The sequence below is a fragment of the Streptomyces sp. NPDC016459 genome, from assembly GCF_040632845.1.
GTDB lineage: Bacteria > Actinomycetota > Actinomycetes > Streptomycetales > Streptomycetaceae > Streptomyces.
Genome location: NZ_JBEYCR010000002.1, coordinates 561752 through 790435, shown reverse-complemented (window position 1 = coordinate 790435; position 228684 = coordinate 561752). Strand labels below are relative to the sequence as shown.

Annotated in this window: 209 protein-coding genes, 3 tRNA genes, 6 pseudogenes and 1 riboswitch (2 of these 219 only partly in view); of the genes and pseudogenes, 98 read left to right on the top strand and 120 right to left on the bottom strand. The window is 72.1% G+C overall.

What is annotated here, in order from left to right; genetic code table 11:
• From ABZ567_RS09315 to ABZ567_RS09305, 3 genes are all read right to left on the bottom strand, one after another.
• On the bottom strand, positions 1-720 hold the beginning of the coding sequence (locus ABZ567_RS09315) for an ATP-binding protein (protein WP_360786220.1). The gene continues 2013 nt to the left of window position 1, outside the view; 720 of the gene's 2733 nt are visible here — the first part of the coding sequence; the start codon lies at positions 718-720; its stop codon lies off the left edge, out of view.
• A gap of 209 nt (positions 721-929) precedes the next feature.
• Entirely contained in the window at positions 930-1253 is a 324-nt protein-coding gene (locus ABZ567_RS09310; protein WP_190154759.1) for an STAS domain-containing protein, read from the bottom strand.
• 126 nt (positions 1254-1379) lie between these two features.
• Complete coding sequence (locus ABZ567_RS09305; RefSeq protein WP_360786218.1) at positions 1380-2228, bottom strand: 3-hydroxyacyl-CoA dehydrogenase family protein; 849 nt, start codon at positions 2226-2228, stop codon at positions 1380-1382.
• 421 nt (positions 2229-2649) lie between these two features.
• On the opposite strand from ABZ567_RS09305, the gene ABZ567_RS09300 reads away from it, so the two are divergent.
• On the top strand, positions 2650-3222 hold the full coding sequence (locus ABZ567_RS09300; RefSeq protein ID WP_360786216.1) for a cob(I)yrinic acid a,c-diamide adenosyltransferase: 573 nt from the start codon (positions 2650-2652) through the stop codon (positions 3220-3222).
• Here ABZ567_RS09300 and ABZ567_RS09295 read toward each other — a convergent pair.
• Complete coding sequence (locus tag ABZ567_RS09295) at positions 3142-3816, bottom strand: hypothetical protein (RefSeq protein WP_360786214.1); 675 nt, start codon at positions 3814-3816, stop codon at positions 3142-3144. The genes ABZ567_RS09300 and ABZ567_RS09295 overlap by 81 nt on opposite strands.
• Before the next feature lie 152 nt (positions 3817-3968).
• Between ABZ567_RS09295 and ABZ567_RS09290 the strand changes: the two genes are divergently transcribed.
• The 3 genes from ABZ567_RS09290 to ABZ567_RS09280 all read left to right on the top strand — a co-directional run bounded on the left by ABZ567_RS09290 (position 3969) and on the right by ABZ567_RS09280 (position 7822).
• Positions 3969-5210 (top strand): histidine kinase, encoded by a 1242-nt coding sequence (locus tag ABZ567_RS09290; protein ID WP_360786213.1) that lies wholly within the window; start codon positions 3969-3971, stop codon positions 5208-5210.
• Positions 5207-5851: a response regulator transcription factor gene (locus tag ABZ567_RS09285; RefSeq protein WP_360786211.1), complete on the top strand. Its 645-nt coding sequence runs from the start codon at positions 5207-5209 to the stop codon at positions 5849-5851. The genes ABZ567_RS09290 and ABZ567_RS09285 overlap by 4 nt, the downstream gene beginning before the upstream one ends.
• Before the next feature lie 210 nt (positions 5852-6061).
• The gene (locus tag ABZ567_RS09280; protein ID WP_360786525.1) at positions 6062-7822 is read left to right on the top strand and encodes a glycoside hydrolase family 18 chitinase; all 1761 of its coding nucleotides are present in this window, start codon (positions 6062-6064) and stop codon (positions 7820-7822) included.
• Between the two features lie 63 nt (positions 7823-7885).
• Here the strand turns inward: ABZ567_RS09280 and ABZ567_RS09275 are convergent, their stop codons facing one another.
• The 25 genes and pseudogenes from ABZ567_RS09275 to ABZ567_RS09155 all read right to left on the bottom strand — a co-directional run bounded on the left by ABZ567_RS09275 (position 7886) and on the right by ABZ567_RS09155 (position 33927).
• Positions 7886-8332 carry a DUF2550 domain-containing protein gene (locus ABZ567_RS09275; RefSeq protein ID WP_360786210.1) on the bottom strand — a complete coding sequence of 149 codons (447 nt, stop codon included), beginning with the start codon at positions 8330-8332 and terminating at the stop codon, positions 7886-7888.
• A gap of 143 nt (positions 8333-8475) precedes the next feature.
• Positions 8476-8850 carry a F0F1 ATP synthase subunit epsilon gene (locus ABZ567_RS09270; RefSeq protein ID WP_360786208.1) on the bottom strand — a complete coding sequence of 125 codons (375 nt, stop codon included), beginning with the start codon at positions 8848-8850 and terminating at the stop codon, positions 8476-8478.
• A gap of 111 nt (positions 8851-8961) precedes the next feature.
• Positions 8962-10404 carry a F0F1 ATP synthase subunit beta gene (gene atpD, locus ABZ567_RS09265; protein WP_360786206.1) on the bottom strand — a complete coding sequence of 481 codons (1443 nt, stop codon included), beginning with the start codon at positions 10402-10404 and terminating at the stop codon, positions 8962-8964.
• On the bottom strand, positions 10404-11321 hold the full coding sequence (locus ABZ567_RS09260; protein ID WP_360786204.1) for a F0F1 ATP synthase subunit gamma: 918 nt from the start codon (positions 11319-11321) through the stop codon (positions 10404-10406). The genes atpD and ABZ567_RS09260 overlap by 1 nt, the downstream gene beginning before the upstream one ends.
• Before the next feature lie 20 nt (positions 11322-11341).
• A complete protein-coding gene (atpA, locus tag ABZ567_RS09255; RefSeq protein WP_360786202.1) occupies positions 11342-12940 on the bottom strand; it encodes a F0F1 ATP synthase subunit alpha in 1599 nt (532 codons plus the stop codon).
• A gap of 162 nt (positions 12941-13102) precedes the next feature.
• Positions 13103-13918 (bottom strand): F0F1 ATP synthase subunit delta, encoded by an 816-nt coding sequence (locus ABZ567_RS09250; protein ID WP_360786201.1) that lies wholly within the window; start codon positions 13916-13918, stop codon positions 13103-13105.
• Positions 13915-14460: a F0F1 ATP synthase subunit B gene (locus ABZ567_RS09245; protein ID WP_073808580.1), complete on the bottom strand. Its 546-nt coding sequence runs from the start codon at positions 14458-14460 to the stop codon at positions 13915-13917. Before ABZ567_RS09245 ends, ABZ567_RS09250 begins: the two co-directional genes overlap by 4 nt.
• Before the next feature lie 41 nt (positions 14461-14501).
• The gene (gene atpE / locus ABZ567_RS09240) at positions 14502-14735 is read right to left on the bottom strand and encodes an ATP synthase F0 subunit C (protein WP_010474382.1); all 234 of its coding nucleotides are present in this window, start codon (positions 14733-14735) and stop codon (positions 14502-14504) included.
• Positions 14736-14826: 91 nt separating this feature from the next.
• Positions 14827-15636, bottom strand: a complete 810-nt coding sequence (gene atpB, locus ABZ567_RS09235; protein ID WP_073808583.1) for a F0F1 ATP synthase subunit A — start codon at positions 15634-15636, stop codon at positions 14827-14829.
• A 222-nt stretch (positions 15637-15858) separates the two neighbouring features.
• Positions 15859-16272 carry a hypothetical protein gene (locus ABZ567_RS09230; protein ID WP_360786198.1) on the bottom strand — a complete coding sequence of 138 codons (414 nt, stop codon included), beginning with the start codon at positions 16270-16272 and terminating at the stop codon, positions 15859-15861.
• A 263-nt stretch (positions 16273-16535) separates the two neighbouring features.
• On the bottom strand, positions 16536-17837 hold the full coding sequence (locus ABZ567_RS09225; protein ID WP_360786196.1) for an MraY family glycosyltransferase: 1302 nt from the start codon (positions 17835-17837) through the stop codon (positions 16536-16538).
• A gap of 118 nt (positions 17838-17955) precedes the next feature.
• Positions 17956-19203 (bottom strand): serine hydroxymethyltransferase, encoded by a 1248-nt coding sequence (glyA, locus tag ABZ567_RS09220; protein ID WP_360786194.1) that lies wholly within the window; start codon positions 19201-19203, stop codon positions 17956-17958.
• A 217-nt stretch (positions 19204-19420) separates the two neighbouring features.
• The gene (locus ABZ567_RS09215; RefSeq protein ID WP_360786193.1) at positions 19421-20068 is read right to left on the bottom strand and encodes a protein-tyrosine-phosphatase; all 648 of its coding nucleotides are present in this window, start codon (positions 20066-20068) and stop codon (positions 19421-19423) included.
• Positions 20065-20712 carry an L-threonylcarbamoyladenylate synthase gene (locus tag ABZ567_RS09210; RefSeq protein ID WP_360786191.1) on the bottom strand — a complete coding sequence of 216 codons (648 nt, stop codon included), beginning with the start codon at positions 20710-20712 and terminating at the stop codon, positions 20065-20067. The genes ABZ567_RS09215 and ABZ567_RS09210 overlap by 4 nt, the downstream gene beginning before the upstream one ends.
• 49 nt (positions 20713-20761) lie before the next feature.
• Positions 20762-21643, bottom strand: a complete 882-nt coding sequence (gene prmC, locus ABZ567_RS09205) for a peptide chain release factor N(5)-glutamine methyltransferase (protein WP_360786189.1) — start codon at positions 21641-21643, stop codon at positions 20762-20764.
• Positions 21644-21690: 47 nt separating this feature from the next.
• A complete protein-coding gene (gene prfA, locus ABZ567_RS09200) occupies positions 21691-22767 on the bottom strand; it encodes a peptide chain release factor 1 (RefSeq protein WP_360786188.1) in 1077 nt (358 codons plus the stop codon).
• 98 nt (positions 22768-22865) lie between these two features.
• The gene (gene rpmE, locus ABZ567_RS09195) at positions 22866-23087 is read right to left on the bottom strand and encodes a 50S ribosomal protein L31 (RefSeq protein WP_360786186.1); all 222 of its coding nucleotides are present in this window, start codon (positions 23085-23087) and stop codon (positions 22866-22868) included.
• 157 nt (positions 23088-23244) lie between these two features.
• On the bottom strand, positions 23245-24342 hold the full coding sequence (locus ABZ567_RS09190) for an LCP family protein (protein ID WP_360786185.1): 1098 nt from the start codon (positions 24340-24342) through the stop codon (positions 23245-23247).
• A gap of 193 nt (positions 24343-24535) precedes the next feature.
• Entirely contained in the window at positions 24536-26641 is a 2106-nt protein-coding gene (rho, locus tag ABZ567_RS09185) for a transcription termination factor Rho (protein ID WP_360786183.1), read from the bottom strand.
• A gap of 415 nt (positions 26642-27056) precedes the next feature.
• Entirely contained in the window at positions 27057-27974 is a 918-nt protein-coding gene (thrB, locus tag ABZ567_RS09180; protein ID WP_360786182.1) for a homoserine kinase, read from the bottom strand.
• Between the two features lie 296 nt (positions 27975-28270).
• Positions 28271-29341 carry a threonine synthase gene (thrC, locus tag ABZ567_RS09175; protein WP_360786181.1) on the bottom strand — a complete coding sequence of 357 codons (1071 nt, stop codon included), beginning with the start codon at positions 29339-29341 and terminating at the stop codon, positions 28271-28273.
• 7 nt (positions 29342-29348) lie between these two features.
• A complete protein-coding gene (locus ABZ567_RS09170; RefSeq protein WP_360786523.1) occupies positions 29349-30647 on the bottom strand; it encodes a homoserine dehydrogenase in 1299 nt (432 codons plus the stop codon).
• 157 nt (positions 30648-30804) lie between these two features.
• Complete coding sequence (gene lysA, locus ABZ567_RS09165; protein ID WP_360786179.1) at positions 30805-32196, bottom strand: diaminopimelate decarboxylase; 1392 nt, start codon at positions 32194-32196, stop codon at positions 30805-30807.
• A 15-nt stretch (positions 32197-32211) separates the two neighbouring features.
• Positions 32212-33252: an ArgS-related anticodon-binding protein NrtL gene (gene nrtL, locus ABZ567_RS09160; RefSeq protein WP_360786178.1), complete on the bottom strand. Its 1041-nt coding sequence runs from the start codon at positions 33250-33252 to the stop codon at positions 32212-32214.
• A gap of 158 nt (positions 33253-33410) precedes the next feature.
• A pseudogene (locus tag ABZ567_RS09155) lies at positions 33411-33927 on the bottom strand (response regulator).
• Positions 33928-34059: 132 nt separating this feature from the next.
• On the opposite strand from ABZ567_RS09155, the gene ABZ567_RS09150 reads away from it, so the two are divergent.
• Positions 34060-34131 (top strand) — tRNA-Arg (locus ABZ567_RS09150).
• 1004 nt (positions 34132-35135) lie between these two features.
• Here the strand turns inward: ABZ567_RS09150 and ABZ567_RS09145 are convergent.
• Positions 35136-37738: pseudogene (locus tag ABZ567_RS09145) on the bottom strand (DUF262 domain-containing protein).
• A gap of 129 nt (positions 37739-37867) precedes the next feature.
• Positions 37868-38929 (bottom strand): Ku protein, encoded by a 1062-nt coding sequence (locus ABZ567_RS09140; RefSeq protein ID WP_360786176.1) that lies wholly within the window; start codon positions 38927-38929, stop codon positions 37868-37870.
• 51 nt (positions 38930-38980) lie between these two features.
• Between ABZ567_RS09140 and ligD the strand changes: the two genes are divergently transcribed.
• From ligD to ABZ567_RS09105, 7 genes and pseudogenes are all read left to right on the top strand, one after another.
• Positions 38981-39880 (top strand): non-homologous end-joining DNA ligase, encoded by a 900-nt coding sequence (gene ligD, locus ABZ567_RS09135; RefSeq protein ID WP_360786174.1) that lies wholly within the window; start codon positions 38981-38983, stop codon positions 39878-39880.
• Between the two features lie 89 nt (positions 39881-39969).
• Complete coding sequence (locus ABZ567_RS09130; RefSeq protein WP_360786173.1) at positions 39970-40857, top strand: DNA ligase; 888 nt, start codon at positions 39970-39972, stop codon at positions 40855-40857.
• Between the two features lie 277 nt (positions 40858-41134).
• Complete coding sequence (locus ABZ567_RS09125) at positions 41135-43285, top strand: PBS lyase (protein ID WP_360786171.1); 2151 nt, start codon at positions 41135-41137, stop codon at positions 43283-43285.
• Positions 43286-43877: 592 nt separating this feature from the next.
• Complete coding sequence (locus ABZ567_RS09120; RefSeq protein WP_360786169.1) at positions 43878-44318, top strand: hypothetical protein; 441 nt, start codon at positions 43878-43880, stop codon at positions 44316-44318.
• A 65-nt stretch (positions 44319-44383) separates the two neighbouring features.
• A pseudogene (locus ABZ567_RS09115) lies at positions 44384-45585 on the top strand (HAMP domain-containing sensor histidine kinase).
• Between the two features lie 60 nt (positions 45586-45645).
• Positions 45646-47025, top strand: coding sequence for an FtsW/RodA/SpoVE family cell cycle protein (locus ABZ567_RS09110; protein WP_360786168.1), 1380 nt, complete (start codon positions 45646-45648; stop codon positions 47023-47025).
• Between the two features lie 31 nt (positions 47026-47056).
• Complete coding sequence (locus ABZ567_RS09105) at positions 47057-48577, top strand: penicillin-binding transpeptidase domain-containing protein (protein ID WP_360786166.1); 1521 nt, start codon at positions 47057-47059, stop codon at positions 48575-48577.
• Between the two features lie 8 nt (positions 48578-48585).
• Here the strand turns inward: ABZ567_RS09105 and ABZ567_RS09100 are convergent, their stop codons facing one another.
• Entirely contained in the window at positions 48586-49695 is a 1110-nt protein-coding gene (locus ABZ567_RS09100; RefSeq protein ID WP_360786165.1) for a ferritin-like domain-containing protein, read from the bottom strand.
• Positions 49696-49875: 180 nt separating this feature from the next.
• On the opposite strand from ABZ567_RS09100, the gene ABZ567_RS09095 reads away from it, so the two are divergent.
• The 4 genes from ABZ567_RS09095 to ABZ567_RS09080 all read left to right on the top strand — a co-directional run bounded on the left by ABZ567_RS09095 (position 49876) and on the right by ABZ567_RS09080 (position 53549).
• On the top strand, positions 49876-50811 hold the full coding sequence (locus tag ABZ567_RS09095; RefSeq protein ID WP_360786163.1) for a diiron oxygenase: 936 nt from the start codon (positions 49876-49878) through the stop codon (positions 50809-50811).
• Positions 50812-50940: 129 nt separating this feature from the next.
• Positions 50941-51663 (top strand): TetR/AcrR family transcriptional regulator, encoded by a 723-nt coding sequence (locus ABZ567_RS09090; RefSeq protein ID WP_360786161.1) that lies wholly within the window; start codon positions 50941-50943, stop codon positions 51661-51663.
• A gap of 48 nt (positions 51664-51711) precedes the next feature.
• On the top strand, positions 51712-51999 hold the full coding sequence (locus tag ABZ567_RS09085) for a hypothetical protein (protein WP_360786159.1): 288 nt from the start codon (positions 51712-51714) through the stop codon (positions 51997-51999).
• A 95-nt stretch (positions 52000-52094) separates the two neighbouring features.
• Positions 52095-53549, top strand: coding sequence for an NlpC/P60 family protein (locus ABZ567_RS09080; RefSeq protein ID WP_360786157.1), 1455 nt, complete (start codon positions 52095-52097; stop codon positions 53547-53549).
• A gap of 49 nt (positions 53550-53598) precedes the next feature.
• Here the strand turns inward: ABZ567_RS09080 and ABZ567_RS09075 are convergent, their stop codons facing one another.
• Positions 53599-54351, bottom strand: coding sequence for a helix-turn-helix domain-containing protein (locus ABZ567_RS09075; RefSeq protein ID WP_360786156.1), 753 nt, complete (start codon positions 54349-54351; stop codon positions 53599-53601).
• A 232-nt stretch (positions 54352-54583) separates the two neighbouring features.
• On the opposite strand from ABZ567_RS09075, the gene ABZ567_RS09070 reads away from it, so the two are divergent.
• Positions 54584-55255, top strand: a complete 672-nt coding sequence (locus tag ABZ567_RS09070) for a DUF4097 family beta strand repeat-containing protein (protein ID WP_360786154.1) — start codon at positions 54584-54586, stop codon at positions 55253-55255.
• Positions 55256-55413: 158 nt separating this feature from the next.
• Here the strand turns inward: ABZ567_RS09070 and ABZ567_RS09065 are convergent, their stop codons facing one another.
• The 5 genes from ABZ567_RS09065 to ABZ567_RS09045 all read right to left on the bottom strand — a co-directional run bounded on the left by ABZ567_RS09065 (position 55414) and on the right by ABZ567_RS09045 (position 61303).
• A complete protein-coding gene (locus ABZ567_RS09065) occupies positions 55414-56649 on the bottom strand; it encodes a styrene monooxygenase/indole monooxygenase family protein (protein WP_360786152.1) in 1236 nt (411 codons plus the stop codon).
• A 29-nt stretch (positions 56650-56678) separates the two neighbouring features.
• Positions 56679-57296, bottom strand: a complete 618-nt coding sequence (locus tag ABZ567_RS09060) for an ATP/GTP-binding protein (protein ID WP_360786521.1) — start codon at positions 57294-57296, stop codon at positions 56679-56681.
• A 61-nt stretch (positions 57297-57357) separates the two neighbouring features.
• Positions 57358-57789 (bottom strand): DUF742 domain-containing protein, encoded by a 432-nt coding sequence (locus ABZ567_RS09055; RefSeq protein ID WP_360786150.1) that lies wholly within the window; start codon positions 57787-57789, stop codon positions 57358-57360.
• The gene (locus ABZ567_RS09050) at positions 57786-58277 is read right to left on the bottom strand and encodes a roadblock/LC7 domain-containing protein (protein ID WP_360786148.1); all 492 of its coding nucleotides are present in this window, start codon (positions 58275-58277) and stop codon (positions 57786-57788) included. The genes ABZ567_RS09055 and ABZ567_RS09050 overlap by 4 nt, the downstream gene beginning before the upstream one ends.
• Positions 58274-61303 (bottom strand): nitrate- and nitrite sensing domain-containing protein, encoded by a 3030-nt coding sequence (locus tag ABZ567_RS09045; RefSeq protein ID WP_360786147.1) that lies wholly within the window; start codon positions 61301-61303, stop codon positions 58274-58276. Before ABZ567_RS09045 ends, ABZ567_RS09050 begins: the two co-directional genes overlap by 4 nt.
• Before the next feature lie 371 nt (positions 61304-61674).
• Here ABZ567_RS09045 and ABZ567_RS09040 point away from each other — a divergent pair, with 371 nt between their 5' ends.
• Complete coding sequence (locus ABZ567_RS09040) at positions 61675-62466, top strand: hypothetical protein (protein ID WP_360786145.1); 792 nt, start codon at positions 61675-61677, stop codon at positions 62464-62466.
• Between the two features lie 4 nt (positions 62467-62470).
• Here ABZ567_RS09040 and ABZ567_RS09035 read toward each other — a convergent pair whose 3' ends face one another.
• Positions 62471-62920: a MarR family transcriptional regulator gene (locus tag ABZ567_RS09035; RefSeq protein ID WP_360786519.1), complete on the bottom strand. Its 450-nt coding sequence runs from the start codon at positions 62918-62920 to the stop codon at positions 62471-62473.
• Between the two features lie 648 nt (positions 62921-63568).
• On the opposite strand from ABZ567_RS09035, the gene ABZ567_RS09030 reads away from it, so the two are divergent.
• Together ABZ567_RS09030 and ABZ567_RS09025 are read left to right on the top strand one after the other, a co-directional pair.
• Positions 63569-64399 carry a lysozyme gene (locus ABZ567_RS09030; RefSeq protein WP_360786144.1) on the top strand — a complete coding sequence of 277 codons (831 nt, stop codon included), beginning with the start codon at positions 63569-63571 and terminating at the stop codon, positions 64397-64399.
• A 203-nt stretch (positions 64400-64602) separates the two neighbouring features.
• Positions 64603-65490 carry a lytic polysaccharide monooxygenase gene (locus ABZ567_RS09025; protein WP_360786142.1) on the top strand — a complete coding sequence of 296 codons (888 nt, stop codon included), beginning with the start codon at positions 64603-64605 and terminating at the stop codon, positions 65488-65490.
• Here the strand turns inward: ABZ567_RS09025 and ABZ567_RS09020 are convergent.
• Together ABZ567_RS09020 and lon are read right to left on the bottom strand one after the other, a co-directional pair.
• The gene (locus ABZ567_RS09020; RefSeq protein WP_360786140.1) at positions 65487-66146 is read right to left on the bottom strand and encodes a DUF4240 domain-containing protein; all 660 of its coding nucleotides are present in this window, start codon (positions 66144-66146) and stop codon (positions 65487-65489) included. The two genes, ABZ567_RS09025 and ABZ567_RS09020, sit on opposite strands and share 4 nt — an antisense overlap.
• Positions 66147-66287: 141 nt before the next feature.
• Complete coding sequence (lon, locus tag ABZ567_RS09015) at positions 66288-68708, bottom strand: endopeptidase La (protein ID WP_360786139.1); 2421 nt, start codon at positions 68706-68708, stop codon at positions 66288-66290.
• 130 nt (positions 68709-68838) lie between these two features.
• Here lon and ABZ567_RS09010 point away from each other — a divergent pair, with 130 nt between their 5' ends.
• The 8 genes and pseudogenes from ABZ567_RS09010 to ABZ567_RS08975 all read left to right on the top strand — a co-directional run bounded on the left by ABZ567_RS09010 (position 68839) and on the right by ABZ567_RS08975 (position 77991).
• The gene (locus tag ABZ567_RS09010; RefSeq protein WP_360786137.1) at positions 68839-69477 is read left to right on the top strand and encodes a GNAT family N-acetyltransferase; all 639 of its coding nucleotides are present in this window, start codon (positions 68839-68841) and stop codon (positions 69475-69477) included.
• 82 nt (positions 69478-69559) lie between these two features.
• Positions 69560-70300 carry a hypothetical protein gene (locus tag ABZ567_RS09005; RefSeq protein ID WP_360786135.1) on the top strand — a complete coding sequence of 247 codons (741 nt, stop codon included), beginning with the start codon at positions 69560-69562 and terminating at the stop codon, positions 70298-70300.
• 29 nt (positions 70301-70329) lie between these two features.
• Positions 70330-70651 (top strand): annotated as a pseudogene (locus ABZ567_RS09000) (RNA polymerase subunit sigma-24); the annotation flags it as partial.
• 334 nt (positions 70652-70985) lie between these two features.
• A complete protein-coding gene (locus tag ABZ567_RS08995) occupies positions 70986-71657 on the top strand; it encodes a spermidine synthase (protein ID WP_360786133.1) in 672 nt (223 codons plus the stop codon).
• A gap of 71 nt (positions 71658-71728) precedes the next feature.
• A complete protein-coding gene (locus ABZ567_RS08990; RefSeq protein WP_360786132.1) occupies positions 71729-72466 on the top strand; it encodes a response regulator transcription factor in 738 nt (245 codons plus the stop codon).
• A 68-nt stretch (positions 72467-72534) separates the two neighbouring features.
• Positions 72535-73587, top strand: coding sequence for a HAMP domain-containing sensor histidine kinase (locus tag ABZ567_RS08985; protein ID WP_360786518.1), 1053 nt, complete (start codon positions 72535-72537; stop codon positions 73585-73587).
• A 269-nt stretch (positions 73588-73856) separates the two neighbouring features.
• A complete protein-coding gene (locus ABZ567_RS08980; RefSeq protein WP_360786130.1) occupies positions 73857-77699 on the top strand; it encodes a multifunctional oxoglutarate decarboxylase/oxoglutarate dehydrogenase thiamine pyrophosphate-binding subunit/dihydrolipoyllysine-residue succinyltransferase subunit in 3843 nt (1280 codons plus the stop codon).
• 106 nt (positions 77700-77805) lie between these two features.
• Positions 77806-77991 (top strand): DUF6104 family protein, encoded by a 186-nt coding sequence (locus ABZ567_RS08975; RefSeq protein WP_360786129.1) that lies wholly within the window; start codon positions 77806-77808, stop codon positions 77989-77991.
• A 346-nt stretch (positions 77992-78337) separates the two neighbouring features.
• Here the strand turns inward: ABZ567_RS08975 and ABZ567_RS08970 are convergent, their stop codons facing one another.
• A complete protein-coding gene (locus ABZ567_RS08970; protein ID WP_360786127.1) occupies positions 78338-79195 on the bottom strand; it encodes a hypothetical protein in 858 nt (285 codons plus the stop codon).
• A 148-nt stretch (positions 79196-79343) separates the two neighbouring features.
• On the opposite strand from ABZ567_RS08970, the gene ABZ567_RS08965 reads away from it, so the two are divergent.
• Together ABZ567_RS08965 and ABZ567_RS08960 are read left to right on the top strand one after the other, a co-directional pair.
• Positions 79344-80213 (top strand): DUF4097 family beta strand repeat-containing protein, encoded by an 870-nt coding sequence (locus tag ABZ567_RS08965; RefSeq protein ID WP_360786126.1) that lies wholly within the window; start codon positions 79344-79346, stop codon positions 80211-80213.
• A 1-nt stretch (position 80214) separates the two neighbouring features.
• Positions 80215-81114: a helix-turn-helix transcriptional regulator gene (locus ABZ567_RS08960; protein WP_360786125.1), complete on the top strand. Its 900-nt coding sequence runs from the start codon at positions 80215-80217 to the stop codon at positions 81112-81114.
• Between the two features lie 17 nt (positions 81115-81131).
• Here the strand turns inward: ABZ567_RS08960 and ABZ567_RS08955 are convergent.
• From ABZ567_RS08955 to ABZ567_RS08945, 3 genes and pseudogenes are all read right to left on the bottom strand, one after another.
• A pseudogene (locus ABZ567_RS08955) lies at positions 81132-81296 on the bottom strand (endoglycoceramidase); the annotation flags it as partial.
• Between the two features lie 11 nt (positions 81297-81307).
• Complete coding sequence (locus tag ABZ567_RS08950; protein WP_360786123.1) at positions 81308-82273, bottom strand: zinc-binding dehydrogenase; 966 nt, start codon at positions 82271-82273, stop codon at positions 81308-81310.
• A 191-nt stretch (positions 82274-82464) separates the two neighbouring features.
• Positions 82465-83676, bottom strand: a complete 1212-nt coding sequence (locus tag ABZ567_RS08945; RefSeq protein ID WP_360786121.1) for an NADP-dependent malic enzyme — start codon at positions 83674-83676, stop codon at positions 82465-82467.
• Between the two features lie 536 nt (positions 83677-84212).
• Here ABZ567_RS08945 and ABZ567_RS08940 point away from each other — a divergent pair.
• Genes ABZ567_RS08940 through ABZ567_RS08930 form a run of 3 tightly spaced genes read left to right on the top strand, consistent with a single transcriptional unit; the run spans position 84213 to position 86925 of the window.
• Positions 84213-85181: an ABC transporter substrate-binding protein gene (locus ABZ567_RS08940; protein WP_360786119.1), complete on the top strand. Its 969-nt coding sequence runs from the start codon at positions 84213-84215 to the stop codon at positions 85179-85181.
• Between the two features lie 29 nt (positions 85182-85210).
• Positions 85211-86161, top strand: coding sequence for an amino acid ABC transporter permease (locus ABZ567_RS08935; RefSeq protein ID WP_360786118.1), 951 nt, complete (start codon positions 85211-85213; stop codon positions 86159-86161).
• Positions 86158-86925, top strand: coding sequence for an amino acid ABC transporter ATP-binding protein (locus tag ABZ567_RS08930; RefSeq protein ID WP_360786116.1), 768 nt, complete (start codon positions 86158-86160; stop codon positions 86923-86925). Before ABZ567_RS08935 ends, ABZ567_RS08930 begins: the two co-directional genes overlap by 4 nt.
• Positions 86926-86992: 67 nt before the next feature.
• Here ABZ567_RS08930 and ABZ567_RS08925 read toward each other — a convergent pair whose 3' ends face one another.
• Complete coding sequence (locus tag ABZ567_RS08925) at positions 86993-87742, bottom strand: class I SAM-dependent methyltransferase (protein ID WP_360786114.1); 750 nt, start codon at positions 87740-87742, stop codon at positions 86993-86995.
• 93 nt (positions 87743-87835) lie between these two features.
• On the opposite strand from ABZ567_RS08925, the gene ABZ567_RS08920 reads away from it, so the two are divergent.
• Positions 87836-88465, top strand: coding sequence for a CGNR zinc finger domain-containing protein (locus tag ABZ567_RS08920; protein ID WP_360786112.1), 630 nt, complete (start codon positions 87836-87838; stop codon positions 88463-88465).
• Here the strand turns inward: ABZ567_RS08920 and sodX are convergent.
• Positions 88369-88803 carry a nickel-type superoxide dismutase maturation protease gene (sodX, locus tag ABZ567_RS08915; RefSeq protein WP_360786111.1) on the bottom strand — a complete coding sequence of 145 codons (435 nt, stop codon included), beginning with the start codon at positions 88801-88803 and terminating at the stop codon, positions 88369-88371. The two genes, ABZ567_RS08920 and sodX, sit on opposite strands and share 97 nt — an antisense overlap.
• 161 nt (positions 88804-88964) lie before the next feature.
• On the opposite strand from sodX, the gene sodN reads away from it, so the two are divergent.
• Positions 88965-89360: a superoxide dismutase, Ni gene (gene sodN / locus ABZ567_RS08910; protein ID WP_360786109.1), complete on the top strand. Its 396-nt coding sequence runs from the start codon at positions 88965-88967 to the stop codon at positions 89358-89360.
• 68 nt (positions 89361-89428) lie between these two features.
• Here sodN and ABZ567_RS08905 read toward each other — a convergent pair whose 3' ends face one another.
• Complete coding sequence (locus tag ABZ567_RS08905; protein WP_360786108.1) at positions 89429-89857, bottom strand: nucleoside deaminase; 429 nt, start codon at positions 89855-89857, stop codon at positions 89429-89431.
• 20 nt (positions 89858-89877) lie between these two features.
• Between ABZ567_RS08905 and ABZ567_RS08900 the strand changes: the two genes are divergently transcribed.
• Positions 89878-90132: a hypothetical protein gene (locus ABZ567_RS08900; RefSeq protein WP_360786106.1), complete on the top strand. Its 255-nt coding sequence runs from the start codon at positions 89878-89880 to the stop codon at positions 90130-90132.
• Positions 90133-90137: 5 nt separating this feature from the next.
• Here ABZ567_RS08900 and ABZ567_RS08895 read toward each other — a convergent pair whose 3' ends face one another.
• Positions 90138-90770 carry a GNAT family N-acetyltransferase gene (locus tag ABZ567_RS08895; RefSeq protein ID WP_360786104.1) on the bottom strand — a complete coding sequence of 211 codons (633 nt, stop codon included), beginning with the start codon at positions 90768-90770 and terminating at the stop codon, positions 90138-90140.
• Positions 90767-91735, bottom strand: coding sequence for a LysR family transcriptional regulator (locus ABZ567_RS08890; RefSeq protein ID WP_360786102.1), 969 nt, complete (start codon positions 91733-91735; stop codon positions 90767-90769). The genes ABZ567_RS08895 and ABZ567_RS08890 overlap by 4 nt, the downstream gene beginning before the upstream one ends.
• Before the next feature lie 196 nt (positions 91736-91931).
• Between ABZ567_RS08890 and snpA the strand changes: the two genes are divergently transcribed.
• Positions 91932-92585, top strand: coding sequence for a snapalysin (snpA, locus tag ABZ567_RS08885; protein WP_360786100.1), 654 nt, complete (start codon positions 91932-91934; stop codon positions 92583-92585).
• Between the two features lie 64 nt (positions 92586-92649).
• Here snpA and ABZ567_RS08880 read toward each other — a convergent pair whose 3' ends face one another.
• Entirely contained in the window at positions 92650-93069 is a 420-nt protein-coding gene (locus tag ABZ567_RS08880; RefSeq protein ID WP_360786099.1) for a DUF6304 family protein, read from the bottom strand.
• Between the two features lie 99 nt (positions 93070-93168).
• Positions 93169-93750 (bottom strand): dihydrofolate reductase, encoded by a 582-nt coding sequence (locus tag ABZ567_RS08875; RefSeq protein WP_360786097.1) that lies wholly within the window; start codon positions 93748-93750, stop codon positions 93169-93171.
• A 126-nt stretch (positions 93751-93876) separates the two neighbouring features.
• Here ABZ567_RS08875 and ABZ567_RS08870 point away from each other — a divergent pair, with 126 nt between their 5' ends.
• On the top strand, positions 93877-94452 hold the full coding sequence (locus ABZ567_RS08870; protein WP_360786095.1) for a TetR family transcriptional regulator: 576 nt from the start codon (positions 93877-93879) through the stop codon (positions 94450-94452).
• Positions 94453-94464: 12 nt separating this feature from the next.
• On the opposite strand, the gene ABZ567_RS08865 is transcribed toward ABZ567_RS08870, so the two are convergent.
• On the bottom strand, positions 94465-95508 hold the full coding sequence (locus tag ABZ567_RS08865; RefSeq protein ID WP_360786093.1) for a family 2 encapsulin nanocompartment cargo protein polyprenyl transferase: 1044 nt from the start codon (positions 95506-95508) through the stop codon (positions 94465-94467).
• A 99-nt stretch (positions 95509-95607) separates the two neighbouring features.
• Positions 95608-97020 carry a family 2B encapsulin nanocompartment shell protein gene (locus ABZ567_RS08860; RefSeq protein ID WP_360786091.1) on the bottom strand — a complete coding sequence of 471 codons (1413 nt, stop codon included), beginning with the start codon at positions 97018-97020 and terminating at the stop codon, positions 95608-95610.
• A 286-nt stretch (positions 97021-97306) separates the two neighbouring features.
• On the opposite strand from ABZ567_RS08860, the gene ABZ567_RS08855 reads away from it, so the two are divergent.
• Complete coding sequence (locus ABZ567_RS08855) at positions 97307-97897, top strand: N-acetylmuramoyl-L-alanine amidase (protein WP_360786089.1); 591 nt, start codon at positions 97307-97309, stop codon at positions 97895-97897.
• Between the two features lie 29 nt (positions 97898-97926).
• Positions 97927-98928 carry a pyridoxal-phosphate dependent enzyme gene (locus ABZ567_RS08850; protein WP_360786087.1) on the top strand — a complete coding sequence of 334 codons (1002 nt, stop codon included), beginning with the start codon at positions 97927-97929 and terminating at the stop codon, positions 98926-98928.
• On the opposite strand, the gene ABZ567_RS08845 is transcribed toward ABZ567_RS08850, so the two are convergent.
• Entirely contained in the window at positions 98904-100502 is a 1599-nt protein-coding gene (locus ABZ567_RS08845; RefSeq protein ID WP_360786085.1) for a Na+/H+ antiporter, read from the bottom strand. The two genes, ABZ567_RS08850 and ABZ567_RS08845, sit on opposite strands and share 25 nt — an antisense overlap.
• A gap of 39 nt (positions 100503-100541) precedes the next feature.
• Here ABZ567_RS08845 and ABZ567_RS08840 point away from each other — a divergent pair, with 39 nt between their 5' ends.
• From ABZ567_RS08840 to ABZ567_RS08830, 3 genes are all read left to right on the top strand, one after another.
• Positions 100542-100802, top strand: a complete 261-nt coding sequence (locus tag ABZ567_RS08840) for a UBP-type zinc finger domain-containing protein (RefSeq protein ID WP_360786083.1) — start codon at positions 100542-100544, stop codon at positions 100800-100802.
• Positions 100803-101199: 397 nt separating this feature from the next.
• Positions 101200-101613, top strand: coding sequence for an anti-sigma regulatory factor (locus ABZ567_RS08835; protein WP_015036094.1), 414 nt, complete (start codon positions 101200-101202; stop codon positions 101611-101613).
• The gene (locus ABZ567_RS08830; RefSeq protein WP_360786081.1) at positions 101610-102716 is read left to right on the top strand and encodes an RNA polymerase sigma factor SigF; all 1107 of its coding nucleotides are present in this window, start codon (positions 101610-101612) and stop codon (positions 102714-102716) included. Before ABZ567_RS08835 ends, ABZ567_RS08830 begins: the two co-directional genes overlap by 4 nt.
• 6 nt (positions 102717-102722) lie before the next feature.
• Here ABZ567_RS08830 and ABZ567_RS08825 read toward each other — a convergent pair whose 3' ends face one another.
• Positions 102723-103139: a hypothetical protein gene (locus tag ABZ567_RS08825; RefSeq protein ID WP_360786080.1), complete on the bottom strand. Its 417-nt coding sequence runs from the start codon at positions 103137-103139 to the stop codon at positions 102723-102725.
• A 121-nt stretch (positions 103140-103260) separates the two neighbouring features.
• On the opposite strand from ABZ567_RS08825, the gene ABZ567_RS08820 reads away from it, so the two are divergent.
• Positions 103261-104229 carry a diacylglycerol kinase family protein gene (locus ABZ567_RS08820; RefSeq protein ID WP_360786078.1) on the top strand — a complete coding sequence of 323 codons (969 nt, stop codon included), beginning with the start codon at positions 103261-103263 and terminating at the stop codon, positions 104227-104229.
• 316 nt (positions 104230-104545) lie between these two features.
• On the top strand, positions 104546-104803 hold the full coding sequence (locus ABZ567_RS08815; RefSeq protein ID WP_003953983.1) for a WhiB family transcriptional regulator: 258 nt from the start codon (positions 104546-104548) through the stop codon (positions 104801-104803).
• A 148-nt stretch (positions 104804-104951) separates the two neighbouring features.
• Here the strand turns inward: ABZ567_RS08815 and ABZ567_RS08810 are convergent, their stop codons facing one another.
• Positions 104952-106418, bottom strand: a complete 1467-nt coding sequence (locus ABZ567_RS08810; RefSeq protein WP_360786076.1) for a histidine kinase N-terminal domain-containing protein — start codon at positions 106416-106418, stop codon at positions 104952-104954.
• 294 nt (positions 106419-106712) lie between these two features.
• Positions 106713-107411 (bottom strand): TetR/AcrR family transcriptional regulator, encoded by a 699-nt coding sequence (locus ABZ567_RS08805; protein WP_360786074.1) that lies wholly within the window; start codon positions 107409-107411, stop codon positions 106713-106715.
• Between the two features lie 83 nt (positions 107412-107494).
• On the opposite strand from ABZ567_RS08805, the gene ABZ567_RS08800 reads away from it, so the two are divergent.
• Both ABZ567_RS08800 and nagB read left to right on the top strand, forming a co-directional pair.
• Entirely contained in the window at positions 107495-108340 is an 846-nt protein-coding gene (locus ABZ567_RS08800; RefSeq protein ID WP_360786072.1) for an SDR family oxidoreductase, read from the top strand.
• Positions 108341-108626: 286 nt separating this feature from the next.
• Entirely contained in the window at positions 108627-109412 is a 786-nt protein-coding gene (gene nagB, locus ABZ567_RS08795; RefSeq protein WP_360786070.1) for a glucosamine-6-phosphate deaminase, read from the top strand.
• A gap of 123 nt (positions 109413-109535) precedes the next feature.
• Here nagB and ABZ567_RS08790 read toward each other — a convergent pair whose 3' ends face one another.
• From ABZ567_RS08790 to ABZ567_RS08775, 4 genes are all read right to left on the bottom strand, one after another.
• On the bottom strand, positions 109536-111059 hold the full coding sequence (locus ABZ567_RS08790; protein WP_360786068.1) for a glycoside hydrolase family 3 N-terminal domain-containing protein: 1524 nt from the start codon (positions 111057-111059) through the stop codon (positions 109536-109538).
• Positions 111060-111068: 9 nt separating this feature from the next.
• On the bottom strand, positions 111069-111905 hold the full coding sequence (locus ABZ567_RS08785) for a carbohydrate ABC transporter permease (RefSeq protein WP_360786517.1): 837 nt from the start codon (positions 111903-111905) through the stop codon (positions 111069-111071).
• A 26-nt stretch (positions 111906-111931) separates the two neighbouring features.
• The gene (locus tag ABZ567_RS08780) at positions 111932-112954 is read right to left on the bottom strand and encodes a sugar ABC transporter permease (RefSeq protein WP_360786066.1); all 1023 of its coding nucleotides are present in this window, start codon (positions 112952-112954) and stop codon (positions 111932-111934) included.
• 136 nt (positions 112955-113090) lie between these two features.
• Positions 113091-114386 carry an extracellular solute-binding protein gene (locus tag ABZ567_RS08775; protein ID WP_360786064.1) on the bottom strand — a complete coding sequence of 432 codons (1296 nt, stop codon included), beginning with the start codon at positions 114384-114386 and terminating at the stop codon, positions 113091-113093.
• 284 nt (positions 114387-114670) lie between these two features.
• On the opposite strand from ABZ567_RS08775, the gene ABZ567_RS08770 reads away from it, so the two are divergent.
• The 19 genes from ABZ567_RS08770 (at position 114671) to ABZ567_RS08680 (ending at position 135742) form a co-directional block, all read left to right on the top strand.
• Positions 114671-115435, top strand: coding sequence for a GntR family transcriptional regulator (locus ABZ567_RS08770; RefSeq protein ID WP_360786515.1), 765 nt, complete (start codon positions 114671-114673; stop codon positions 115433-115435).
• Between the two features lie 459 nt (positions 115436-115894).
• Positions 115895-116095, top strand: a complete 201-nt coding sequence (locus ABZ567_RS08765) for a hypothetical protein (RefSeq protein WP_360786062.1) — start codon at positions 115895-115897, stop codon at positions 116093-116095.
• 26 nt (positions 116096-116121) lie between these two features.
• Positions 116122-116397: a hypothetical protein gene (locus tag ABZ567_RS08760; protein ID WP_360786061.1), complete on the top strand. Its 276-nt coding sequence runs from the start codon at positions 116122-116124 to the stop codon at positions 116395-116397.
• A gap of 38 nt (positions 116398-116435) precedes the next feature.
• Positions 116436-117488: a glycosyltransferase family 2 protein gene (locus tag ABZ567_RS08755; RefSeq protein ID WP_360786059.1), complete on the top strand. Its 1053-nt coding sequence runs from the start codon at positions 116436-116438 to the stop codon at positions 117486-117488.
• A gap of 43 nt (positions 117489-117531) precedes the next feature.
• Positions 117532-118494, top strand: a complete 963-nt coding sequence (locus ABZ567_RS08750) for a UbiA prenyltransferase family protein (protein WP_360786058.1) — start codon at positions 117532-117534, stop codon at positions 118492-118494.
• A 7-nt stretch (positions 118495-118501) separates the two neighbouring features.
• A complete protein-coding gene (locus ABZ567_RS08745) occupies positions 118502-119509 on the top strand; it encodes a lysylphosphatidylglycerol synthase domain-containing protein (protein ID WP_360786056.1) in 1008 nt (335 codons plus the stop codon).
• A 10-nt stretch (positions 119510-119519) separates the two neighbouring features.
• Positions 119520-120950, top strand: coding sequence for an aminotransferase class III-fold pyridoxal phosphate-dependent enzyme (locus ABZ567_RS08740; protein ID WP_360786054.1), 1431 nt, complete (start codon positions 119520-119522; stop codon positions 120948-120950).
• Complete coding sequence (locus tag ABZ567_RS08735; RefSeq protein ID WP_360786052.1) at positions 120944-122011, top strand: NAD-dependent epimerase/dehydratase family protein; 1068 nt, start codon at positions 120944-120946, stop codon at positions 122009-122011. The genes ABZ567_RS08740 and ABZ567_RS08735 overlap by 7 nt, the downstream gene beginning before the upstream one ends.
• 12 nt (positions 122012-122023) lie before the next feature.
• Positions 122024-123067 (top strand): glycosyltransferase, encoded by a 1044-nt coding sequence (locus ABZ567_RS08730; RefSeq protein ID WP_360786051.1) that lies wholly within the window; start codon positions 122024-122026, stop codon positions 123065-123067.
• Positions 123060-124190 (top strand): endonuclease/exonuclease/phosphatase family protein, encoded by a 1131-nt coding sequence (locus tag ABZ567_RS08725; protein ID WP_360786049.1) that lies wholly within the window; start codon positions 123060-123062, stop codon positions 124188-124190. Before ABZ567_RS08730 ends, ABZ567_RS08725 begins: the two co-directional genes overlap by 8 nt.
• A gap of 4 nt (positions 124191-124194) precedes the next feature.
• Positions 124195-125286, top strand: coding sequence for an endonuclease/exonuclease/phosphatase family protein (locus ABZ567_RS08720; protein ID WP_360786048.1), 1092 nt, complete (start codon positions 124195-124197; stop codon positions 125284-125286).
• Positions 125286-126251: an aldo/keto reductase gene (locus ABZ567_RS08715; RefSeq protein ID WP_360786046.1), complete on the top strand. Its 966-nt coding sequence runs from the start codon at positions 125286-125288 to the stop codon at positions 126249-126251. The genes ABZ567_RS08720 and ABZ567_RS08715 overlap by 1 nt, the downstream gene beginning before the upstream one ends.
• Positions 126241-128343, top strand: a complete 2103-nt coding sequence (locus tag ABZ567_RS08710; protein WP_360786044.1) for an MMPL family transporter — start codon at positions 126241-126243, stop codon at positions 128341-128343. Before ABZ567_RS08715 ends, ABZ567_RS08710 begins: the two co-directional genes overlap by 11 nt.
• Positions 128344-128434: 91 nt before the next feature.
• Positions 128435-129418, top strand: a complete 984-nt coding sequence (locus ABZ567_RS08705) for a LuxR C-terminal-related transcriptional regulator (RefSeq protein WP_360786043.1) — start codon at positions 128435-128437, stop codon at positions 129416-129418.
• Between the two features lie 123 nt (positions 129419-129541).
• The gene (locus tag ABZ567_RS08700) at positions 129542-129805 is read left to right on the top strand and encodes a DUF3311 domain-containing protein (RefSeq protein ID WP_360786041.1); all 264 of its coding nucleotides are present in this window, start codon (positions 129542-129544) and stop codon (positions 129803-129805) included.
• Positions 129802-131427 carry a monocarboxylate uptake permease MctP gene (gene mctP, locus ABZ567_RS08695; RefSeq protein ID WP_360786039.1) on the top strand — a complete coding sequence of 542 codons (1626 nt, stop codon included), beginning with the start codon at positions 129802-129804 and terminating at the stop codon, positions 131425-131427. Before ABZ567_RS08700 ends, mctP begins: the two co-directional genes overlap by 4 nt.
• A 99-nt stretch (positions 131428-131526) precedes the next feature.
• Complete coding sequence (locus ABZ567_RS08690) at positions 131527-132027, top strand: GNAT family N-acetyltransferase (protein WP_360786038.1); 501 nt, start codon at positions 131527-131529, stop codon at positions 132025-132027.
• 48 nt (positions 132028-132075) lie between these two features.
• A riboswitch (cobalamin riboswitch) is annotated at positions 132076-132215 on the top strand.
• A 132-nt stretch (positions 132216-132347) separates the two neighbouring features.
• Positions 132348-134726: a ribonucleoside-diphosphate reductase subunit alpha gene (locus ABZ567_RS08685; protein ID WP_360786036.1), complete on the top strand. Its 2379-nt coding sequence runs from the start codon at positions 132348-132350 to the stop codon at positions 134724-134726.
• Positions 134726-135742, top strand: coding sequence for a ribonucleotide-diphosphate reductase subunit beta (locus ABZ567_RS08680; protein WP_360786035.1), 1017 nt, complete (start codon positions 134726-134728; stop codon positions 135740-135742). The genes ABZ567_RS08685 and ABZ567_RS08680 overlap by 1 nt, the downstream gene beginning before the upstream one ends.
• A gap of 67 nt (positions 135743-135809) precedes the next feature.
• On the opposite strand, the gene def is transcribed toward ABZ567_RS08680, so the two are convergent.
• From def to ABZ567_RS08640, 8 genes are all read right to left on the bottom strand, one after another.
• Positions 135810-136439 carry a peptide deformylase gene (gene def, locus ABZ567_RS08675; protein ID WP_360786033.1) on the bottom strand — a complete coding sequence of 210 codons (630 nt, stop codon included), beginning with the start codon at positions 136437-136439 and terminating at the stop codon, positions 135810-135812.
• 61 nt (positions 136440-136500) lie between these two features.
• Entirely contained in the window at positions 136501-137481 is a 981-nt protein-coding gene (locus ABZ567_RS08670; RefSeq protein WP_360786031.1) for a hypothetical protein, read from the bottom strand.
• Between the two features lie 79 nt (positions 137482-137560).
• Positions 137561-138820 carry an HD domain-containing protein gene (locus ABZ567_RS08665; RefSeq protein ID WP_360786030.1) on the bottom strand — a complete coding sequence of 420 codons (1260 nt, stop codon included), beginning with the start codon at positions 138818-138820 and terminating at the stop codon, positions 137561-137563.
• A complete protein-coding gene (locus ABZ567_RS08660; protein ID WP_360786028.1) occupies positions 138817-140199 on the bottom strand; it encodes an HD-GYP domain-containing protein in 1383 nt (460 codons plus the stop codon). The genes ABZ567_RS08665 and ABZ567_RS08660 overlap by 4 nt, the downstream gene beginning before the upstream one ends.
• Before the next feature lie 147 nt (positions 140200-140346).
• Positions 140347-140664, bottom strand: a complete 318-nt coding sequence (rsrA, locus tag ABZ567_RS08655) for a mycothiol system anti-sigma-R factor (RefSeq protein ID WP_360786026.1) — start codon at positions 140662-140664, stop codon at positions 140347-140349.
• Positions 140661-141317: a sigma-70 family RNA polymerase sigma factor gene (locus ABZ567_RS08650; RefSeq protein WP_030207302.1), complete on the bottom strand. Its 657-nt coding sequence runs from the start codon at positions 141315-141317 to the stop codon at positions 140661-140663. The genes rsrA and ABZ567_RS08650 overlap by 4 nt, the downstream gene beginning before the upstream one ends.
• Positions 141318-141554: 237 nt before the next feature.
• Positions 141555-142211, bottom strand: a complete 657-nt coding sequence (locus tag ABZ567_RS08645) for an alpha/beta family hydrolase (protein ID WP_360786024.1) — start codon at positions 142209-142211, stop codon at positions 141555-141557.
• 38 nt (positions 142212-142249) lie between these two features.
• Positions 142250-143065, bottom strand: coding sequence for an SOS response-associated peptidase (locus ABZ567_RS08640; RefSeq protein ID WP_360786022.1), 816 nt, complete (start codon positions 143063-143065; stop codon positions 142250-142252).
• Between the two features lie 48 nt (positions 143066-143113).
• Here ABZ567_RS08640 and ABZ567_RS08635 point away from each other — a divergent pair, with 48 nt between their 5' ends.
• The 4 genes from ABZ567_RS08635 (at position 143114) to ABZ567_RS08620 (ending at position 146584) form a co-directional block, all read left to right on the top strand.
• Positions 143114-143797, top strand: coding sequence for a M50 family metallopeptidase (locus ABZ567_RS08635; RefSeq protein WP_360786021.1), 684 nt, complete (start codon positions 143114-143116; stop codon positions 143795-143797).
• A 21-nt stretch (positions 143798-143818) separates the two neighbouring features.
• Positions 143819-145150, top strand: coding sequence for a 3-phosphoshikimate 1-carboxyvinyltransferase (aroA, locus tag ABZ567_RS08630; protein WP_360786019.1), 1332 nt, complete (start codon positions 143819-143821; stop codon positions 145148-145150).
• Positions 145151-145153: 3 nt separating this feature from the next.
• Positions 145154-146167: a ribosome small subunit-dependent GTPase A gene (gene rsgA / locus ABZ567_RS08625; RefSeq protein ID WP_360786017.1), complete on the top strand. Its 1014-nt coding sequence runs from the start codon at positions 145154-145156 to the stop codon at positions 146165-146167.
• Positions 146168-146260: 93 nt separating this feature from the next.
• Positions 146261-146584 (top strand): multidrug efflux SMR transporter, encoded by a 324-nt coding sequence (locus tag ABZ567_RS08620; protein ID WP_360786015.1) that lies wholly within the window; start codon positions 146261-146263, stop codon positions 146582-146584.
• Here the strand turns inward: ABZ567_RS08620 and ABZ567_RS08615 are convergent.
• Positions 146476-147129: a helix-turn-helix domain-containing protein gene (locus ABZ567_RS08615; RefSeq protein ID WP_360786013.1), complete on the bottom strand. Its 654-nt coding sequence runs from the start codon at positions 147127-147129 to the stop codon at positions 146476-146478. The two genes, ABZ567_RS08620 and ABZ567_RS08615, sit on opposite strands and share 109 nt — an antisense overlap.
• Before the next feature lie 116 nt (positions 147130-147245).
• Here ABZ567_RS08615 and hisN point away from each other — a divergent pair, with 116 nt between their 5' ends.
• Positions 147246-148055, top strand: a complete 810-nt coding sequence (gene hisN / locus ABZ567_RS08610; RefSeq protein WP_360786011.1) for a histidinol-phosphatase — start codon at positions 147246-147248, stop codon at positions 148053-148055.
• Between the two features lie 172 nt (positions 148056-148227).
• Positions 148228-148614 carry a CBS domain-containing protein gene (locus ABZ567_RS08605; RefSeq protein ID WP_360786010.1) on the top strand — a complete coding sequence of 129 codons (387 nt, stop codon included), beginning with the start codon at positions 148228-148230 and terminating at the stop codon, positions 148612-148614.
• A 76-nt stretch (positions 148615-148690) separates the two neighbouring features.
• Here ABZ567_RS08605 and ABZ567_RS08600 read toward each other — a convergent pair whose 3' ends face one another.
• The gene (locus tag ABZ567_RS08600) at positions 148691-150160 is read right to left on the bottom strand and encodes a catalase (RefSeq protein WP_360786008.1); all 1470 of its coding nucleotides are present in this window, start codon (positions 150158-150160) and stop codon (positions 148691-148693) included.
• A 146-nt stretch (positions 150161-150306) separates the two neighbouring features.
• Here ABZ567_RS08600 and ABZ567_RS08595 point away from each other — a divergent pair, with 146 nt between their 5' ends.
• Positions 150307-150726, top strand: coding sequence for a Fur family transcriptional regulator (locus ABZ567_RS08595; protein ID WP_360786006.1), 420 nt, complete (start codon positions 150307-150309; stop codon positions 150724-150726).
• A gap of 150 nt (positions 150727-150876) precedes the next feature.
• On the opposite strand, the gene ABZ567_RS08590 is transcribed toward ABZ567_RS08595, so the two are convergent.
• The 4 genes from ABZ567_RS08590 to ABZ567_RS08575 form a co-directional block, all read right to left on the bottom strand.
• A tRNA-Met gene (locus ABZ567_RS08590) sits at positions 150877-150950 on the bottom strand.
• Positions 150951-150997: 47 nt separating this feature from the next.
• On the bottom strand, positions 150998-152968 hold the full coding sequence (locus ABZ567_RS08585; protein ID WP_360786004.1) for a tetratricopeptide repeat protein: 1971 nt from the start codon (positions 152966-152968) through the stop codon (positions 150998-151000).
• Between the two features lie 205 nt (positions 152969-153173).
• A tRNA-Met gene (locus ABZ567_RS08580) sits at positions 153174-153247 on the bottom strand.
• A gap of 45 nt (positions 153248-153292) precedes the next feature.
• Positions 153293-156190 (bottom strand): UPF0182 family protein, encoded by a 2898-nt coding sequence (locus ABZ567_RS08575; RefSeq protein ID WP_360786003.1) that lies wholly within the window; start codon positions 156188-156190, stop codon positions 153293-153295.
• A gap of 135 nt (positions 156191-156325) precedes the next feature.
• Between ABZ567_RS08575 and ABZ567_RS08570 the strand changes: the two genes are divergently transcribed.
• Complete coding sequence (locus ABZ567_RS08570; protein WP_360786001.1) at positions 156326-156877, top strand: PPA1309 family protein; 552 nt, start codon at positions 156326-156328, stop codon at positions 156875-156877.
• 65 nt (positions 156878-156942) lie between these two features.
• On the opposite strand, the gene ABZ567_RS08565 is transcribed toward ABZ567_RS08570, so the two are convergent.
• The 4 genes from ABZ567_RS08565 to ABZ567_RS08550 form a co-directional block, all read right to left on the bottom strand.
• Positions 156943-158031 (bottom strand): PDZ domain-containing protein, encoded by a 1089-nt coding sequence (locus tag ABZ567_RS08565; RefSeq protein ID WP_360785999.1) that lies wholly within the window; start codon positions 158029-158031, stop codon positions 156943-156945.
• 67 nt (positions 158032-158098) lie between these two features.
• Positions 158099-158329 (bottom strand): hypothetical protein, encoded by a 231-nt coding sequence (locus ABZ567_RS08560; protein WP_360785997.1) that lies wholly within the window; start codon positions 158327-158329, stop codon positions 158099-158101.
• Positions 158330-158580: 251 nt separating this feature from the next.
• Positions 158581-159042: a molybdenum cofactor biosynthesis protein MoaE gene (locus tag ABZ567_RS08555; protein ID WP_360785996.1), complete on the bottom strand. Its 462-nt coding sequence runs from the start codon at positions 159040-159042 to the stop codon at positions 158581-158583.
• Between the two features lie 123 nt (positions 159043-159165).
• Positions 159166-160275, bottom strand: a complete 1110-nt coding sequence (locus ABZ567_RS08550; RefSeq protein WP_360785994.1) for an SDR family oxidoreductase — start codon at positions 160273-160275, stop codon at positions 159166-159168.
• Between the two features lie 205 nt (positions 160276-160480).
• Here ABZ567_RS08550 and ABZ567_RS08545 point away from each other — a divergent pair, with 205 nt between their 5' ends.
• A complete protein-coding gene (locus ABZ567_RS08545) occupies positions 160481-161926 on the top strand; it encodes a zinc-dependent metalloprotease (protein WP_360785993.1) in 1446 nt (481 codons plus the stop codon).
• The gene (locus tag ABZ567_RS08540; protein ID WP_360785991.1) at positions 161923-162444 is read left to right on the top strand and encodes an NUDIX hydrolase; all 522 of its coding nucleotides are present in this window, start codon (positions 161923-161925) and stop codon (positions 162442-162444) included. The genes ABZ567_RS08545 and ABZ567_RS08540 overlap by 4 nt, the downstream gene beginning before the upstream one ends.
• A 60-nt stretch (positions 162445-162504) precedes the next feature.
• Here the strand turns inward: ABZ567_RS08540 and ABZ567_RS08535 are convergent, their stop codons facing one another.
• The 4 genes from ABZ567_RS08535 to ABZ567_RS08520 form a co-directional block, all read right to left on the bottom strand.
• Positions 162505-163260: an AIM24 family protein gene (locus ABZ567_RS08535; protein ID WP_360785989.1), complete on the bottom strand. Its 756-nt coding sequence runs from the start codon at positions 163258-163260 to the stop codon at positions 162505-162507.
• Positions 163261-163280: 20 nt separating this feature from the next.
• The gene (locus ABZ567_RS08530; RefSeq protein ID WP_360785988.1) at positions 163281-163961 is read right to left on the bottom strand and encodes an AIM24 family protein; all 681 of its coding nucleotides are present in this window, start codon (positions 163959-163961) and stop codon (positions 163281-163283) included.
• A gap of 14 nt (positions 163962-163975) precedes the next feature.
• Positions 163976-165646 (bottom strand): TerD family protein, encoded by a 1671-nt coding sequence (locus ABZ567_RS08525; RefSeq protein WP_360785986.1) that lies wholly within the window; start codon positions 165644-165646, stop codon positions 163976-163978.
• Positions 165647-165778: 132 nt separating this feature from the next.
• Positions 165779-166354, bottom strand: coding sequence for a M48 family metallopeptidase (locus ABZ567_RS08520; protein WP_360785985.1), 576 nt, complete (start codon positions 166352-166354; stop codon positions 165779-165781).
• Between the two features lie 220 nt (positions 166355-166574).
• Here ABZ567_RS08520 and ABZ567_RS08515 point away from each other — a divergent pair, with 220 nt between their 5' ends.
• Positions 166575-167747: a ThiF family adenylyltransferase gene (locus ABZ567_RS08515; RefSeq protein WP_360785983.1), complete on the top strand. Its 1173-nt coding sequence runs from the start codon at positions 166575-166577 to the stop codon at positions 167745-167747.
• 41 nt (positions 167748-167788) lie between these two features.
• Entirely contained in the window at positions 167789-169132 is a 1344-nt protein-coding gene (locus tag ABZ567_RS08510) for an AarF/ABC1/UbiB kinase family protein (protein ID WP_360785981.1), read from the top strand.
• A 60-nt stretch (positions 169133-169192) separates the two neighbouring features.
• On the opposite strand, the gene ABZ567_RS08505 is transcribed toward ABZ567_RS08510, so the two are convergent.
• The 5 genes from ABZ567_RS08505 to ABZ567_RS08485 form a co-directional block, all read right to left on the bottom strand.
• Entirely contained in the window at positions 169193-169375 is a 183-nt protein-coding gene (locus ABZ567_RS08505; protein ID WP_360785980.1) for a hypothetical protein, read from the bottom strand.
• 107 nt (positions 169376-169482) lie between these two features.
• The gene (locus ABZ567_RS08500) at positions 169483-169806 is read right to left on the bottom strand and encodes a hypothetical protein (RefSeq protein ID WP_360785978.1); all 324 of its coding nucleotides are present in this window, start codon (positions 169804-169806) and stop codon (positions 169483-169485) included.
• Positions 169803-170171, bottom strand: a complete 369-nt coding sequence (locus tag ABZ567_RS08495; protein WP_073808972.1) for a WhiB family transcriptional regulator — start codon at positions 170169-170171, stop codon at positions 169803-169805. The genes ABZ567_RS08500 and ABZ567_RS08495 overlap by 4 nt, the downstream gene beginning before the upstream one ends.
• A 172-nt stretch (positions 170172-170343) precedes the next feature.
• Complete coding sequence (locus tag ABZ567_RS08490; protein WP_360785976.1) at positions 170344-170709, bottom strand: hypothetical protein; 366 nt, start codon at positions 170707-170709, stop codon at positions 170344-170346.
• A gap of 173 nt (positions 170710-170882) precedes the next feature.
• On the bottom strand, positions 170883-173063 hold the full coding sequence (locus tag ABZ567_RS08485; RefSeq protein WP_360785974.1) for an ATP-dependent DNA helicase UvrD2: 2181 nt from the start codon (positions 173061-173063) through the stop codon (positions 170883-170885).
• A gap of 147 nt (positions 173064-173210) precedes the next feature.
• Between ABZ567_RS08485 and ABZ567_RS08480 the strand changes: the two genes are divergently transcribed.
• On the top strand, positions 173211-173468 hold the full coding sequence (locus ABZ567_RS08480) for a mycoredoxin (RefSeq protein WP_360785972.1): 258 nt from the start codon (positions 173211-173213) through the stop codon (positions 173466-173468).
• Positions 173469-173711: 243 nt separating this feature from the next.
• Positions 173712-173822: pseudogene (locus ABZ567_RS08475) on the top strand (NrdH-redoxin); the annotation flags it as partial.
• A gap of 66 nt (positions 173823-173888) precedes the next feature.
• Here the strand turns inward: ABZ567_RS08475 and nudC are convergent.
• From nudC to ABZ567_RS08440, 7 genes are all read right to left on the bottom strand, one after another.
• Positions 173889-174854, bottom strand: coding sequence for an NAD(+) diphosphatase (nudC, locus tag ABZ567_RS08470; protein ID WP_360785970.1), 966 nt, complete (start codon positions 174852-174854; stop codon positions 173889-173891).
• Between the two features lie 35 nt (positions 174855-174889).
• Positions 174890-176308, bottom strand: a complete 1419-nt coding sequence (locus ABZ567_RS08465; protein WP_360785968.1) for a dipeptidase — start codon at positions 176306-176308, stop codon at positions 174890-174892.
• Between the two features lie 10 nt (positions 176309-176318).
• Positions 176319-179753 carry an ATP-dependent DNA helicase gene (locus tag ABZ567_RS08460; RefSeq protein WP_360785966.1) on the bottom strand — a complete coding sequence of 1145 codons (3435 nt, stop codon included), beginning with the start codon at positions 179751-179753 and terminating at the stop codon, positions 176319-176321.
• 129 nt (positions 179754-179882) lie between these two features.
• Positions 179883-180719 carry a hypothetical protein gene (locus ABZ567_RS08455; RefSeq protein WP_360785964.1) on the bottom strand — a complete coding sequence of 279 codons (837 nt, stop codon included), beginning with the start codon at positions 180717-180719 and terminating at the stop codon, positions 179883-179885.
• 83 nt (positions 180720-180802) lie between these two features.
• Entirely contained in the window at positions 180803-181567 is a 765-nt protein-coding gene (locus tag ABZ567_RS08450; RefSeq protein ID WP_360785963.1) for a hypothetical protein, read from the bottom strand.
• 142 nt (positions 181568-181709) lie between these two features.
• Positions 181710-185342 (bottom strand): ATP-dependent DNA helicase, encoded by a 3633-nt coding sequence (locus ABZ567_RS08445; protein ID WP_360785961.1) that lies wholly within the window; start codon positions 185340-185342, stop codon positions 181710-181712.
• Positions 185343-185563: 221 nt separating this feature from the next.
• On the bottom strand, positions 185564-185929 hold the full coding sequence (locus ABZ567_RS08440) for an MGMT family protein (RefSeq protein ID WP_360785959.1): 366 nt from the start codon (positions 185927-185929) through the stop codon (positions 185564-185566).
• Between the two features lie 129 nt (positions 185930-186058).
• Between ABZ567_RS08440 and ABZ567_RS08435 the strand changes: the two genes are divergently transcribed.
• From ABZ567_RS08435 to ABZ567_RS08425, 3 genes are all read left to right on the top strand, one after another.
• On the top strand, positions 186059-188704 hold the full coding sequence (locus ABZ567_RS08435) for a lysylphosphatidylglycerol synthase transmembrane domain-containing protein (protein WP_360785957.1): 2646 nt from the start codon (positions 186059-186061) through the stop codon (positions 188702-188704).
• A gap of 82 nt (positions 188705-188786) precedes the next feature.
• A complete protein-coding gene (locus tag ABZ567_RS08430; RefSeq protein ID WP_360785955.1) occupies positions 188787-190361 on the top strand; it encodes an alpha/beta hydrolase in 1575 nt (524 codons plus the stop codon).
• Between the two features lie 80 nt (positions 190362-190441).
• Positions 190442-192013, top strand: coding sequence for an alpha/beta hydrolase (locus ABZ567_RS08425; RefSeq protein WP_360785953.1), 1572 nt, complete (start codon positions 190442-190444; stop codon positions 192011-192013).
• 58 nt (positions 192014-192071) lie between these two features.
• On the opposite strand, the gene moeZ is transcribed toward ABZ567_RS08425, so the two are convergent.
• From moeZ to ABZ567_RS08390, 7 genes are all read right to left on the bottom strand, one after another.
• Positions 192072-193250 carry an adenylyltransferase/sulfurtransferase MoeZ gene (gene moeZ, locus ABZ567_RS08420; RefSeq protein WP_360785951.1) on the bottom strand — a complete coding sequence of 393 codons (1179 nt, stop codon included), beginning with the start codon at positions 193248-193250 and terminating at the stop codon, positions 192072-192074.
• A gap of 63 nt (positions 193251-193313) precedes the next feature.
• Positions 193314-194060 carry a spherulation-specific family 4 protein gene (locus tag ABZ567_RS08415; RefSeq protein WP_360785949.1) on the bottom strand — a complete coding sequence of 249 codons (747 nt, stop codon included), beginning with the start codon at positions 194058-194060 and terminating at the stop codon, positions 193314-193316.
• Positions 194048-195019, bottom strand: coding sequence for an NAD-dependent epimerase/dehydratase family protein (locus ABZ567_RS08410; RefSeq protein WP_360785947.1), 972 nt, complete (start codon positions 195017-195019; stop codon positions 194048-194050). The genes ABZ567_RS08415 and ABZ567_RS08410 overlap by 13 nt, the downstream gene beginning before the upstream one ends.
• A 127-nt stretch (positions 195020-195146) precedes the next feature.
• Positions 195147-196445 (bottom strand): hypothetical protein, encoded by a 1299-nt coding sequence (locus ABZ567_RS08405; protein WP_360786513.1) that lies wholly within the window; start codon positions 196443-196445, stop codon positions 195147-195149.
• Between the two features lie 358 nt (positions 196446-196803).
• On the bottom strand, positions 196804-198495 hold the full coding sequence (locus tag ABZ567_RS08400; protein ID WP_360785946.1) for a glycosyltransferase: 1692 nt from the start codon (positions 198493-198495) through the stop codon (positions 196804-196806).
• A 244-nt stretch (positions 198496-198739) separates the two neighbouring features.
• Positions 198740-200071 carry a DUF3152 domain-containing protein gene (locus ABZ567_RS08395; protein ID WP_360785944.1) on the bottom strand — a complete coding sequence of 444 codons (1332 nt, stop codon included), beginning with the start codon at positions 200069-200071 and terminating at the stop codon, positions 198740-198742.
• An 8-nt stretch (positions 200072-200079) separates the two neighbouring features.
• Positions 200080-201048 carry an alpha/beta hydrolase gene (locus tag ABZ567_RS08390; protein WP_360785942.1) on the bottom strand — a complete coding sequence of 323 codons (969 nt, stop codon included), beginning with the start codon at positions 201046-201048 and terminating at the stop codon, positions 200080-200082.
• A gap of 142 nt (positions 201049-201190) precedes the next feature.
• Here ABZ567_RS08390 and ABZ567_RS08385 point away from each other — a divergent pair, with 142 nt between their 5' ends.
• From ABZ567_RS08385 to ABZ567_RS08370, 4 genes are all read left to right on the top strand, one after another.
• On the top strand, positions 201191-201406 hold the full coding sequence (locus ABZ567_RS08385; RefSeq protein WP_360785940.1) for a hypothetical protein: 216 nt from the start codon (positions 201191-201193) through the stop codon (positions 201404-201406).
• Positions 201407-201550: 144 nt separating this feature from the next.
• Positions 201551-202210, top strand: a complete 660-nt coding sequence (locus ABZ567_RS08380) for a TetR/AcrR family transcriptional regulator (RefSeq protein WP_073809023.1) — start codon at positions 201551-201553, stop codon at positions 202208-202210.
• A 128-nt stretch (positions 202211-202338) separates the two neighbouring features.
• A complete protein-coding gene (locus ABZ567_RS08375; protein WP_351217034.1) occupies positions 202339-202566 on the top strand; it encodes a DUF3107 domain-containing protein in 228 nt (75 codons plus the stop codon).
• Between the two features lie 166 nt (positions 202567-202732).
• Entirely contained in the window at positions 202733-203002 is a 270-nt protein-coding gene (locus ABZ567_RS08370; protein WP_360785938.1) for a hypothetical protein, read from the top strand.
• 36 nt (positions 203003-203038) lie between these two features.
• On the opposite strand, the gene ABZ567_RS08365 is transcribed toward ABZ567_RS08370, so the two are convergent.
• A complete protein-coding gene (locus ABZ567_RS08365; RefSeq protein ID WP_360785936.1) occupies positions 203039-203761 on the bottom strand; it encodes a ferritin-like fold-containing protein in 723 nt (240 codons plus the stop codon).
• A 486-nt stretch (positions 203762-204247) separates the two neighbouring features.
• Between ABZ567_RS08365 and ABZ567_RS08360 the strand changes: the two genes are divergently transcribed.
• Both ABZ567_RS08360 and ABZ567_RS08355 read left to right on the top strand, forming a co-directional pair.
• Complete coding sequence (locus ABZ567_RS08360) at positions 204248-206941, top strand: DEAD/DEAH box helicase (RefSeq protein WP_360785934.1); 2694 nt, start codon at positions 204248-204250, stop codon at positions 206939-206941.
• 104 nt (positions 206942-207045) lie between these two features.
• Positions 207046-207933 (top strand): alpha/beta hydrolase, encoded by an 888-nt coding sequence (locus ABZ567_RS08355; protein ID WP_360785932.1) that lies wholly within the window; start codon positions 207046-207048, stop codon positions 207931-207933.
• On the opposite strand, the gene ABZ567_RS08350 is transcribed toward ABZ567_RS08355, so the two are convergent.
• Positions 207917-208846: an NYN domain-containing protein gene (locus ABZ567_RS08350; RefSeq protein ID WP_360785930.1), complete on the bottom strand. Its 930-nt coding sequence runs from the start codon at positions 208844-208846 to the stop codon at positions 207917-207919. The two genes, ABZ567_RS08355 and ABZ567_RS08350, sit on opposite strands and share 17 nt — an antisense overlap.
• A 175-nt stretch (positions 208847-209021) precedes the next feature.
• On the opposite strand from ABZ567_RS08350, the gene ABZ567_RS08345 reads away from it, so the two are divergent.
• Complete coding sequence (locus ABZ567_RS08345; protein WP_104860408.1) at positions 209022-209174, top strand: hypothetical protein; 153 nt, start codon at positions 209022-209024, stop codon at positions 209172-209174.
• Positions 209175-209276: 102 nt separating this feature from the next.
• On the opposite strand, the gene ABZ567_RS08340 is transcribed toward ABZ567_RS08345, so the two are convergent.
• The 4 genes from ABZ567_RS08340 to ABZ567_RS08325 all read right to left on the bottom strand — a co-directional run bounded on the left by ABZ567_RS08340 (position 209277) and on the right by ABZ567_RS08325 (position 212722).
• Positions 209277-209882, bottom strand: coding sequence for a MarC family protein (locus tag ABZ567_RS08340; protein ID WP_360785928.1), 606 nt, complete (start codon positions 209880-209882; stop codon positions 209277-209279).
• A 268-nt stretch (positions 209883-210150) separates the two neighbouring features.
• Entirely contained in the window at positions 210151-211014 is an 864-nt protein-coding gene (locus ABZ567_RS08335) for a PHP domain-containing protein (protein ID WP_360785926.1), read from the bottom strand.
• Positions 211015-211272: 258 nt separating this feature from the next.
• The gene (locus ABZ567_RS08330) at positions 211273-211911 is read right to left on the bottom strand and encodes a DUF6758 family protein (protein ID WP_360785924.1); all 639 of its coding nucleotides are present in this window, start codon (positions 211909-211911) and stop codon (positions 211273-211275) included.
• A gap of 226 nt (positions 211912-212137) precedes the next feature.
• On the bottom strand, positions 212138-212722 hold the full coding sequence (locus ABZ567_RS08325) for a suppressor of fused domain protein (protein ID WP_360785923.1): 585 nt from the start codon (positions 212720-212722) through the stop codon (positions 212138-212140).
• Between the two features lie 421 nt (positions 212723-213143).
• Between ABZ567_RS08325 and ABZ567_RS08320 the strand changes: the two genes are divergently transcribed.
• Together ABZ567_RS08320 and ABZ567_RS08315 are read left to right on the top strand one after the other, a co-directional pair.
• The gene (locus ABZ567_RS08320; RefSeq protein ID WP_360785921.1) at positions 213144-214271 is read left to right on the top strand and encodes a magnesium and cobalt transport protein CorA; all 1128 of its coding nucleotides are present in this window, start codon (positions 213144-213146) and stop codon (positions 214269-214271) included.
• Positions 214272-214295: 24 nt separating this feature from the next.
• Positions 214296-214802 carry a hypothetical protein gene (locus ABZ567_RS08315; RefSeq protein ID WP_360785919.1) on the top strand — a complete coding sequence of 169 codons (507 nt, stop codon included), beginning with the start codon at positions 214296-214298 and terminating at the stop codon, positions 214800-214802.
• Between the two features lie 6 nt (positions 214803-214808).
• Here ABZ567_RS08315 and ABZ567_RS08310 read toward each other — a convergent pair whose 3' ends face one another.
• Positions 214809-215570 (bottom strand): hypothetical protein, encoded by a 762-nt coding sequence (locus ABZ567_RS08310; protein ID WP_360785917.1) that lies wholly within the window; start codon positions 215568-215570, stop codon positions 214809-214811.
• Between the two features lie 283 nt (positions 215571-215853).
• Here ABZ567_RS08310 and ABZ567_RS08305 point away from each other — a divergent pair, with 283 nt between their 5' ends.
• The 3 genes from ABZ567_RS08305 to ABZ567_RS08295 are packed head-to-tail and all read left to right on the top strand — an operon-like array spanning position 215854 to position 218868.
• Positions 215854-217137 carry a CBS domain-containing protein gene (locus ABZ567_RS08305; protein WP_360785915.1) on the top strand — a complete coding sequence of 428 codons (1284 nt, stop codon included), beginning with the start codon at positions 215854-215856 and terminating at the stop codon, positions 217135-217137.
• A complete protein-coding gene (locus ABZ567_RS08300) occupies positions 217127-217690 on the top strand; it encodes a DUF1003 domain-containing protein (protein WP_360785913.1) in 564 nt (187 codons plus the stop codon). Before ABZ567_RS08305 ends, ABZ567_RS08300 begins: the two co-directional genes overlap by 11 nt.
• 44 nt (positions 217691-217734) lie before the next feature.
• Positions 217735-218868, top strand: coding sequence for an Mrp/NBP35 family ATP-binding protein (locus tag ABZ567_RS08295; RefSeq protein WP_360785911.1), 1134 nt, complete (start codon positions 217735-217737; stop codon positions 218866-218868).
• A gap of 52 nt (positions 218869-218920) precedes the next feature.
• Here the strand turns inward: ABZ567_RS08295 and ABZ567_RS08290 are convergent, their stop codons facing one another.
• The 5 genes from ABZ567_RS08290 to sigE form a co-directional block, all read right to left on the bottom strand.
• Entirely contained in the window at positions 218921-219547 is a 627-nt protein-coding gene (locus tag ABZ567_RS08290) for a hypothetical protein (protein ID WP_360785909.1), read from the bottom strand.
• Positions 219548-219621: 74 nt separating this feature from the next.
• Entirely contained in the window at positions 219622-220065 is a 444-nt protein-coding gene (locus tag ABZ567_RS08285; protein WP_360785908.1) for a sec-independent translocase, read from the bottom strand.
• Positions 220066-220164: 99 nt separating this feature from the next.
• Positions 220165-221844, bottom strand: a complete 1680-nt coding sequence (locus ABZ567_RS08280) for a trypsin-like peptidase domain-containing protein (protein WP_360785906.1) — start codon at positions 221842-221844, stop codon at positions 220165-220167.
• A gap of 77 nt (positions 221845-221921) precedes the next feature.
• Positions 221922-222875 (bottom strand): anti-sigma factor, encoded by a 954-nt coding sequence (locus tag ABZ567_RS08275; RefSeq protein WP_360785904.1) that lies wholly within the window; start codon positions 222873-222875, stop codon positions 221922-221924.
• Positions 222872-223630, bottom strand: coding sequence for an RNA polymerase sigma factor SigE (gene sigE, locus ABZ567_RS08270; RefSeq protein WP_078623434.1), 759 nt, complete (start codon positions 223628-223630; stop codon positions 222872-222874). The genes ABZ567_RS08275 and sigE overlap by 4 nt, the downstream gene beginning before the upstream one ends.
• Positions 223631-223772: 142 nt before the next feature.
• On the opposite strand from sigE, the gene ABZ567_RS08265 reads away from it, so the two are divergent.
• A complete protein-coding gene (locus ABZ567_RS08265; protein ID WP_360785902.1) occupies positions 223773-224438 on the top strand; it encodes an O-methyltransferase in 666 nt (221 codons plus the stop codon).
• A gap of 128 nt (positions 224439-224566) precedes the next feature.
• Here ABZ567_RS08265 and ABZ567_RS08260 read toward each other — a convergent pair whose 3' ends face one another.
• On the bottom strand, positions 224567-224734 hold the full coding sequence (locus ABZ567_RS08260; protein WP_235484109.1) for a DUF3117 domain-containing protein: 168 nt from the start codon (positions 224732-224734) through the stop codon (positions 224567-224569).
• A gap of 312 nt (positions 224735-225046) precedes the next feature.
• On the opposite strand from ABZ567_RS08260, the gene ABZ567_RS08255 reads away from it, so the two are divergent.
• Entirely contained in the window at positions 225047-225850 is an 804-nt protein-coding gene (locus ABZ567_RS08255) for an enoyl-CoA hydratase-related protein (RefSeq protein WP_360785900.1), read from the top strand.
• 21 nt (positions 225851-225871) lie between these two features.
• Here the strand turns inward: ABZ567_RS08255 and ABZ567_RS08250 are convergent, their stop codons facing one another.
• Both ABZ567_RS08250 and ABZ567_RS08245 read right to left on the bottom strand, forming a co-directional pair.
• Positions 225872-226459 (bottom strand): DNA-3-methyladenine glycosylase I, encoded by a 588-nt coding sequence (locus tag ABZ567_RS08250; protein WP_360785899.1) that lies wholly within the window; start codon positions 226457-226459, stop codon positions 225872-225874.
• Positions 226456-226782, bottom strand: coding sequence for a DivIVA domain-containing protein (locus ABZ567_RS08245; RefSeq protein ID WP_360785897.1), 327 nt, complete (start codon positions 226780-226782; stop codon positions 226456-226458). Before ABZ567_RS08245 ends, ABZ567_RS08250 begins: the two co-directional genes overlap by 4 nt.
• Before the next feature lie 103 nt (positions 226783-226885).
• On the opposite strand from ABZ567_RS08245, the gene folP reads away from it, so the two are divergent.
• Complete coding sequence (folP, locus tag ABZ567_RS08240) at positions 226886-227746, top strand: dihydropteroate synthase (protein ID WP_360785895.1); 861 nt, start codon at positions 226886-226888, stop codon at positions 227744-227746.
• Between the two features lie 49 nt (positions 227747-227795).
• On the opposite strand, the gene ABZ567_RS08235 is transcribed toward folP, so the two are convergent.
• Together ABZ567_RS08235 and dapE are read right to left on the bottom strand one after the other, a co-directional pair.
• On the bottom strand, positions 227796-228545 hold the full coding sequence (locus ABZ567_RS08235) for a TIGR00730 family Rossman fold protein (RefSeq protein WP_360785893.1): 750 nt from the start codon (positions 228543-228545) through the stop codon (positions 227796-227798).
• 107 nt (positions 228546-228652) lie between these two features.
• Positions 228653-228684, bottom strand: partial view of a succinyl-diaminopimelate desuccinylase gene (gene dapE, locus ABZ567_RS08230; RefSeq protein ID WP_360785891.1) — the 3' portion only. It continues 1063 nt past the right edge of the window; the window shows 32 of its 1095 coding nt (coding positions 1064-1095); the start codon falls outside the window, past its right edge; it ends in the stop codon at positions 228653-228655.

The window sequence follows — 228684 nt, the reverse complement described above, 5'->3', positions numbered from 1 at the left end:
GAGGTGCAGTTCCTCGACGTGGGCGTCGGCCGAGGGGGCGGGGACGTCGGGGCGGGCGGCGAGGAGGAAGGCGCACTCGGGCGCGGCGGCGAGGAGTTCGTCGAGGGCGGCGCCGCCGAACTCCAGGTCGTCGACGACGACGACGGCGCCGATCTCGCGGAGCCGGTCGAGGAGGGCCTCGCGGCCCGGCCGGTGGTCGGGGGCGTACCGGACGGCGGCGAAGAGCTCGTGGAGGAGTTCGGAGGGGGTGCGGTGGTGGCCGGAGAGCCGGACGACTCCGTCGGGGGCGAGCCCGGCGCAGTCGGCGGCGACCGCGTCGAGGAGGGCGGTGCGGCCGGATCCGGCGGGGCCGGTGAGACGGGCGGTGCGGCCGCGGCCGAGGATGCCGACGAGGCGCTCGCGCTGTTCCTGGCGTTCGAGGAGGGGGAGCTGGGGCGCGGCGGGGCCCGCCGGGACGAGCGGGGCCGCGGCGCGGGCGGCCTCGGCGCGTTCCTCGGGGGTGCGGGGGCGGGGGGCGGCGGGTTCCTGTCCGGGCGGGCAGGGTTCGACCTCGCTGCCGTCGACGGGGTTGACGGTGACGAGCAGGTCGCCGGCGACGAGCCGGACGACGCGGGCACGCGCGGGTGCGGGCGCCGGTGCGGGCGTACCGCGTCCGTGGCGGGCGTCGTCACCCTCGGCGTCGTGTCCGTACTCCTCCGGCGCCCGGTCGATCGGGTCCATGGTCCAAGCCCCCAAGAAGCGGTGTCCGGTGCCCGCGGGTGGGTCCGTCAATGTGCAGGCGACCGAACCCTAGACCGTGGTCAGGCGGCCGGGAACAGGTGGGGTGCCCCCGAGACCAAGACGTCACGGTCTTGTGAGGATTGAGCGTGACGCCTGGTTCACACAGCTGCTTCACAGACGCCTTCACCGAGGACGGGAGTCGCTGGGGCTCACATCCGGGGCAGGGACTCCAGGGCGAGGCCGCCCTCGATGGCGAGGATGCGGTGCAGTCGGGTGGCGACGAGCAGCCGCTGCATCTGGGGCGGCACCCCGCGCAGGACGAGGCGCCGGCCGCAGCGGCCCGCACGCCGGTGGGCGCCCATGATGACGCCGAGACCGGTGGCGTCCCAGGAGTCGAGGCCGGTCAGGTCGAGCACCAGGTCGCCGACGCCGTCGTCGACGGCCGAGTGCAGGACCGTACGGGCGTCCGCCGCGCTGCGGACGTCGAGGCGGCCCCCGACGACCAGCTCGACGTGGTCGCCCCTGATGTGCATATGCGCTCCCCGAGAGTGCTCCGTCTTGCAACAACTGACTGCCGCACGGGCAGAAGCGTTGCGCCTTGTCAGCGAACCGGTACCGAAATTCACCCCGGAGGGTGAGGGTGGGATGGCGGGCCGGGCTCAGTACTTGTAGTAGCCCTGCCCGCTCTTGCGACCGATGTCACCCGCGTCCACCATCCGGCGCATCAGCTCCGGCGGTGCGAACTTCTCGTCCTGGGACTCGGTGTAGATGTTGTTCGCGGCGTTCACCAGGATGTCGATGCCGGTGAGGTCGGCCGTGGCGAGCGGGCCCATGGCGTGGCCGAAGCCGAGCTTGCAGGCGATGTCGATGTCCTCGGCTGTGGCGACACCCGACTCCTGGAGCTTGGCGGCCTCGACGACGAGGGCGGCGATGAGCCGGGTGGTGACGAAGCCGGCCACGTCGCGGTTGACGACGATGCAGGTCTTGCCGACCGACTCGGCGAACTCCCGGGCGGCGGCGAGGGTCTCGTCGCTGGTCTTGTAGCCGCGGACGAGCTCGCAGAGCTGCATCATCGGGACCGGGGAGAAGAAGTGGGTGCCGACGACGGCCTCGGGGCGTCCGGTGACCGCGGCGATCTTGGTGATCGGGATCGCGGAGGTGTTGGAGGCGAGGACGGCGCCGTCCTTGGCGACCTTGTCGAGCGCGCGGAAGATGTCGTGCTTCACGTCGAGGTTCTCGAAGACGGCCTCGACGACGACGTCCGCGTCGGCGACGGCTTCGAGTTCGGTGGTGGCGGTGATCCGGCCGAGTGCGGCCTCCGCGTCGGCGGCGTCCAGCTTGCCCTTCGCGACGAACCGGTCGTACGACGCCTTGATGCCGTCGGTGCCGCGGGTGAGGGCGGCGTCGGTGACGTCACGCAGGACGACGTCCCAGCCCGCCTGTGCCGAGACCTGCGCGATGCCGGACCCCATGAGTCCGGCCCCGATGACGGCGAGCTTCCTGGCCACGATGTTCCACCCCTCAACGCCTGTTCACTTCTGGCTCCTCGGCGGAGATTAGCGGTCGGGGGGCGTCATGTGACCGCGAAGTAATGCGCGTCACGCCTTGTTTGACGGACGTCACACTCACGGCACCCCGTTCGGGTGTCCCCATGGTCGCCCGATACCCCCTGGAGGTATGACATCGAGGGCACCCTGTCCGACGGCCGTCGTCCGATCGAGAGAAGTCGCCGTCATGCGTCCGTACGCCCTGGGGACCGCCCCCGCCCCCTGCTCCTGGCGGCGGCCGGGAGCGGGGTCTGCGCGCGGGCACCCTCAACACCGCCGCCGTCATCGGCCTCGGCGCGGCCGTCGGGGTGCTCGCGGCGGTGCGGGAGGAGGAGGCGGTACGGCTCGCGGGGTTGCGGGGCCGACGCCCTAGGCTGGGCCCATGGTCAATCTGACGCGCATCTACACCCGTACCGGCGACCAGGGCACCACGGCGCTCGGCGACATGAGCCGGACCGCCAAGACGGATCTGCGGATCTCGGCCTATGCCGACGCCAACGAGGCGAACGCCGCCATCGGTACGGCGATCGCCCTCGGGCAGCTCGACGAGGAGGTCGTGAAGGTCCTCGTCCGGGTGCAGAACGACCTGTTCGACGTGGGCGCCGACCTCTGCACGCCGGTGGTGGAGGACCCGAAGTACCCGCCGCTCCGCGTCGAGCAGGGGTACGTCGACAAGCTGGAGGCCGACTGCGACCGCTTCCTGGAGGAGCTGGAGAAGCTGCGCTCCTTCATCCTGCCGGGCGGCACGCCCGGCGCGGCCCTGCTGCACCAGGCGTGCACGGTGGTCAGGCGGGCGGAGCGCTCCACCTGGGCGGCGATCGAGGTCCACGGCGAGACGATGAACGCCCTGACGGCCACGTACCTCAACCGCCTGTCAGACCTGCTCTTCATCCTTGCGCGCACCGCGAACAAGGCGGTCGGGGACGTCCTCTGGGTCCCGGGCGGGGACCGCTGAGGGCCCGTGGGAGAAGTCCCGCGAGAGGCCGTGCGGGCTCTGCGGGGCCTGCGGGGCCTCCGGGGCCTTCTTCGGCCAGATCGCGTAGCTGAGCGCGATCAGGCCGTGGATGCCCGTCGCACGCCAGGCGACGAAGATCCAGTGGCGGAGCCCGTCGGTGTTCCCGTCGTCGCCGACGTACCAGCTCGCGAGGAGCAGCAGCAGTCCCGAGGCGACGGCCGCCGCGGCCACCGAGCCGAGCCAGATCGCACCCTCGTGGCGGGCGCGGGCCATCCCGTACTTGGGCGGCTTCGGGGGCGGCGGGGCGCCGCCGAAGCGGTGCGCGGCGTGGCCGTCGAGCCACTTCACGGTGCGGTGGCCGTGGCCGACGGTGTAGCCGATGTAGAGGGCGGCGAGGCCGTGCTTCCAGCTGGGGTCGGCGCCGTTCTTGAGGTCGATCGCCGTGACGACGAGGAGCAGGACCTCCAGGAGCGGCTCGCACAGCAGGATCGCGACACCCGTCCGGGGCATCCGCAGCACGTAGCGGGCGGCGAGTCCGGCGGCCAGCAGGACCCAGAAGCCGACTTCGCAGACGACGATCAGCGTGACGATCACGGCGGTTCCCCTTTCGGTTCCCCCTCAGCGTCCCGTGCATTCCGGCGGCATGCGTCGTCGCCGGTGACGAACTGCGTCTACATCCTTCGACGGAGGGGCGGATCGGCCCGGACGAGGAGGTCGCGGCACCGGCGGCCGTGTTGGATGAGTACGTGACGCTCCCCCGCCCGGAACTCCCCCGTCCGCCCCTGCGCCGCCCCGCGTTTCCCCGCCCGCACCGCGTCGACCTGCTCATCGCCGTCAGCGGCCTCGCCGGCGGTCTGCTCCTGTGGTCGTTCGGGCTGTACGTGACGGACGACCACGTCTTCGGGCAGCGCTGGGCGACGCTGATCCCGCTGACCGTGATGGCCGGGACGGAGGCCCTGCGGCGTACCGCACCGCGGTTCGCCCTGGTCGTCGCCACCCTGGCGATCGTCGGCGACCAGCTCACCCACGGCAATCTCGCCACGATCCTGATGTTCACGGACGTGGTCTACGCGGCGGTGGTCTACGGCACGCCCGCCCTGGCCCGGCGCGTCCCCTACACCACGGGGTTCATCACCGTCGCGACCACGGGCGTCCTCCTCGTCTGGTGGCAGAACGCGATCGCGCTGCTCGTGGGCGCGCTCACCGGCATGCTCTCCTTCCTGCCCGCGGTGACCGGCTCGATCGTGCGCAACCACCGCAACGCGGCGGACGCCGCCCGGCTGCGCGCGGAGCAGACGGCGCTCCTGGCCGAGATGGACCGGGCACAGGCGGTGGCGGCGGAGCGGGCCAGGATGGCGCGCGAGCTGCACGACATGGTGGCCAACCATCTCTCGGCCATCGCGATCCACTCGACGGCCGCGCTGTCGCTCGACGAACCGGCCACCACCCGGCAGGCGCTCACCGTGATCCGGGAGAACAGCGTGGCGGGCCTGACGGAGATGCGCCGGCTCATCGGGCTGCTCCGGGACAGCGGCGCCGAGACGGAACCGGCCGCCGCGCCCACCCTGGCGGGTCTCGACGCGCTGGTCACGCAGGCGGGGGCGAACGGCGGCCCCGCCGGGCTCGCCGTCGTCCTGGACGACACCCGCGGGTCGGCGGGAGGGCTGCCGGCGCCGGTGGAGCTGGCCGCGTACCGGATCGTGCAGGAGTCGCTGACGAACGCGCTCAAGCACGCGGCCCCGGGTGAGGTGCGGGTCACGCTCGCGCAGGGTCCGGGCTCGCTCTTCGTGACGGTGTCGAGTCCGTACGGGGAGCGCCCGGGGCCGACCGCGCCCGGTTCGGGGGCCGGTCTGGTGGGGATGCGGGAGCGGGTGGCGCTGCTCGACGGGGTCTTCGAGGCGGGTCCCGTCCCGGACGGCGGGGGTCGGAAACGATGGCGGGTACGGGCGGAGCTGCCCGTGGACAGGAACGACGGGGAGCGGGCATGACGGTACGGGTGGTGGTCGCCGAGGACCAGAGCGCGGTACGGGCGGGGCTCGTCCTCATCCTGGGCAGCGCGCCGGACATCGAGGTGGTCGGGGAGGCGGCGGACGGCGAGCGGGCGGTGGAGCTGGCGCGGGAGCTGCGGCCGGACCTGGTCCTGATGGATGTGCAGATGCCCCGGATGGACGGGGTGACGGCGACGGGGATCGTGGTCGCGGAGCGGCTCGCGGACGTGCTGGTCCTGACGACGTTCGATCTGGACGAGTACGTCTTCGGGGCGCTGCGGGCGGGCGCGGCCGGTTTCCTCCTGAAGAACGCGGAGGCGGGGGAGCTGATCGACGCGGTGCGGACGGTGGCGCGCGGTGAGGGGCTGATCGCTCCGGCGGTGACCCGGCGGCTGATCGCGGAGTTCGCGGCGCCGAGCCGGCCCGCGCGGACCTCGGATCCCGCGGTGCTGACGTCGTTGACGCCCCGGGAGCGGGAGGTTCTCTCGGCGGTCGGGCAGGGGTTGTCGAACGCGGAGATCGCGGTACGGCTCGACATGGCGGAGGCGACGGTGAAGACGCACGTCAGCAAGGTGCTGGGGAAGCTGGAGCTGCGGAGCCGGGTACAAGCGGCGGTGCTGGCGCAGGAGTTGGGTGTCTGAGGGACGGCCGCGACGTTGGTCTGGACCTCTTGACGATTGGTCCAGACCTTCCTACGCTCGCGGGGCGCGCGCATCTTCACGGACCACCCCCACCCTTGTCCGTCCGCAACTTGAGGAGCACCGTTGAGCACTCAAGCACCGACGCGCAGAACAGGGTTCAGACACCGTGCCGCCGCCGGTCTGACCGCCCTGATCCTGCCCCTGGCCGCCATGGTCGGCCTCGCCACCCCCGCCGAAGCCGCCACCTCGGCCACGGCCACGTACACCAAGACCCAGGACTGGGGCACCGGATTCGGTGCCAACTGGACGGTGAAGAACACCGGCACCACCACCATCAACTCCTGGACCGTCGAGTGGGACTACCCCGCCGGCACATCCGTCACCTCCGCCTGGGACGCCACCGTCACCGGCTCCGGCACCCACTGGACCGCCAAGAACGTCGGCTGGAACGGGACCCTCGCCCCCGGCGCCTCCGTCTCCTTCGGCTACAACGGCGCCGGCCCCGGCGCCCCCACCGGCTGCAAGATCAACGGCGCCCCCTGTGACGGCACCAGCCAGCCCGGCGACAACGCCCCCTCGGCCCCCGGCACCCCCGCCGCCTCCGCCATCACCGACACCTCGGTGAAGCTCACCTGGACCGCGGCCACCGACGACAAGGGCATCAAGAACTACGACGTCCTGCGCGACGGCACCAAGGTCGCCACGGTCACCGGCCTCACCCACACCGACCAGGGCCTGACCGCGGGCACCGACTACAGCTACACGGTCGTCGCCCGCGACACCGTCGACCAGACCGGCCCCGCCGCCGGACCGGTCGCCGTCCGCACCACCGGCGGAGGCGGCGGGCAGCCCCTCCCCAACGCGGTGAAGATGGGCTACTTCACGAACTGGGGCGTCTACGGCCGCAACTACCACGTGAAGAACATCGTGACCTCGGGCTCCGCGTCCAAGATCACCCACATCAACTACGCCTTCGGCAACGTCACGGGCGGCAAGTGCACCATCGGTGACGCCTACGCCGACTACGACAAGGCCTACACCGCCGACCAGTCCGTCGACGGCGTCGCCGACACCTGGGACCAGCCGCTGCGCGGCAACTTCAACCAGCTGCGCAAGCTGAAGAAGGCCTACCCCAACATCAAGATCCTCTGGTCCTTCGGCGGCTGGACCTGGTCCGGCGGCTTCGGCCAGGCCGTGCAGAACCCGACCGCCTTCGCCCAGTCCTGCTACGACCTGGTCGAGGACCCGCGCTGGGCCGACGTCTTCGACGGCATCGACCTGGACTGGGAGTACCCCAACGCCTGCGGTCTCTCCTGCGACACCAGCGGTCCCGCCGCCTTCAAGAACATGATGCAGGCCATGCGCGCCAAGTTCGGCGCGAACAACCTGGTCACCGCGGCCGTCACGGCCGACGCCTCCGCCGGCGGCAAGATCGACGCCGCCGACTACGCGGGCGCCGCGCAGTACATGAACTGGTTCAACGTCATGACGTACGACTTCTTCGGCGCCTGGGCGGCGAAGGGCCCGACGGCCCCGCACTCCCCGCTCACCTCGTACGCCGGCATCCCGCAGGCGGGCTTCAACTCCGCCGAGGCGATCGCCAAGTTCAAGGCGAAGGGCGTCCCCGCCAACAAGCTGCTGCTCGGCATCGGCTTCTACGGACGCGGCTGGACCGGCGTCACCCAGTCCGCCCCCGGCGGCACGGCGACCGGACCGGCTGCGGGCACCTACGAGCAGGGCATCGAGGACTACAAGGTCCTGAAGAGCTCCTGCCCGGCCACCGGCACCGTCGCGGGCACGGCGTACGCCCACTGCGGCACCAACTGGTGGAGCTACGACACCCCGGCCACGGTCACGTCCAAGATGAACTGGGCGAAGAACCAGGGCCTGGGCGGCGCGTTCTTCTGGGAGTTCAGCGGTGACACCGGCAACGGCGAGCTCGTCGGCGCCATCAACACCGGCCTGAACTAGCCCCTGCCGGAGAAGCGAGAAGCGGGGGACGGCGCAGCACGCCGTCCCCCGCTTCTTCACGCCCTACGCGACGTTCACCCTCTGCCCCGGGGGCGCCGCCTCGAGCCAGGCCATGAAACCGGTCCGCGCGTCCTCGCTCATCGCCAGCTCCAGACGCACACCCTCGTACATACAGGGCTGGATCACCGCGTCCGAGAGCAGCGCGAGCTCCTCCTCGCCCTCCGGCATCCGGCGCTCCAGGGCCACGATCGACGAGCGCTCCAGGACCCGGCGCGGGCGGGGCGCGTACGAGAAGACACGGAACCAGGCGATCTCGTCACCGCTGTAGCGGGCGACGCCGTACACCCAGCCCTTGCCGCTCGGATCCGGATCGTCCGGGACGTTCCAGTGCAGGGAACAGTCGAAGGTGCCGCCGGCCCGCTGGAGCAGCCTGCGGCGCAAGCCGAAGACGAAGAGCCCGATCACCACCAGTGCGACGACCAGGCCGCACACGAGCAGAGCGAGGAACATCTTCACCGACCTCCTCGCTGCGTCCCGTAGCCGGCACCGCCGGCAGAACCGAATACAACCTGCAACTGCATCGCCTCAGCCGCGGCACGCTCCGGGGAATCCCGGACCGTGCCGCGGCTGAGGGCACTACTCGGCGCGGACCGTCAGCGGACCGCTACCGCGCGCAGCCGGACGTCGGCGCGCCGCTCGGCGGCCGCGTCGGAATCCGACTTCGCACGCTCCAGCGCGCGCTCGGCGCGCTGGGCGTCGATCTCGTCCGCCAGCTCGCAGATCTCCGCGAGCAGTGACAGCTTGTCGTCGGCGAACGAGATGAATCCGCCGTGCACGGCGGCGACGACGGTCGTGCCCTCGCTCGTACGGATGGTCACCGGGCCCGACTCCAGCACACCGAGCAGCGGCTGGTGGCCGGGCATGACGCCGATGTCGCCGGAGGTGGTACGCGCGATGACCAGGGTGGCCTCGCCGGACCAGACACTCCGGTCCGCGGCGACCAGCTCGACGTGCAGCTCAGCAGCCAAGGGTGGCTCCTCGGGTCACCACCCGGCGGTCGAGCCGGGTGTTGGGGTCAATTCTAGTGGGCGTGGTGAGGGGGGCGGGACAGGTCCCGCCCCCCTCGGGCGGTACGGGGCTCAGGAGACGCCGAGTTCCTTGGCGTTGTTCTTGAGGTCCTCGATGCCACCGCACATGAAGAACGCCTGCTCGGGGAAGTGGTCGTACTCACCGTCGCAGATCGCGTTGAACGCGGCGATCGACTCGTCGAGCGGAACGTCCGAACCGTCCACACCGGTGAACTGCTTCGCCGCGTGGGTGTTCTGGGACAGGAAGCGCTCGACACGCCGGGCGCGGTGGACAACGAGCTTGTCCTCCTCGCTCAGCTCGTCGATACCGAGGATCGCGATGATGTCCTGGAGGTCCTTGTACTTCTGCAGGATTCCCTTGACGCGCATGGCGGCGTCGTAGTGGTCCTGCGCGATGTAGCGCGGGTCCAGGATCCGGGACGTGGAGTCCAGCGGGTCCACGGCCGGGTAGATGCCCTTCTCGGAGATCGGACGGGAGAGAACCGTCGTCGCGTCGAGGTGGGCGAAGGTGGTGGCCGGAGCCGGGTCGGTCAGGTCGTCCGCGGGGACGTAGATCGCCTGCATCGAGGTGATCGAGTGACCACGGGTCGAGGTGATGCGCTCCTGGAGGAGACCCATCTCGTCGGCCAGGTTCGGCTGGTAACCCACCGCGGAGGGCATACGGCCGAGCAGGGTGGAGACCTCGGAACCGGCCTGGGTGAAGCGGAAGATGTTGTCGATGAAGAACAGCACGTCCTGCTTCTGCACATCGCGGAAGTACTCCGCCATGGTCAGACCGGCGAGGGCCACGCGCAGACGGGTGCCCGGGGGCTCGTCCATCTGGCCGAAGACCAGCGCGGTCTTGTCGAGAACGCCGGCCTCCTCCATCTCGACCATGAGGTCGTTGCCCTCACGGGTGCGCTCGCCGACGCCCGCGAAGACCGACACACCGTCGTGCAGCTTGGCCACACGGACGATCATTTCCTGGATCAGAACAGTCTTGCCGACACCGGCACCACCGAACAGACCGATCTTTCCACCCTTGACGTACGGGGTGAGAAGGTCGACGACCTTCAGGCCGGTCTCGAACATCTCGGTCTTGGACTCGAGCTGGTCGAAGGCCGGGGCCTTGCGGTGGATCGTCCAGCGCGGCGCGTCGGCCACGGTGGACTCGTCGTCGTTCAGCACCTGACCCAGCGTGTTGAACACGCGGCCCTTGGTGACGTCGCCGACGGGGACGGTGATGCCCGTGCCGGTGTCGGTCACCGGGGCCTGGCGGACCAGACCGTCGGTGGGCTGCATGGAGATGGCGCGGACGACGCCGTCACCGAGGTGCTGGGCGACCTCGAGGGTCAGCGTCTTGGTCGCGCCCTCCTCGGTCGGGTCCATGACCTCGACGTGCAGCGCGTTGTAGATCGCCGGCATCGCGTCGACGGGGAACTCCACGTCGACGACCGGGCCGATGACCCGGGCGACGCGGCCCGTGGCGGCGGCCGTCTCAACAGTGGTCGTCATTACTTGTCACTCCCCGCGGTCGCGTCGGCCAGGGCTGCGGTGCCACCGACGATCTCGCTGATTTCCTGGGTGATTTCGGCCTGGCGGGCCGCGTTGGCAAGTCGGGAGAGATTGCTGATCAAGTCTCCCGCGTTGTCGGTCGCCGACTTCATCGCGCGGCGCGTGGCGGCGTGCTTGGAGGCAGCCGACTGGAGCAGCGCGTTGTAGATACGGCTCTCGACGTACCGGGGCAGCAGGGCGTCGAGGACGTCCTCCGCCGACGGCTCGAAGTCGTACAGCGGACGGAGCGTGTCCGTTCCGCCGGCCTCCTTCGCGACCTCGTCGAGGCTGAGGGGCAGCAGCCGGGCCTCGACCGCGGTCTGCGTCATCATCGAGACGAACTCGGTGTAGACGATGTGGAGCTCGTCCACACCACCCTCGGCCGTGTCCTTCTCGATCGCTTCGATCAGCGGGGCCGCGATCGTCTTGGCGTCGCCGTACGACGGCTGGTCCGTGAATCCGGTCCACGTACCGGCCAGCTTCCGCTCACGGAAGTTGTAGTGCGCGATGCCACGACGGCCGACGACGTAGACCGCGACCTCGCGACCTTCGCCTTCGAGCTTCGCCGTCAGCTTCTCCGCCGCCTTGATGGCGTTGGAGTTGAACGCGCCGGCCAGACCGCGGTCGCTCGAGAGGAGCAGGACCGCGGCACGGACGGGGTTCTCCGCCTCGGTGGTCAGCGGGTGCTTGTCGTTCGCACCCGTGGCCACCGCCGTGACCGCGCGCGTCAGCTCGGTCGCGTACGGAGTGGACGCCTGCACCTTGCGCTGCGCCTTGACGACGCGCGAGGCGGCGATCATCTCCATCGCCTTGGTGATCTTCTTCGTCGCGGTGACGGATTTGATGCGACGCTTGTAGACCCGGAGCTGCGCTCCCATGAGTCAGGTCCCTTCCGTCGTCACTTCGAGGCGTTGACGGCGGCAGGAGCGTCCTCGCCCAGCAGCTTGCCGTCAGAGGTCTCGAACTGCTTCTTGAACTCCGCGATCGCGTCGGCGACGGACTGCAGGGTGTCGTCCGACATCTTGCCGCCCTCACGGATGGAGGTCATGAGGCCGGAGTGGCTCTGGCGGAGGTACGCCAGGAGCTCGGCCTCGAAGCGGCGGATGTCGGCGACCGGGACGTCGTCCATCTTGCCGGTGGTGCCGGCCCAGACGGAGACGACCTGGTTCTCGGTGGGCATCGGCTGGTACTGAGCCTGCTTGAGCAGCTCGACCATGCGCTGTCCACGCTCCAGCTGCGCCTTGGAGGCCGCGTCCAGGTCCGAACCGAAGGCGGCGAACGCCTCCAGCTCACGGAACTGGGCGAGGTCCACACGGAGGCGACCGGAGATCTGCTTCATCGCCTTGTGCTGGGCGGAGCCACCGACACGCGAGACCGAGATACCGACGTTCAGAGCCGGACGCTGGCCGGCGTTGAACAGGTCGGACTCCAGGAAGCACTGGCCGTCGGTGATGGAGATGACGTTGGTCGGGATGAACGCCGACACGTCGTTCGCCTTGGTCTCGACGATGGGCAGACCCGTCATCGAACCGGCACCGAGCTCGTCCGAGAGCTTCGCGCAGCGCTCGAGGAGACGCGAGTGCAGGTAGAAGACGTCACCCGGGTAGGCCTCACGGCCCGGCGGGCGGCGCAGCAGCAGGGACACGGCGCGGTAGGCGTCGGCCTGCTTCGACAGGTCGTCGAAGACGATCAGGACGTGCTTGCCCTGGTACATCCAGTGCTGACCGATGGCGGAACCGGTGTACGGCGCCAGGTACTTGAAGCCGGCCGGGTCGGACGCCGGGGCGGCGACGATCGTCGTGTACTCGAGCGCGCCGGCCTCTTCCAGGGCGCCGCGAACGGACGCGATGGTCGAGCCCTTCTGGCCGATGGCGACGTAGATGCAGCGGACCTGCTTGTTCACGTCGCCCGAGCGCCAGTTGTCGCGCTGGTTGATGATCGTGTCGACGCACAGCGCCGTCTTGCCGGTCTGACGGTCGCCGATGATCAGCTGACGCTGGCCACGACCGACGGGGGTCATGGCGTCGACGGCCTTGTAACCGGTCTCCATCGGCTCGTGCACCGACTTACGGGCCATGACGCCCGGGGCCTGCAGCTCGAGGGCGCGGCGGCCCTCGGTCGCGATCTCGCCGAGACCGTCGATCGGGTTGCCGAGCGGGTCGACGACGCGACCCAGGTATCCCTCACCGACACCGACGGAGAGGACCTCGCCGGTGCGCTGCACCGACTGCCCCTCCTCGATGCCGCTGAACTCGCCGAGGACGATCGCGCCGATCTCGCGCTCTTCGAGGTTCAGTGCGAGACCGAGGGTCCCGTCCTCGAACTTCAGCAGCTCGTTCGCCATGGCCGAGGGAAGACCCTCGACCTTCGCGATACCGTCACCGGCCAGGCTGACCGTGCCGACCTCCTCGCGCGAGGCCGCGTCCGGCTGGTACGACTGGACGAAGTTCTCCAGTGCGTCCCGGATCTCCTCCGGCCGGATCGTGAGCTCCGCCATCTGGGTTCCCTGCTCTCCTTGTTGGGCCCGAAGTTTCTTAAGGGGTCTGGGGGCCGACCCCCAGGAATCTTCTGCAATCTCTGCACGGCCCAACCGGGCCGCTGGTGATGCTGTGTAGCTGTGCTGCCTTGTGCTGTGCTGCCTTGTGTCGCGGTGGACGCGTCAGCCGGCCAGTCGGCGGGTCGCCTCGTCGAGGCGCTCCGCGATGGACCCGTTGATGACCTCGTCGCCGACCTGCACGGTGATCCCGCCGAGGACCGCCGGGTCCACGTCCAGGTTCAGGTGCATCTCGCGGCCGTACAGCTTGGCCAGGACGGCACCGAGGCGCTGCTTCTGCTGGTCCGACAGCGGCACCGCCGAGGTGACGACGGCGACCATCCGGTTCCGGCGCGCCGCGGCGAGCTTGGACAGGGACTCGAGTCCCGCTTCCAGGCTACGTCCCCGGGGCTGGGTCACCAGACGGACGACCAGGCGCTCGGTGGCCGCGTGGGCCTTGCCGCCGAGCAGGCTGCGGAGCAGCTCGCCCTTGGCGGTGGCCGTGGCCGCCTTGTCCGTCAGCGCCGAGCGGAGCTCGGGGCTGGAGGACACGATCCGGCCGAACCGGAACAGCTCGTCCTCGACACCGTCGAGCGCGCCCACCTTCTGCGCCGCGGTGAGGTCGGCGGTGCTCGCCAGTTCCTCGGCCGCGTCGACCAGGTCACGCGAGCGCGACCAGCGGGAACGCACCATGCCGGACACCAGGTCGACGGTCACGCCGCCCACCTGGCCGCTCAGGAGTCGCTGCGCGAGCTCGGCCTTGGCCTCACCCGACTGCGCGGGGTCGGTCAGGACCCGGCGCAGCGACACCTCGCGGTCGAGCAGCACGGTGACGGCGGCCAGCTCGTCCGCGAGCTTCGTCGCGTCGACCGGGGTGTTGTCGGTCAGCGCGTCGAGGGACTCGCGGGCGGCGGACAGTGCCTCGCGGCTCGCTCCGTTCATCGGACGGCCTCGGCCTTCTCCTCGAGCTCGTCGAGGAAGCGGTCGATCGTGCGGCTCTGGCGGGCGGTGTCCTCGAGGGACTCGCCGACCAGCTTGCCGGCCAGGTCGGTGGCGAGCTTGCCCACGTCCTGACGCAGCGACGCGGAGGCGGCCTTGCGGTCGGCCTCGATCTGCGTGTGGCCGGCCGCGATGATCTCCTCGCGCTGGCGCTGGCCTTCCGCCTTCATCTCCTGGATGATCGCGGTGCCCTGCTCCGTCGCCTCCTGGCGAAGACGCGCGGCCTCGTGGCGGGCCTCGGCGAGCTGGGCCTTGTACTGCTCCAGCACACTCTGAGCCTCGATCTGGGCCGACTCGGCCTTCTCGATGCCACCCTCGATGGCCTCGCGACGCTGCTCCAGAACCTTGTTGATGTTCGGGAGGAGCTTCTTGGCGAGGAAGCCGAAGACGATGACGAAGGCGATCAGGCCGATGACGAGCTCGTCGAGATGCGGGATCAGAGGAGGCTGGGGCTCCTCCGCTGCCGCAAGAAGCAGAGCGTTCACATCAGTGCCTTCCGTAAAAAGAATCGGGCAGTCGGTCCGGCTTACTTGTAGACGAAGCCCATGACGATGCCGATGAGGGCGAGCGCCTCACAGAAGGCGAAACCCATGATCTGGTTGGTACGGATCAGGCCGGCAGCCTCGGGCTGACGGGCGAGGGCCTGGGTGCCGTTACCGAAGATGATGCCGACGCCGACGCCGGGGCCGATGGCCGCGAGGCCGTAGCCGATCGAGGCGACGTTTCCGTTGACGGCGGCGAGAGTCTCGAGAGCGGACATGCCGGTTCTTCCTTCTCTTTCAAGGACCCGGTGGGGGTTGGCCACCGGACGACTGTGGGTTAAGGGGAGTGGTGCTGCTGCCGGGCCGGACTCAGTGGTGCTCGGAGAGCGCGCCCTGGACGTAGCTGCAAGCCAGGAGGACGAAGACGTACGCCTGGACGGCCTGGATGAAGAGCTCGAAGGCGGTCATGATGAGGACCATCACGAACGAGGCGCCGGCGTAGACGAAGCCGAGGCCGTTCATGAGGTACCAGGTGGCCAGCGAGAACATCACGATGAGCAGGTGACCGGCGAACATGTTCGCGAACAGTCGGACCGCGTGCGTGAAGGGCCGGATGAGCAGGTTGGAGAAGAACTCCAGGACGACGACCAGGGGAAGGATCGGGCCGAGCGACTTGTCGTAGCCGACGATGTTCTTCCAGCCGCCGACGAAGCCGTGCTTCTTGAAGGTCAGCGAGATCCACAGCACGTAGACGATCAGCGCGAGGGCCGCCGGGAAGGCGATCAGCGAGGTGACCGGGAACTGCGCGAGCGGGATGATGGACCAGAGATTCATGATCCATACGAAGAAGAACAGCGACACCATCAGCGGGACGTACTTCTCGCCGTCCTTCTTGCCGATGATCTCGTAGACGATGCCGCGGCGCACGAAGTCGTAACCGGCCTCGCCGACCATCTGCATCTTGCCGGGGATCAGCTTGGGCTTGTTGAAGGCGGCCCAGAAGAACCCGACGACCACGAGCGAGCCCAGGATCGCGAGCAGCATGGGCTTCGTGAACTCGAAGCTTCCCCATGTGGCGATCGGCTCGTACATGAACGTGTGCAGGCCCGGCGCCGGGAAGCCGCATCCGGTGAAGATGTGGCAATCCGGGTCGAAGGCAAGCGTCTGGTCAGCACTCACCGCGGGCTCCTTCAGCGTGGCGCATAGGTACGGCAACCTCGATGTGTCGGCGCGGCACGCAGCCGCGGGTCGGCACTGGACTGGTCTTACGGATAAGAGGGCGGCGGTTCGGCATCGAGCCTCGCGCTGGGACAGGCGTCTCGGATGCCCGCGCCCGCAGTGCCGCAGTTGGCACCGGACGATAGCAGGAAGCCGAACGCGGCTTTATCCCGGCCCTACCCTTCACGACTTCGACCCCGACTTCTCGGGTTCGACGTACATGATCTTGGCCTTCATGTAGGCCCTGGCCTGTGCGGCGACCCACACCACGGTCGTCGCGAGAAGCGTGAACGCGAAGGCCTTGAAATCGAACAGCGTCGTGTCCTTGAGCAAGGCCAGGAAGATGAACAGCAGCAGAAGCTGGGCCGTGTAGAGCATCAGCCCCATGGCCTGGAACAACTGCGGGAGCTTCCTCGCCGTCCGCTGCAGGACCACCAGACCGATACCCATGAAGAGGACCACGACCAGGGTGCCGACGACAGCGCCGACCGCACCCTTGCCGCCCGCGACCACCCCACTGACGACCGTGGCGATGACGCCGACGGCAACGGTGGGGAGGGCGGTGGGCAACAGGATGCGTGCGTCGTTGGACGGCATGGCGGTGTCTCCGCTTGCTGAAGGGGGCGATGGTGTCGTCAGGGACGAGCGTAAGCCCGGTCCGAGGTGGGTCTCGGGGCCAACAGACCGTCGCACTACGGTCTTTCGGCTCTGGCGCCGGGTCTCGTGAACCGTATCACAAACTATTTGAATAGGTCTTTACCCAGAAGGTGTGCCAACTGTCACACATGAGAGTTACCCCGCGCGTGTGTGCGCGACGGGAGAGCGCCTTGTCTGGTAATGACCGCGGTCGCGGCGGTTCGTCAACTCGGCGTTCCGGCCTTCCGCCGGTCGGTGAAGCGCGCGCGGTTGCCGATGGCCGTGGAGCCGTGGAGCCCGGCCGGCACCGGAACCCGCTCCTCCTCGACCGCGACCGGCTCCACGACGGGGGCCGGCTTGCGGCGACGGTAGCGGGGAGGGACCACGGACTGCGCCCAGCGGGGGGCACGCGGCGTGAAGCGCGGCAACAGGAGCAGCACCAGGCCGATCGCGCTCAGCGCGACGACGCAGAGGACGATCCACATCGACGCCGAGTGGACCGAGTACGCCAGCGTCCCGAAGGCGATCAGCGCCGACCAGAAGTACATGATCAGCACCGCGCGGCTGTGCGAGTGCCCGATCTCCAGGAGCCGGTGGTGCAGGTGCCCGCGGTCGGCCGCGAACGGCGACTGGCCGTTCCAGGTCCGGCGCACGATCGCCAGGACCAGGTCCGCCATCGGGATCGCGATGATCGTCAGCGGCAGCAGCAGCGGGATGAAGACCGGCAGGGCGGCGTGGGTGGCCTCGCGGGTCGAGCCCTCGAAGATCTTCAGCGCGTCCGGGTCGACCTGGCCGGTGATCGAGATGGCCGAGGCCGCCAGGATCAGGCCGATCAGCATCGAGCCGGAGTCGCCCATGAAGATCCGCGCCGGGTGCATGTTGTGCGGCAGGAACCCCAGGCACATGCCCATGAGGATGACCGTGAAGAGCGTCGCGGGGGCGGCGGCCTCGATCGTGTAGCCGTACCAGAGGCGGTACGCGTACAGGAAGAAGGCGGCGGCGGCGATGCAGACCATGCCGGCGGCGAGACCGTCGAGACCGTCGACGAAGTTGACGGCGTTGATGGTGAGGACCACCAGGGCGACGGTCAGCAGCGTGCCCTGCGCCGGGGTCAGCAGAACCACGCCGACGCCCGGGATCGGCAGCCACAGGATGGTCAGACCCTGGACGACCATCACGCCCGCCGAGATCATCTGCGCGCCCAGCTTGATCAGCGCGTCCAGCTCGAACTTGTCGTCGAGGACGCCGATCAGCCAGATCAGGGCGGCGCCGGAGAGCAGCGCGCGCGGCTCGTTGGAGAGCTCGAAGACACTGCTCAGGTTCTGCAGGTGGTCGGCGACGAGGAGGCCCGCGCACAGCCCGAAGAACATGGCGATGCCACCGAGCCGCGGAGTCGGTTCTCGGTGTACGTCGCGGGCGCGGATCTCCGGCATCGCCCCGGTCGCGATGGCGAACTTGCGCACCGGACCGGTGAGCAGATAGGTCACCGCGGCCGTGACACAGAGCGTCAGCAGGTAATCACGCACGGGCTGCCCCACAGGAATCGCTGGCCATCTCAGCCCCACACCCTAGCCGTGCCGTCCATGTGCTAGGAGACACGCGGGGGGTCCGAACGGTTGCGTCCGGGCTTTCCGCGTTCTTCCCTCAGCGTCCATACGGGGGAAATCGCCCGGTCAGCGCCCGTACCTCCGCCCGTACCCGGGCGGTCTCCGCGGCGTCGTCGCGCAGCGCTGCGGTGAACAGCGAGGCGATCCTCGTCATCTCCGGGGTGCCCATCCCCTGCGTGGTGACGGCCGCCGTGCCGAGCCGGATGCCGCGTCCCTCCCCGTGGGGCAGGGCGCAGGTGTCGAGCACGATGCCGGCGGCGGCGAGCCGGGCGCGGGCGGTGCGGCCGTCGATGCCGAGGGGCGCCGGGTCGGCGGTGATGAGGTGGGTGTCGGTACCGCCGGTGGTCACGGCGAAGCCCTCGGTGGCGAGCGCGGTCGCCAGGAGCCGGGCGTTCTCGACCACCTGATGCGCGTACGCGGTGAACGCCGGGGTGGCCGCCTCGCCGAACGCCACCGCCTTCGCCGCGATCGTGTGCATCTGGGCGCCGCCCTGGGTGAACGGGAACACCGCCCGGTCGATCCGCCCCGCGAGGTCGTCACCGCACAGGATCATGCCGCCGCGCGGCCCCCGCAGCACCTTGTGGGTGGTCGCGCAGACCACGTCGGCGTACGCCACGGGGCTCGGGGCCGCTCCCCCGGCGACCAGGCCGATGGGGTGGGCGGCGTCCGCGATGAGGTAGGCGCCGGCCTCGTCGGCGATCTCGCGGAAGACCGCGTAGTCGAGGTGGCGGGGGTACGAGATGGAACCGCACACGATCGCCTTGGGGCGGTGGTGGCGGGCGAGCGCGGCGACCTGTTCGTGGTCGACGAGCCCGGTCTCGGCGTCCACGCCGTACGGGACGAAGTCGAACCAGCGGCCGGAGAAGTTGGCGGGCGACCCGTGCGTGAGGTGCCCGCCGTGGTTCAGGCCCATGGCGAGCACCGTGTCACCGGGCCTGAGAAGGGCCGCGTACGCCGCCAGGACGGCCGAGGAGCCCGAGTGGGCCTGGACGTTCGCGTGGTCGGCGCCGAACAGCGCGGTGGCCCGCTCCACGGCGATCCGCTCGGCGGCGTCGGCGTACGCGCAGCCGCCGTGGTGACGGGCGCCCGGATAGCCCTCGGCGTACTTGTTGGCGAGCGGGGAGCCGAGGGCGGCGAGGACGGCGGGCGAGGTGAAGTTCTCGGCGGCGATCAACTGCAGGCTGTCGGCCTGCCGTCGCGCCTCCCCGAGCAGCACGTCGGCGACCTCCGGGTCCTGTCGGCGCAGGACGTCGAGTTCCTCGGCGGGGGGAGCGGTGACCGACATGTCACCAATGTAGGCACACACCCCCCACCCCGCCCGCCGAGACCGGACTGCCGTCAGCCCCGCGCGCGTACGCCCGTCAACGCCGTCACCACGGGGTCCAGCGCCTGGTTGAGCCCCACCCCCGACGCACCCCTCGCACCACTCGGCCCCGAGGGGCCTCCCGGGCATCGGGACGCCGCGTCGGACTCCGCCCGCCGGACGTGGCGGAGGAGGTCCCTCAGCCCCGCGAGCTGACGCCCGTCAACGCCGTCACCACGGGGTCCAGCGCCTGGTTGATCTCGTCGCCGATCGAGCGGAAGAAGGTGATGGGGGCGCCGTACGGGTCGTTGACCTCGTCCGCGTCCACCGAGGGGGCCAGGAGCCAGCCGCGCAGGGCCGCCGCCGCGCGGACCAGGGCGCGGGCGCGTTCGACCATGCCCTCGTCGCGGGCGTCCGGGAGGGTGGCCGGGTCGATCGCCCGGACCAGGCGGGTGAACTCCTTCAGGGTGAAGGTACGCAGGCCCGCCGAGTGGCCCATCGAGATGACCTGCGCCCGGTGGTCACGGGTCGCCGTCAGGACCAGGTCCGCGCGGATGACGTGCTCGTCGAGGAGCTCGCGCCCCACGAAGCCGCTGTAGTCCGCGCCGAAGTCGGCGAGGACCAGTTCCGCGTTGGCCTCCATCGGGGCGCCCTCGTGGCCCCAGGTGCCCGCGCTCTCCACGATCAGACCGCCGCCGAGAGGGTCGCCGAGGCGGTCGCTCAGGGCATGGCGGGTCAGCCGCTCGGTGATCGGCGAGCGGCAGACGTTGCCGGTGCTGACGTGGAGGATGCGGAAGGTGTTGCTGTCGTCGAACCCCGCTATGCCACGCCCCTCAAGGGCGGTCAACTGGCCACCTCGAGGTCGGGTACGACCTTCCGGAGCTCCTCCGGCGACAGCGCGCCCTCGCGCAGCAGCACCGGGACCCTGCCCGTGACGTCGACGATGGACGAGGGGACGATGCCGGGGGTCGGGCCGCCGTCGAGGTAGACGGAGACGGAGTCGCCGAGCATCTGCTGGGCCGCGTCGCAGTCCTCGGGGGACGGGTGGCCGGTGAGGTTGGCCGAGGACACGGCCATGGGGCCGACCTCGGTGAGCAGCTCGATGGCGACCGGGTGCAGCGGCATGCGGACGGCGACGGTGCCCCGGGTGTCGCCCAGGTCCCACTGGAGGGACGGCTGGTGCCGGGCGACGAGGGTGAGCGCGCCGGGCCAGAACGCGTCGACGAGCTCCCAGGCCTGCTCGGAGAAGTCCGTGACCAGGCCGTGGAGGGTGTTCGGGGAGCCGATGAGCACGGGCGTGGGCATGTTGCGGCCACGGCCCTTGGCGGCGAGCAGGTCGGCCACGGCCTCACCGCTGAAGGCGTCCGCCCCGATCCCGTACACGGTGTCGGTGGGCAGCACGACCAGCTCGCCCCGGCGGACGGCGGACGCGGCTTCGCGCAGACCGGTCACACGGTCGGTCGCCTCGTTGCAGTCGTATCGCCGTGCCATCAGTTCCCGGCCTCCTTGTACACGTGATTCGTCATGCCAGTCATGCCAGTCATGGCGTTGCCTTGCGCGCGGTCGCGAAACGCGGCCGGTTGTTCAGGTCGGGGTGGTCGGCGGCGTCGGCCCAGCCGGCCTCTTCGTTGAAGATCCACGGCACCTGCCCGCCCTGGGTGTCCGCGTGCTCGACGACGACGAGGCCGCCGGGCCGGAGCAGCCGGTGGGCGGTGCGCTCGATGCCGCGGATGGTGTCGAGGCCGTCCTCGCCGGAGAAGAGGGCCATCTCCGGGTCGTGGTCGCGGGCCTCGGGCGCGACGTACTCCCATTCGGTGAGCGGGATGTACGGCGGGTTGGAGATGACCAGGTCGACCTGGCCGTCCAGCTCCGGGAGGGCGGTCAGCGCGTTGCCCTGGTGGACGGAGACGCGCGATCCCTCGGCGTTCTTCCGGGTCCAGACCAGGGCGTCGTCGGAGAGCTCCACGGCGTGGACGCGCGAGCGGGGCACCTCCTGGGCCATGGCGAGCGCGATGGCGCCGGAGCCGGTGCAGAGGTCGACGATGAGGGGTTCGACGACGTCCATGGCGCGTACGGCGTCTATCGCCCAGCCGACGACCGACTCGGTCTCCGGGCGGGGCACGAAGACCCCGGGTCCTACCTGGAGCTCCAGGTAGCGGAAGAACGCCCGCCCGGTGATGTGCTGGAGCGGCTCGCGGGCCTCGCGGCGGGCGACCGTCTCCCAGTAGCGGGCGTCGAAGTCCACGTCCTTGACGTTGTGCAGCTCCCCCCGCTTCACGCCGTGCACGAACGCGGCGAGCTCCTCGGCGTCGAAACGCGGTGAGGGGACGCCTGCGTCGGCCAGCCGCTGGGTGGCCTGGGCCACCTCGGCGAGCAGCAGACTTCGGGGGCCTGGGGGTCGCCCCCCAGAAAGTGACTGCACGCTGGTCCTCCGTGGTGCGGGGTGGGGCTTGACGGAACTTACGCCACTTACGCCGCGGCGAGCTTGGCGGCGGAGTCGGCGTCGACGCACGCCTGGATCATCGGGTCCAGGTCGCCGTCGAGCACCTGGTCCAGGTTGTACGCCTTGAAGCCGACGCGGTGGTCGGAGATCCGGTTCTCGGGGAAGTTGTACGTACGGATCTTCTCGGACCGGTCGACGGTGCGGACCTGGCTGCGGCGGGCGTCGGCGGCCTTGGACTCGGCCTCCTCCTGCGCGGCGGCGAGCAGCCGGGACCGCAGGATGCGCATGGCCTGCTCCTTGTTCTGGAGCTGGCTCTTCTCGTTCTGGCAGGAGGCGACGATGCCGGTCGGCAGGTGGGTGATGCGGACGGCGGAGTCGGTGGTGTTGACCGACTGGCCGCCGGGGCCCGACGAGCGGTAGACGTCGATGCGCAGGTCGTTGGCGTGGACCTCGACCTCGACCTCCTCGGCCTCGGGCGTGACGAGCACGCCGGCGGCGGAGGTGTGGATGCGGCCGGCCGACTCGGTCGCGGGCACGCGCTGCACGCGGTGCACCCCGCCCTCGTACTTGAGGCGCGCCCAGACGCCCTGGCCGGGCTCGGTGGCGCCGTTGCCGCCCTTGGTCTTCACGGCGACCTGGACGTCCTTGTAGCCGCCCAGCTCGGACTCGGTGGCGTCGATGATCTCGGTCTTCCAGCCGACGCGCTCGGCGTACCGCAGGTACATGCGGAGCAGGTCGCCGGCGAAGAGGGCGGACTCGTCGCCGCCCGCGCCCGCCTTGATCTCCAGGATGACGTCCTTGTCGTCGCTGGGGTCGCGCGGGACGAGGAGCAGTCGGAGCTTCTCGGTGAGCTCCTCCCGGTCCTTCTCCAGCTGCTTGAGCTCGGCGGCGAAGTCGGGATCGTCGTGCGCGAACTCGCGGGCGGTCTCGATGTCGTCACCGGTCCGCTTCCAGGCCCGGAAGGTGGCGATGATCGGGGTCAGCTCGGCGTAGCGCTTGCTGAGCTTGCGCGCGTGTGCCTGGTCGGCGTGGACCGAGGGGTCCGCGAGCTTCGTCTCCAGGTCGGCGTGCTCGCCGACCAGTTCCTCGACCGCCTCGAACATCGGGGGGCTCCTGGTCTTTTCGTCTGCTGCTACGGGGACGGCAAAGCGCCGGTCCCGGCCACCCGCGCGGGGCGACCGTGGACCGGCGCAGGGGCTCGCTACTTCGCGGCGGAGCCGGCCTTGCCGAAGCGGGCCTCGAAGCGGGCCACGCGGCCGCCGGTGTCGAGGATCTTCTGCTTGCCCGTGTAGAACGGGTGGCACTCGGAGCAGACCTCGGCACGGATGGCGCCGTCGGTCAGGGTGCTCCGGGTGGTGAACGACGCGCCGCAGGTGCAGCTGACCTGGGTCTCGACGTACTCGGGGTGGATCTCGCGCTTCAAGGTGTCTCCTAGTTTCGGGAGGGCTCCGGGTCGCTTCCGCGGGTTGCGGCGAACGTGAACCGGGGCCGACGTACCAGTCTGCCAGGACCGGCCGTATCTCCCAAAACCGGGGTCGGGCCGGAAGTATTCCGGACGTGGCTCCTGAGCGGTCCGGGGGCTACTTCACGACACCGTCGGCCTTGCCGGTGGCCGCGTCCTTCGTCGCCGACGCGGGGATCGGAAGGTCGTTCCCGAGGGCCGTCCAGACCTGCCGGGCCTCGGCGTCCAGGGGGACGACGCGGTTGCGGTCCCGGGGGTCGTACTCGACGGGCAGGGTGACCATGTGGACGTTCTGGGCGCCGATGCCGGACAGGCCCTTCGCGAAGCCCATCAGCTCCTGCACGGAGTCGAGTTCGGAGTCGGGGGTGATGGCCTTGGTGGCCGCGTCGGCGAGGCCGAGGAGCTTCGTCGGGTCGGTGAGGACGCCGACGTCCTTGACCTGCTCGACGAAGGCCTTCATGAAGGCCTGCTGGAGCTGGATGCGGCCGAGGTCGCTGCCGTCGCCGACGCTCTTGCGGGTGCGGACGAGGCCGAGGGACTGCTCGCCGTCGAGGGTGTGGGTGCCCGGTTCGAGGTCGAGGTGGCTCTTGTCGTCCTTGATGGGCGCGGTGGTGGTGATCTCGACCCCGCCGAGTTCGTCGATGAGCTTCTTGAAGCCGGTGAAGTCGACCTCGACGTAGTGGTCCATGCGGATGCCGGACATCGCCTCGACCGTCTTGACGGCGCAGGCGGGGCCGCCGACCTCGTACGCCGTGTTGAACATGGCCCGTCGCTCGCCGGCGACGGTGGCGCCCTGGTCCCCGGTGCACGAGGGGCGGTCGACGAGGGTGTCGCGGGGCAGCGAGACGACGCTGGCCCTCTTGCGGCCCTCGTGGACGTGGACGACCATCGCGGTGTCGGAGCGGGCGCCGCCCTCGTCCTTGCCGTAGGCGTCGTTGTCGCCCGAGCGGGAGTCGGAGCCGAGGACGAGGATGTCCATGGAGCCGTCGTCGACGTCGTCGGGGCGGTCGTCGCCCAGCTGGGCGTTGATGTCGACGGCCTCGATGTTGCCGTCGAGCCTGACGTACACGTACCCGAGTCCCGCGCCCCCGAGGACGAGGACCGCGAGGGCCCCCGAGACGAGGATCGCCGGTCGCCGGCTGCGCCTGGCCCGCGGTCTGCGGCGGCTGCCGTTCCCCGCGCCGCCTATTCGGCCGCTCTTGCTCTGCTCGGTCATCGTCATCCCTCGGCCCTCGGTTCACCATGTGTGACGGCGAAGCGCCCGAAAGGGTTGCATACGGACCTGTGAGGTGTGGCCGGGCACAGCACTGCGCCCACCGTGCGGGGCACGGTGGGCGCAGGGTTCACGCAGGTCACGGCGCGGTTACGGGCGCGGGGCCCGGCCTTCGTCGTGTGACGCGGGTCTCACGTCAGTCGTTGTTGGAGCCGCCCGGCGTGGTCTTCTGGATCTGCAGCAGGAACTCGCCGTTCGACTTCGTCTGCTTCATCTTGTCCAGCAGCAGCTCGATCGCCTGCTGCTGGTCGAGCGCGTGCAGCACGCGACGCAGCTTCCAGGTGACGGCGAGCTCGTCGCTGCCGAGCAGGATCTCCTCCTTGCGGGTGCCGGACGCGTCGACGTCCACCGCCGGGAAGATACGCTTGTCGGCGAGCTTCCGGTCGAGCTTGAGCTCCATGTTGCCGGTGCCCTTGAACTCCTCGAAGATCACCTCGTCCATGCGCGAACCGGTGTCCACCAGCGCGGTCGCGAGGATGGTCAGCGAGCCGCCGTCCTCGATGTTGCGCGCGGCACCGAAGAAGCGCTTCGGCGGGTAGAGCGCGGTCGAGTCGACACCACCGGACAGGATGCGGCCGGAGGCCGGCGCCGCGAGGTTGTACGCGCGGCCCAGGCGGGTGATCGAGTCGAGCAGGACGACCACGTCGTGACCCAGCTCCACGAGACGCTTGGCGCGCTCGATGGCCAGCTCGGCGACGGTGGTGTGGTCCTCGGCCGGACGGTCGAAGGTCGAGGAGATGACCTCGCCCTTGACCGACCGCTGCATGTCGGTGACCTCTTCCGGACGCTCGTCGACCAGGACGACCATCAGGTGGCACTCGGGGTTGTTGACGGTGATCGCGTTGGCGATCGCCTGCATGATCATGGTCTTGCCGGTCTTCGGCGGGGCCACGATCAGACCGCGCTGGCCCTTGCCGATCGGCGCCACGAGGTCGATGATCCGCGTGGTCAGCACACCCGGGTCGGTCTCCAGACGGAGCCGGTCCTGCGGGTACAGCGGGGTCAGCTTGTTGAACTCGGGGCGGCCGCGGCCGGAGTCGGCGGCCATGCCGTTCGCGGAGTCCAGGCGGACCAGCGCGTTGAACTTCTCGCGGCGCTCGCCCTCCTTCGGCTGCCGCACGGCGCCGGTGACGTGGTCACCCTTGCGCAGACCGTTCTTGCGGACCTGGGCGAGGGAGACGTACACGTCGTTCGGACCGGGCAGGTAGCCGGAGGTCCGGATGAACGCGTAGTTGTCGAGGATGTCCAGGATGCCCGCGACGGGGATCAGGACGTCGTCGTCCGCGACCTGCGGCTCGCCGGCCTGGAAGTCGTCACGCCCACGACGCCCACGGCGGTCGCGGTAACGGCCCCGACGGCCGCGGCGGCCGCCCGCCTCGTCGTCGTAGTCGTCCTGCGGACCGGCCTGGTGGCCGCCACCCTGCTGACCCTGGCTCTGGACCTGCTGGCCCTGACCCTGGCCGCCCTGGCCGCCCTGGCCCTGGCCCTGGCCCTGGCCCTGGCCCTGTCCGCCCTGGCGCTGGCGCTGGCCGCCCTGGCCACCGCCCTGCTGCTCGTCGCCCTTGCCGCGGTCGCGCTGACGGTCACGGCGGTCACGGCGCTCGCCGCGCTCCCCGCGGTCCCCCCGCTCGCCGCGGTCACGGCGGCCACGACCCTCGGCGCCGTCGACGGCGGCCTCGGCCCTGGCGTCGGCACCCGCGTCGGCCTTGGCCTCCGTACGGGCCTCCGTACGCGTCTCGGTCTTGACGGCCTGCGCGGCCTCGGCCTTGGCCTCGCCCTCCGGCGAACCGGCGGGGGCGGTGGCCCGACGACGACGGCGCTCACCGGCCGGCTGGTCGTCGGACGCGGGCTGGCCCGGGATGTCGATCTGCTGCTGGGCGACGGCCTTCTCGGCCTTGGGCTCGGCGGCCTCGGCAGCGGTCTCGGCCGCGCGGCTCTTGGCGGTGGCGCGGCGCTTCGGCTTGGTCTCGGCGGCGTCCGCGGCCTTGGCGGGGGCGGCGGAACCTCCACCGGCCTGCGCCTCCTTGATGACCTCGATCAGCTGGCTCTTGCGCATGCGCGCGGTGCCCCTGATGCCGAGGCCGGACGCGACCTGCTGCAGCTCGGCCAGGACCATGCCGTCGAGGCCGGTGCCGGAGCGGCGGCGCCGTGCGGTGCCGCCGGTGGCAGCACCTGCGGCGGGCGCGGCGGCGTCGACACTGCTGTCGGCAGTCACGCCCATCAGATCGGTGGTGTCGCTCACGAAGGGTCCTTCCCTGGAGCGGACGTCGGCCATCTGGCTCGGCGACCGGTTGTGCTGTCCGGCAGCGGTCCCGTGTGGGTGGACCGTGTCCGGGGCGGTGGTCCCGCCGGGGTACGGCGGAGAGAGAAACGTGCTGGGTCCGGCCCGAGCGCCCCCTGCTCGGCCCTCACTGCAGGAGAGCGAGGGGTGTCGTGCCGGTTCCGGAGCGTGCTCGAAACTGCACAGGCAGGCTGCTCAGGCAGTTGGGGAGGCTCCCGGAAGAATCGGTGGTCCCTGATGGGGACACTCAGCACCGCGCCACAAAGGCGCCGGGTGCTGACTTGAGGTTAACACTACCGGCTCCGACAAACATTCCCCCTCTCCCTCACCGGCAATCTCCTGTCCCGGACGCCGCCCGGCATCCGGTCCGTCGCGCCTAGGGCGCGAGCGGCAGGACGCACGCTCCGGGCACGTCGAGATCGAGCCGGTTCGCGGCCCATCCCTCGCCCGCCAGACGGGCGACCTTGTCGGCCGTCCCGTGTTCGGCCAGCGCGAGAACCGTGGGGCCCGCGCCGGAGATGACCGCCGGGACGCCGTCCGCCCGCAGCCGGTTCACGAGGGCGATGCTCTCCGGCATCGCGGGGGCCCGGTACTCCTGGTGCAGCCGGTCCTCGGTGGCCGCGAGCAGCAGCTCGGGGCGGCGGGTCAGGGCCTCGACCAGGAGGGCGGCACGCCCGGCGTTGGCCGCGGCGTCCACATGCGGGACGGTACGCGGGAGGAGTCCGCGGGCGGTCTCGGTCAGCACCGGCTTGCCGGGGACGAAGACCACCGGAACGATGGAATCCGAGGGATCCATCCTGATCGCCCGCGCGGCACCGGACTCGGTCCAGGCGAGCGTGAATCCGCCGAGCAGACAGGCGGCGACGTTGTCGGGGTGGCCCTCGATCTCGGTGGCGAGTTCGAGCAGGGCGGCCTCGTCGAGCCTGGCGTCCCCGCCTATCGTCACGGCGCGGGCGGCGACGATGCCGGCGCAGATGGCGGCGGAGGAGGAACCGAGGCCCCGGCCGTGCGGGATGCGGTTGGCGCAGACGACCTCGAGGCCGCGCGGCTGCCCGCCGAGCAGGTCGAAGGCCGTGCGCAGGGAGCGTACGAGCAGGTGGCTCTCGTCGCGCGGGAGCGTCCCGGCACCCTCGCCGGCGATGTCGACGTGCAGCCCGGAGTCGGCGACACGGACGACGACGTCGTCGTAGAGGCCCAGCGACAGGCCGAAGGCGTCGAAGCCCGGGCCGAGATTGGCGCTGGTGGCGGGGACGCGCACCCGTACGGCGGCGGCGCGGAACGCTGGACCGGCCATCGCTCGATGACTCTCCTTGATTGCGACAACAGGTAGGTCGAACGGGGTGTTTCAGGCGGGCACTTCAGAGAAGTGCACGGGAACCCGGGGGGCCGTTTCGGCCTTGGAGGCGACAACGGCAACGACACCGCGCATATGCGTGGGGGCGGGTTCGGTACAGCCTATCGAAGGAAGGTTCTGTGGCGACATAGGGCGCACAGGAGGCGCACGATGCGTGTCGCGGGCCAACCTGTGCGCCAATGTACGTTCCTGATCGGGTTTCGATCAGTGCTCCTCCCGGCGCGGGAGGGGCGGGATCAGGCCAGACCGAGGCGCTCGGCGGCGGCGGCCGCGTCGACCGGGACGGTGACCGGCTGCGGCGCGCCGGCGACGGCCCAGTCGGGGTCCTTGAGCCCGTTGCCGGTGACCGTGCACACGATCCGCTGGCCGGGGTCGACCTTGCCCTGCTCGGCGGCCTTCAGCAGACCGGCGACGGAAGCTGCCGAGGCGGGCTCGACGAAGACGCCCTCCTGCGCGGCCAACAGGCGGTAGGCGCGCAGGATCTCACGGTCCGTCACCTCGTCGATGAAGCCGCCCGACTCGTCGCGCGCGGCGATCGCGTAGTCCCACGAGGCCGGGTTGCCGATGCGGATCGCGGTGGCGATCGTCGACGGGTCCTTGACGACCTCACCGCGTACGAGCGGGGCGGAACCGGAGGCCTGGAAGCCCCACATGCGCGGCCGGTGCGTGGACAGGGCGTCGGCGGCGTACTCGGAGTACCCCTTCCAGTACGCCGTGATGTTGCCGGCGTTGCCGACGGGCAGGACGTGGATGTCGGGGGCGTCGCCGAGCATGTCCACGATCTCGAACGCGGCGGTCTTCTGGCCCTCGATACGGACCGGGTTGACCGAATTGACCAGCGCCACCGGGTAGTTCTCCGAGAGCCCCCGGGCCAGCGTGAGACAGTCGTCGAAGTTGCCGTCGACCTGGAGGATCTTCGCGCCGTGCACGAGGGCCTGGCCCATCTTGCCGAGCGCGATCTTGCCCTGCGGCACGAGGACGGCGCAGACCATCCCGGCGCGTACCGCGTAGGCCGCGGCGGAGGCCGAGGTGTTGCCGGTGGAGGCGCAGATGACGGCCTGCGCCCCCTCCTCCTTGGCCCTGGTGATGGCCATGGTCATGCCCCGGTCCTTGAAGGAGCCGGTGGGGTTGGCGCCCTCGACCTTGAGGTGCACCTCGCAGCCCGTGCGCTCGGAGAGGACCTGAGCGGGAACGAGCGGCGTACCGCCCTCACGGAGCGTGACGACCGGCGTCGTGTCCGTGACCGGAAGGCGGTCCCGGTACTCCTCGATGATGCCGCGCCACTGGTGGGTGCCCTTGCTGGTCATGGGTCCTTTACTCCCCTTCAACACGCATGATGCTGGCGACACCGCGTACGGTGTCGAGCTTGCGCAGTGCCTCGACGGTCCCGGAGAGGGCGGCGTCGGGCGCGCGGTGGGTGACGACGACGAGGGAGGCCTCGCCGTCTCCGTCCTGTCGACCGTGCTGGCGCACCGTGTCGATGGATACGCCGTGCTCGGCGAAGACCGTCGCGACCTGGGCGAGGACGCCCGGCTTGTCGGCCACGTCGAGACTGATGTGGTACCGCGTCACGACCTCGCCCATGGAGCTCACGGGCAGCTGGGTGTACGCGGACTCGCCGGGGCCGTTGGCCTCGTTGAGCTTGTTGCGGCACACGGCGACGAGGTCGCCGAGGACGGCCGACGCGGTCGGTGCGCCGCCGGCGCCGGGGCCGTAGAACATGAGCTGCCCGGCGGCCTCCGCCTCGACGAAGACCGCGTTGTACGCCTCGCGGACGGAGGCGAGCGGGTGGCTGAGCGGGATCATCGCGGGGTGCACGCGCGCGGTGACGGAGCCGCCGTCGGCGGCCCGCTCGCAGATGGCGAGCAGCTTGATGGTGCAGCCCATCTGCCGCGCGGAGGCGAAGTCGGCGGCGGTGACCTCGGTCATGCCCTCGCGGTACACGTCGTCGAGGCGTACGCGCGTGTGGAAGGCGATCCCGGCGAGGATGGCGGCCTTGGCGGCGGCGTCGAAGCCCTCGACGTCGGCGGTCGGGTCGGCCTCGGCGTACCCGAGGGCGGTGGCCTCGTCGAGCGCCTCGGAGTAGCCGGCGCCGGACGTGTCCATCTTGTCCAGGATGAAGTTCGTGGTGCCGTTGACGATGCCCATGACCCGGTTGATCTTGTCGCCGGCGAGGGACTCGCGCAGCGGCCGGATCAGCGGGATCGCGCCGGCGACGGCGGCCTCGTAGTAGAGGTCCTGGCCGTGCTTCTCGGCGGCCGCGTAGAGGCTCGCGCCGTCCTGGGCGAGCAGCGCCTTGTTCGCCGAGACGACGGAGGCGCCGTGCTCGAAGGCGGTGGTGATGAGGGTGCGGGCCGGCTCGACCCCGCCGATGACCTCGACGATGACGTCGATGTCCCCCCGTTCGACCAGGGCGGTGGCGTCGGTGGTGATCAGCTCCGCGGGGATGCCCTCGCGGACCTTGTCCGGGCGGCGGACGGCGACACCGGCGAGCTCGACCGGGGCGCCGATGCGCGCGGCGAGGTCGTCGGCGTGCGTCGTCATGATGCGCGCCACCTCTGAGCCGACCACTCCACAGCCCAGCAGCGCCACCTTCAGCGGACGCGTACGCATCATCCGACCTCTTTCTCGTCCTACTTCGTATCTCTACGGTCGTGTCTCTACGGTTCTCTGCGGTGGAACCAGTCTCACTCACCGGACGGGGGTTTCCGCCCTCCGTCCGGATCCTGAGACATCTATTTCATCACTCGGTTATCACTGGACTATTTCATCACCCGACGTCGAGACGCAGGAGATCTTCTTCCGTCTCGCGGCGGACGATCACCCGCGCCTCGCCGTCCCGGACGGCGACGACGGGCGGCCGGAGCGCGTGGTTGTAGTTGCTGGCCATGGAACGGCAGTACGCGCCCGTCGCCGGCACCGCGAGGAGGTCGCCGGGCGCCACGTCCGACGGCAGGAAGGCGTCCCGTACGACGATGTCACCGCTCTCGCAGTGCTTGCCGACGACCCGGGTGAGCATCGGCGCGGCCTCGCTGGTCCGCGAGACGAGGCTGACGCTGTACTCGGCGTCGTAGAGGGCGGTACGGATGTTGTCCGACATGCCGCCGTCCACGCTCACGTACGTCCGCAGTCCTTCGAGCGGCTTGATCGTGCCGACCCGGTAGAGCGTGAAGGCGGTCGGACCGACGATGGCACGGCCGGGCTCGACGGAGATCCGGGGCGTGCGGAGCCCGGCGGCCTCGCACTCCCTGCTGACGATCTCGTTCAGGGCCTTGGCGATCTCGTGCGGCTCGCGGGGGTCGTCCTCCGAGGTGTACGCGATGCCGAGGCCGCCGCCGAGGTCGATCTCGGGCAGCTCGACCCCGTGCTCGTCCCGCACCTCGGCGAGCAGCTGGACGACGCGGCGTGCGGAAACCTCGAAGCCGGCCATGTCGAAGATCTGCGAGCCGATGTGCGAGTGGATCCCGATGAGCTCCAGGCCGTCCAGCCTCAGGGCACGGCGGACGGCCTCCGCGGCCTGCCCGCCGGCGAGCGCGATGCCGAACTTCTGGTCCTCGTGGGCGGTGGCGATGAACTCGTGGGTGTGCGCCTCGACACCGACGGTCACCCGGATCTGGACGCGCTGGCGCTTGCCGAGGGAGCGGGCGATGTGGGCGACGCGGACGATCTCCTGGAAGGAGTCGAGGACGATGCGCCCCACACCGGCCTCGACGGCCCGGTGGATCTCGTCCTCGCTCTTGTTGTTGCCGTGGAAGGCGATGCGCTCGGGGGGCATGCCGGCGGAGAGGGCGGTGACCAGTTCGCCGCCGGAACACACGTCGAGGTTCAGCCCCTCCTCGTGGAGCCACCGCACGACGGCCCGGGAGAGGAAGGCCTTGCCCGCGTAGAAGACGTCGGCGTCCGTCCCGAAGGCCTCGGCCCAGGCGCGGCAGCGGGCGCGGAAGTCGCTCTCGTCGAGGAAGTAGGCGGGCGTGCCGAACTCCTCCGCGAGCGCGTCGACACCGATCCCGGCGACGGTGGCGACGCCGCGCTCGTCCCGGGTGACGGTCCTGGACCACACCTTCGGGTCGAGGGCGTTGAGGTCGGCGGGCGGCGCCGAGTAGTGGCCCTCGGGGAAGACGTCGGCGTGACGGGGGCCTGCGGGGTGGGCGGAACGGCTCATGTCTGCACTGCTCTTTCAGATCCGATCGGGTGCGCTGATGCCGAGCACGGAGAGGCCGCCGGCGAGCACCGTCCCGGCGGCTTCGGCGAGCGCGAGCCGGGAACGGTGGACGGCCGAGGGTTTCTCGTCGCCGAGCGGCAGAACGGTGTGCTGGAACGCGAGCAGCGCGTCGGCGGTTGTTTCCAGGTGCCGGGCGACCCGGTCGGGGGCTCGGTGGCGGGCGGCGGCGAGAAGGACGGCGGGGTGGTCGCCGAGGGCGCCGAGAAGTGCGGGGGCGTCGATGTCGGTCTCGTACGCGGGTGTGACCCGGAGCTGTTCTCCGTTGACGAGCAGCCTACGCACCCGCGAGTGCGCGTACCGCACCCGGAAGAGGGGATTGCGCTCGTGCTGGACGAGGAGCGGCGGCCCGTCGAGGGGCCGGTCCTGGGGCGCGGGCCGGAGCAGGGCCCAGCGGGCGGCGTCGACACCGAGGCCCGTGGGGTCGTACGCCCCGGGTCGTACGTGGATCCGCTCGGCACCGCCGAACCCGGCGTCGGCCCCCTGCGCCCGGAGGAGCCGGACGACGGTCTCGGTGACAAGGGCGGCACGCGCCTCGGCGGACTCGGCAAAACGGACGACGGTCCCGACGAGGGCGGTACTGCTGCCGTACGGGGGGAAGGCGCCGCCGCTGGGCGTGGGGGCGGCGAGGGCGGGGGCGCTGAGGGTGGTGTCGCTGCCGCTGTCGTACGCGGGGGCGGACTCGCGGATCGCCCGCACGAGCTCGGCACCGGCGTCGGGGCGGAGGCTGAAGTTCAGGAACCCGGGCCCGGTGATCTCGACGCCCTGGAGCCCGGGGGCGTCACGGAGCCGTTCCTTCAGGATCCCGGCGACATCGAGGGCGGTACGGCCGGCGGGCCGGGCGAGGGTCAGGGCGATGTTGCTGGCGTACTCCCCGGCGCCACCGGGCCGGGCGCGCTCGACCTTGACCAGCGGGGGCACGTCGACCCGCAGCGCACCGTCGTCGACCGCGCGGCGCACGGCGTGCAGCACGGTGAGGGAGAGGTCCGCGGGGGTCACGGGTCAAGCCTAGGGGAGGAGGGGGGTCGGAACGCGAACCGGTTTCGCCATACGGGCAGCCGGGGGCGGCAGGACGGGCACCTCGCACACGACCGATGGACGGATGCGACCGGCGCACCGCCTCACAACTGGTGTACCGACGAGACGAGGTGCCGATCTCAGTGCACCCCGCGCGGGGTACTCGCGCGTCGGGACTCCTGCTCCTGCGCTCCGTCGACTGCGGCCGGTTCCTCTCCCCCGTCGGCCCCGGCGCCCTCCGGCCGCTCACGCCGCTCGCGGTGCATCAGCTGGCGGACCACGCGGACGAGCTCGGTGGGCTCGAAGGGCTTGGCGAGAAAGGCGTCGACCCGGGGCACCACCCCACCGGAGGCCTCGTGCTCACCGCAGGCACTGATGATCGCGACCGGCAGATGACTGGTCCGAGGATCGGCGCGCAGCCGCGCGGCGGTCTTGATCCCGTCGAGTCGGGGCATGACGACATCCAGGGTGACGACATCAGGACGAACCCGATGCACGACATCCAGACACTCGGCACCATCGGCCGCGGTCACGACCTCGAACCCCTCGAGTTCGAGATTGACCCTGATCAACTGCCGGATCACCTTGTTGTCGTCGACAACGAGCACCCGACCGGACGCGCCTGACACACGAACGAGAGTAGGCCGCCCAGAACAGCTGCGTCCGGGTTTTACCCACTTCTTACCCGTGCGAGGGACCCGACCCCCCGGTGACACCCCGGAAATACCTGTTCACAGCCACTCCCACAGAGCTGGTAGGGTTCTACCCGTCGCCGCCGAACGCGGCAGCGCCCCCGTAGCTCAGGGGATAGAGCAACGGCCTCCGGAGCCGTGTGCGCAGGTTCGAATCCTGCCGGGGGCACTTCGCAGGAAGTGCCACACAGACCCCGTGATCAGCGGAAACGCTGAGTGCGGGGTCTTGTTGTGTGTGCAGGGGGGTGCCGGGCTGAGCGGCGGATGCCAGGGGTCGCGGCCTCTTCGCGGCCCGGGGGCGTGGGGCGAAGCTGCAGGTGAGAACACAGAAACGCGGAAGGCTCCGGGATAGGTCCCGAGGGCCTCGCGTGGGGTGGCACCCCCTAGTCGGCAGTCACTCCCCAGTAGCCGATCTGAGCGGGGGCGCCGTCGCGATAGAGAACGGTGCAGTTGCCCTGGGCGCGATCGGGGAAGTCCAACCGCCCTGCGTCGAGAGCCTCGTCCCATTCCTCGTAGGTGGGTTGGCCGGGCGGGAGACCAGGCGCGCACCTCGCCGTCGGTCAGCGGACGCATGAACGGACCGTCGTCCGTGTCCGTGGCATCGATCATGAGGGGGAAGTCCAGCACGGTGGCCGTGCCACCGGTGAAGATGTACTCGTGCCACGCAGGATCACGCCACAGCTCCTCGACCGATCGTCCTTCGAAGCCGTGGTCGTCCTCCGCCAGCCTCTCTACCTGGGCCTGCCGGAATGCAGCCGCCAGATCAGGCTGATACGGGCCCGTCTGCGTCCACGCGTTACCGCCCACTTCTGTCCCTTCCCACTCGCACCGTTCAAGCGGAAGCGCAGCGTAGGCGATCGCACTGACAGTCCCCCTCGCTCGATCCCTCGTACTCCCGCAGCAGGTCTTCCATCGTCCGATCGGCCACCTCCTGACGACCGTCGAGGCCTCTTGCCAACCACCCCCATGTTGCCGACGCGCTCAAGGGCCCGGGTGGCGCCCACGGCCGCGTTGAGTCACCTCGAGACGGCGGAGTGACGGAGGTCGTAGGGGCGTCTAGTGCCGAAAGACCCCGTGACCAGCGGAGACACTAGCGCGGGGTCTTTCACGAGGGGTGCGGGGTGGGACACCTCCGGTGGGGTGTCCCGCCGCGTCAGGTCGTCTCCGGCTGGTTCAGGCGGGGGTTTCGGGGGTGTCGGCGGGCGGGTGGTGGGGCTGCGCCAGCGTGGCCGTGTGGACGAACCAGTCGAGGACTTCACGGAGTTCCTCGGCCTGGTCGGCGAAGACCTCCAGGGGGAACGAGGGGCGCAGGTCCAGCTTCGCCTCCGCGAGGTCGATGCCGTCCACCCCGTTCAGTCGGGCCATCAGGTCCCGGCGCAGTGACTCGTCGTCGAACGGCGGTCGGCGCTTCAAGTACTGGAAGACCACCTCCGCCGTGCCTGTCGCCGGGTACAGCGCGACGGGCCACAGCGAACGGGCGCGGGCCCCGCCCACGGACAGCATGGGGAAGCAGCTGGTCTCGCTCTTCTTCCCGTAGTCGAGAGAGCCGCCCCGTTCCTCCCAGAACCGCAGGGTCGCGAGTACTCCCTCTGCTGTCTCGGGGGTCTGGTTGTCACGCAACAGCGTCTCGAAGCGGGCCGCGGCGGTGTCCCCGGCCTTTCCGGCGGCCTCGGGGTCCTGGGCGGGCGCCTCGCTCTCGAAGTCGTCCTTGCCCACCAGGGCCGCCAGGTCCGCTGCCGTCAGCCGGTGGGAGCGGCGGGCGCGGCCCCATTCATCGAACGGCACGCCCTCGGACTCCAGGACAGCCCGCGGGTCGGGGTCGCCCTCACGTCCCTCCGGCCAGCGGAAGCCTGGGGAGATCTTGCCGTCGGCCATCAGCACGCGGTAGGCCCCGTGCAGCGCCGGCCTGGTGCCCACATGGTTCCCGACCGCGACGGCGTGCGTGCCGATGAGGGCGGCGAGGTCCCCGTACGTCGTCCACGTACCCGCCGGCATGTTCAGCAGCGCTCGGCGCAGCTCGCCCCACCCGGCCCACTCGGCGTCCGCTCGGACCACCCCGTCGAGGGGGCCCGGCCACAACTCCTCGGCGCGGATCGCCAGTTCCTGTGCCCGCGCAAGGATCTCGGCCTTCCCCCAGCGCTCCTGGGCGGCGATCCGCTGGTTCATCCGGAGCGCGCTGGAGTCCAGGATCTGCTGCTTGCGGCGGAAAGGGTGGTTCGAGAGGCGCGCGTTGTCGCCGGAGAGCGTGAGGTTGCCGAGGGTGTGCACCAGTTGGGTGTGGAGGTCCTCCGGGCTCTCGCTCTGCCCGGTCTCCTCGGCGAGGAGGTCGAACCACTGCTGGGCGGGCTGCTGCGGCAGTACGTGCTCCACGGTGAGCCTCGCCCTGGCGTAGTCGACCGGTTCGCTGGCGCCGTAGCTCTCCTCGAAGCGGCGCAGGATCTCGAAACGCTGGTGCGAGCGGCCCGACTTGTAGAAGGGGCGGCTGAGGATGGACCCCCGCATCACCGCGTCGGAGGGCCAGACACGTGTCCCGGTCTTGGCGGACAGGGCGTGGCGTACGGCGTCCGCGAGCGAGCGCCCGTTCTCCAGTTCCTTCTCCACCTCCTTGGGCAGCTCCATGAAGGTGCGGTTGTTTCCCGTGGTGGAGTTGCCGGCGAACAGGCGCCGCACCATGTAGCTCTCGGCGTACGAGAGGGCGGCGGCCGCCTCCTTGGGGTCGCAGGCGCCCTCGTCCAGCCGGTCGAGCAGGAGGAGCGCCAGTGGGTAGTGGGTCTGGCCGCCCCAGCGTGCGAGCCGCTCCAGGACCTCGCGCAGGCCCGGGTCGCCTCCCGCCACGGCTCGACGATCCGCATGAGGCGACCGGCTCGTACGTGCAGTCGGGAGACCTCGGCCTCCAGGGCCTCCTCGTCCGAACTCAGCGGTTCGAGACGCCTCTTCTGGTCCCGGTAGATCTCGCTCTGCTTGGCCCGGTTGTCGCCGCCGACGACCAGGTCGAGCCAGACCAGCAGTTCGAGCCTCGCCGGGCCCAACGACTCCTGCATCGGGAGCCACAGGTTGCGGTAGACGGCCTCGCCTCGCTTGGGGAGGCACATGAAGAGGTAGTTGCGCAGCAGATCACTCTGGCTGAGACCGACACCCGTGTTGTTGATGGACTCGAAGATCCGGTAGACGTTGTCGCCCTCGGCGGCGGTGATCGACACGATGGAGAGGAAGTCCCTCAGCACGGACTCCACGGCGCAGACCCATGCCTCGCCGGCAGTCTCCTCGCCCTCGGCCAGAGCAGCGAGGAAGAACCGGTAGGCGCCGCCGATGTTGCCGGCGCCGCCGGCCGTGGGAAGGGACTCCACGCAGGCGACGAACGCCTCGCGGTCGGCCTGTGTCGGCAGCAGACGGTAGTGGTCGTTCCCGTCCTGGTAGCCGTTGACCAGGACCAGGTCGTGGATGCGGTCCGCCTTCTTCGCCCGCCCCCGGGCCCGGTGGGCGTCCCGCAGCGCGGTGAAGGCGAGCATCAGGGTGGTCAGCCGCTGCTGGCCGTCCACGACGAGCCAGCGCTGCATCCCGCCCGCCGCGACGCGCTCCGGCGCGAGCACGACCGACCCCAGGAAGTGAGCCGCCGGAACCCTGCCGTCCAGCTTGTCCTCGACGAGTTCCATCACGTCGTCCCACAACTGTTGCAGCTCGTCCCGTTGCCAGGTGTAGGTCCGTTGGTACAGCGGGACCTGGAACTGCGTCTCTCCGTGAACCAGTTTGCTGAACGTCGTCTCCTGCGCGTGCACGCGCGTCCCCTCCCCGACTCCTGCCCGTGGGCCCGTCATTGTGCCGCACCCGGATACGGTGATCAGCTGAATCGGTATCCATGGTTCGTTCGGGTGGCCGGTGGAGGTGGTGACGTCGGCCTGGGCGGGTCACGCCGTGCGTTTGCGTGGGGTTGCCTTCTTCGTCGTCGTCTTCTTGGTGGACGTGGTCTTCTCGGCCGGGGTCTTCGACGCCGTGGTCTTCTTCTTCGCCGCCGTCTTCCTGGTCGTGGCCTTCTTCGGTGTCTCCTTCGTCTCCGCGTCGGCGGTCGACGTCGACTTGCGGGCCGGCGTCGCCGTCTTCTTCGCCGGTGTCCGGGACGTGGACTTCTTGCCGCCCGTCTCCTTCGGCGTCCCGCGCGGTTTGAGTTCCGTCACCACGGCGTCCTCGCCGCGGGCCTCCTTCGCCGCCCTGACGCTGCTCTCCAGGGCCGCCATCAGGTCGATCACCCGGCCGCCCTGCGCCTCCCCCGGGGCCGGGGGTGCGACGGCCTCGCCGCCCTCCGCCTTCGCCGCGATCATCTCCTCGACCGCGGTCCGGTAGTCGTCGCGCAGGGTGCTCATGTCGACCTCGCCCAGCGTGGCCATCAGGGCCTCGGCCAGGTCGAGTTCGGCGTCCCGCACCGCGACCGGTGTCTCCGGGGCCACGCCCTCCGGGGCGCGGATCTCGTCCGGCCAGAGCAGCCCGTGCATCGCGATCACGTCGTCCACGACCCGGAGCATGCCGAGCCGCTCCCGCCCCCGGAGGGCGTATTTCGCCACCGCCACCTTGTCGCTGCGCTTGAGCGCCTCGCGGAGCAGGGTGTACGGCTTGGCCGCCGGCACGCCGTTCGCCGAGAGGTAGTACGCGGCGTCCATCTGGAGCGGGTCGATCTCACCGGCCGGTACGAAGGCCACGATCTCGATGGTCTTCGCCGTCGGGAGCGGCAGGGCCGCCAGGTCCTCGTCGGTGATCGGGATCATGGTCCCGTCGGCGTCCTCGTACGCCTTGCCGATCTCCGGCGTCGTCAGCTCCTCCCCGTCCAGCTCGCACACCTTCTTGTAGCGGACCCGGCCGCCGTCCTCGGTGTGGATCTGGCGGAAGGAGACCGAATGGCTCTCCGTGGCGTTCACCAGCTTGATCGGGATGCTGACAAGGCCGAAGGAGATGGCGCCGTTCCAGATGGATCGCACGTTTCTTACCTTTCGAGCCTAAAAGACACGATTCGTGGGGATTGTCATCGTATGACGCCTCTCACGGAGGTGGAGGGGCGGCGCCTGGCGCTCAGCAACCTGGACAAGGTGCTCCACCCGGTCACCGGCACCCACAAAGGCGAGGTGCTCCACTACTACGCCACCGTCGGAGCCGCGATCCTGCCGCATCTGCGGGACCGGCCGGTGTCCTTCCTGCGCTATCCGGACGGCCCGGACGGACAGCTCTTCTTCACCAAGAATCCTCCACCCGGCACACCCTCCTGGGTGAGGACCACGCCCGTACCCCGCTCCGAGGACCCCCGGGCCCGGCAGGTGGTGATCGATGACCTGGCCTCCCTGATGTGGGCGGCGAACCTCGTCGTGGAGTTCCACACCCCGCAGTGGCGGGCATCCTCCCCCGCCGTCGCCGACCGGCTCGTGTTCGACCTGGACCCCGGGCCGCCCGCGACCGTCGTCGAGTGCTGCCGGGTCGCGCTGCACCTGCGCGAGCGGCTCACCGTGGACGGCCTCCACGCCTACGCCAAGACCTCCGGCTCCAAGGGGCTGCACCTGCTCGTGCCGATCGTCCCCACCCCCTCCGCACACGTCTCGGCCTACGCCCGACAGCTCGCCGTCGAGGCGGAGGCGGCGCTGCCACGGCTGGTCGTCCACCGGATGGCCAAGGCCCTGCGCCCCGGGAAGGTCTTCGTCGACCACAGCCAGAACGCCGCCGCCAAGACCACCGCCACCCCCTACACCCTGCGCGCGCGGACCCTGCCCACCGTGTCCGCACCCGTCACCTGGGAGGAGGTGGAGGAGTGCGCCGGCCTGGCGGCCCCGGATCCGGAAGCCCTCGTTCTCCTCATGGACGACATCACGCCACGTCTTGAGCGGTACGGGGAGCTCCTGGCGCCCCTCTTCGCGCCCGAGCGGGCCGGAGAGCTGCCATGAGCCCGGCCCGCCCCGACCGCCCCGCGGGACGGGGTGACGCCGGGGTTCGGGGGGCCGGGGCCCGCGCCGGGGTGCGGGGGTCCGGGGCCGTGGCGCTGGCTCCGCCCGTCGACGTCATGCGGCCACGGGCCGCCGACGAGATCCCCGCACAGGGCGAGCCGCCACGGCAGCTCCAGTACTCGCTCAAGCTGGACGGGTTCCGTGCGCTCGCCTTCGTCCTCGACGACGGCAAGGTCGTCCTCCAGTCCCGCTCCCGCCGCGACCTCGCTCCCGAGTTCCCCGAGACCGCCGCGCACCTGCGGGAGCAGCTCCCGCCCGGGATCGTCCTCGACGGGGAACTCTGCGCCTACCGGGAAGGACGGCTCAGCTTCACCGACCTCCTCCGGTCCCCCGCGGACCGCGCCAGGACCGGGGTGCCCGTCTCGTACATCGCCTTCGACCTCCTCGCCGTCCCCGGGCGTGACGTCCGGGCTCTGCCGCTCCGCGACCGGTGGGAACTGCTCGGTGCGGCCCTGCGGGAGGCCGAGCCGCCGCTCCAGCGCGTCCTCGCCACCCTCGACGAGTCGACCGCCCGCGACTGGTTCCGGGACCTGCGGGACGCCGGAGTCGAAGGGATCGTCGCCAAGACGCTCGGCTCCCCCTACCGGGCGGGGCCCACCTGGGCCTGGCGCAAGGTCCGGCACGCCGACACCGGCGACGGCCTGCTTCTCGGCGTCCTCGGCCCCCCCGAACGGCCCCGTGCCCTCGTCGTACGTCTCGCCGACGGCCGCACCGTGACGACCTCCCCCCGGCTCACCCCGGCGCAGTCGCGCGAGGTCGGGGCGGTGGCGGGCGACCGCGCCGGGCCCCTCACCCCGGACCCGGAGCACGGGCCCGTGCGGTGGGTGGAACCGCCCGTACCGGTCGAGCTGCGGCAGCTCGCGGGGCGGCAGCGGCAGGAGAACGCGACGTTCGTGCGGGTTCGGTCGGAGGGGTGAGGGGGCCGGGGGTGGGAGGTGGGGACGTCGAGGGGGTGGGGGGTGAGTGGGTGGAGGGGTGAGGGGGGCGGGGGTTGAGGGGATCGTAGGGGTGGCGCTGCTTCGGGTCGAGCGACCCGCACTCAGTGCAACTGCCCTGCTCCGTACCGTACATGGCGCAAAGAAGTCGCAACTCGGGGTGCCCGCACGTCCCGTGTCGCCAGTAAGGCCTTGCTTCACCTCCCGTGGTGCACACTTGCTGCCTGGTACAGGGCTCACGGGGAAGGCGGCCTGGCACATGCTGACGGGGATCGAGGAGGTCGACTGGGCCTCACTGGGGCATGCGTACGGCCCCGCGGACGACGTGCCGGAGCTCCTCCGCGGACTCGCCTCCGCCGATCCCGCGGAGCGGGAGACCGCCCTCGACGGGATGTACGGCGCCGTGCACCACCAGGGCGACGTCTACGACTCCACCCTCGCCTGCATCCCCTTCCTCCTCGAACTCGTCGCCGACCCCGCCGTCCAGGACCGCGGCTGCCTCGTCGAGCTGCTCACCAGCATCGGCGGCATCGAGCTCGACGACGACGAGGAACTGGACGAACTCGACCCCGACGAGGAGGAGTTCATCCCCGCGGCCAACTACGCCATGGCCGCGGCCGCCATCGCCGCCGGCGCCGACGTCTTCCTCGGGCTCGCCTCCGACCCCGACCCCGAGGTACGGCTCGCCGCGCCCTGCGCGCTCGCCTCCCTGCACCCCGAGCCCGCCCGGGTCCTGACCCTGCTGCGGGAACGGCTCACCGTCGAGCGGGACACCGAGGTGCGGCTCGCCCTCGTCGCCGCCCTCGGGCGGATCGCGCTGCGGCACGCGGCGCTACGCGCAGAGATCGTCGACTGGCTCGGCTGGCTCGCCCGCGCCGCCCACGACCCCGGGCTCCGTCTCGCGGCCCTCGTCCAGCGGGCGCGGTGCGCGCCCGGCGACATCCCGGACGACGTCGTGCCCCGGGTGACGGGCCTCCTGGAGGAGATCCGGATCACGGCCCGCGCGTCCGCCGCCCCCGGCGCCGACGGGTCCCGGTACGCCGCGCCCACCCTCATCGGGCAGGTCCGCGAACTCCTCGAGGAACACGCCGCCGGACGGCCCGCCCCCTGGACGGAGGAACTGCTCCGGACCCTGCACACCGCCCTCGACGACCGCGTCGACGACCGCATCGCGCTGATCCTGGCGCAACTGCGCAGCCCCGACTGGGGGCAGCGCTCCGACGCGATCTGGCTGTGCGGCGGGTTGATCCGGATCTGGCGCGGGCGGTACGAGGAGGTCGTCCGGCTCGTCGGCGCCCAGCTGCACGATCCCGAGCCACGGCTCCGGGAGGCCGCCACCTCGTTCCTGGAGCGGCTCTTCGAGCTGGGCGCCCCCGCGGCCGACGCGCTGGCCGCACGGCTGGCCTCGGGACCCTCCGCTCGGTCGGTCCCGGGGCCCGTCGGGGGGTCGCGAGGAGGCCCGGGGCTCGGGCCCGGCGGGCAGAACGCGTTCGTCGGGCGGTCCGGGCGGGACGGGGCGCTCCTCGCCCTGGCCCGCGCCGGGGACACCCGGGCCGTACCCCTGCTCGCCCGCGCCCTGGAGGAGGGCGAGGTACGGCGGGACCTGCTGTACGCCATGGATGGTCTCGGGCCCTCGGCCGCGATGCTCGCCCCGCTCCTGCGGCGCCGGCTCGCCGAGGTCGACCTCGACGAGCGGCTCTACGACCGGGCCGCGCCCCTGCTGTACGCCCTCGCGGCCGTTCGGGGCCGCCAGGCCGTACCCGAGGTCCTGCGGGTCCTGCGCGGGGCGCCTCCGAACCGGCGCGACTGGGTGCGGGAGGCCGCCCTCAGGACGCTGGCGGCCTTCGGGCCCGCCGCCCGGGAGGCCGTACCCGACATGCGAAGACTCCTGGCCGCCGAGTCGGCGTCCGTCGCCACGACGGCGGCGCGGGCCCTGTGGGCGGCCGAGGGTGAGGTGCGTGAGGTCCTGGCGGCCCTGGAGCGGTGGCTCGGGCCGGGTGCGTCGGGTGCGGAGCGGTGCGCCGCCGCGCAGGCGCTCGGCGAGATCGGGCCCGCCGCCGCCGCGGCCGCGCCGGCCCTCCTGCCCGGTCTGGCCTCGCGGGACCTGTGGGTGCGGGTCCGCAGCGCCGCCGCCCTGTGGCGGGTGTCCGGGGACGCGGCGACGGCCCTGCCGGTGCTGCTGGCGGCCTGGGAGGAGAACCGGCACGCGCGCGTGGACGTCGCGGAGTGTCTGGCGGAGATGGGTCCCGCGGCGTCGGAGGCGCAACTGGTGGTCCTCACCGAGCTGACGCGGCGGCGGCGGCACAACGCGCGCGAAGGCGCCTCCGGCAGTCATGACGTCCATGTCGACGAGAAGCTCCTGACCTTGTGCCGGGCGGCGCTGGCTCGGATGGAGCGGGGGGTGTTCTGAGGGGCCGGGGGGCGGCTGGGGCTTGGTTTCGGCTGCCAAGCCGGGTGGGGGGTACCTCTGCGTGGCGTGTGCGTGGGGGCCGTTCCGGGGGTCGTGTCCGGGACTGCATGATGTACGGCGCCTGCGGGGCCCGGAGAGTTCGGCGTTTGTCATGCGCCACACATCACTCTCTACGTCCCGAACACGACCCCCTCCACGGCCCCCACTTCTGTCCTCGGGCGGCCTCACCTCGTGAATCCCGTCGGTGAGCAGGAGGCACCTCCTTCCGAATATGGTCTCCTCAGGGCCCTGGGAGGAGACACATGCGACCGCTCGGAGCGTTGATCGCCGTCTGCGGTGTCCTGTGCGCTCTCGTGCTCGTCGGGTGCGGAGGTGAAGGCGGGCTCACCAGCGCCGGGGCAACGTCCCCCGCTGTGGGGCCCGTCCGGCTCTGGCCAGACCTGCCGCCGGCCACCGATCCGCCCATCGACTACGGGGAGTCCGACACCGCGCGTGTCCCCGGCATCGCCGTCGCCGACAACGACGTCCGTTCCGTCGACGCCGTCGCGGTCGTCCGTGCCGAGGTGCGGACCGGCGTGTACAGCGGGCCGGGATGTACGAGGAGACCGCCCGTGCGATCGCCGCCTGCGACACCGCTCCCCGCGCGTGTCCCGTCATGCGGCCGTACTACCGCGACCTCACCGGGAACGGCCGGGACGAGCTGATCGTCGGGATCCGGATGCCCGAGCAGCAGGTCGGGGTGCGGGTCTACCTCGCCGAGAACGGCGGTCTCACCCGGATCATGTCCACGGTCGACCAGGTCATCAGCGTGGAGCTGGCCGGGCGGGACCTGATCATGCGGGTCGCGTCGGCGGGGATCCCGGGGTACGAGTACCGCACCGCCTGGTCCTGGGACGAGCAGCAGCAGAGCATGCTGCCCACCCGTGACGAGATCGTGCGGGTGCGGCGCCCGGGGCCCGGCGTGCCCGTGCCCCGGCTGGTGAGCCCCAGCCCTTCCGTCGCTCCCGTGCCGCTGCCCGCGGAGACCCCGTGAGGGCGCCCCGGCCGCCCGCCTGGACCGCGACCCTGACGTGGAAGGCCGCCGTCTTCATCGCGGTGATGTGCTGCGCCCTCGCCGCCCTGCTCGGCAGCCTCGTCCATGTGTCGGTGACCGCGCAGACCGCGGACGACTCCCGGGAAAAGGCCCTCGCGCGGCTCACCGACGTGACGCGGCTGTACGAGGCCGGTGAGCCGCTTCCCCGGTTCGCCGGGTTCGATCCGGTCGGGCTCCCGGCCTCCCTGCGTGCCCTCGCCGTCCGGGGCGAGCGCGGCACGATGGTCGGTGACGACCGGGGTCACCCGGCGATGTGGGCGGCGGGCCCGGCGGACGGCCGCGCCCTCGCCGTACGGGTCGACTACACCCAGAGCGCCGAGACCATCGACGCGCTCGACCGCTCGATCCTTGGCTCGTCCGTGCTCGCCATCGGGGCGACCCTGCTCGTGGGGCCTTCGCCGTCACCCGGGTCACGCGCCGGCTGCACCTGACCGCTCAGGTGGCCCGCCGGATCAGTGCCGGCGATCTCGACGCGCGCGTGGACGATCCCCGTACGAAGGACCCGTCGCGCCCGCAGGACGAGGTGGCGACGGTCTCCGGAGCGCTCGACACGATGGCCTCCTCGCTCCAGCGCAAGCTGCAGAGCGAGCAGCGGTTCACCGCCGATGTGGCGCACGAGCTGCGCACGCCCCTGACCGGGTTGTCCGCGGCCGCCGAGCTGCTGCCGGAAGGGCGGCCCTCGGAGCTCGTACGGGACCGGGTGCGGGCGATGCGGGGGCTGACCGAGGACCTCCTGGAGATCTCGCGCCTCGACGCCCGCAACGAGACCGTGGACCTGGCCGTGCACGAACTCGGCCCGCTCGCCGAGCGGGTGGTGCGCGCCTCGGGCACGGACACGGAGGTGCGGGTCGTGCGGGACGCGACGGTGGAGACGGACCGGCGCCGTCTTGAGCGGGTGCTCGGCAATCTGGTCGCCAACGCGCACAAGCACGGGGCTCCTCCGGTGGTGGTGACGGTGGACGGGCCCGTCGTGTCCGTACGGGACCGCGGCCCCGGCTACCCCGGCTATCTGATCGAGTCGGGGCCGCAGCGCTTCCGGACCGAGAGCGGCGGCAAGGGGCACGGGCTCGGGCTGACGATCGCGGTGGGGCAGGCGGAGGTGATCGGGGCCGCGCTCGTGTTCACCGGGGCGCCGGGGGGCGGGGCCGAGGCCCTGCTGCGGCTGCCCGAGTACGTCCACCTCTCGGACGACGCGCCGCAGGAGTGACAGCACGGCACACCGTCACACAAAAGGGACATAGGGCATACCGCTTGCTACGTTGCGGCCATGACCGCACCGCGAACGGACGCGCCCCCGCCCGGGGTACGCATCCCGAAGCGCCGCGGCGTGGAACTCTCCCTCCTCGTCTGCGCCGTCCTCATCTCCGTCTACGGCTACGCCGAGGTCGGTCTCGCCCGCAGCGGCGCCGTGCCCCCGGACGCCGTCCGCTACGGGGCCGGGCTCGGTCTGCTCGCGCTCGTCGCCCATCTCGCGGTCCGCTTCCGCGCCCCGTACGCCGATCCGCTGCTGCTGCCGATCGCCGTGCTGCTCAACGGCCTCGGGCTCGTCCTGATCTACCGGCTCGACCTGGAGACGCCGAGGGACCAGGCGGCCGCGCCCCAGCTGGTCTGGTCGACGCTCGGGGTCGCGCTCTTCATCGTGGTCGTCCTGCTGCTCCGCGACCATCGCGCGCTCCAGGGGTACGCGTACGTGTCGGTGGCCGCCGCGCTCGCCCTGATGATCCTGCCGATCTTCTTCCCCGCCGTGAACGGCGCCAAGATCTGGATCCGGATCGGCGGCCTCTCCTTCCAGCCGGGCGAGTTCGCCAAGATCCTGCTCGCCGTCTTCTTCGCCGCCTATCTCGCCGCCAACCGCCACGCGCTCGCGTACGCCGGCCGCCGGATCTGGAGGTTCCAGCTGCCCGCCGGACGGGTCCTCGGGCCCGTCGTGGCGATCTGGCTGCTGAGCGTCGGCGTGCTCGTCCTGGAGCGGGACCTGGGCACGTCGCTGCTCTTCTTCGGGCTCTTCGTGATCATGCTGTACGTGGCCACCGGCCGGATCGGCTGGATCGCCGTCGGCCTGGTGCTGGCGTCCGCCGGCGCCGTCCTCGTCGGCTCCCTCGAACCTCATGTGCACAGCCGGGTGCAGGACTGGCTCGACCCCTTCGCCTCGATCCGGGCGGGGGACGGCCCGGGGCAGCTCGCCCAGTCGCTGTTCTCCTTCGCCGCCGGGGGCATGCTCGGCAGCGGGCTCGGTCTCGGTCATTCCGTCCTCATCGGTTTCGCCGCCAAATCGGACTTCATCCTCGCCACGGCGGGTGAGGAGCTCGGGCTCGTCGGCCTGACCGCGCTCTTCGTGCTGTACGCGCTGCTCGTCGCCCGGGGATACCGCGCCGGCCTCTCGCTGCGCGACCCCTTCGGGCGGCTCCTCGCCATCGGGCTCGCCTCGATCGTGGCGCTCCAGGTCTTCGTGATCGCGGGCGGGGTGATGGGCCTGATCCCGCTGACGGGCATGGCGATGCCGTTCCTGGCCCAGGGCGGTTCGTCGGTCGTCACCAACTGGGTGATCGTGGCGCTGCTCATCCGCGTCAGCGACTCGGCGCGGGCCCCGGAGCCCGATGCCGCCGACACGGGGACGCTCGCCGCCGTCAAGGAGGGGGCCTCGTGAGCCTCGTGTGCCGTACGCGGGGGGTGGGGTCGTGATCCGGTATGCCCGGCGGGCCGCCGGACTCTGTCTCGTCCTGCTCGTGGCGCTCCTCGTCAACTCCGCCCGGGTGATGGTCTTCGAGGCCGAGTCCCTCGACGACAACCCCGCCAACCGGCGCATCGTGATCGACCGGTACGAGCAGCCGCGTGGTGACATCCTCGTCGAGGGGAAGCGCGTGACGGGCTCCCGGGACAGCGGACAGCAGCTGCGCTGGGAACGGACCTACCGCAAGGGGCCGTTGTACGCGCCGCTGACCGGCTACGCCTCGCAGATCTACGGCACCACCCTCGTCGAGCACGCCGAGGACGCCGTCCTGGCCGGCACCGAACCGATGCTGGCCCCGCTCCCCCTCTGGAACGACCTCACCCGCGGCCGGCAGCCCGGCGGCGACGTCGTCACGACGATCCGGTCGTCGATGCAGGAGGCCGCCTTCCGGGGGCTCGGCGGGAAACGCGGCGCGGTGGTGGCCGTGGAGCCGCACAGCGGTCGGATCCTGGCGCTCGTCAGCTCGCCCTCGTACGACCCCGGTGTCCTCTCCGGGACCGGCCCGGGGGTCAAGGACGCCTGGAAGCGGCTCACCACCTCGCCGAACCAGCCGATGCTGAACCGGGCGCTGCGGCAGACGTACCCCCCGGGCTCCACGTTCAAGATCGTGACGGCGGCCGCGGCCCTGGACGCCGGGGCGGTACGGGACGTGGACGCGCCGACGGACACCCCCGACCCGTTCGTGCTGCCCGGCACCCGTCAGGTGCTCCCCAACGAGGCGAAGGGGTGCGAGGACGCCTCACTCGCGTACGCCGTCCAGTGGTCCTGCAACACCGTGATGGCCGGGCTCGGGGTGAAGGTGGGCCTGACCGGGATGGTCGACGCGGTCGAGGGGTTCGGCTTCAACGACACCGCACTCCGGGTGCCGTCCTGGGTGGCCAGGTCCAACTTCGACCGGGAGATGAGCCCGGACCAGCTGGCCCTGTCGTCGATCGGGCAGTTCAACACGACGGCGACGCCGCTCCAGATGGCCATGGTGGCGGCGGCGGTCGCCAACAACGGGGAGATCGCCCACCCGTATCTCGTCGACCGCACGACGACCTCGGGCGGCATCACGGTCGACCGCACCGGCCGCCGCAGTCACCGCCTGGCCATGAACCCCTCGACGGCGCTCCAGCTCCAGCGGCTGATGCTGAAGGCGGTCGAGGAGGGGACGGGGACGAACGCGGCGATCCCCGGGGCCCGGGTCGGCGGCAAGACGGGCACGGCCCAGCACGGCTTCGGCAACACGGGGACCCCGTACGCCTGGTTCATCGCCTGGGCACAGGCCGGCGACGCGGCCCAGCCGGCCGTCGCCGTGGCGGTGGTCGTCGAGGACGCGGAGGCCGCCCGTACGGACATCAGCGGGGGCGGCAGCGCGGCTCCGATCGCGAAGGCGGTGATGACGGAGGCGCTGCGGCTGGAGGCGGAGGCCCGGAGGGGCCAGGGCCACTCGTTCGGATCAGGGGCCGGGGGCCGCGAGCCCTGAGGCCCTGGTCACTCCCCCGTCGCGCCCTCCGCGATCGTGTCCTCCACCTCCGTCACCCTGGCCCGTTCCTCCGCCGCGAAGCGCTCCGCGTCGAGCCGCTCCGCGATCTCCTCGTCCTGGGTCATCAGCAGGTCGAGGTTCGAGTCGCCGAGGTCGAAGACGCCCATGTCGAGGTAGGCCTTCTGGAGGCGCTCGCCCCACAGGCCGATGTCCTTGACGCAGGGGACGATCCGGCTGAAGAGGAGCTTGCGGAAGAGGTGCAGGAACTCGCTCTGCTCGCTGAACTCCTCGGCCTCCTTCTTCGGGATGCCGAAGTTCTCCAGGACCTCGACGCCCCGCAGCCGGTCCCGCATGAGGTGGCAGCCCTCGATGACGAACTCCTCGCGTTCGCGGAGTTCGGCGTCCGAGAGCTGACGGTAGTAGTCGCGCAGGGCCATCCGGCCGAAGGCCACGTGCCGGGCCTCGTCCTGCATGACGTACGCCAGGATCTGCTTGGGGAGCGGCTTGTCGGTGGTGTCGCGGATCATGCCGAAGGCGGCGAGGGCGAGCCCTTCGATGAGGACCTGCATGCCGAGGTAGGGCATGTCCCAGCGGGAGTCCCGCAGGGTGTCGTCGAGGAGTCCCTTGAGGTTGTCGTTGATCGGGTAGAGCATGCCGATCTTGTCGTGGAGGAAGCGGCCGTAGATCTCGGCGTGCCGGGCCTCGTCCATGGTCTGGGTGGCCGAGTAGAACTTGGCGTCCAGGTCGGGGACGGACTCGACGATCCGGGCGGCGCAGATCATGGCGCCCTGCTCGCCGTGGAGGAACTGGCTGAACTGCCAGGAGGCGTAGTGCCGGCGCAGGTCGCCCTTGTCCTTCTCGGTCATCCTGGCCCAGTGGCGGGTGCCGTGGAGGGTGAGGACCTCGTCGGGGGTGCCGAGCGGGTCGTACGGGTCGACCTCCAGGTCCCAGTCGATCCGGGTGGATCCGTCCCACTGCTTGTCCTTGCCCTTCTGGTAGAGGGCGAGGAGGCGCTCGCGGCCGTCCTCGTACTCCCAGGAGAAGCGGGCGGCGCCGGTGGCGGGGACCTGCCAGGTGGGGGTGGACGGGGCCGTGGTGTAGAGGTCGCGCGTCGACACTGACGCCTCCTTCGGGGGTGGGACCGTTCCCGTGGTGCGAGTCCACCCGCCAGGCTCACACGGTGGTAGACGGATCGTCAACAAGTCGCGCCGAAGGGATTGACGGCGTTACTGACGGGCAGTCTCATAGACAGTGACCCCCGGTAACATGTCGGCGAGCGCAGCGAGGTGTCTCCCACCATGACCCCCTTCACCGAGCCCGACTTCAGCCTCCTCGGGGATGCCCTGGGGCCGCTGCGCGACCGCGAGCAGGTCGCCGAGCGCCTTCTGGAGTCCTCCCGCAAGCACTCCTACGACCCGGACGCCGAGCTCGACTGGGACGCGCCGTTCGAGGACGGCAAGTGGTTCTGGCCGCCGGAGCTCGTGTCGCTCTACGACACCCCGCTCTGGCGCCGGATGTCCGAGGAGCAGCGGATCGACCTGTCGCGCCACGAGGCGGCGTCACTCGCCTCGCTCGGCATCTGGTTCGAGATCATCCTCATGCAGCTGCTCGTCCGTCACATCTACGACAAGTCCCTGACCAGCCATCATGTGCGGTACGCGCTCACCGAGATCGCCGACGAGTGCCGGCACTCGATGATGTTCGCCCGGATGATCCAGCGGAGCGGCACCCCCGCGTACCCGGTCCCCAGGCTCCACCACAACCTCGCGCGCGTCCTGAAGACCGTGTCCACCACTCCCGGGTCCTTCGCCGCCACCCTGCTCGGCGAGGAGATCCTCGACTGGATGCAGCGCCTGACCTTCCCGGACGAGCGCGTGCAGACCCTCGTCCGCGGGGTGACCCGCATCCATGTGGTGGAGGAGGCACGCCATGTGCGGTACGCCCGCGAGGAGCTGCGGCGCCAGATGGTGACCGCCCCCCGCTGGGAACAGGAACTCACCCGGCTCAGCTGCGGCGAGGCCGCCCGGGTCTTCTCCACGTGTTTCGTCAATCCGGGGGTGTACGAGGCCGTGGGCCTGGACCGGCGCGAGGCCGTCGCGCAGGTGCGGGCGAGCGGACACCGGCGCGAGGTCATGCAGTCCGGCGCCAGGCGGCTCACCGACTTCCTCGACGACATCGGCGTGCTGCGCGGGCCGGGACGCCGGCTCTGGAAGTCCTCGGGGCTGCTGGCCTGAGGGCGTGGGTGGCGTCCGGAGCGTAGCGCCGTCCGCCCTGAGGGCAGGGCTCGCGGACCTTCCGGACCGGCCCTGCGGTGTCCGGCTCCGGATGTCCCGCCCGCGTGCCGCGCGGCTACGCTGCGGAGCATGACGAGCGCCGCCACTCCCGCGTACCGCAGGCTCAGTGTCGAGGAGCGGCGCGGGCAGCTCCTCGACGCGGCCCTGGGGCTCTTCGCCCACCGGACGCCCGAGGACGTCTCGCTCGACGACGTCGCCGAGGCCGCCGGCGTCTCGCGGCCGCTGGTCTACCGCTACTTCCCCGGTGGCAAGCAGCAGTTGTACGAGGCCGCCCTGCGCTCGTCCGCCGACGCCCTGAACCGCTGCTTCACCGAGCCGCCCGAGGGCCCGCCCACGGAGCGGCTCGGGCGGGTGCTCGACCGGTACCTGACCTTCGTCGACGAGCACGACGCCGGGTTCAGCGCGCTGCTGCGGGGCGGCAGCGTCGCCGAGACCTCCCGGACGAGCGCGATCGTCGACGAGGTGCGGCGGGCTGCCGCCGAGCAGATCCTGGTCCACCTGGGGGTGGAGCGGCCCGGGCCCCGGCTCGGCATGCTGGTGCGGACGTGGATCGCCGCCGTGGAGGCCGCGTCGCTCATCTGGCTCGACGAGGACAAGCAGCCACCGGCCCGGGAACTGCGGGAGTGGCTCGTCGATCATCTCGTCGCCCTGCTCGCCGCGACCACGGCGAGCGACGAGGAGACCGCCGGGGTCGTCGGGCTGCTCCTCGCCCAGGAGACGCCCGAGGGGCCGGTGGCACGGCTCGCCCGGAGGGTCCTGCCGGTGGTGGGCGAGGCGGCCCACCTCCTGTGAGCCGGGAGGCGCGGGAGGCAGGAGGGGTGAGCGGGGCAGACTGGAGGGGTGAGAAGCGAGAACACCCCCTTCCGTGGCGGCCCCCTCGACGGCCGGGTCCTGCCGATCCTGCTCGGCCCGACCGGCCACCCGCCGAAGTGGTACGAGGTCCCGGTCCCGGCGCACGACGGGCGTCCACCGACCGTGTACGCGTACCGGCGCGAGCCCGCGGGCTACACGAAGCGGCTCGGGCTCCAGCGTGGCTGGGTCTACGCGTACGCGCCCGATGGCCGCGAGCGGCGCGAGCTGAGGTGGCCGTGGTCGAAGCCGGGCGGCGGCACGCCTCCGCCCGCGTAACACGCTGAGCCGAACGGGTGAGGCCGCCGGACGCGCCCCTATTCGTACGTTAATCGGCTGATCTGACACGTCATCATCCCTGTGGAGGTGGTGACGTGACGCGAAGGCTGCTGCGTACGGTCTGCACGGGGGCGCTGGCCGCGGTGACGGCGCTCACCGGGGTGACGCTCCCCTCGGGCGCCGCCGCCCCGGTCCCGCCGACCGACTCCCCGGCGGAGGCCCCGATCGCGTGGGCCGACCCCGCGAAGGAACCGGTGGGTCCCGTCGATCCCGACGCCCGCGTCGACCCCGAGGCCGCGGACGCGCCCGGCGGCGTCGACGGCCCCGACGTCACCGAGGCTCCCGACGACCCCGAGGTCCCCCTGGCCCCCGGAGAGCCGCCCCCTCGTACCCCCGAGGCCTCCGGCTCCCCCGAGGTCCCCGGCTCCTCTGAGGTCCCCGGCTCTCCTGAGGTCCCCGACGCCCCCGGCTCCCCCGAGGCCGCTCGGCCCGCCCCCCTCGACGACGGCGCCGCCCTCCCCCCTCCCGGTGGTGACTCCGTCACCACCCTGCTCACCCGGCTGCGCACGCTCTACCAGCGGGCCGAGGAGGCAGCCGAGCGGTACAACGCCGCCGACGAGGCCCTGAAGCTCCAGACCGCCGACACCAAGAAGGTCACCGCCCGGCTCACCGCCGCCCGGACCGCCCTGGCGCAGGGGCGTGCCGTGGCCGGCCGGATCGCCCGGGACCAGTACCAGGGCAGGTCCGAACTCTCCTCGTACCTGCGGGTGCTCCTCGCGCCCGACCCGCGGTCGGCCCTGGACCAGGGGCATCTGATCGCCCGGGCCGGCCGCCACCGCGTCGCGGCCGTGTCGCGCCTGGAGAAGGCCGAGCGGCAGGCGGACTCCCTGGCGAGCGCGTCCCGGAAGGCCCTCGACCGGCAGCAGGGCCTCGCCGTCGCGCAGCGCACCCGGCGTGACGAGGCACGGGCACGTCTCGCGGAGGTCGAGAGACTGCTCGCCGCGCTGTCCCCCGGGCAACTGGCCCGGCTCACCGAGCTCGAGCGCGTCCAGACGGCCGGCGCGCAGCGCGAACTCCTCGGCTCCGGCGTCCTGGACGGGCGGCGCACCCCGTCCCGGGCGGGCGCGGAGGCGCTGCGGTTCGCGGTGGGGCAGATCGGCAAGCCGTACGAATGGGGGGCGGAGGGCCCGGAGACGTACGACTGCTCGGGGCTCACCCAGCGGGCGTGGGCGGCGGCGGGCCGGGAGCTGCCGCGTACCAGCCAGGAGCAGTGGGCGACCCTGCCCCGGGTGTCGTGGGCGGAGCTTCGGCCGGGGGACCTGGTGGTGTACTTCCCCGGCGCCACCCATGTGGCGGTCTACCTCGGCGAGGGGCTCGTGGTGCACGCGCCGCGTCCGGGCGGCAAGGTGAAGGTCTCCCCGATCGCGGCGAATCCGCTGCTCGGAGCCGTGCGCCCCGACCCGGACGGGAGGGCCCTGGCCGCGTACGTGCCGCCGCCGCTTCCGGCGGGGGCCAGGGACGGGCAGGACGAGGGGTACGACCGCGGCTGAACGACACCGGTGACGGCGGGTCGCCGACCCCGCACCACCGGTTCGCCGGTCACCGCGGTCCGGGGTCCGACTCCTGGAGCCCCGCGGGTGCCGCGGCTCTGGGGGTGAGGATGTCGCGGGCCTGTTCCGCGGCGCGGGCGGTGCTCTCGCTGACGAAGTCGAGGAAGCGGGCGACGTTCTCCAGGCGGTGGGCGGCCGGGGTGTCGGGGCCGAGGACGCCGACGCCCTGCCGTGCGGTCGCGACGATCTGGGCGGTGGACCGGGCGCTGGCGATCATCGACCGGTACCAGATGTCGTCGTCGACGATGTAGCGCTCGCGGCGGCGTTCGTCGCGCTCGCGGCGGACGAAGCCCTGGTCCTCCAGGAACGCGATCGCCTTGGAGATGGACGCCGGGCTGACCTGCAGGCGCTGGACCAGTTCGGACGCGGTGAGGCTGCCGGTGTCGGTGAGGGTGAGGCAGGCCATCACCCGGGACATCATCGTGGGCATGCCCGAGCTCATGAGGACGGTCGTGAACGTCTCCTGGAACTCACGCACCGCCTCGGCGTCGCGCCCGTGGGCCTGCGGGGGCGCCTCCGCCGTCCGGGACGCGGCGGGCTTCCGCCGGTGGGTGCGGCGCTCGGTGGCCCGTTGGGCAAGGTCGGCGCGGTAGGCGGTGGGCCCGCCGTTGCGCATCACCTCGCGGGTGACGGTGGAGGTCGGACGGTCGAGCCGCCTGGCGATCTCGGCGTAGGCGAGGCCGTCGGCCAGTCCCAGCGCGATCTGCCGGCGTTCCTGCTGGGTGAGCCTGCCTCCCGGCATCGCGGTCTCCTTCGCGTTCCCTCTGTGCCGTTTACGCCTTCACCATAGCGTTCACTCCCATTCCATTGCAACGCGCCTCTGCCTGACGTTGCGTTATACGACAGGATCAGTGCAACGAAACAGCGGCTTTGACCTGCAGTGATGCGCTTACAACGCAACATGCTAATTGCCGAGAGTGTGAATGCAACGTAGCGTTTCACTCATCAGAAACAACGAACCGAAGGAATAGACCATGCAGAAGTTCCTCACCTCCGCCCCCGTCTCCGCCGTCCTCGACATCCCCGCCGGCCGCATCCGGTTCATCGCCGCCGACCGCACCGACACCACCGTCGAGGTCCTGCCCGCCGACCCCTCCAAGGGCCGCGACGTGAAGGCGGCGGAGCGGATCACGGTCGCCTACGGCGACGGCGTCCTGCGGATCGAGGCCTCCGACGCGAGCAACCGCGCCCTCGGGAACTCCGGCACCGTCGAGGTCACCGTCCAGCTGCCCGCCGGCTCCCGCGTCGAGGCCACGACGGCCACCGCCGAACTCCGGGGCGTCGGACGCCTCGGCGACGTCACCTACGAGAGCGCGCACGGTACCGTCAAGCTCGACGAGACCGCGGGCGCCCGCATCACCCTCGCCGCCGGCGACATCTCGGTCGGCCGTCTGGGCGGCCCGGCGGAGATCAGCAGCCAGAAGGGCGACCTCACCATCGCGGAGGCCGTGCGCGGCACGGTCACCCTGCGCACCGAGCACGGCGCGATCTCGGTCGGCGCCGCCCGCGGCGTCTCGGCCACCCTGAACGCCGGCACCTCCTACGGCCGCGTCGACAACGCCCTCCAGAACTCCGGGGGCGCCGAGGCCCGGCTCGCCATCCACGCGACCACCGCCTACGGCGACATCACCGCCCGCAGCCTCTGACGCGCGCCTTCCGACCTCCGACCAGGGCCGTCCGCAACCGCGATCCCCGGTGGGCGCGAGCCCCCGCCACGCACGAGGGCGGCGTACCCCGACACCCGTCGGGGTACGCCGCCCTCTCCGCGTTCTCCGGCCGCCCGTGGGGCCCGGGACACGGTCCGTCAGTTCCCGGCGAGCGACGCCAGGTACGCGTTCGTCTTCTCGGGCTCGTAGAAGAAGTTCTCGAAGTCCGACGGGTCGTTGAAGCCGTTCGCGAAGCGGTCGGCCGCGGGCTGGAGCTGCCCGGCCGCGCCGAGGAGGTTCAGGACGTGCTCCGGCGGCGGGGCCAGCATCGCGTTCGTCCACTTGGTGACGTGCTGGGCCGTCTGCCAGTAGCGGTCGAAGGCGCCCTGCATCCACTCCTCGTCGAAGGGCTCCTCGCCGCGCTCGACGATGGCGGCGAGGTACGCGGCGGCGCACTTGGACGCCGAGTTGGAGCCCTGACCGGTGATCGGGTCGTTGGCGACGACGACGTCGGCGACACCGAGGACGAGACCTCCGCCGGGGAGCCGGCCGATCGGGTTGCGGACCGTCGGGGCGTACCGGCCGGCGAGAGTGCCGCCCGCGTCGGTCAGTTCGACCTTGGTGGCCCGCGCGTACTCCCAGGGCGTGAACCGCTCCATCAGCTCCAGGGTCAGGGACAGGTGCTCCGCCGGGTCCTTCACGCCCTGGAAGGCGTCGAGCGGGCCGCCGGGGATGCCCTCCCAGAAGAGGATGTCGGCGCGGCCGCCCGTCGTCAGGGTCGGCATGACGAAGAGTTCGCCGACGCCCGGGACGACGTTGCAGCGGACCGCGTCGAAGTCGGGGTGCTCGGGGCGGGGCCCGAGGCCGTGGACGTACGCGACGGCCAGCGCGCGCTGCGGCTCGCCGTACGGCGAACGGGACGCGTCCCGGCCGAACATCGAGACCAGTTCGCCCTTGCCCGCCGCCACCATCACCAGGTCGTAGCTGCGGGAGAAGTAGTCCAGGTCACCGACGGCCGCGCCGTGGATCACCAGCTGGCCGCCGCGCTGGGCGAAGGTCTCCATCCAGCCGGCCATCTTGACCCGCTGGTCGACGGACTGGGCGTACCCGTCGAGCTTCCCGACCCAGTCGATCACCCGGCTGGAGTCGGGGGCGGCGACGGAGACGCCCAGGCCCTCGATCTTCGGGGCCTGGGACTCCCAGAAGTTGAGGCCGAGGTCCCGCTCGTGCTGGAGCGCGGTGTGGAACATGCACTGCGTGGACATGACCCGGCCGGACCGGATCTCGTCCGCCGTCCGGTTCGACATGAGGGTGACCTCGTACCCCTCCGACTGGAGTCCGAGGGCGAGCTGCAGACCGGACTGGCCGGCGCCGACTATGAGTATCTTCCGCATGGGTGGTGCTCCTGGCGTGACGGGGAGAACTATTCGGGGGTGGCTTCGAGCGCGTGCGCGACCATCGCGAGGAGGCTCTCGATGACGCTGTACCGCTTGCGCGCGTCCATGATCACCACGGGTACGTGCGCCGGCACCGTCAGAGCTTCCCTGACGTCCTCCGCCTCGAACGCCTCGGTGCCCTCGAAGTGGTTGACGGCCACGATGTACGGCAGTCCGCAGCTCTCGAAGTAGTCGAGGGCCGGGAAGCAGTCGGTCAGCCGACGCGTGTCGGCCAGCACGACCGCGCCGATCGCGCCCCGCACCAGGTCGTCCCACATGAACCAGAAGCGCTGCTGCCCCGGCGTACCGAAGACGTACAGCACCAGGTCGTTGTCGAGCGTGATCCGGCCGAAGTCCATCGCCACGGTGGTGGTGAGCTTGTCCGGGGTGGCGGTGAGGTCGTCGGTGTCCTCGCTCGCCCGCGTCATCAGCGCCTCGGTCTGGAGCGGGGTGATCTCCGAGACCGCGCGGACGAAGGTGGTCTTGCCGACGCCGAAGCCGCCCGCGACGACGATCTTCGTCGCGATCGGGGCGCGGGTGTGGTCGAGCTGCCAGTCCTGCGCGCCGTCCTCGGCGCCCGGGCCGGCGGTATCCCGATCGAACAGGTCGGTCTGGGGCTGTACGGGAACGCCCGTCACCACCGGTGAGTCGGAGACGGCGGAGGCGTCAGAGACGACGGAGTCCACTCAGCACCCTTTCGAGGAGCGCGCGGTCGGGCTGGCCGGTGCCGTGACCGGTCCCGTACACGCGGATCTTTCCCTGGTCGGCCAGGTCGCTGAGCAGCACCCTGACGACTCCCAACGGCATCTTCAGTAGTGCCGAGATCTCCGCGACCGTCCGCATACGGCGGCAGATCTCGACGATGGCCCGCATCTCCGGCATCAGACCGCGGGCACCGGGCCCGCCGTCCGTCAGGACCTTGCGCACGGCGGGCGCTTCGAGCGCCGCCACGAAGGTCTCGACGAGCAGGACGTGGCCGAAGCGGGTACGGCCTCCGGTCAGCGAGTACGGGCGTACGCGCGCGGGGCGCCGCCCGTCTCCCCGCACCGGCAGCCGGTGGGCGTGGGGCCCGGGGTAGGCCGAGGATGCTGACGTCACTGGGTGCTCTCCATCGATTTGCGCAGCTCACTGCGGACTTCGGGGGTGAGTACGTGACCGGCGCGGCCCACGAAGAGCGCCATGTGGTACGCGACGACGCTCATGTCGCAGTCGGGCGTGGCGTGCACGCCGAGCAGCGAGCCGTCGCTGATCGACATGACGAAGACGCTGCCCTCCTCCATCGCCACCATGGTCTGCTTGACCCCGCCGCCGTCCATGAGCCGGGCGGCGCCGATGGTCAGGCTGCCGATGCCGGAGACGATGGTGGCCAGGTCGGCGCTGGAACCGCGCGGCCCGTCGGGACGGCCGGCGTCGGCGGCGACCGTCGTGCTCTGCTGGATGGCCGGGTCGGACGAGAGCAGCAGCAGGCCGTCGGAGGACACGACGGCGACCGAGCGGACCCCGGGTACCTCCTCCACCAGGTTTCCCAGCAGCCATTGCAGGTTGCGGGCTTCCGTGCTCAGTCCGAACGTTCCCGTCGCAGTCAACTGCGTGCCTCCTCGACTGTGTCCCCCGTCATCTCCTCTGTACGTGCAGGCTCTACGTCTTCTATCCGCGCCGAGTCCAGCTCCGCCTCGACGTCGCGGCGCCCGGCCTCGGCACCCTTGTGGAAGCCGCCGAGCCGGCGGCGCAGGGCCTCCGCGTCCACGCCGCCCTGGCGGGGCGCGGCGGCGGCACCGGCCGGACGGACCACCTGAGGGGTGCGCTTGGGCAGGCCCTTGTCGGTGATCCGCTCCCACTGACCGGCACGCGGGCCGGGAACCGGCCGGCCGGGAAGGCCCGGCCCGCCCGGCTCGTCGGTGACCGGCTCGTCGGTGACCGGCTCCGGGCCGGATTCGCGGTGGGCGGGCTCCGCGTACGGCGCGGGGTCGGCGGCGCGCTCGTGTGCGTCCGGCTCCGGCGGCGGGTCGGGCAGCCGGACCTGGAGCGTGGTCTCGGAGAGCGACTCCCCGAGGGGAGCGGGCTCCCTGCGGGGCTTTTCGTACGCGGACGTGGGCGTGGGGGCGGGCGCGGCGGCCGGCGGCTCGTGCGGCGCTTCCCGGGTCGGCTCCGGGGTGGGTTCCGGCGTCGGCTCCTGCGTGGGATCCGGCGCGGGCTCCGGCGTCGGCTCCTGGGTGGGCTGCTGCTCCCGCTGCTCCTTCGCCGCGGTCACCTCCGCCGCCAGGAACGCCCGCTCCGCCGCGTCCACGAGCGGGTCGCGGTTACGGGACGGCAGCGTGTTGGAGTTGGCCTCCGCGGCCGAGCCGGGCAGCTGGAGCGCGGGCGCCGTGCCCCCGACCCGTACGGGCTCCGTCACCGCGGTCGGCGGGGTCGTGGGCAGCAGCGGCTCGGGCAGGACCACGACCGCCGCCGTACCGCCCGGCTTCTGCTCCCGCAGCTCGACACGGACGCCGTGGCGGGCGGCGAGCAGGGCGATGACCCGCATGCCGAGGCCCTCGCCGTCGAAGGCGGTCGGGTCTGCCTCGGCCAGGCGCGCGTTGATCTCCGCGAGGCGGGAGGCGGTCATGCCGATGCCCGCGTCCTGCACGGAGAGCATCACCTCGCCGGACTCCAGGAGCCAGCCGGAGAGCTGCACCTCGGCGTCGGGCGGCGAGAAGGAGGTCGCGTTCTCCAGGAGCTCCGCGATCAGGTGGCTCAGGTCGTCCGCGGCGAAGCCGGCGATCTGGGCGTGCGGCGGGAGGGACTGGATGGTGACCCGCTCGTACCGCTCGATCTCGCTGACGGCGGCCCGGAGGACGTCGACGAGCGGGACGGGCCCCGCGTGGCCGTGGACGTGCTCGTGCCCGGCGAGGACGAGGAGGTTCTCGCTGTGGCGGCGCATGACGGTCGCCATGTGGTCGAGCTTGAAGAGGGTCGCGAGGCGGTCCGGGTCCTGCTCGCGCTCCTCCAGCTTCTCGATGACGCCGAGCTGCCGCTCGACCAGCCCGAGGCTGCGCAGCGACAGGTTGACGAAGGTGTGGTGGACGGTGCTCCTGAGCCGTTCGAGGTCGGCGGTGAGGAGGGCGACCCGGCCCTGGAGTTCGGCACGCTGGGTGGCGAGTTCGGCGCCGAGGGCTTCCTTCGCGGCGGCGAGGTCGGCCTGGCCGTCGGTGAGCCGCTCGGTGTGCGCTGCGAGGCCGGACAGCTTGCCGTGCAGGGTGTTGAGGGAGCGGACGACCTGGGCGAACTCGTCGTTGCGGCCGGTGAAGCGGACCGGCTCCTCCGTGTGCGGCGCGGGCGCGCCGGCCAGCCGGGCGGCGCCGATGCGGAGCACGGCGAGCGGCCGGGTGAGGGTGCGGGCGACGTAGGTGGAGATGCCGATCGCGACGAGGAGGCAGCCGCCGAGGAAGGCGAGGCGCAGTTCGAGGGCGGTGACGTCGTCGTCGCGGAGGGCGCCGAGCTGTTCGACGCGCTCGGCGGCGAGGGCGGACTCGACTCCTCGCATCTGCTCGATACGGGCGGAGAGCGTGGCTTCGAGGGCGGCCGGGTCGGTCTCGCGCTCGGCCTCGGTCAGGCGGGGCTGGTCGGTGAGGGAGGCGAGGGACCGCTCGGCGCTCTTGACGTCGGGTCCCGTGACGGTGGCGGCGAGGGAGTCACGGGCGGCGGAGCCCGCGGCCTGGTCGAAGTCGCCGAGGGCGGCGAGTTCGCGGACCCGGGCCTGCTGGGCCGCGGCGGTGAGGGTGTCGCGGGCGCGATCGGCCTCGGCGGCGCCCTCGGGCACCTCGGGGACGTAGGTGTCGGTCTCCGGGTCGTAACGGACGTCCCCGGTGGGCTCGGGCTGCGGTACGGAGAGCGCGGCGAGGAGCAGGCCGCGGGTGGCGGAGGCCTGTTCGACGGCGCGGCCGAGGGCGGCGGGGGCGCGGGTGGTCTCGGTGAGCGCGGTGCCGACGGCGCGGGGCGGGGTCTGGTCGGCCAGCTCGTCGGCGAGGGCCTGGAGCTTGGTGATGACCTCCGAGTACGCCCGGTGGGCCTCCAGGGCCGTGCCCTTGCCGGTGAGGGCGGCGCGACGGACGGAGGGGACGCCCGCGAGGTCGCGGCGGAGTTCGGCGGAGGCGGCGGGCCGGATCTCGTCGATCTGCCGGTCGACCCGGGTGGACCGGACGCTGGTGACCTGGCGCCTGTCCTCGGCCTCGCCGCCCTGGGCGTCGCGGCCGGCGGCGATGTACGCGACGACCTCGTCGCGCTCGTCGGCGAGCGAGTGGGCCAGGGTGACGGCCTGCCGGTCGAGTTCGGCGAGGGTGACCAGGCTCTGGGAGTCGGTCAGCTGGGTGGAGGCGGCGAGGACCGCGGGGGCTCCGGCGGCGAGGACCGTGATGCCGACGAGGGCGACGCCGGCGACCAGGCGGTTGCGGACGCGCTTGGAGCGGCCCGCGGGGGCGTTGCCCGGGGCGGGGCCGGTGGTGGTGCCGGCCGGGGCGGCGCCGGCGGTGGGCGCCGTGACGGCGCCGTCGTCCGGGGTCGGAGTCGTACCGGTGGTCCGGCTCCGCGCGCCGTTCTTGCTCCGAGGCCGCTTCATCTGCACCGGTGCTCGCATTCTTGACTCGTCCGCCCACAAAGCAGAGGTGACGGCCGGTCACATGGAGTGCCCCCACCCCTGGTACGGCTTCCGACCATTCCAGCGCTTCTGGGAAGGAGGCGCGCATCGGCCGCTCCGCCACCCGAACGAGTGAACAGCACTCCTGAGTTGGCGAACAAGTTCTACGGGCGGGGTCCAAGGGCCCCGAGGGACCCCCGGTTGGATCTTCGGCGCGGGCTTTGGCAGGATGCCCGCCCGCAGCTCCACGGAAGTGGCCGTTCCGCGTCGCGCGCCCCCTCCGTCAGGTTGGTACAGGCCATTTCCGGTCATTTGCAGGTCTGGTGAAGGTGTACGCCGGGCGGGTCGCCCGGCCGGGCACACTGGTCCTCATGCGCAGCGATGTCGCCTCCCTCCCCGGCAGCCCCGAACGCCCCAACGAGGACTGGGTGGCCGCCGTCCTGCCCGCCTCGGGCAGCGGAGGAACCGTCGTCCTCCTCGACGGCGTCACGCCTCCCGCCGGTGATGACGGTTGTGTGCACACCGTGCCGTGGTTCACCGCGCGACTGGGCGGAGCTTTGACCGAACTGTCCGCTTCCCGGCCGGACATGCCCCTGCCGGACGTCCTGGCGTCGGCAATCCGGCGCACCGCGGACGCGCACCGTGAGACCTGTGACCTTTCTCACGTCCGTACGCCCCAGGCGACGGTGGCGCTCGCCCGCTGGGACGAGACCTCGGTGGAGCATCTCGTCCTCTCCGACTCCGCACTCCTCCTGGAGGCCCCGGACGGGACGGTACGGGCGGTTCTCGACGACCGCCTCGACCGGGTGCCGGTCGAGGTCCTGCGCTCCCTCGCGGCGACGGACCGGCTCCGGAACCAGGAGGGTGGCTTCTTCACCGCGGCGGCCGACCCGGCGGTGGCGGCACGGGCGGTCACCGGGACGACCCCGCGCGCGGAGGTGCGGTCCCTGGCCGCGCTCACGGACGGGGCGAGCCGCTGGGTGGAGCTGTTCGCCGAGGGCGACTGGACGGAGTGCCTGGGCGTCCTGCGCAAGGAGGGCCCGCTCGGCCTGCTCCACCGGGTGCGGGCCCTGGAGACGGCGGACGAGCGGGCGGGCGGGGTGCGGCGCTGGAAGCGGCATGACGACGCGACGGCCGCGTACGTGGAGCTGTCCCGGACCTGAGCGGTCAGCCCTCGAACCGGACGTTGAAGTGGTTGAGGAGGCGGGCGAGTTCGGCGACCTCGGTGCGGTCCCAGTCGGCCAGCTTGCGGACGTACCGCTCGCGCCGGGCGACCCGTACGCGCCGGAAGCGGTTCCGGCCCTCCTCGGTGAGCCGCACCAGGGAGGCCCGGCCGTCGGCGGGGTCGGGGTCGCGGGCGACGAGCCCGAGGTCCTCCAGGGCCCGGAGCTGCCGGCTCATGGTGGCCTTGCCGACGCCGAAGTACCCGGCGAGCTCGGTGGCCCGTTGCGGTCCGGCGTCGTCGAGCCGCACGAAGAGGCCGTAGGCGGCGGGCTCCAGCTCGGGATGCACCTCACGGGCCATCTCGCCGGACTGGGCCCGCGCCCGCCGCAGAAAGACCGCCAGCTCACGCTCGAGCGCGAGGAACACGCGGTCGACCCCACCGGCAGGGTCGATGCCGGCGACAGGCGGGGCGCCGGGGGCCGGGGCTGCGGGCGCCGGGCCGCCGACGGGCGGGGCGCCGCGCTCCGGGGCAAGGGCCGGGCCGCCGGCGCCGTGGTCCGCGACAGGGACCTGACCGTCGGCCGGCAGGGCGCCACGCTCCGAGGCAGGGGCCGGGCCACCGGCGGCGTGGTCCGCGTCGGGGACCTGGTTGTGGGCAGGCGGGGCGCCGCGCTCCGGGGCAGGGGCCGGGCCGCCGGCGCCGTGGTCCACGCCGGGGACCTGACCGTCGGCGGGCGGGGCGCCGCGGTCCGCGCCGGCGGGGACCCCGGTGCCCGCGCCGGCGTCCGCCGGGGCGGGCACCGGGCCGTCGGCGGGTGGTGGGACCCGGCCTTCACTTCCCGTACCGCTTCCGTGCACGTCAGCACCTCTCACGCGTTCTCCGGCGGCCCTCCGGCAGCTTTCGGGCCGCTGAAAGTTTCTTCCGGCCGAGGCCATCGCCGCAGCTCTTCCAGTATTTCGCAGGATTAGACCAACGGCGGAACCCAGGTCCCCTTCCGCCTGCCGGGTCTACGTGCGTAGCGTCGCCCTCGGCAGCTACTGACATGTTCACGCCAGATAACTGCCGTCTCGCTCCCCCACCGATCCTCCCGGAGGCACGGAATGCGTGTGCACAGATCCGGAACGACCCTCGCCGGCGCGGCCCTCGCGGCGCTGGCCCTTCTCCTCCCCCTCGCCGGGCCCGCCGGCGCCGCCCAGGACCCGGGCGTCCGCACGGCGCCCGCGCGGGGTTCCGCCAGCATGGGCATGGGCGTGCTCAAGCACGACGGACGCGACGGCGCGCCCGGCGGCGTCTCGGGTCAGGCCGTCCAGACCGAGGGCGTGGACGTCTCAAGCCACCAGGGGAACGTCGCCTGGTCCACCCTGTGGAACAGCGGCGTCAAGTGGGCCTACGTCAAGGCGACGGAGGGCACCTACTACAAGAACACCTACTTCACCCAGCAGTACACCGGCTCGTACAACGTCGGCATGATCCGCGGCACGTACCACTTCGCCACCCCGGACACGACGACCGGCGCCGCCCAGGCCGACTACTTCGTCAACAACGGCGGCGGCTGGTCGAAGGACGGCAGGACGCTGCCGGGCGTGCTCGACATCGAGTGGAACCCGTACGGGGCGACCTGCTACGGCAAGACCCAGGCCGGGATGGTGGCCTGGATCCGCGACTTCGTGAACCGCTACAAGTACCGCACGGGCCGCGACGCCGTGATCTACACGGCGACGAGCTGGTGGACCCAGTGCACCGGCAACTACGCGGGCTTCGGGTCGACCAACCCGCTGTGGGTCGCGCGGTACGCCTCCACGGTGGGCGAACTCCCGGCCGGCTGGCTGTACTACACGATGTGGCAGTACACCTCGTCCGGCCCGACGGTCGGTGACCACAACCACTTCAACGGCGACCTGTCGCGGGTGCAGGCACTCGCGAACGGCTGACGGCTCCCCCGTCCACCTCGCTCCACGGCGGTTCCCGGGCATGCGGCGCCCCGGGGGCCGCCGCGGCCTTTTTCGGTCCACCCCCTTGCCTATTGGTATGGACCAATGCGAACCTCTTCGACGATCGCACGGGATGCAACTTCCGTGCGTTCAGCGCGCGTTGCTCGTCCCGTCCTCCCCACGCACGAGAAGAGAGCCCCCGCATGCCGCCCTCACGCCGCACCGTCACCGGCGTCGCCGCACTGTCCGCCGCAGCCGCACTCATCGGCCTCACCCCCACCGCCGCGAGCGCCCACGGAGCCGTCTTCAACCCCGTCAGCCGGGTGGCCGCCTGTTACGCCGAAGGCCCCGAGACGCCCAGGCCGCAGGTGTGCAAGGACCTCGTCGCCGACTCCGGCACCCAGCCGCTCTACGACTGGAACGAGGTCAACATCGCGAACGCCGCCGGACAGCACCGGACCCTCATCCCCGACGGCAGGCTCTGCTCCGCGAACCGCGAGAAGTACCGGGCCCTGGACTGGGCGCGCACCGACTGGCCGGCGACCGCGGTGGCCGCGGGCTCCTTCGACTTCAAGGTCCGGGCCACGGCGGCCCACTCCGGCACCATGACCGTCTACGTCACCAGGCCCGGCTTCGACCCCACGCAGCCGCTGAAGTGGTCGGACCTGGACGCGACCCCCGTCGCCGTGTACAACACCACCCGCACCGCCACCGACGGTTACTACTCCTTCACCGGCAACCTGCCCGCCCGCACCGGCCGCCACATCGTCTACAAGGTGTGGCAGCGCAGCGACAGCCCCGAGGCCTTCTACAGCTGCTCCGACGTCACCTTCGGCGGGTCGGCGGCGAAGGAACAGGCCGCGGCGCGGGGCCGGGCCCCGTCCGAGGCGAGGATCGCGGCGGGCGCGGAGCTGTCCACCGTGAGCCACGCGGGCCACGGCGGCGACGAGCAGGCGCCCGCCCTCTCCACCGAGAGCGCCGCGGCCCCGTCCTCGCCGCTCCCGTCGGCCCTCGCGGGCGCGGGCGGCCTCGCCGTCTTCGCGGCGGGCAGCCTGCTGCTCGGCCGCCGCCGGAACCCGTCCGACTCCTAGGAGCCGGAGGTCACGGCCGGGAAGAGGGCGGCGAGCCGGGGTGTCGCCACCCCCTCCGGACGAGCCCCCCGGGGTCCGTCGCCCTCTTCCCACCCTCTCGTCGGGTCACCCGGGAGCGCGTCCGCGAACCCGTCCGAGAACTCGCCCGAGAGGTCGTCCGCGAGCTCGTCCGCGAGTTCCTCCGCCACCTCCTCGACCGCGTCGAGGAACTCCTCGCCGTCGTCGTCCTCCTGGCCGGTCAGCTCGTCGAACGCGTCCTGGGCGACATAGTCGAGCTCCTCCCACTCCGGCCACTCGTCGTCGTCCCACTCGTTCCGGTGGCGCCCCACGAGGGCTCGTACCTCCGGCACGTCGGCCAGCGCGTCCGGGTCGGAGACGACCGACTCGTACACCTTCCGTCCCTGGCCCACCAGCCACAGCGTGAAGTAGTGGAACCCGTCGTCGGTGCAGTCGCCGCCCTCGATCAGATTCGCCGCCCGCCGCACCGCGCGCGTACCGGCGACCTCGCACGCGGCCTCGAGCCGCACCTGGAACTCCACGCTCTCGTCCGCCGGTCGTCGGAGCAGCTCCGTCCGGAGCCACTCCAGCCGCTCGTCCCGGTCACCGGGTCGGCGGCTCAACTCGTCGATGAGAGCCCAGAAGGCGTCGTCGTTCATGCATACGAGCATGCCAGCCCGCGCTGACATCCGGGTGATCAATTACCCGCGGGTACGCGTCCCGCCGCCACGGCACGGCGGAGCGGGGTGCCCGCGAAGGACACCCCGCTCCGTCGTACGGCAGCCGGCCGGCCGGACCTGTCAGGCCGCGACACCCACCGGGACCGCCGCCGGGGTCAGGGCGATCTCCAGGACCTGGCGGACGTCCGTCACCGGATGGACCTCCAGCTTCTCCAGGATCTCGGCCGGGACGTCGTCCAGGTCGGCCTCGTTCCGCTTGGGGATCACGACCGTCGTGATGCCGGCCCGGTGCGCGGCGAGGAGCTTCTGCTTCACGCCTCCGATCGGGAGGACCCGGCCGGTGAGGGAGACCTCGCCGGTCATGGCCACGTCCGTGCGGACCTGGCGCCCGCTCAGGAGGGAGGCGAGTGCGGTCGTCATGGTGACGCCCGCGCTCGGGCCGTCCTTGGGGACGGCGCCCGCCGGGAAGTGGATGTGCACGCCCCGGTCCTTCAGGCCGGTCACGGGCAGCTCCAGTTCGGCGCCGTGGGAGCGCAGGAAGGAGAGCGCGATCTGTGCCGACTCCTTCATCACGTCGCCCAGCTGGCCGGTGAGGGTCAGTCCGGCGGCGCCGGTCTCCGGGTCGGCGAGTGACGCCTCGACGAAGAGGACGTCACCGCCCGCGCCGGTCACGGCGAGCCCGGTGGCGACGCCCGGCACGGCGGTACGGCGCTCCGCCGGGTCCTGGGCCGACTCGGGCACGTGGTGCGGCCGTCCGATGAGGTCCCGCAGGTCGTCCGGGGTGACCGTGAACGGCAGTTCGCGGTCACCCAGTTCCACCTGGGCGGCGACCTTGCGGAGCAGCCGGGAGACGGACCGCTCCAGGGTGCGGACGCCCGCTTCGCGGGTGTACTCGCCGGCCAGCTTGCGCAGGGTCGCGTCCTCCAGGACGACCTCCCTCGGCTCCAGGCCGGCCCGCTCCAGCTGCCGGGGCAGCAGGTGGTCGCGGGCGATGACGACCTTCTCGTCCTCGGTGTAGCCGTCGAGCCTGACCAGCTCCATGCGGTCGAGGAGGGCTTCCGGGATGGCTTCGAGGACGTTGGCCGTGGCGAGGAAGACGACGTCGGAGAGGTCGAGTTCGACCTCCAGGTAGTGGTCGCGGAAGGTGTGGTTCTGGGCCGGGTCGAGGACTTCGAGGAGCGCGGCCGCGGGGTCGCCGCGGAAGTCGGACCCGACCTTGTCGATCTCGTCGAGCAGGACCACCGGGTTCATGGAGCCGGCCTCCTTGATGGCGCGGACGATCCGGCCGGGAAGGGCGCCGACGTAGGTCCTGCGGTGTCCGCGGATCTCCGCCTCGTCCCGTACGCCGCCGAGGGCGACCCGGACGAACTCGCGCCCCATCGCGTGCGCGACGGACTCGCCGAGGGAGGTCTTGCCGACGCCGGGCGGGCCGACGAGGGCGAGTACGGCTCCGCCGCGGCGGCCGCCGACGACGCCGAGGCCACGGTCGGAGCGTCGCTTGCGCACGGCCAGGTACTCGGTGATCCGTTCCTTCACGTCGTCCAGGCCGGCGTGCTCGGCGTCGAGGACGGCGCGGGCGCCGCGGATGTCGCGGCCGGTCGCGCCGTCGTCGGTCCGCCGGTTCCACGGCAGTTCGAGGACGGTGTCCAGCCACGTGCGGATCCAGGAGCCCTCGGGGGACTGGTCGCTGGACCGCTCCAGCTTCTCGACCTCCTTGAGCGCGGCCTCGCGGACCTTCTCGGGCAGGTCGGCCGCCTCCACGCGGGCGCGGTAGTCGTCGGACTCGTCGCCCTCGGCCTCGCCGTTGAGGTCACGGAGCTCCTTGCGGACGGCTTCGAGCTGACGGCGGAGCAGGAACTCGCGCTGCTGCTTGTCGACGCCCTCCTGGACGTCCTTGGCGATGGTCTCGGCGACGTCCTGCTCGGCGAGGTGCTCGCGGAGCTGGGCGGTGGCGAGCCTGAGACGGGCGACCGGGTCGGCGGTCTCCAGGAGCGCGACCTTCTGCTCGACGGTGAGGAAGGGCGAGTACCCGGCGTTGTCGGCGAGGGGCCCGACGCCGTCGATCTGCTGGACGCGGTCGACGACCTGCCAGGCGCCGCGCTTCTTGAGCCAGCTGGTGGCCAGTGCCTTGTACTCCTTGACCAGGTCGGTGACCTGGCCGGGCAGCGGGTCGGGCAGGGTCTCCTCGACGGTGCTGCCCTCGACCCACAGGGCCGCGCCGGGTCCGCTCGTACCGGCGCCGATGCGTACGCGGCCGAGGGCGCGGATCAGTGCGCCGGGGTCGCCGTCGGAGAGCCGGCCGACCTGCTCGACGGTGCCCAGGACGCCGGTCGCGGCGTAGGTCCCGTCGACGCGCGGCACGAGCAGGACCCGCGGCTTGCCGGCACCGGGCCGCGCGGCGGCCTGGGCGGCCTCGACGGCGGCCCGTACATCGGTGTCGGAGAGGTCCAGCGGCACCACCATTCCGGGCAGCACGACCTCGTCGTCGAGCGGCAGGACGGGCAGAGTGAGCGGCACGGACGCCTTGGACTCAGAAGCCATGATCTCCCCTTCGGCAGTCAAGTTGAGCTATGTGGACTCAATGCACGTGAGCCCGGAGATGTTCCCGGACGCCCGTTCGCTCTGAGCGATCACTGTTTCTCCGTGCAGTGACACCAGATGTAATGCCCTTGTGGATATAGCATCTATTACAGCGGCGTGGGTGGCGGGCTGGACGGTCTCGCGGGGCACCCCCGTCGCCGTCTCGGAGCCCTGGGGTTACCGGATCGACGTGGGCCTGCCCCGACACGTCGTACGGCACGTCCTGCCCGCCCCCGACGCGGCCTCCGTCGGGGCGCTCTGCGCGCGGCTCACGGCGCCGTACAGCTGGCTCAAGGTCATGGCGCCACCCGAGGACGTGGAGCCGTGGATCACCGAGGGGTGGACGGTCCCCGACGACCCCGGGTTCATGATGACCAAGCCGCTCGACCCCGGGGCCCGCCCCGTGCCCCCGGAGGGGTACGCCAGGACCACCGAGGTCCGGGACGGCGTCATCCGGGTCCGCGTGCTCGCCCCCGACGGCACCCTCGCCGCCCGCGGCCAGATCGCCCCGACCGGGTCCACCGCCGTCGCCGACCAGATCGAGACCGACCCCGCACACCGACGGCGCGGCCTCGGCGCCAACGTCATGCGCACCCTTGAGGCCGCCGCCGCCCAGGCGGGCGCGGAGACCGGGGTGCTCTCCGCGACCACGGACGGCCTCGCGCTGTACGACGCGCTTGGCTGGCGCCATAGGGGGCCGCTCACCGGCATCGTCCGGACGGAGGCCTGACCGCGAGCCTGGCCGGAGCCGGGGGCACGCAATCCCGGGCTTCCGGCTGCGCGCGGCGGCCCGGACGGGGCATGCTCGGTGCATGGCGCGAGGCGTACGGAAGATTCGGCGAGACGTACGGACGGCGGGGCGGCGGGGCGTACTGGGACTCCCACGCGCGTGGGAGTCCCAGCGGGGCGAACCGGAAGCCGCGCCACGTGCGCGGGAGTCCCGGCAGGCCGCACCGGAGACCGCCCCATTCGCGCGGGGGACACGGCGCGGGCCGCTGCTCCTTGCGGCCGCCCTGGCGCTCGGCGCCGTCGGCGCTACCGGCTGCGGCCCGGAGGCCCCTCCGGCACCCGGCGGCCCCGCGTCGGCGACCGGCGCCCCCTCCACCCCCGGCACCCCAGCGCCGTCGTCCGACGCGCCGTCCGCCCCCGGCACCCCCGCCCCGTCCACCGCCCCGTCCGGGACCGGCGCGCCCATCCGGGAGCCGCGAGGTCAGGAGGTCCTCGTCGAAGTGGTCGTCAACGGCGGCCTCGCCGGGGTCCGCAACCAGCTCGTCGTCCACTACGACGGCTCCTGGACCAGCCGCTCCGGCACCAAGGCGCCCCGCACCGGCCGGATGACCCCCGTCGAGGCCGCCGAGCTGCGGGCGGCGCTCGAAGACCCCGCCTACGCGCGCGTACCGGCGCGTCCGACCGGCGACCCCGTCCCCGACGGCTTCCAGTACTCCCTCACCTACCGCCACCGGCTCGTCGTCGCCGGCGAAGGCGAGCGCCCGCCCGCCCTCCAGCGCGTCTTCGCCGCCCTTCCCGACGGCGGCCCGCCCACCGGCCCGTGAGCGCGTGAACCGTACGGACCCTCCCGGCGATGGAGGGCGTGAGACTGCCGCGCCCCTCCAGGGGGAGGCCGGGAGGCCCCTCCGGGGGCGACGAGGACGACTCCGCGCGGCTGCGCGCGGTCGCCCGGGGGGACACAGAGGCGCTCGCCGTCCTCTACGACCGCCATGCCGGCTGGCTGCCCGCCCGCTTCGCCCGGCGCCGCGCCGCGCCGACGAGGAGACCGTACGGGAGTCCTGCAGGACACCTTCGTCACAGTCCGACGCTGGACCGGCGGGCACCGGGGCCGTGGGGAGGCCGGTGGCTGGATCTGGGTGATCGCCGCCCGGCGCCTGGTGGACGCCCAGCGGGCCGGCGCCCGGCTGAGCTGGCTGTCGCCCGCCTTCCTCGTGGGCACGGTGTACCTGGCGGCGCCGTCCGCCGCGGGTGGCGCGGCGCAGGGGTGGGCCTGGGTGATGCAGCCGGGCGTGCAGGCCGGCGCGTGGCCGGTGGCGGTCGCCGCGTTCGTCATGGGCACGAGCGGGTACGCGAGGCGGGGTGCGCGGCACATGGCCGGCGAGTCCTGAGGGCCCGGGGCGCCCCGGGGGCGTAACCCCGTGATTCTGTAAGGCGTTTGTTCCCGCCGACCCCGGCCCGCGAGGATGGCGGGGACCGTCTGCCGAGCCGACGAGAACGGAGTGACGAACGATGTCAGGACCCGTGACCCTGGACCGCCGCGAAGGACCGTACGGAGAGGTCGTGCTGCGCCGCCGCGCGGAGCACTACGAGATCATCGCCAACGGCACCTTCCTCATGGACACCTCCGACGGGCGCTCCGAGCGGCTCCTGGTCGACGCGGCGAGGGACGCCCTGCCCGAGGAGTCCCGCGTCGGCTGCTCCCTCCTGATCGGGGGTCTCGGGGTGGGGTTCTCCCTCGCCCACGCCGCGGCCGACCCCGGCTGGGGCCGGATCACCGTCGCCGAGCGTGAGGAGGCGATCATCGACTGGCACCGGCAGGGCCCCCTCGCCGCGATCTCCGGGCGCGCGCTGGGGGATCCGCGGACGGTGATCCTCCACACGGACCTCGTGGAGTACCTGCAGACCTCCACGGACACCTTCGACGCCCTCTGCCTGGACATCGACAACGGCCCCGACTGGACGGTCACCGAGGACAACGAATCCCTGTACGGGGCCGAGGGATTGGCGGCCTGCGCGGACCGGCTGAACCCGGGCGGGGTGCTCGCCGTATGGTCCGCGCGGCCCTCCGCCGATTTCGAGGAGTCGTTGCGGAATGCCGGATTCAGCGGGGTACGGACGGAAGAGGTGCCCGTTGCCCGGGGCGTCCCCGACGTGATCCACCTCGCCGTCCGCCCCGTGTAGATCCTGGATAGCCGGGACGCTGCGGGTACCTCTAGGCTGCTGCACCGACATCGGCGACGCGAGGCGGGGCAATGGAGCAGACACACACCACTCACCACGGTGCGGCGGCAACTCCGGGGGCTCAGAGACGTGTCCTGGTGGTCGAGGACGACGTGACGATCGTGGAAGCGATCTCCGCGCGGCTGCGCGCCGAGGGCTTCCTGGTGCAGACCGCGACCGACGGTCCCGCGGCCGTGGAGGCGGCCGAGGCCTGGCAGCCGGACCTGATGCTGCTTGACGTGATGCTGCCCGGTTTCGACGGCCTGGAGGTGTGCCGCCGGGTCCAGGCCCAGCGCCCCGTCCCGGTCCTCATGCTGACCGCCCGCGACGACGAGACCGACATGCTGGTCGGTCTCGGCGTCGGCGCGGACGACTACATGACCAAGCCGTTCTCGATGCGCGAGCTGGCCGCCCGGGTGCACGTGCTGCTGCGCCGGGTGGAGCGGGCCGCGCTGGCCGCGGCCACCCCGCGCAGCGGCATCCTCCGCCTCGGCGAACTGGAGATCGACCACGCGCAGCGCCGGGTCCGGGTGCGTTCCGAGGACGTGCACCTGACGCCGACCGAGTTCGACCTGCTGGTCTGCCTGGCGAGCACGCCCCGCGCGGTCCTCTCCCGGGAGCAGCTCCTCGCCGAGGTGTGGGACTGGGCGGACGCCTCGGGCACCCGGACCGTGGACAGTCACATCAAGGCGCTGCGCCGGAAGATCGGGGCCGAGCGGATCCGTACGGTCCACGGCGTCGGTTACGCGCTGGAGACCCCGGCGCTGTGAGCTTGCGGGGGCCCGGAGGGCCGCGGGCGCAGCGGGGGCCGGACGGCGGGGCGCGCAGGCCGCGCCGGATCGTCATCTCGATCAAGACCAAGCTGGGCGCGCTGGTCGTCGGCGCGGTGCTGCTCACCTCCTGCCTGGCCCTGGTCGCGATCCGCACGTCCACGGAGTTCCGGTACATCACGATCTTCGCGATGATCGCGACCCTGTTGATCACGCAGTTCGTGGCCCAGTCCCTGACGGCGCCGCTCGACGAGATGACCACGGTGGCGGGGACGATCTCGCGCGGTGACTTCAGCCGCCGGGTGCGGGGCGCGGACCGGCGGGACGAGCTGGGCGACCTCGCCTCCACGATCAACCGCATGGCGGACGACCTGGAGGCCGTCGACCGGCACCGCAAGGAGCTGGTGGCCAATGTGTCGCACGAGCTGCGCACCCCGATCGCCGCACTCAGGGCCGTCCTGGAGAACGTCGTGGACGGGGTGTCCGACGCGGATCCGGAGACCATGCGGTCGGCGTTGAAGCAGACGGAGCGGCTGGGCCGCCTGGTGGAGACGCTGCTCGACCTGTCCCGTCTTGACAACGGTGTCGTCGCCCTGCGGGCGAGCCGTTTCGAGGTCTGGCCGTATCTGTCGGGGGTGCTGCGGGAGGCGAACCTGGCCGCGTCGCAGCGTGGTCTCTCGTCGACGTCGGGGCTCCACAACCGTACGGACGTGCATCTGCACCTGGACGTGTCGCCGCCCGAGCTGGTGGCGCACGCGGACGCGGAGCGGCTGCACCAGGTGATGGCGAACCTGATCGACAACGCGGTGAAGCACTCGCCGCCGCACGGCCGGGTCACGGTGAGGGCCCGCCGCGGCCCGTACCCGGACTCGCTGGAGCTGGAGGTCGAGGACGAGGGCCCCGGCATCCCGGAGTCGGAGCGGCACACGGTCTTCCAGCGCTTCAACCGGGGTTCGGCGCGGCATCGGCAGGGGCCGGGGAGCGACGGCGGTACGGGTCTCGGTCTCGCGATCGCCCGCTGGGCGGTGGATCTGCACGGCGGCGGGATCGGTGTGGCCGAATCCGCACGTGGCTGCCGCATCAGAGTCACTCTTCCGGGCAGCCTTCCTCCCAGGGATTGACGTAGGGTTCGAACCGGAAGAGCGCGTTCTGCGTGTAGGTGAGCAGGACGTGATCGGGGGAGCGGTCGAAGCGGGCCGTGCCTGCGCTTTTCCGTACCCTCACACCTGCGGAACCCCGCTTGTTTCCCGCCATTCACAGCCCCGAAACACCTCGTCAAGTGTGACTTGCGCGACGTTGGTGCGCCCCGCCTGCACCTCTCGGCCGGACAGGCGTAGCCTTGATTCCCGCTGTCCATCACCTTGTGAAGCGGAAGAGGGCGGTTGCCGCCGTGTCGTCTCAGTCCCCCAGTACCCCGAGCTCCCCGACCGACCAAGACGGGCAGGGCCAGAACCCTGCGACCGCCTTCGGTGCCAATGAGTGGCTCGTCGACGAGATCTACCAGCAGTACCTCCAGGACCCGAATTCGGTCGATCGTGCCTGGTGGGACTTCTTCGCCGACTACAAGCCCGGAGCGTCGGAGACCCCGACCGCCCCGGCACCCACCAGCCAGGCCGCTCCGGCCACTCAGAGCGCGCCCCCCGCGCCGCAGGCGGGCCCCGCACAGGCCGCACCTGCCGCTCCGGTAGCCGCTCCGGCCCCCGTGCCCGCCCCGGCCGCCGCTCCGGCTCCGGCTGCCGCTCCGGCTCCGGCCGCCGCGAAGCCCGCCGCAGCCCCGGCCGCCGCGAAGCCCGCCACCGCCGCTCCGGCCGCCGCCAAGGCCGCTCCGGCCCCGGCGAAGGCCCAGGAGGCCGCCGAGGCCCCCGCCGGCCCCGAGCTGATCACGCTGCGCGGCCCCGCCGCCGCGGTCGCGAAGAACATGAACGCCTCCCTGGAGGTGCCGACGGCCACGTCCGTCCGCGCCGTCCCGGTGAAGCTGCTCTTCGACAACCGCATCGTGATCAACAACCACCTCAAGCGCGCCCGGGGCGGGAAGATCTCCTTCACGCACCTCATCGGCTACGCGATGGTGCAGGCGATCAAGGCCATGCCGTCGATGAACTACTCCTTCGCGGAGAAGGACGGCAAGCCGACCCTGGTCAAGCCGGAGCACGTGAACTTCGGTCTCGCGATCGACCTGGTGAAGCCCAACGGCGACCGCCAGCTCGTCGTCGCGGGCATCAAGAAGGCCGAGACGCTCAACTTCTTCGAGTTCTGGCAGGCGTACGAGGACATCGTCAAGCGCGCCCGCGTGGGCAAGCTGACGATGGAGGACTTCACCGGCGTCACGGTCTCCCTGACCAACCCCGGCGGCCTCGGCACCGTCCACTCCGTGCCGCGTCTGATGCCCGGACAGTCGGTCATCATGGGCGTCGGCTCGATGGACTACCCGGCCGAGTTCCAGGGCACCTCCCAGGACACCCTGAACAAGCTGGGCATCTCGAAGGTCATGACCCTGACCTCGACGTACGACCACCGGGTCATCCAGGGTGCCGCCTCCGGCGAGTTCCTGCGCGTCGTCGCCAACTACCTGCTCGGCGAGCAGGGTTTCTACGACGACATCTTCAAGGCCCTGCGCATCCCCTACGAGCCGGTCCGCTGGCTCAAGGACATCGACGCCTCGCACGACGACGACGTCACCAAGGCCGCGCGGGTCTTCGAGCTCATCCACTCCTACCGGGTCCGCGGCCACGTCATGGCCGACACCGACCCGCTGGAGTACAAGCAGCGCAAGCACCCCGACCTGGACATCACCGAGCACGGTCTCACCCTGTGGGACCTGGAGCGGGAGTTCGCGGTCGGTGGCTTCGCCGGCAAGTCGATGATGAAGCTCCGCGACATCCTCGGCGTGCTCCGCGACTCGTACTGCCGCACCACCGGCGTCGAGTTCATGCACATCCAGGACCCGAAGCAGCGCAAGTGGATCCAGGACCGCGTCGAGCGCCCGCACTCCCGCGTGGAGCGCGAGGAGCAGCTGCGGATCCTGCGCCGGCTGAACGCGGCGGAGGCCTTCGAGACCTTCCTGCAGACGAAGTACGTCGGCCAGAAGCGCTTCTCCCTGGAGGGCGGCGAGTCCGTCATCCCGCTGCTCGACGCGGTCATCGACTCGGCCGCCGAGTCGCGCCTCGACGAGGTCGTGATCGGCATGGCCCACCGCGGCCGGCTGAACGTCCTGGCGAACATCGTCGGCAAGTCCTACGCGCAGATCTTCCGCGAGTTCGAGGGCAACCTCGACCCGAAGTCGATGCACGGTTCCGGCGACGTCAAGTACCACCTGGGCGCCGAGGGCATCTTCACCGGTCTCGACGGCGAGGAGATCAAGGTCTCCCTGGCCGCCAACCCCTCGCACCTGGAGGCGGTCGACCCGGTCCTCGAAGGCATCGTCCGCGCCAAGCAGGACGTCATCAACAAGGGCGGCACGGACTTCACCGTCCTGCCCGTCGCCCTCCACGGTGACGCGGCCTTCGCCGGCCAGGGTGTCGTCGCCGAGACGCTGAACATGTCGCAGCTGCGCGGTTACCGCACCGGCGGCACGGTCCACATCGTCATCAACAACCAGGTCGGCTTCACCGCCGCCCCGGAGTCCTCGCGCTCCTCGATGTACGCGACCGACGTGGCCCGCATGATCGAGGCGCCGATCTTCCACGTGAACGGCGACGACCCGGAGGCCGTGGTCCGCGTCGCGCGGCTCGCCTTCGAGTTCCGCCAGACGTTCAACAAGGACGTCGTGATCGACCTCATCTGCTACCGCCGCCGCGGTCACAACGAGGGCGACAACCCGCAGTTCACCAACCCGCAGATGTACAACCTGATCGACAAGAAGCGTTCGGTGCGCAAGCTGTACACCGAGTCGCTCATCGGTCGCGGCGACATCACCCTCGAAGAGGCGGAGCAGGCGCTCCAGGACTTCCAGGGCCAGCTGGAGAAGGTGTTCGCGGAGGTCCGCGAGGCCACGGCCGCCCCGGCCCCGGCGCACGTCCCCGACGCCCGCGCCGAGTTCCCGGTCGGCGTCACGACCGCGGTCTCCGCCGAGGTCGTGAAGCGGATCGCCGAGTCGCAGGTCACCGTCCCGGAGCGGATCACGGTCCACCCGCGTCTGCTGCCGCAGATGCAGCGCCGCGCCGCCTCCATCGACGACGGCACCATCGACTGGGGCTTCGGCGAGACCCTCGCCATCGGCTCCCTGCTGATGGAGGGCACCCCGGTCCGGCTCTCCGGCCAGGACACCCGCCGCGGCACCTTCGGCCAGCGGCACGCGGTCCTGGTGGACCAGGAGACCGGCGAGGACTACACCCCGCTGCTCTACCTGACCGACGACCAGGCCCACTACAACGTCTACGACTCGCTGCTCAGCGAGTACGCGGCGATGGGCTTCGAGTACGGCTACTCGCTGGCCCGCCCGGACTCCCTGGTCGTCTGGGAGGCCCAGTTCGGTGACTTCGTCAACGGCGCGCAGACCGTCGTCGACGAGTTCATCTCCTCGGCCGAGCAGAAGTGGGGCCAGACCTCGGGCGTCACGCTGCTCCTGCCGCACGGCTACGAGGGCCAGGGCCCGGACCACTCGTCCGCGCGTCCCGAGCGCTTCCTGCAGATGTGCGCCCAGGACAACATGACGGTCGCCATGCCGACGCTGCCGTCGAACTACTTCCACCTCCTGCGCTGGCAGGTGCACAACCCGCACCACAAGCCGCTCATCGTCTTCACCCCGAAGTCGATGCTGCGTCTGAAGGCCGCGGCGTCCAAGGTGGAGGAGTTCACCACCGGCGGCTTCCGCCCGGTGATCGGGGACGCGACGGTGCAGGCGGCCGACGTCCGCAAGGTCGTCTTCTGCGCGGGCAAGGTCTACTACGACCTGGAGGCCGAGCGTCAGAAGCGCGGCGCCACGGACACGGCGATCATCCGCCTGGAGCGCCTGTACCCGCTGCCGGGTGCCGAGGTCCAGGCCGAGATCGCCAAGTACCCGAACGCCGAGAAGTACCTGTGGGCCCAGGAGGAGCCGGCGAACCAGGGTGCGTGGCCGTTCATCGCGCTCAACCTGATCGACCACCTGGACCTGGCGGTCGGCGCGGACATCCCTGCGGGCGAGCGCCTGCGCCGGATCTCGCGTCCGCACTCCTCGTCCCCGGCGGTCGGCTCGGCCAAGCGCCACCAGGCGGAGCAGCAGCAGCTGGTCAACGAGGTCTTCGACGCCTGACCTCGTCCGACGACGTACGGAGGCCCGGCACCCGCGGTGGGGTGCCGGGCCTCCGGCGTGTCCGGGGCGGGTGGGAGGCGCCGGGGGCACGACCTATCCTGATCGCATGTACTTCACCGACCGTGGCATCGAGGAACTGGAGAAGCGGCGAGGCGAGGAGGAGGTCACCTTCGAGTGGCTCGCCGAGCAGCTGCGGACCTTCGTCGATCTCAACCCCGACTTCGAGGTGCCGGTCGAGCGCCTCGCGACCTGGCTGGCACGTCTGGACGACGACATGGAAGACGACGAGTAGGAAGTCGGGGGGCCGCGGGGGGCACGCGGGGCCTGGAGGACGCCTTGGCGCACGAAGTCGGGCCCGCCGCACGCGCACGCGAGGGGACACCGTTCGACCGCCTGCAGGACGGCGAGGGCCGTACGCCTCACGCGCACGCCGGGGTCACTCGTGCGACCGTCCGCAGGACGCCGAAGGCCGTACGCACGCGCGCGCGGGGGTCACTTGCGCGACCGCCCGCAGGACGCCGAAGGCCGTACGCCCGCGCACGCCGGATGGTTGTCCCGCCGCTCGTATGACGGCGAGGGGCCGCAGGTCCCACTCACGCGCACGCGGGGTCACCGTCGCCCATGCCCTCCGCCGGGGCTCACGTCTCCCGTAGCCGGTCGTGGGCGAGGCCGAGGGTGCCGTGGGCGACGAGCAGGGCTCCGGCCGTAGCCCACCCGCCGCTGCGGCGGCCGAGACCCCAGAGCAGCAGGGGCAGTCCCACCGCGAGCTGCGCCGCGGCGAGTACGCGCGCTTTGGGGCCGCGCGGGTACGACCCCAGGGGGTTGTCCTCCAGCACGTGGAGTTCGGCGCGTACGGCGTCTCCTCCCCAGCCCCCCGGCGTCGTTCGCGCCGGGGGGACGGTCCCGTGGCCGGACTGTTCGAGCTGCTCGGCACCGTGGGCCAGGGCGACGGAGCGGAGCCGGTCGGCGCTCTCGCCGGGGTGCAGGCCGGTGGGCACGGCGAGGCCGATCCGGCCGAGGACGGCGACGACGGCGAGGAGCCGGCCGGGCGCGTCCGCGTCGGGGTCGGGCGCGGTCAGCGGTTCCAGGGCCTGGACGTCGAGGACCGGGTCGAGGCCGAGGCGGGCGGCGAAGGTGTACATGGCCTCGTCCTCGCCGACGGGCGTGCCGTCCGCGAGCCAGGTGTAGCCGACGGTACGGCGGAAGCCGGCGGCGAGCGTGAGCCCGGCCCCGTCCCGGTCCCACCAGAGCGCGACGACGGGCCAGGCCCCGGCCGAGACGGCGAGGGCGGTGGCCCAGCCCGTGACGACCTGTTCGACGGGTTCCCCACCGTGGAGCCAGGGCTTCCCCTCCGGGACGAGCACGCTCCAGCCGTCGCCCGCCGGGGCGAGGAGCAGCTGTTCCCCGAGCAGCTGGGCGGGCGGGCGGACCGCCGGGGGTTCGGCGCGGCAGAGCAGCAGCGCCCCGGCGGAGCTCGGTCCGGATGTCGGGTTCATGGACCCCACGCTAGGTCAATTCGTCCGCTTAAGGCAGTGATTGCACACCCTGTCAGGGGAGAGTCAGGGTTGACTCCCCCAAGCCGCGATATATCGTTTCTGACGGAAGACGCGATATGTTGCATTGCCCGAGCGGGAGGTCAGCACCATGACAGAGTGGTCCGTCACCGAGCCGACGAAACTGGCGCCGGCCGACCCCGTGACCCGCCTGCAGATCCGCATCGTCAACGGCACGGTGAACGTGGTGGGGACGGACGAGAGTTCCGCGCGCGTGGAGATCACCGAGATCGAGGGCCCGCCGCTGACCGTGTCGCAGGACGGCTCCGCCCTGACCGTGGGCTACGACGACCTGCAGTGGAAGAACATCCTCAAGTGGCTCGACCGCAAGGAGTACCGGCGCCGGGTCGTCGTCTCCGTCGCCGTCCCCGCGGGCGTCGACGTCGAGGTGGGAGTGGTCGGGGCCGAGGCCGTCGTCACCGGCATCCGGGGACGTACGGAGGTGCGGGGCGTCACCGGCGACACGACCCTCCTCGGGCTCTCGGGCCCGGTCCGCGCCGAGAGCGTCTCGGGCAATCTGGAGGCCCAGTCGGTCACGGGCGCCCTCCGGGTCAACTCGGTGACCGGTGACGTGACGGTGATCGAGGGCGCGGGCTCCTCCGTGCGGGCCGAGACGGTCAGCGGCGACATGGTCATCGACCTCGACCCCGCCGACCTCGCGGGGCCGCCCGCCGACATCCGGCTCGCCAGCGTCTCCGGCGAGGTCGCCATCCGGCTCCCGCACCCGGCCGACGCCCGGGTCGAGGCGAGCACCACGAGCGGCTCCGTGTCGAGCGCCTTCGACGACCTGCGGGTCGGGGGCCAGTGGGGCGCCAAGTCCCTCACCGGCACCCTCGGCGCGGGCCGGGGCACCCTCAGGGCGACGACCGTCTCCGGCTCCATCGCCCTGCTCCGCCGTCCCGAGCCGGACGGCGACACCGACCCCACTTCCTCCTCCTCCGCGACCGGAAAGGTGCTCTGACATGCCGCCCGTCTTCGCGCACGGCCGCCTCCGTCTCTACCTGCTCAAGCTGCTCGACGAGGCCCCGCGCCACGGCTACGAGGTCATCCGCCTCCTGGAGGAGCGCTTCCAGGGGCTCTACGCGCCCTCCGCCGGCACGGTCTATCCGCGCCTCGCCAAGCTGGAGGCCGAGGGCCTCGTCACCCACGCCAGCGAGGGAGGCCGGAAGGTCTACTCGATCACCGACGCGGGCCGCGCGGAGCTGGCCGGTCGCGGTGCCGAACTGGACGACCTGGAGCAGGAGATCCGCGAGTCGGTGTCGGAGCTGGCGGCGGAGATCCGCGAGGACGTGCGCGGTGCGGCCGGCCGGGTGCGCAGCGAGATGCGCGCGGCGGCGGGCCGGGCCCGTGCGGCGGAGTCCTCCTCGTTCGCCGACGCCAAGGAGGAGCTGCGCCGGGTCGGGCAGGAGTGGAAGGAGCAGGCCCGTCAGGCCCGCGCCGAGGCGAAGTCGGCCCGGCACCAGGCGAAGGAGTTCCAGCGGATCGCCCAGCAGGTGCAGGAGGAGGTCCAGGACCGCTTCTCGCGGGGCGACTGGCCCAAGGGAGTGTGGGAGGGACTCTCCGGCATCACGGCCCAGCTCGGTGACCTGGTGACGGGCACGACCCACCCGAAGGCCGCCGGCCAGGAGCCGCCCTTCACGACGGCCCCGGCCGACGAGGCGCCGGAGTGGGCGCGGGACACGGGGGGTTCGGGCGATCCGGCCCGAGACCTGGACCGGCTCCTGGACCGTTTCCGCGACGAGATCCGGGACGCGGCCCGGGACCACGGGGTGAGCCGCGACCAGTTGGCCGAGGCCCGCGACCAGCTGTCCACGGCGGCGATCAGAATCACGGGCCTGCTGGGGTCACGCCCCTCCGTGTAGCCCACGGGGTGGGGACCTCAGCCCCGGGTGGCCGTGACCGTCACCCGGGCGCCCGGGGCCGCGAGGATCCGGGCGTACGGCTCGGCGGTCAGCTCCTTGTTCGTACGGAAGGTCCCGGCGCCGTTCACGGCGCAGTAGCCGCCGCCGTAGCACCAGACGTAGCCGGCCCAGCCGGAGCCGTAGCAGGAGTCCGTCAGGGGTTCGTCAGGACGATCTTCCCGAAGAGCTCACCGGAGGCCATCTTCTCGAAGCCCTCCCGGGCCCGGTCCAGCGGCAGGACGTCGTCGATCACCGGTCGGACGCCGGTGGCCGCGCAGAAGGCCAGCAGGTCCTCCAGCTCGTCCTTGGAGCCCATGGTCGAGCCGACGACCTTCAGCTCCAGGAAGAAGATCCGGGTCAGCTCGGCGTGCGCGGGCCGGTCACCGCTCGTGGCGCCCGAGATGACGAGCGTGCCGCCGGGCCGCAGCGACTTGACCGAGTGGGACCAGGTGGCCGCGCCGACCGTCTCGATGACCGCGTCCACCCGCTGCGGAAGCCGCGCGCCCGGTTCGTACGCCTCGACGGCGCCGAGCTCGACCGCCCGCTTGCGCTTGGCCTCGTCGCGGCTGGTGGCGAAGACCCGCAGGCCGGCCGCCTTGCCGAGGGCGATCGCGGCGGTGGCGACACCACCGCCCGCGCCCTGGACGAGCACCGAGTCCCCGGGCCGTACCCCGGCGTTGGTGAAGAGCATGCGGTACGCGGTCAGCCAGGCGGTGGGCAGGCAGGCGGCCTCCTCGAAGGACAGCTCCCTCGGCTTGGGCAGCACGTTCCAGCGGGGCACGGTCACCCGCTCGGCGAAGGTGCCCTGGTAGCGCTCGGTGAGGATGGACCGGGGCTCGTCCGGTCCGACGCCGTGGCCCGTCTGGCCGATCACGGAGTGCAGGACGACCTCGTTGCCGTCCTCGTCGATGCCCGCGGCGTCGCAGCCGAGGATCATCGGCAGCCTTCCCTCGGGCAGCCCGACCCCGCGCAGCGACCACAGGTCGTGGTGGTTGAGCGAGGCGGCCTTGACGGTGACGGTGGTCCAGCCCGGCCGCACCTCGGGTTCGGGGCGTTCGCCCAATTCGAGGCCGTTCAGCGGCTGGTCGCGGTCGATTCGGGCAGCGTAGGCAGCGAACATGGGCCCGACCCTAGGGTGCCGCGGACGGCGAGGGGAACCACACCCCCGTGTGACCCATGTCGCCCGGCGCCGCCGTCGGACCCCGCGTACGCGAAAGGGCCCCGTCCCGGCGTACGGAACGGGGCCCCCGGGCGTACCGGCGGAGGACCGGCGGACGCGCCCGCACCAGGCACGTCCGACCGGTGCGCGCGTCAGCGGCGGGCGACGCCCTCGGCGCGGGCGGCGGCGGCGACCGCGGCCGCGACGGCCGGGGCGACCCGCTCGTCGAACGGCGACGGGATGACGCAGTCGGCGGCGAGCTGGTCCGTGACGACGTCCGCGATGGCGTTGGCCGCGGCGATCTTCATGCCCTCGGTGATCCGGGAGGCCCGGACCTGGAGCGCGCCGGCGAAGATGCCGGGGAACGCGAGGACGTTGTTGATCTGGTTCGGGTAGTCCGAACGTCCGGTCGCCACGACGGCCGCGTACTTGTGCGCGACGTCGGGGTGGACCTCGGGGTTCGGGTTGGCCATGGCGAACACGAAGGCGTTCGGGGCCATGGAGGCGACGGCCGCCTCGGGGACCGTACCGCCGGAGACGCCGATGAAGACGTCCGCGCCGGCGAGGGCGCTCTCCAGGGAGCCGCTGAGCCCGGCCTTGTTGGTGAGCTCCGCGATCTCGCGCTTGACGTCCGTGAGGTCCTCGCGGTCGCGGCTGACGATGCCCTTGCGGTCGGCGACGGCCACGTCTCCGAGGCCTGCCTCCAGGAGGAACTTCGCGATGGCGACACCGGCCGCACCGGCGCCGGAGATGACCGCGCGCAGTTCGCCGAGGGTCCGGCCGGTCAGCTTCGCCGCGTTGCGGAGGGCGGCGAGGGTGACGATGGCGGTGCCGTGCTGGTCGTCGTGGAAGACCGGGATGTCGAGGCGCTCCTGGAGCCTGCGCTCGATCTCGAAGCACCGCGGCGCCGAGATGTCCTCCAGGTTCACGCCGCCGAAGGACGGGGCGAGCCGGACGACGGTCTCGATGATCTCGTCGGTGTCGGTGGTGGCGAGGGCGAGCGGGACCGCGTCCACCCCGCCGAACTGCTTGAAGAGGATGGCCTTCCCCTCCATGACCGGGAGGGAGGCTTCCGGCCCGATGTCGCCGAGGCCGAGCACTGCCGTACCGTCGGTCACGACCGCGACGACCTGGGACTTCCAGGTGTAGTCGTTGACCAGCTCGGGCTGCTCGGCGATCGCGGTGCACACCTTGGCGACGCCGGGCGTGTACGCGAGGGACAGGTCGTCCCGGTCCCGGAGGGGGACGGTGGCCTGCACGGCCATCTTGCCGCCCCGGTGGAGGGCGAAGACAGGATCGAAGGGCTCCTCCGGAGCTCCTTCCGTACCACTGTCATTGCGAGGATTGACGATCTCCGCTGCCATTGGGTTGAACCCCTTAAGTCTTTTCATTTGAGGGTGGCCACTCCCGGTTGGGGAGGGGTGGGGAGGCACCGCGGCCGCCGTGTCTGGCAGCCGCGCGGGCGCGCCGCACAACGCGCCCTGAGCCCCGGATGAGGGGTGTAAGGATCCTTCTTACCGGACGGACGGCACCGCAGACGAGTCCATAACCGCTCGGTGATGCGACTCATACCGAGTGCATCCGGACGTGGACGGAGAGCGACACGTCACCCGATGTCCCGATAGATGCGAACCCCACCCGAATAGCCGCCTTCGAGTCATCCGAACGGCGAGATAATCAGGAGATTCTTCGGTGACGGGGAAGGGATTCAGCAGATGATCCGGCCCTGATGTACCGGTCTCTCGGCATCCGGCCGTCACCCGTTACCCGATTTTGACATCCGTGGCCGTCGGTTTGGGGCGGTCCGAATGGCAAGATGCCGTAATCACACGAGGTCACGACACTCGAAGAGACGTACGTGACCGCTGGAAACTCCCTCACACGCCGGAGGAACCCGATCATGACCGCACGCTCCACGCGTTGTACGACCGCCAAGACCCGCACCTCCCGTCTTGCCGCGGTCGCCGCCGTCGCGGTCGCCGGCTCCATGCTGCTGACCGCCTGCGGTGACCAGACCGAGGGCGGCTCCGCCACCCCGACGAAGGACGGCGGCTCCGCGTCCACCAACGCCGCCCCGCTCTTCTCGAAGCTCCCCGCGGACATCCAGAAGGCCGGTGTCATCAAGGTCGGCACGGACGCCTCGTACGCGCCGATGGAGTTCACCGAGGGCGGCAAGATCGTCGGTGTCGACCCCGACATCGCCAAGGCCCTGGGCAAGCAGCTCGGCGTCGAGTTCAAGTTCACCTCGGGCACCTTCGACGGTCTGATCACCTCGATCTACACCGGCCGCCAGGACCTGATCATGTCCTCGATGACGGACAACAAGAAGCGCCAGGAGGGCCTGGACGACAACGGGAAGAAGATCGGCAAGGGGATCGACTTCGTCGACTACTTCAGCTCCGGCGTCTCCCTCCTGGTCAAGAAGGGCAACCCCCAGGGCATCAACTCCCTCGACGACCTCTGCGGCAAGACCGTGGCCGTCCAGCGCGGCACGATCTACGAGGACACCTTCAAGGCCCAGGCCACGAAGTGCGGTGCCAAGAAGCTGACGATCCAGGCCTTCGACACCGACGCCGAGGCGCAGACCCGCGTCAAGGCCGGCGGCGCCGTGGCCGACCTGAACGACTACCCGGTGGCCGCGTACATCGCGAAGACCTCGGGCGGCGGCAACGACTTCGAGGTCGTCGGCAGCCAGAGCGACGTCGGTCTCTTCGGCATCGGCGTCTCGAAGGAGAACACCCAGCTGCGTGACGCCGTCAAGGAGGCGCTCGACGCCATCATCAAGGACGGCACCTACGCCGAGGCCCTGAAGAAGTGGAACGTCGAGGGCAGCGCCGTCAAGTCGGCCACCGTCAACGCCGGCAAGTGACCTCCCCGCTCCACTGAAGGGCAGTCGTCGTGACTGACAAGATCAACAAGGACCCGGCCGCCGCTCCGGCCGGGCCCGGCGCCTCGGGCAGCCCGTACGAGGCGATCAAGGCCATCCCGGTGCGGCACTACGGGCGCTGGGTCAGCGCCGTCGTGGTCGTCGCCCTGCTCGGCTGGCTCGTCTTCGCCTTCTCCCAGGGCAACATCCTCTGGGACACGGTGTGGGACAAGGTGTTCGACACATCGGTCATCAGCGGCCTGTGGAACACCATCATCATCAGCGTCGCCTCCATGGCCCTCGGCCTGGTCCTCGGCGTCGTCTTCGCGGTGATGCGCCTCTCGAAGAACCCCGTGACGGGCGCCGTCGCCTGGCTCTACATCTGGTTCTTCCGCGGCACCCCGGTCTACGTCCAGCTGCTGGTGTGGTTCAACCTGTCGCTGATCTTCCAGTACATCGACCTCGGGCCGATCTACAAGAACGAGACCGTGGACGTCATGACGCCGTTCATGGTGGCGCTGCTCGGCCTCGGCCTCAACGAGGGCGCCTACATGGCGGAGATCGTCCGTGCCGGCATCCAGTCGGTCGACGAGGGCCAGACCGAGGCGGCGCACGCTCTCGGCATGTCCCAGACGAAGACCATGCGGCGCATCGTCCTTCCGCAGGCCATGCGCGTGATCGTGCCGCCGACGGGCAACGAGTTCATCAACATGCTGAAGACCTCGTCGCTGGTCTCGGCCGTGCAGTACACCGAGTTGCTGCGGGCCTCCTCGAACATCGGCAACACGGCCGGTGCCGTGATGGAGATGCTCTTCGTCGCCTCCATCTGGTACCTGGCGCTGACCAGCGTCTTCAGCGTCGGCCAGTACTACCTGGAGCGCCGCTTCGCCCGAGGTTCGCTCCGCAGCCTGCCGCCCACCCCGTGGCAGCGGGTCAAGACGAACCTCACCACGTTCAAGCGCTCCCCGGAGGCATCGGCATGACCGGTCAGCCCATGGTCAAGGCGGAGGGCGTCCACAAGTCGTACGGCGCCGCCCACATCCTCCGCGGCATCGACCTCGAAGTGCAGAACGGCGAGGTCTTCTGCCTCGTCGGCCCGTCCGGCTCGGGCAAGTCGACCTTCCTGCGGTGCATCAACCACCTGGAGCGGGTCGACGGCGGCCGGCTCTCGGTGGACGGCCAGCTGGTCGGCTACCGGGAGAAGAACGCCAAGCTCTACGAGCTGAAGGACAGCGAGGTCGCGACCCAGCGCCGTGACATCGGCATGGTCTTCCAGCGCTTCAACCTGTTCCCGCACATGACGGCCCTGGGCAATGTCATGGAGGCGCCGATCCAGGTGAAGGGCGAGTCCAAGGCCGTGGCCCGCGAGCGGGCCGAGCGGCTGCTGGACCGGGTGGGCCTGGCCGACAAGGCCGGGAACTACCCCACGCAGCTCTCCGGCGGTCAGCAGCAGCGCGTCGCCATCGCCCGCGCGCTGGCGATGGAGCCGAAGCTGATGCTCTTCGACGAGCCGACGTCGGCGCTCGACCCGGAGCTGGTGGGTGACGTCCTCGACGTCATGCGGGACCTCGCCGAGTCGGGCATGACGATGATCGTCGTCACGCACGAGATGGGCTTCGCCCGCGAGGTCGGCGACTCGCTGGTCTTCATGGACGGCGGCGTGGTGGTCGAGTCGGGCAACCCGAGGGACGTCCTGGGCAACCCGCAGCACGACCGGACGAAGGCGTTCCTGTCCAAGGTGCTGTAGCCGGCGCAGCCGCAGCGGGAAGGGGCGGTACGGGAATCCCGTACCGCCCCTTCCCCGTCCCCGGCGACTACTTCACGGCGAGGAGCAGCGTGTCGGAGGGCGAGGCCCAGACGGCCCTGGCCTCGCCGAATCCGGCGGCGCGGAGGGTGTCCGCGTGCCAGGCCGGCGAAGGCATGTCGCCGTCGGCGTGCTCGCCGTAGATCGCGAAGCGGCCGGCGGTGGGTTCGGCGAGGACGGGGTCCTTCGCGGCGAGTGCCCACCAATCGGCCCAGTCGAGGACCCCGGCGGCCTTCTCGCGGTCCATGCGGGCGTGCCGCCGGGCGCGCTCGGCGGCGTTGATGCGGGGAGTGGCTTCGTCGATCATGTGGTCGGCGTTCATGAACACGCCGCCGTCGCGGACGAGGCCGGCGACCTGCCCGTAGAGGGCGGTCAGCGGCTCGCTGTGGAGCCAGTGGAGCGCGGTGGCGGTGAGGACGGCGTCGTACGAGGCGTGGGGCAGCCGCGCGGTCCACGCGGGGTCCTTGAGGTCGGCGGTCACGAAGGTGACGCGCTCGTCGTCGGCGAAGTACCCCTCGGCGATGGCGAGGAGTGCGGGGTCGAGGTCGACGCCGGTACTGGTCGCCTCCGGGAACCTCTGGAGGAGCCGGTCCGTGATACTTCCCGTACCGCACGCGAGGTCGAGGACGCGGGGCTTCGGCCCCACCAAGGCCTCGACCATGTCGAGCATCACCCGGAACCGCTCCTCCCGGTCCGGCATGTACCACTCCTGCTGACGGTCCCAGCTCTCCTGCCAGGCCGCCCAGTCGGTTCCGGTCATCGCCGTTCCTCCCCGTCGCGTAATACCCTCATAGGGGAAACAGCCGTTACCCCTGCCGACCGAGACACTAGCCCGCCGGAGTAAGGACTACAAGTGGAACTGGCCTATTACTCGGATTACGCCGTGCGTCTGGTCAACACCGAGGAGCCGGCCCGCAACAAGGACGCCCTCACCTCCGTCGAGGTCATCCGGGAGCTCTTCGGCCCCGCCAACCAGATGGCCCGCAGGGCGACCGACTCCGACGTGACCCGCTTCCGCGCGGTGCGCGCCCGGCTGCGGGCGGTCTTCACCGCGGCCGACGAGGGCGACCACACGGGCGCCGTGGACCTGCTGAACTCCCTCCTGCTGGAGTTCCCGGTCAGCCCTCAGATCTCCGGCCACGACATCCTCGACGAGGACGGCCGGCCGCGGTGGCACATGCACCTCGCCGACCACCCGTCGAACGCGACCGCGGGATACGCGGCCATCGCGGCGATGGGCCTCGCCTTCCACCTCACCGAGTTCGGCGCCGACCGGCTCGGCCTCTGCCAGGCACCGCCCTGCCGCAACGCCTACCTCGACACCTCCACCAACCGCTCCCGCCGCTACTGCTCCGACCGGTGCGCGACCCGCGCCAACGTGGCCGCCTACCGGGCGCGCAAGCGCCTGGAGGCCGACCGGACGGACCGGACGGGCCGCACCGAGGAGACCAGCCAGGAGAGCACCACCCCGGCCGACCGCTGACGCCCCGGCGTCACCGGCCGGTACCGCGCCCGCACCCGCCCGAGAACCAGCTCGGGCGGTACGGCGCCGAAGACCCGGCTGTCCCCCTCGGCGTCCGGATTGTCCCCGAGCACCCACCAACCGCCGTCGCGTCGCTCGATCAGCCGTTTCACGATGAGCAGATCCTGCTGGAGCGGATGCCGCAGCACGGCCACGTTCCCGGGCCGCAACCGCGCCCCGTACTGCACCAGCAGCTGGTCACCGTGGAGCAGCGTGGGCACCATCGACACCCCCGTGACCTCGGCGACCCCGAACGGAGCCCCGGCCTCCGCCCCCCGCTCCCGTCCCGGTCCACTCATCCGGCACCTCCCGATCCGCCGCGCGTCCGCTCGTCCACTCGTCCACGAGTCCCATGGTGACCCTGGACTTTTGACCTAAGCCCCAGGGGGCGCCCGCGAAAACGCCCTTCTCACCGAGTAATGTCCCACCTGAGAAGACGATCACGAGGAAGGACGGCACCATGCTCTCCCGCCTGTTTGCCCCCAAGGTGACGGTCAGCGCCCACTGCGACCTCCCCTGCGGCGTGTACGACCCGGCCCAGGCCCGCATCGAGGCCGAGTCGGTCAAGGCTGTCCAGGAGAAGTACCTGGCGAACGAGGACGCGCACTTCCGCGCCCGCGCCACGGTCATCAAGGAGCAGCGCGCCGAGCTCGCCAAGCACCACGTCTCGGTGCTCTGGAGCGACTACTTCAAGGCCCCGCACTTCGAGAAGTACCCCGAGCTCAACCAGCTGGTCAACGACACCCTGAAGGCCCTCTCGGCCGCCAAGGCGTCGACGGACCCGAAGACGGGCGAGAAGGCGCTGGAACTCATCGCCGAGATCGACCGCATCTTCTGGGAGACGAAGAAGGCCTGACCTTCTGTCCGGCCAGACGCGCGACGGCCCGCCCGGTCACCCCGGGCGGGCCGTCGCCGTTCCCCCGGTCACCTGTAGTACGGCTCGACGACGGCCCGCACCTCGTCGAGCAGCGCGGGGCCGTCCTGCGGGACGGGCGGCCGGCCGCTGCCCGGGCGGATGTCGAGGAGCTGTTCGCCGGACAGCGCGAAGACCACCCGCCGCAGCCCCGCCGCCCGGATGACGGCCGCGCACATCTCGCAGGGCTGGCAGCTGGTGTACATCGTGGTGTCCGCCGCCGTGCCCGCGTCCAGTTCCCGCGCGGCCCACCTCGCCAGTTTCAGTTCCGGGTGCGTGGTGACGTCCTTGTCGGTGAGGGTGGTGTTCCGCTCCTCGGCCAGCACGGTCCCGTCCGGTCCCGCGAGGAGCGAGCCGAACGGCGGGTTGCCGCTCTCACGGGCCTCTGCCGCGAGGGCGATGGCCCGGCGGAGGAGGGCGTGGTCGTCAGGCGTGGTCATGGCTGTTCCGTTCTCGTGGGGTGGCGTACACGTGCGCTGCCAGGGTCTGCTACGTCATGAAGGCGGCGGCCACGTCGACGGCCCGTCTGGAGCGGATCGTCGACGAGTTGGCCGAGTTCGGGAGCACGACCATCGATCTCGCCCTCAGCCGAACGCTCCCGTTACGCGGCCCCCGGGCGCACGGCAGTCTCCAGGCACCGACACGGCGCGACCACCTCGGACCGCGCGTCGGTCCGCCGAGCGAGCACGGAAACCTCGCCCACGGCCGGCGGTGACCTGATCACGTGCGAGGGGCGGGGCTCGCCGGGCCCTGGCCCCCCTTCTGGTCCCCTGCTCGGAGCGTGTAGCCGCGCTTCTCCCTGGAGGAGGCGCCCAGGCGGTCGTAGAAGCGGATCGCGCTCTCGTTCCAGGCGGGGGTCTGCCACTGGATCTCGGCGAGGCCCAGGGCGCGGGCCTCGGTGCGGACCGCCGCCATCAGGAGCGGGCCAAGGCCGTGGCCGCGGGCGGACTCCGTGAGGTAGAGGCAGTCCATGTGGAGATACTCCGTGCCGTCCCAGGTGGACAGCTCCGGAGCGCAGGTGGCGTAGCCCACGAGGGTGCCGTCGGGGAGGACGGCGACCAGGCAGCGGAGCCGGGGTTCCGCCGGGGCGAAGAGCAGACGGGCCAGGCGGTCCGCAAGGCCCGGGGCCGGGGGCGCCGCCTTCTCGTACGCCGCGTGCTCGGCGATCAGCTCCACGACCCGCGTCAGATCCCCGGGGCGCGCGTGCCGCACCGTCGCCGGATCCCCCGGGCGCGCGTGCCGCACCGTCGCCGGCCGCTCGGAGCGCGCCTGCCGCACCGGAGCCAGGCCCTTCGGCCACGCCCGTCCATCGGGCGCCCCCGTCCCCTCCGGCCCGCCCTCGCGTTCGTTCATACCGTCATCATGCACGGTCCCACCGACAGCTCCGCCGCCGTTCCCTGGCGGTGGAGCCACTCGCGGTACGGGGCGGCGCGCAGGGCCACCTCGCGGTACGCCGCGGCGAGTTCGGCGTACAGCGTGTCCAGGGGCGCTCCGGGGCGCGCGTACAGCAGCAGCCGGACCGCCAGGGGGTCACCCCGTAAGGGGCGGACGGCCATGTCCTCGCGGGGGATCGAGGTCGGCTGGCAGGGGGCCACGGCCTCGCCGAGGACGATGAGCGAGGCGGCCGTGTGGTAGTCGCCGTGCAGCAGGGGCGGGTCGATGCCGGCGGCGTCCAGGACCCGGCGCAGGCCGTCCCATTCGCCGTCCACGGTCGGGTCGACCATCCAGTGGTCGGTGGCCAGGTCGGCGAGGTCCACGACGGTCCGGGCGGCGGCCGGGTGGTCGCGGGCCATGGAGACGAACTGTGGTTCGCGGGCGACCAGGACCCGCCGCTCCAGGCCCTCGGGGACCCGCAGCGGGCAGCCTTCCACCTCGTGGACGAAGGCCACGTCGAGCCCGCCGGCGGCGACCGTGCGCAGCAGGGCGTTCGCGGAGACGTCCACCCGGAGGCCGATGTCGGTACCGGGCAGCCGCTGGCGCAGTCGCCGCAGCCAGCCGGGGAGCGCCCGGCTGGCGGTGGATCCGACGCCGAGTCCGGGGCCCTCGGTGCGGGCGGCCGCGGCGCGGGTCTCGGTGACGAGCGCGGCCATGTCGGCGACGAGGGGGCGGGCCCGGCTGAGCAGGGAGCGCCCGAGTGGGGTGGGGCGGCAGCCGGTGCGGCCGCGGGAGAAGAGTTCGGCGCCGAGGGAGTTCTCGATGCGGCGCAGCTGGGTGGTCAACGACGGCTGGCTCATGCCGAGTTGGCGGGCCGCCTTGTGCAGGCTGCCCGTGTCCGCGATGGCGCAGAGCGCGCGCAGGTGTCTCACCTCCAGCTCCATGCCCCGAGGGTAGGGCGGCGCCCTGAGTCGCACCAGATACCCGAAGTCCCTCGATCACCTTCGTTTTCAAGGGCGTTGAGGGCGTCGGGGGACGGCGAGGCGGGGTGATGCGGTGGTGCTATCGGCGGTTGACATCATCCCCGCGGACCCCGCCTCCCCCGAGACTCTCTCCAGTCCCCTAGAGGAGGAGCCCCCCATGCGTCACCCCAAGGTCCTCACCTCCGTACTGACCGCCACCCTCGGTCTCGGTCTCGCCGCCTCCCTCGGCGTGGCCCCGGCCGCGGCCCAGAGCGCCGGCCACTCCGCCGTATCCGGCAACTCGGCCGCTGCGTACGCCGGTTCGGCGGAGAACGCCAAGGCCAACAAGGCCTTCTTCGACGCCGTCATGAAGTCGGTGGCGCAGAAGCGGGCCGCCACTCCCGGCGCGGCCGCCGTCACCGTCGTCTACAGCGCCGCCAACGCGCCGAGCTTCCGCACCCAGATCGCCCGCTCCACCCAGATATGGAACAGCTCGGTGGTGAACGTCCGGCTCGTCGAGGGCAGCAACCCGGACTTCCGCTACTACGAGGGCAACGACTCCCGTGGCTCGTACGCGAGCACCGACGGTCACGGTCGCGGCTACATCTTCCTGGACTACCGGCAGAACCAGCAGTACAACTCCACCCGGGTGACCGCCCACGAGACCGGCCACGTCCTGGGGCTCCCGGACCACTACAGCGGTCCGTGCAGCGAGCTCATGTCGGGCGGCGGCCCCGGCACGTCCTGCCAGAACGCCCAGCCGAACGCCCAGGAACGGTCCCGCGTCGACCAGCTCTGGCGCTACGGTCTCGCCTCCGCCTTCAAGGGCTGACGAGCGGCGCGTGAGGTGAAGGCGGCGGCCGGCCCCCTCCCCGGGGCCGGCCGCCGCGCTCGTCTCAGGCCGCCTGGAGCAGGCGGCGGGCGAAGTCCGCGCCGGGCGGCAGCTGTCGGCGCACCCGCTCCAGGGCGCCGTCGAAGTCGCCTCCGGCGACGCACGACTCGAAGGCGGCGCCGCCGCAGTGCAGGGTCAGACTCAGGTCCGCGCGCTCACCGAGCGTCAGCAGACAGCTCAGGGTCGCCTGCTGGGTGGCGCCGTCCACGACGACGGGGAGCGGGAGGTCCCACTCCAGGACGCAGCCGGTGAGGGGCTGCCCGCCCTCGCCGGCCGCGCTGAGCGCGGCGAAGCCCTCGCCGGTGTACTCGACCCCCCTGATCCGGGTGGCGACGCGCCGCCCGACGGCCGTGATGACGATCGCTTCCGCGCCGCTGCGGTCCCGGTACCAGCCGGTCCAGACTTCTGTCGACTCCGATGACATGCGCGGACTGTAGCGGCATGACCGGCTCCGGCGCGCGGCCGGTCGCCCCGAGGCCGGACTTCTCCCGATCTCGCCCGCTTGCCGCCCCGCTTCCCGCCGTTACCGCTTCCTGGTGTACGTGCGGACGATCACGCCGTTGTCGAAGGCGCGTACGTCGCCGAGCGTGAAGTCGCGGGGCTCGAAGTCGGCGCCGAACATCGGCATACCGGTGCCGTAGACCTGCGGGTAGGTCTTGATGACCAGCTCGTCGATCTCCTCGATGAGCTCGCCGGCGATGGTGGAGCCTCCGCAGAGCCACACGCCCAGCGGGCTGTCCTCGGCCTTGAGCTCGCGGACACGGCCGACGAGGTCGTCGCTGATCAGCTCCACGTCGGGGTGGGGCGACTCGGTGAGAGAGCGGGTGGCGACGAACTCGCGAAGGTGGCCGTAGGGGCTGGTGACGCCGATGTCGAGGGCGAGCTGGTACGAAGCCCGTCCCTGGACGACGGTGTCGAAGTGCTTGTTCTCGCCGTCGATGCCGAGGGCTTCCCGGCCGTGGGTCGGAATGGTCTCCGGGTAGTCGGAACCCATCCACTCCAGGTAGGAGCCCTCGGTGAACGCGAACATCGAGGTGGCATCGCCCTTGGGGTCACCGATGAAACCGTCGATGGTGCAGGCGATGTAGTACGTGAGCTTGCGCAAGCCGGTCCTCTTCTGCTTCGGAGTGTGGCTGCGCTCGCAACCACGACGGCTATAGTGCTTCACCTGTAGTGGTTGCGCAAGCCCTCTTTTCGAAAAAGATCACACCCAACGCAGAGGAGCCGGTCCATGGCGAGAAACGCGGAACGCCGTACGGCACTACTCGACGCCGCGATCGAGGCACTTGCGGACGAAGGCGCCCGTGGGCTCACCTTCCGGGCGGTCGACGCCCGGGCGGGGGTTCCCACGGGCACCTCGTCCAACTACTTCCGCCACCGGGACGAGTTGCTCTCCCAGGTCGCCGACCGGATCTTCGTACGCCTCACGCCTGCGCCCGGGGACGTCGACACCGCCCTGCTGCCGCCGCCGAGCCGCGCACTGCTCGTCGAGCTGATGCGCCGACTCGCCCAGCGGCTCGCCACCGAACGCACCTGCTACCTCGGGCTCTTCGAGCTCCGCCTCGAAGCCGTACGCCGCCCCGAGCTGCGCATCCAGCTGACCAAGGTGCTCCGGGCCGACCTCGACGAGAACATCCGGCTGCATCTCGACTCGGGGATGCCCGGGGACGCCGACACCGTCCGCCTGCTCTACTTCGCCCTCACCGGGCTGCTGTTCGACCACTTCACCGTGCCGGGCCTGCACGGTGACCAGGGCCTCGACGACCTGATCGAGTCCGTGGTCACCCGCATCGTCCCCGAGCCGTGAGACCCCCGGCCGTCAGCGCGTACGCCGGGTGACGAACTCCGCGAGGGCCAGCAGGTCCCCGGCCGCGTCCAGGTCCGGTACCGCCTGCGCCAGGTACTCCACGGCGCGGCCCATGCGCTCGGCCGCCTGGGCCTGGGCCCAGTCACGCCCACCGGCCCGCTCGACCGCGTCGGCCGCCGCCCGTACCGCCGCCGCGTCGAGGACCGGACGGGAGTACAGCTCGGCCAGCTCCTCGCCCGCCGCGGTGCCCGAGGCGAGCGCCGCCACCACCGGCAGCGACTTCTTGTGGGCGACGAGATCGGCCCCGGCCGGCTTGCCCGTCCGGTCGGGGTCGCCCCAGATCCCGATGAGGTCGTCGATCAACTGGAAGGCCAGACCGGCCTCCCGGCCGAAGGCGTCCATCGCGGCGACCTCCTCCTCCCCCGCGCCCGCGTAGAGCGCGCCGAGGGCGCAGGAGCAGCCGAGCAGGGCTCCGGTCTTGGCGGTGGCCATGGCGAGGCACTCGTCGAGGGACACCTCACGCGGGCCGCGCCGCTCGAAGGCGCAGTCCGCCTGCTGGCCCGCGCACAGCTCGATGATGCAGGCCGCCAGGCGCGCGGAGGCCGCCGTCGACGCGGGATGCGGATCCTCGGCGAGCAGCCGCAGGGCGAGCGCGCTCATCGCGTCTCCCGCGATCAGCGCGTCCGGGACTCCGAAGACGGTCCAGGCGGTGGGCCGGTGCCTGCGGGTCACGTCCTCGTCGACGATGTCGTCGTGGAGCAGGGTGAAGTTGTGGGCGAGCTCCACCGCGGCCGCGGCCTTCACCGCCCGCGTCTCGTCGGCTCCGAGCGCGCGGGCCGCCGCGAGGACCAGGGCCGGGCGTATCGCCTTGCCGGCCCGCTCCGTGGCCGGTGTGCCGTCGGCGTGCTCCCAGCCGAAGTGGTACATGGCGACCCGGCGCATGGAACCGGGCAGGGTTTCGACGGTCGAGCGCAGTTGGGGGTCGACGGCGGTCCGCGTCCGGTCCAGGAGCGCCACGGCCCCCTGACCGTCGGTGACGGCATCCACGCTGGTCATGGTCACGTCCTTCGTATCCTCCGTGTCGTTGTGCGGGGCGAGGAGCCGGGATCGCCCGGGGGCGGGAGGGTTCGGTCCCCGCCCCCGGGCGTCGTCGGCTCAGCGCCAGCGGCTGACCTCGACGTTCTCCAGGACCCCGAGCGCGTCCGGGACGAGGACCGCGGCCGAGTAGTAGGCCGTGACCAGGTACGAGATGATCGCCTGCTCGTCGATGCCCATGAAGCGGACGGAGAGGCTGGGCTCGATCTCGTCGGGGATGCCGGTCTGGTGCAGACCGATCACGCCCTGGTCGGCCTCGCCGGTACGCATGCAGATGATCGAGGTGGTCCGGGCGTCCGAGACCGGGATCTTGTTGCACGGGTAGATCGGCACCCCGCGCCAGGTCGGGATGCGGTTGCCGTTGATGTCGATCGTCTCGGGCACCAGACCGCGCTTGTTGAGCTCGCGGCCGAAGGCGGAGATGGCGCGCGGGTGGGCGAGGAACAGCTTGGAACCCCGGCGGCGGGACAGCAGCTCGTCCATGTCGTCGGGGCTGGGGGCGCCGTCGTGCGGCTGGATCTGCTGCTCGTAGTCGCAGTTGGACAGGAGGCCGAACTCCTTGTTGTTGACCAGCTCGTACTCCTGGCGCTCGCGGAGTGCCTCGACCGTGAGCCGCAACTGCTGCTCGGTCTGGTTCATCGGCTGGTTGTAGAGGTCGGCGACGCGGCTGTGGACCTTCAGCACGGTCTGGGCGACGCTCAGCTCGTACTCGCGGGGCGAGGCGTCGTAGTCGACGTAGGTGTGCGGGACGACTGCCTCACCGACGTGGCCGGCGGAGAGGTCGATCTCGGCCTCGCCGTACCTGTTGGTGCGCTGGTGGGGCAGCGCGGCCACGCTCGCGAGGTGGGCGGCGAGCGAACCGGCCCGGTCCGCGAGGTTCCGCACGTCGTCGCGGGTGAGCTCCAGGACCGTGCAGGCGGTGGCGGCGCGGGCGCTCCACTCCCAGGTGGCGTCCGGGTCGACGAGCGCGGTGTCGCCGAAGTAGGAGCCGTCCGCGAGGACACCGAGGACGGTCTCGTCGCCGTACGGCCCCTCGCCGATCTGCTCGACCCTGCCGTGCGCGAGGAGGTGGACGCGGTCGGTCGGCTCGCCCGCGACGGCGATCACCTCACCGACCGCGTACTCCCGCTGGCGGCAGCGGGACGCGAGCTCGGTCAGGGCCTCCTCGTCCTCGTAGCCGCGCAGGACGGGGAGTTCGCCGAGTTCGGCGGGGATGACCGCGACGCGCTCTCCGGTCTGGACGAAGGTGACGCGGCCGTCACCCACGGAGTAGCTGAGCCTCCGGTTCACCCGGTACGTACCGCCCTGCACCTGGACCCACGGCAGCGCCCGCAGCAGCCACCGCGAGGTGATCTCCTGCATCTGCGGCGCCGACTTGGTGGTCGTGGCGAGGTTCCGCGCGGCGGCGGTACTGAGACTCTGCTGCGGAGCCTGCTCCGCGCGTACGTCGTCGCCAACCGAACCAACGGACATGGAACTCCCTCTCGTATGACTGAGTTGCGAGACGAAGCCTTTCAGCACGGAACGTGTCGGCGCCATTACACATTCGGGTGGGACTGTTCGGTGATCTTCGGGGCATGTCACGCGATTTCCCCCCGAACAGCGGAACCTCACCACCCCGGGGGGCGCTGTCCGGATCGGCTCGCACACGGTCCGAACGGATGGCAGCGGAGTGGCGCAGTCCGGTACTCCGGAGGCATCGGGGTCCGGTAGCTCCGGGACTCCGGAAGCCCATCCCGTCCTCCGAAGGGAGTCGGTCATGTCCACCCCCATGTCCGCGAACAGGTTCCTCGGCGCGCTGCGCGACGAGGGCCTCGCGGTCGTCCAGGTCGGCGACTGGTCCACCCACAACCGCAACCACAAGGGCCCTTGGGGGCCGGTGCACGGCGTGATGATCCACCACACCGTGACCCGCGGCACCGCCGGCACCGTCCGGCTCTGCCGGGACGGCCACGACGCCCTGCCGGGGCCGCTCTGCCACGGTGTGATCGCCAAGGACGGCACGGTCCACCTGGTCGGCTACGGGCGCGCGAACCACGCGGGGCTCGGCGACGACGAGGTGCTCAGGGCGGTCATCGCCGAGCGGCGCCTGCCGCGGGACGACGAGGCCACCACCGACGGCAACCGGCACTTCTACGGCTTCGAGTGCGAGAACCTCGGGGACGGCAAGGACCCGTGGCCGAAGGTCCAGCTGGAGGCCATCGCGAAGGCGGCGGCCGCAGTGTGCCGGGTGCACGGCTGGACGCACCGCTCGGTCATCGGACACCTGGAGTGGCAGCCGGGAAAGATCGACCCGCGCGGCTTCACGATGGGCTCGATGCGGGAGCGGATCGCCGACCGCCTGCGCTGACCGTGCCGGCCGGGACGGACAATGACCGGGTGAACGCGTACGACCTCTCCCGCCTGCGGCCCCGGCTCCCCTCGCCCCTGGAGCCGGTGGAGGACGAGCGCTTCGCCCGGCGCGGGCTCACGCTGCTGCTCAAGCGCGAGGACCTCATCCACCCCGAGCTGCCGGGCAACAAGTGGCGCAAGCTCGCCCTCAACCTGGGGGCCGCGGACGGGCGTCCGGTGCTCACCTTCGGCGGCGCGTACTCCAACCACCTGCGGGCGACGGCGGCCGCCGGCCGGCTGCTCGGCTTCCCCACGGTCGGGATCGTCCGGGGCGACGAGCTGGCCGGGCGCCCGCTCAACCCGTCCCTCGCGCGGTGCGCGGCGGACGGGATGCGGCTGGAGTTCGTGGACCGGGCCACGTACCGCGCGAAGAACGACCCGGCGGTCCTCGCGGCGCTCCTGGAGCGGGCCCCCGCGGGCGCGTACGTGGTCCCGGAGGGCGGAAGCAACACCCTCGCCGTGCGGGGGTGCGTCGAGCTGGGCCGCGAGCTCGCCGGTGCGGCGGACACGGTCGCCGTCGCCTGCGGCACGGGCGGCACCCTCGCGGGCCTCGCGGCCGGCCTCTCGGCCGGACAGAGGGCGCTGGGCTTCCCCGTCCTCAAGGGCGGTTTCCTGGGCGACGAGGTCCGGGCCCTCCAGGAGGCGGCGTTCGGCGGGCGGCGCGGCGAGTGGGCGCTGGACGAGCGTTTCCACGGTGGGGGGTACGCGCGCACGTCCCCCGTTCTGGAGGCGTTCGCACGCGACTTCGAGGCGCGGCACGAACTCGCCATCGAGCGACTGTATGTGGCCAAAATGCTTCATGGCCTCACGGTCCTGGCGGAGGAGGGCGCGTTCCCGGCGGGTACCCGGCTCGCGGCGGTGGTGACGGGCGCCCCCGACGCGCTCCAGCCGCCCCCGGCGGCGGGATCCCCGGCGCCCCGGCCGCCCCTGCCCGAGGCGCCCCCGCCGTCCTTGCCGGACCCGTCTCAGTCCTCCGCCTCCGCGCGGTAGGCGGCCGCCTCCTCCAGGTCGAGGCGGCGGAGCAGGGTCCGCATCATCTCGTCGTCGATCCGGCGTGCGTCGCGCAGCCGCACGAAGACCTCGCGCTCGGCGTCGATCATCTCGCGCGAGATGCGCCGGTACGTGTCGTCCGCGGTCTCCCCGGTGACCTCGTTGACGGCCCCGAGCCGCTCCCAGACCGCGTTGCGGCGCCGCTCCAGGACGGTGCGGAGCCGGTCGGCGAGAGGCGTCGGCAGGGCGTTGCGCTCGTCGGCGAGAAGCGCGTCGAGGCGCTCCTCGGCGGCCCGTGAGGCCTCGCTCTGGGCCTGCGCCTCGGCCAGGGTCTCGGCGTACCTGTCCCGCTTGGGAAGCTTCAGGAGCCGGATGAGGGGCGGCAGGCTGAGGCCCTGCACCACGAGGGTGCCGATGACGGTGGTGAAGGTGAGGAAGAGGACCAGGTTGCGGGCGGGGAACCCCTCACCGTCGACGACGACGGGGATGGAGAAGGCGATGGCCAGGGACACCACGCCGCGCATGCCGGCCCAGCCCACGACGAGCGGAGCCCTCCAGTCCACGCCGGGTTCCCGTTCCCTGATCCGGGCGGAGAGCCACCGGGGCAGGAAGGTCGCCGGGTAGACCCAGACGAACCGCACGAGGACCACGGCGAGGAAGACCCCGACCGCGTACCGGACCGCCTCGCCGATGCCGTACTGGCCGAGGCCCTGGACGACGTACGGCAACTGGAGGCCGATCAGGGCGAAGACGGCGGACTCCAGGACGAACGCGACCATCTTCCACACCGCCTCCTCCTGGAGCCGGGTCGCGAAGTCGACCTGCCAGGCGCGGTGGCCCAGGAAGAGCCCGACCACGACGACGGCGAGGACCCCGGAGGCGTGGACCTCCTCCGCCGCCGCGTAGGCGACGAAGGGGATGAGGAGGGAGAGGGTGTTCTGGAGCAGCGAGTCGCCGAGCCGCAGGCGCAGCCAGTGGATGGGGACCATGAGGATCAGGCCGACACCGATCCCGCCGACGGCGGCGAGCGCGAAGTCGCCGAGGCCGCCGGCCCAGCTCACACCCTCGCCGACGGCCGCCGCGAGGGCGACCTTGAAGGCGGTGATGGCGGTGGCGTCGTTCACGAGGGACTCGCCCTGGAGGATCGTGGTGATCCGGTTCGGCAGGCCGAGCTTGCGGGCGATGGCGGTGGCGGCGACCGCGTCCGGCGGGGCCACCACGGCGCCCAGCACGAGGGCGGCGGTGAGCGGCAGGTCGGGGACGAGGACGTACGCGAGCCAGCCCACGGCCACGGTGGCGAAGAGGACGTACCCCACGGAGAGCAGGGCGACGGGCCGGATGTTGGCCCGCAGATCGAGGTACGAGGAGTCGACGGCGGCCGTGTAGAGGAGCGGCGGCAGGATCAGCGGCAGCACGATGTGCGGGTCGAGGGTGTAGTCGGGCACCCCGGGGACGTACGCGGCGGCCAGGCCGGCGGCGACCAGGAGCAGCGGAGCGGGCACAGGGGTCCGCCGGGCGGCCCCCGCGATCGCGGCGCTCGCCGCCACCAGTGCCACCAACTGCAGTGATTCCATGCCCGTCCCCGTCATGAGCCGCCACGTAACCTGGCCATCATGAGCGAGTGCCCCCACGTTGCCGAAATGCCGCGCCCCGAGCCGGCGCCCCTGGCCGACACCTGTCCCGAGTGCCTGGCGGACGGGACGCATCCGGTCCAGCTGCGGCTCTGTCTGAGCTGCGGGCACGTGGGCTGCTGCGACTCGTCGGCGGGGCGGCACGCGACGGGGCACTTCTCGTCGACGGGGCACCCGATGATGCGGACGTTCGAGCCGGGTGAGGCCTGGCGCTGGTGCTTCGTGGACGGCGCGATCGTCTGAGCGGGCCCGCCCGTCCCGGTGTCCCGCGCCCCTGCCTGTCCCGACCTTCGGCGTCCCTGTTCGTCCCGATGTGCCGGGCGGTTCGGTCCTCGGACCGTACGCCCCTCCGGCGATTCGGCCGTGCGGTGGTTCGCCCGCTCCCCGGGTGGGTACGTCACCCCTCCGCCGGTCGCTCGGTTCCGGCTCCCGCAGACCCCCGCCCACCGTCCGCAGCCATGGGCCTACCATGGGTGATGACCGGCGGCCGGGGCGTCGACGGGGGCGGGGAGTTCGCGGCGACACGGCGGGACGGATCGCGATAGCGTCACGGCGGACTGCGCAGCCCCCTGCGTACCGCCCGGTTCGGGGGCCTCTCCCCCCGAGCCCCGAATGAGCTTGTGCCACCTTGGAGGTGAGGGTGTCCCAGATCGCAGGTGAGCCCGGGACCCAGGACTTCGTGGAAGTCCGGCTGCCCGCTGCGGGTGCCTATCTGTCCGTGCTGCGTACGGCCACGGCCGGCCTCGCGGCGCGCTTGGACTTCACCCTCGACGAGATCGAGGACTTGCGGATCGCGGTCGACGAGGCCTGCGCCATCCTGCTCCAGCAGGCCGTGCCGGGGTCCGTCCTCAGCTGTGTCTTCCGGCTGGTCGACGACTCCCTCGACGTGACCGTCTCCGCCCCGACGACCGACGGGCGGGCGCCCGAGCGGGACACCTTCGCCTGGACGGTGCTGTCGGCACTGGCCGGGAAGGTCGAGTCGTCGGTGGCCGAGGACCGTACGGTCTCGATCAGCCTGTACAAACAGCGCGGCGCGGGGCCAGGCCCGGCGTGAGGAGCGGGGACGCGACGGCCGGCATCCCTGAGCAGCAGGCGCGGCCGCATGAGGTCGCTACGGAGCGGGCGGACCAGATGAGCGAGCACGAGCAGCACCACGAGGTTCCCGAGACGCCGGGCGTCTCCGAGGCCCCCCGGGGCCCCGCGAGTGTGAACGGCTCCCCGGAGGCCTCCGGGCCCCACGGGACCGCGGGGGTTGCCGCGAGTCGGAAGTCCGAGGAGTCGGACGAGTCCGAGGGGTCCCCGGAGTCCGGGGAGGCCGAGGGGTCGGTCGAGGCGGAGAAGGCCTCGGACGACGAGACCGAGGCAGACGAGGCCCCGGACGTCGTCCGCACCGCCCCGGACCCGCACGACCGCAGCGGCGCCCGCGCTCTGTTCGTCACGCTGCGCGAGCTGCCGGAGGGCTCCTTCGAGAAGGCGGAGCTGCGCAACCGGCTCGTACGGATGCATCTGCCGCTGGTGGAGCACCTGGCCCGGCGCTTCCGCAACCGCGGCGAGCCGCTGGACGACCTGACCCAGGTGGCGACGATCGGCCTGATCAAGTCGGTGGACCGGTTCGACCCGGAGCGCGGGGTCGAGTTCTCGACGTATGCGACCCCCACGGTCGTCGGCGAGATCAAGCGTCACTTCCGCGACAAGGGCTGGGCGGTCCGGGTGCCGCGCCGCCTCCAGGAGCTGCGGCTCTCGCTGACCACGGCGACGGCGGAGCTCTCCCAGCAGCACGGCCGCTCACCGACCGTGCACGAGCTGGCCGAGCGGCTGGGGATCTCGGAGGAGGAGGTCCTGGAGGGCCTGGAGTCGGCGAACGCCTACTCGACGCTCTCCCTGGACGTCCCCGACACGGACGACGAGTCCCCGGCGGTGGCGGACACGCTCGGCGCGGAGGACGAGGCCCTGGAAGGGGTCGAGTACCGCGAGTCGCTCAAGCCGCTCCTCGAGGACCTGCCGCCCCGGGAGAAGCGGATCCTGCTGCTGCGCTTCTTCGGCAACATGACCCAGTCGCAGATCGCGCAGGAGGTGGGCATCTCCCAGATGCACGTCTCCCGCCTGCTGGCCAGGACCCTCGCCCAGCTGCGGGAGAAGCTCCTGGTGGAGGAGTAGGTCCCGTCAGGCTTCCTGACCGGGGCGCCGGATGCCGAGCGCCTCGGTCGTGGCCGGGTTCACCAGCAGGACGAGCCCGGTGACGGCCAGGACGCCGAGGACGGCGCCGGCCGGGATCATCGCACTGTCCGCCTGGGTCATCTGCCAGGCGACCGGCAGGGCCAGGATCTGGGTGATCACGGCCGGGCCGCGGCTCCAGGAGCGGCGCAGCCACAGGCCGCGGGCGGCGGCGAGCGGGATCAGACCGAGTGCGACGAGCGTCACAGCGCCCGTGAGCGCGCCGGTGACGTCGCCGGTCGTCCGCGTCAGGGCGTCCACCAGCATGTAGACACCTCCGGCGACGAGCCCGAGGGCCTCGATACCGGCCACGGCCGCGACGGCGGCGAGGCGGGCGGGGCGGGGGGTCTGCTCCGTACTGCTCATACAGGGCAGGGTAGCCGGGGTATCACCCCTCGATCTCGGCCGCCCGGTGGGCTCGGCGGCGGGGTGTCCACGGGATGGCCGGCGCTGGGCCCGGTACCGCCGGGTAGGTACGCTGAAGCTCATGCGCGCACTTCTCGTGGTCAATCCGGCAGCCACCACCACCAGTGCCCGCACCCGTGACGTGCTCATCCACGCGCTCGCGAGCGAGATGAAGCTGGAGGCCGTCACCACCGAGTACCGCGGGCACGCGCGGGACCTCGGCCGTCATGCCGCCGAGGCCGGAAACATCGATCTCGTCGTGGCCCTGGGCGGCGACGGCACGGTGAACGAGGTCGTCAACGGGTTGCTGCACGACGGGCCCGACCCCGACCGGCTGCCGGGGCTCGCGGTGGTCCCGGGTGGTTCGACCAATGTGTTCGCCCGTGCCCTCGGCCTGCCGAACGACGCGGTGGAGGCGACGGGCGCGCTGCTCGACGCGTTGCGTGAGCGGCGGGCACGCACGGTGAGCCTCGGCCTCGCGTCGGGGACGCCGGGCACGGAGGACGAGTCCGTGCCGTCCCGCTGGTTCACCTTCTGCGCCGGGCTGGGATTCGACGCCAGTGTCATCGGCCGGGTCGAACAGCAGCGGGAGCGCGGGAAGAGATCCACGCACGCCCTCTATCTGCGCCAGGTGGCACGTCAGTTCTTCGAGGAACCACACCGCCGGCACGGCACGGTCACCCTGGAGCGCCCCGGCGCCGAGCCGGTCGAGAACCTGGTCCTCTCCATAATCTGCAACACCTCCCCCTGGACCTACCTGGGCAATCGTCCGGTGTACGCGTCGCCAGAGGCCTCATTCGAGACCGCGCTCGACGTGCTGGGGCTGCGCCGTCTCTCCACCGCCGCCGTGGCCCGCTACGCCACCCAGCTGCTCACCTCGACCCCGGATCGGGGCCCGCGCGGCAAGCACGCGGTGTCCCTGCACGACCTGACCGACTTCACCTTGCATTCGAAGGTTCCCCTCCCCCTGCAGATGGACGGAGACCACCTCGGACTGCGTACGAGCGTCGCGTTCACAGGCGTTCGCCGTGCACTGCGTGTGATTGTGTGAGTGGAAGGGCCGAAAGTCCTTTCACTCGAACGTTTAGGCGTGCATCCACCCCTTAGAAGTACGGCTGTGACCTAGCCGACACCGAGGAATCAAAAAAAACTTTCCGCAAGGGGTTGTATCCGCTGCCGAGGTTTGCGAGTCTCTTCTTGGCGATCGGGACGGCCCGCAACACCGGCCTCCACTGAGAGCCAGAACCCCTCCTCAGCCCAAGGACCACACCAGTTCATCTGGCAGTCGGCCCTTCCCTTGCGGAGGGATTCGTGAAAGCGTTCACATTCACAAGCAATTGCATGTCATACCAAGAGAGGTAGCAGCCATGGACTGGCGTCACAACGCCGTTTGTCGTGAGGAAGACCCCGAGCTGTTCTTCCCCATCGGCAACACCGGTCCTGCGCTGCTGCAGATCGAGGAAGCCAAGGCCGTCTGCCGCCGCTGCCCCGTCATGGAGCAGTGCCTGCAGTGGGCGCTCGAGTCCGGCCAGGACTCCGGCGTCTGGGGTGGCCTCAGCGAGGACGAGCGCCGCGCGATGAAGCGCCGTGCCGCTCGCAACCGGGCGCGTAACGCCAGCGCCTGACGCCCACCGACAGCCTGAGGCCGGCGGCGCGCACATCGCGTGCGCAATCACCGCCCTTGAGCCGCAGCGCGCAGCAGTAACCCACAGCATTCGAGCCCCGGACCGATCTCCTTCGGTCCGGGGCTCGCTGCTGTGACGCGGCCGCGTACTACTTCTGCGGCTGCACGGGAACGTCGAGGACCACCTTCGTACCGCGCCCGGCGCCCGGCAGCATGTCGAAGGTTCCGCCCAACTCCCCTTCCACCAGGGTGCGTACGATCTGGAGTCCGAGGTTTCCGGCGCGCTGCGGGTCGAAGCCCTCGGGCAGGCCCCGGCCGTCGTCCTGGACCGTGATCAGGAGCCGGGCCTCGGGCCTCGGCTCGCCACGCACCGCGGTGACCTCGACGGTTCCTTCGTCGCCCTGGACGAAGGCGTGCTCCAGGGCGTTCTGCAGAATCTCGGTGAGGACCATGGAGAGCGGGGTCGCGACCTCGGCGTCCAGAATGCCGAAGCGGCCGTTGCGCCGACAGGTGACCCGGCCCGGGGAGATCTCGGCCACCATCGCGATCACCCGGTCGGCGATCTCGTCGAACTCGACCCGCTCGTCCAGGTTCTGAGACAGCGTCTCATGGACGATGGCGATCGAACCGACCCGCCGTACGGCCTCGTTGAGGGCCTCGCGGCCGCGGTCGGAGTCCATCCGGCGGGCCTGGAGGCGCAACAGGGCGGCCACCGTCTGCAGGTTGTTCTTCACCCGGTGGTGGATCTCCCGGATGGTGGCGTCCTTGGTGATCAACTCACGCTCACGGCGGCGCAGTTCGGTGACGTCCCGGAGCAGGACGAGCGAACCGATGCGGGTGCCCTTGGGCTTGAGCGGGATCGCCCGCAGCTGGATCACGCCGCCGTTGCCCTCGACCTCGAACTCGCGCGGCGCGTATCCGGAGGCGAGCGTGACCAGGGCCTCGTCCACGGGGCCGCGCGAGGGGGCGAGTTCGGCGGTGATCTGACCGAGGTGCTGGCCCACGAGGTCGGCGGCGAGACCGAGCCGGTGGTACGCGGAGAGGGCGTTGGGCGAGGCGTACTGGACGATGCCCTCGGCGTCCAGGCGGACGAGTCCGTCGCCGGCCCGGGGCGAGGAGTCCATGTCGACCTGCTCGCCGGGGAACGGGAAGGTGCCCGCCGCGATCATCTGCGCGAGGTCGGAGGCCGACTGGAGGTAGGTGAGCTCGAGCCGGGAGGGGGTGCGGACGGTCAGCAGGTTGGTGTTGCGGGCGATGACGCCGAGGACCCTGCCCTCGCGGCGGACGGGGATGGACTCGACCCGTACCGGCACCTCCTCGCGCCACTCCGGGTCGCCCTCGCGGACGATCCTGCCCTCGTCGAGCGCGGCGTCGAGCAGCGGGCGGCGGCCGCGCGGCACGAGATGGCCGATCATGTCGTCCTGGTAGGAGGTGGGGCCGGTGTTGGGCCGCATCTGGGCGACGGAGACGTACCGCGTGCCGTCGAGGGTCGGGACCCAGAGCACGAGGTCGGCGAAGGACAGGTCGGAGAGCAGCTGCCACTCCGACACCAGCAGATGGAGCCACTCGAGGTCGGAGTCGCTCAGGGCGGTGTGCTGGCGCACGAGGTCGTTCATGGAGGGCACTGTGCGAGCGTACCCGCGGAATAAAGAGCCGGTGAACCTGGATCTCCGGGCGTTCGTACTGGAGGATGGGCCATGAACGACCGCGTACGTGTGGATGGACAGACAAGAATGGTCTAGTCCACAATGAACGTGATAGAGGCTCCACCCTCCCCGCACAGGAGGGTGGAACGAGGTACCCGACGCTCTCTGCCCTGACTGCGTCGAGACCTCCCACACGGCCGAGGGACCGCACACCCCCGGCCGGAGCAACTCCGGGCTGCGGTGCCGGGCGGGCTGAGGGTCCCGTCAGGCGCCGCGGCCCGCGGGTGTTTCCGGGGCTGTTTTCGCGGTCGCCCCCGAGATCGCGCCCGAGACCGCGTCGGGGGCGTTTTCCGCCGGTACGCGCGCGGGGGCGGGCGGCCAGGCCCGCATCGCCGTCTCGGCCACGGCCGCCAGCTCCGCCGCCGTCGCCCCGTCCCGGGCCTGCTGCGACATGCCCTGGAGGACGGCTCCGGAGAAGCGGGCGAGCGCGCGGGCATCGGTGTCGGCAGGCAGCTCGCCCGCCTCGACGCCCTGCTGGATACGGGCCTCGAAGGACGTGAGATTGGCGTTCCTGCGGGCTCTCAGGGACTCCTCGACCTCCGGGGTCGAGCAGTTGGTCGCGGCGGAGATCATCAGGCAGCCGCGGGGGTGGCCGGGCTCCGCGAAGAGTTCGGCCGCCTCGCCGAGGAGCCTGCCGATGGCACCGCGGGCGGTGGCCTCCTCCGCGAAGGCCCGGCCGCCGTACGCACCGTACGAGGTGGCGTAGACCTCGACGACCTCCTCGAACAGCGTCTTCTTGTCACCGAAGGCCGCGTAGAGGCTGGGTGCGCTGATGCCCATGGCTCGGGTGAGGTCGGAGACGGAGGTCGTCTCGTAGCCGTGCTCCCAGAAGGCCATCGTGGCCTGCTCCAGGGCCGTGAGCCGGTCGAAGGAGCGGGGGCGGCCGCGCTGTGTCGTCACCATGGAATGAATTCTATAGCGCGCGCTACGGAAGTGGGGTACGGTCTTTACGTAACGACCGCTACAGAAATGAGGGGGGCGTCGTCATGGGCGTGCTCGCAGGACCGACGACGGGACAGCCGGCCGAGAAGGTGGCCGAGGAGGCGGCCGCGAAGGTGGCCGGGAGGGCGACCGGGAGGCTGGTGGGGAAGACGGCACTGGTGACGGGGGGCAGCCGGGGTATCGGGCGCGGGATCGCCGAGCGGCTCGCCCGCGAGGGGGCCCGGGTCGCCGTGCACTACGGGAGCAACGAGACGGCGGCCAAGGAGACGGTCACGGCGATCGAGGCGGCCGGCGGCGAGGCGTTCGCGCTCGGCCAGGAGCTGGGGGTAGCGGGGGACGCCGCAGCCCTCTGGGCGGCGTTCGACACGGCCGTCGGGGGCGACGGGGGCCTGGACATCCTGGTGAACAACGCGGGGATCGCGGCCTCGGAGCCCTTCGCGACGCTCGGCGAGGAGGAGTACGACCGCGTCTTCGCCATCAACACCAAGGCACCGTTCTTCCTGGCGCAGCTGGGCGCGGAGCGGCTGAGGGACGGCGGGCGGATCATCAACGTCTCGACGGGGCTGAGCAGGGCGGCACTCATGCCGGAGCTGATCGCGTACTCGATGTCGAAGGCCGCGCTCGACGTCTTCACCCGGGATCTGTCGAAGGTCCTCGGGCCGCGCCGGATCACGGTCAACTCGGTGGCGCCGGGAATCGTGGACACCGACATCAACGCGGACTGGCTGCGGGGCAGCGACGAAGCCTGGGCCGGAGCGGCGGCCATGTCGGCGCTCGGCGGGGTCGGGACCCCTGCGGAGATAGCGGACGTGGTGGCCTTCCTGGCCTCCGACGACGCGCGATGGGTGACGGGGCACTGGATCGACGCGACGGGGGGTTCCCTGGTCTGAGCGCGGGCGGTGGGGGCGGCGAGGGGCGCGGGGCGCCGGCACCGGGGGTCGGCGGAGGAACCGGCGGCCCGTCACCGAGGTCGGCGTGGGGGAGCCGGCCCCGTGACTGAAGGGGTTTCAGGGGCTCGGGTGGCTGGGTGGACATCGGCGTTCGACGATGGAGGCGGTGGGGGCGTCCGGGGGGCGGAACGGCATGAGGGGAAGGCCCCTCCTCTGCTAGATTTGGACTGAGATTGGTCTATACCACGGCCCCTCAGCAGCCCCTCACCAGATCGGCAGGCACAGCGTGGAAGTTGTCATCGTCAAGGACGCCAAGGCAGGCGGCGAGCTCATCGCGGACGGCATCGCCGACCTCCTGCGCCGCAAGCCCGACGCGCTGCTCGGCGTGGCCACGGGATCGACGCCCCTCCCCATCTACGACGCCCTCACCGCCCGGGTCACGGCCGGCACCGTGGACGCCTCCCGGGCCAGGATCGCCCAGCTGGACGAGTACGTCGGCCTGCCCGCCGGCCACCCCGAGTCGTACCGCTCCACCGTGCTCCGCCAGGTCGTCGAACCCCTGGGGCTCTCCCCCGCCGCCTTCATGGGCCCCGACGGCTCCGCCGAGGACGTCCAGGCCGCCTGCGAGGCCTACGACAAGGCCCTCGCCGAGGCCGGCGGCGTCGACCTGCAGATCCTCGGCATCGGCACCGACGGGCACATCGGCTTCAACGAGCCGTGCTCCTCCCTCGCCTCCCGCACCCGGATCAAGACGCTCACCGAGCAGACCCGCGTCGACAACGCCCGCTTCTTCGACGACGACATCGAGCAGGTCCCCCACCACGTCATCACCCAGGGCATCGGGACCATCCTCGAAGCCCGCCACCTGGTGCTGCTCGCCACCGGCGAGGGCAAGGCCGAAGCCGTCGCGCAGACCGTCGAGGGCCCGGTCGCCGCGCTCGTGCCCGCCTCCGCGCTCCAGCTCCACCCCCACGCCACCGTCGTCGTGGACGAGGCCGCCGCCTCCAGGCTGAAGCTCGCCGACTACTTCCGCCACACCTACGCCGCCAAGCCCGACTGGCAGGGCATCTGAACCGTCCGGTTCCCGCTGCGCACGGCGAAGGGGCCCGGCACCTGTTCAGGTGCCGGGCCCCTTCGCGTACGAGCGTGTCCGACCGCGTACGACCCGCGTACGGCGGGTGTCGGAGGCGGCCGGTCAGGCGCCGGTTCCGACGACGGCCTCCGCGGCCGCGCGGCCGCAGACCCGGGCCGCGCCGTGCGTGGCGATGTGCAGGGCCCCGCGGGGCTCCGCCTCGTTGAGGCCCATCTCGACCACGACGGTGTCGGGGCGGGCCGCGACCAGGGCTTCCAGGGCCTCGGTCATCCACGGGTGCCGGTGGACGTCGCGTACGACCGCCACGATCCGCCGCTCCCCCGCGGCGGACAGGACGGCGTCCGCGGAGGACTCGTCGTACGAGCCGGTCCGCGTGCCCGGGAGCAGCCGCTCCAGCTCCGCCGCGATGCCCCAGGGCGTCTCGTCGCCGACCGCGAAGTTCGCGACCGGAGTGAAGGAGGCCACGTAGGGAGCGCTGGTCATCGGCGTGTGGGGCCGCTCCCCCCGGGTCACCTTGAGGGCCCTGCGGGCCGCCACGAGTCCGATGTCGGCGCCGGGCGCGGTCCCCTCCTGCACTGCCGCGCCCGGCACCGATCCAGCCCCCCTGGCCCGGTGCGCCTGGGTCCAGGCCGCCAGGGCGCGTACACGCGCCGCGGCGTCGGCCAGCCGCTCCTCGGGCAGTTCACCGGTCCGTACCGCGCTGACGAGCGCGTCGCGCAGGCGCAGCACGGTGTCCTCGTCGCACAGGCCGCCGCCGACGCAGATGGCGTCGGCTCCCGCCGCGATGGCGAGGACCGAACCGCGCTCGATGCCGTACGTCGCCGAGACGGCCTGCATCTCCATGCCGTCGGTGACGATCAGCCCCTCGAAGCCCAGTTCCTGGCGGAGCAGACCCGTGAGGATCTGGGGGCTCAGGGTGGCCGGGCGGTGGGGGTCGAGCGCGGAGAGCAGAATATGCGCGCTCATGACCGCTTTGGTACCGGCGGCGACGGCGGCGCGGAAAGGTACCAGCTCACGGGTGTGCAGTGTGGCGAGGTCCACATCGATCCGCGGCAGCGCGTCGTGGGAGTCGACGTTCGTGTCGCCGTGTCCGGGGAAGTGCTTCGTACAGGCCGCGACGCCGACGCCCTGGAGGCCGTCGACGTAGGCCACGGTGTGCCGTGCGACCAGGTCGGGGTCCGGCCCGAAGGACCGGACCCCGATGACCGGGTTCTCGGCGTTGGAGTTGACGTCGGCGGAGGGCGCCCAGTTGAGGTCGACGCCGCACGCGGCGAGCCGGCGGCCGAGTTCGCGGGCCACGGCGCGTGTGAGCTCGACGTCGTCGACGCTTCCCAGCGCGTAGTTGCCGGGGAAGGAGGAACCCTGCTTGACCTCCAGGCGGGTCACGTCCCCGCCCTCCTCGTCGATGGCGACGAGGACGTCGTCCCGCTCGGCCCTCAACTGCGCGGTGAGGGCGGCGAGCTGGGCGGGGTCGACGATGTTCCGGCCGAACAGGCCGACCGACGACAGGCCCTCGCCGATGCGCCGGAGCAGCCAGTCGGGCGCGGTGGTGCCGACGAAGCCGGGCTGGAGCACGGTGAGCGCGTCACGGGTCAGGGTGTCCGTGCCGTGTACGAGTGTGGTCATGAGGAGCCCTTATCCCTTCACCGCGCCGGCGGTCATGCCGCCGACGGCCTTGCGCTGGAGGAAGAGGAAGACGACGAGCACGGGAAGTGCGAAGAGCGTGGAGGCGGCCATGGTGGCGCCCCAGTCGTTGCCGAACGCGGTCTGGAACTGGGTCAGCCAGAGCGTCAGGGTCTGCGACTCCTTGTCCTTGTTGAGCATGAGGATCATGGCGAACTCGTTCCAGGCGGTGATGAAGCCGAAGAGCGAGGTCGACATCAGGCCGGGGGCGAGCAGCGGGAAGATCACCTTGCGGAACGCCTGGCCACGGGTGCAGCCGTCGATCTGCGCGGCCTCCTCCAGTTCGACCGGGACGGCGGCGATGAAGCCGCGCAGGGTCCAGATCGTGAAGGGGAGGACCATGACGAAGTAGATGAGCGTGAGCATCGGGATGCTGTTCAGCATGTCGTTCTCACGGGAGATCATGTACATCGCGATGACCATGACCTCCCAGGGGGCCATCTGCGCCATCATCACGACGAGGACGATGCCCTTGCGTCCCTTGAACTTGAGGCGGGCGATCGCGAAGCTCGCGGCCAGGGCGACGACGAGGGCGAGGAGCACCGCGCCGAGGGTGACCATGAGGCTGTTGCCGACGTACGTCCAGAAGAGGTCGACGCCGGTGGCCGTCGTGTAGTTCTCGAACGTCGGCGTGAAGACGAAGACGGGGTCCTTCGTCATGATCTCGTGCTGCGGCTTCAGCGAGGACGAGAACATCCAGTAGACGGGGAAGACGAACACCACCGCGATCACGAGGGCGCTGACGTTCTTGGCGACCGCGCCGACCGTGACCGGCTTCCTGGTGCGCAGCTTCTGCGGAGTCTGGGTGGTGGCGCTCACAGCTCCTCCTCCTGCTTCAGGATCAGGCGGAAGTAGAAGGACATGACCGCGATGAGCATCACGATCGTGAGGATGGAGATGGCGGCGGCGACACCGTAGTGGAACTGGCCGACGCCCTCGATGTAGGCGTAGACCGGGAGGGTCTCGGAGCCGCGGTCGGGGCCGCCCTGGTTCATCGCGTACACCTGGGCGAACGCCTTGAAGATCCAGATGATCTCCAGGAACGTGGTGATCATGAAGAAGGACTTCAGGTTGGGGAAGACCACGGCCCAGAAGGTACGCCAGCCGCTGGCGCCGTCCATCTTGGCGGCCTCGTACAGCTCGGACCCGATGGTGGTCAGGCCGGCGTACATGTTGAGGGCGACGAAGGGGACGGAGCCCCAGACGAGCAGCAGCAGGATGATGACCAGGGTGGAGAAGCCGGTCTCGAACCAGTTGTGCTGCTCGTAGCCGGAGAAGCCGAGCGTGCGCATCACCCAGTTCGCGACGCCGAACTGCTCGTCGAAGAGCCAGCGGAAGACGGTGACGGAGGCGACGATCGGCATGGCCCAGGCGAACATCAGGGACAGCGAGAGGACCAGCCGCATCTTCTTGCCGAGGCGGTTGAGCAGCAGACCTATGCCCGTGCCGATCGCCATGATGAGGGCGACGTTGACGGCCGTGAAGACGACGCTTCGGACGGCGACGGACCAGAAGTGCGAGTCTCCGAGGAGCTCGGTGTAGTTCTGGAAGCCGATCCAGACCGTCTCGCGGGTGATGAACTCCTTCCGGTTGAGCTGCTGGAAGGAGAGGATCACATTGCGGATCAGCGGGTAGAGCAGCAGCACCGCCATGGACAGCAGGGCAGGCGCGACGAGCAGGTACGGCAGCAGCCCGCCGGGCAGGGAGCGTCTGCCGCGCGCAGGCTGAAGGACTTCCTTCGGGCCTGAAGGGGGTGGCGGAGTCTGGGACTTCTCGGCCGCCCTCCCGGGCGCGTCCTGGGGACCGGCGGTCGCCGTCCCCGGGGAGTCCACGGTCATGGTCTTATTCCTCGCGGTTCTGGGGCTCCCGCGCCCACCGGGGCACGGCCCGGGGGAGCGGGCCGCTGATCACTGCATCGCTGCAAAGGCCGGTGGTGCGGCCGGTGTGCCACCGGCCGCACCACCGGGCCGCCGACTACTGCTGGTTGAGGCGCTCGTTGATGATCTTGTCGGCCGCCTCGCCGGCGGCCTTGGGGTCGCCACCCTTCAGGACCTTGGTCATGAAGTCCTTGATCGGGTTCGGGGCGGTCTCGACGTTCGCCCAGCCCGGGGTCACCGGGGTGACCTTGCCGGAGGCGGACGAGAGGGCCATGGCCTCGGCGAAGGAGCCCGCGGCCGGCTTGAACTGCGCGGCGTCGGTGTTCGGAAGCAGCGCGCCTTCGGTGGCGGCGGCGTACTTCGTCATGAAGTCCTTGCCGGCGGCGAGGGCCAGCCACTCCTTCGCGAGGTCCTTGTTCGGGGAGCGCTCGGCGATGGCGAGGTTCGAGCCGCCGAGGAAGACGGAGCCCGGCTTGTCGGCGGTCTTGCCCGGGATCGGGAAGTAGCCGAAGTCAGCGGTCTTGCCCGCCTTCTTCATGGCGTCGATCGCGCCGCCGGCCTCCCAGCCGAGACCGATCCAGGACGCGACGCCGCCCTTGGGGACGACATCGGTGGACTGCTGCGGGGTCGCCTCGTCCTTGTCCTTGGGAGCGGTGGAGTAGGACGCCAGCTCCTTGTAGAAGTTCATGGCGTTGACGGCCTCGGGGGAGGACAGGTTGCCCTTCCACTTGTCGCCGTCCTTGACCGCCAGGTCGCTGCCCTCGTCCCAGATGAGGCCGGCGAGGACGTACCAGGCCTGACCCGGCAGGTAGATCGCCTGCGACTTGGGGTCGGAGGCCTTGAGCTTCTTCAGACCGTCGATCCACTCGGCGCGGGTCTTGGGCGGGGTGACCCCGGCCTTCTTGAAGGCGGCCTTGTCGTAGACGACGACGCGGTTGGCGGCGTACCACGGGGCGGAGTAGAGCTTGCCGTCCAGCTCGTTGGAGGCGACCATGCCCTTGTTCCAGGCGTCGTAGCCCAGGGTGGCCTTGTCGCCGGTCAGGTCGGCGAGGCCGCCGGTGACGGCGTAGCCCGCGGTCTGGGTGTTGCCGAGCTCCAGGACGTCCGGCGGGGTGTCCTCGGAGAGGGCGGTGGTGACCTTCTCCTGGATGCCGTTCCAGATCTGCTTCTCGACCTTGACCTTGACGCCCGGGTGCTTGGCCTCGAAGGCCTTGTTCACCTCGGCCATCCAGGCGTCCGGAGCGGAGCCGTCCATGACCCAGACCGTCAGGGTCTTGTCGCCCCCGGCCGACGCCTTGGCGCCGTCCTTGCCCTTGTCGCTGTCGGAACCACACGCAGCGATAGAGACCATCATGCCTGCGACGCCGATCGCCGCGATGAGCTTGCGCTTCACGCCACCCTCCTCAGGGATGCTGCAACCCCTGCCCACCGCGCGAAGACATACCTCGGGTAGTGCTCGTGGGGCTGGGACCTGGTCTTTAATGGTTTAGACCAGTACCCGGAGCTTGGCCTAGACCTTTAGGGGTGTCAAGGGTGTATAAGAAGGGCAGTCGCGTCCGTTATCGGACCGACACCTGAGGGAGGGCGACGACCCGTGACCGGTCCGTGCCACCATGTGAGCCGCTACAGACGGAGGAGCCGGTGACGGCAGCAGCACGGGAGTCGGGAAGGCAGGCCATGGCCACGGACGCGGGCAGCACGGAGACGGAGGGCGGGGCGCCCACCCGTACCGCGCGCGTGCCCAAGTACTACCGACTCAAGAAGCACTTGCTCGACATGACGGAGACCCTGCCGCCCGGCACACCGGTCCCGCCGGAGCGGACGCTCGCGGCCGAGTTCGACACGTCACGGACCACCGTGCGCCAGGCCCTCCAGGAGCTGGTCGTCGAGGGCCGCCTGGAGCGCATCCAGGGCAAGGGCACCTTCGTCGCCAAGCCCAAGGTCTCCCAGGCCCTGCAACTCACCTCCTACACGGAGGACATGCGCGCCCAGGGCCTCGAACCCACCTCGCAGCTCCTCGACATCGGATACGTCACCGCCGACGACACCCTCGCCGGACTGCTCGACATCTCGACCGGCGGCCGGGTGCTCCGCATCGAGCGCCTGCGGCTCGCGAGCGGCGAGCCCATGGCGATCGAGACCACCCATCTGTCGGCGAAGCGCTTCCCCGCCCTGCGCCGGTCGCTGGTGAAGTACACCTCGCTGTACACCGCGCTCGCGGAGGTCTACGACGTGCACCTCGCCGAGGCCGAGGAGACCATCGAGACCTCCCTCGCCACCCCGCGCGAGGCCGGCCTGCTCGGCACGGACGTGGGCCTGCCGATGCTGATGCTCTCCCGCCACTCCGTGGACGCCGACGGCGAGCCCGTGGAGTGGGTGCGGTCCGTGTACCGCGGCGACCGGTACAAGTTCGTGGCGCGCCTCAAGCGCCCCAACGGCTGACCCTCGCCCCTTCCGTACGCCACGAGCGGCCGCACCCCACCGGGTGCGGCCGTCCGCGTTTCCGGAGCCGTACGAGGAGATGGCGGCCCAGTCCGAGGAGATGACGGCTCAGTCCGAGGAGATCGCGGCCCAGTCCGACGAGGACGGCGCTCCCCCGCCCGAGGCCGGGGCGGCCCCCGTACGAGGAGATGACGGCCCCCCGGCACCTTCCGCCTGGCAGGAACGTGACGGCCCCCGGAAACCCCCTGGTGAGCGGCGCGCGGCGGCCGGGCGTACGGAGTGGCTCCTAGCGGCCACGCGGTTGGCGCCAGCCGTTGGCCGGTGACAGGGCACCGCGGCCGGGCCAGTCTTGGACCTGTCGGAGCCGCCCGGCAGAGCCCCGGAGCGGCACCGGGAGAAGCACCCCGGAAGACCCGCTCCGCGCCGTTCACCCCGTCCCGCCAGGAAGGCAGTTCCGTCATGCCCAGCAGCGCCCGTTACGCCGCTTTCGTCCGCGTTCAGCTCCGTCCCGTCCTCGCCCTGTTCGTCCCGGCCGCGGCCGCGCTGGCCTTCGTCCTCTCCGCCCAGTCGGCGCCCGGGGCAGCGGGCGTCACCGCCGAGGACGTGACCGCCCCGACCGCGCGGCCCGCCGACAGCGGCGACGGGTTCTCCTGGGGCTGATCGTCATCTACCTCGTCGGCATCTCGATGAGGGCACCGGACGACGAACCCGCCCCGGACACCGACCCACCGGCCCCGTCCGCCGCCGCACTCGTCGAGACGCTGCACCGCGTCGCCCGTCCGCAGGACCGCTTCGAGTCCGCACGGGCGCTCGTCCTCGACCGGTCGGTCCGGCTCGCCCTGTACATCCGGGGCCCCGACGAGATCGAGGCCGTCGGCAACGCGCTGCTGCTCTGCCGGCGTCTCCTCGGCCACTCCCCCGAGCTCTCCCGCCACCGCATCGCGGACTTCCGGTTGCTCTGAAAGCCCGCGAGATCCCCGCGCCACCCCAAGGAACCCCCATGCCAAGGGCCCGTCCCAGCGTGTCCGTCATCATCCCCAACTACAACTACGAGAAGACCCTCCGCGCCTGCCTGACCTCGGTCTTCGCCCAGAGCCACACCCCGCTCGACGTGATCGTCGTCGACGACGCGAGCACCGACACGTCCCGGGACATCGCCCGCGAGTTCGACGTCGTCCTGATCGCCAACCCCCGCAACAGCGGGGTGTCCACCGCCCGGAACCTCGGCGCCGCCGCCGCCCGGGGCGAGGTCCTCTTCTTCCTCGACTCCGACACGGCGCTGCATCCCGAGGCCCTCGCGAACGCCGCCGACCTGCTCCGTGACGACCCCGGCCTGGGCTGCGTCCACGGGGTCCTCGATCCCGATCCGCTCTTCGACGACGGACCCGTGGAGCGCTACCACGCCCTCCACGCCCACTTCTGGCGCCGCCGGGCCGTCGGCGAGGTACGGACCGCCTTCTTCGCCCTCGGCGCGATCCGCAAGGACGTCTTCGCGGCGACCGGCCCCTTCGACGAGAACCTCCGGGACTCGGAGGACGTCGAGTACAGCGGCCGGCTCGTCCGGACCCACCGCATCCTGATGACCGAGGCCATCCGCGGCCGGCACGACGACGTCGACCGGCTCGGGGACATGCTCCGTGAGCAGTACCGGCGCTCACAGCTCCTCATCGCGGCGCTCGGGCAGATACGGGACGGCGGCCTCACCGCCAACCGGCCGCTCGGCGTCCTGGCCGCCGCGCTCACCCTCCCCACCCTGCCGCTCGGCCTGCTCACGCCCTGGCTGCTGCTCGTCCCGGCCCTGTGCGCGCTCCTCTTCGCCTGCGCCGACCCGGGCCTGAGCCGGTTCGCGCTCCGGACGCGGGGACCCGGCTTCCTCCTGTACTTCACCGCCGTCCACTTCGTGCTGCACCAGGCGATCGTGCTCGGCGCGGCACGCGGCGCCGTCCGCCGGCTCACCGAGCCGGACTTCGGGCCCAGCGTGCGCCGCCGTGTCGAGGACGTCCCGGGAGACCGCCCCGCGGCCCCCGCCGCGGCCCCCACGACCACCGGGTGACCTCCGCCGACCCCCGTACGTCCCTCCCCTCAGGAGCCCGTTCATGGCCACGCCCACGCTCACCGGCCCCAAGGCGCCGACGGCCCGCCCGCCTGCCTCCCGACCCCCCAGTCGTCTCGCCGACCTCACCGCACTCGTCCGCCCGGGACAGTGGACGAAGAACCTGGTCGTCGTCCCGCTCGGACTGCTCGGCGCTCCCCGGCTCGACGCCGGAGCGCTCGGCGGGGCCGCGGCCGCGATCGGCGTCTTCACGCTCGCGTCCGCGCTGATCTACCTGGTCAACGACATCGGCGACCGGGACCGCGACCGCCGGCACCCGGAGAAGCGGCACCGGCCGATCGCCGCCGGACGGATCGGCGTCGCCACCGCCGTCACCTTCGCCGCCGCCCTCGCCGTCCTCCTCGCCGCGACGGTCGCCCTGACGGTGGCCACCGGCACGGCCTCGCCCGTGGACTGGTGGCCGGTCGCCGCGTACGTCGCGCTCAACGCCGCGTACAGCAAGGGTCTCAAGCACGTGCCGCTGCTGGACGTCTTCATCGTCGCGCTCGGCTTCGTGCTGCGTCTCGCCCAGGGCTGCCTGGCCTCGGGGAACCCGGTGCCCAGCTGGCTCACCCTCTGCGTCCTCTCCCTCTGCCTGCTCCTGATCCTGGGCAAGCGGCGCCACGAGATGGCGGTCGGCGGGGTCCTGCACCGGCCCGCGCTGCGCGGCTACACCCTCGGTTTCCTCGACCAGCTGCTCGCCTTCACCGCGGTCCTCACCGCGGTCAGTTACGTCCTGCACGTGCGGGACAGTCCGGTCTTCGGCCCGCACGGCCCGCTGGTCGCCGTGCTCACCGCCCCGTTCGCCCTGTTCGGGCTCGCCCGCTACCTCCAGCTGCTCGTGGTCGACGCGGGCGGCGGCAACCCCACACGGGCCCTCTTCAGCGACCGGATGACCGTCTCCAACGCCCTGCTCTGGTCGGCGCTGCTCGCCGGCGCGTGGCCGCTCAGCCACCTCGGCGCGTGAGGCGGTCATGACGACCACCGCCCCGGCCGCGGAGACGGCCACGCTCTCGACCGGACCCGCCCCCCGGACCCGCCGGGGCCCGCTCCGACGCGCCCTCCCCGTCCTCTTCCCCCTCGCCGTCGTCACCGGCATCGGCTTCGCCCTGTACGGCAGGGCCGGCGAACTCGCCGCGCTCGTCCTGCGGCCCGACTCCGTCCCGTACCTGCTCACCGCGCTCGCCGCCAACGCCCTCGCCGTCCTGCTCTCGATGACCACCTGGCGCACCCTCCTCGCCGACCTGGGCCCCGGGGTGCCGGGCAGGACGGCGACCCGGATCTACTTCACCTCCTACCTCGGCAAGTACGTGCCCGGCGCCGTCTGGGGCGTCCTCGCCCAGCTGCGGATGGGCGGCGCGGCAGGCGTCCCGGCACCGGTCGTGCTCGCCGTCTTCCTGCTCAACCTGATCGTGGCCGTCCTCACCGGTCTCGCCGTCGGCCCCCTCGCCGCGCCCTGGACGCTCGGCACGGAGGCCTGGTGGCTGGTGCTCCCGGGCGCGGTCACCCTCGCCTGGGCCGTACGGCCCGGACTGCTGCACCACCTGGCCGCGTTCGCCGCCCGTCTCGCCCGGCGGCCCGCCCCGTCCACCCGGGCGAGCGACCGGGGCATGCGGCGGGCCCTCGCCTCCGCGACCGCCTCCTGGGCGGTCGGCGGACTGCACCTGTGGGCGCTCGCCGTGATGCTGGGCGCCCCGCCGCTGACCGCGCTGCCGGTCTGCGTGGGCGGCTTCGCCCTCGCCACGGCCGCCGCCAGCCTCGTGGTGGTGCTGCCCGACGGCTGGGGCGCCCGCGAGGCCCTGCTGCTCCTGGCGCTGACCGCCGTCCTGCCCTGGCAGGAGGCGACCGCCGTCGCCGTCGCCAGCCGGGTGGTCTGCACGCTCAGCGAGGTCCTCGTCGGCGGCGCCGCCCTGCTCCTGACCCTCCCCTCCCGTACCTCCCCCGCCTCCCCCACCGGCAAGACGCCCCCACCCACACGTTAGGACCGCGCACATGCCCCCGCTGTACTCCGTCGACGACTGCGAGTCGCTGACGACCAAGCAGGTCCACGGCCTGTACAAGGACCACGTCAACAAGAGCCAGGTCTCCCTGATGACCTCCTTCGGCTTCGGCCAGGAGCTCGTCGAGAGCGCCGAGGGCGTCTGGATCACCCAGCGCGACGGCCGCCGTGTGCTCGACTTCACCGGTGGCGTCGGCGTCCTCAACCACGGCCACAACCACCCCCGGATCCTCGCCGCCCGGCAGCGCTTCCAGGAGCGCAGGAGCATGGAGGTCCACAAGACCTACTTCTCGCCGTACATCGCGGCCCTCGGCCACAACCTGGCCGAGCTGCTGCCCGGCGACCTGACCATGTCGTTCTTCCCCAACTCCGGTGCGGAGGCCGTCGAGGGCGCGGTCAAACTGGCGTACAAGTACCACGGCGGCCGGCGCTCCCGGGTGCTGCGGGCCGACATCTCCTTCCACGGCAAGCTCCTCGGCTCGGGCAGCCTGACCGGCCAGAACCAGTCCACCTTCCAGTTCCCGGGCATCCCCGGGGTGGGGATCTTCCGGTACGGGGACCTCGACTCGGTCCGGAAGCTGGTCGCGGAACACCGCACCGCCACCGGCGAGTCGGACGTGTACACGATCCTCATCGAACCGCTGTCGGCGTCCACGATGAACGAGTGCTCCGAGGAGTTCCTGCGCGGGCTGCGGGAGCTGTGCACGGCCGAGGACATCGTGCTGCTCTTCGACGAGATCTACACAGGCTGGGGCAAGACGGGCACCCTCTTCCACTTCATGCGGTACGAGGGCCTCGTCCCCGACATCCTCACCACCTCGAAGTCCTTCGGCGGCGGCAAGTCCTCCATCTCCGCGTTCGTCGCCCGGGAACCCGTCTTCCGCAAGGCCTACGACAACCTCACGGACGCCCTGCTCCAGTCGACGTCGACCACCTACTACGGCTTCGGCGAGGAGGCCATCACCGCGATCGAGGCGGTCAACGTGGCCGTCGAGGACGACTATCCGGCCCGCGCCCGGGACATCGGGCGGATCCTCGGCCCCGGTCTGGAGCGGATCGCCAAGGAGCACCCGGACGTGGTGGCCGAGGTCCGCGGCCACGGCGCGCTGCACGGGGTCTTCCTGCACAAGGGCCCGAAGGTCCTGGAGCTGGTGACGAAGCTGGTGCCGGGCGCGATGACGAAGGACCCGCGCTTCCGCACCAAGCTCATCACCTCGGCGGTGGTCAACGCCCTCTACCGCGACCACGGCGTCTACGCGTACTACACGCTCAACGGCGACAACCCGCTGATGGCCGCCCCCTCGCTGGTCGCCGAACCGCACGAGGTCGAGTTCTTCCTGGACTCCCTCGACAAGACCCTGGCCCAGGGTCTGCCCCGTCTGCTCACCCGTTTCGTCAAGGAGAAGGTGTCGTCGCTGTGGTAGAGCGCATCGTGGTGACCGGCGGTGCCGGCATGCTCGGATCGACGCTGATCGACCGGCTCGTCGGCGACGGCCGGCAGGTGCACTGCGTGGACCTGCGGGCCCCGCGCACGGAGCACGAGAACCTGACGCACACGGTCTCGGACATCCGGGACGCCGTCACGATGAAGCGGGTCACGGCGGACGCCGACGTGGTGGTCCACTGCGCGGCGGCCCTGCCCAGCTACCCCGCCGACACCATCCGGTCGGTCATCGTCGGCGGTACGGAGGCGGTCCTGACGGCGGCCGAGGCGAACGCCGTGCCCCGGGTCGTCCACATCTCCTCGACCGCCGTGTACGGCCTGCCGAAGCGGGTGCCGACCCCGGAGGAGCACCCCCGGGAGCCCGTCGACACGTACAGCGCCGCGAAGGCGGAGGCCGAGGAGGTCGCCGAGCGCTTCCGGGGCCGGGGCACGTGCGTGCCGATCCTGCGGCCCAAGACCTTCCTCGGGCCGGGCCGGATGGGCCTGTTCGCGATGCTCTTCGAATGGGCCGACGAGGGCCGGAACTTCCCGGTCCTCGGACGGGGCGACGTCCGCATCCAGATGTTCGACGTCGACGACCTGGTCGACGCGGTGGTGACCGCGATGGACGCGCCCGCCGAGCGCGCCGACGACACGTTCAACCTCGGGGCCACCTCGTTCGGCACGATACGCGAGGACTTCCAGGCCGTCCTGGACGCCGCGGGGCACGGCAAGGGGGTCCGCTCGCTGCCCGCGAGGCCCGCCCTCGCCGCGCTCAGCCTGCTCCAGCGCACCGGGCTCTCCCCGGTGTACGGGCGGCTGCTGCACAAGCTCCTCGACGACAGCTTCGTCTCCACCGACAAGGCCCGCGACGTCCTCGGCTTCCGGCCGAAGCACTCCAACCAGGACGCGATCCTGCGCACCTTCGCCTGGTGGCGCGAGCAGCGGCGGACCGCCGCCGCGCTCCCCGCCGGCGCCCGCCCCGCGAAGAAGAGCGAGGGCGTCACCAGTGTCGAACCGTGGCGGCAGGGAGCCCTCTCCCTCGCCAAGGTCCTTTTCTAGGAGAACCCGACCGTGTCCCTTCCCCTGGTCTCCGTCATCGTCCCCAACTACAACTACGGCCGCTCGATCGGCCTCTGCGTCGAGGCCGCCCTCGCCCAGACGTACCCGAACATCGAGGTCCTCGTCGTCGACGACTGCTCCACCGACGACTCCGCCGCCGTCGCGGCGGCGGCCGGCGCCCGGATCGTGTCCACCGGCGTCAACAGCGGGGTCGCGGTCGCCCGCAACCTCGGCGCCGAACTGTCCTCGGGCGAGATCCTGGTCTTCCTCGACTCCGACGTGGCCATGCACCCGGACGCCGTCGCGAAGTCGGTCGAGCTGCTCGGATCCGGACAGGGGTACGGAGCGATCTGCGGCACCTACGAACCGGAACCGCTGATCCGGGACAGCCTGATCGAGGAGTACCGCTCGCTCCAGCAGTACTACCTGCTGCTGAGGTCCGAAGGAGTCATCGACACCGTCCACACCGCGATCCTGGCGATCCCGCGGCGGGTCTTCGACGAGGTGGGGCCGTTCAACCCGATCCTGCGGCACACCGAGGACCAGGACTACGGGCGGCGCATCTCGGAGCGGTACACGGTCCTCAGCTCCCTGGAGGTCCTCGGCCGGCACGACCACGACGACACCGTACGGATCGTCCTCGGCAAGGTCTTCGCCCGCGCGCGGCTCGCCGTACCGCTCATCCTGAGCCGCCGGGCGCTCCAGGGCGGCTTCGTCACCGGTCCACGGGCGGGAGCGAGCCTCGCCGCACCGCTGACGGTGGCCGCGCTCGCAGCGCCGCCGCTGTGGGGCGTGGGATGGGCGCTGCTGCCGCTCGCCCTGTTCGGGCTGGGCGTGTGGGGCGACCTGGACATGTACCGGGTGGTGCGGCGGCATCGGGGGCGCGCCTTCCTCGGGTACTTCGTGGCCGTCAACTTCCTGGTGAACCTGACGGTGTGCGCGGCGATCGGGGTGGCGGGCGCGCAGTGGCTGTGCTCGAAGCGGTTCCGGCACCTGTACGACCCGCAGCCGCGCCCCGACCTCCCGCGCCTGGCGACGGAGGCGTCCCGTGGCTGACACGCTCACGCCGGCACCCGTACGCGAGACCGGGCCGCCGACCGCTCCCTCCTCCCCCCGGCGGCGGCGCGACCGGCTCGTCCTCGGCGCGGCCCTGGCCTGGCCGGTGCTGCTGCTCGTGGAGTGGGCGGCGGACGGCCGGATCTGGCTCGGGCACCTGGTGGGCATCGTCCCGCCGGCCGCCTTCGTCCTGGTCCCCCTGCTGCTCGCGGCCCTCGCCGCCCTCGCCAGGGGCGCCGCCCGGTGGCGGAGCCTGGCGGCCGCCGCGCTGGCGCTCGTCATGGGCTTCGGGCAGTCGGGCTTCGACCCGGCGGCGCTGTGGCGGGCGGAGCCGAGGCCGGGCCCGGACTCCGTGCGGGTCTTCGCCTGGAACACCAACTCGTGGAACCAGCTCCTCGGCACGCAGGACCACTTCTACGCCTTCCTGAAGGCGAAGGACGCGGACGTCTACCTGCTGCACGAGTACCAGCACGTGACCGACGACCGGAAGGGCCGGCTGCCCGTCGACGACCTGGCGCGGCTGCGCCGGGAGTTCCCCGGCCACCAGGTCGCGGTCCGGGGCGAGCTGGTGACGCTCTCCCGCTTCCCGATCGTGCGGCAGCCGGCCGTCGGCCCGGCCGGGGACCTGCCGTCCGGCGCGGACTGGGCGGCGGAGTACCGGGCGAACAAGGTGCTGCGGACGGACGTGCTGGTCAGGGGCCGGGCGGTGTCCTTCTACAACGTGCACATGCCGGTGTGGAACAGCATGCCGGACGGGCTCCTGTCCGCCGCCTTCTACCGCCACATGCGGGAGCGGTTCGCCCCCCGCAAGGCCCAGTACGCGGGCCTGGAGGCCGACCTGGCGGCCAACCGCAACCCGGTGGTGGTGGCCGGCGACTTCAACGCGACGGCGGCGATGTCCGACCTCGACCCGCTGCGGGAGCGTCTCGACGACGCGGCGGACGTGAGCACCGACCCGTACCCCACGAGCTGGGAGGAGGGCGGGTGGAAGCCCTTCTGGCGGACCGACTGGGCGTTCACCGGGAACGGGGCGAAGGCCGAGCGGTACGTGTTCGGCGAGCCGGAGAAGCTGTCCGACCACGCGGTGCAGGACCTGTGGGTGTCCCTGCCGGGGAACGGGTGAGGACGTGGTGCTGTCCTGCGCCCTGGTCTGGGCGGGATTCCTCGGCCTGCACCTCGCGCTCAACGGGCGGTGGTGGCCCTGGCTCGCGGTCTCCCTGATCCCGCCGGTGACCTTCGCCGCCGTGCCGCTGGCCGTGCTCGCCTGCGCCGCCGCCACCGGCGGGTGGGGGGCGGCGGCGCTCGCCGCCGGCTGCCTGGTCGCGGGCTGGTCGCAGAACGGGGTCAACGCGCGGGCGCTCCTCCCCCGCGCCGACCGCGCAGACCGCGCAGACCGCGCAGACCGCGCAGACCGCGCAGACCGCGGAGACCGCACCGACCACAGCGGCCGCACCGGCCGGTCCCGTGCGGGGGACGGCGAGCCTCGGCTGGTGTCCTGGAACACCCAGCACTGGAACCAGGGCGGCGACCCGGACCGCTTCCACGCCTTCCTGCGCGGGCTCACGGCCGACGTCTACGTCCTCCAGGAGTACCTGAACGGCTTCGAGGGCGGCGAGGTCTGGGACATCGACGACGAGGAGCGGCTGCGGGCCTCGTTCCCCGGCCACCACCTGGCCGTCGGCAACAACTCGGTGACGCTGTCCCGGTTCCCGCCCGCCGGGCCGCCCACGCCGGTCGGCGCCTGCTCGCTCCGGGTGGACCTGCGGATCGGCGACGGGATCCTGTCCACGTACAACGTGCACATCCCCGTGCAGCTGACAGTGATGAACCCGCTGCGTCCTGCCTTCCTCCGGGACATGCGGCGCCGGGCCGCCGCCCGCGACCGGGAGTACGCGGCGCTCGTCGCCGACCTTCGGGGCAACCCGCACCCGGTCGTGGTCACCGGTGACTTCAACACCAGCGCGGCCATCGGGGACATCCGCCGGATGCCCGCATCGCTGCGGGACGCGATCGGGGCCTGCCGCTCGGTCCTCCCCGCCAGCTGGAACGCCCGCGCCCGGCTGCGGCTGTGGCGGATCGACTGGGCGTTCACCGGCGGCGGCGCCCGGGTCGGCTCGTACCGCTTCCGGGACGCGGAGGGCCTCTCGGACCACCTGGTCCAGGAGCTGACCCTGACCGTGCCCCACGAGAACCACCGACGAGAGAAAGGCATCACCTGATGGAGTACACGCGACTGGGCGGCCCCGAGGGACCGCGCGTCAGCACGCTGTGCCTGGGCACCCTGCCGTTCGGCACCCGGATCGACGAGGCCGCCGCCTTCGCCGTCCTCGACCGCTTCCACGAGGCCGGCGGCACCTTCGTCGACACCGCCAACACCTACGCCTTCTGGGAGCCGGGGGCGACCGGCGCCGAGAGCGAGCTGCTCATCGGCCGCTGGCTGCGCAGCCGGGGCGTACGGGACGAGATGGTGATCGCCACGAAGGTCGGCGCGCTGCCGGACCCGCCGGGCTCGGCCTGGCCGGAGTGCGCGGAGGGCCTCTCGGCCCCGGTGCTGCGCCGCCAGGTGGAGGAGAGCCTGAGGAACCTGGGCACGGACCGGATCGATCTCTACTACGCGCACATCGACGACCGGGCGACCCCGGTCGCGGAGACGATGGGTGCCTTCGGCGAGCTGGAGGACGCGGGCAAGATCGGCCGGGCCGGCTGCTCCAACTTCGCCGCCTGGCGGATCGAGGAGGCGCGGGGCGCGGCGGTCGCCGCGGGGGTGCCGGACTACGCGGCCGTGCAGCAGCGCTACACCTATCTGCGGCCGCGTCCTGGCGCGGAGTTCGGGGTGAACCCGCACGCCTCGGACGAGCTGCTCGACTATCTGGGGACCCGGCCGGAGCTGACGTTCACGGCGTACACGACCCAGCTGACGGGGGCGTACACCGATCCGGGCAAGGAGGTGCCGGAGCAGTACCGGCACGCGGGCTCCGAGCGGCGCCTCAAGGTGCTCGCGGAGGTCGCGGCGGAGCTGGGGGTGACCGCGAACCAGGTGGTCCTGGCCTGGGCCCTCGGCGGCGAGCTGCCGGTCCTGCCGGTGATCGGGGCGAGTTCGCCGGCGCAGCTGGACGAGTCGCTGGGCGCGGTGGGGCTGCGGCTCGACGCGGAGCTGAGGAAGCGGCTCGACGGTGTCGACTGAACGGGCTGCCGCCGTGACGTCGTTCGCGCTCCGGCACCGGGCGGCCGTCGTCGTGGTGTGGTCGCTCGTGCTGCTGCTCGGCGGTGCGGCGGCGGTCGCGGGCCTCGGCCGGCTCGACCAGTCCTTCACCGCCTCCGGCGGGCCGGGCCACCGCGCGAACCAGGCGATCCAGGAGCGGTACGGGAACGGGGCGGCCGTCGCCCCGCTGGTCGCCGTCGTCACCTGGCCGGCGGGGACGGACGTACGGGCCCCGGCCACGGCGGCGCGGGTCGCCTCCGCCGTCGGGCGGGCGGCGGGCCCGGGAGCGCGGACGGTGTCGTACGCGGGCACGGGCGACGAGGGGTTCGTCGGGGCGGACGGCAGGACCGTGTACGCGCTGGTGTACCCGGGCGCCGGGAAGCCGGACCTGGCGGGGCTCACGGCAGTCGAGGAGGCGGCGGGCACCCTGCGTACCGGAGTGCGATCGGCCCTCCCCGAGGCCCGGGTCGAGGTGACGGGTGTGCTGCCGCTCCAGCACGACAGCGCGGTGGCGGGGCCGGGGGCGTGGGCCCTCGCGGCGAAGGCGGCCTGTGCGCTGGGGCTGATCGCCCTCCTCGTCCTGGCGTTCCGCTCGCCGGTCGGGGCCCTGGCCCCGCTGCTGCTCGCCGCGGTGACGTCGGTGGCGGCGCTGGTCCTGGTGGAGGCGGTCGCCGGGTTCACCGAGATCAGCTTCGTCGTGGTGTACCTGGTGCCGGTCACGGCGCTGGTGCTCGCGGTGCACCGCTGGGCGCAGCCGCCGGGGACCACGGCCCGGTCCGCGGTGGCGGGCGGTGCGGTGGGGGCGGCGGCCTGTGCGGTCCTCGCGCTCTTCCCGGCCGCTTTCCTGCGCTCGGTCGGGATCGCGGGCCTCGCGGTGTGCGCGGTGGGCACGGTGGCGGCCCTGACCCTGGCGCCGGTCCTCCGCTCGAAGACGCCACGGATCGACGCGCCACGGCCCGGCCGGCGCTCCCGTGCCGTCCCCGCCGCGCTCGGTCTGACGCTCCTCGTCCTGCTGACCGGCGCGGCCACGCAGCTGAGGGTGGGCAATCCGGAGGCCCGTGCCCTGGTGGCGAACGGTCCCGCCCGGGACGGTCTGGACCTGCTCGCGGCGGCCGGGGTGCCGACGGGGACGCTGAACCCCCTGGAGGTCCTCGTGCCCGAGGGCGTGGACGCGAAGGCGGTGGCCGCGCGGGCGGCCCGGGTGCCGGGGGTGCTGCTGGCGGCGGCGCCGGCGGACGCCGGGTGGCACCGCGCCGGGTCGGCGGTGGTCGTGGTCGTACCGGAGGAGGAACCGATGACGGCGGCGGGCGCCACGACGGTGACGGCCCTGCGGTCGGCACTCGCGGGCGCGGGACCCGACGGCGCGGGTACGGGCGCGGGACCCGACGGCGCGGGTACGGGCGCGGGACCCGACGGCGCAGGTACGGGCGCGGGACCCGACGGCGCAGGTACGGGTGCGGGACCCGGCGGCACGGGTGCGGGAGCGGGACCCGGCGGCACGGGTACGGCTGCCGGTCTGGGAACCGCCGGTACGGGCGCGGGCGGTCCCGTCCTCGTCGGCGGTTCGGGTGTGGTGGACCGCGACCTCGTGGACGGGGTGTACGGGCTCCTGCCGTACGCGGTCCCGGCCGCGGCCCTGGCGGCGTTCGGCGTGCTCGTGGCCTTCACCGCGGCGGGCGCGGCCGCCCGCGCCGCGGCCGGCGCCCTGCTCGCCGCCACCGCCTCGGCGGGCGCCCTCACCGTCCTGTGGCAGTGGGGTCCCGCGGACACCGGCGCGGTGACGGGCTGGGTCCCCCTCGTCGTGGGCGTGTTCGCCTTCTGCGTCTCCGTCGACCGGGCGGTGGCCTCGACGGCGGGCGGTCCGCCGTGGGCCGGTCCGGTGGCGGCGGGTGCGGGCGCGCTCGCGGTGCTCGCCGTCGGGATCGGTCCGCAGGTCGAACTGGCGCTGCTCGTCTCGGGGTTCGCGATGGCTGCGACGCTGGACGCGCTGGCCGGCCGACGGCTCACCGTACCGGGGTCCGGACCGACGTCCGGACCGGCCGCCGTACCCCGGAGTTCACCCCAATTGGTCTAGACCTAGACAGTGTCCCGCGCTTAGCATCGACGACCGCGATCACCAACGCGATCGATCGTGCGACGGAACGTGACGACGGGGGAGATAACGGATGTTGGAGGCGCTCGGCATAAAGGAGTCGACGGAGGCCGTCTACCGCCTGCTCCTGGAGCGACCCGAGTACGACGTGACGGAGATGGCGGCCCACCTCGGCCGCTCCGAACCAGAGGTCCGCGAGGCGCTCGCCTGCCTCGCGGACCTCAAGCTCGTCCTCATGGACGACTCCTCGGGCGAGGTCGAGCCCTTCAACCCGGACGTCGGATTCTCCTTCCTGCTGTCCCGCGCCGAAGCCGAACTGAGCAAACGAAAACGCCAGGTCGAGCAGGCCGGCCGGGCCGTGGCCGGCATCCTCGCCTCGTACGCCGACCACTCCGAACCGGGCGTCCGGCACGACCTCGTGGACCGCATCACCGGCCTCGACAACGTCCGCGAACGGCTTGAGGACCTGGCCGCGAACGCCCGCACCGAATGCCTCTCGCTCCTTCCGGGCGGGGCGCAGCTCCCCGACACGATGGACGCGAGCCAGCCGCTCGACCAACTGGCCCTGGAACGCGGCGTGCGGATCCGGTCGATCTACCAGGAGAGCTTCCGCAACGACCCGCCGACCGTCGAGTACGTCCGCTGGTACTGCGAACTCGGCGGCGAGGCCCGGACCGTGCCCGTGGTCCCGATGCTCATGGTGATCGTCGACCGCGAGGCCGCGCTCGTCCCCGTCGACCCGGAGGACGGGCGCGCGGGCGCCCTCGAAGTCCGCAGCCCCGGGCTCGTGCACGCGCTCGTGGTGCTCTTCGACCGCCTGTGGGACACCGGAACCCCGTTCGGCGAGACCCCGCGCCGGGACGCGCACGACCTCTCCCCGCAGGAGCGGGAGTTGCTCATGCTCCTCGGCATCGGCTGCACGGACGACATCGCCGCCCGGCGGCTCGGGATCTCCCTGCGGACCGTGCGCCGGATGAGTTCGGAGCTGATGAACCGGCTCGGCGCGCGCAGCCGATTCGAGGCGGGCGTACGGGCCGCCAAGGAGGGCTGGCTCTGACCCGGCGACCCCGACGGCCCCATGAATCACTTCCGTTATGCGGACAGGGGTTCCATGGAGCGTGGCCGTCCCCTAGATTTCCCCACCATTAACGAGGTGATCAGCGAGGGGACGGGAATCGCCATGTCAGACACGCCAGATACGACACAAGGGAAACAACCCACCATCACACCCATGCGGGTGGTGATCGGACTCTGTCTGTTCGCCCCGTTCGTGGCGATGCTCTGGGTGAGCTCCTACGCGAAGACCGAACCGCTCTTCGCCGGCATCCCGTTCTTCTACTGGTACCAGATGCTCTGGGTGCTGGTCTCCACCGTGCTCACCATGGTCGCCTACAAGCTGTGGCAGATCGACCAGCGCGGCCGCAAGGGTGGTGACGCGCGATGAAGGACGGCGTGAACGGCGTCGCACTCGCCGTCTTCATCTTCTTCTTCCTGGCCGTCACGGTCATGGGCTTCCTCGCCTCGCGCTGGCGCAGGGCGGAGAACGAGAACAGCCTCGACGAATGGGGCCTGGGCGGCCGGTCGTTCGGCACCTGGGTGACCTGGTTCCTGCTCGGCGGCGACCTCTACACCGCGTACACCTTCGTCGCCGTCCCGGCGGCCATCTACGCGGCGGGCGCGGCCGGCTTCTTCGCCGTGCCGTACACGATCCTGGTCTACCCGCTGATCTTCACCTTCCTGCCGCGCCTCTGGTCGGTCTCGCACAAGCACGGCTACGTCACCACCTCGGACTTCGTACGCGGCCGCTACGGCTCCAAGGGCCTGTCCCTCGCGGTGGCGGTCACCGGCATCCTCGCCACCATGCCGTACATCGCGCTCCAGCTCGTCGGCATCCAGGCCGTCCTGGACGTGATGGGCGTCGGCGGCGGCGAGACCACCCACTGGTTCATCAAGGACCTGCCGCTGCTCATCGCCTTCGGTGTCCTCGCGGCGTACACGTACTCCTCGGGCCTGCGGGCGCCCGCGCTCATCGCCTTCGTCAAGGACACCCTGATCTACATCGTCATCGCGGTGGCGATCATCTACATCCCGATCAAGCTGGGCGGCTTCGACGAGATCTTCGCCAAGGCCGGCGAGGCCTACGCGCAGACCAACCCGGCGACGGACAAGCCGCGCGGGTCGCTCGTCCCCGGCGAGGCCGGCCAGTGGACGTACGCGACGCTCGCGCTCGGCTCGGCGCTCGCCCTGTTCATGTACCCGCACTCCATCACGGCGACGCTGTCGTCCCGGAGCCGTGAGGTCATCCGCCGCAACACCACGATCCTGCCGCTGTACTCGCTGATGCTGGGCCTGCTCGCGCTGCTCGGCTTCATGGCGATCGCCGCCGGCATCCAGGTGAAGAACGGGCAGCTCGCCATCCCGCAGCTGTTCGAGACGATGTTCCCCGACTGGTTCGCGGGCGTCGCGTTCGCCGCGATCGGCATCGGCGCGCTCGTCCCGGCCGCGATCATGTCGATCGCCGCGGCCAACCTCTTCACGAGGAACATCTACAAGGACTTCATCAAGAAGGACGCGACCCCGGCGCAGGAGACCAAGGTCTCCAAGATCGTTTCGCTCCTCGTGAAGGTCGGCGCGCTCGCCTTCGTCCTCACCATGGACAAGACGGTCGCGATCAACTTCCAGCTGCTCGGCGGCATCTGGATCCTGCAGACCTTCCCGGCCCTCGTCGGCGGCCTCTTCACCCGCTGGTTCCATCGCTGGGCGCTGCTCGCCGGCTGGGCCGTCGGCATGCTCTACGGCACGGTCGCCGCGTACGGGGTCGCCAGCCCGACCCAGAAGCACTTCGGCGGCTCCTCCGCCGAGATCCCGGGGATCGGCGAGATCGGCTACATCGGTCTCACCGCCTTCGTCCTCAACCTCCTCGTCACGGTCGTCCTCACCTTCGTCCTCAAGGCCGTCAAGGCCCCCGAGGGCATCGACGAGACCTCCCCCTCGGACTACACGGCCGACGCCGGTGACGCCGGCGTGCAGACCGACATGCCGAAGCTCGCCGCCGAGACGCGCTGACCCCACACACCGGCCCACGCACGGCCGCACGCGAAGGGCCCGGGATCTCCACCAGGAATCCCGGGCCCCTTCTCGTCCCCGGGAAGGCACACTGCCCTCATGGACTTCACCATCAGGGCGGTACGGCTGGAGGAGTACGAGGCGCTCGGAGAACTCACCGCGGGCACCTACTTGAACGACGGGCTGCTGCAGCACGGGGCGGAGGACTTCTACCTGGAGGTCCTGCGGGACACCGCCCGGCGGGCGCGCGAGAGCGAGGTGCTCGTCGCCGAGGACGCCGAGGGGACGCTCCTCGGCGGGGTGACCTTCGCCACCGGCGACACCCCCTGGGCGGACATCGCGGTCGCGGGCGAGGCCGAGTTCCGGATGCTCGCCGTCGCCCGTGAGGCCCGCGGCCGGGGCGTCGGAGAGGCCCTCGTACGGGCCTGCGTCGACCGCGCCCGGGCCCTGCCGGGGAGCGAGCGGATCGTGCTCTCCACGGACGTGCGGATGCTCTCCGCGCACCGGATCTACGAGCGCCTGGGCTTCGTCCGCACCCCCCACCGGGACTGGGAACCGACCCCCGGCCTTCTGCTGCTCACCTACGCCCTGGAGTTCTGAAGCCGGGCGGCGACACAACATGTGGGGGGTGCGATGAGTGGAGCCCCCCACATGTATGCTCGTGCTCGCTGTCGACGCAGGGGAATCCGGCGCGAATCCGGAACTGTCCCGCAACGGTGTGCTTCGTACGAATGCATCACATTCGTACGAGGTGAGTCCGAGGACCTGCCGGCAGCGCACCCGGTCCGTCCGTTCCGGGTGCCACTGACGTCCGGGCCTCGCGGAGTGGGCCGGTGGAAGCGTCGCGTCCGGCGTTACGGACGCCCGCGTGCCCGCCTTCCCCCGCCGCGGCCCCGAGCCGAGCGAGGGAGAGCCCCCACGTGACCATCGCGCCCGCCGATCCGGCGTCCGCCGAGGCTTCCGCGGTCGAGAGCGACGGCCCCGGGACCGTGCTGCTGCGGACCCTGACCGACCTCACCGCCGATCTCCCCGACACCGACCCCGGCAAGGTCGCCGCCGCCGCGCTCCGCGGCCGCAACGCCACGTCGGACGAGGCGGAGCTGCGCGAGCTGGCCACCGAGGCGGCCGCGGGCCTGATCGCGGAGGACCCGGCGTACTCCCGGCTCGCCGCCCGGCTCCTCACGGTCACCATCGCCGACGAGGCGGCCGGCCAGGGCGCCTTCTCCTTCTCCGCCTCCGTCGCCGTCGGTCACCGCGAGGGCCTGATCGCCGACCGCACCGCCGAGTTCGTCGCCCAGCACGCGGCCCGCCTGGACGCGACGATCGACCAGGCCGCCGACGACCGCTTCGGCTACTTCGGTCTGCGCACCCTCTACTCGCGCTACCTGCTGCGCCACCCGATCACCCGCCAGGTCGTCGAGACCCCGCAGCACTTCATGCTGCGCGTTGCCTGCGGCCTCGCGGAGGACGACAGCACCCGGGCCCTGGACGAGGTCACCGCGCTCTACGGCCTGATGAGCCGCCTGGACTACCTGCCGTCCTCCCCCACGCTCTTCAACTCCGGCACCCGCCACCCGCAGATGTCCTCCTGCTACCTGCTCGACTCCCCGCTGGACGAGCTGGACTCCATCTACGACCGCTACCACCAGGTGGCGCGCCTCTCGAAGCACGCGGGCGGCATCGGTCTCTCGTACTCCCGCATCCGGGCCCGCGGTTCGCTGATCCGGGGCACCAACGGGCACTCCAACGGCATCGTGCCGTTCCTGAAGACCCTCGACGCCTCCGTCGCCGCCGTGAACCAGGGCGGCCGCCGCAAGGGCGCCGCCGCCGTCTACCTGGAGACCTGGCACGCGGACATCGAGGAGTTCCTGGAGCTCCGTGACAACACGGGCGAGGACCAGCGCCGCACGCACAACCTGAACCTGGCGCACTGGATCCCGGACGAGTTCATGCGCCGCGTCAACGCCGACGCCGACTGGTCACTGTTCTCCCCCGCCGACGTGCCCGAGCTGGTCGACCTGTGGGGCGAGGAGTTCGACGCCGCCTACCGCGCGGCCGAGGCGGCGGGCCTGGCCCGCAAGACGATGCCGGCCCGCGACCTGTACGGCCGGATGATGCGGACCCTGGCCCAGACCGGCAACGGCTGGATGACCTTCAAGGACGCCTCGAACCGTACGGCCAACCAGACCGCCGAGCCCGGCCACACCGTCCACTCCTCGAACCTCTGCACGGAGATCCTGGAGGTCACCGACGACGGCGAGACGGCCGTCTGCAACCTGGGCTCGGTCAACCTCGGCGCGTTCGTGGACACCACCGCCCGGGACATCGACTGGGAGCGCCTCGACGCCACCGTCCGCACGGCCGTCACCTTCCTCGACCGCGTCGTCGACATCAACTTCTACCCGACCGAGCAGGCGGGCCGCTCCAACGCCCGCTGGCGGCCGGTGGGCCTGGGCGCGATGGGCCTCCAGGACGTCTTCTTCCAGCTGAAGCTGCCGTTCGACTCCGCCGAGGCGCGCGCGCTCTCCACCCGGATCGCCGAGCGGATCATGCTCGCCGCGTACGAGGCCTCCACCGACCTCGCCGAGCGCAACGGCCCGGTCCCCGCCTGGGACAAGACCCGCACCGCCCGCGGTGTCCTGCACCCGGACCACTACGACGTGGAGCTGAACTGGCCGGAGCGCTGGGCCGCGCTGCGCGAGCGGATCGCCGCGGTCGGCATGCGCAACAGCCTGCTCCTGGCGATCGCGCCGACGGCGACCATCGCCTCGATCGCGGGCGTCTACGAGTGCATCGAGCCGCAGGTCTCCAACCTCTTCAAGCGCGAGACGCTCTCCGGCGAGTTCCTCCAGGTCAACTCGTACCTGGTGGACGAGCTGAAGCGGCTCGGCGTGTGGGACGCGCAGACCCGTGAGGCACTGCGCGACGCCAACGGCTCGGTGGCCGGCTTCACCTGGGTCCCGGCCGAGGTCCGCGAGCTGTACCGCACGGCGTGGGAGATCCCGCAGCGCGGCCTGATCGACATGGCGGCCGCCCGCACCCCGTTCCTCGACCAGTCGCAGTCGCTGAACCTGTTCCTGGAGACGCCGACCATCGGCAAGCTGTCCTCGATGTACGCGTACGCCTGGAAGCAGGGCCTGAAGACGACGTACTACCTGCGCTCCCGCCCGGCGACCCGGATCGCCCGCGCGGCGCAGGCGTCGACCGTGGCCACCGCCCCCATCCCCGTACAGGCGACCCCGGAAGACGCCGTCGCCTGCTCCCTCGAAAACCCCGAGTCCTGCGAGGCCTGCCAGTGATGAGCTCCACCGAACGGAAGAACCTCCTCGACCCGGGCTTCGAGCTGACCCTCCGTCCGATGCGCTACCCGGACTTCTACGAACGCTACCGCGACGCGATCAAGAACACCTGGACCGTGGAGGAGGTCGACCTCCACTCGGACGTCGCCGACCTCGCCAAGCTCACCCCCGGTGAGCAGCACATGATCGGCCGCCTGGTCGCGTTCTTCGCGACCGGCGACTCGATCGTGTCGAACAACCTGGTCCTGACGCTCTACAAGCACATCAACTCCCCCGAGGCGCGCCTCTACCTGTCGCGCCAGCTCTTCGAGGAGGCCGTGCACGTCCAGTTCTATCTGACGCTGCTGGACACCTACCTGCCCGACCCGGACGACCGCGCCGCCGCGTTCGACGCCGTCGAGGAGATCCCCTCCATCCGCGAGAAGGCACAGTTCTGCTTCCGCTGGATGGACTCGGTCGAGAAGATCGACCGCCTGGAGACCCAGGCCGACCGGCGCCGCTTCCTGCTGAACCTGATCTGCTTCGCGGCCTGCATCGAGGGCCTGTTCTTCTACGGCGCCTTCGCGTACGTGTACTGGTTCCGCTCCCGCGGTCTGCTGCACGGCCTGGCGACGGGCACCAACTGGGTGTTCCGGGACGAGACGATGCACATGAACTTCGCCTTCGAGGTCGTGGACACCGTCCGCAAAGAGGAGCCGGAGCTGTTCGACGCGGAGCTTCAGCAGCAGGTCACGGACATGCTGAGGGAGGCCGTCGAGGCGGAGCTGCAGTTCGGTCGCGACCTGTGCGGCGACGGTCTGCCGGGCATGAACACCGAGTCGATGCGCGAGTACCTGCAGTGCGTCGCCGACCAGCGCCTGCAGCGCCTCGGCTTCGCCCCGGTGTACGGCTCGGAGAACCCGTTCGCGTTCATGGAGCTCCAGGGCGTCCAGGAGCTGACCAACTTCTTCGAGCGCCGCCCGTCCGCCTACCAGGTGGCGGTCGAGGGCTCGGTGGACCTGGACGAGGACTTCTAGGACCCGCTCGTACGAGAAGGGCCCCGCGCTCCGAGGAGTGCGGGGCCCTTTCGCGTCGGTGCGGAGCTCAGGCGTTCGGCACCGTCTCGTAGCGCGGGGTGCCCTCTTCCATCTGGCGCAGGGCGTCCTTGCGGTCGCGCTTGGAGAGGCGGTCGATGTACAGGTAGCCGTACAGGTGGTCCGTCTCGTGCTGGAGGCAGCGGGCGAAGTAGCCGGTGCCGCGCACCTTGATCGGGTTGCCCGCGGCGTCCTGGCCGTGGACCTCCGCGTAGTCGGGGCGGGCCAGCTCGGCGTAGGCGGTCGGCACGGAGAGGCAGCCCTCGTTGGACTCGTCCAGGACGCGCTGCTCGGCCGGGAGTTCCCGGAGGACGGGGTTGACGACGACACCGGTGTGGCGGACGCCCTCGTCGTCGGGGCAGTCGTAGACGAAGACCTTGAGGTCCACACCGATCTGGTTCGCGGCGAGGCCCACGCCCTCGGCGGCCTTCTGGCTGGCGAACATGTCGTCGATGAGGGACGCGAGCGAGTCGTCGAACTCGGTGACGTCCTTGCACTCCTTGTGGAGCACCGGGTTGCCGACGACGGTGATGGGGCGCGCCGTGCCGCGCTCGCGGTACGCGAGCTCGCGCGCCTCGCAGTCCTCCGTGTCCACGACGAACCCGTCGTTGGTCTGCTCGTCAGTTTCCTGCTGCGTCATGTCCGGCGCGTGCCTTCCTCGGAACCCCAGTGAACGATCCCGTACAGCCTACGGGCAGCGGTCAGCAGACCTCTTCGAGATCCCGCCACTCGCGGCTGTCCGGGCTGTCCGCCACCCAGCCGTCGAGAAGCCCGCGCACGAGTCCCGGCGGGGCCGCTATGCCGCACTCCCGCTCGGGCACCCACAGTTCGCCGGGCGAGCGGTGGCCGAGCGGCCCGGGGTGTCCCGGCTCGCTGTGGTCGTGGGGGTCGGAGTGCTCGCCCTCGCCCTCGGCGCTCGGCATCGTCGACTCGGAGCAGGCCCGGCAGAGCAGCCGTACGGAGGACGACCAGTCCTCGGCGGCGAATCCGGCCTCGGCGGCGAGCTGTTCCAGGGCGTCCCGGTCGGCCTCGGTGGCCGCCTCGAGGAGGACCACCCAGGTGGGGACGGGTGAGGGCGCCCACAGCTCGATCTCGTCGAAGACCGGGTAGGAGGGCCCCGCGGTGGTGGTCCGCTCGCCGTTCGGCACGCCGTCGTGGAGGACGACCTCGCCCCAGCGGCGGCCGGAGGACGGCAGCGGGATGGAGAGGACCTCGATCCGGGCCGGGTCGAGCCGGCGGCCCCAGACGACCTCGGCCTCGCCCTCGGGCGAGAGGCGGACGGCGGCGCTGCCCAGCTCCATCCCGACGGGCTCGCCGGTGCCGGATGCGGCGCCGGGCACCTTCAGGCCGTACGCCTGCCAGGCGCGGCGGGCCAGGGGCCAGTCCTGGAGCGCGGTGGCCGCGATGCCGACGTTCCACCAGTCGGGGGCACCGCTCTCCTTGTCGAGCAGCGCGACCGCGCGGAGCCCGGCGGCACGCGCCTGCTCCCAGTCGTGCCGGAACTTGTGGAGCAGCGCCAGGTTGAACCAGGACTCCGAGAGCCAGGGCTCCAGATCCGCCGCGCGTGTGAGGAGCGCGCCCGCGTCCTCGTACCGTCCGTCGCCGATCAGCGTGAACGCGCGGTCGGTGGCCTGCCGCCATGAGGCGGAGGGCCGATGCCGTACCTTCCCGAAGATCTTCACGATTCCCGCCTGCCGGTCGCTTCACCCTCTTGTTCGCATCCAACCATGCCCGGTCGGACGCGCGCTCATTACCCATGGGTTACCCCGTGACCGCGGAGGTCACCCCCGCGGGTCCGCCCCGTGCCAGGACTCTGGCCAGGGATTCGACGACATCCGGGTGATAGTCGCGGGCGGTGCCGAGCCGGAGCCTTTCCAGGGCTTCGAGGGCGGCGCCCGCGCTCTCGCCGCCCGCGAGGTCGTCGTAGGCGTTCACGGCCCGGACGATGCGGGCGGGCAGCGGCTGCTCGCGGTACGGGTCGGCCTGCCGTTCCACGATCACGGCGACGGCCGCGGGGACGCCGGTCCTGCGGACGACCTCGCCGCCCAGGTGGGCGATCCTGCGCTGCTCCTCGGCGGGGAGGAGTGCGGTGGCGCCGCCGTCGACCGGGTCGACGAGGGAGAGCTGGCCGATGTCGTGCATGAGCGCCGCCTGCTCCAGGACGGTCAGCTCGGCTCCGGAGAGGCCCAGCTCGCGGCCGACGGCGGTGCTGAGGGCGGCGACGCGGCGGGCGTGGCCGGGCGGGGTGCAGCCGGCGATCTCGGTGGCGCGGGCGAGGGACGCGATGGTCTGCCGGTTGACGGTGCGCACGGCCGCGTACCGCCGGAAGGAGACCTGGGCGAGGAGCAGGGGCACGGCGAGCACGGGCAGCGCCCAGAGCCCGGCGGCGGCGACGCCGAGCGCCATGACGGCGCCGGTGGCGCAGACGGCGGAGCCGATGCCGAGGAGGGCCCGCAGTTCGTCGCGGAGGAGGGGGCCGTACGGGAATCCGGTGCGGGCGCGGAGGAGGAGTGCGGCGAGCACGGCGTCGCAGAGGGCGGTCAGGACGAGCAGGAGCAGCAGGAAGAGGGCGTACGGGGGGCCGTGGCCGAGGTGCCCGACGACGGCCCCGGAGTTGTAGAGGGGCTGGAAGCAGAGCGCGGCGAAGGCGACGGTGAGGACGCGGCGGGCGAGGTGGTCGGGGCCGGCGTCCTTGCCCCGGGCGAGGTGGGGGACGATCCCGGCGAGGCCCGCGGCGACGACGACGGCGACGATCTGGAGGACGCCGTGGGTGGTGGCGGTGCCGCCGCTCGCTCCGAGGAGGGCGTAGGCGAGGGCTCCGGCGGCGGCGAGCGGTGCCGGCTCCCGTTCGTCGGGGGCGGCGCCCCGGCGGGCGAGTTCGCCGAGGGCGACGAGGGTACCGAAGGCGAGGGCGTTGCCGGGTTCGACGACCCCGTACCAGAGGGTGGAGGCGAAGCCGGCGAGGCTCAGCAGCAGGGCGGCGCCGTGGACGGCGCCGACGGTGACGGCCCCGGGCCTCATGTCCGCTCCGCCCGCCGGGTGGGGCGGGGGGCGCCGGGTTCGCGTGGCGGGGGCAGCCGGTCGGGTCCTGGGGGTGTCTCGTCGGCGGTGACGGCGGGCTGCCAGCCGTGGCGGTCCAGGGCCTGGACGAGCGCGGCGACCATCCGGGGGTCGAAGTGGCTGCCCGCGCACCGCTCCAGTTCGGCGACGGCGGTGGGGACGGGGCGGGCGCGGCTGTAGGAGCGGGTGGAGGTCATGGCGTCGAAGGCGTCGGCGACGGCGACCACGCGGGCGAACTCGGGGATGTCCTCGCCGCGCAGTCCGTACGGGTATCCGGTGCCGTCCATGCGTTCGTGGTGGTGGAGGATCGCGCCCCGTGCCTCGCCGAGGAAGCCGATGCCCCGGACCATCTCGTGTCCGTACTCCGGGTGCAGTTCGATGATCCGGCGTTCTTCCGGGGTGAGGGGACCGTCCTTGCGGAGGACGCGGGTGGGGACGCCCAGTTTGCCGACGTCGTGGAGGATGCCGGCGAACCGGACGACGTCGAGCCGGTCCTCGGCCATGCCGAGTTCACGGGCGATCAGGACGGAGGCGTGGCCGACGCGTTCGCTGTGGCCGCGGGTGTAGCGGTCCTTGATGTCGACGGCCTGGACGAGGGCGCGGATGGTGGCCTGGTGGGCGGCCCGTTCGCGGTGGTACTGGGCGAAGACCCAGCAGGAGATGTACATCGGGAGGAGCACGAAGAGGGCGGAGACGGGCCCGTAGGTGCTGCGCCAGAGGACGGCCATCATCAGTCCGGCGAGGCCGTGCACGGTGTGCGGGGCGAGTGCCCGGCCGAGGAGTCCGCGCCAGGCGGCTCGCGGGGGCACTCCGTCGGCGGTGGCGCGGATGCCGCCGTCGAGGGCGGTCAGGACGAGGCAGAAGGTGAGCGCGGCGGCGGTCGCGGGGAGCAGCGCGTACGGGAAGTCGGGGGCGTCGGGGCCGTGTCCGAGGGCGTGGGCGCCGCCGAGGGCGCCGGCGGTCTGTGCGGCGGCCCAGACGGCGAGGGCCGTGGCGGCGGCGCGCCAGGCGCGGCGGGGCGCGGCCGGGGGTGTGTCGACGCGGGTGAGGAGGCTGCCGGGGAGGGCGGCGAGCGCGGCGGCGGCGGGCGGCAGGAGCAGGGCGGCGGCGAGGAGCACGGGGAAGAAGGAGCCGGTGCCCATGGGGACGGAGCGTCCGAGCGCGCGGCCGAGGAGGGGACAGCGGCCGGGCAGCTCGCAGAGCGCGTACAGGGCGGCGAGGAGTGCGAGCGTGCCCCAGGGGGTGGACGCGTCGGGGTGGAGCGCGGGCAGGGCGCAGGCCCCGGCCGCGAGGAGGGCGCAGCCGATGTACACGCGGGCCGCCCGTGGAATGACCTTCACGCCCATCATCCCTGTCACGCTAGCGAGCGGGGCGGCCGGCGGCGGCGGTGAGGCGCGGATTAGCACCTTCGGGTGATACAAGCTGACTTACGGCGAAGGCCGCCGCGTTCGTGCCGCGACGGCCTTCGTTCCCTCTGCCGGAGGGGTCTACTCCTGCGGCGCCGGCGTCGTCGGGAGGGTCGCCGTGATCTCGTGCTCGGGCACCGGGTGCCCGGAGCGGATCAGGTCGATCCGGCCCATGACCTTGGCCCGCAGGTCGGTGGGGACGTCGTCACTGCCGCAGCAGCGCTTGACGAGCTTCTTCACCGCCTGCTCGAGACCGTACTTCTCCAGGCACGGGGAGCACTCCTCGAAGTGCACCTCGAACTTGGTGCAGTCGCTGTCGGGCATCTCTTTGTCGAGGAACTCGTAGAGGTGATCCAGGACCTCTGAGCAATCCGTCTCGTGCGGCTCTCCGCAGCTCATGAGCCCGAGCCTTTCAGATCGTTCGACGACTCTCCGGCGCCCGCGGGAACGAGCCCGCGGTCGCGGGCGTAGTCCTCGAGCATGCCGCGCAGCTGGCGGCGGCCCCGGTGCAGTCGGGACATCACCGTACCGATGGGTGTCCCCATGATGTCCGCGATCTCCTTGTACGCAAAGCCCTCGACATCCGCGAGATAGACGGCGATGCGGAACTCCTCGGGAATCGCCTGGAGCGCTTCCTTCACGTCGGAGTCCGGGAGGTGGTCGAGGGCCTGCGACTCGGCGGAGCGCAGCCCTGTCGACATGTGGGACTCGGCGCGGGCGAGCTGCCAGTCCTCGATCTCCTCGGCGGCGCTGCGCTGGGGCTCGCGCTGCTTCTTGCGGTACGAGTTGATGAAGGTGTTCGTGAGGATGCGGTACAGCCACGCCTTGAGGTTCGTGCCCTCGCGGAACTGGTGGAAGGATCCGTACGCCTTGGCGTAGGTCTCCTGCACGAGGTCCTCCGCGTCCGCGGGGTTGCGCGTCATGCGCAGCGCGGCCGAGTACATCTGGTCGAGGTAGCCGAGGGCGTCCCGCTCGAAGCGCGCGTTGCGCTCCTCGGTCGTCTCCTCGGGGCCGTCGTCGGTCCCTGTGTCGGTCCCAGTGACCGGACCCACCTCCTCCAGCGCGGCGGCGAGCCCGAGGGCGGACCCGCTCGTTTCGGAGGATAGACGAGGAACCGCTCCGCCCGCCGCCCGAATCCGGGCGCCCTTGGGGGCGGGCAGCACTGTCCAGTCGAGGTCAGCGGCCTGCGCACGCTCCGGGCAGATGGTCGAACCCATACGACGGACACCTCTTCCTTTGCTCTCACACCGACGCTCTCGACAACAGCGGTTCCCCGCTCCACATTCCCGCTACGGGCGGGGTGTTCGGCGCAGGGCGGTGATCCACGCGGCGACGCCGTCCACGAGCAGGTCCATCGCCGCGTCCTGCCCGAGGGGCGCGCGCTTGGGCACGGCGAAGCCGTGGTCGCCGTACGGGATCCCGACGAGTTCGTACGGGCCGTCCGGGTACTCCTCGGGCCGTCCGAAGGGGTCGTTGCCGCCCTGGACGACGAGCGTCGGCAGACCGGTGCCGAGGAGCTCGTCGGCGCGGGACCTCTCCGGCCTGCCCGGGGGGTGCAGCGGGAAGCTCAGGGCGAGGACGGCGAGCGCGCCGAGCTCCCGGCCGGTCCGGCAGGCGACGCGGGCGCCGGCGCTGCGGCCGCCGGCGATGACCGGGAGGCCGGGGCGGGCGAGGGCGGGCCAGAGGCCGCGCCATCCGGTGTCGAGGGTCCTGGGCGCGGGTGCCAGTTTCTTGCCGGCGACCCGCCAGGGCTGCTCGACGAGGGCGACGGTCACGCCCCGCGCGGGGAGGGCGGCGGCCAGGGCCTTCAGGTCGCGGGCCTCGATGCCGCCGCCGGCGCCGTGGCCGAGGGCGAGGACGGCCCACGGCCGCGTCCCCTCGTACCAGGTGACGCGGGCCTCACCGGCGTCGGTGGAAACGGTCTCGTTCTCTGTCACGTCGGTCACGGGCCCATCCTGCCGTCCGGCCCGGCCGGGAACGGGGCTCAGAACAGTGTGGCGATCTCCGGGCCCTCCAGCTCGTCGAGCAGCTCGGGTCCGTTGTTGCGGACGTTGCTGACGGCGGTGGCCACGGGGTAGGCCCGCATCAGGCCGCCGGGGGGCGGGGCGAGCAGTCCGCGCAGCTCCTCGGGGTCGGTGCGCGCCGGATCGAGCCAGGCGTCCCAGCGGTCCCGCGTGAGCATCAGGGGCATCCGGGGGTGGATGTCGGCGAGCGAGTGCGGGCCCTCGGCGGGGGCGACGCCCAGCGGGCCGGTCTCCGCCTCGGTGGTGATCACCGAGCAGGTCACCCACCACGCGGAGGGGTGGGCGTCGGGGAGGGTCCGGTCGCGCCAGAACTCGTAGAGGCCGGCCATCGCGAAGACCGTGCCGTCGGCCGGGGTGACGAAGTAGGGCTGCTTCCTGGGCCGCTTCTTCTTCCCCTCGACCTCCAGATCGCGCTCATCCGCGCCGGTGACCCACTCGTAGTAGCCGTCGGCGGGCAGGATGCAGCGGCGGGCCGCGAAGGCCCGCTTGAAGGAGGGCTTCTCGTCCAGGGTCTCCGCGCGCGCGTTGATCATCCGGGCGGCGCCCTCCGGGGACTTCGCCCAGGACGGGACGAGGCCCCACTTCAGTGCCCGCAGCTGGCGAACCGGATCCCGCGATTCTGTGTCTTTCAGAGGACGCTCCAGAACGGCCCAGACCTCTTTGGTGGGGGCCACGTTCCAGTCGGGGGCCAGGGTCTCCTCGGGCTCCCACTTCTCGATCCCGAAGGCGTCGACGAGGTCCTCGGGCCGCCGACTCGCTGCATACCGTCCGCACATACGTGCCAGACTGCCACGACCCCGACCCCCGGAGGAGCGGCCCGAGACATGGACCTCTTCGATCCACAGGCCGCCCCGGCCGAGTGGCTGGTGATCGCCACCGGCGTCGCCGCCCTCGCCGTCACCGTGCCCCGCCGCCTCTGGCTGCTCGCCCGCAACGCGATCACCATCGCCCACGAGGGCGGCCACGGGCTCCTGGCCCTCGCCACCGGGCGGCGCCTCGAAGCGATCCGGCTGCACTCGGACACCAGCGGACTGACCGTGAGCCGGGGCCGCCCGACCGGTGTCGGGGTGGTCCTCACCCTGGCCGCCGGCTACCCCGCGGCCCCGTTGCTCGGCCTCGGCGGTGCCGCGCTGCTCGGCACCCACCGGGTCACCCTGCTGCTGTGGATCGCGACGGCGCTGCTCCTCGCGATGCTCGTGATGGTCCGCAACGCGTACGGGATCCTCACCGTCCTCCTCACGGGGGCGACCTTCCTCCTCGTCTCCTGGCTGACCGGCCCCGACGTCCAGTCGGCCTTCGCCTACGCGGTGGTCTGGTTCCTGCTCCTCGGCGGCGTCCGGCCGGCCTTCGAGCTCCAGGCGAAACGGCGCCAGGGCGGCACGGGGGACTCGGACGCGGACCAGCTGGCGCGGCTCACCCATGTGCCCGCCGGGGTGTGGCTGGTCTTCTTCCACGCCGTCTCGATCTGCGCCCTGATCGGCGGCGGGCGCTGGCTCCTCGGCTACTGACTCCCCCGTACAGTGAGTTCCATGACCGCAGCTGCTTCCGCGCACACAGACCCGTCCACCGACCTCTGGCCCGCTCCGTACGCGCGTGGCGCCGTCGACGCGACCGTCATCGTGCCCGGCTCGAAGTCGGTCACCAACCGGGCCCTGGTCCTCGCCGCCCTGGCCTCCGAGCCCGGCTGGCTGCGGCGCCCCCTGCGCTCCCGGGACACCCTGCTGATGGCGGAGGCGCTGCGTACCCTCGGCGCCCGGATCGAGGAGGGCGTGGGCCCCGACGGGTCCGGTGAGGTCTGGCGGATCATCCCGGCGCCGCTGCGGGGTCCCGCGGCCGTCGACGTCGGCAACGCCGGTACGGTCATGCGCTTCCTGCCCCCGGTAGCGGCGCTCGCCGACGGCCCGGTGCGCTTCGACGGCGACCCCCGCTCCCACGAGCGCCCGCTGCACGGCGTGATCGACGCGCTGCGCGCGCTGGGTGCCCACATCGACGACGACGGCCGGGGCGCGCTGCCGCTGACCGTGCACGGCGGGGGCGGCCTCGATGGCGGCACGGTCGAGATCGACGCCTCCTCGTCGTCCCAGTTCGTGAGCGCCCTGCTGCTGTCCGGGGCCCGCTTCAACCAGGGCGTCGAGGTACGGCACGTGGGCACGCGGCTTCCCTCGCTGCCGCACATCCGGATGACGGTCGACATGCTGCGCGCGGTCGGCGCCCAGGTCGACGAGCCGGAGCACGGCGGTGAGCCGGACGTGTGGCGGGTGTCGCCGTCCGCGCTGCGCGGCCGGGACCTGGTCGTCGAGCCCGACCTGTCGAACGCCCAGCCGTTCCTGGCCGCCGCGCTGGTGACCGGCGGCCGGGTGACGGTCCCGGACTGGCCGGCGCGGACCACCCAGCCCGGTGACGCGCTGCGGGAGATCTTCACCGATATGGGTGGTTCCTGCGAGCTGACCGAGGCGGCTCTGACGTTCACCGGTACGGGCCGGATCCACGGCATCGACGTGGACCTCGGCGAGGTCGGCGAGCTGACCCCGGGCATCGCGGCGGTCGCCGCCCTCGCCGACTCCCCGTCGACCCTGCGCGGGGTCGCCCATCTCCGGCTGCACGAGACGGACCGGCTCGCGGCGCTCACCAAGGAGATCAACGAGCTGGGCGGCGATGTGACCGAGACCGAGGACGGTCTCCACATCCGCCCGCGCCCGCTGCACGGCGGTGTCTTCCACACGTACCACGACCACCGCATGGCGACGGCGGGCGCGATCATCGGCCTCGCGGTCGAGGGCGTGGAGATCGAGGACGTGGCGACGACGGCGAAGACCTTGCCGGACTTCCCGCGGATGTGGACCGAAATGCTCGGGGCCTGAACCATGCGGCGCTACAACAAGAACACCGACGAGGACGACATCCGCCAGCGGCCCAACCGCAAGGGCACCCGTCCCCGTACCACCATCCGGCCCAAGCACGAGGACGCCGTCGAGGGCATGGTCCTCACCGTCGACCGGGGCCGGCTCACGTGTCTGGTCGGCGACCGGTTCGTGACGGCGATGAAGGCGCGCGAGCTGGGCCGCAAGGCCGCCGTCGTCGGTGACCGGGTGGAGATCGTCGGGGACCTGTCCGGCGAGAAGGACACGCTGGCCCGGATCGTGCGGATCGGCACGCGCAGCTCGGTGCTGCGCCGGACGGCCGACGACGACGACCCGTACGAGCGGGTGGTCGTGGCCAACGCCGATCAGCTGGCGATCGTCACCGCGCTGGCCGACCCGGAGCCGCGCCCCCGGCTGATCGACCGCTGTCTGGTCGCCGCTTACGACGGCGGCCTGACCCCGCTGCTCGTCCTGACCAAGTCCGACCTGGCGTCGCCGGACACGCTCCTCGACATGTACGGCGCGCTGGGTGTGCCGTACGTGGTGACCACGCGCGACGAGTTCGTGGACGGCGTCGCGGCCGACCGGGTCCACGAGCACCTCAAGGGACGGACCACCGCCTTCGTGGGGCACTCCGGCGTCGGCAAGACGACCCTGGTCAACGCCCTGGTGCCGGCGGACCGACGGCGGGTCACCGGTGTGGTCAACGCGGTCACGGGCCGCGGCCGGCACACCACCACCTCGGCGCTCGCGCTGCCGCTGGACGACAAGGAGGGCGGCTGGGTCATCGACACCCCGGGCGTGCGCTCCTTCGGCCTGCACCACGTGGATCCGTCCCGGGTGATCCTCGCCTTCCCCGACCTCGTACCGGGTACGGAGAACTGCCCGCGCGCGTGCAGCCACGACGAGCCGGACTGCGCGCTCGACGCGTGGGCGGCCGACGGGCACGCCGATCCGGCGCGCCTGGAGTCGCTGCGGCGGCTGCTCTCGACCCGCGAGCGACGCGAGGGCGACTGAGCCGTCCGCGTTCACGGCCCACGGTGACCGGTAAGTGCATAATCGCACCGAGTGCGACGAAGCAGTCACCGACGGCGTGGGGAGGCACTTTCGATGGCGTGGCTGCTGGTGGTGGTCGCAGGCATCCTGGAGACCGGTTTCGCGGTCTGTCTGAAGCTCTCGCACGGATTCACCCGGCTCTGGCCGACGATCGCCTTCGCGACCTTCGCCCTGGGCAGCTTCGGTCTCCTCACGCTCGCGCTGCGCAAGCTCGACGTGGGTCCCGCGTACGCGGTGTGGACGGGGATCGGGGCGGCCGGGACGGCGATCTACGGCATGGTCTTCCTCGGCGACCTGGTCTCCACGCTCAAGATCGTCTCGATCACCCTGGTCATCCTCGGGGTGATCGGACTCCAGCTCTCCGGCTCCTCCCACTGACCGTCCGCCCTCCGGCCCTCCCTGGACGGGACGGCGGGCGCCACGACATGGCTGAGAGCGAGCCGGACGGCGAGTTCGCAGCCGACCGCCCACCGCTCGTCCGCGCAGGCCACGGTCGCCGCGACCAGTTCGCCCGGCGCGGGCGGCCCCTCGTCGGCGCGGCGCTGGGCGGGGACGGCCGCGGGGCGGGCGCCGGACCTGGCGGGCCGGGGCGCCGGCAGCCGTCCGTCCCAGGCGCCGGTGAGCAGGGCCCTGAGGACGGGCCGGGCGGCGGCCCTGGCCACGATCCACTCGGCGACGGCGACCAGGTTCCGCTCGGGCGGGGCGGGGACGGCGAGCAGCCGCCGTACGCCGTGGAGGTAGGTGTCGGCCTCCCGCCGCACCAGGGCGCGGGCGAGCCCCTCCTTGCTGCCGAACTCGTTGTAGAGGGTCTGGCGGGAGACCCGGGCGGCCGCGGCGATGTCCGCCATCCGCACGGCGGACCAGGGCCGGTGCGCGAGCGCGTCGAGGGCGGCGTCGAGCAGGGCCTCGCGGGCGGTCGCCATGGGCACCTCCGGGAGGGAAGGGTTGTCCGCACAGCGTCGGCAGCGGCTCACGCCCTGTCAAGGGCGCCCGTGGGCGCTTCTCCGCCCGGGGACGGCACGGAGATAGAGTGCCGACCATGGCCGATTACCACGATGATCTGCGTCTCGCCCATGTCCTCGCGGATGCCGCCGACGCGGCCACCATGGACCGTTTCCAGGCGCTCGACCTGCAGGTCGAGACGAAGCCGGACATGACTCCGGTCAGCGAGGCCGACAAGGCGGCCGAGGAGCTGATCCGGGGTCAGCTCAAGCGGGCAAGGCCGCGCGACGCGATCCTGGGCGAGGAGTACGGCGTGGAGGGCTCGGGCCCCCGCCGCTGGGTGATCGACCCGATCGACGGTACGAAGAACTACGTGCGCGGGGTGCCGGTCTGGGCGACCCTGATCGCCCTGATGGAGGCCGGGGAGACCGGGTTCCAGCCGGTGGTGGGCGTGGTGTCGGCCCCGGCGCTCGGCCGGCGCTGGTGGGCGGCGAAGGGCTCGGGCGCGTACACCGGGCGCAGCCTGGCCTCGGCGACCCGGATCGGGGTCTCGAAGGTCGCCTCCCTGGAGGACGCCTCGTTCGCGTACTCCTCGCTGAGCGGCTGGGAGGAGGCGGGGCGTCTCGACGGTTTCCTCGACCTCACGCGCGCGTGCTGGCGGACCCGGGCGTACGGGGACTTCTGGCCGTACATGATGGTCGCGGAGGGGTCCGTGGACATCTGCGCGGAGCCGGAGCTGTCGCTGTGGGACATGGCCGCGGTGGCGGTCGTGGTGCAGGAGGCGGGCGGCACGTACACGGGCCTGGACGGTCGGCACGGTCCGCACAGCGGCAACGCCGCGGCGTCGAACGGTCTGCTCCACGGTGAGCTGCTGAGCTACCTCAACCAGGAGGACGCGAAGGGCTGAGCGCCCTCGACGCTCCCCGGGGGCGCCTCGCGCGCCCCCTTGTCGGGTTCCTCTCCCGGTGCCACTCTGAGAGTCCCCCCGCTTGTGAACTTGTGAAGCTTTTCTCAGGCGTCTCCGGCGCCGGGCTTCTCGTCGAGAGCGGGAACGGTTCACCAAGGAGGTGGCTCCGTCCATGCTCGTCAGCGACGCCATGAGTTCGGTGGTCCTCACCATCGGCCCGGCCCACACCCTCAGGCAGGCGGCCCGGCTGATGTCGGCGCGCCGCGTCGGCGCGGCCGTCGTCCTCGACTCCGATGCCGGGCTCGGCATCCTCACCGAGCGCGACATCCTCAACTCCCTCGCCCTGGACCAGGATCCCGACGTGGAGACCGCGGGTTCCCACACCACTCGCGACGTGGTCTTCGCCGCCCCCGCCTGGACTCTGGCGAAGGCCGCCGAGGCCATGACCCACGGGGGCTTCCGCCACCTCGTCGTCCTCGACGACCGGGGGCCCGTCGGCATCGTCTCCGTACGCGACATCATCCGCTGCTGGATCCCCGTGCACAGCGTCGCCGGCTGAACCGCGCCTGCTGGCAAGCGAAAGCGGGCCGGATCCCGTACGGAAATCCGGCCCGCTCTCCCTACGACAAGTGCTGTCAGCCGCGCAGGGCCTGGACCGCGGCCTCCAGCCGCTTGCCGAAGTCACCGTCCGCCTGGCGGAAGTTGTTGATGGCCCGCTCGGCGATGTCGTCGCGCGAGACCTTGGCGATGAAGCCCGCCAGGTTCTCGACGAGGCGGCTCTTCTCGTCCTCCGACATCAGACGGTAGAGGTTGCCCGCCTGCACGAAGTCGTTGTCCTCGGAGTGGACCGGCGCCGCCTGGTCGCCGGTGACACCGCCGACCGGGACCGGCTGCCACAGCGGACGGTCCGTCTGGAACGGGCCGCCGAAGCTGTTCGGCTCGTAGTTCTTGGTGCCCTTGTGACGGCCGTCGTAGAGGAAGCCGTCACGGGAGTTGGTGCGCGCCTCGGTGGCGTGCGGGCGGTTCACCGGCAGGTGGTCGGCGTTGATGCCGACGCGGTAGCGGTGGGCGTCGCCGTAGGCGAAGAGGCGGCCCTGGAGCATCTTGTCCGGGGACGGGCCGATGCCGGGCACGAAGTGCGCCGGGCTGAAGATGGACTGCTCGACCTCGGCGAAGATGTTCTCCGGGTTGCGGTTGAGTTCCAGCTTGCCGATCTCGATCGGCGGGTAGTCCCCGTGCGGCCACACCTTGGTGAGGTCGAACGGGTTGAAGCGGTAGTTCGCCGCGTCGGCCGCGGGCATGATCTGGACCTGCACGGTCCAGGTCGGGAAGTCGCCGCGCTCGATGGCCTCGCGCAGGTCGCGCTGGTGCGAGTCCGGGTCCACACCCGAGAGGCGGACGGCCTCCTCGGTGGTGAGGTTCTTGATGCCCTGGTCGGTCTTGAAGTGGTACTTGACCCAGAAGACCTCGCCGGCCTCGTTGTTCCACTGGAACGTGTGCGAGCCGTAGCCGTTCATGTGGCGGTACGAGGCGGGGATGCCGCGGTCACCGAAGAGCCAGGTCACCTGGTGGGTCGACTCCGGGGAGAGGCCCCAGAAGTCCCAGACGTTGTCCGCCTCCTGCGAGCCCGAGTACGGGTCGCGCTTCTGGGTGTGGATGAAGTCGGGGAACTTGATGGCGTCCTTGATGAAGAACACCGGGGTGTTGTTGCCGACGAGGTCGTAGTTGCCCTCTTCGGTGTAGAACTTCAGCGCCCAGCCGCGGGGGTCGCGGACCGCGTCGGCCGCGCCGAGGTTGCCCGCGACGGTGGAGAAGCGCAGGAAGGTCTCGGTCTCCTTGCCGACCTCGGAGAGGAACGCGGCACGCGTCCACTGCGAGACGTCACGGGTGACCGTGAAGGTGCCGTAGGCGCCGGCGCCGCGGGCGTGGACGACGCGCTCCGGGATGCGCTCACGGTTGAAGTGGGCGAGCTTCTCCAGGAGGAGCTGGTCCTGGACGAGGACCGGACCGCCGACGCCCGCCGTCTCGCTGTTCTGGTTGTCGGCTACCGGCGCCCCGGCCTCCGTAGTGAGCGGTCCCTGCGTCACGTGCGCCTCCTGCGTCATTACTGCGAGTCCTGTCCTTCGACCGGGCCGGTGAAGCCCTTGGCCGATCCCGGTTCAGATCCTACGATAGACATTGTCTAAGTCAAGTGAACTTCCAAAGTCACACCCGTTCGGGATCACGGTCCCTGACTGTTAGGCTGGCCCCCATGAGTGACCTGTTGGAACGACTGCGTGGACGCGGCTGGCGGATGACCGCACAGCGGCGTGTCGTGGCCGAGGTCCTCGACGGAGATCACGTACACCTGACCGCCGACGAGGTCCACGCGCGCGCAGTGACACGACTGCCCGAGATCTCACGCGCCACCGTCTACAACACGCTGGGCGAGATGGTCACCCTCGGTGAGGTCATCGAGGTGGCGACCGACGGACGCGCCAAGCGCTACGACCCCAACGCCCACCGGCCGCACCAGCACCTGGTGTGCGGACGCTGCGGCGCGATACGGGACGTCCACCCGGGCGGCGACCCGATGGCGGACCTGCCGGACACCGAGCGCTTCGGCTTCACGATCTCCAACGTCGAGGTCACGTACCGGGGCATCTGCCCGAGCTGCGCGACCACGGCCTGAGCCACACACGCGAAAGCCCCCGCTCCGGCGGGGGCCCTTCCGTCTCCTGATGCCGTGACATCCGTCTCCTGCCGCCGTGACACTCGACGACGCCATACGACGAAGGCCCGGATCCGAGTGCATCGGATCCGGGCCTTCGTTGCTACTGAGTAGCGGGGACAGGATTTGAACCTGCGACCTCTGGGTTATGAGCCCAGCGAGCTACCGAGCTGCTCCACCCCGCGTCGGTGAACCTGACTGTACGGGACGGCCGCCGACCAGCGCAAATCCGTCAAGCGGTGAGCTCCTGGTGCAGCGCCTCGCTCAGCCGGGCCGCCCGCTCGGCGACCTCGGCGGGACCCAGCTCCACCGCGCGGGCGCACCAGCGGCGCCCCTCGGTGAGCTCCCCGCGGCGCGCCGCGAGCAGCGCGAGCCGGAGCGCGGCACGGCCGTGGCCCGCCCGGGCGGCCCGGGTCCACCAGAGGGCGGCCTCGCGCTCGCTGCCCTCGCGGGCGAGGAGCAGCCCGAGGTTGAAGGCGCCGTTACGGCTGCCCGCCTCCGCCGCCTCGCGGTACCAGCGGTCGGCCTCCGCCAGGTCGCCGCGCCCGGCGGCGAGCATCCCGACCCGGACCTGGGCGCGCCGGTGCCCCTGCTGCGCGGCCCGCTCGTACCACTCCTCGCACTCGGTCTTCTCCTCCCGGGACGCGCCGAGGACGGCGGGGCCGGGGTCGGGGCGACGCGCGTCGAGGACCGAGGCGAGCCGGAAGGCGGCCTCGGCGCTGCCACCGCCTGCCGCGCACCGCAGGTGCCGCTCGGCGGTCCGCTCGTCGCCGTCCCTGAGGGCCGCGATGCCGACCTGGAGGGCGGCCTCGGTGTGCCCGGCGGCCGCGGCCCGCTCGTACCAGACGAGGGCCGTACGGTCGTCGTCCCGGCCCGCGTGGAGGATTCCCAGGTTGAACGCGGCGTCCACGCTGCCGGCCTCGGCGGCCTTGGAGAACCACGGCTCCGCGCCATTGGCGTCGCCGGCCTGGAGGAGCAGCACGGCGAGCGCGTTGGCAGCCTCGCGGTGACCCGCGTAGGCGGCGCGCCGGTACCACTGCTCGGCCTGCGGGATGCGGTCCTGGGCGGCGCAGAGCAGCCCGAGGTTGTACGCCCCGTTCACGTCGCCCGCGTCCATGGCGGCCCGGTACCAGCGCTCGGCGGTCTGCTGCTCGCCCCGGGCGGCGTGCAGCGCGCCCAGCGCGTTGGCGGCGTTGCCGTCGCCGTCCTGCGCGGCCCGCAGCCACCACACGGCGGCGCTCTCCTCGTCGCCCGCGTCGCGGAGCAGGAAGCCGAGCGCGCAGGCGGCCTTGGCCTCGCCCTCCTTGGCGGAGCTGAGGTACCAGCGGCCGGCCTCCTTGAGCTCGCCCCGCTGCTCCAGGATCGCGCCGAGGTGCAGCGCGGCCCGTCGGTGGCCGCGGGCGGCGGCCTGCCGGAACCACTGCTCGGCCTCGGTCGGCTCTCCCCCGGGCTCGCCGGCAGGACGCCCGGCGGCGATCTCCGCGCCCGTCGCGGCGGCGCCGGTGGGCACGAGGGCGCCCGTGCCGGGGACCCTGAGCCGGGCACCGGTGTCGTGCGGCCCGAGCGTGGTCTCGGTGGCGCGGCGCTCCAGGGCGAGGGCGAGCCGGTACGCGGCCTCGCGGTGCCCCTGCTCGGCGGCGGCGCGCAGCCAGCGCTCGGCGCCGACGTCGCTGCGGTGCTCCAGGAGGTCGGCGAGGGCGTAGGCGCCGAGGGCGTGGCCCTGCTCGGCGGCCTGGCGCAGCCAGTACTCGGCGGCCGGTTCGTCGCCGCGCTCGCGGTGGTGGCGGCCGAGGGCGTGGGCGGCGGGCGCGGAGCCGGCGACGGCGGCGACCCGCCACCAGCCGGCCGCCTCCTCGGCGTATCCGCGCTGGTGCAGCAGGACCCCGAGGTTGTTCGCGGCGGCCCGGTCGCCCTCGGCGGTGGCGGCTCGCAGATAGGGCTCGGCGCCGTCGAGGTCACCGCGGCGCAGCAGCAGCGCGCCGAGCGCGCTCATCGAGGCGAGGTCGCCGTGCTCGGCGGCCCGCCGGTGGCGGGCCTCGACCTCGGTCTCGTTCTCGGAGTCGGCATCGGTCTCGGCGGTGGTGTCGACGGCCGCATCGACGGCCTTCACTGCCTCGATGATCTCGTCCGCGGCGTTCCTGGCGTGCCGCTGCACAAACCGCCCTGTCTTCAACAGAGTTGCCCTGTCCCCCATAAATACCATCGTCGCACCACCCGCAACCCGAGCACACCTGGTATACCCGCAGCCAGTGAGGTCACTCAGCGTTTTGTCGACATGCCCACAGAGAGACAAGTCAAACACGACTCACGCCAACTCGCCCCTTCCCTACCGCTCTTCGAGCCCCCCATGCACGCCGACACACGACGAGGGCCCGGATCCTTATGGATCCGGGCCCTCGTCCTCTGAGTAGCGGGGACAGGATTTGAACCTGCGACCTCTGGGTTATGAGCCCAGCGAGCTACCGAGCTGCTCCACCCCGCGTCGGTAAACCAACCGTATCACGGGCGCGGGGTGGAAAACCTCAGGTCAGCCGCTTGATCCCGTCGACTTGAGCTTCGCTCCGGCTTCCGCGGCCCGCTGGAGGGCCGTCTGGAGGTCGTCCTGGGCCTTGCCGTACGCGGTCCAGTCGCCCTTCTGCAGAGCCGTCTGCCCGGCGTCGTACGCCTTCTGCGCGTCGGCGATCGCCCGCTTCAGGGCGGCGTCGTTCGTCACCGGCGGCTCGGTGGTGCCCGGCGGGTTCGTGGGCGTGGTGGGCGGCGTGGTCGGCGCGTCCACCCCGAAGACCGCGTTGAGCGCCTCGGTGAGGCTGTCCTCGAACACCGTGGTGTCCTTGGTCGTGTCACCGTTCGGCTGGTCCGCGTCCACGTACGACACCGCGACCTTCTTCAGGAGCGGGTAGAGCGCGTTGCGTCCCTGGGCGTACACCGGCTCCACGTACAGGAAGCCGCCGTCGAGCGGGACGGTCAGCAGGTTGCCGTACTGGATGTCGGAGTCGGCGCCCTTCATGTCCCGGACGAACGTGGCGACCGAGGGCAGGCCGTTGAGCTTGCTCTGCACCTGGGCCGGGCCCGGCACGTCCTCGGTGACCCGCAGCAGTCTCAGCCGGCCGTACTCCTTGCTGGTGGCGTCGGCGTCGACCGCCATGAAGCCGCCCAGGTTGGGCCGCCCGTTCGGCGTGAACGTCGTCGTCAGCGAGAAGCGCTGCGCCGCGTCCCCGGGCATCTTCATGCTCAGGTAGTACGGCGGGACCGCGTTGCCCTCCTTGTTGGTCGGGTCGTCCGGCACCTGCCAGGCGTCCGAGCCGCTGTAGAACTGCGCGGGGTCGGTGACGTGATAGCGGGTCAGCAGCTCGCGCTGGACCTTGAACATGTCCTGCGGGTAGCGCAGGTGGTCGAGCAGGTCGCCCTTGATCTCGGACTTCGGCTTGACCGTGTCGGGGAACGCCTTCATCCAGGTCTTGAGGACCGGGTCCTGGGTGTCCCACTCGTAGAGGGTGACCGAGCCGTCGTACGCGTCGACGGTGGCCTTCACCGAGTTGCGGATGTAGTTGACCTGGTTCTGCTGGGCGACGACCGCGCGCTGCTGGTTGCCGACGGTCAGCGAGTCCGCCGTGGTGTCGCCGAGCGTGGTGCGCGAGGCGTACGGGTAGCCGTTGGTCGTCGTGTAGGCGTCGATGATCCACTGGATCCTGCCGTCCACGACCGCCGGGTACGCGTCACCGTCGATGGTCAGCCAGGGCGCGACGGCCTCGACGCGCTGCTTGGGGGTGCGGTTGTAGAGGATCCGCGAACCCTCGCCGATGGCCCCCGAGTAGAGGATCTGCGGCTCGCTGAAGGCCACCGCGTACGCGGCGCGGTTGAAGGTGCTGGAGAGGTTGACCCCGCTCCTGCCCTCGTAGCTGGTGCTCTTCTCGCCGTTCTCCTCGTAGTCCAGCTCCTTCTGCGGGCCGCCCACGATCGAGTACTGGTCGGTCTTCTCGCCGTAGTAGATCCGCTGCTGGTACGTGCCGAGCGTCCCCGTGGTCGGCAGACCGGCCTCGGTGAAGACCGGAGAGCCGTTGGCGTCCGTCTGCGTGCCCGAGGCCATGATCGCGCCGTAGCCGTGGGTGTACGTGAAGTGGTCGTTGATCCAGTTGCGCTTCGGGATGCCCTTGATGTTGAGCTCGCGCAGACCGACGACGGTGTCCTTGCCCGCGTAGCGGTCCACGTCCAGGGTCGTCGGGAACTGGTAGTACTTCCGCTTCTGCTCCAGCTGCTGGAACGTCGGCGACACGATGTTCGGGTCGAGGACGCGGTAGCTGGCCGCCGAGTCGGCGTCCGACCGCAGCCGGTCCTTGGCCTTCACCGTCGACTTGCCCGAGTAGTTCTCGAGCTTCGTCCCGTCGATCGCGTACGCCTTGCGGGTCGCGTCGATGTTCTTCTGGATGTACGGCGCTTCCTTGGCCTGCTCGTTCGGCTGGACCTGGAACTTCTGCACGATGGCCGGGTAGAGGCCGCCGATCAGGACCGCGGAGAGCACCATCAGGCCGAAGCCGATCACCGGCAGCTGCCAGGTGCGGCGCCAGAGCGTCGCGAAGAACAGCACGGCGCAGATCGCGGCGATGCAGAACAGGATGGTCTTCGCCGGCAGGTACGCGTTGGCGTCGACGTACCGCAGGCCGGTCCAGTTGCCGGTGGCCTTGAAGTCGCTGGACTTCACCGCCAGGCCGTACCGGTCGAGCCAGTACGCCACGGCCTTCAGCGACACGAACACGCCGAGCAGCACCGAGAGGTGCCCGGTGGCGGCGGCGGTGGCCCGCGCCCCCGGACTCGTGACCCGCAGCCCGCCGTACAGGTAGTGCGTGAGCGCGGCGGCGATCAGCGACAGGACGGCGGCGGCGAAGCCGAAGGCGAGCAGGAAGCGGTACCAGGGCAGGTCGAAGGCGAAGAACGACACGTCGAGCCCGAACTGCGGGTCCTTCTGGCCGAACTTCACCCCGTTGACCCACATCAGCCAGGTGCGCCACTGGCCGGAGGCGGAGGCGCCGGCGATCAGCGCCACCAGGGCCGTGACCGCGATCAGCACCCACTTCTTGAACGGGGCGAGGCCCATCCGGTACCGGTCGAGGCTCTGCTGCTCCAGCGACATCGCGCTGAGCGGCGGCCGCAGCCGGTACGCCAGCCAGATGTTCACGCCGACGGCGAGCCCCATCAGCAGGCCGAAGACCGCGAACAGGCCGATCTTGGTCCACAGCGTGGTGGTGAACACGGACGAGTACTCGACCGAGCGGTACCACAGCCAGTCCGTCCAGAACCCGGCGAACATCACGAACGCCATGGCGAGGACGGCCAGCACGCCGAGTGTCATGAGCAGGGTACGGGCCCGCCGGGACGGCCGGCCGACTCTCATCCTTGGCCCGGTCGGGCCTCCGCCGCGGTCCGGCATCTGGAAAGCCAACGTGCGCCCCTCGGTGTTGATGCGTCTGAAAGCAGGCCCCGCGATCGTAGAGCCCACTGGTGCAACTTACTGAGGCTTTACCTAGTTCCCGTGTTCCGGGGAAGAGGAGGCAGGATGTTCGTCATGTCCAACGTTTCCCCCCCCGGCCCGGCGATGGCCGCGAGCCCCCTCACCCGCGCGGTGCTCGAGATCGACGAGTACGCGGCGGGCCTCGGCTGGAACCAGCCGGCCCGCCTCTTCGCCCTGGTCGACACCGCGCGCCTGCGCGCCAAGGAACCCGCGCTCGCCTCCCAGCTGGGCCTGGGTGACGATGCCACCGCCTACACCCCGATCGAGCAGGACAAGCTGCCGCGCGGAAAGCCCCTCGACGACTTCCTCGGCACGATCGCCTGGCCCGACGCCGTGGCCGGCTGCGCCATGACGGTGGAACGGCTCATGCTGCCCCCGTCCGCCGAGGCCCAGGTCCCGCAGGGCCTCGGCGAGAAGCAGCTCGCCAAGTGGGTCGCCGCCCACCCGGACCGACAGGAGGTACGGATGACGGTGGCGGTGCTGCGCGGCGGCGCCCGCGAGGCCGCGATCCGGCTGCGCGAGAAGGACACCGCGACCGAGGTCCTCACGGGCCCCGACCTGGTGCCGGGCCTCGCCGAGGCACTGGCCGCGACCTTCGAGTCCTGAGACACGGCGATACGCCGATGGGGCGCCCGGTCCGTCGACCGGGCGCCCCATCGGCGTATCGCCGCTCAGCTCTTCGAGCAGCTCGGCAGGGACTTCGTGTCGCCCTTGCGGAGCTTCTCCATTGACTTCGTGGCGTCGTCGATGGTGTCCACCTTGATGAGGGTCAGGCCCTCGGGGATGTCGGACGCGGCGGTCTCGCAGTTGTCGGCAGGGGTGAGGAAGTACTCCGCGCCGGCGTTCCGCGCGCCGACCAGCTTCATCCCGATGCCGCCGATCGGGCCGACCGCGCCCGCGTCGTCGATGGTGCCGGTCCCGGCGACGAACCGGCCGCCGGTGAGGCTGTCGGGGGTGAGCTTGTCGACGATGCCGAGGGCGAACATCAGCCCGGCGCTGGGGCCTCCGACGTCGGCCAGGTTGATGTCGATCGTGAACGGGAAGACGTGGTCGGTGCCGGCCTGGATGCCGACGACGGCCCGGTCGCCCTCCTCGGACGTCGTGGTCGTGATGACGACCTTCCGGGTGACGGTCGGCTCCTTGCGGGCCTTCTCTGCGGCGGCCGCCTCCTTGGCGGGGACGACGGTGAACACCACGTCCTGGCCCGGCTTCCGCTTGACGACCTGCTTGGCGACATCGGCCTGGGCGGCGATCGGCACACCGTCGACGGCCTTGATCACGTCCCCGGCGTGCAGCCTGCCCTCGGAGGGCGAGCCCTTGATCACGGTGCCGACGACGACCCGGGAGACCACCGGGATCCCCAGCTCCTTGAGCGCGGCCACCTTGGCGCTCTCCTGGGACTGGGTGAACTCCTCGGCGTTCTCCTGGCTCGACTGCTCCTCGGTCTTGCCGTCCGGGTAGAGCGTGTCGTGCGGCACCACCACGTTGTCGTGGGCCAGCCAGCCGTAGACGGCCTCGACGGCGTTCATCCTGTAGTCCGCGCTGGTGACCCGGACCGTCGTCATGTTGAGGTGCCCGTCGGTCGGGTAGGTCTTTCGTCCCGCGATGTGCAGCACGGGCTCTCCCCTGGCCTCGCCGAGGGTGTTGACCGTGGGGCCCGGGCTCATCTCCGCGTACGGCACCGGGATCAGAACGCCGGCGATGAGCAGGCAGATCAGGACCAGGGTGGAGGCGAGCATCGTCGCGGTGCGGCGTGGCATGGAACGACAGTACGGGACTCGTCCACAGGCGCACCCGTGGGGCGGGGCCGTACGAGGAGGGCCGGAGTCAGCTCGACGGCGAGGTGGTGACCCCACCGGCCGCGGCGGCCGGTTCACGCTCGTGCGGAGCGGAATCGGGGGTCGTGAGGTGGGAGCGTTCCATGGCGTCCCGGAAACGGGCGTAGCCGGCGAGTTCGGCCACGTCACCTATCGTCTTGTTCCTCGACGCCCAGCTTCCCCATATCGCCGCGCCGACGACTGCGAAAAGCGGAATCAGCAACCAGGCCAGTGCTGCCATCTCGACCTCCCGTCCCCAGTGAGTTGATCAGCAGACTGTCTCATCCGTGAGGTCAACGCTCGCGCGTGGGGGCCGGTTACGCAAATCGGGCGTTCGGCTACGGGGTGTCGGCGGGTCGCCTTGCGCATGGGGAGTGCGTCGCACCCCTGGCGCTGAGGCTCAGCAGGCGCCCCGGCCGGGGGTGAAGCCTCAGCAGGCGCCGACCCTCCCCCAGCCTCCGGCCGGGGGGACCCCCAGCCGGGGGTGAAGCCTCAGCAGGCGCCGACCCACTCCTCGGTGCCGTCCGAGAAGGTCTGGTGCTTCCAGATGGGGACCTCGTGCTTGAGGTCGTCGATGAGCTTGCGGCAGGCCTCGAAGGCCTCTCCGCGGTGCGGGCAGGAGACGGCCACGACGACCGCGAGGTCGCCCACGCGGAGATCGCCCACCCGGTGCACGGCGGCGAGCGCCCGCACCGGATAGTCGGCGACGACCTTCTCCGCGACCCGGCGCAGCTCCGCCTCGGCCGTGGGGTGGCAGGAGTAGCCCAGCGCGTCGACGTCGGCGCCGCCGTCGTGGTTGCGCACGGTGCCGACGAAGAGCGTCGTGCCGCCCGAGGCGTCGTCCCCGACCGCGCGGAAGACCTCGTCGACGGAGAGCGGGGTCTCGCGGATCGCGAGAAGCTTGATCGGATCGGCGGCGGCCTGCTCGCCGGGATGGTCAGACGTCGGTGCCATGGACCCATCGTGCCGTACGCGCGCGGGATCCCGGAATAGCGGTTTCGACCGGCGGTCGGCGGCCGCGGTAGGAGGGTCCTACAGACGGCCGCCGGGACGGGGCCCGAGAGGCTCCGGCGTCGGTCAGATCCCGCGCCGCTTCCGCATCTGGCGGACGAGCGCCGCCGTGCCGAGCAGCGCCACCGTCGCGCCCGCCGCACCGGCCGCCGTGGCGTCCTTGCGGCCCAGACGGCGGCCGACGACCGTATGACGGCCCTGGACCTCGTCGAGGAGCGCCGTGAGGACCTCCTCGTTCGTCCACTTCGGCCGCCAGCCGGCGTCGTGCAGCCGTCCCACGCTCACCACCCAGGGGTGCATCGTGTACGCGAGGTCGCCCGCAGGGGACGGGGTGAGCCCGATGCGGTGGAGGCGGGCCGCCGCGCCGAGGGCGACGGCGGAGGGCAGCTCCATGCGGCGGATCCCGGAGAGCTCCTCGACCTCCTCCTGTTCCAGCCAGCCCTCGCAGCCGACCACGAACTCCCCTTCGACCTTCTCGAGGGCCGCGTACTCCAGGGCGCTGACCAGGTCGTCGACGTGGCAGAACTGCCAGGTGGGCCGGGACCCGGCGACGACGAGCAGCCGGGGCGACTCGAAGTAGCGGGTCAGGGCCGTGTCCGTACCGCCGACGAGGACGGCCGGGCGGACGACGGTCACGTGGAGGCCGGGGTGCGCGCGGGGTGCCCGGCGGCCGAGGCGCTCGATCTCCAGCATGTCGCCGACGCCGGTGGCCTCCGCGGTGGCCCTGAGCTCGGCGTCCTCGGAGAGCGGGATGTCGTTGTCGGGCAGGGCGCCGTAGACCATCGCGGAGGTGCACAGCACCACCCGGTGGACGCCGGCCGCCGCCGCTGCCGTCAGCACGGTCTGCGTACCGCGCACGTTGTAGGCCGTCCGGGCGGCGGGGTCGGTCTCCAGGTCGAGATCGACGGCGAGGTGCACGACCACGTCGGCACCGCGCAGCTTCTCGGCGATGGCCGGATCGCGCACGTCGAGGATGTGCCAGTGCGCCTCGGCGACATCGCCCCGGCGTTCGTCGATGGCGATGATCTTCTTGATCTCGTCGGAGGCGGCCAGGCGTCTGGTCAGCAGGTCACCGACCCCGGACGCGGCGCCGGTGACCGCGACGACGGGGCCGCGCGCGGCGGACCGGGTTGAGTGGTTTCGCGCTCCGCGAATCTGAGGGTCTGGGGAACTCACCGGGCGTCTCCAGCGGTTGTCTTCAGTACGTACACGCATGACGCGTACGGACCAGGTGGCGTCCATCCTGCCGCAGGGCACGGCCCGGCGGAGCACCGAGCCCGTTTCCGGCCCGGTTGTCCGGCGGGACAGCACCTACGCTGGTGGTGTGTAACGGGCAGTCGCCGTCGGCAGAGGCCGGCGGCCCTACGAGCCGAGGAAACCTGTGAGTGACACCCCATTCGGATTCGGCCTTCCGCCGGAGGAGCCGGAGAACGGCGACGAGGGCAAGAAGAAGGACCCCGCCGGAGGTGGCCAGGGGTCCGGTGGCCAGCCCGGGAACCCGTTCGGGGCGAACCCGTTCGGTTTCGGCGGGCTGCCCGGCATGGGCGGTCTGGGCGGTCAGGGCGGAGCGGACAATCCGTTCGCGGCGATGTTCGGCTCGCTGAACCCCAACGACCTGGGTGCCGCCTTCCAGCAGCTCGGCCAGATGCTGAGCTACGAGGGCGGTCCCGTGAACTGGGACATGGCCAAGCAGATCGCGCGCCAGGTCGTGGCCCAGGGCACCGCCGACGGCACCAAGGACGCCAGTGTGGGCCCGGCGGAGAAGTCCGCGGTCGAGGAGGCCGTGCGGCTCGCCGACCTGTGGCTGGACCAGGTCACCTCGCTGCCCTCCGGGGCGAACACGGCGGTGGCGTGGAGCCGCGCCGAGTGGGTCGAGGCGACCCTGCCCGCGTGGCAGCAGCTGGTGGATCCGGTCGCGGAGCGGGTCGGCGCGGCGATGGGCGATGTCCTGCCGGAGGAGATGCAGGCCATGGCCGGCCCGCTGATCGGCATGATGCGCTCCATGGGCGGCGCCATGTTCGGCCAGCAGATCGGGCAGGCCGTGGGCGCGCTCGCGGGTGAGGTCGTCGGTTCGACCGACGTGGGACTTCCGCTCGGCCCGGCCAACCGGGCCGCGCTGCTCCCGTTGAACATCGAGGCCTTCGGCAAGGACCTGGGCGTGCCCTCGGACGAGGTGCGGCTCTACCTGGCTCTGCGCGAGGCCGCTCACCAGCGTCTCTTCGCGCACGTGCCGTGGCTGCGGGCGCACCTGTTCGGCGCGGTCGAGGGGTACGCGCGCGGGATCACGGTCGACACCTCGAAGCTGGAGGAGGCGGTGGGTCAGCTCGACCCGACGCAGCCGGAGCAGCTTCAGGAGGCGCTCCAGCAGGGCATGTTCCAGCCGGAGGACACCCCGCAGCAGAAGGCGGCGCTGGCCCGTCTGGAGACGGCGCTCGCCCTGGTCGAGGGCTGGGTGGACGCGGTGGTCCACGAGGCCGCCAAGTCGCGGCTGACCTCGGCGGACGCGCTGCGGGAGACGCTGCGGCGGCGTCGGGCCTCGGGCGGCCCCGCCGAGCAGACGTTCGCGACCCTGATCGGTCTGGAGCTGCGTCCGCGGCGGCTGAGGGACGCGGCGCGCCTGTGGGCCTCGCTCACGGACGCGCGCGGGGTCGACGGCCGGGACGGTCTGTGGGAGCACCCGGACATGCTGCCGACGGCGACCGACCTGGACGACCCCGACGGTTTCGTGCACCGCGAGCACCTGGACTTCTCCGAGCTGGACAAGATGCTCGGCGAGGCGGCGAAGGGCGACGCCCCGGAGGACGGGGACGGGGACGGCAAGGAGTGAGCCTGCACGACGACGCGGTCCTCGTACTGAAGGAGTACGGGGACCAGGAGGAGCTGCGACAGCTCTACCTGGACCATCTGGGCGCGCATCCCGACGGCATGTACAAGCCGTGCGGGGCCGGTCATCTCACCAGCAGCGCGCTGGTGGTCGACCCGGCGCGGGGCCGGGTGCTCCTCACCCTGCACCGGAAGCTGGGCATGTGGCTGCAGATGGGCGGCCACTGCGAGCCGGGCGACGCGACGGTGGAGGCGGCCGCGCTGCGGGAGGCGACGGAGGAGTCGGGGATCGGGGGCCTGAGCCTGCTGCCGGGCGGTCCGGTGCGGCTCGACCGGCATCCGATCCCGGCGCCCTGCCACTGGCACCTGGACGTGCAGTACGCGGCGCTCGCGCCGGCCGACGCGGTGGAGGCGATCAGCGAGGAGTCGCTGGACCTGCGCTGGTTCGCGTACGAGGAGGTGGCGGGCGTGGCGGACGTGTCCGTGGTCCGTCTCCTGGAGGGCACGCTCGCCCGCCTGTAGCAGCGGGACACGGGGAAGGGGCGGCCGCCGACGCGACCGCCCCTCATCCCGTTCCGGCGCTCAGTTCCAGGCGTTGTTCTGGTTCTGGGCGTGGGCGCCGTGCTGTCCCGCGCCGAACTGGGCGGCGACGCCCTGCCCGATGGCCGCGTGCTGCGGGGGCATGACCTCGCTGGGCTGGACGAGCGCGAAGCCCTGGCCGAGGAAGCTGAGCTCCCAGCCCTCGCCCGTGTCCCCGCGACGGCGGCGAATGCTGGAGTTGTGCGTCTGCGCCTGCATCTGGACGCGCAGCCCGGTGGACCAGGCGACGATCGCGTCCGCGTCGACACTGACGTACTTGTCGGGCGTGACGTGCATCATCAGGGGCTGCCCCGAGGTCATCAGGGCGACCTTGCCACGGCCGGAGATGTTGAGCTGGTACTTGCCGGAGCCGGAGATGCCGTACTGGCTGTCGACGGCGATGACCTCGGTGTTGAGGGTCGAGTCGAGCGCCAGGACGTAGGCGCTGTCGACGGTCAGACCCTCCTGCTCGACCTCCACGACGTGGACGTACTGGGCGAGGTTGGCGAAGTAGACCGTGCCCTGGCCGGAGCAGCGCATCAGGTCGAGGCCCTCGCCGGTGCGGGCCTGGGCCCGCCGCTGGCTCGGGGTCTTGTACTCGCCGTCGAAGTCGACGAGCCCCTGGTACGCCACCATGGCGCCCTTGCGGGCGAGGACGTCGTCCTGGCCGGTGAGGCTGACCCGCAGGAGCTGCGGGTTCTGGAGGACGTATCGCTCCTGGCTCTGCTGTTCGGCGTGGTTGAAAAGCGGGCTCTGCATGGTGTGTTTCTCGCTTCCCCTCAGCCCCGGACCCGCAGGCGGTCGGTGCTGTCCTCGCTCGGCTGTACGACGACGATGCCCTGGCCCGAGAAGGCCATCTGGTATGCCTCGCCGCTGCCCCGCCCGATCAGGGAGGACGCCTTGAAGCTGCGCTTGCCCTTGACCTTGAGCGACGGCGACCAGGCGACGAGCGCGTCCGGGTCGACATAGGTCTCGTCGTCGCCACGGCCGCAGTCGACCACGATCGGCGTGCCGCGCGAGGTCAGCGCGACCCAGCCGGTGCCCGAGATCTCCACGTTGAACAGGCCCTGGCCGGCGAACTTGGCGAGGCCCTTGACCTTCTCGACGCCCCACTGGAGGTGGGCGTCGAAGGCGAGGAGGTTGGTGCCGTTGACCGAGAGCGAGTCGTTCTGCAGGTTGATCACGACGACGTCGGCGCCGTAGTCGGCGAGGTAGAGCAGTCCGTCGCCGGAGCACTTCATGATCGGCGCGCCCTCGCCGGTGACCCACTGCTGGGCGACCTGGCGGGCGGCGGGCGGATTGGGCTCGTAGGTGATGTACCCCTCGTAGGAGACCATCGAGCCGGTCCGGGCGTAGAGGTCCTGGCCGGAGGCCATGGCCACCTGGAGCATGGTGCGGCCGTGGTTCTCCATCCGGGCCGCGACGGGGGTCGGGGCGTAGCCCGCGAGTTGCTGGTTCATGACTTCGGGCTCCCTCAGACCTCGTAGGGCTGGACGACGATGAAGTTGCCGGGGGCGCCCCGGAACTGGAGGTTCACGGTCTCCCCGCTGTGGCCGGGGTAGGCGTTGCGCCGGAGCCGGACCTGGGTGGAGAGGATGACCTGGGACGCGGACGACCAGGCGACGACGGCGTTGCAGTCGGCGAAGGTCGTCGGCGTGACGGGCAGCACCACGGGGACGCCGTGGGTCTTCACGACGACGGTGCCGGTGCCCTGGAACTGCATGGTGAACAGGGCGCCGCCGGGGATGCCGTGGCCCTCGATACGCCGCACCTCGTACTGGAGCGACTCGTCGAACGCGAGGACGTTCTCGGCGGAGACGCAGATGCCGTCGCCCTGGAGCTCGATCGGGTGCAGATGGGCGCCCTCCTCGGCGAGGAAGAGCTGACCGCGTCCGGTGCAGCGCATCAGCTGCATCTCCTGGCCGGTGGCGTTGCCGACGATCCGGCCCGCGAAGCCCGCGCCCTTGTGGGAGAAGTCGACCTTGCCCTGGTACATGACCATGGAGCCCTGCCGGGCGAGGACGGGGGTGCCGCCCATGGCGAGGTCGACCCGCATCAGCTGCTGGTTCTGCGGGGTCCAGCGGGCGCCGGTGGCGGTCTCCTTGTACGGCGCGAGCGCGGCCGCGAGTCCCGCGCCGGTCGCCGGCACGCCCTGCGGGACGCCGGGCTGCTGACCGTACGCGGGCTGCTGTCCGTACGGGGCGGGTGCGGCCTGCCCGTACGGCGCCTGCGGCGGCTGACCCTGGTACGGGCCGGGGGCCTGCCCCGGGACCTGTCCCGGGTACGGGCCGGGGGCCTGCCCCGGGACCTGTCCCGGGTACGGGCCGGGCGGCTGGCCCGGCACCTGACCGTACTGGGGCGGCTGCGGAGGCTGTCCATACGGCCCGGGGGCCGCGGGGGCGAGCGGCGGGCCCGGCGCGGGTGCCATCGGGGCCACCGTCGTCGGCGCCGTGTGCACCGGCTGCGCGGGAGCGGGCGGCGGCGTCGGCGCCTGCGGCGCGCCGAACGCGGGCGCGGGAGCAGGGGCGGCGGGTGCGCCGAAGGCCGGGGGCGTCGCCGCCTGCGGCGGCGGGGCGAAGCCGGGAGACCCTGCCTGCGGCTGGGCGGCAGGCGCCTCCTCGGCGACCTCACCGCCGAAGTTCCGCAGGAGCGCGTCCAGGCCGCCGTCGAAGCCCTGGCCGACGGCGGCGAACCGCCACACGTCCTTGAGGTAGAAGTCGCCGAGCATCACCGCGCGCTCGGTGCTGAACTCCGTGCCCGTGAACGAGTACCGGGCGACCTCCTCGCCGCCGGCCACGATCCGCAGGTGGCCGGGGCCGACCTGGGACATCTGGCCGGGGCCGTCGATCGTCGCGGTGAACGACAGCTTGTGGATGGAGGCGGGGATGCGGTCGAGGGTGACACGGAACGACTCGGTGTCGCCGGACTGGGCGCCGAGCAGCTGGACGGACTCCTCGGGAGTCTTCGGCTGGTTGAAGAAGACGAAGTAGCGGTCGTCGGAGAGCCGCTCTTCCGCGTCGAGACCGAAACAGCTGATGTCGAAGGTCAACCCGGGCGCCGCGATCTGCACACCCACGTACAGATCGGTTCCCGCGGTGAGATCACTGATCTTGGCCTTGTGGCCGCGTTGGAATTCCCTGGCCATGCGTTACGACCGTCCCCCATCCCGAATGCCGATTGCTCGCGCCAGGCTAGCCGCTGAGTACGACATTGAGACAGGGCAGGTCGTTTTCGGTACGGAATCGGGAAACCCGCTCCCGCGCGCGTGCCGACGCCGTCACTCCTCGTGAGGGGCGGGGAGGTGCGGCAGTCGCGCGGCGGCGACCACGCCCTCCAGGTAGCCGCGCGCCCGCTCGGTGCGCGGGTACGCCTCCAGGAGCCGCCAGAACCGGGGGCCGTGACCGGGGACGAGCAGATGGGCCAGCTCGTGCAGGAGGACGTAGTCGACGACGTACTCGGGCATGCCCTGGAGCCGGTGGGAGAGCCGGATGCTGCCCTCGGAGGGGGTGCAGGAGCCCCAGCGGGTGTTCTGGTTGGTGACCCAGCGCACGGAGCGGGGGCGGGCCCGGCCGCCGAAGTACTGCTCCGACAGGCGCGTCGCCCGCTCGGTCAGCTCCTGGTCCCCGAGGACGCTGCGGCTCTCCTGGGCGGCGAGCTTGTCGAGCATGACGCCCACCCAGCGGCGCTCCTCCGCCTCGGACATCCGGGCCGGGATGAGGACCACGGTCCGGTCGCCCTCGCGGTAGGCCGACACGGTTCTCCTCCGCCGCGGGCTTCTGCGGACCTCGACCGCACTCGTCCCCGCACCGCGGTGCGGGGAGTCGGTCACGCTGCGCTGTGGATCGGCGGGCACGGCCCCGACGTTACCCGCAGGCGGCGGGGGAAGTCCCGTCCGTGGAGGGGTTTCGGGAACCATCCGCCCCCACTCCGCACCATTCGAATGACTAATCCCCTTGCCTGTGGACAACTTTCGGCGGCCGCCACGGCGGCGGGGCATTCTCACCCCGGGACAACGAAAAGGCCGTTGTCGATCTTGGGGTGAGGGATGGGGACGAGGGATGAGGGTGAGGGAAATGCATCCGATGGTGAAACCGGCGCTGCGACGCGCCTGGCGCGGTCTGCGCCGCGTCCAGTTCGGCGTCACCCCCGCGCACGCGGTGGTGCTCGACCCCGTCGACCCGGACACGGAAGCCCTGCTCGGACTGCTCGACGGCACCCGCGGGACCGAGCTGCTGCGTGCCGAGGCGCGGGCGCGCGGCCTGCCGGACGGACGTCTGGAGGCGCTCGTCCACCGACTGGGGTCGGCCGGGCTGCTCACCGAGGCCACGGCCGGACGGCCCGGGAGGGCCGGGCCGCAAGCCGGCTCCGTCGACCCGGCCCTCGATCCGCTCCGCGCCGACCTGGCCTCCCTCTCCGTGGTCCACCCCGAGCCGGAGCGGGCGGTACGGACCCTGGCGGCGCGACGGGCTCTGCGCGTCCAGGTCCGTGGTGCCGGGCGGGTGGGGGCGACGGTGGCGGCGCTCCTCTCGGCGGCGGGCGTGGGTCAGGTCGAGGTGGTGGACTCGGGCCGCGTCGAGCCCTGGGAGACGGCCCCCGGCGGACTGCCGGCCGAGTCCGTCGGCGAGCGCCGGGTGAGCGCGGCCCGTCGCCTGGTCGGCCGCTGGCGCACCGGACGCGGCGGACCGGCGTCGTCGACCGGCCCGGCGGCGGGACGGAACCGGTCGCGTGAGCGGGCCGGCGGAGGCGGGCTCTCACTCGTCGTCGTGACGCCTCGGGACGGTCTCGGCGCGTACGTCCCCGATCCGCTCCCGGCCGAGCGATGGGTCGCCACCGGCACGCCCCACCTCTACGCCGGGGTCCTGGAGGCGACGGGGACGGTCGGACCACTCGTGCTGCCGGGCGGCACCGCCTGCGCGCGGTGCCTCCAGGAGGCGCGGACCGACCGCGAGCCGGACTGGCCCCGGCTGCTAGCCCAGTGGCGCTCCGGTGCACCGCATCCGCTGCCCGCCTGCGACCTGGGCCTCGCGACGGCGGTGGCGGGCCTGGCCGCCGCCCACGCGCTGGCCTTTCTGGACGGGGACCTCCCGGCGAGCACGGGCACCCGCTGGGAGGCGTCACTGCCATTCCTCGAGTGGCGGGCGGAGCGGATGGGACCGCACCCGAACTGCCCCTGCGGGGCGTTCCGCGGACGAGAGGGGGAGCGCGCCTCGGCAGCCGGAAGGGCGCAGGACACAATGGCGGGGTAACCGCCCTGCGCGGCACGACAGTCTGGGACTTGGAGGGGCACATGTCTGATCTTCCCCGGAAGGCGGTCACCCGGACCGCCAAGTTGGCTGCGCTGCCACTGGGCTTCGCGGGCCGGGCCACCTGGGGCCTGGGCAAACGGATCGGCGGCAGATCGGCGGAGATCGTCGCCCGCGAGCTGCAGCAGCGCACGGCCGAGCAGTTGTTCAAGGTGCTCGGCGAGCTCAAGGGCGGGGCGATGAAGCTCGGACAGGCGCTGTCCGTCTTCGAGTCCGCGCTCCCGGAGGAGGTGGCCGGGCCCTACCGGGCGGCGCTGACGAAACTTCAGGACGCCGCGCCACCGATGCCGACGCGCACGGTGCACACCGTCCTCGTCGAGCGGCTGGGCCCCGAGTGGCGGGAGCTGTTCCTGGAGTTCGAGGACAAGCCCTCGGCGGCGGCCTCGATCGGCCAGGTGCACCGGGCCGTGTGGCACGACGGGCGAGAGGTCGCGGTGAAGGTGCAGTACCCGGGCGCCGGCGAGGCACTGCTCTCCGACCTGGCGCAGTTGAGCCGCTTCGCCCGGCTGCTCGGCCCGCTCGTCCCCGGCATGGACATCAAGCCACTGATCACCGAGATGCGGGACCGGGTCTCCGAGGAGTTGGACTACGCCCTGGAGGCGGAGTCCCAGCGGAAGCACGCCGAAGTGTTCGCGGACGATCCCGACGTGGTGGTGCCGGCGGTGGTGCACCAGGCGGAGCAGATCCTGGTGACCGAGTGGATCGACGGGGTCCCGCTCTCCGAGGTGATAGCGGACGGCACCGAGGAGCAGCGGGACAGGGCGGGCCAGTTGCTTGCCCGCTTCCTCTTCTCGGGCCCCGCGCGCACGGGTCTGCTGCACGCCGATCCGCACCCGGGGAACTTCCGGCTGCTGCCGGGCGGCGAGGACGAGGGCCCGGAGGGCTGGCGCCTCGGGGTGCTCGACTTCGGCACCGTGGACCGGCTGCCGGGCGGGCTGCCGGAGACGATCGGGACCTGTCTGCGGATGACGCTCGAAGGTGAGGCCGAGACGGTCTACGAGCTGCTGCGCGCGGAGGGCTTCGTCAAGGAGTCCGTGGTGCTCGACCCGGAAGCGGTCCTGGAGTACCTGCTGCCGATCATCGAGCCGGCCGAGGCGGAGTCCTTCGTCTTCACCCGAGGCTGGCTGCGCGCCCAGGCGGCCCGGATCGCCGATATCCGCTCCCCTGCCCACCAGTTGGGCAAGCAGCTCAATCTGCCGCCCTCGTACCTGCTGATACACCGGGTGACGCTGAGCACCATCGGGGTGCTGTGCCAGCTCAACGCGACGGTGCGCCTGCGGGCCGAACTGGAGGAGTGGCTGCCGGGCTTCGTGGCCCCCGCACCCTGAGCGCGGTGCGGGTCCCGGCCGGGGAGCGGCGCTCGGGGGCGTCACCACCGGCTCGGGGCGTCACCACCAGGAGGAGTCGAGACGGCTCTCGATGGCGCGGATGTTGGCGCGGGCGCAGTCCTCGCAGAAGTACGTGCGCCGACCGTTCTCCACCGAACAGGTCCAGGTCAGCGGCAGGGTTTCGGCGGTCTTGCCGCAGCGCGCGCAGGCGACGGGTCCCTCGGGGGTGCGGGCGTCGTTCATCTTCACGACGATAACCCGCCAGGACACCGCGGCCCCGACAACGCACCGCGGGGGCCGGTCCGTCAGGACCGGCCCCCGCGACGGCACCCGGAGGGGCGCGATGTCAGCTAGTGCATGACGGCCATGGCCAGCGCGCGACGGGCGCGCAGCGAGACGCGCTCGGCACGGCGCTGCATACGGCGGGCGGCGACCAGGCGCACGGCATGGCGTTCCGCGTCGGCCTCACGCTGTCGCTCGTGCATATGGGCACGGGCGAGGGCTTCTGGGATGAGTTGCATTTCACGGGTCCTGTTCTGACGCGCGGTGGGCGCGGCGGCGGGGGAGAAGGCTGGGGTCGCGGAGCCGGCGGGCTCGCTGGTGGAAGAGGTCATCGGGGCCTGCTTCTGGGGATCGTGCGTGAGGGGACGGTCGATGGTTCCGGTGGCGCTCATGCCGCGACCGGGTTCTTGCGCGGGCGGCCGCGAGGCCGCTTGCGGGCGACGACCACGCCCTGGACGAAGAGCTCGCCACCCCAGACGCCCCAGGGCTCGCGGCGCTCCTTGGCGCCGGCCAGGCAGGCCGCCATGAGCGGACAGGTCCGGCAGAGGGACTTCGCGTACTCGACGTCGGCCGGGGACTCCGCGAAGAAGACCTCGGGGTCGTAGGCGCGACACGGGACGGGGACGCCAAGGTTCTCGATGGCGTCGTCGAGCGCGGTGAGCGCGGTGAGGGGGGTCAAAGCGGGGTCCTCCGTGAGGCCGGGCAGGGGGATCGAATCGGAAGGCGGTACGGACGGGGCGTGCGCTTCGAGTTGCACGGTGGTCTTTCCTCGTCTGGTCGTTCCGGCCTGTTGACCGGGGTTTCGGCTGGTACCGGGTGTGTCTGTCCCGAGGCGCCTTCGGGCCGTCGCCCCCGTTCGGGGACAAACAGAAGGGCCGCGGATCCCGGGTGGGGTTCCGCGGCCCTGAAGGCGCCGGTCTGATCATGGATCAGACTGGATCACTCCAGGGTTCGAGCCCACGGAAGGCCCACATCATGTGGTGGTGCTGCGTCGTCTGCTGGTTGCCGGCACCGGTCGCCGCAAAGCCATAGGCCGTGGCCTTGCCTGCTGCTACTGCTCCCAGTGCCTTGGTCGGTCGCTCGTCGCGACGCTCGATGACGGCCGCGCCGAGACCGGAAAGACCGGTGACGGGCAGGCCGGCGACGGGCAGACCGGTGCCGATGAACGCCGAGGCGGAGAAGCCGAGCGGGCAGACGGAGACGACCGAGCGATCGGTCATTTTGGCGGTGCTGAAGGAGCTGGCGGTGCTGACGAAGCGGGCGGTGGTGCTGGCCTGAATCGTGTTGCTGATCACTGGATTCGCCTCCTCTCGGCGTCTCGGAGGGTTGGGGCGCGAGCCCGGTCCCTCATGTTTATTTGGACAAGTACAGCACGAAGACAGGGCTTCGAAGAAGCCGCTGTTTCCGTGGTTAAGAACCTATGGGGCTTGACGGGGCGGGCGCAAACTATTTTTCCGACGAGTTTTCCTCAGCTCTCGTCGTCTCCCGCTCCTCCCTCCCCACCTGCGCAGATGGCCAGGACGTCGTCCCCGAAACGGACCAGCTTGCGGGCGCCGACGCCGGAGATCGAGGAGAGCTCCCCGCCGGTGGCGGGGACGCGCTCGGCGATGGCCATCAGCGTCTTGTCGGTGAACACGCAATACGCGGGCTGGCCGAGCTCCCTGGCCTGTTCCGAGCGCCAGTCGCGCAGCCGCTCGTAGAGCCCCTCGTCCATGTCGGAGGGACAGTCCTCGCAGCGCATCAGCTTCATCGCGCCCGCCTCGGTGAGGGTCGTGCCGCAGACCCGGCACCGGACGGGCCCGCGCGGCCTGCGCCGGCCGGTCGCGCCGCCGCCCCGCTCGAACGAGCCGGAAGCGCCGACACCGACGGGGCCGAGGGCACCGGAGCCGGGCCGCAGCCCTTTCAGGAAACGGCTGGGGCGCCGGGAGGCCCGGCCGCCCGGTGAGCGGGAGAGCGCCCAGGACAGCGTGAGGTGGACCCGGGCGCGGGTGACGCCGACGTACAGCAGGCGCCGCTCCTCCTCGACCTGCTCGTCGGTCTTGGCGTAGGTGATGGGCATCATGCCCTCGGTGAGGCCGACCAGGAAGACGGCGTCCCATTCGAGGCCCTTGGCGGCGTGCAGCGAGGCGAGGGTGACGCCCTGGACGGTGGGGGCGTGCTGGGCGGCGGCCCGCTCGTCGAGTTCGCCGACCAGGTCGGAGAGGGTGGCGCCGGGCTTGGCGCGGGCGAAGTCCTCGGCGAGCCTGACGAGGGCGGCGAGGGACTCCCAGCGGTCGCGGACGGCGCCGGAGCCCGCGGGAGGCTCGCCGGTCCAGCCGCGTCCGGAGAGGACCGCCCGGGTCTGCGCGGGCAGGTCCTCGGCGCCGTCGAGCAGCGAGTCGTTGGCGCCGAAGCGGGCCGCGCCGCGCAGGGCCGCCAGGGCCTCCCGTACCTCCTGGCGCTCGAAGAAGCGCTCGGCGCCACGGAGCTGGTACGGCACTCCGGCGTCGGCGAGGGCCTGCTCGTACACCTCGGACTGGGCGTTGATCCGGTAGAGGACGGCGATCTCGCCGGCCGGGACCCCGGCGGCGATGAGGTCGCGGATGCGCCGGGCGGTGCCCTCGGCCTCGGTCGGCTCGTCGGGGTACTCCGTGTAGACGGGCTCGGGCCCCGGGTCGCGCTGGGAGATCAGCTCGAGGCGGTTGTCGGCGGCCCGGCCGCGTGCCTGGCTGAGCAGTCCGTTGGCGAGGTGGACGACCTGCGGGGTGGAGCGGTAGTCGCGGACGAGTTTGACGACCGTGGCGCCCGGGTGCCGAGTGCGGAAGTTCAGCAGGTGGTCGGGGGTGGCGCCGGTGAAGGAGTAGATGGTCTGGCTGGCGTCCCCGACGACGCAGAGGTTGTCGCGGTCGCCGAGCCACAGGTCGAGCAGCCGCTGCTGGAGCGGGGACACGTCCTGGTACTCGTCCACCACGAAGTGCTGGTACTGGCGGCGGATCTGGTCGGCGATGTCGTGCCGGTCCTGGAGGATGCCGACGGTGAGGAGCAGCACGTCCTCGAAGTCGATCACCGAGCGGTCGCGCTTCAGCTGCTCGTACATCGCATAGATCTGGCCGATCTCGGCCGGGTCCCGGGGGGCGTCCCTCCCCGCCTTGGCGACGACGGCCGGGTAGTCGGCGGGGACGGTCTGGGTGACCTTGGCCCATTCGATCTCGCTGGTGACGTCCCTCAGCTCGTTGCGGTCGAGCCGGACCCTGCAGCGGGCCGCGGCCTCGGCGACCAGCTGGACCTTCCGCTCCAGGAGCCGGGGCAGATCACCACCGACGGCTTTCGGCCAGAAGAACTGGAGCTGGCGGAGGGCCGCGGAGTGGAACGTACGGGCCTGGACGCCGCCCGCGCCGAGCTGGCGGAGCCGGCCGCGCATCTCACCCGCGGCACGGTTGGTGAACGTGACGGCCAGCACACTGGCGGGCTGGAGTATGCCCGCCCGCACCCCGTACGCGATCCGGTGGGTGATGGCCCGCGTCTTGCCCGTGCCGGCTCCCGCCAGCACGCACACCGGGCCGCTCAGGGCCAGGGCGACCTCGCGCTGCTCGGGGTCGAGCCCGTCGAGCACCGCGTCGGCCGTCTCCGGGACCTGCGGGAAAAGAGTGGAGTGCGTTGCTGCTGTCACCCCCCAATGCTGCCAGGTCGCGCGGGGTCGGTGCCGAGGCTTGTCCACAGGGACGGGGCTGCGGTCGTACGAATGCCGGGAATGGAGGGGCCGAGGCGTACGTTCTCCTATTCGGCACCCGTCAGCGAACAAGAGGAGCGCCTCGCCATGCAGGGCACTGTGACGATGTACAGCACCACGTGGTGCGGCTACTGCCGTCGGCTGAAGAGCCAGATGGACCGTGAGGGCATCGCGTACACCGAGATCAACATCGAGCAGGACCCCGAATCGGCGGCGTTCGTCGAGAAGGCCAACGGCGGCAACCAGACGGTGCCGACGGTTCTGGTGGTTCCCGCCAGCGGTGGCGAGAACCGCGTCATGACGAACCCGAGCCTCGCACAGGTGAAGCAGGCTCTCGCGCTCTGATGCTCCTCCAGCGCTGCGCCCCCTCTGGTCAAGGTCACCGGAGGGGGTGGCGCAATATAGGGGGACGGAACGCAGCCCTGATGCCCCCGCGTGGCTGGGCGGTAGCACTCCGACCTCGATGGGAGATCGGAGGTGCGGCCGCCACCCGCTCCTGCCTGCCGCATCCCGGTTTCCCGTTCCGGAAACTCGACGTCCTTGCGCCCCACCCTGCTTGATCGCGAGCATCAGGCAGGACATGACTGGGAAAGCCAGGGAGGGAACCTGCGAAGGTCACCACCGACCGTCCTCTTCCCGGACGGCTCGCCCCTGACGAACCCGAGCCTCGCGCAGGTCAAGCAGAAGGTCGGCGTCTGAGGGCCTTACCCGTATGACGAGACCCCCGACCGGACGGTCGGGGGTCTCGTCATACGGGGAGGCGGGTCAGACCACGCCGCCCGGCCTTGGGAGCGGCTTGCCGTACCAGCGCTCGATCAGGCGGGACGCGATCGAGATGCCGTACGGGGGCAGGACTTCGCCGGACTCGAAGGCGGCGGCCAGGTCGTCGCGGGAGAACCAGCGGGCCTCGTGGATCTCCTCGCCGTCCACGGTGATCTCCGAGGAGGTCGCGCGGGCGAAGAAGCCCAGCATGAGGCTGGACGGGAACGGCCAGGGCTGGCTGGCGACGTACTCGACCTCGCCGACCGTGACCCCGGCCTCCTCGAAGACCTCGCGGGCGACCGACTGCTCGATGGACTCGCCGGGCTCGACGAAACCCGCGAGGGTCGAGAAGCGGCCCTCCGGCCAGTGGACCTGGCGGCCCAGGAGCGCCCGGTCCTCCTCGTCCGTGACCAGCATGATCACCGCGGGGTCGGTGCGCGGGTAGTGCTCGGCGCCGCAGGCCTGGCAGCGGCGGATGTGTCCGGCCGCCGCGATGACCGTGCGGTCGCCGCAGCGCGAGCAGAAGCGGTGGAGCCGCTGCCAGTTCTCCAGGGCGACGGCGTGCACCATGAGGCCCGCGTCCCGGTCGGAGAGCAGCAGCCCGGCCTCGCGCAGGCCCGCCGGGCGGGCGGACTGGTCCATGCGGCCCGGCAGGGAGTCCTTCTGGAGCGCGAAGTACGAGACGCCCTCGGCGTCCGTGCCCAGGAAGTAGCGGTGGGTCTCGGTGACCGGGGCCTCGAACGCCGGCGTCATCACGAGTTCGGTGGTGCCGTCGGGCAGGTCGTCGATCAGCACCTGGCCGCCCGAGACCACGAAGACCCGCGTGGTGGGGTGGCTCCAGGCCGCCGCCAGCCACGCCTCGTCGAGACGGTGGTGCGCGGCGCGGTCGATGCCGCTCGGAGCGGTGAGCGAGATCGGGCGGTCCGCCGGCACGTTCTTCACGGCCGGCGCGTTCTTCAGGGTGCTCACAGGTGCTTCCAACTCCCCCGGATCGGTGTGTGGGTTCAGCGCGCGGCGGCGTGGAGGGCGGCGGGCAGGTCGCCCCACAGATGAGCGGTCGTCTCGACGCCCTTCATGAGGAGATCGAGTTCGATCTTCTCGTCGGGGGCGTGCCAGCCGTCGGACGGGACGGAGATGCCGAGGAACAGGACGGGTGCGTCCAGGACGTCCTGGAGGTCGGCGGCCGGTCCCGAGCCGCCCTCCCGGGTGTAGCGGACCTTGGCGCCGTCGAAGGCCCGGCTCATGGCCCCGGCGACCGCCTGGAGAGCGGGGTGGTCGAGCGGGGTGAGGCAGGGGCGGGTCGGGGCGCCGAAGAGGATCTCGTACCGGATGCCGGCGGGGACGAGGGCGGCCAGCCAGTCCCGTACCGCGAGCTCGATCTTGTCCGGGTCCTGCCCGGCCACCAGCCGGAACGACAGCTTGAGGTGGGCGGAGGCGGGGACGATCGTCTTGCCGCCGGGGCCCTGGTAGCCGCCGCCGATGCCGTTGACCTCGGCGGTGGGGCGGGCCCAGACCCGCTCCAGGGTGGAGAAGCCCGCCTCGCCCGCGGTGCCGTGCGACTTCGCCGTACGCAGCCAGGCGGCCTCGTCGAAGGGCAGCTCGGCGACGAGGGCGCGCTCGGCGTCGGTGAGTTCGGTCACCCCGTCGTAGAAGCCGGGGATCGCCACCCGTTCCCGCTCGTCGTGGAGGGCGGCGACGATCCGGCCGGCGACGGTCGCCGGGTTCGGGACGGCGCCGCCGAAGGACCCGGAGTGGATGTCCTGGTCGGGGCCGTACAGCTGGATCTCGCAGTCGGCGACCCCGCGCATGCCCGTGCACACGGTGGGCGTGTTCTCGGACCACATGCCGGTGTCGGAGACGATCACCGCGTCGGCGGCGAGCCGCTGGGCGTGGGTCTCGACGAGCGTGCGGAAGTGCGGGGAGCCGGACTCCTCCTCGCCCTCGACGATCAGCTTGAGGTGCACGGCGGGCGTCGTGCGGCCGGTGGCGGCGAGGTGGGCCCGGACGCCGAGGGTGTGGAAGAACACCTGGCCCTTGTCGTCGGCGGCCCCGCGCGCGTACATCCGGCCGTCGACGACGGTCGGCTCGAAGGGGTCCGTGCGCCAGCCGTCCTCGCGGGCGGCGGGCTGCACGTCGTGGTGGCCGTAGACCAGGACCGTCGGGGCGTCGGGGTCGTCGGAGGGCCACTCGGCGAAGACGGCGGGGGCGCCGGCAGTCTCCCAGACCTCGACGGTGGTGAAACCCGTCGCGGTGAGCTTGGCGGCGAGCCACTCGGCACTGCGCCGTACGTCCCCCGCCCGCTCCGGCTGCGCCGACACGGAGGGGATGCGCAGCCACTCGGCGAGGTCGCCGAGGAAGGCGGCACGGTGCTGCTCGATGTACGTGCGTACGGCGTGGACGGCGCTGTCCGGGGTCTCGCTCATGTCCCCGAGCCTATCCGGCGCCCGGGAGTGCCTCTCCCAGGAGGAGGGTCTCGAGCTCGGCCCGGCCGGGCAGGTGGGCGGGGCGGGCGACCTCCCCCGTGCGGACGTAGACGAAGGCCGCGGCGATGTCCTCGGGCGGGAGGCCGTGCTGCTCGGCCCAGGCGAGCCGGTAGATCGCGAGCTGGAGGGGATCGGCGGTCCGCGCCCGGCTGGTCTTCCAGTCCACGATCTCGTACGCGCCGGAGTCCGGGTCCCGGTAGACGGCGTCGATCCGGCCCCGGACGACCCGGCCCGCGAGCGAGAGGTGCACGGGGACCTCGACGCGGTACGGAGCGCGGTGGGCGTACGGGGTTCGGGCGAAGGCCTCCTTGAGTTCGTCGAGGTCCCGCTCGTCGAGGATCTCGGGCTCCCCGGCGAAGTCCTCGCCGCCGGGCAGCTCCTCCGGGCCGAGGAACGGCAGCGGCAGCTCCTCGAAACGGGACTCCACCCACGCGTGGAACCGGGTGCCGCGCCGTGCGGCCGGCTGCGGCGCCTTGGGCATGGGCCGGGCCAGCTCCTGGGCGAAGCCGTCGGGGTCGGCGGCGAGGCGGAGGACCTGGGAGGCGGAGAGGTACGCGGGGAGCAGGACGTCGCGGGTGGTGGCGCGGGTGCGGCGGAGTTCGGTGGTGAGGGCGGTGAGGTCGCGGTCCCAGGAGGCGAGGGTCTTCTCGTCTTCGGGGGTGAGGTCGGGGTACGGCTCCGAGGGCGGGGCCTCGGGCTCCCGGGGGGCGGGGACCGCGTCCGCGTGGGTGTCTTCGGGGAGGTCGTCCTCGTCCCAGACGGGTTCGTCCTCCTCGGGCCAGGGGTCCTCGGGGCGGGGGTCCTCGGGCCAGGGGTCCTCGGGGCGGGGGTCCTGCGGAGCGGGCTCCGTACTCCCGTGCCCCCCGGTCCCGCCCTGCGGGGCGATCGCCCACAACCGGTGACGTACGAGATCCGCCGCTTCGCGACGGCGCCTGAACGCGTCCTCGTCCAGCGGCAGTGGCCATGCCCGGTCCCTGTCCGATTCCTCCAGAGTCGGGTTCTGGGCGTCCTTCTCCGGTTCTTCCGCCCAGGCCTCGATGTCGCCGTGGCCGGCCGCGCAGTGGTCGTAGAGGGACTGGAGGAAGTCCGAGGGGCCCCGGGGCTTCTTCTGGGAGGGGCCCCACCAGTGGGCGGAGCCGAGCAGGAGGGAGCGGGGGCGGGTGAAGGTGACGTAGCCGAGGCGGAGTTCCTCGGTGTGCTGGTGGTCCCACATCTCGTTCTTGAAGGCCGTGAGGGCCTTGGCGTTCCAGGTGTCGATCCGTGGCAGTGTCGCCGCGTCGCCGCGCAGGTCGTGCGGGAGCACCTGGGGCTGGGAGGTCCATGACTCGCGGGCGCGGGCGCTGGGGAACTGACCCGCGACCAGGCCGGGGACGGCGACGACGTCCCACTCCAGGCCCTTGGACTTGTGGGCGGTGAGGACCTTGACGGTGTTCTCGCCGCCGGGGAGCGCGTTGTCGAGGCCCTTCTCGAACTGGACGGCCGTGCGCAGGAAGCCGAGGAACGCGAGCAGGCTGGCCTCGCCGTCGAGGGAGGCGAAGCCGGCGGCGATGTCGAGGAAGTGGCCGAGGGTCTCGCGGCGGCGGGCGGCGAGCGCGTGCGGGGAGGCGGACAGTTCGACTTCGAGGCCGGTCGCGGTGAGCACCCGGTGCAGGACGTCCATGAGGGGGTCGGCGAGGGAGGTGCGCAGGGCGCGCAGTTCGGCGGCGAGGCGCGCGAACCGGACCCGGGCGTCGGCGGAGAACGCGAGGCCGTCGTCGGCGGCGCCCCCGGAGTCGAGGAAGGTGTCGAGGGCGTCGGCGAGGGAGACGACCTCCGCCGGGTCGACGCCCTCGACGGCGGCGGCGAGCCGCTGCTCGGGGTCCGTCTCCCCGCCGCCCCGGTGGACGAGGAGGCGGGCCCTGCGTCCGAGAAGGGCGAGGTCGCGGGGGCCGATCCGCCAGCGCGGGCCGGTGAGGAGGCGGACGAGGGAGGCGTTGGCCCCGGGGTCCTGGAGGACCTCGCAGACGGCGACGAGGTCGGCGATCTCCGGCAGGTGGAGCAGGCCGGAGAGGCCGACGACCTCGACGGGCACGTCTCGGGCGACGAGGGCGGCGTGGATGGCGGGGAAGTCGGTGGCGGTACGGCACAGGACGGCGATCTCGCCGGGTTCGCGGCCGGTGCGGACGAGGTGGGCGAGGGAGTCGGCGAGCCAGTCGATCTCCTCGGCGTGGGTGGGGAGGAGGGCGATGCGGACGCTGCCGTCCTGCTCGGCGCCCGGTGCGGGGCGCAGCGCCTCCACGCCCGCGTGCATGGCGCGCAGGGGGGCGGCGAGCCCGTTGGCGAGGTCGAGGAGCCGGCCGCCGCTGCGCCGGTTCTCGGAGAGCGCGTAGCGGCTGGCGGGGGTGCCGTCCCGGTGCGGGAAGTGCTCGGGGAAGTCGTCCAGGTTGGCGACGGAGGCGCCGCGCCAGCCGTAGATGGCCTGGCAGGGGTCGCCGACGGCGGTCACCGCGTGTCCGGTGGCCCGCTCGCCTGTGCCCTGGCCGAAGAGGCCGGAGAGCAGGAGCCGCTGGGCGACGGACGTGTCCTGGTATTCGTCGAGGAGGACGACCCGGAACTCCTGGCGGAGGATCTCGCCGACCTCGGGCCGGGTGGTGGCCAGTTCGGCGGAGCGGGCGATCTGGTCGCCGAAGTCGAGCAGGTCGCGGGAGCGTTTGGCGGCGCGGTAGCGGACGACGAGGCCGAGGAGTTCACGGCGGGCGGTGGCGGCCTCGGGGATCTTGCGGAGTTCGGCGTTGCTGAGCTTGGCGTCGGCGAGGGCGGTGAGCAGCTCGGAGTCGTACGTCTGGAGCTGTTCGGGCCGTACGAGGTGTTCGGCGAGCTCGGCGTCGAGGGCGAGCAGGTCGGTGATGAGGGTCGGGAAGGACCGGGTGAGGGCGGGGTACGGGCCGGGGGCCTCGCGCAGCACGCGCGCGGCGAGCTGGTAGCGGGTGGCGTCGGCGAGGAGCCGCGACGTGGGTTCGAGGCCGATGCGGAGGCCGTGGTCGGTGAGGAGCTGCCCGGCGAACGCGTGGTAGGTCGAGATGCGGGGCTCGCCCGGCGGGTTGTCCGGGTCGATGACGTCGGGGTCGGTGACTCCGGCGCGGACGAGGGCGGTGCGGACGCGCTCGGCGAGTTCTCCGGCGGCCTTGTTGGTGAAGGTGAGACCGAGGACCTGCTCGGGGGCCACCTGGCCCGTGCCGACCAGCCAGACCACGCGGGCGGCCATCACCGTCGTCTTGCCGGAGCCGGCTCCGGCCACGACGACCTGCGGGGCGAGCGGCGCGGTGATGCAGGCCGTCTGCTCCGGGGTGAACGGGATGCCGAGGAGCTCCTTGAGCTGCTCGGGATCGGTGAGGGGTGCGGTCACCCCAAAGAGGCTAACGCGGACCACCGACAGTGCGGCCCGGCACGGCTTCCGCGGTGGCTCACCTCACGCGGCCCGGCGTGGTTCCCGCGCGAGCTCGGTCTCACGCGTCCGGCGCGGCTGCGGCTCGCCTCACGCGGGCCCGCCCCGGTTCAGCTTGGAGAGGTCCACCGTCTCGTCGGCGGGCGGGACGACCACGTCGACGGGCCTGTCGTAGTCGGAGAGCGTGATCGAGCCGGGTCGGTCGCCGCCCGTCCTGACCATCTTGAGGAGGTACGGCTTGCCCCGTTGGGAGACGGAGACGGTGGCGGTCTCCCCGCCGTCCTTCTCCCCGCCGTCCTTCTGCTTCACCAGGGTCGCGACGGGGGTGTCCTCGACCTGGGCGTCCGGGCCCCTGGTCAGTCCGCTGGGCTCCTTCTTGTCCTTGCCGAGGTCGGAGAGGAGGTCGTCGAGGTCGCAGACACTGCCGAGGTCGCTGCTGCCGGGCTGCCCCGGGGCGATCTTCAGCCAGCGGCCCTTGAGCAGTTCGATCGTGGTGTCGATCTGTGCCTCGGTCATGCCCTGGGAGGTCATCGAGGCGCGCCAGAAGGCCTCGTCGCCCTTCATGTACGTGATCCGGTCGGTCTTGCGGAGTTCGGCGGTGCCGCCCTTGATGGTCATCCGGCCGGTGCACTCGTCCTGGTCGTTGACGGCGAAGTCGATGTCGAGCGGCTGCCCGTCCGTGACGATCCGACCGGCCATGCGGAGCGAGGTCGCGGCTCGGGTCGCGGTGACGGACCGTTCGGCGATCTCGTCGGGGGTGAGTTCCGCGAACGGATCGGGGGACGGTGACGGGGCCACGGACACCGCGGCGTCGGCCGGGGGGCCGGCGGTCGCCGCCCAGGCCGCCGTCGGCGCGGGACCCGCGACGACGACGGCCGCGCAGACGACGGTCGCGGCGCGGAGCTTTCGGTGGGGGTGGGACGTCATGCGAGCCTCCTCGCGGATTCCCGAGGCTCCCACCAGGGTCGCTCCGCGCGCGCGTGACCGCTACTTCTGGCGCGGGTCCCGCGTCAGGAAGCGCCCTTCATGAGCTGCTCCATGTCGACGACCTGGTCGGCCGGCGGGGCCGTGGCGGTGACCGGCTTGTCGAAGTCGCTCAGGGTGACCGTGCCGGGCTCCTTGCCGCCGGTCTCCACGACGCGCAGGACGTACGGCTTGGCGGAGTCCTTGGCCACGTAGAAGGTGGTGGTCTCGCCCTTCGTCCCCTTCTTCGTCAGGGTGACGGCGGGCTTGCCGTCGACGTCGGCGTCGGCGCCGCGGGTCAGGCCCTTGCGCGGCGTCTCCTCGTCCATGTCCTTGACGATGGTCTTGAGGTCGCAGAAGGCGGCGGGGTCGTCCTCGCCGGTGCCGGCGGGCATCTTCAGCCAGCGGCCCTTGAGCAGCGCGGACATGGCGCCGGACTCGTCGGCCGAAGCGCCCTCCTCGCCGCCGCTGGAGCGCCAGAAGGCGTCGTCGCCCTTCATGTAGCTGACGCCGCCGGTGCCGATGACCTCGGCCTTGCCGCCCTTGGCGGCCTGCATCGAGCCCTTGCAGTTGCCCTTGTCGTTGACGGAGAAGTCCACCGTCATCTCTTCGCCCTCGGTCTTGCCGGTGCCGTTCATACGGAACGCGGTGGCCGTCTTCGTCGTCGCGACGGCCTTGTCCGCGATGGCGTCGGCCGTGAGTCCCGCGAAGGGGTCGGCGGCCTTGTCGTCGCCCTTGGAACAGCCCGTGGCACCGGCGATCACGGCCACGCAGACCGTCGCCGCCGCCCAGAGCTTCCTGTTGGCCCTCATGCGCGTACTCCCTCACAACGTCATTCACAGCTTGTCTTCACGTCGCCCTTATGGGGCGTCGCGGAGAGAGTGACCACGGAGAGGGGGCGAAGGATGTACGCGGGGGACGTGACGCTTCCCACAGCGGCGGGGCGGGGAGCCGTCAGTCGACGACCTGGCGGCCCTCCGGCCGGGCGCTGCACGAGGCCCGGAAGGAGCAGGTCGCGCAGTGCTGCCCGGTGGTGGGCGTGAAGCGTTCGTCGAGGACCCGGCCCGCCGCGTTGGCGAGCAGGTCACCGACCCATTCCCCGGCGAGCGGCTCCTGTGCCTGGACCCTGGGGAGGGCGTCCCCGCCCTCCTTCTGCGGGGCGCTCTGCCGCAGCTGTACGAGTTCGGCGCCGCCCGGCTCCGGTCGGCGGCCGTCGAAGACCTCGTCGAGGGCGCCCTCCCTGACGGCGAGCTGGTAGACGGCGAGCTGCGGGTGGTGGGCGACCTCGTCGCGGGTGGGCGCCGACTTGCCGGTCTTGAAGTCGACGACGTACGCGCGGCCGTGCTCGTCGGTCTCGACGCGGTCCATGGAGCCGCGGATGCGGACTTCGTACTCCCCCGCCTCCAGGGTCACGTCGAAGGCGTGCTCGGAGGCGGCGGGGGTGCGGCCGCCCCGGTCCATGACGTGCCAGCTGAGGAACCGTTCCAGGGCCACGCGCGCGTGCTGCTTCTCCTGGGCCGACTTCCAGGGGGCGTCGAAGGCGAGGGCGTCCCAGACGGAGTCCAGGCGGGCCATGAGGACGTCCAGGTCGGCGGGCGTGCGGCCGGAGGCGACCTCGTCGGCGAGGACGTGGACGACGTTGCCGAATCCCTGGGCGGCGGTGGCGGGGGCAGCGGCCTTGACCTCGCGGCCCAGGAACCACTGGAGGGAGCAGGTGGTGACCAGGTTCTCCAGGGAGCTCGGCGAGAGGGCCACGGGCCGGTCGCGCTCGCGCAGCGGGACCGTGCTCCGCGTCGGTTCGAACAGGCCCCACCAGCGGTCCGGGTGGGCGGCCGGGACCAGCGGCTGTCCGTCCTCGTCGGTGAGCGCGGCGAGCCGGGCCAGGCGGTGGGCGGCCGCGTCGCGGAGCGCGGGTGAGGCGTCCGGGTCGACGGTGGTGGCGCGCAGCTCGGCGACGAGGGCGGAGACGGCGAGGGGGCGGCGGGGGCGGCCGGGCACGTCCTTCGGCTCGGCGCCGAACTCGGTGAGGAAACGGGAGGGCTGGTCGCCGTCCTCGGCTGCGGCCTTCACCGCGGTGACGACGAGCCGGTCACGCGCGCGCGTGGCGGCCACGTAGAAGAGCCGGCGTTCCTCGGCGAGGAGGGCGCCGGGGGTGAGGGGCTCGGCGAGTCCGTCGCGGCCGATGCGGTCGGCTTCGAGGAGGGAGCCGCGCCGGCGCAGGTCGGGCCAGAGTCCCTCCTGCACGCCGGCGACGACGACGAGGCTCCATTCGAGGCCCTTGGAGCGGTGGGCGGTCATCAGACGGACGGCGTCGGGGCGGGTGTGACGGCGGGTGAGGGTGTCGGCGGCGATGTCCTGGGCGTCGAGTTCTTCGAGGAAGTTGAGGACACCGCGGCCGCCGACGCGTTCCTCGGCGCGGGCGGCGGTCTCGAAGAGGGCGCAGACGGCGTCGAGGTCGCGGTCGGCGTTGCGGCCGGCGGGGCCGCCGCGGAGTGCGGCGCGCTCCAGGCGGCCGGGCCAGGGGGTGCCGTTCCAGAGCACCCAGAGGGCCTCCTCCGCGGTGCCGCCGGCTTCGAGCAGCGCCCGGGTCTCGCGCAGCAGGTCGCCGAGGCGCTTCGCGCCCCGCGCGTACGCCGGATCGTGGGCGACGAGGCGCTCGGGCTGGGCGAGGGCGCGGGCGAGGAGGACGTCGGAGGGCGGCGGGACCCGGTTGCCCGCGGCGCGCTCCTCGTCACGGAGGGCCCGGCCGAGGCGGCGGAGGTCGGCGGGGTCCACCCCTGCGAGGGGTGAGGCGAGCAGTTCGAGCGCGGTCTCGACGGGGAGCCATCCGGCGGGCTCGGGCGCGGGGCCCGGCTCAGGCCCGGGCTCGGGGCCCGGCTCGGACTCGGGGCCCAGTGCGGGCTCGGGCTCGGGGCCCGGCTCGGGCGCGGGCGCGGCCTCCGGCTCCGGCTCGGGGCCCGGCTCGGGCGCGGGCCCGGGCTCCGCCCCCGACATCGGGGGGCCCGGCTCCGGCTCCGGCCCGGGCTCGGGCGCGCGCCCGGCCGCCGGCTCGGGCGCGGACTCGGCCGCCGACTCGGGCCCGGGGCCCAGCTCGGGCTCCAGCTCCAGCTCCAGTTCCAGCTCCGGTTCGGGCGCGGGCCCGGGGCCCAGCTCGGGCTCCAGCTCCAGCTCCGGTTCGGGCGCGGGGCTCGGCTCGGGCTCCGTCCCCGCCCCCGACACCGCTCTGAGCGCAAGCAGCAGCGGCGCCACCGCCGGTTCGTGGCGCAGCGGGGTGTCCGCCGCGTCCGTCTCCACCGGGACGCCGGCCGAGGTGAGGGCGCGGCGGAGGGAGGGGAGGGAGGCCGCGGCGCGGGTGAGGACGGCCATGTCCTGCCAGGGGACGCCGTCCTCCAGGTGGGCGCGGCGCAGCAGGTCGGCGATGTTCTCGGCCTCCGCCGACGCCGTCGGGTACGTGTACGCCTCCGCCCCGCCCCCTTCCCGTACGGCCGTGAGGTCGCGGTGGGCGCGGACCTTGTCGGCCGGGAGCCGGGGCATCGGCATGCGCTGGGCGAGCAGCCGGGTCGCGTCGAGGAGGCGGGCTCCGGAGCGGCGCCCGGTGCGCAGGACGCGGACGTCCGCGCCGCCGAAGGTGGCGGGGAAGTCGAGGATGCCGTTCACGTCGGCGCCCCGGAAGGCGTAGATGGACTGGTCCGGGTCGCCGAAGGCGACGACCGTGCGGCGTCCGCCGCCCGCGAGCGCGTGCAGGAGCCGGACCTGTGCCGGGTCGGTGTCCTGGTACTCGTCGACGTACACCGTGTCGTACGCGGGCAGGCTGACGTCCCCGGCGAGCAGTACGGCCCGGTGGACCAGTTCCGTGTAGTCGAGGACGCCCTGGAGGTCGAGGACGTCGAGGTACTCGGCGAGGAAGCCGGCCGCCGCCTTCCAGTCCGGGCGGCCGACGCGCTCGGCGAAACGGGCGAGCGCGTCCGGCCCGAGGCCCAGCTCGCGGGAGCGCGCGAGGACGGCCCGTACCTCGTCGGCGAAGCCCCGGGTGGTGAGGCAGGCGCGCAGTTCGTCGGGCCAGCGGATGCTGCCGAGGCCGCTCTTCTCCAGGTCGATGTGGCCGGCGAGGAGTTCCCGTACGGCGAGGTCCTGCTCGGGCCCGGAGAGCAGCCGCAGCGGCTCGGCGAAGAGTTCGGCGTCCTGGTGGGCGCGGATCAGGGCGTAGCAGTACGAGTGGAAGGTGGTGGCCTGCGGCGGGCGGCGGCCGCCGAGCCGGGCGGCCATGCGGTCGCGGAGTTCGACGGCGGCCTTGCGGCTGAAGGTGAGGACGAGGAGGCGTTCGGGGTCGGCGCCCTGCTCCATCCGGGCGGCGACGGCCTCGACGAGGGTCGTGGTCTTGCCGGTGCCGGGTCCGGCGAGGACGAGAAGCGGTCCGCCGGTGTGGTCAACCACTTCTCGCTGGGTTGCGTCCAGTTGAGGGGGATCCAGCGGGGCCGGCGTGGTTCGCACCAGTCGGTACGCGCCCGGGGTCCGCTGCCGTCCCGGACCCGGGTACGGCTGTCCCTGGTGCGACGGCGTACGCCGGGTGGTGGAGGAGGTACTCACGTGGGTCGCCGGTCCTGGTGGGAGTGGTGGTGCGGGTGAGGCGGCCGTCCGCCGCGGCCGGCCGCCGTGTGCGTCGGCCCGACGCCTCGGGAGACGCGAACGTCGACGTTACGCGAAACGGGCCGTCGCCGAGCCGTACTCCGCGCCCCGATCCGTACCGCGCGGCCCTCGCCGGACGCCGTGCGCGCCCCGCCCGGCCCGCGCTCCCCCGGTCGGCGGGCTCAGGTGTGAGTTCCGTCCCAGCGGGCCCGCCGCATGTCGATCCTCGGTACGTGTCCCTCGGCCGCCGGGCCCGCGCCGCGCAGCGGGGTGCCCTCCTCGCGGTAGTGGCCGAGGGCCCTCAGCTCGTGGCCGGGCAGCAGCGTGCCGTCGGCGCGGACGACTCGCCACCAGGGTGCGGTCCCGCCGTACAGGGCCATCACCCTGCCGACCTGACGCGGCCCGCCCTCGCCCAGCCATTCGGCGACGTCACCGTAGGTCATCACCCGGCCGGGCGGGATCCCGTCGGCGACGTCGAGCACCCGCTCCGCGTACTCGGGCAGTTCTCCGGTGTCCCCCACGGGTACCTCCATGCTCATCCGCCCCATCGTGCCTCACCCCACCGACATGGCCCCGATGCCTCCGCGCGGCGGCTCTTCGTGCCACCATCGTGCGGGCGGTGACTGGTGATACGAGATCAAGAACGACACGACGCGCATGCAGAGACGGACATGGTGATGGGGCAGGACACTCATCCTCCGGAGGAGGGCAGGGCCGACCTGCCCGAGCGGGTCTCCGGCGACGAGCCGCTGCTCGCCGCCCGCGTCCACCGGCCCTCCGACCTGATGCGGCTGCTCTCCGGTCTCCTCGCCATCGGGCTCGTCATCGCCGTCGCCGCGGTCGCCCACGCGACGACCTCGGGCCTCGAGAAGGACATCAACGCGGGCGCCGGTGGCGCCCCGGACGTCTTCGTCAAGATCGCCGGTCTCGTCTCCTCCATCGCCGTGCTGCTCGTCCCCGTCGCCTTCGCCATCGAGCGGCTGATCAAACGCGACGGACTGCGCATCGCGGACGGCGTCCTCGCGGCCGTCCTCGCCCACGGCGTCACCCTCGCGACCGACCTCTGGGTCGCCCAGGCCGCACCCGGCACGATCCAGGACGCGCTGACCCAGCCGCAGTCCGGCGGCGGGCTCACCGACCCGGTGCACAACTACCTGGCGCCGGTGATCGCCTACATGACCGCCGTCGGCATGGCCCGCAGGCCGCGCTGGCGGGTGTCGCTCTGGGTGGTGCTGCTGCTCGACGCGTTCACCATGCTGGTGGCCGGCTACACCACGGCGCTGTCCATCGTCCTGACCGTCCTGATCGGCTGGACGGTGGCGTACGGCACGCTGTACGCGGTCGGCTCCCCCAACGTCCGGCCCACCGGGCAGACCCTCCTCGCCGGTCTGCGCCGGGTCGGTTTCCGGCCGGTCACGGCGCTCCGCGCCGAGGGCGTACCCGACTCGGCGGACAGCGCGGACCGGGGCCGCCACTACCTCGTGAGCCTGGAGGACGGACCGCCGCTCGACGTCACCGTCGTCGACCGGGAGCAGCAGGCGCACGGCTTCTTCTACCGGGCGTGGCGGCGGCTCACCCTGCGGACGATCACCACCCGCCGCTCGATCGTGTCTCTGCGGCAGGCCCTGGAGCAGGAGGCGCTCCTCGCGTACGCGGCGATCGCCGCCGGGGCGAACGCGCCGAAGCTGATCGCCACCTCGGAACTCGGCCCGGACGCCGTGATGCTCGTGTACGAGCACATCGGCGGCCGCAGTCTGGACTCCCTCGACGACCACGAGATCACCGACGAGCTGGTCCGCAGCGCCTTCCGGCAGGTGCGGGCGCTCCAGTCGCGCCGGATCGCGCACCGCAGGCTCACGGGTGACGCGATCGTGGTGGATCGTTCCGGAAGCGTGATCCTCACCGATCTGCGCGGCGGCGAGATCGCCGCCGGGGATCTGGTGCTGCGGATGGACATCGCCCAGCTGCTCACCACCCTCGGTCTGCGGGTGGGAGCCGAGCGGGCCGTCGCCGCGGCCGTGCAGGTGCTCGGCCCCGACACCGTCGCCGACTGTCTGCCGCTGCTCCAGCCCATCGCGCTGAGCCGCTCCACGCGCGCGACGCTGCGGCGACAGGCCCGGGAGCGGTCGGCCCGGGAGCGGGAGGCCGTGCTCGCCGCGTCGGAGGCGGCCAAGCGCGAGCGGGAACTGGCCAAGGCCCAGGCCGCGGAGGCCACCGCCGGTCCGGCGACCGTGCGCGCCGAGACCAAGGCGGAGAAGAAGGCCGACAAGAAGGCCGACAAACGGGCCCTCGACACGGCGCTCGACGAGGCCCGTGAGGAGGACCTGCTGGCCCAGATCCGGCAGCAGGTGCTGCTGATCCGCCCGCAGGCCCCGGTGGAGCCGGTCCGGCTGGAGCGGATCAAGCCGCGGACCCTGATCAGCCTGATCGCCGGCGCGGTCGCCGCGTACTTCCTGCTCTCTCAGGTCGCCCGTACGCCGCTGTCGACGATCAGCCAGGCGGACTGGCGGTGGGTGGCGGCCGCGGTGCTGTTCTCCGCGCTCAGCTACGTGGCGGCGGCGATGAGCCTGCTGGGCTTCGTGCCGGAGCGGGTCGGGTTCTGGCGGACGGTGGTGGCGCAGGTCGCCGGATCGTTCGTGAAGATCCTCGCCCCCGCGGCGGTCGGCGGCGTCGCCCTGAACACCCGGTTCCTCCAGCGCGCCGGAGTACGGCCGGGGCTCGCGGTGGCGAGCGTCGGCGCCTCGCAGCTCTTCGGGCTCGGGGCGCACATCCTGCTCCTGCTCTCCTTCGGTTATCTGACGGGGACGGAGAAGTCGCAGTCCTTCACCCCGTCGAGGACGGTCATCGCCGGTCTTCTGACGGTCGCGGTGCTCGTCCTGGTGGTGACGGCCATCCCGTTCATGCGGAAGTTCGTGTCGACCCGGCTGCGGTCGCTCTTCGCGGGGGTGGTGCCGCGCATGCTGGACGTGCTCCAGCGGCCGATGAAGCTGCTGACCGGCATCGGCGGGATGCTGCTGCTCACCGGCTCGTTCGTGCTCTGCCTCGACGCCTCGATCCGGGCCTTCGGCCACGGCCACCAGTCGATCAGCTACGCGAGCGTGGCGGTCGTCTTCCTCGCGGGCAACGCCATCGGCTCGGCGGCGCCGACACCGGGCGGTGTCGTCGCGGTCGAGGGCGCGCTGACGCTCGGTCTGCTCGCGGTGGGCCTTCCCATCGAGGTCGCGACCCCGGCGGTCCTGCTGTACCGCCTGCTGACGCTGTGGATCCCGGTGCTGCCGGGCTGGCTCTGCTTCAACTGGCTGACGAGGCGCGAAGCGCTGTAGCCGGCCGTCACGCCGCCGCACCCGCCACCCGCTTGGCCCTCCGTCCCGCGCGGGGGCCGGGGCGGCGGCACACGATGGTTCCATGCCGATCTCCGCCGCGCAGCGCGCCGCTCTGCTGACCGCCACCACCGTGCTGCTCGCCGCCGGGTGCTCGGGCGGGGGAGACACCTCGGCGGACGGGACGAGGCCGAGCGGCTCCGCCGGGTTCGCGGCGCTGACGGGGCAGAACCTGGCCTGGGCGCCGTGCCCGGCGCCTTCCGCCGCCGAGGGCGGCGGGGAGGCACCCGCCCCGCTCCCCGGCGGCACCGCCTGGGAGTGCTCCTTCCTCCAGACGCCGCTCGACTGGTCGGTGCCGGAGGGCGAGACCATCGAGCTCGCCCTCATCCGGGCCCGTGCCCGCGACAAGGACCGGCGGATCGGTTCGCTCGTCTTCAACTTCGGCGGGCCCGGCGGCTCCGGCATCGCCGCCCTTCCCGGCTTCGCCGAGAAGTACGAGACCCTGCGCGGCCGCTACGACCTGGTCTCCTTCGACCCGCGCGGGGTGGGTCGCAGCGATCCCGTGGAGTGCGCGACCGACAAGGAGCTCGACGCCTACTACGCGCTGGACTTCACGCCCGACGACCAGGCCGAGGAGCGGACGCTCTCCGACGCGCAGAAGAAGTACGCGGCCGGCTGCGAGAAGGACGCCGGCCGGGCCCTGCCGCACGTCGGCACCGAGAACGCCGCCCGGGACATGGACCTGATGCGCCAGGTCCTCGGGGACGACAAGCTGCACTACTTCGGCATCTCGTACGGCACGGAACTCGGCGGTGTCTACGCCCACCTGTTCCCGGACAACGTCGGCCGGGCCCTCTTCGACGCCGTCGTCGACCCGGACGCCGGCGTCGAGGACGGCGCGCTCGGCCAGGCGAAGGGCTTCCAGCTGGCCCTGGACAACTTCGCCCGGGACTGTGTGGACCGGGGCGACGAGTGCGCCCTGCCCGGTACGAGCGTCGCCCAGATCGAGTCGTTCGTCACGGACCTCCTGGCCGCGCTCGACAAGGACCCGATCCCGGGCATCGGCGACCGCGAGCTCACCCAGACGCAGGCCACCAACGGCATCGCGCAGGCCCTGTACTCCAAGGAGTTCTGGACCTATCTGGAGCAGGGGCTCGAAGCGGCCGACGGCGGCGACGGGGCGCTGCTCCTGTCGCTCTCCGACTCGATGAACGGGCGCGGCCAGAACGGCTCCTACAGCAACATCCAGGCCGCCAACGCCGCCGTCAACTGCGTGGACTTCAAGGAGCGCTACACCCTCGGCCAGGCGAAGGAGCGGCTCGGCGAGTTCCGTGAGGCCTCCCCGGTCTTCGGCGACTACATGGGCTGGGCCCTCTCCAGCTGTTCGCAGTGGCCGGTGGCCGGGACCTGGGACCACCCGGACGTGTCCGCGCCCGGTTCGGCGCCGATCCTGGTCGTCGGCAACACCGGCGACCCGGCCACGCCGTACGCGGGCGCCCGGTCCATGGTGCAGGCGCTGGGCCAGGGCGTCGGCGTGGAGCTGACGTACGAGGGCGAGGGCCACGGCGCCTACAACAGCGGCAACGCGTGCGTGAAGAAGGCGGTCGACGCGTACCTCCTGGACGGCAAGGTCCCGTCCTCGGGGACGGTCTGCCAGTAGGCCCCCGGGCCCCGCCCCGTCGCGCCCCGGACACCCGCCCCGCCTAGGATGGCCGCCTTGCCGGGATCCTGGGGGAACACATGTCCATACGTGTACGCGTGACGGTGCTGGCGGCGGCCGGGGCACTGATCGCCGGCTGCACGAGCACGGAGGGCGGCGCACCCGGCCCCTCCTCGGCCCCGCCGAGTGCCGGAGACGCCAAGCCGTCGGCCCCGGCCACCTCCTCCGCATCCGCATCCGCGAAGGCCTTCCCCCCGCTTCCCGGCCCCCTCACCGGCCAGCGGCCCGCCTGGAAGCGCTGCCCGGCGCCCGAGGGCGGGCAGCGACCCGGCACGCGGTGGCGGTGCGCCACGGTGACGGTGCCGGTGGACTACGCGAAGCCCGACGGCGCCACCCTCCCTATCGCCCTGATCCGCAAGGAGGCCACCGACGAGCGGGACCGCGTCGGCTCCCTCCTCTTCAACTTCGGCGGCCCCGGCGCCTCCGGCGTCGCGATGCTGCCGCAGCTGGAGGAGGAGTACCGGTCGCTCGGCGAGCGCTACGACCTGGTCGGCTTCGACCCGCGGGGCGTGGGCCGCAGCGCCGGCGTCGTCTGCCGGACCGACGCCGAACAGGCCGCAGCCGAGGCCTCCGTCGACCTCACCCCGGACTCGGCGGCGGAGGAAGCCGCGTACCTCAAGGACAGTGCCGACTTCGGCGCCGGCTGCGCCCGCCGCTCCGCCCCCCTCCTCCCCCACACCACGACCAGCGCCACCGCCCGCGATCTGGACCTGATCCGGCAGGTCCTCGGGGACGACAGGCTCCACTACTTCGGCATCTCGTACGGGACCCAGCTCGGCGGCACGTACGCCCACCTCTTCCCGGGGAACGTGGGCAGGCTCGTCCTCGACGCGGTCGTCGACCCGACCGCCGACGCCGTCGGGCACGCCCGGCACCAGACGATCGGCTTCCAGCGTGCCCTGGACAGCTACCTGAAGAGCACCGGCCAGGACCCGAAGACCGGGACCGAGCGGATCTCGCGGCTGCTGCGGAACCTCGACCGGGCCCCGCTGACGGTCGGCGAGCGGCGGCTCACCGAGGGCCTGGCGCTCACGGGCATCGCGGTCACGCTGTACGGGCAGGCCAACTGGCCCCTGCTGACGGAGGCCCTGGCCGAGGCGGAGCAGGGGCGCGGCGGCGCTCTGCTCCGGCTCGCCGACTACTACAACGACCGGGACGAGAAGGGCCGTTACTCCACGCAGTCGCACTCCCAGCGGGCCATCTCCTGCGCCGACTCCAGCGAACGGCGGACCGCCGCGCAGGCGAAGGCGCTGCTCCCCGAATTCCGTCGGCTCTCCCCCGTGTTCGGCGCGTTCCTCGCCTGGGACACGGCCGGGTGGTGCGCGGACTGGCCGGTGAAGGGCGAGCGGGTCACCCCGGAGGCGAGTGCCCCGGGCGCCGCCCCCGTCCTCGTCGTCGGGACGACGGGCGACCCGGCCACCCCGTACGAGGGCGCGGAGAGGATGGCGAAGGAGCTCGGGGCCGGGGTCGGCGTCCTGGTCACCAACAAGGGCGAGGGTCACGGCGCCTACGGCACCTCGCCGTGCGTGACGCGGACGGTCGACGCCTACCTCCTGGACGGGAAGGTCCCGGCGTACGGCACGACCTGCTGAGCCCACGGGAAAGGGCCCGGACCTCGCGAGGAGGTCCGGGCCCTTTGCCGTGCGTCGTCTAGTAGACCGGCTTCTCGGGCTCGATCTGGTGGACCCAGCCGATCACGCCGCCGCCGACGTGGACCGCGTCCGCGAAGCCCGCCGACTTGAGCACCGCGAGGACTTCCGCACTGCGGACACCCGTCTTGCAGTGCAGGACGATCCGCTTGTCCTGCGGGAGGTCCTGGAGGGCCGTGCCCATCAGGAACTCGTTCTTGGGGATCAGGCGCGCGCCCGGGATCGAGACGATCTCGTACTCGTTGGGCTCGCGGACGTCGATGATGTCGATGCTCTCGCCCTCGTCGATCCACTCCTTGAGCTGCTTCGGAGTGATCGTGGAGCCGAGCGCCGCCTCCTGGGCCTCCTCGGACACGACGCCGCAGAAGGCCTCGTAGTCGATGAGTTCGGTGACGGTCGGGTTCTGGCCGCAGACCGCGCAGTCCGGGTCCTTGCGGACCTTGACCTGGCGGTACTGCATCTCCAGGGCGTCGTAGATCATCAGGCGGCCGACCAGCGGGTCGCCGACCCCGGCGAGCACCTTGATGGCCTCGGTGACCTGGATGGAACCGATGGACGCGCACAGCACGCCCAGGACGCCGCCCTCGGCGCAGGAGGGGACCATGCCCGGCGGCGGGGGCTCCGGGTAGAGGCAGCGGTAGCAGGGGCCGTACTCGGACCAGAAGACCGACGCCTGGCCGTCGAAGCGGTAGATCGAGCCCCACACGTACGGCTTGTTCAGCAGCACGCAGGCGTCGTTGACCAGGTAGCGGGTGGCGAAGTTGTCCGTGCCGTCGACGATCAGGTCGTACTGGCCGAAGATCTCCATCACGTTCTCGGCTTCGAGCCGTTCCTCGTGAAGGACGACGTTCACGTACGGGTTGATGCCGAGCACGCTGTCGCGCGCCGAGGCCGCCTTGGAGCGACCGATGTCGGCCTGGCTGTGGATGATCTGGCGCTGGAGGTTCGACTCGTCGACCTCGTCGAACTCCACGATGCCGAGCGTGCCCACGCCGGCGGCGGCCAGGTACATCAGCGCCGGCGAGCCGAGGCCGCCGGCGCCGACGCACAGCACCTTGGCGTTCTTCAGCCGCTTCTGCCCGTCCATCCCGACGTCCGGGATGATCAGGTGGCGGGAGTACCTGCGGACCTCGTCTACGGTGAGCTCGGCAGCCGGCTCGACCAGGGGTGGCAGCGACACGGGGACTCCGGTTGTCGGTATGTCAGTACGGTTGTTCTCCCCGTAACACTGCCACGCCCCTTCTCATTCCGAGACACCCGGTCCGATACGCGAGACGATTTCGTCCCAGTAGCCGGGCAGCGAGTGGAATGCGGCGGTCTGTCCCGGCGCCGCCGTCCGGTCGGTGAAGAAGATCGTCCCGGCCCCCTGCCAGCGGGCGATCCGCAGCGCCTCGTCGAGGTGGGTGCGGGGAACCCCGTGCACGAGGTGGACGAACTTCGTCTCCGTGTACGCGGCGGTCCACTCGGCCACCTGCGACCAGCGGTAGTCCACCCAGGCGCCGGAGAAGGTCACCAGCTGGTCGGCGGCCTCGGCGTACCCCGGATGGGGATGGGTGCCGTGACCGAGGACGAGGTGGGCCTCGCCGCCGAGGACCGCCTCCAGGGTCGCGGTGACCCGCCGCACCCCGGCCAGGTCCGCCCGGTCCGCGGGGCAGCGGTCCAGGTAGTAGCCGTCCACCCTGTACCAGTCGAGGAAGCGGTGGGCGTCGGAGACCAGCTCCCCGAACGGCCGGGAGCCATAGGCCGCGTCCAGGTGCCCGAGGACCCTGACCCCGGCGTTGCGGAGCCTCCCCGCCGCCTCCAGACAGTGCGGGTCGGGGCGGCTGCCCGGCCCCTCCGCCACGTTGAGCACCGCCCAGTGCAGCGGGGTGCCCGGTCGGGTCAGCTCGCCCCACTCGACCGGGGCGAGCAGCGGGTGGGCGTAGCCGGGGACGCCCACCCCGAGGGCCTGGACCGCCCCCGTCGCCGTGCTCGTCGTCAGATGCGACACGCCGCCTCCATCCAGATGTCGGCGAGGGACTCCTCCAGGTTGATCCGGGGCCGCCAGCCGAGCCGGTCGCGGGCGGTGCGGACGTCGGCCTGCTGCCAGGGGCCGCAGCCGTCGGGGTACGGGTAGGGGGCGGAGGCCAGCTGGTCGGCGATGGTCCCCTCGCTGCGGGGGGCGCCGATCATCGGACGCTGCGGCATGCCGTGCGGGGCGTCCAGCTCGTGCAGGTTGCCCGTGTAACCCGCGACCCTGGCCAGGACGGCGGCCGCGTCACGGAGCCGGACGGCACGGCCGGTGGCGATGTTCACGACGCCCTGGGCGGCGGAGAGCGAGGCCGCGTGGACGGCCCGCGCCACGTCCCGTACGTCGACGAAGTCCCGCTGCACCCCGAGGCCGCTGAGCTTGAGCTCACCGTCCCCGGCCTGCATGGCCCGGCGCATCGCCTCGGCGAGCCGGCCGAGGGGCGAGCCGGCGGGCGTGCCGGGGCCCACGGGCGAGAACACCCGGAGCACGACGGCGTCGAGCCCCGACCCGAGGACGAGTTCGGTCGCCGCGAGCTTCGACACGCCGTACGGGCCGCCCGGGCGCGGTACGGCGTCCTCGGCGGTGGAGGCGCCGGGCTGGCTCGGCCCGTACTCCGAGGCGCAGCCGACCTGGACGAGCCGGGCCCCGCAGCCGCTGCGTCGCAGGGCCTCGCAGACGGTGGCGACGGCGACGGTGTTGTGCCGGGTCAGGTCGCGGGCGCCGCCGCGGGTGGCGCCCGCGCAGTTCACGACGACCCCGGGGTGGACGGCGTCGAGGAAACGGGTCAGCGCGCCGGGGCTGCCGGATGCGAGGTCGAAACGCACGTCGGCGTCGTCGCCCCGGCCGAGCGCGGTGAGGTGCACGGCCGGGTCGGCGAGCAGCCGGTCGGCGACGAAGCGCCCGATGAAGCCGTTGGCTCCGAGCAGGAGCACCCTCATCGTGCGCCCCCTACGTGCCGACCGGCCGGTGCTTGGGGTTGCGGGGTCATGGTCTTCGGTCTCCTTGCGGGGTGGTGGAGGTGTCGGGGCACGCCCGCGGCGTCGGCTCCGCGGGTGCGCGGGGTGGTCACGGGGCGCTGTGGGCCGAGGCCCGGACGAGGGCGCCGGTCGCGTGGGCCAGCAGGCCGAGCGCGGCGGCGCCGCAGACGAGGGTGGGTACGGCCCCGGGGCCCCAGGCGTCGACGACGGCGCGCACGGGTGCGGCGAGCGCGTCGAAGCCGGGGAGGGGGACGCGGGCGGCGAGGACGCTCGCGAGGGCGAGGGCCTCCGCCGCGCCGGCGGCGGCGAGGGCGGCCGTGGCCGTCTCGGGGAAGCCGTGGACGGTGAGGAGCCGGGCGAACAGCAGGAGCGCGCCGAGGGCCAGGGCCCCGGAGCTGAATCCGGTGAGCGCGAGCAGGCCGGTGAGGGCGAGGAGCTGGAGGGTCACGGTGCCGAGGAGCAGCGGCCGGATGGCGGCGGCGAAGTCGGCGAGCCCTCGGCTGTCGGCGATCCTGCGGCGCGCCCGGGTCGCGAAGAGCCGGGCGCACCAGGCGGCGGGGGCGACGGCGAGGGCGAGGCCGAGGAGCGGGCGGGGTGTCAGGTCCCAGGGGCCGTCGGGTCCGCCGCTGAGCACCTGCGTCAGCAGTCCGTCGCCGCAGACCGCGTACGCGAGGAGCCACAGGGCCCAGAGTCCGGCGGCGGGCACGGTGCCGCCGTCGGGGGCGCGGAGGGGGCCGCGCCGGACGGCGAACAGGAGGGCGCCCGCGAGCAGCACGGCGCCGGTCACGCCGACCGCGAGGCGCACGGGCCCGTGGGTGACGGCGAGCCCGATGCCGGTGAGGGCGGCGGCGGCCCCGGGGGTGAGGACGGCGAGCACCCACGCGTCCGTGCGGAGCGCCGGCGGCGCGGGAGCCGGGTCGGGCTCGCCGCCGCGGGGCACGCGCGCGTACAGCTCCTCGGCGAGCGAGAAGACGTCCCGGTGCCGGAACCGCGCGGCGGTCCGGTCGGTGAACCCCTGGGCTTCGAGCCCGGCGGCGATCTCCAGCGGATCGACGGCCCGCGCGCACAGCTCCCGGTGCCGGTGCATGAGCACCTTGACGGGATCGGCGTTCCCCCGCCGGGCACGGGGGGTGGGGACGGGAGCACGACCGGTCGAACCGGCCGGGGCGGTGTGACCGGCCGTGCCGGCGGGGGCGGTGGACGCGCTGGTGGTACGGAGGACGGGGCCGCCCGCCTCGTGGGCGGTGGTGCCGGGGGCGGGAGCCTGCGGCACGGCGAAAGCCGCGTCCCAGGCGGACGCCCGGTCCGGCGCGGAGGCAGGGCCGGGGGCGGCAGCCGGGTCCGGGGCGCGGGCCGGGCCCGGGGCGTCGGCGCGCGTCGTCGTCAGGGCGGAGGCCTGGTCCGGGGCCTGGTCCGGGGTCTGGAGCTGGGCCTGGTCCGGGGTCTGGACCTGGGCCTCGGCGGGGGTCTGGGCCGGCGCAGGAGCCCGGTCCGGCCCGTAAACCCGGTCCCGCCCGTAGGCATCGGCCGGCCCGTAGGTCTCCTTCGGCGCGGAAGTCGGGGCCGGAGCGGCCGGTGCCCGTGTGGGGGCTATCCCCGGCGGTGGGGAGTCCTCCGGGGCGCGGGCGTCCAGGGTTCCGTCGGGGAGGGGGGTCAGGGCGCGGGCGCCGAGGAGGGCCTCGGAGCGGGCGTCCCAGGCTCCGGGGCTCGTGGGGGCGGCGGAGCCGCGCATGGGGGTGCCTCCTTCAGGCATCGGGGGCTCCTGTCCCTGCGGCCACGGCCTTGTGCGCCCAGCTGCCCGGGACGTGCGCCTCGGCGGGGTGGGCGAAGAGCGCGCCGTCCCCGGGGCGGTGGCGCACCGGCGCGTGGGAGAGGAGCTCCAGGTAGATACCGCGGAACGCGGCGAGGTTCTGCTCGACGGTGAAGAGTTCGAGCGCGCGGGCGCGAGCCGCGGCGCCCAGGCGGTGCCGGCGCTCGGGGTCACGCAGCAGCGCGAGGCAGGCGTCGGCGAGCGCCCGGGGGTTGCGCGGGGGGACGACGAGACCGGTGCCACCGATGATCTCGACGACCGCGCCGACGTCGGTGGAGACGGTGGCCCGTGCGCAGAACATCGCTTCGACGAGGCCGGCGGGGAAGCCCTCGACGACGCTGGACAGGACGACGACCGCGCCGGACGCGTAGGTGTCCTCCAGGGTGGGCGCCTCGGGGCCGCCGAGTTCCTCGACGGTGACCGGGTTCTCGCCGACGGAGTGCGCTCCGGCGGCCTCGTCGGGGAAGAGCTGGGCGGCGAGCCCCTTGCAGTGCCCGAGGTACGCGTCGGCCTCCGGCTCGCGTACGGGCACGGCGACGATCCTCAGCCGCGCGTCGGGCTGCCGGGCGCGGACCTCCGCGAAGGCGTGCAGCAGGGCGATGAGGTCCTTGGCGGGTTCCACCCGGCCGACCCAGACGAGGGTGGTGGGGTCGCCGCTCGTCTCGTCCTCGCCGACCTCGGCGAACCGGTCGGCCGCCATGCCGGGGTGGACGGTGCGGATCCGGGCCCGGTCGGCGCCGCACCTCTCCTGCCAGCGGCGGGCGTGGGTGTTGCCGGGGGTGAGCAGCGCGGCCTGCCCGTAGACCTCGGCGGCGAGCCGGCCGTGGAGGGCGGCGAGCAGGGTGCGCAGGGGGGTGGAGCGGTCGGTGGCGGCCGAGAGGTAGTGGGAGCGGAGCCGTACACCGTATTCGGTGACGAGCAGCGGGGTCCCGAAGAAGCGTTTGGCCAGGAGACCGGGGAGGGCGGTGGTGCCTCCGGCGGCGGCGTGGCAGAGGTCGGCGGCACCGAGCGTGTCGTCCGTGTACCAGTCGAGGGACAGGGGGCGCAGGACACGGGCGAGGTGCTCGGCGAAGGCGAGGTGGTCGGGGAGTCCCGCGGCGGCCGCGCCACGGCGTGCGCCGGGCGCACGGCAGGCGGATTCGAGGGCGCGGACGGCGTCGTCGGAGCGGAGCGCGCCGGGCAGTCCGACGCGTTCGCGGGCGAGTTCGGCGAGGGCGTAGAGCCCGGTGGCGAAGGCGCTCCGACCGAGGGACGCGCCCTCGGCGGTGCCCTCCGTCTCCTGGGTTCCGCGGGTGGTGTCGTCCTCCGTACAGAGGCCGACGGCCAGCTGGTGGAAGGCCTCGGTGAAGCGGCGGCGTTCCCGCCGGCCGTAGGCGCGGCGCGTGGCCCGGTCGCCGAACGCGGTCCGTTCGAGGAGGTGGACGCCGGTCGGGGTGATATCGGTCCCGAGTTCGGCGGCGCGCACCACCCGCGCGTTCGGGGGGAGAGCGCGCGGGGTGCCGGAGCCGCCGACGGCGTAGAGGTCGAACTGGTGCTGCCCGAGTCCGCGCACGAGGCGGTCGCACCAGATTCCGGACTCACCGTCGGCGTACGGGTAGCCACCCTCCGTGAGCAGTCCGATCCGCACGAGTGCACCCCCGATCTCCCTTGACGACAGCCACCGTTGGTCCGGCGACTCGCAGCGGGACGAACGTAAGCGGAGACACCGGTGATGCGACGGACGGTTGTCCGTCGCACCACCGGAAGGGGTGAATGCACGTAACTTTCCCGACCCGGTCGCGTTCTGTCGCGCTAAGCGGCGGATCGGTCACGCAGGGTCAGGCCTGGGCCGGGGCCGGCCGACCGGTACTCGCCCGGCGCTCGGCCGGTACTCAACTGCCCGGATACACCCAGGGGTTGGCACGGCACTTGATGCCGCCGATGTCGAGGGACTTCGTCTGCTGCTGCATCACGGGGGCGAGCGCGCCCGGGGTGCTGCAGTTCACGTGGCCGTGGCCCAGCCGGTGTCCGACCTCGTGGTTGATGAGCATCTGGCGATAGGCGAGCATCGCCTTGGGACCGAAGGTCTCGGAGCCCTGGGCCCAGCGGAAGGCGTTGATCATCACGCGGTCCGTGGCGGCCGAGTCGCAGGACACGTTGTCGATCGTGGTGTCGAGACCGGACTTCGCGCACCAGGTGCCGGTGGTGCCGGGGCTGGCGAGCGTGAGCACGAAGTCGGGCTCCCCGCTGGAGACGCGCTCGAAGGTCATCGCGCCCCGGCCGGCCCAGCTGCGCGGGTCGTTGAGGGTCTTGAACACGGTCGCTGTGAAGAGCTCCTGGTCGAGGCCGAGCCCTTCCTCGACGTCGATCCGGTAGCGGACCAGACGTCCCTTGCCCGGCGCCTTCTGGAGGCCCGGCACGGCCTTGAACTCGCCGGAGCCCTTCAGCTTCGGGTCGATCGGGAACTGGCGGGCGATCAGCTGCTCGTACGTCGGTGCCGGGGGCTTCACGGGCGCCGGGCGCGTCGGGGCGGCCCGCTCCTCGGAACGGGACGCGGTGCTGTCGTCGACCGCCCGGTCGGCCGGCTGTTCGGCGGGGCGGGTGGCGGCCGTGGCGTTCCCCCGGTCGGTGACCTGGCCGGTGACGATGACGGCGAGGACGGTGGCGATGGCGGCGGCCGCGACACCGGTGAGGGTGCGGCCCGTGCTCCCGAGGCCGGCCGGCGCGTCCGCCTCGGGATCGTCCTCGTGGCGGGGCCCCGGAATGAACGGCGCCCGGGAACGGTCCGCTTCGGGCTCGGCGGCGCGTCGGCGCGAGTCGTGCCGGTGGCCGAACCGCTCGGGCGTCGGCGCGGAGCTCTCGTCGTGCTGCGGATGCCCGCCCCGCACGGTGGACCCGAAGACGGGCGTGCCGTGCGCCGGGGTGCCCGGGGTCCCGTGGGCGGGGGTGTCGCGGACCCCGCCACCGTACGAGGGGGCCGGGTGGGCGGGAGTACCGTGCGCCGGGGTCCCGTGCGCGGGCGTCCCGTACGCCGGAGTTCCGGCCGCCTCCTGGCCGCCGCCCCCGCCCGTCGTCCTGCGGCGTCGCCCGGTCCCGGGCGCGCGCCCGGCCGCCTGGCTCGCCGGTCCGGGTGTTCCCGGCGTCGCCGGTGCCCGACCGACCGCCGTCTGCTGACCGGCGTCCGCCACCGAGGGGGCTGAGCCCTTGCGACTATGTCGTCCCACGCCCCGGATCAGCTCCCGCCGTGATCGACGATCAGGTCCCGGGCGGCCTGGGCGACCGTCTCGGGGTACTCCATCATCGCCACGTGCCCCGCCTCGGGAAGGGTGAGGAGGCGCGAGCCGTGGAAGGCGGCCGCCGCCTTCCGGGCCGTACGGAACGAGACGAGCTGGTCGCGCGCGCCGTAGACCAGGAGGGTGGGCGCGAGGACCCGCTCGGCCTGCCGCCACAGCCCGTGCTGGCCGCCGAGCGTATACGCGTCGACGATTCCGCGCGAGGAGCGGGCCATCGCGTCCCAGAAGTAGGGGAGCGCCAGGCGCCGCTCCATCTCCTCGACCGCGTGCCGGAGGCCCTCGTCGGTGATCCGGCCGGGGTCTCCGTAACAGAGGGCGAGAACACCGCGGACCCGCTGCTCGGCCGTCCAGTCCTTGGTGAGCCTCGCGAAGAACGAGGCGACACCCGGCACCGCGAGCAGCGCGGTGGGCCAGGCCGTGCGCTGGGCCCGCAGGTCGGGCAGGGCCGGCGAGACCAGGGTGAGGGTGCGGACCAGGTCGGGGCGGACGGCGGCGACGCGGGTGGCGACGGCGCCGCCGAGCGAGTTGCCGAAGAGGTGGACCGGGCCGCGCCCCGCGGAGTCGAGGAGCCGGATCACCGCGCGGGCGTGGCCGGTGACCGAGTAGTCGCCGTCGTCGGGCGGCGGCGAGACGCCGAAGCCGGGCAGGTCGACGGCCTCGCCGTCCACGAGGTCCGCGAGCATCGGCATCAGGGCGGACCAGTTCTGCGAGGAGCCGCCGAGACCGTGGACGTACAGCGCGGGCGGCAGACCTGCCACGGAGCCCGGCCGGGCGCGCACGGTGAGGGTGAGTCCGGGCAGTGACACGGAGCGCAGCTCCTCGCCGTCGGCGACCCGCACGGCGCGGGTGGTGCGCGGCTCGGACGGTTCGGCGGCGGTCCGGGTTCCCGGCAGCTCGGTCGACGACATGGCCGCAATATTACGAGACGATCACGTGCCGAGGTGTGTGGGTGCGGTCACAAGTGCGTGTGCGGCGGGGCGCATGTACTCCTAGGCTCGGGAGAGAGGGCCAGGGAGAGGACCGCGACCCGCGCGTGCAGGAGGGAACCGCATGACTGTCGATCCGACCGAGCCGGACACGTTCACCGAGGAGGAGGTCGATGTGCTGGAGGAGGAGGTCCCGGAGGCCGACGCCGCCGAACAGCACACCGAACTGCAGCCGCGCGAGGACGAACCGCTCACCCATGTCGAGCGTGACTCGGCGAACGAGGCCGACGCGTCCGAACAGGCCCGCGTGGTCACCCTGGACGAGGACGACTATCGCTGATTTGTTCGGTTCAATCTTGAATCGACTGTCGACCAGGGCGTCCGGTCCATGAAATTCTGCGTTCGCACCGCGCACAGCCGGGTTACCCAAAAGTACGATGGCGACGCGTGCGACAGCGCGTACGGATCGATTGTGGGAGGCCGCGTGAGCGCCATCGAGCAGACAGAGGCAGCACGCCCTCGGGGCACGCGCCTGCCGCGACGTGCCCGACGGAACCAGCTCCTCGGCGCGGCCCAGGAGGTCTTCGTCGCCCAGGGGTACCACTCGGCCGCGATGGACGACATCGCCGAGCGTGCGGGCGTCAGCAAGCCGGTGCTCTACCAGCACTTCCCCGGGAAGCTGGAGCTCTACCTGGCCCTTCTCGACCAGCACTGCGAGTCCCTCCTGCTCGCGGTGCGCACGGCCCTCGCCTCGACCACCGACAACAAGCTGCGGGTCGCGGCCACGATGGACGCCTACTTCGCCTACGTCGAGGACGAGGGCGGCGCCTTCCGGCTGGTCTTCGAGTCCGACCTCACGAACGAACCGGCCGTACGCGAGCGCGTGGACCGGGTGAGCCTGCAGTGCGCCGAGGCGATCTCCGACGTGATCGCCGAGGACACCGGGCTCTCCAAGGACGAGTCCATGCTGCTCGCCGTGGGCCTCGGCGGCGTCTCCCAGGTCGTCGCCCGCTACTGGCTGTCGAGCGAGTCCGCCATCCCCCGCGACAAGGCGGTCGGCCTGCTGACCTCGCTCGCCTGGCGCGGCATCGCCGGCTTCCCGCTCCACCCGGTGGACGGGCAGCTGAGCGCCGAGGGCCACTGAGCATTCCCGACGGCTGTTCGCTCCTGGCGTGCGCCCGCCGCACCGTACGGGTCCCCTCACCGGGCTAATGTGTGCAGCGTACGGCGCGGAAAGATCGCGCAACGCTGACCGTTCGGAGGGACATAGCCGTGGAGGTCAAGATCGGCGTGCAGCACGCACCCCGGGAGATCGTTCTGGAGAGCGGGCAGTCCGCCGAGGAGGTGGAGCGCGCCGTGGCCGATGCGCTGGCCGGCAAGGCGCAGCTGCTCAGCCTCTCGGACGAGAAGGGCCGCAAGGTCCTCGTCCCGGCCGAGAAGATCGCGTACGTGGAGCTCGGTGAGCCCACCGTGCGCCGGGTGGGTTTCGGCACGCTCTGAACCCAGGATCTACGCGAAAGGCCCGGCGGACCGTCTCGGTCCGCCGGGCCTTTCGCATCACCGTATGTCCACGTCAGGGCGTATCTGAGGATTGTGTTCCGGAACGCAGGGGTAGGAAGTCCCCGACCGCAACACCCGCCCCGCAGCACCCGCGAGGTGATCCGCAGTGTTCCTGGAAGCCCTCGGTTCCGCCCTGCTCGGTTTCGCCCTGGCATGGGTCGCCGTGCAGCAGCTCGCCGACCGCCTCCCCGCCCGGGGGAGAGTCCTCGCCACCGGGACGCTCGGCGGGGTGTTCGGCGCGCTCGTCACCCACGGGGCGCTCGGCCCCGGCCACTTCCTCGCCACCCTGATCGGTGCGGTGGCGGTGGCGGCCGTGCTGCTCTCGCTGCTGATCCGCCCGGCCTCCCGGCGGCTGCGCCGATCAGCCGCGGCGTGACCGGCGCCGCCCGCCCCCTCGTACGCCGGTCCGTCGTTACGCGGCCAGGCCGAGCGCGGCCATGCGCTTGGTGTGCGCCTCGGTGATCCGGGAGAACATCCGGCCGACCTCCGCGAGGTCGAAGCCGTCCGCCACGCCTCCGACCAGCATCGTGGAGAGCGCGTCGCGCTCGGCGACCACGCGCTGGGCCTGCGAGAGCGCCTCACCCATCAGCCGACGCGCCCAGAGCGCGAGCCGTCCGCCGACCCTCGGGTCCGCGTCGATCGCCGCGCGGACCTTCGCCACCGCGAAGTTGCCGTGGCCGGTGTCGTCGAGCACGGAGAGGACGAGCCCCCGGGTGTCCGAGTCGAGGCGGGCCGCGACCTCCCGGTAGAAGTCGCTGGCGATCGAGTCACCGACGTATGCCTTGACCAGGCCCTCCAGCCAGTCCGACGGCGCGGTCTGGCGGTGGAAGTCGTCGAGCGCCTTGCCGAAGGGCTCCATGGCGGAGGTCGGCTCGGCGTCCACGGCGGTGAGCCGGTCCCGCAGCCGCTCGAAGTGGTGGAACTCGGCCGAGGCCATCTTCGCCAGCTCCGCCTTGTCCGCGAGGGTCGGCGCCAGCTTGGCGTCCTCGGCGAGCCGCTCGAAGGCCGCGAGCTCGCCGTAGGCGAGCGCGCCGAGGAGGTCGATCACGGCGGCGCGGTACTGCGGCTCGGCGGATGCCGTCGCCCAGTCCTTGGCGGCGATCCCGGTGGGTGTGGCGTTGTCAGGCGTCTCCATGGATCGCACAATAGCCCGCTCGCGCACGGGGGAAGGCGCTGGTCAGTCAGTGTGACCGTGCCCTCATCGCCATTTCTCCCAACACACATGCGCGATTCCGGGGTACAGTGATAAAGCGCCTGCTGAGGATGCGGACATGCTTTCGCACGTTCGGACGTATCCGGTGGGCCGACGCATGAATGAGGATGCCCGGTCGGTGGCCCGATCGGCTCCGGCCCGACAGCCCTTCCGGCGGACCCCGCGGAAGGGTCACCCTCAGCGGTTCGACGCTCGAGCGACGGCAGTGGTCCCGTGCCACCCGGCAGTGATCTTCCCGATCCCACCGGAAGTTTCCCGGCACGGTACGACCCCCTTCGTTCGCCTCGCGCCGCGTCTCACAGAAGAGGCAGCACGCTGACTACGACTTTCCGAGACCTCGGAATCCTTCCTGAGACCGCCGAGGCCCTTGAGGCCGTCGGCATCGTCAACCCCTTCCCCATCCAGGAGATGACGCTCCCGGTCGCCCTCACCGGCACCGACGTCATCGGCCAGGCCAAGACCGGCACGGGCAAGACCCTCGGTTTCGGCCTGCCGATCCTGCAGCGGGTCACCGTCCCCTCCGACGTCGAGGCCGGCCGGGCGAAGCCCGAGCAGCTGACCGACGCCCCGCAGGCACTCGTCGTCGTCCCCACCCGCGAGCTGTGCCAGCAGGTCACCAACGACCTGCTGACCGCCGGCAAGGTGCGTAACGTCCGCGTGCTCGCCATCTACGGCGGCCGGGCGTACGAGCCCCAGGTCGAGGCGCTGAAGAAGGGCGTCGACGTCATCGTCGGCACCCCCGGCCGCCTGCTCGACCTGGCCGGCCAGCGCAAGCTCGACCTCTCGCACATCAAGGTCCTCGTCCTGGACGAGGCCGACGAGATGCTCGACCTGGGCTTCCTGCCCGACGTCGAGAAGATCATGAACATGCTGCCGCCGAAGCGTCAGACCATGCTGTTCTCGGCCACCATGCCGGGCGCGGTCATCGGCCTGGCCCGCCGCTACATGTCGCAGCCGACGCACATCCGCGCCACCTCGTCCGACGGCGAGGGCGTGACCGTCGCCAACATCAAGCAGCACGTGTTCCGCGCGCACAACATGGACAAGCCGGAGCTGGTCTCCCGCATCCTGCAGGCCAACGGCCGCGGGCTCGCGATGATCTTCTGCCGTACGAAGCGCACGGCGGCCGACATCGCCGAGCAGCTGGAGCGTCGCGGCTTCGCGTCCGGCGCGGTCCACGGCGACCTCGGCCAGGGCGCCCGCGAGCAGGCGCTGCGCGCCTTCCGCAACGGCAAGGTCGACGTCCTCGTCTGCACCGACGTCGCCGCCCGCGGCATCGACGTCGAGGGCGTCACCCACGTCATCAACTACCAGTCGCCCGAGGACGAGAAGACGTTCCTCCACCGCGTCGGCCGCACCGGCCGCGCGGGCGCGAAGGGTACGGCGGTGACGCTGGTCGACTGGGACGACATCCCGCGCTGGCAGCTCATCAACAAGGCGCTCGGGCTCGACTTCCACGACCCGGTCGAGACCTATTCCAGCTCCCCGCACCTCTTCGAGGAGCTGGACATCCCGACGGGCACCAAGGGCGTCCTGCCCCGCGGCGAGCGGACCCGCGCGGGTCTCGGCGCTGAGGAGCTGGAGGACCTGGGCGAGCCCGGCGGACGCCGTGGACGCGGTCCGAAGGCGCCGGAGAAGACCGAGGAGCGCCCCGAGCCCGCCGCCCGGACCCCGCGACAGCGCCGGCGCACCCGCGGCGGCGAGACCGGTGACATGCCGGTGGCGGCCGCCCCGGCCGTCGAGCCGGTAACGGACGAGGCACAGGCCGAGTCCGGCCCGCGCACCCCGCGCCGCCGCCGTCGCACCCGCGTCGGCGCCCCCGGCTCCGCGCCGATGACGCAGGGCGTGCCGGTGGCGCAGGCGGCTCCGGTGGCCCAGGCGGCTCCGGTCACTTTCGTCGCTCCGTCGGCTCCCGCCACGGCGGCCGCTCCCGCCGCCACGGTCACCTCGGTCGCTTCGGTCGCTCCTGGGGTGGAGGTCGCTCCGGCGTCCGCCCCCGCAGCCGCACCCGTCACTCAGGCACCCGCTGCTCAGGCACCCGTCGCTCAGGCGCCCGCCGCCGAGGCCCCGGCCGCCGAGCCCAAGTCCCCGCGCCGTCGCGGCCGCACGGCCGCCCGTCCGGAGGCCGCGAAGCCCACCGCCCCGGCCCGCGCGGCCCAGGAGCCGGCCCCGGCTCCGCGCCGCCGTCGCCCGCGCGTGGCGCGTCCGGTCGAGGACACCGGGTCGTTCCAGACGGTCGAGACCGCCGCGGCCGCCCTGCGCGCCGCTGCGGCGTCGGCCGCTCCGGCCGCTCCGGTGGAGGCCGCTCCGGCCCCCGCCGCCGAGGCCCCGGTCGAGGAGCCGAAGAGGGCTTCCCGTCGCCGTACGGCCAGGAAGGCCGCCGCGGAGCAGGTCGTCGAGGCCGTCACCGCCGCCCCGGTGGTGACCGAGCCCGTGGCGCCCGTCGCCCCCGTGGTGACCGAGCCCGTCGCGCCCGTCGTGACCGAGGACGCCGCGCCCGTCGCCGAGGTCACGGCCGAGGTGCCCGGGCCGCGCCGTCGCCGGGTCGTGCGCAAGGCCGCCGGTTCGCCGACGGTCAGCACCCCTGTCGAGACGCCCGTCGTCGAGGCCGCGCCCGCGCCGGTCGTCGAGGAGGAGCCGAAGAAGACGACCCGTCGCCGGGTGGTCCGCAAGGCAGCCGGTTCGCCGGCCGTCTCCGCTCCCGCCGAGACGATCGTCGTCGATTCGCCGGCCGCCGTCACCCCGGTGGCGGAAGCCGCTCCGGCCGTGGAGGCCGCCCCGGCCCCCGCCGCCGAGGCCCCGGTCGAGGAGCCGAAGAAGGCTCCCCGTCGCCGTACGGCCAAGAAGGCCGCCGCGGAGCCGGTGGCCGAGACCGTCGAGGCGCCGGCCGCCGAGGAGGCCCCCAAGGCTCCCCGTCGCCGCGCGGCCAAGAAGGCGGTCGCCGCCGAGGCTCCCGACGCCTCCGAGCCGAAGACGCCGACGCGCCGCCGTACGACGAAGAAGGCCGCCGCGGAGCCGGTCGCCGAGGCCGCCGAGGCCGAGGCCCCGAAGGCCCCGCGCCGTCGCACCACGAAGAAGGCGGCGGCTCAGCCGGAGAGCTGACCCCGCCCGTCCTGACCGCTGCGGCCCGGCCCCTCCCCAGGGGCCGGGCCGCAGCGGCGTCCACCGGCAGCCCCGGTGCGCGCCCCTCCGGTTACAGTCCAGATATGAGCAAGCCCCGGTCCCTCGTGCTGCCGCCCCGCACCCGCGCCCGGTCGCTGGTGACCGCGCGCGGCGACTTCGCCGTGCTCGACACGGAGCCGCTGGGCGAGCCGCGCGGGACGGTGCTGCTGCTGCCCGGGTACACCGGTAGCAAAGAGGACTTCCTGGCCGTCCTCGAACCGCTGAGCGAGGCCGGCTACCGGGCCGTGGCGGTGGACGGGCGCGGTCAGTACGAGTCGGCGGGCCCCCGGGGCCGGGCCGCCTATCGTCGCCGGGCCCTCGCCCTGGACGCGGTGGCGCAGGCCGCGGCCCTCGGGGACGGTCCCGTGCATCTGCTCGGGCACTCGTTCGGCGGCCTGGTGGCCCGGGGGGCCGCGTCGCTCGCCCCGGCCGCCTTCCGTACCCTCACCCTGCTCTCCTCGGGCCCCGGCCGGGTCGCCCGGCCGCAGCGGATCCGCATCCGGGTGCTGCGCGTCGCGCTGGCGCTGCTGCCGAAGGAGCGGGTGTGGCGGGCGATGTGCTGGCTGGACAGCCGGGGCGAGGAACCGGACACGGACGACGCGCCGGAGCTGGCGGGCTTCCTGCGGCGACGCTGGATGCGGACCCGTACGCCCCAGCTCGCGTACGCGGGGCGGCTCCTGCTCGACCGTCGGGACGGTACGCCGGAGCTGACCGCGCTGCGGATGCCCCTGCACGTCGTCTACGGCTCGGACGAGATGGTCTGGCCCGTCGAGGACCTCGCGACGGCGGCCGCCCGCACGGGTGCGCACCACACCGTGGTGGCGGGCGCCGGCCACTCCCCCAATGTGTCGCACCCGCGAGAGCTGACGGACCGGCTGACCGGCTTCTGGGAGCGGCAGGCCGCGCCCGCGGGGGTCAGAACTGCGCCTTGAGGTGCTGCCAGAACCCGTCCCGCAGGGCGCGCCGGAGGGATGCGTGGCCGCGCAGGGAGCGGCTGAGCAGTCGTTCCGCCTCGACGAGCAGGTCCTGGTCGACGGGCCCCGGCAGGTAGGGCGCGGCGGGCAGGAGTTCGGCGAGCCGGTCCCGGCCGCGCTCGCCGAGCCAGGTCGCCGCGATCTGGGCGCCGACGAAGCGCACCTCCTCGCGGGAGGGCGGCGGCTCGCCCTCGTTCTCGTACGTGGTGACGGGGCGGCGGGTGACGTACGGGCGGCAGAAGTCCAGCTCGAAGGTGCGCTGGCTGTCGACCTCCCAGAGCAGTGCCTCTGCCTGGTTGCGTCCCTCGGCGGCCTCGATGCCCCAGAGGTGGACGCGGGCCCCGTAGCCCTGGGCCGCCTCGACGGCCGAGACGAGGTCCTCGTCGCCGCCGACGAGGGCGGCGTCGCTGATGGCGCGGTGGCGGGCGAGTGACTCCAGGTCCGTGCGGATGAGGGAGTCGACGCCCTTCTGCTGGTTGTTGGCGTTGAGGTTGCCGAGGCGGACCTTGACGTCGGGGAGTTCGGCGATGGCCTGCTGCTCGGGGGTGTGGATGCGGCGCCTGGCCCCGTCGTACCAGTAGACGCGGAGGAGTCTGCTGTCGGCGAAGATCGTGCGGGCCTTGTCGATGAAGGCCTCGATGAGGCCTTCCGCGTCCAGGTCGAAGGAGCGCCGGTCCTCGGTTCCCGTCACCAGCAATCCTGCCGCAGCATGGACGTAACCCGCGTCGACGAAGATGGCGTGGGTGGAGGGAGTCTTGGCGACCTCGGCCAGCATCCGCTGGAGGAGCTCATTGGTGCGCTCGATCCGCGCGTCGAGGGCGCGAAGGCGGACGTCGGTCTCGGTCACCTGTGGGGTGTCTGCGTCGTTCATACCGGGCTCATTGTCCGCCGCCCGGGGCTCGGCCGCCACACTCTCCTACCCGTTAGTAGTTAGACATCCGAAAAATTTCCTTAGCGTAAGGAATGTTTGCAGGATGCATGCCGTTGAACCCATACGTAACGCAGTTCTCCTCCAGGAGGATCAACTCAGACGAAGGGAGAAGCCCATGCGCTTCGAAATCCTGCGACTCGACGACGTCGATGGCACGCCCGTCGACCGGACCGTCGTGGACGCCGCCTCCGTCAATCGGATCGTGCAGCAGGCCGCATCGATCGGCCAGCGCATCTGGATCCGCCCCGCCGAGACCTCGGCCTCGTAACAGGCCGGGTCCACCCCACGCACCGCGCCCCCGCGCGGACTCCGCCAGAGCGGAATCCGTACGGGGGCGCAGTGGTGTCCGGGGTCGTCCCGGGCCGACGGCTCAGGCGTTCTGGATCACCTGGGTGACGCCGTTGATGATCTGCTGCACGGCGATGGCGGAGAGCATCATGCCGGCGAGCCGGGTCACCAGGACCACACCGCCGTCCTTGATGACCCGGATGATCAGCAGCGAGTACCGCATGGTCAGCCAGAGCACGACGTGCATGGCGACGATGGCGGCCCAGACGGAGACCTGCGCGGCCGCGCCGTCGGCGTTCTGCACGGCGAGGATGACCGAGACGATCGCGCCGGGGCCGGCGAGCAGGGGCATGCCCAGGGGGACGAGGGCGACGTTCACGTCCTTGGTCTGCTGGGGCTCGTCGGTCTTGCCGGTGAGCAGGTCGAGCGCGATGAGCAGCAGCAGGAGACCGCCCGCGATCATCAGGGCGGGGACGGAGACGTGCAGGTACGCGAGGATCTGCTGGCCCAGGATGCCGAAGACGGTGATGACACCGAAGGCCACGGCGACGGCCTGCCAGGCCATCCGGCGCTGCACCTTGGCGGCGCGGCCGGAGGTGAGGGCGAGGAAGATCGGGGTGATCCCGGGGGGATCCATGATCACGAAGAGGGTGAGGAACAGCGAGCCGAAGACGGCGACGTCGAACACGGTGGGGTGCCTAGCGGGAGAGGTGGAACGGTGGAGTGTCGCCCCCGCCCCCGGAATCCGGGATTCCGGCGGCGGGGCAGGACGAGCGCCGCCGCGGCAGGGCAGGAAGCCGTGCGCGGCCGCGTGAGGATGCGCGGAGTGGGCGGGCGCGCGTCGCACGTGCGACGGCGGGCACGATGGCCTGCCGCCGGAGCGGTGGGACGGCGGGAACGGGGCGGAGCGCCCGGCCCGGTACCGGCGGGTCCGGCGGATCAGGGCCGGACGCGCCCTAGACGGAGGTTCCCCCCGCGCCGGGGACCGGGAAGGCCCCCGCTGCACGGCGGGTGATCTCGCCGTAGATCTCGGGGTCGGTCGTGTACTCGCCGAGGCGGCAGGTCTTGCGGCTGCCGTGGTAGTCGCTGGAGCCCGTGGTCAGCAGACCGAGTTCCTTCGCGAGCCCGCGCAGCCGCGCGCGCGTCGCCTCGTCGTGGTCCATGTGGTCGACCTCGATGCCGTCGAGCCCCGCCTCGGCCAGCCGCGCTATCGAGGCCTCGGGGAGGACCTGGCCGCGCTTGACGGCGAGCGGGTGCGCGAAGACGGTGACCCCTCCGGCCGCCTTGACCAGGCGGATCGCCTCGATCGGGTCCAGCTCGTGCTTGCCGACGTACGCCCGGCCGCCGTCGGCGAGCCACTCGGGCGTGAACGCCCCCGACACGTCCGGTACGACCCCGAGCTCGACCAGCGCCTCGGCGACGTGGGGGCGGCCCACGGAGCCGTCGCCCGCGATCCGGGCGACCTGCTCCCAGGTGACGGGGACGCCCAGTTCCCGGAGCTTGCCGACCATGGCCCGCGCGCGCGGCACCCGGTCGTCACGGACGAGTTCGCGCTCGGCGAGGAGCGCGGGCTCCTCGGGGTCGAAGAGGTACGCGAGCATGTGCAGGCCGATGCCGTCGATCCGGCAGGACAGCTCGGCCCCGGTGACGAGGGTCAGCCCCTCGGGCAGGGCCTCGATCGCCTCGGCGTGGCCGCGGGTGGTGTCGTGGTCCGTCAGCGCGACGACGTCGAGCCCGGCCGCCGCCGCGTTCCGGACGAGCTCGGCCGGGGAGTCCGTGCCGTCGGACGCCGTGGAGTGGGTGTGCAGATCGATGCGCACGACGCGGACTCCGGGGGCTCGGCAGCGGACGAGGGACGCTCCAGCATAACGGGCGATCCGCACAGCGCTGTACGGAGCCATGGGCCGCGGCGCCCGTTACCACCCCGAACTGACGGCCGGGTCGTGGCCGTCAGCGCCAGGCGGCCCGGACGCGCGGTTGCCCGCCGCCGGTCGGCCCGGGCGCCGCGGCTACCACCGGTCGGCCCGGCCGCGCCCACCGCCGCCGTCCGCCGGCCCCGTCGGCTCTGTCGTCCGCCGTCACGCGAGCAGTCGCGGGGTCAGCGCCCCGCACGGCAGGAGCTCGACCTCGGCGCCCGCGTCCCGCAGGTCCGTCAGGACCAGTTCGTCGTACATCAGCAGGCCGGACTGCTCGGGCCAGACGATCGCCCACAGCCACAGGCCCCGCGCCTCCCCCGCGAAGACCGCCCGGTCATGGGGGGTGTCCTTCACGTGCCAGAGCGGGGTGGGCCGTCCGGCGGCGAGCACCTTCGTCTGCGGTGGCTTGTCGATGGCCATGCCGGCGCCGGGATCGGGGCCGTCGATGCCGGCGTACCGGGCGCCGAGGCCGACTCCGAGCTCCTCCGCGACGAGCAGCAGCTCACCGAGGCCGCCGAGCGGTCCGGGCCCCGAGCAGGCGACGGCGGTCGCGCGTCCACCGCTGCGGTCGTCACCGGCGTAGGCGACTCCGGTGAAGAGCCAGCCGACGGGCAGGGGCCACGGCATCCACACCGGCACCTGGGACCGGTTCACCACGACACCGAGGGCCTCGACGCTCGGCGGGATCACCGGCTGGAGCGGATGCACCGAGCCGTGCACGTCGCACTGCCAGGAGTCGGCGAACAGACCGGGCGCCCTGACCCGGCCACCGCACTTCGGACAACTGGGTTCGCCCCTCATAGGGCTCAACGGTCCTACCCCTCGGGCCGCGCGTCAAGGACGCCCACCTGACGATCACCCGTCCGGCCCGTGCCGTTCACCCTGAGCCACCCCGGGCCCGACCGGCGCCCGATCCGAGCCGTTCCACCGCGCCCGATCCGGTGCCGCGCGAGCGCGGCACCGGACACCGAGCACCCGATCCAGGCCGCGCGACCGCGCCACCGGCGCCGGACCCACGGCCCCGCGCTCAGTCCAGGTCCACGGACCGGCGCAGGGGGTCGCGCAGGTCCGTGCCCCGCGCCAGCCAGCGTTCCTCCAGGGCCTGCGCCCCGTGCACCCGCTTCCACGCCGCCTCGTTCGGGGTCATCGGGAGCAGCGGCAGGAAACGCACCGGGTCCATCGGGTCGTCGAGGTCCAGGTCCTCGACGAGGCCGCCCGACTCGGCGACCAGGACGGAGCTGAAGGCGGCGCCCGGCCAGAGCGGCTCGCCGACGTCGAGCGAGGCACCGGGGGCCACGATCACGCCCTCGACCTGCGGGGTGGCGGCGAGGACGGCGAGCGGGCGCAGCACCTTGTCGGTCTCGGCGAGGCCGCCCCGCACCGTGAGGACGAGCTCCGCGCGCGGGCCCTTCACCGGGTCGGCGAGGGCGGCGGTCGGGTCGGCCATCGGCTGGGCGGACATGCCGAGGGTCGCGTACCGCACGACGTCGCCGTCGACGAAGCGGAGCACCTCGATCCGGTCCGTGCCGAGGAACGTCACCGCGGCCCGCGCGTCCGGTTCTCCGAGCGCCGTCCGCAACCGGGCCTCGACCAGAGCAAGAACTTCTCCCATGGGCTGAGCATAAAGCGCGTATGGAACGGGCAAAGTCAGGGATTGACCCTCAGTCGGCTGATAGTCTTGGCCGCTGGTCGGGACTCCCGACTACTCGTCACACGTCATCCCTCACGGGGGACCGGCCGGAGGAGGTGGGGCTGCGATGGACCGAAGTCGGTCGGGCAGTACCAGCCGCTCTTCCGCCCCGCACCCGAGCCCGGTGCGTACGACCCACCGGTGATTCCGGCCCGTACCTCGCCGTACGGACTTCTCTCCCCGGCATCTCGCACGACGGAAGAGCATCTCGCCTTTGCCTGTCTGTAGCGAACGCCGTCACCGCGATCCCCCGGTGCCGCCCGCTTTGTGGACGACGTCACACCACGTCCCCATTCCGGGCTGTGCCACGGTCGCCGACGGCTCTCCGTGAAGGAGCATGCCCATGTCGATGATCCGTGACCTGCGCGCAGCCGTCCGCCCGAGCCTGCGGCACCCCCTGCGCAAGACCCCCACCACGTACACCTCGTACGACCCCACCCGCGACCACTCGGCCTCGACGGCCGTGGTCGACTGCGCCGTCTACCGCGACGGGGAGCGCGTCGAGGACAGCGAGTGCCTCACCCCGCGGGGCGCGATGAGCGAGGTGCGGGAGAGCGGCGGCTTCACCTGGATCGGTCTGCACGAGCCGACCGAGGCCGAATTCGCCGGTATCGCGGCCGAGTTCGGGCTGCACCCGCTCGCCGTCGAGGACGCGGTGCACGCCCACCAGCGGCCCAAGCTGGAGCGGTACGACGACACCCTCTTCACCGTCTTCAAGACCATCCACTACGTGGAGCACGCCGAACTCACCGCGACCAGCGAGGTCGTGGAGACCGGCGAGGTCATGTGCTTCACCGGCCCCGACTTCGTCATCACCGTCCGGCACGGCGGCCAGGGCTCCCTGCGCAACCTCCGGCACCGCCTCCAGGGCGAACCCGAGCTGCTCGCCAAAGGCCCCTCCGCCGTGCTGCACGCCATCGCCGACCATGTGGTCGACGGCTACATCGCGGTCGCCGACGCCGTCGAGCTCGACATCGACCAGCTGGAGATCGACGTCTTCTCGCCGGCCGCGAAGGGCGCCACGCGCGGTGCGGACACCGGCCGGATCTACCAGCTGAAGCGCGAGGTCCTGGAGTTCAAGCGGGCCGTGTCGCCGCTGCTGCGGCCGATGCAGCTGCTCAGCGAGCGGCCGATGCGGCTGGTCGACCCCGACATCCAGAAGTACTTCCGGGACGTCGCCGACCACCTCGCCCGCGTCCAGGAGCAGGTCGTCGGCTTCGACGAACTCCTCAACTCGATCCTCCAGGCCAACCTGGCGCAGGCGACCGTCGCGCAGAACGAGGACATGCGCAAGATCACCTCGTGGGCGGCGATCGTCGCCGTCCCCACGGCGGTCTGCGGCGTCTACGGCATGAACTTCGACCACATGCCCGAACTGCACTGGAAGTACGGCTACCCGATGGTGCTGACCGGCATCATCGCGGTCTGCTTCACCATCCACCGCACCCTCAAGCGCAACGGCTGGCTGTAGGACGGCTGCCGTTAGGCTTCGGGCATGACCGACACGCTGCTCACCGGCGCCCTCGTCGAGGAGGCCACCAAGAAGTCCGGCCTCGTCTGGGTGCGCGGCACCGGGCCCGCCCGCGCGCTCTGGCACGTCTGGCACGACGGCGCCGCGTGCGTGGTCGGCGACGGCCCCGGCGAGCAGCCGCTGCCCGGTCTCCTCGACGGCGGTACGGCCGAGGTGACGGTCCGCAGCAAGGACAAGGGCGGCCGGCTCGTCGCCTGGACGGCCGCCGTACGCGAGCTCGCCCCCGGCACCGAGGAGTGGGACGCGGCGGTCGCCGAGCTCAAGGGCAAGCGGCTCAACGCGCCCGACGGCGAGGCCATGACGGGGCGCTGGGCGCGCGAGTGCCGGGTGCTGCGGCTCGACCCGCGCGAGGCGACCACGGAGCTGCCGGACGGCTCCCTGGCCGCCGTACCGCTGCCCTCGGCGGCCACGACCCGCGACACGGTCCCGGGCGGCCTCCCGAAACTGCTGCTGAAGCGCCGCCGCCGCTAGGGCCATCTACGTCCGGGGCAGCTGCTTGCCGTAGTCGAGGGTCTCCTCCTTCGACGGCGCCGAGAGCGGGAAGTCCTGGTTCCACTCGGAGAGCACCACGACGCCCGCTCCCCCGCCCCGTGCGAACCGCAGCGGATACGGGGTGCCGTCGAGGGCCACGTCGAGGGCGCCGCCCTCCCCGCCCTCGCCGCCCTTGACCCTGACCGTACGGATCCCGCCGATCTGGTCCCGGTCGCCCTTGACCTTCTCGCCGTGCAGGCCGATGAGCCCGTCGAGGAGCAGGCCCATGTCGGTGAAGCCGCGCAGCTGCTTGTACGAGGGGTCGCCCTGGGGCACCTTCACGTACATGTCGTCGAGCTTGTCGGCGGCCTCGGCGTCCGATTCCGTCGGCGTGTCGCCGTCCTGGGCGTCGTCGTGCGCCCAGAAGCCCGCGTCGGCCTTCAGGTAGAGCGCCTCACCGACCCGGAGCAGCTCGAAGGTGCTGTTCTTCGTCGTCACCGAGCCGGTGGCGCCGTCCTGCTTGAGGCGCATGTTCAGCTTGAAGGTGTCGCCCTTGCTGACCAGGCTTCCGGCGAGCCGTACCGCCTTCGCCGTGTCCGCGGCGGACCGGGCCTTGCCCTCGATCTCGGGCGCGGAGAGCTTCCCGACCCCGTTGGTCCCCTCGTCCGGGTCGGCGGCGCACGCCGTGAGTCCCACCGTCAGTCCGGCGCAGAGCGCCAGGGGCGTCACAGCCCTGCGGATACGCGATGACGGGGTACGGGCGGTCATCTGCGCTGCCTCTCGTGTCGTGGGGGGGGCGGCGGGCCGTGGCCCGTGGGGACTGCCGGGGCCGGGGAGACTACCGTGTTCCCGGACCGGCGGAACGGCCGGGTCCGGTGCGGGCGCCGACGGGGGGGGAACGGCAGCTCGCAGCGTACCCGGGCCAGGGGAAGGGCCCGGCGGCAGCCGTACGGAGGCACTGCCGGGGCGGCTGGGAACCGGGCGGGCTAGCCTGAACCCGGTAGAACTCCGGCTTGGACTCGAATCGTGCGGCACCGAGGAGGCGCGTGGCATGGCGGCAGGCGCCCCCCGGATCTTCGTCTCCCACCTCGCGGGGGTCCCCGTATTCGACCCCGTCGGCGACCAGGTGGGCCGGGTCAGCGACCTGGTGGCCATGCTGCGGGTCGGCCGCAGGCCGCCGCGGCTGCTCGGCATGGTGGTGGAGGTCCTCAGCCGCCGCCGGGTGTTCGTCCCCATGACCCGGATCACCGGCGTCCAGTCCGGCCAGGTCATCACCACCGGCGTGGTCAACATGCGCCGCTTCGAACAGCGCCCCACCGAGCGGCTCGTCCTCGGCGAACTCCTCGACCGGCGGGTCCGGCTCGTGGGTCCCGGCGGGCAGGAGGGCGAGGAGGTCACGGTCCTCGACGTCGCCATCCAGCAGCTGCCGGCCCGCCGCGACTGGGAGATCGACAAGGTCTTCGTCCGGCGCGGCAAGGGCGGGGCGCTGCGCCGCAAGGGCGAGACCCTGACCGTCGAGTGGTCGGCCGTCACCGGCTTCTCCCTGGAGGAGCACGGGCAGGGCGCCGAGAACCTCGTCGCCACCTTCGAGCGGCTGCGTCCCGCCGACGTCGCCAACGCCCTGCACCACCTCTCCCCGAAGCGGCGTGCCGAGGTGGCGGCGGCACTCGACGACGACCGGCTCGCCGACGTCCTCGAAGAGCTGCCGGAGGACGACCAGATCGAGATCCTCGGCAAGCTGAAGGACGAGCGCGCGGCCGACGTCCTGGAGGCGATGGACCCCGACGACGCGGCCGACCTGCTGTCCGAGCTGCCCGAGGAGGACCAGGAGCGGCTCCTTACGCTGATGCGGCCGGACGACGCGGCCGACGTGCGCCGGCTCCTGGCGTACGAGGAGCGCACGGCGGGCGGTCTGATGACGACCGAGCCGATCGTGCTGCGGCCGGACGCCACGGTCGCGGACGCGCTCGCCCGGGTCCGGCAGCAGGACCTGTCCCCGGCCCTCGCCGCCCAGGTGTACGTGTGCCGGCCGCCGGACGAGACGCCGACCGGCAAGTACCTGGGCACGGTGCACTTCCAGCGGCTCCTGCGCGATCCGCCGTTCACTCTGGTCAGCTCGCTCGTGGACAGCGATCTGCCGCCGCTCGGCCCGGACACCCCGCTGCCCGCCGTCACCAGCTATCTCGCCGCGTACAACATGGTCGCGGCGCCGGTGGTGGACGAGGGCGGTTCGCTGCTCGGCGCGGTCACCGTCGACGACGTGCTCGACCACCTGCTGCCGGAGGACTGGCGGGAGACCGAGTTCCACGAGGAGGGGGCGGGGCATGGCGGCTGAGCGCACACAGGACCGGGAGCGCGAGCGGGACCGGCCGGGTCCCCGCATCCGGCTCGACCTGCCGCGCGAGCGCCGGGCCAGGCTGCTTCCGGAGTACGACCCCGAGGCCTTCGGGCGGATGTCGGAGCGGATCGCCCGGTTCCTGGGGACGGGTCGGTTCCTCGTCTGGATGACCCTGACGATCATCCTCTGGGTCGCGTGGAACATCTTCGCGCCGGCGTCGCTGAAGTTCGACGAGTACCCGTTCATCTTCCTGACGCTCGCGCTGTCCCTCCAGGCCTCGTACGCGGCGCCGCTGATCCTGCTCGCCCAGAACCGGCAGGACGACCGGGACCGGGTCAATCTCGAACAGGACCGGAAGCAGAACGAGCGGTCGATCGCCGACACCGAGTACCTGACCCGGGAGATCGCGGCGCTGCGGATGGGCCTCGGCGAGGTCGCCACGCGCGACTGGATCCGGTCGGAACTCCAGGACCTCATCAAGGAGCTGGAGGAGCGCCGGGATCTATTCCCGGCGGACGGTACCCGGGGAAGTGACGTACCCGACCGTTGACAGGCCTTTCATGGGCCGGTGGTCGGCGCCGTACCATCGTCGGTATGGCTATGGAAGACGCGGTGCTCGAAGCACTGGCGACGGTGAACGACCCCGAGATCAACAAACCGATCACTGAGCTCGGCATGGTCAAGTCGGTGGAGATCGAGCCGGACGGCAGGGTCGCCGTCACGGTCTACCTGACCGTCTCCGGCTGCCCGATGCGCGACACCATCACGCAGCGCGTGACGGATGCCGTCTCCCGGGTCGACGGCGTCACCGCCGTCGACGTCTCGCTGGACGTGATGAGCGACGAGCAGCGCAAGGAGCTGGCGGCGGCGCTGCGCGGCACGGGCGCCGAGCGCGAGGTGCCGTTCGCGAAGCCCGGCTCGCTGACCCGGGTGTACGCGGTGGCGTCCGGCAAGGGCGGTGTCGGCAAGTCGTCCGTCACCGTGAACCTGGCGGCGGCGATGGCCGCGGACGGGCTGAAGGTCGGTGTCGTCGACGCCGACATCTACGGCCACAGCGTGCCGCGGATGCTGGGCGCGGACGGGCGTCCGACCCAGGTCGAGAACATGATCATGCCGCCGTCGGCGCACGGCGTGAAGGTCATCTCCATCGGCATGTTCACCCCGGGCAACGCCCCGGTCGTGTGGCGCGGCCCGATGCTGCACCGCGCGCTCCAGCAGTTCCTCGCGGACGTGTACTGGGGGGACCTGGACGTCCTCCTGCTCGACCTGCCCCCGGGTACCGGCGACATCGCGATCTCGGTCGCGCAGCTCGTCCCCAACGCGGAGATCCTGGTCGTCACCACCCCGCAGCAGGCCGCGGCCGAGGTCGCGGAGCGGGCCGGCTCGATCGCCGTCCAGACGCACCAGAAGATCGTCGGCGTCGTGGAGAACATGGCGGGCCTGCCGTGCCCGCACTGCGACGAGATGGTCGACGTGTTCGGCTCGGGCGGCGGCCAGAAGGTCGCGGACGGCCTGACGCAGACCACGGGCACGAGCGTCCCGGTCCTCGGCTCGATCCCGATCGACGTACGGCTCCGCGAGGGCGGCGACGACGGCACGCCGGTCGTCCTCTCCGACCCCGACTCCCCGGCGGGCGCGGCGCTCCGCGCGATCGCCGGCAAGCTCGGCGGCCGCCAGCGCGGCCTCTCGGGCATGAGCCTGGGCATCACGCCGCGCAACAAGTTCTGAGGTTCAGGACGTGACGGAGGGCGCCCCCGTGGGGGCGCCCTCCGCCGTACCGTCAGGCGTACGCGTCGAGGTCCTTGATCTGCGAGAACCCGAGCCCGTACGCGCTCATGCCCCGCCCGTACGCCCCGATGTGGACGCCCGCGGCGGAACCGGCGAGGACCCAGCCGAACTCCGACTCCCGGTAGTGGAACGGCATCGGCACCCCGTCCACCGGCAGCGACAGCGTCGACCACTCCGGTCCGTCGAGGTCGTCGGCCAGCTCGAAGGCCGTCTCGGTCTGCTGGTCCAGCCAGTTGTCCCGCGTCGCGTGGTCGAGCGAGGCGGGCCAGGTGTGGACGAGCAGCCCCGACCCGGCCAGCCAGGCCGCCGAGGCGACGGTGGTGGCGTCGAGGACGCCCGTCCCGTCACCGCTGCGGCGCACGGGACTCGCCCCGACCGTCACGACGACCGCGAACCGCTCCTTCTCCGCCGCGCTCGCGTCCGACTTTATGGTCGGCGTGTCGCCGTGCCCGGTCGACCCGTGCTGCACGCTGCCGTCCGCCGCCGTACCGACCTGCATCAGCCAGCGGGGCCCGGTGAAGGCCTCGTCGAGGCCGTACCAGGCGAACTGCGCGCGCAGATAGCCCTCGGCGGTCCGCCGGGCCGTCGGCACGCCCTCCACCCGACTCGTGGTCTCCATCTCGGCCGCCTCCTCGTTCCGTCAACAGAGCGAGGATAGCCACCGCGACGCGTCGGGTCGGTGACAGCCCGTCGTCAGGTCGCGTCGGAGTCGTACGGCGGACGCTCTCCGGTGTCCGGCTTGTCCTGCTTCTTGAGCAGGTCGGGAGAGGAGCCGTTGACCGCGGCGGGCGCGGCGGTGGCGGCGCCGTCGCGGCCGTGGACCGCGTCGGCGACGTCGTTCATCTCCTTCTTGAGGTCGAAGCTGCCGCGCAGCTCCTTGAGCTCACGAAGGTCGTCGTTCTGCTCCATCTGCTTGCGCAGGAACGTCTTGGGGTTGAGGTCCTCGAACTCGAAGTCCTTGAAGTCCGGGCCCAGCTCGCTGCGGATGTCCTCCTTCGCGCTGTCGGAGAAGTCACGGACCTTCTTCACGAAGCGCGAGACGTCCTGGATCACCTTCGGGAGCTTCTCCGGCCCGAAGACGAGCACGGCGAGGACCACGAGCGCCACCAGCTCGAGTGCGCCTATGTCGCTGAACACGTAGTAGCTCCTTCATGCCGGGTCAAGGGCCCAGGCCCCGGTCCACGGTACCCGCCGAAACCGCCGGGCGGGTACCTCGCGGTGTCCGTCACATGGCGCTCAGGTGCCCTGCGAGGAACCGAGCGTCAGCGTCTTCGTCAGCTCCTTGCCGCCGCGGGTCAGGGTGAGCTCCAGCCGGTCGCCCGGACGGTGGGCGCGGATCTTCACGATCAGCTCCTCGCCGTTGTGGACGCGCTGGCCGTCGACCTTGGTGATGACGTCGCCCGGCCGGAGCCCGGCCTTGGCCGCCGGGCCGCCGGGCGTGACGGAGGCGGAGCCGTCCTTGCCCTTCTCGCCGACGCGGGCCCCGTCGCCGTTGAACTGCATGTCGAGGCTCACCCCGATGACGGGGTGGCTGGCCTTGCCGGTGTTGATGAGTTCCTCGGCGACGCGCTTGCCCTGGTTGATCGGTATGGCGAAGCCGAGGCCGATGGAGCCGGGCTGGGAGGCGCCGGCGCCGTCGCCCTCGCCCGAGCCGCCGCCGGCCGCGCGGATCGCGCTGTTGATGCCGATGACCCGGGCCTTGGAGTCGAGGAGCGGGCCGCCGGAGTTGCCCGGGTTGATGGGGGCGTCGGTCTGGAGCGCGTCGACGTAGCTGACGTCGCTGCCGTCGCCCTTCTCGCCGCCCGCGGTGATCGGGCGCTCCTTGGCGCTGATGATCCCGGAGGTGACCGTGTTGGAGAGGTCGAAGGGGGCGCCGATGGCGACGACGGGGTCGCCGACGCGGACGTTGTCGGAGTTGCCCAGCGGCAGCGGCTTGAGGCCGGAGACGCCGGTGACCTGGACGACGGCCAGGTCGTAACCGGTGTCCTTGCCGACGAGCTTGGCGCGGGCGGTCTCGCCGCTGGAGAAGGTCACCGAGATGTCCTCCGAGGACTCGGCCGAGTCGACGACGTGGTTGTTGGTGAGGATGTGGCCCTTGGTGTCGAGGACGAAGCCGGTGCCGGTGCCCGACGAACCACCGCCCTTGACGTGCAGGGTGACCACGCCGGGCAGGGCACTGGCGGCGATCCCGGCCACGCTCTCGGGGGCGCGGTCGGTGTCCCCGGCGTCCGCCTGCGGGAGTTCGACGGTGGTGAGCCCGCCGTTCCGCTCGACGTAGGCGCCGATGCCGCCGCCGATGACGCCGGTGACGAGGGCGAAGACCAGCGCTCCCACGACCGCGAGCCCCTTGCGGGACTTCTTCACGGGCGCGGGCGGCAGCCCGGCCCCGCCGACCCCCCAGGGGTCGTACTGCACCCAGGGCGCACCAGCGGCCTGGGGGTGACCCTGAGGTTGGGGGTGGGGCTGAGGCTGCGGGTGAGCCTGGGGGTGTGCCTGCGGCGGTACGGGGGGCATGTGGGCCTGCTGGGGCGGTACGGGGGCCGACGGGAGCTGTACGGGCGGGGCGGGCGCCCAGGGGCCGGGCTCCCCGTAGGGCGGCGTCCGGTACTCGTCGGGCGCGTGCAGGGGTCCGGGCACGGGCTGCGCGACCGTCGGGGGCTCGGGCGACGCCGCCGTCTCCGCCGCAAGGGTCACGTCGGCCGCACCGGGCGCACCGGCCTCGTCAGTGACATGTGGCGCACCGGCCGCCTCCGTCACCACCGGGGGCTGCGGCGCGGGCAGGGGAAAGTCACCGTCGTCGGCTCCGCCCCCGCCGGGGCGGTCGGTGGCCTCGCCGGCCGGAGGCGGCGAGGGTATCCGCGCCGCCTCCGGCGTGCTCGAAGGCCGGCTCCACCAGTTCGGCTTCCCGTTGTCCATGCTCTCCCCGCAGCCCGCTGACCCGTCCGCGCCCCTGGGTCGGGCGCCCGTGTCCCTGGATTCAACCAGGTCGCGGGTCAGCGGTGGGAGCCGAGCGGTGCGGTCGTCGGGCTCGGCGCCGGGCTGGGCCCGGGGGCGAAGGCCAGTTGGAGGGCCGGGCCCGTGGGACGTATGAACGGCGAGAGCGGAAGGAGCGACTGCGGGGCGGACCGCTGGAGTCGCACCGCCGACAGGGGGGCGGCGGCGGAGCGCACCGCGTCCGGGGGCACCGCACCCGCCGGAACCGTGCCCGGGTCACCCGCCGCGATCGGCCCGTGCGGGGCCACCGGACCGTGCGGCAGCGCCACCGGAGCGCCGGGAGACAGCGGAGCCGCCTGCCCCGCGCCGACGGACTGGGCGCCGGACCGCTCGCCGGAGCGGGTGCCCCGGATGACGGTGGAGCCGCCGCCCGGGCCCGCGGCGGTGGCACGCAGCGGGGTGACCGCGCTGCCCGAGCCCTGGCCGCCGCGCCCGCTCGCGTTCACCGAGGATTCGAGGGGCAGGGTGCCGCCGAGGGCGATCGCGGCGAAGGAGACGGCGCCGGCCGCCGCCCAGGCGAAGCGCCGCCCGCGCCCGGAGGTTCCCGGCGCGCGGTCGCCGACCCCGTGGATGCGGAAGCCGGTCCCCGGCGACTGCGGGGTCACGACCGCCGCCGTGGCGAAGCCGTCGGACTTCACTCCGCCCGCGCCGAGCAGCATCTGTTCGAGGGGACCTCGCGGTCCGCCGGGGGCTCCCGGCTCGCCGGGGCCTCCGGGGAGACCCTGGAGACGGGCGAGGAAACCCTCCGACGGCGGCGGGGGCGCGGCGGAGGCGAAGACGCTCTTGAGGGTGCGCTGGGCATCGGCCTCCGCCTTGCAGCGGGCGCAGGTCGCGAGGTGGGCGAGGACCCGCTCGCGGGCGTCGTGGCCGAGTTCGCCGTCGACGAGCGCGGCCAGCCGGTCTCCGAGGTGGTGCTCCGCGGGGGTCGGTGACGAGGGACGTGTGCCGCTCACGCTGTCCCGGCCTCCCATCCGACGGAGGCCAGGGCACGCTCCGCCCGGGCCTCGGGGGAACGGTGCTTGAGGGCCTTGCGCAGATGGGAGCGCCCGCGATGGATCCGGCTGCGGACGGTGCCGAGCTTCACTCCGAGGGTCGCGGCGATCTCCTCGTACGACAGTCCTTCGATGTCGCAGAGGACGACCGCGGCGCGGAACTCGGGCGCGAGGGTGTCGAGGGCCTGCTGCACGTCGGCGTCGAAGTGGGTGTCGTTGAACACCTGCTGCGGGGAGGGCTCGCGGCTGGGCAGTCGCTCGGCGGCGTCGTCGGCGAGCGCGTCGAAGCGGATGCGCTGCTTGCGGCGGACCATGTCGAGGAAGAGGTTGGTGGTGATGCGGTGGAGCCAGCCCTCGAAGGTGCCCGGCGTGTACGTCGACAGCGAGCGGAAGACGCGGACGAAGACCTCCTGGGTGAGGTCCTCGGCGTCGTGCTGGTTACCCGTGAGCCGGTACGCGAGGCGGTAGACCCGACCACTGTGCGTGCTGACGATCTCCTCCCAGGTGGGCGGAGTCCACGCCTGCGATTCCGCATCCGATGCGAAGGTCGCGGTGGTGGGTGCGGAATCGGTGGTGCGGAAACGGTCAGCGGTGTCGGTCACGGATTTCGGCTCACCCGCCGACCTGAGAAGACGCCGAAGCACTCCTCCCCGATCCACAGGCGCAGCCGCACCTCCCCTGTCGGCTCTGGTGGTGTCCAGCGGAGCCCCTACCATAGCCACCTCGCCCGTTAGCTCCGGATAAGAATCTTTACGCGAATTTGGAACCCGGTCGCCCGGCTGTCCCCCGTCGCTTCCCACCCCTGGTGAACGCACGGTCCCATCTGCGGGTTCCCGCTGACAGCGGATACAGTCACCGTTGCGTCAACTACGGGGACAGGAGAGGGCCATTACCGCCAACCGGCAGACGAGCTGGTCGTTCGCCGACGCTTTCGTCGCCGAGGACGACGCTCTGCGCTGGGCCCGGGAGCGGGCCCGCGAGGCAGGGCAGGCCTCGGTGTCGCCGGGCACCGGCGGCGCGCTGCGTCTGCTCGCGGCGACGGCGGACGCCAAGGCGGTGGCGGAGATCGGTACCGGCACGGGCGTGTCGGGCATCTATCTGCTGCTCGGGATGCGGCCCGACGGGGTCCTGACGACCGTGGACCTCCAGCCGGAGCGCCAGCAGCTCGCCAAGACGGCGTTCCGCGCGGCCGGCTTCGCGGGCAACAGGGCCCGGTTCATCCCCGGCCGCGCCCTCGACGTCCTGCCGCGTCTCGCGGACGGCGGATACGACCTCGTGTTCTGCGACGGCGACCGGCTCGAGTACCTCGACTACCTCGCTGAATCGTTGCGCCTGCTGCGACCGGGCGGCCTCGTCTGCTTCGAGGGCGTCTTCGCGGACGGTCGCACGGTCGACTCGGGGGCCCAGCCGGCGGAGGTCCAGCGCGTCCGCGAGCTGCTGCGCGCGGTGCGGGAGAGCCAGGAGCTCATCCCCTCCCTGCTGCCGGTCGGCGACGGCCTGCTCTGCGCGGTACGCCGGGGCTGACCGGCCCGCCCCGCACCCGTACGACAGGGCCGGCTCCCTCCGGGATCCGTGCCCGCCCCGGACGCACCGCTGCCCCGGTACGGGTGAGCCGTACCGGGGCAGTGGTGGGGAATCCGTGGAGAAGAGGGTCAGCCGACGACCTTCTTGAGAGCGTCGCCCAGTGCCTGGGCCTCGTCCGGGGTCAGCTCGACGACAAGCCGACCGCCGCCTTCGAGCGGTACCCGCATGACGATGCCCCGCCCCTCCTTGGTCACCTCGAGCGGGCCGTCACCCGTCCGCGGCTTCATGGCCGCCATGCTTGTTCCCCTTCCTGAAACCAGCTCTTTGTCAGCCGGGCAGCTCCATGATGTGGAGCACGCTTCACCGGCTTCGAACACATTGCTTCCAGGTCATTATCCCGCATGGCAGGACCCGATGACCAACATCGATTGGCATCGCTTGCGCAACGCGCTCTCTCAAAACCCCACATTTCGGCGATCGGCCTGCGATACTTCGCCGCTCGGCGTCCGGCCGGAGCCCTTTTTTCTTTGACGCAGCTCACATGTGCGGTCCGGGTGATGTCCGCCATGCTGGGCTGGTCAACCACGCGAAGAAGCGAAGGGAACCCGATGGCCGACACGGTCCTGTACGAGGTGAGCGACGGACTCGCCACCATCACGCTCAACCGGCCCGAGGCCATGAACGCCATGAACGTGGCGGCGAAGGTCGCCCTCCGGGACGCGGCGGAGACGGCCGCGGCGGACCCCGGCGTACGGGCGGTGCTGCTCACCGCGGCCGGGGAGCGGGCGTTCTGCGTGGGCCAGGACCTCAAGGAACACGTGGGTCTGCTCATGGCGGACCACGAGAACGGCACGCGGGCGACCATGAACACGGTCCGCGACCACTACAACCCGATCACCAAGGCGCTCGCGGGGATGCGCAAGCCGGTGGTGGCGGGCGTGAACGGCGTCGCGGCGGGGGCCGGCTTCGGTTTCGCACTCGCGGCGGACTACCGGGTGGTCGCCGAGACCGCCTCGTTCAACACCTCCTTCGCCGGCGTCGCACTCACCGCGGACTCGGGCGTGTCCTGGACCCTGCCCCGGCTGATCGGCGCGAGCCGGGCGTCCGACCTGCTGCTGTTCCCGCGCTCGATCAGCGCCCGGGAGGCGTACGAGCTCGGCATCGTGAACCGCCTGGTCCCGGCCGCCGACCTGGCCGCCGAGGCCGAAAAGGTCGCCCGCAAGCTGGCGGAGGGCCCGACGGTGGCGTACGCGGCCCTCAAGGAGTCGCTCGCCTACGGCGCCGACCACTCGCTCGCCGAGGCCCTGGAGAAGGAGGAGGAACTCCAGGCCCTGGCCGGTTCCTCGGAGGACCACACGATCGCGGTCCGCGCCTTCATCGCCAAGGAGAAGCCGGCGTACCTCGGCCGCTGAGCCGGGGCGGGGCGGTCGGTGCTACCGGCCGCCCCGGGCCACGCACCCCGTCACGTGGTCGTCGACGAGGCCGCAGGCCTGCATCAGGGCGTAGGCCGTGGTGGGGCCGATGAAGCGGAGGCCGCGCTTCTTGAGCGCCTTCGACAGGGCCGCGGACTCGTCCGTGACCGCCGGGACGTCGGACACCGTGCGCGGGACCGGGCGGCCCGCCGGGTCGGGGGCGTACGACCAGATCAGGGCGTCGAGTTCGCCGGGGGACCAGGTGGCGAGCAGTCGCGCGTTGGCCAGGGTCGCGTCGATCTTGGCGCGGTTGCGGATGATGCCCTCGTCGGCGAGGAGCCGCTCGCGGTCCTCCTCGCCGAAGCCGGCGACGGAGGCGATGGCGAAGCCGGCGAACGCACGCCGGAAGCCCTCGCGGCGGCGCAGGATCGTGATCCACGACAGACCCGACTGGAAGGCCTCCAGGCAGAGCCGCTCGAAGAGCGCGTCGTCACCGTGGACCGGGCGGCCCCACTCCTCGTCGTGGTACGCCACGTAGTCCTCGGTCGACAGGCCCCAGGGGCAACGCAGCCGCCCGTCGGGTCCCGGGATCACCCCGCCGGCCGTCACGCCCGCTCGTCCTCGTCGTGACCGGCGGCGGCCGCTCCCGCGAGCGCGTCCTCGAGCTCCGCGATCCGGGCGTCCCGCTCGGCGAGTTCGGCGCCGAGGCGGACGAGGACGTCGTCGACGTCCGCCATCCGGTAGCCGCGGACGGCGACGGGCAGGCGGACCGCCTCGACGTCGGCGCGGTCGACCGGGCGGGTGGCCGGGAGCGGGTCGACGAGCTGCTCGGGCGCCACCTCGGGCAGCACCTCGCTGTCGCCGCCGCCGACCACGGCGAGGGTCACCGCGGCCACGACCACGACCATCGTGATGAGCAGAAACCAGAACACCTGCGCGCCTCTCCCCGGAGTGGAAACCGTCCCGTGCCGATCGTGCCATGCGCCACCGACAGCTAGGGTCGCAGGCGAGCGGACACGAGGGAGGACAAAAGGGATGCTGCGCTTGGGACGGCGTGAATTCGGGCCGCACGAGCCGGTGATCATGGCGATCGTGAACCGGACCCCGGACTCCTTCTACGACCAGGGCGCGACCTTCCGCGACGAGCCGGCGCTCGCCCGGGTCGAGCAGGCCGTGGCCGAAGGGGCGGCGATCATCGACATCGGCGGGGTGAAGGCGGGCCCCGGCGAGGAGGTGACGGCCGAGGAGGAGGCGCGGCGCACGGTCGGTTTCGTCGCGGAGGTCCGCAGGCGCCATCCCGATGTGGTCATCAGCGTGGACACCTGGCGGGCGGATGTCGGCGCGGCGGTCTGCGAGGCCGGTGCGGACGTGCTGAACGACGCGTGGGGCGGGGTCGATCCCGGACTCGCCGAGGTGGCCGCGAAGTACGGCGCGGGACTCGTGTGCACGCACGCGGGTGGCGCCGAGCCGCGGACCCGGCCGCACCGGGTGGCGTACGAGGACGTGATGGCCGACATCCTGCGGGTGACGGTGGGGCTCGCGGAGCGGGCGGCGGCGCTGGGCGTGCGGCGGGACGGGATCATGATCGACCCGGGGCACGACTTCGGGAAGAACACCCGGCACAGCCTGGAGGCGACCCGGCGGCTCGGGGAGATGACGGAGACGGGGTGGCCGGTGCTCGTGTCCCTGTCGAACAAGGACTTCGTCGGGGAGACGCTGGACCGGCCGGTGAAGGAGCGGGTGCTGGGGACGCTGGCGACGACGGCGGTCTCGGCGTGGCTCGGGGCCCGGGTGTACCGGGTGCACGAGGTGGCGGAGACGCGCCAGGTGCTCGACATGGTGGCGTCCATCGCGGGGCACCGGCCCCCCGCGGTCGCCCGGCGCGGGCTGGCGTAGCGGGGACGGAAGGGGGCGCCGCCCTGACAAGGCGCCCCCGTGGACGGAGCTACTTGCCGGTCTCCTTCGTCACCAGCGTCACCGCCTCCTCCACGTCGTCCGTGACGTGGAAGAGCAGCAGGTCGCGCTCCGAGGCCTTGCCGCCCGCGACGACGGAGTCACGGAGCCAGTCGACGAGGCCCTTCCAGTACTCCGTGCCGAAGAGGACGATCGGGAAGCGGGTGACCTTGCGGGTCTGGACCAGGGTCAGCGCCTCGAAGAGCTCGTCGAGGGTGCCGAGTCCGCCGGGCAGGACGACGAAGCCCTGCGCGTACTTCACGAACATCGTCTTCCGGACGAAGAAGTAGCGGAAGTTCACGCCGATGTCGACGTGCGGGTTGAGCCCCTGCTCGAAGGGGAGCTCGATGCCGAGGCCCACGGAGACGCCCTTGGCCTCCCTGGCCCCCTTGTTGGCCGCCTCCATGGAGCCGGGGCCGCCGCCCGTGATGACCGCGAAGCCCGCCTCGACGAGCGCCCGGCCGATCCGTACGCCCGCCTCGTACTCGGGCGAGTCCGGCTTCGTACGGGCCGAGCCGAAGACGCTGATGGCGCTCGGCAGTTCGGCGAGGGCTCCGAAGCCCTCCACGAACTCGGACTGGATGCGCATGACCCGCCAGGGGTCGGTGTGCACCCACTCCGAGTCGCCCTCGGTGTCGAGCAGCCGCTGGTCCGTGGTGCCCGGCTGGATCTGGTCCCGCCGCCTGAGCACCGGACCGAGTCGCTGTTCCTCGGGCTTCGCCATTCCCTCGGGAATGCCCATGGCCTGCTCCCTCCGCCGACCGGCGGCCGCCCATGTCGACCGCCAACTGATCTTCTGGTCCGGTCAGCGTAGGACCACGGAGGTGACGAAACGCGAAATTACGGAAGTCAGGCAGTCAGCCAGTCGCGGAGCCGTGCCT

Coding starts and splice junctions, on each gene's coding strand:
- ABZ567_RS09230 (WP_360786198.1), bottom strand. CDS start 16,272: ATGCCGTCCAACGACGCACGCATCCTGTTGCCCACCGCCCTCCCCACC.
- sigE (WP_078623434.1), bottom strand. CDS start 223,630: ATGGTAGGGGCTCCGCTGGACACCACCAGAGCCGACAGGGGAGGTGCG.
- atpE (WP_010474382.1), bottom strand. CDS start 14,735: ATGTCCGCTCTCGAGACTCTCGCCGCCGTCAACGGAAACGTCGCCTCG.
- ABZ567_RS09030 (WP_360786144.1), top strand. CDS start 63,569: ATGCGTGTGCACAGATCCGGAACGACCCTCGCCGGCGCGGCCCTCGCG.
- thrC (WP_360786181.1), bottom strand. CDS start 29,341: ATGACCAGCAAGGGCACCCACCAGTGGCGCGGCATCATCGAGGAGTAC.
- ABZ567_RS08820 (WP_360786078.1), top strand. CDS start 103,261: ATGCGCGCACTTCTCGTGGTCAATCCGGCAGCCACCACCACCAGTGCC.
- ABZ567_RS08325 (WP_360785923.1), bottom strand. CDS start 212,722: ATGGGAGAAGTTCTTGCTCTGGTCGAGGCCCGGTTGCGGACGGCGCTC.
- ABZ567_RS08860 (WP_360786091.1), bottom strand. CDS start 97,020: ATGTCCGTTGGTTCGGTTGGCGACGACGTACGCGCGGAGCAGGCTCCG.
- ABZ567_RS08350 (WP_360785930.1), bottom strand. CDS start 208,846: ATGAACGACGCAGACACCCCACAGGTGACCGAGACCGACGTCCGCCTT.
- ABZ567_RS09005 (WP_360786135.1), top strand. CDS start 69,560: ATGGCGCGAGGCGTACGGAAGATTCGGCGAGACGTACGGACGGCGGGG.
- ABZ567_RS08780 (WP_360786066.1), bottom strand. CDS start 112,954: ATGACCGTGGACTCCCCGGGGACGGCGACCGCCGGTCCCCAGGACGCG.
- rsgA (WP_360786017.1), top strand. CDS start 145,154: ATGCGGCGCTACAACAAGAACACCGACGAGGACGACATCCGCCAGCGG.
- ABZ567_RS08995 (WP_360786133.1), top strand. CDS start 70,986: ATGTCAGGACCCGTGACCCTGGACCGCCGCGAAGGACCGTACGGAGAG.
- ABZ567_RS08765 (WP_360786062.1), top strand. CDS start 115,895: ATGCCCAGCAGCGCCCGTTACGCCGCTTTCGTCCGCGTTCAGCTCCGT.
- ABZ567_RS08880 (WP_360786099.1), bottom strand. CDS start 93,069: ATGTCATCGGAGTCGACAGAAGTCTGGACCGGCTGGTACCGGGACCGC.
- ABZ567_RS08455 (WP_360785964.1), bottom strand. CDS start 180,719: ATGACGTCCCACCCCCACCGAAAGCTCCGCGCCGCGACCGTCGTCTGC.
- ABZ567_RS08235 (WP_360785893.1), bottom strand. CDS start 228,545: ATGGGCATTCCCGAGGGAATGGCGAAGCCCGAGGAACAGCGACTCGGT.
- ABZ567_RS08615 (WP_360786013.1), bottom strand. CDS start 147,129: ATGGCGACCGCCCGCGAGGCCCTGCTCGACGCCGCCCTCGACGCGCTC.
- ABZ567_RS08810 (WP_360786076.1), bottom strand. CDS start 106,418: ATGAACGACCTCGTGCGCCAGCACACCGCCCTGAGCGACTCCGACCTC.
- ABZ567_RS08560 (WP_360785997.1), bottom strand. CDS start 158,329: ATGGCAGCACTGGCCTGGTTGCTGATTCCGCTTTTCGCAGTCGTCGGC.
- prfA (WP_360786188.1), bottom strand. CDS start 22,767: ATGTTCGAGGCGGTCGAGGAACTGGTCGGCGAGCACGCCGACCTGGAG.
- atpD (WP_360786206.1), bottom strand. CDS start 10,404: ATGACGACCACTGTTGAGACGGCCGCCGCCACGGGCCGCGTCGCCCGG.
- mctP (WP_360786039.1), top strand. CDS start 129,802: ATGAAGGACGGCGTGAACGGCGTCGCACTCGCCGTCTTCATCTTCTTC.
- ABZ567_RS08505 (WP_360785980.1), bottom strand. CDS start 169,375: ATGAACGACGCCCGCACCCCCGAGGGACCCGTCGCCTGCGCGCGCTGC.
- ABZ567_RS08575 (WP_360786003.1), bottom strand. CDS start 156,190: ATGCCGGACCGCGGCGGAGGCCCGACCGGGCCAAGGATGAGAGTCGGC.
- lysA (WP_360786179.1), bottom strand. CDS start 32,196: ATGAGCCGTTCCGCCCACCCCGCAGGCCCCCGTCACGCCGACGTCTTC.
- ABZ567_RS08770 (WP_360786515.1), top strand. CDS start 114,671: ATGGCCACGGACGCGGGCAGCACGGAGACGGAGGGCGGGGCGCCCACC.
- ABZ567_RS09300 (WP_360786216.1), top strand. CDS start 2,650: ATGGTCAATCTGACGCGCATCTACACCCGTACCGGCGACCAGGGCACC.
- ABZ567_RS08535 (WP_360785989.1), bottom strand. CDS start 163,260: ATGCAGAGCCCGCTTTTCAACCACGCCGAACAGCAGAGCCAGGAGCGA.
- ABZ567_RS09260 (WP_360786204.1), bottom strand. CDS start 11,321: ATGGGAGCGCAGCTCCGGGTCTACAAGCGTCGCATCAAATCCGTCACC.
- ABZ567_RS09285 (WP_360786211.1), top strand. CDS start 5,207: ATGACGGTACGGGTGGTGGTCGCCGAGGACCAGAGCGCGGTACGGGCG.
- ABZ567_RS08510 (WP_360785981.1), top strand. CDS start 167,789: ATGTCTGATCTTCCCCGGAAGGCGGTCACCCGGACCGCCAAGTTGGCT.
- sodN (WP_360786109.1), top strand. CDS start 88,965: ATGCTCTCCCGCCTGTTTGCCCCCAAGGTGACGGTCAGCGCCCACTGC.
- ABZ567_RS08595 (WP_360786006.1), top strand. CDS start 150,307: ATGAGTGACCTGTTGGAACGACTGCGTGGACGCGGCTGGCGGATGACC.
- ABZ567_RS08555 (WP_360785996.1), bottom strand. CDS start 159,042: ATGGCACCGACGTCTGACCATCCCGGCGAGCAGGCCGCCGCCGATCCG.
- ABZ567_RS08585 (WP_360786004.1), bottom strand. CDS start 152,968: ATGGTATTTATGGGGGACAGGGCAACTCTGTTGAAGACAGGGCGGTTT.
- ABZ567_RS09120 (WP_360786169.1), top strand. CDS start 43,878: ATGTACGAGGAGACCGCCCGTGCGATCGCCGCCTGCGACACCGCTCCC.
- ABZ567_RS09040 (WP_360786145.1), top strand. CDS start 61,675: ATGCGCAGCGATGTCGCCTCCCTCCCCGGCAGCCCCGAACGCCCCAAC.
- ABZ567_RS08385 (WP_360785940.1), top strand. CDS start 201,191: ATGACTGTCGATCCGACCGAGCCGGACACGTTCACCGAGGAGGAGGTC.
- ABZ567_RS08840 (WP_360786083.1), top strand. CDS start 100,542: ATGAGCGAGTGCCCCCACGTTGCCGAAATGCCGCGCCCCGAGCCGGCG.
- ABZ567_RS08970 (WP_360786127.1), bottom strand. CDS start 79,195: ATGAACCCGACATCCGGACCGAGCTCCGCCGGGGCGCTGCTGCTCTGC.
- ABZ567_RS09065 (WP_360786152.1), bottom strand. CDS start 56,649: ATGCGGAAGATACTCATAGTCGGCGCCGGCCAGTCCGGTCTGCAGCTC.
- ABZ567_RS09275 (WP_360786210.1), bottom strand. CDS start 8,332: ATGTTCCTCGCTCTGCTCGTGTGCGGCCTGGTCGTCGCACTGGTGGTG.
- ABZ567_RS08425 (WP_360785953.1), top strand. CDS start 190,442: ATGTCCATACGTGTACGCGTGACGGTGCTGGCGGCGGCCGGGGCACTG.
- ABZ567_RS08950 (WP_360786123.1), bottom strand. CDS start 82,273: ATGTTCGCTGCCTACGCTGCCCGAATCGACCGCGACCAGCCGCTGAAC.
- glyA (WP_360786194.1), bottom strand. CDS start 19,203: ATGTCGGTCACCGCTCCCCCCGCCGAGGAACTCGACGTCCTGCGCCGA.
- ABZ567_RS08390 (WP_360785942.1), bottom strand. CDS start 201,048: ATGTCGTCGACCGAGCTGCCGGGAACCCGGACCGCCGCCGAACCGTCC.
- ABZ567_RS08315 (WP_360785919.1), top strand. CDS start 214,296: ATGACCGACACGCTGCTCACCGGCGCCCTCGTCGAGGAGGCCACCAAG.
- ABZ567_RS09170 (WP_360786523.1), bottom strand. CDS start 30,647: ATGCGTACGCGTCCGCTGAAGGTGGCGCTGCTGGGCTGTGGAGTGGTC.
- snpA (WP_360786100.1), top strand. CDS start 91,932: ATGCGTCACCCCAAGGTCCTCACCTCCGTACTGACCGCCACCCTCGGT.
- ABZ567_RS08865 (WP_360786093.1), bottom strand. CDS start 95,508: ATGACCAGCGTGGATGCCGTCACCGACGGTCAGGGGGCCGTGGCGCTC.
- ABZ567_RS08620 (WP_360786015.1), top strand. CDS start 146,261: ATGGCGTGGCTGCTGGTGGTGGTCGCAGGCATCCTGGAGACCGGTTTC.
- ABZ567_RS08945 (WP_360786121.1), bottom strand. CDS start 83,676: ATGGCAGCGGAGATCGTCAATCCTCGCAATGACAGTGGTACGGAAGGA.
- ABZ567_RS08700 (WP_360786041.1), top strand. CDS start 129,542: ATGTCAGACACGCCAGATACGACACAAGGGAAACAACCCACCATCACA.
- hisN (WP_360786011.1), top strand. CDS start 147,246: ATGGCCGATTACCACGATGATCTGCGTCTCGCCCATGTCCTCGCGGAT.
- ABZ567_RS08435 (WP_360785957.1), top strand. CDS start 186,059: ATGGGGCAGGACACTCATCCTCCGGAGGAGGGCAGGGCCGACCTGCCC.
- ABZ567_RS09210 (WP_360786191.1), bottom strand. CDS start 20,712: ATGGCACGGCGATACGACTGCAACGAGGCGACCGACCGTGTGACCGGT.
- ABZ567_RS09090 (WP_360786161.1), top strand. CDS start 50,941: ATGACGAGCGCCGCCACTCCCGCGTACCGCAGGCTCAGTGTCGAGGAG.
- ABZ567_RS08965 (WP_360786126.1), top strand. CDS start 79,344: ATGACAGAGTGGTCCGTCACCGAGCCGACGAAACTGGCGCCGGCCGAC.
- aroA (WP_360786019.1), top strand. CDS start 143,819: ATGACCGCAGCTGCTTCCGCGCACACAGACCCGTCCACCGACCTCTGG.
- ABZ567_RS08790 (WP_360786068.1), bottom strand. CDS start 111,059: ATGACCACACTCGTACACGGCACGGACACCCTGACCCGTGACGCGCTC.
- ABZ567_RS08305 (WP_360785915.1), top strand. CDS start 215,854: ATGGCGGCAGGCGCCCCCCGGATCTTCGTCTCCCACCTCGCGGGGGTC.
- ABZ567_RS08740 (WP_360786054.1), top strand. CDS start 119,520: ATGCCCCCGCTGTACTCCGTCGACGACTGCGAGTCGCTGACGACCAAG.
- ABZ567_RS08925 (WP_360786114.1), bottom strand. CDS start 87,742: ATGACCGGAACCGACTGGGCGGCCTGGCAGGAGAGCTGGGACCGTCAG.
- ABZ567_RS09025 (WP_360786142.1), top strand. CDS start 64,603: ATGCCGCCCTCACGCCGCACCGTCACCGGCGTCGCCGCACTGTCCGCC.
- ABZ567_RS09125 (WP_360786171.1), top strand. CDS start 41,135: ATGCTGACGGGGATCGAGGAGGTCGACTGGGCCTCACTGGGGCATGCG.
- ABZ567_RS08905 (WP_360786108.1), bottom strand. CDS start 89,857: ATGACCACGCCTGACGACCACGCCCTCCTCCGCCGGGCCATCGCCCTC.
- ABZ567_RS08330 (WP_360785924.1), bottom strand. CDS start 211,911: ATGAGGGGCGAACCCAGTTGTCCGAAGTGCGGTGGCCGGGTCAGGGCG.
- atpA (WP_360786202.1), bottom strand. CDS start 12,940: ATGGCGGAGCTCACGATCCGGCCGGAGGAGATCCGGGACGCACTGGAG.
- ABZ567_RS08465 (WP_360785968.1), bottom strand. CDS start 176,308: ATGAGCGAGACCCCGGACAGCGCCGTCCACGCCGTACGCACGTACATC.
- ABZ567_RS09110 (WP_360786168.1), top strand. CDS start 45,646: ATGACCGCACCGCGAACGGACGCGCCCCCGCCCGGGGTACGCATCCCG.
- ABZ567_RS09020 (WP_360786140.1), bottom strand. CDS start 66,146: ATGAACGACGACGCCTTCTGGGCTCTCATCGACGAGTTGAGCCGCCGA.
- ABZ567_RS08320 (WP_360785921.1), top strand. CDS start 213,144: ATGTCGATGATCCGTGACCTGCGCGCAGCCGTCCGCCCGAGCCTGCGG.
- ABZ567_RS08635 (WP_360786021.1), top strand. CDS start 143,114: ATGGACCTCTTCGATCCACAGGCCGCCCCGGCCGAGTGGCTGGTGATC.
- ABZ567_RS08690 (WP_360786038.1), top strand. CDS start 131,527: ATGGACTTCACCATCAGGGCGGTACGGCTGGAGGAGTACGAGGCGCTC.
- ABZ567_RS09045 (WP_360786147.1), bottom strand. CDS start 61,303: ATGCGAGCACCGGTGCAGATGAAGCGGCCTCGGAGCAAGAACGGCGCG.
- ABZ567_RS08845 (WP_360786085.1), bottom strand. CDS start 100,502: ATGGAATCACTGCAGTTGGTGGCACTGGTGGCGGCGAGCGCCGCGATC.
- ABZ567_RS08960 (WP_360786125.1), top strand. CDS start 80,215: ATGCCGCCCGTCTTCGCGCACGGCCGCCTCCGTCTCTACCTGCTCAAG.
- ABZ567_RS08600 (WP_360786008.1), bottom strand. CDS start 150,160: ATGACGCAGGAGGCGCACGTGACGCAGGGACCGCTCACTACGGAGGCC.
- ABZ567_RS09310 (WP_190154759.1), bottom strand. CDS start 1,253: ATGCACATCAGGGGCGACCACGTCGAGCTGGTCGTCGGGGGCCGCCTC.
- ABZ567_RS09280 (WP_360786525.1), top strand. CDS start 6,062: ATGGTCGGCCTCGCCACCCCCGCCGAAGCCGCCACCTCGGCCACGGCC.
- ABZ567_RS08525 (WP_360785986.1), bottom strand. CDS start 165,646: ATGGCCAGGGAATTCCAACGCGGCCACAAGGCCAAGATCAGTGATCTC.
- ABZ567_RS08975 (WP_360786129.1), top strand. CDS start 77,806: ATGTACTTCACCGACCGTGGCATCGAGGAACTGGAGAAGCGGCGAGGC.
- ABZ567_RS08410 (WP_360785947.1), bottom strand. CDS start 195,019: ATGAGGGTGCTCCTGCTCGGAGCCAACGGCTTCATCGGGCGCTTCGTC.
- ABZ567_RS08815 (WP_003953983.1), top strand. CDS start 104,546: ATGGACTGGCGTCACAACGCCGTTTGTCGTGAGGAAGACCCCGAGCTG.
- ABZ567_RS08300 (WP_360785913.1), top strand. CDS start 217,127: ATGGCGGCTGAGCGCACACAGGACCGGGAGCGCGAGCGGGACCGGCCG.
- ABZ567_RS08570 (WP_360786001.1), top strand. CDS start 156,326: ATGTCCAACGTTTCCCCCCCCGGCCCGGCGATGGCCGCGAGCCCCCTC.
- ABZ567_RS08750 (WP_360786058.1), top strand. CDS start 117,532: ATGGCCACGCCCACGCTCACCGGCCCCAAGGCGCCGACGGCCCGCCCG.
- ABZ567_RS08825 (WP_360786080.1), bottom strand. CDS start 103,139: ATGAGCAGTACGGAGCAGACCCCCCGCCCCGCCCGCCTCGCCGCCGTC.
- ABZ567_RS08890 (WP_360786102.1), bottom strand. CDS start 91,735: ATGGAGCTGGAGGTGAGACACCTGCGCGCGCTCTGCGCCATCGCGGAC.
- ABZ567_RS08745 (WP_360786056.1), top strand. CDS start 118,502: ATGACGACCACCGCCCCGGCCGCGGAGACGGCCACGCTCTCGACCGGA.
- ABZ567_RS08355 (WP_360785932.1), top strand. CDS start 207,046: ATGAGCAAGCCCCGGTCCCTCGTGCTGCCGCCCCGCACCCGCGCCCGG.
- ABZ567_RS08760 (WP_360786061.1), top strand. CDS start 116,122: ATGAGGGCACCGGACGACGAACCCGCCCCGGACACCGACCCACCGGCC.
- ABZ567_RS08295 (WP_360785911.1), top strand. CDS start 217,735: ATGGCTATGGAAGACGCGGTGCTCGAAGCACTGGCGACGGTGAACGAC.
- ABZ567_RS08255 (WP_360785900.1), top strand. CDS start 225,047: ATGGCCGACACGGTCCTGTACGAGGTGAGCGACGGACTCGCCACCATC.
- ABZ567_RS08605 (WP_360786010.1), top strand. CDS start 148,228: ATGCTCGTCAGCGACGCCATGAGTTCGGTGGTCCTCACCATCGGCCCG.
- ABZ567_RS09190 (WP_360786185.1), bottom strand. CDS start 24,342: ATGACCGAGCAGAGCAAGAGCGGCCGAATAGGCGGCGCGGGGAACGGC.
- ABZ567_RS08895 (WP_360786104.1), bottom strand. CDS start 90,770: ATGAACGAACGCGAGGGCGGGCCGGAGGGGACGGGGGCGCCCGATGGA.
- ABZ567_RS08280 (WP_360785906.1), bottom strand. CDS start 221,844: ATGGACAACGGGAAGCCGAACTGGTGGAGCCGGCCTTCGAGCACGCCG.
- ABZ567_RS08365 (WP_360785936.1), bottom strand. CDS start 203,761: ATGGAGACGCCTGACAACGCCACACCCACCGGGATCGCCGCCAAGGAC.
- ABZ567_RS08930 (WP_360786116.1), top strand. CDS start 86,158: ATGACCGGTCAGCCCATGGTCAAGGCGGAGGGCGTCCACAAGTCGTAC.
- ABZ567_RS09070 (WP_360786154.1), top strand. CDS start 54,584: ATGCAGAAGTTCCTCACCTCCGCCCCCGTCTCCGCCGTCCTCGACATC.
- ABZ567_RS08755 (WP_360786059.1), top strand. CDS start 116,436: ATGCCAAGGGCCCGTCCCAGCGTGTCCGTCATCATCCCCAACTACAAC.
- ABZ567_RS08990 (WP_360786132.1), top strand. CDS start 71,729: ATGGAGCAGACACACACCACTCACCACGGTGCGGCGGCAACTCCGGGG.
- sodX (WP_360786111.1), bottom strand. CDS start 88,803: ATGAGTGGACCGGGACGGGAGCGGGGGGCGGAGGCCGGGGCTCCGTTC.
- ABZ567_RS08260 (WP_235484109.1), bottom strand. CDS start 224,734: ATGGCGGCCATGAAGCCGCGGACGGGTGACGGCCCGCTCGAGGTGACC.
- ABZ567_RS08530 (WP_360785988.1), bottom strand. CDS start 163,961: ATGAACCAGCAACTCGCGGGCTACGCCCCGACCCCCGTCGCGGCCCGG.
- thrB (WP_360786182.1), bottom strand. CDS start 27,974: ATGGCCGGTCCAGCGTTCCGCGCCGCCGCCGTACGGGTGCGCGTCCCC.
- ABZ567_RS08855 (WP_360786089.1), top strand. CDS start 97,307: ATGTCCACCCCCATGTCCGCGAACAGGTTCCTCGGCGCGCTGCGCGAC.
- ABZ567_RS08800 (WP_360786072.1), top strand. CDS start 107,495: ATGGGCGTGCTCGCAGGACCGACGACGGGACAGCCGGCCGAGAAGGTG.
- ABZ567_RS08290 (WP_360785909.1), bottom strand. CDS start 219,547: ATGGAGACCACGAGTCGGGTGGAGGGCGTGCCGACGGCCCGGCGGACC.
- folP (WP_360785895.1), top strand. CDS start 226,886: ATGCTGCGCTTGGGACGGCGTGAATTCGGGCCGCACGAGCCGGTGATC.
- ABZ567_RS08345 (WP_104860408.1), top strand. CDS start 209,022: ATGCGCTTCGAAATCCTGCGACTCGACGACGTCGATGGCACGCCCGTC.
- ABZ567_RS08360 (WP_360785934.1), top strand. CDS start 204,248: ATGACGCTCCCGGTCGCCCTCACCGGCACCGACGTCATCGGCCAGGCC.
- ABZ567_RS08450 (WP_360785963.1), bottom strand. CDS start 181,567: ATGAGGGCCAACAGGAAGCTCTGGGCGGCGGCGACGGTCTGCGTGGCC.
- ABZ567_RS08515 (WP_360785983.1), top strand. CDS start 166,575: ATGCATCCGATGGTGAAACCGGCGCTGCGACGCGCCTGGCGCGGTCTG.
- ABZ567_RS08705 (WP_360786043.1), top strand. CDS start 128,435: ATGTTGGAGGCGCTCGGCATAAAGGAGTCGACGGAGGCCGTCTACCGC.
- ABZ567_RS08640 (WP_360786022.1), bottom strand. CDS start 143,065: ATGTGCGGACGGTATGCAGCGAGTCGGCGGCCCGAGGACCTCGTCGAC.
- ABZ567_RS08940 (WP_360786119.1), top strand. CDS start 84,213: ATGACCGCACGCTCCACGCGTTGTACGACCGCCAAGACCCGCACCTCC.
- ABZ567_RS08870 (WP_360786095.1), top strand. CDS start 93,877: ATGGCGAGAAACGCGGAACGCCGTACGGCACTACTCGACGCCGCGATC.
- ABZ567_RS08480 (WP_360785972.1), top strand. CDS start 173,211: ATGCAGGGCACTGTGACGATGTACAGCACCACGTGGTGCGGCTACTGC.
- ABZ567_RS09095 (WP_360786163.1), top strand. CDS start 49,876: ATGACCCCCTTCACCGAGCCCGACTTCAGCCTCCTCGGGGATGCCCTG.
- ABZ567_RS08500 (WP_360785978.1), bottom strand. CDS start 169,806: ATGAGCGCCACCGGAACCATCGACCGTCCCCTCACGCACGATCCCCAG.
- rsrA (WP_360786026.1), bottom strand. CDS start 140,664: ATGAGCTGCGGAGAGCCGCACGAGACGGATTGCTCAGAGGTCCTGGAT.
- ABZ567_RS08805 (WP_360786074.1), bottom strand. CDS start 107,411: ATGGTGACGACACAGCGCGGCCGCCCCCGCTCCTTCGACCGGCTCACG.
- ABZ567_RS08680 (WP_360786035.1), top strand. CDS start 134,726: ATGAGCTCCACCGAACGGAAGAACCTCCTCGACCCGGGCTTCGAGCTG.
- ABZ567_RS08310 (WP_360785917.1), bottom strand. CDS start 215,570: ATGACCGCCCGTACCCCGTCATCGCGTATCCGCAGGGCTGTGACGCCC.
- ABZ567_RS08565 (WP_360785999.1), bottom strand. CDS start 158,031: ATGCCACGCCGCACCGCGACGATGCTCGCCTCCACCCTGGTCCTGATC.
- ABZ567_RS08440 (WP_360785959.1), bottom strand. CDS start 185,929: ATGGGGCGGATGAGCATGGAGGTACCCGTGGGGGACACCGGAGAACTG.
- ABZ567_RS08665 (WP_360786030.1), bottom strand. CDS start 138,820: ATGAGGCCCGGGGCCGTCACCGTCGGCGCCGTCCACGGCGCCGCCCTG.
- ABZ567_RS08715 (WP_360786046.1), top strand. CDS start 125,286: ATGGAGTACACGCGACTGGGCGGCCCCGAGGGACCGCGCGTCAGCACG.
- ligD (WP_360786174.1), top strand. CDS start 38,981: ATGACGCCTCTCACGGAGGTGGAGGGGCGGCGCCTGGCGCTCAGCAAC.
- def (WP_360786033.1), bottom strand. CDS start 136,439: ATGACGCAGCAGGAAACTGACGAGCAGACCAACGACGGGTTCGTCGTG.
- ABZ567_RS08430 (WP_360785955.1), top strand. CDS start 188,787: ATGCCGATCTCCGCCGCGCAGCGCGCCGCTCTGCTGACCGCCACCACC.
- lon (WP_360786139.1), bottom strand. CDS start 68,708: ATGGCTTCTGAGTCCAAGGCGTCCGTGCCGCTCACTCTGCCCGTCCTG.
- ABZ567_RS09250 (WP_360786201.1), bottom strand. CDS start 13,918: ATGAACGGAGCGAGCCGCGAGGCACTGTCCGCCGCCCGCGAGTCCCTC.
- ABZ567_RS09075 (WP_360786156.1), bottom strand. CDS start 54,351: ATGCCGGGAGGCAGGCTCACCCAGCAGGAACGCCGGCAGATCGCGCTG.